The 230,686-nt window shown below is 54.0% G+C and carries 187 protein-coding genes, 1 other RNA gene and 1 pseudogene (2 of these 189 running past the window's edge); 108 read left to right on the top strand and 81 right to left on the bottom strand.

Going from position 1 to position 230,686, the window contains the following annotated elements:
* From EGT74_RS01550 to EGT74_RS01470, 17 genes and pseudogenes are all read left to right on the top strand, one after another.
* Positions 1-300, top strand: the 3' portion of a protein-coding gene (locus EGT74_RS01550) for a TlpA family protein disulfide reductase (protein WP_158617956.1). The gene continues 693 nt to the left of window position 1, outside the view; 300 of the gene's 993 nt are visible here — the last part of the coding sequence; the start codon falls outside the window, past its left edge; its stop codon occupies positions 298-300.
* A 646-nt stretch (positions 301-946) separates the two neighbouring features.
* On the top strand, positions 947-1,822 hold the full coding sequence (locus tag EGT74_RS01545; protein WP_158617955.1) for a TlpA family protein disulfide reductase: 876 nt from the start codon (positions 947-949) through the stop codon (positions 1,820-1,822).
* 64 nt (positions 1,823-1,886) lie between these two features.
* Positions 1,887-3,164 (top strand): glycosyltransferase family 25 protein, encoded by a 1,278-nt coding sequence (locus tag EGT74_RS01540; RefSeq protein ID WP_123844776.1) that lies wholly within the window; start codon positions 1,887-1,889, stop codon positions 3,162-3,164.
* A complete protein-coding gene (locus EGT74_RS01535; protein WP_123844775.1) occupies positions 3,142-4,311 on the top strand; it encodes a PqqD family protein in 1,170 nt (389 codons plus the stop codon). The genes EGT74_RS01540 and EGT74_RS01535 overlap by 23 nt, the downstream gene beginning before the upstream one ends.
* 75 nt (positions 4,312-4,386) lie before the next feature.
* Positions 4,387-5,409, top strand: a complete 1,023-nt coding sequence (locus EGT74_RS01530; RefSeq protein WP_123844774.1) for an L-asparaginase family protein — start codon at positions 4,387-4,389, stop codon at positions 5,407-5,409.
* A complete protein-coding gene (locus tag EGT74_RS01525) occupies positions 5,370-6,038 on the top strand; it encodes a hypothetical protein (protein ID WP_123844773.1) in 669 nt (222 codons plus the stop codon). The genes EGT74_RS01530 and EGT74_RS01525 overlap by 40 nt, the downstream gene beginning before the upstream one ends.
* 3 nt (positions 6,039-6,041) lie before the next feature.
* On the top strand, positions 6,042-6,698 hold the full coding sequence (locus EGT74_RS01520) for a glycosyltransferase family 25 protein (protein ID WP_123844772.1): 657 nt from the start codon (positions 6,042-6,044) through the stop codon (positions 6,696-6,698).
* Positions 6,699-6,714: 16 nt separating this feature from the next.
* Positions 6,715-7,986 carry a hypothetical protein gene (locus EGT74_RS01515; protein WP_123844771.1) on the top strand — a complete coding sequence of 424 codons (1,272 nt, stop codon included), beginning with the start codon at positions 6,715-6,717 and terminating at the stop codon, positions 7,984-7,986.
* Between the two features lie 24 nt (positions 7,987-8,010).
* Complete coding sequence (locus EGT74_RS01510) at positions 8,011-8,880, top strand: hypothetical protein (RefSeq protein WP_123844770.1); 870 nt, start codon at positions 8,011-8,013, stop codon at positions 8,878-8,880.
* Positions 8,881-8,910: 30 nt separating this feature from the next.
* Positions 8,911-11,097 carry a peptidase domain-containing ABC transporter gene (locus EGT74_RS01505; protein ID WP_123844768.1) on the top strand — a complete coding sequence of 729 codons (2,187 nt, stop codon included), beginning with the start codon at positions 8,911-8,913 and terminating at the stop codon, positions 11,095-11,097.
* A 14-nt stretch (positions 11,098-11,111) separates the two neighbouring features.
* The gene (locus EGT74_RS01500) at positions 11,112-12,410 is read left to right on the top strand and encodes an HlyD family secretion protein (RefSeq protein WP_123844766.1); all 1,299 of its coding nucleotides are present in this window, start codon (positions 11,112-11,114) and stop codon (positions 12,408-12,410) included.
* Between the two features lie 44 nt (positions 12,411-12,454).
* Positions 12,455-12,544: pseudogene (locus tag EGT74_RS27315) on the top strand (alpha-isopropylmalate synthase regulatory domain-containing protein); the annotation flags it as partial.
* 109 nt (positions 12,545-12,653) lie between these two features.
* Positions 12,654-13,568 carry a hypothetical protein gene (locus EGT74_RS01490; RefSeq protein WP_123844765.1) on the top strand — a complete coding sequence of 305 codons (915 nt, stop codon included), beginning with the start codon at positions 12,654-12,656 and terminating at the stop codon, positions 13,566-13,568.
* 26 nt (positions 13,569-13,594) lie between these two features.
* Entirely contained in the window at positions 13,595-14,533 is a 939-nt protein-coding gene (locus EGT74_RS01485) for an RHS repeat-associated core domain-containing protein (protein WP_246008100.1), read from the top strand.
* A 5-nt stretch (positions 14,534-14,538) separates the two neighbouring features.
* On the top strand, positions 14,539-15,135 hold the full coding sequence (locus tag EGT74_RS01480) for a hypothetical protein (RefSeq protein WP_123844762.1): 597 nt from the start codon (positions 14,539-14,541) through the stop codon (positions 15,133-15,135).
* A gap of 359 nt (positions 15,136-15,494) precedes the next feature.
* On the top strand, positions 15,495-15,956 hold the full coding sequence (locus tag EGT74_RS01475) for a hypothetical protein (RefSeq protein WP_123844760.1): 462 nt from the start codon (positions 15,495-15,497) through the stop codon (positions 15,954-15,956).
* A gap of 864 nt (positions 15,957-16,820) precedes the next feature.
* On the top strand, positions 16,821-17,096 hold the full coding sequence (locus EGT74_RS01470; RefSeq protein WP_158617954.1) for a barstar family protein: 276 nt from the start codon (positions 16,821-16,823) through the stop codon (positions 17,094-17,096).
* 129 nt (positions 17,097-17,225) lie between these two features.
* On the opposite strand, the gene EGT74_RS01465 is transcribed toward EGT74_RS01470, so the two are convergent.
* Together EGT74_RS01465 and EGT74_RS01460 are read right to left on the bottom strand one after the other, a co-directional pair.
* On the bottom strand, positions 17,226-18,044 hold the full coding sequence (locus EGT74_RS01465; protein WP_246008099.1) for a 3-keto-disaccharide hydrolase: 819 nt from the start codon (positions 18,042-18,044) through the stop codon (positions 17,226-17,228).
* 57 nt (positions 18,045-18,101) lie between these two features.
* Positions 18,102-18,776 carry a M15 family metallopeptidase gene (locus EGT74_RS01460; RefSeq protein ID WP_123844756.1) on the bottom strand — a complete coding sequence of 225 codons (675 nt, stop codon included), beginning with the start codon at positions 18,774-18,776 and terminating at the stop codon, positions 18,102-18,104.
* A 115-nt stretch (positions 18,777-18,891) separates the two neighbouring features.
* Between EGT74_RS01460 and EGT74_RS01455 the strand changes: the two genes are divergently transcribed.
* From EGT74_RS01455 to EGT74_RS01405, 11 genes are all read left to right on the top strand, one after another.
* Positions 18,892-19,674: an SDR family NAD(P)-dependent oxidoreductase gene (locus EGT74_RS01455; protein WP_123844754.1), complete on the top strand. Its 783-nt coding sequence runs from the start codon at positions 18,892-18,894 to the stop codon at positions 19,672-19,674.
* Positions 19,674-20,426: a hypothetical protein gene (locus EGT74_RS01450; RefSeq protein ID WP_123844752.1), complete on the top strand. Its 753-nt coding sequence runs from the start codon at positions 19,674-19,676 to the stop codon at positions 20,424-20,426. The genes EGT74_RS01455 and EGT74_RS01450 overlap by 1 nt, the downstream gene beginning before the upstream one ends.
* A gap of 8 nt (positions 20,427-20,434) precedes the next feature.
* Entirely contained in the window at positions 20,435-21,289 is an 855-nt protein-coding gene (locus tag EGT74_RS01445; protein WP_123844751.1) for a fumarylacetoacetate hydrolase family protein, read from the top strand.
* 6 nt (positions 21,290-21,295) lie between these two features.
* The gene (locus tag EGT74_RS01440; RefSeq protein ID WP_123844749.1) at positions 21,296-21,625 is read left to right on the top strand and encodes an L-rhamnose mutarotase; all 330 of its coding nucleotides are present in this window, start codon (positions 21,296-21,298) and stop codon (positions 21,623-21,625) included.
* Positions 21,622-22,443: an amidohydrolase family protein gene (locus EGT74_RS01435; RefSeq protein WP_123844747.1), complete on the top strand. Its 822-nt coding sequence runs from the start codon at positions 21,622-21,624 to the stop codon at positions 22,441-22,443. Before EGT74_RS01440 ends, EGT74_RS01435 begins: the two co-directional genes overlap by 4 nt.
* Before the next feature lie 17 nt (positions 22,444-22,460).
* Complete coding sequence (locus tag EGT74_RS01430; protein ID WP_123844745.1) at positions 22,461-23,243, top strand: L-fucose dehydrogenase; 783 nt, start codon at positions 22,461-22,463, stop codon at positions 23,241-23,243.
* A gap of 58 nt (positions 23,244-23,301) precedes the next feature.
* On the top strand, positions 23,302-24,558 hold the full coding sequence (gene fucP / locus EGT74_RS01425) for an L-fucose:H+ symporter permease (protein WP_123844744.1): 1,257 nt from the start codon (positions 23,302-23,304) through the stop codon (positions 24,556-24,558).
* A gap of 646 nt (positions 24,559-25,204) precedes the next feature.
* Positions 25,205-25,948 carry an MbnP family protein gene (locus EGT74_RS01420; protein ID WP_123844742.1) on the top strand — a complete coding sequence of 248 codons (744 nt, stop codon included), beginning with the start codon at positions 25,205-25,207 and terminating at the stop codon, positions 25,946-25,948.
* Positions 25,949-26,013: 65 nt separating this feature from the next.
* Positions 26,014-26,988 carry a cytochrome-c peroxidase gene (locus EGT74_RS01415; protein WP_246008098.1) on the top strand — a complete coding sequence of 325 codons (975 nt, stop codon included), beginning with the start codon at positions 26,014-26,016 and terminating at the stop codon, positions 26,986-26,988.
* Between the two features lie 87 nt (positions 26,989-27,075).
* Positions 27,076-27,519, top strand: coding sequence for a septal ring lytic transglycosylase RlpA family protein (locus EGT74_RS01410; protein WP_123844740.1), 444 nt, complete (start codon positions 27,076-27,078; stop codon positions 27,517-27,519).
* 121 nt (positions 27,520-27,640) lie between these two features.
* Positions 27,641-28,138 carry a hypothetical protein gene (locus EGT74_RS01405; RefSeq protein ID WP_123844738.1) on the top strand — a complete coding sequence of 166 codons (498 nt, stop codon included), beginning with the start codon at positions 27,641-27,643 and terminating at the stop codon, positions 28,136-28,138.
* Positions 28,139-28,197: 59 nt separating this feature from the next.
* Here EGT74_RS01405 and EGT74_RS01400 read toward each other — a convergent pair whose 3' ends face one another.
* From EGT74_RS01400 to EGT74_RS01380, 5 genes are all read right to left on the bottom strand, one after another.
* The gene (locus EGT74_RS01400) at positions 28,198-28,767 is read right to left on the bottom strand and encodes a DNA-3-methyladenine glycosylase I (RefSeq protein ID WP_123844737.1); all 570 of its coding nucleotides are present in this window, start codon (positions 28,765-28,767) and stop codon (positions 28,198-28,200) included.
* A complete protein-coding gene (locus EGT74_RS01395; RefSeq protein ID WP_123844735.1) occupies positions 28,767-30,968 on the bottom strand; it encodes a DUF4954 family protein in 2,202 nt (733 codons plus the stop codon). The genes EGT74_RS01400 and EGT74_RS01395 overlap by 1 nt, the downstream gene beginning before the upstream one ends.
* An 8-nt stretch (positions 30,969-30,976) precedes the next feature.
* Positions 30,977-32,815 (bottom strand): glutamine--fructose-6-phosphate transaminase (isomerizing), encoded by a 1,839-nt coding sequence (gene glmS, locus EGT74_RS01390; RefSeq protein ID WP_123844733.1) that lies wholly within the window; start codon positions 32,813-32,815, stop codon positions 30,977-30,979.
* A 143-nt stretch (positions 32,816-32,958) separates the two neighbouring features.
* Entirely contained in the window at positions 32,959-36,558 is a 3,600-nt protein-coding gene (locus tag EGT74_RS01385) for a TraB/GumN family protein (RefSeq protein ID WP_158617953.1), read from the bottom strand.
* 43 nt (positions 36,559-36,601) lie between these two features.
* On the bottom strand, positions 36,602-38,953 hold the full coding sequence (locus EGT74_RS01380) for a S9 family peptidase (RefSeq protein WP_123844730.1): 2,352 nt from the start codon (positions 38,951-38,953) through the stop codon (positions 36,602-36,604).
* 50 nt (positions 38,954-39,003) lie between these two features.
* Between EGT74_RS01380 and EGT74_RS01375 the strand changes: the two genes are divergently transcribed.
* The gene (locus EGT74_RS01375; RefSeq protein WP_123844729.1) at positions 39,004-39,555 is read left to right on the top strand and encodes a SixA phosphatase family protein; all 552 of its coding nucleotides are present in this window, start codon (positions 39,004-39,006) and stop codon (positions 39,553-39,555) included.
* Between the two features lie 124 nt (positions 39,556-39,679).
* On the opposite strand, the gene mgtE is transcribed toward EGT74_RS01375, so the two are convergent.
* Both mgtE and EGT74_RS01365 read right to left on the bottom strand, forming a co-directional pair.
* The gene (gene mgtE, locus EGT74_RS01370; RefSeq protein WP_123844727.1) at positions 39,680-41,056 is read right to left on the bottom strand and encodes a magnesium transporter; all 1,377 of its coding nucleotides are present in this window, start codon (positions 41,054-41,056) and stop codon (positions 39,680-39,682) included.
* Between the two features lie 30 nt (positions 41,057-41,086).
* The gene (locus EGT74_RS01365) at positions 41,087-41,962 is read right to left on the bottom strand and encodes a bestrophin family protein (RefSeq protein ID WP_123844726.1); all 876 of its coding nucleotides are present in this window, start codon (positions 41,960-41,962) and stop codon (positions 41,087-41,089) included.
* Between the two features lie 90 nt (positions 41,963-42,052).
* Between EGT74_RS01365 and EGT74_RS01360 the strand changes: the two genes are divergently transcribed.
* The 8 genes from EGT74_RS01360 (at position 42,053) to EGT74_RS01325 (ending at position 50,400) form a co-directional block, all read left to right on the top strand.
* Entirely contained in the window at positions 42,053-42,442 is a 390-nt protein-coding gene (locus EGT74_RS01360) for an SET domain-containing protein (RefSeq protein WP_123844724.1), read from the top strand.
* Positions 42,443-42,507: 65 nt separating this feature from the next.
* Entirely contained in the window at positions 42,508-43,014 is a 507-nt protein-coding gene (locus EGT74_RS01355) for a MarR family winged helix-turn-helix transcriptional regulator (protein WP_123844722.1), read from the top strand.
* Complete coding sequence (hutH, locus tag EGT74_RS01350) at positions 43,011-44,579, top strand: histidine ammonia-lyase (protein WP_123844720.1); 1,569 nt, start codon at positions 43,011-43,013, stop codon at positions 44,577-44,579. The genes EGT74_RS01355 and hutH overlap by 4 nt, the downstream gene beginning before the upstream one ends.
* Positions 44,554-46,227 carry a urocanate hydratase gene (gene hutU, locus EGT74_RS01345; protein WP_123844719.1) on the top strand — a complete coding sequence of 558 codons (1,674 nt, stop codon included), beginning with the start codon at positions 44,554-44,556 and terminating at the stop codon, positions 46,225-46,227. The genes hutH and hutU overlap by 26 nt, the downstream gene beginning before the upstream one ends.
* A 404-nt stretch (positions 46,228-46,631) precedes the next feature.
* Positions 46,632-47,831: an imidazolonepropionase gene (gene hutI / locus EGT74_RS01340; protein ID WP_123844717.1), complete on the top strand. Its 1,200-nt coding sequence runs from the start codon at positions 46,632-46,634 to the stop codon at positions 47,829-47,831.
* Positions 47,832-47,843: 12 nt separating this feature from the next.
* Entirely contained in the window at positions 47,844-48,842 is a 999-nt protein-coding gene (gene hutG, locus EGT74_RS01335) for a formimidoylglutamase (RefSeq protein ID WP_123844715.1), read from the top strand.
* On the top strand, positions 48,839-49,327 hold the full coding sequence (locus tag EGT74_RS01330; RefSeq protein ID WP_123844713.1) for a metallophosphoesterase family protein: 489 nt from the start codon (positions 48,839-48,841) through the stop codon (positions 49,325-49,327). The genes hutG and EGT74_RS01330 overlap by 4 nt, the downstream gene beginning before the upstream one ends.
* A gap of 32 nt (positions 49,328-49,359) precedes the next feature.
* Entirely contained in the window at positions 49,360-50,400 is a 1,041-nt protein-coding gene (locus tag EGT74_RS01325) for a DUF4421 domain-containing protein (RefSeq protein WP_123844712.1), read from the top strand.
* Positions 50,401-50,442: 42 nt separating this feature from the next.
* On the opposite strand, the gene EGT74_RS01320 is transcribed toward EGT74_RS01325, so the two are convergent.
* Both EGT74_RS01320 and EGT74_RS01315 read right to left on the bottom strand, forming a co-directional pair.
* Entirely contained in the window at positions 50,443-51,072 is a 630-nt protein-coding gene (locus EGT74_RS01320) for an HD domain-containing protein (protein WP_123844710.1), read from the bottom strand.
* A gap of 117 nt (positions 51,073-51,189) precedes the next feature.
* Entirely contained in the window at positions 51,190-53,463 is a 2,274-nt protein-coding gene (locus EGT74_RS01315) for an aconitate hydratase (RefSeq protein WP_123844709.1), read from the bottom strand.
* Between the two features lie 202 nt (positions 53,464-53,665).
* Here EGT74_RS01315 and EGT74_RS01310 point away from each other — a divergent pair, with 202 nt between their 5' ends.
* Together EGT74_RS01310 and EGT74_RS01305 are read left to right on the top strand one after the other, a co-directional pair.
* On the top strand, positions 53,666-53,887 hold the full coding sequence (locus EGT74_RS01310; RefSeq protein WP_123844707.1) for a PspC domain-containing protein: 222 nt from the start codon (positions 53,666-53,668) through the stop codon (positions 53,885-53,887).
* A gap of 154 nt (positions 53,888-54,041) precedes the next feature.
* On the top strand, positions 54,042-54,860 hold the full coding sequence (locus tag EGT74_RS01305; RefSeq protein ID WP_246008097.1) for a DUF4382 domain-containing protein: 819 nt from the start codon (positions 54,042-54,044) through the stop codon (positions 54,858-54,860).
* A 60-nt stretch (positions 54,861-54,920) separates the two neighbouring features.
* Here the strand turns inward: EGT74_RS01305 and EGT74_RS01300 are convergent, their stop codons facing one another.
* Both EGT74_RS01300 and kdsA read right to left on the bottom strand, forming a co-directional pair.
* Positions 54,921-55,292 (bottom strand): hypothetical protein, encoded by a 372-nt coding sequence (locus tag EGT74_RS01300; protein ID WP_123844706.1) that lies wholly within the window; start codon positions 55,290-55,292, stop codon positions 54,921-54,923.
* Positions 55,293-55,364: 72 nt separating this feature from the next.
* Positions 55,365-56,189, bottom strand: coding sequence for a 3-deoxy-8-phosphooctulonate synthase (kdsA, locus tag EGT74_RS01295; protein WP_123844704.1), 825 nt, complete (start codon positions 56,187-56,189; stop codon positions 55,365-55,367).
* A 161-nt stretch (positions 56,190-56,350) separates the two neighbouring features.
* On the opposite strand from kdsA, the gene EGT74_RS01290 reads away from it, so the two are divergent.
* Both EGT74_RS01290 and EGT74_RS01285 read left to right on the top strand, forming a co-directional pair.
* Complete coding sequence (locus EGT74_RS01290) at positions 56,351-57,310, top strand: NAD-dependent epimerase/dehydratase family protein (RefSeq protein WP_123844702.1); 960 nt, start codon at positions 56,351-56,353, stop codon at positions 57,308-57,310.
* 260 nt (positions 57,311-57,570) lie between these two features.
* Entirely contained in the window at positions 57,571-59,229 is a 1,659-nt protein-coding gene (locus tag EGT74_RS01285; RefSeq protein WP_123844700.1) for a hypothetical protein, read from the top strand.
* A 67-nt stretch (positions 59,230-59,296) separates the two neighbouring features.
* Here the strand turns inward: EGT74_RS01285 and EGT74_RS01280 are convergent, their stop codons facing one another.
* From EGT74_RS01280 to EGT74_RS01240, 9 genes are all read right to left on the bottom strand, one after another.
* Positions 59,297-60,541 (bottom strand): sulfate adenylyltransferase subunit 1, encoded by a 1,245-nt coding sequence (locus EGT74_RS01280; protein WP_123844698.1) that lies wholly within the window; start codon positions 60,539-60,541, stop codon positions 59,297-59,299.
* Between the two features lie 17 nt (positions 60,542-60,558).
* Positions 60,559-61,464, bottom strand: a complete 906-nt coding sequence (gene cysD, locus EGT74_RS01275) for a sulfate adenylyltransferase subunit CysD (RefSeq protein ID WP_123844697.1) — start codon at positions 61,462-61,464, stop codon at positions 60,559-60,561.
* Between the two features lie 19 nt (positions 61,465-61,483).
* The gene (locus tag EGT74_RS01270; protein WP_123844695.1) at positions 61,484-62,173 is read right to left on the bottom strand and encodes a phosphoadenylyl-sulfate reductase; all 690 of its coding nucleotides are present in this window, start codon (positions 62,171-62,173) and stop codon (positions 61,484-61,486) included.
* Between the two features lie 1,165 nt (positions 62,174-63,338).
* The gene (locus tag EGT74_RS01265; protein ID WP_123844693.1) at positions 63,339-63,755 is read right to left on the bottom strand and encodes an RrF2 family transcriptional regulator; all 417 of its coding nucleotides are present in this window, start codon (positions 63,753-63,755) and stop codon (positions 63,339-63,341) included.
* A gap of 81 nt (positions 63,756-63,836) precedes the next feature.
* Entirely contained in the window at positions 63,837-64,553 is a 717-nt protein-coding gene (gene dapB, locus EGT74_RS01260; protein WP_123844691.1) for a 4-hydroxy-tetrahydrodipicolinate reductase, read from the bottom strand.
* A gap of 22 nt (positions 64,554-64,575) precedes the next feature.
* Entirely contained in the window at positions 64,576-65,256 is a 681-nt protein-coding gene (locus EGT74_RS01255) for a DUF5683 domain-containing protein (protein WP_123844690.1), read from the bottom strand.
* Positions 65,246-66,166, bottom strand: coding sequence for a ParB/RepB/Spo0J family partition protein (locus tag EGT74_RS01250; protein WP_123844688.1), 921 nt, complete (start codon positions 66,164-66,166; stop codon positions 65,246-65,248). Before EGT74_RS01250 ends, EGT74_RS01255 begins: the two co-directional genes overlap by 11 nt.
* Positions 66,150-66,971, bottom strand: a complete 822-nt coding sequence (locus EGT74_RS01245; protein WP_123844686.1) for a ParA family protein — start codon at positions 66,969-66,971, stop codon at positions 66,150-66,152. The genes EGT74_RS01250 and EGT74_RS01245 overlap by 17 nt, the downstream gene beginning before the upstream one ends.
* 45 nt (positions 66,972-67,016) lie before the next feature.
* Positions 67,017-67,697 carry a metal-dependent hydrolase gene (locus tag EGT74_RS01240; protein WP_123844685.1) on the bottom strand — a complete coding sequence of 227 codons (681 nt, stop codon included), beginning with the start codon at positions 67,695-67,697 and terminating at the stop codon, positions 67,017-67,019.
* Between the two features lie 301 nt (positions 67,698-67,998).
* On the opposite strand from EGT74_RS01240, the gene EGT74_RS01235 reads away from it, so the two are divergent.
* The 7 genes from EGT74_RS01235 (at position 67,999) to EGT74_RS01205 (ending at position 77,372) form a co-directional block, all read left to right on the top strand.
* Positions 67,999-69,231 carry a metallophosphoesterase gene (locus EGT74_RS01235; RefSeq protein WP_246008096.1) on the top strand — a complete coding sequence of 411 codons (1,233 nt, stop codon included), beginning with the start codon at positions 67,999-68,001 and terminating at the stop codon, positions 69,229-69,231.
* A gap of 84 nt (positions 69,232-69,315) precedes the next feature.
* The gene (locus EGT74_RS01230) at positions 69,316-70,263 is read left to right on the top strand and encodes a hypothetical protein (RefSeq protein WP_123844683.1); all 948 of its coding nucleotides are present in this window, start codon (positions 69,316-69,318) and stop codon (positions 70,261-70,263) included.
* A 137-nt stretch (positions 70,264-70,400) separates the two neighbouring features.
* Positions 70,401-71,015 (top strand): porin family protein, encoded by a 615-nt coding sequence (locus EGT74_RS01225; RefSeq protein ID WP_123844681.1) that lies wholly within the window; start codon positions 70,401-70,403, stop codon positions 71,013-71,015.
* A gap of 165 nt (positions 71,016-71,180) precedes the next feature.
* The gene (lon, locus tag EGT74_RS01220) at positions 71,181-73,583 is read left to right on the top strand and encodes an endopeptidase La (RefSeq protein ID WP_123844680.1); all 2,403 of its coding nucleotides are present in this window, start codon (positions 71,181-71,183) and stop codon (positions 73,581-73,583) included.
* A gap of 176 nt (positions 73,584-73,759) precedes the next feature.
* Positions 73,760-74,827 (top strand): type IX secretion system protein PorQ, encoded by a 1,068-nt coding sequence (gene porQ, locus EGT74_RS01215; RefSeq protein ID WP_158617952.1) that lies wholly within the window; start codon positions 73,760-73,762, stop codon positions 74,825-74,827.
* Between the two features lie 31 nt (positions 74,828-74,858).
* Positions 74,859-75,629, top strand: a complete 771-nt coding sequence (locus tag EGT74_RS01210; RefSeq protein ID WP_123844676.1) for an ABC transporter ATP-binding protein — start codon at positions 74,859-74,861, stop codon at positions 75,627-75,629.
* Between the two features lie 12 nt (positions 75,630-75,641).
* A complete protein-coding gene (locus EGT74_RS01205; RefSeq protein ID WP_123844674.1) occupies positions 75,642-77,372 on the top strand; it encodes a hypothetical protein in 1,731 nt (576 codons plus the stop codon).
* 446 nt (positions 77,373-77,818) lie between these two features.
* Here EGT74_RS01205 and EGT74_RS01200 read toward each other — a convergent pair whose 3' ends face one another.
* From EGT74_RS01200 to ahcY, 4 genes are all read right to left on the bottom strand, one after another.
* Positions 77,819-78,550: a pyridoxine 5'-phosphate synthase gene (locus EGT74_RS01200; RefSeq protein ID WP_123844672.1), complete on the bottom strand. Its 732-nt coding sequence runs from the start codon at positions 78,548-78,550 to the stop codon at positions 77,819-77,821.
* A 26-nt stretch (positions 78,551-78,576) separates the two neighbouring features.
* A complete protein-coding gene (locus tag EGT74_RS01195; protein WP_123844670.1) occupies positions 78,577-79,302 on the bottom strand; it encodes a DUF3307 domain-containing protein in 726 nt (241 codons plus the stop codon).
* Between the two features lie 13 nt (positions 79,303-79,315).
* Positions 79,316-79,945: a SatD family protein gene (locus EGT74_RS01190; protein WP_123844668.1), complete on the bottom strand. Its 630-nt coding sequence runs from the start codon at positions 79,943-79,945 to the stop codon at positions 79,316-79,318.
* A gap of 165 nt (positions 79,946-80,110) precedes the next feature.
* Positions 80,111-81,439: an adenosylhomocysteinase gene (ahcY, locus tag EGT74_RS01185; RefSeq protein ID WP_123844667.1), complete on the bottom strand. Its 1,329-nt coding sequence runs from the start codon at positions 81,437-81,439 to the stop codon at positions 80,111-80,113.
* Between the two features lie 396 nt (positions 81,440-81,835).
* Between ahcY and EGT74_RS01180 the strand changes: the two genes are divergently transcribed.
* From EGT74_RS01180 to EGT74_RS01170, 3 genes are all read left to right on the top strand, one after another.
* Complete coding sequence (locus EGT74_RS01180) at positions 81,836-91,435, top strand: Calx-beta domain-containing protein (RefSeq protein WP_158617951.1); 9,600 nt, start codon at positions 81,836-81,838, stop codon at positions 91,433-91,435.
* A 10-nt stretch (positions 91,436-91,445) separates the two neighbouring features.
* Positions 91,446-92,357, top strand: a complete 912-nt coding sequence (locus EGT74_RS01175) for a PorP/SprF family type IX secretion system membrane protein (RefSeq protein WP_158617950.1) — start codon at positions 91,446-91,448, stop codon at positions 92,355-92,357.
* Positions 92,358-93,196: 839 nt separating this feature from the next.
* Positions 93,197-93,403, top strand: a complete 207-nt coding sequence (locus tag EGT74_RS01170) for a PLDc N-terminal domain-containing protein (RefSeq protein WP_123844663.1) — start codon at positions 93,197-93,199, stop codon at positions 93,401-93,403.
* 2 nt (positions 93,404-93,405) lie between these two features.
* Here the strand turns inward: EGT74_RS01170 and EGT74_RS01165 are convergent, their stop codons facing one another.
* From EGT74_RS01165 to rplU, 5 genes are all read right to left on the bottom strand, one after another.
* Entirely contained in the window at positions 93,406-94,092 is a 687-nt protein-coding gene (locus EGT74_RS01165) for a PrsW family intramembrane metalloprotease (RefSeq protein WP_123844661.1), read from the bottom strand.
* Entirely contained in the window at positions 94,092-95,777 is a 1,686-nt protein-coding gene (locus EGT74_RS01160) for a helix-hairpin-helix domain-containing protein (protein ID WP_123844659.1), read from the bottom strand. Before EGT74_RS01160 ends, EGT74_RS01165 begins: the two co-directional genes overlap by 1 nt.
* Positions 95,778-96,614: 837 nt before the next feature.
* Entirely contained in the window at positions 96,615-96,974 is a 360-nt protein-coding gene (locus tag EGT74_RS01155; protein WP_123844657.1) for a histone, read from the bottom strand.
* Between the two features lie 68 nt (positions 96,975-97,042).
* A complete protein-coding gene (gene rpmA, locus EGT74_RS01150) occupies positions 97,043-97,321 on the bottom strand; it encodes a 50S ribosomal protein L27 (protein WP_120515559.1) in 279 nt (92 codons plus the stop codon).
* Positions 97,322-97,356: 35 nt separating this feature from the next.
* Positions 97,357-97,791, bottom strand: a complete 435-nt coding sequence (gene rplU / locus EGT74_RS01145) for a 50S ribosomal protein L21 (protein ID WP_246008095.1) — start codon at positions 97,789-97,791, stop codon at positions 97,357-97,359.
* A 187-nt stretch (positions 97,792-97,978) separates the two neighbouring features.
* On the opposite strand from rplU, the gene EGT74_RS01140 reads away from it, so the two are divergent.
* The 4 genes from EGT74_RS01140 (at position 97,979) to ssrA (ending at position 102,516) form a co-directional block, all read left to right on the top strand.
* Positions 97,979-99,478, top strand: coding sequence for a GH3 auxin-responsive promoter family protein (locus EGT74_RS01140; RefSeq protein ID WP_123844656.1), 1,500 nt, complete (start codon positions 97,979-97,981; stop codon positions 99,476-99,478).
* 110 nt (positions 99,479-99,588) lie between these two features.
* Positions 99,589-100,749 (top strand): 1-deoxy-D-xylulose-5-phosphate reductoisomerase, encoded by a 1,161-nt coding sequence (locus EGT74_RS01135; protein WP_181954722.1) that lies wholly within the window; start codon positions 99,589-99,591, stop codon positions 100,747-100,749.
* Positions 100,750-100,782: 33 nt separating this feature from the next.
* Positions 100,783-102,120 carry an RIP metalloprotease RseP gene (gene rseP / locus EGT74_RS01130; RefSeq protein ID WP_123844655.1) on the top strand — a complete coding sequence of 446 codons (1,338 nt, stop codon included), beginning with the start codon at positions 100,783-100,785 and terminating at the stop codon, positions 102,118-102,120.
* 24 nt (positions 102,121-102,144) lie between these two features.
* Positions 102,145-102,516, top strand: a transfer-messenger RNA (tmRNA) gene (gene ssrA / locus EGT74_RS01125).
* A gap of 124 nt (positions 102,517-102,640) precedes the next feature.
* On the opposite strand, the gene EGT74_RS01120 is transcribed toward ssrA, so the two are convergent.
* Positions 102,641-102,982, bottom strand: a complete 342-nt coding sequence (locus tag EGT74_RS01120; protein WP_123844654.1) for a HopJ type III effector protein — start codon at positions 102,980-102,982, stop codon at positions 102,641-102,643.
* Between the two features lie 310 nt (positions 102,983-103,292).
* Between EGT74_RS01120 and EGT74_RS01115 the strand changes: the two genes are divergently transcribed.
* The 6 genes from EGT74_RS01115 to EGT74_RS01090 all read left to right on the top strand — a co-directional run bounded on the left by EGT74_RS01115 (position 103,293) and on the right by EGT74_RS01090 (position 113,060).
* Positions 103,293-103,868 carry an RNA polymerase sigma factor gene (locus tag EGT74_RS01115; RefSeq protein ID WP_158617949.1) on the top strand — a complete coding sequence of 192 codons (576 nt, stop codon included), beginning with the start codon at positions 103,293-103,295 and terminating at the stop codon, positions 103,866-103,868.
* Positions 103,869-104,097: 229 nt separating this feature from the next.
* The gene (locus tag EGT74_RS01110) at positions 104,098-105,186 is read left to right on the top strand and encodes a FecR family protein (RefSeq protein ID WP_123844650.1); all 1,089 of its coding nucleotides are present in this window, start codon (positions 104,098-104,100) and stop codon (positions 105,184-105,186) included.
* A 193-nt stretch (positions 105,187-105,379) separates the two neighbouring features.
* Positions 105,380-108,769: a SusC/RagA family TonB-linked outer membrane protein gene (locus tag EGT74_RS01105; protein ID WP_123844648.1), complete on the top strand. Its 3,390-nt coding sequence runs from the start codon at positions 105,380-105,382 to the stop codon at positions 108,767-108,769.
* 10 nt (positions 108,770-108,779) lie between these two features.
* A complete protein-coding gene (locus EGT74_RS01100) occupies positions 108,780-110,708 on the top strand; it encodes a RagB/SusD family nutrient uptake outer membrane protein (protein WP_123844646.1) in 1,929 nt (642 codons plus the stop codon).
* 16 nt (positions 110,709-110,724) lie between these two features.
* Entirely contained in the window at positions 110,725-111,900 is a 1,176-nt protein-coding gene (locus tag EGT74_RS01095) for a DUF5000 domain-containing lipoprotein (RefSeq protein ID WP_123844645.1), read from the top strand.
* 53 nt (positions 111,901-111,953) lie between these two features.
* Positions 111,954-113,060 carry a DUF4998 domain-containing protein gene (locus EGT74_RS01090; RefSeq protein ID WP_123844643.1) on the top strand — a complete coding sequence of 369 codons (1,107 nt, stop codon included), beginning with the start codon at positions 111,954-111,956 and terminating at the stop codon, positions 113,058-113,060.
* Between the two features lie 100 nt (positions 113,061-113,160).
* Here the strand turns inward: EGT74_RS01090 and EGT74_RS01085 are convergent, their stop codons facing one another.
* Both EGT74_RS01085 and EGT74_RS01080 read right to left on the bottom strand, forming a co-directional pair.
* Entirely contained in the window at positions 113,161-113,862 is a 702-nt protein-coding gene (locus EGT74_RS01085) for a VOC family protein (protein WP_123844642.1), read from the bottom strand.
* Positions 113,863-114,034: 172 nt separating this feature from the next.
* Positions 114,035-114,907: an AraC family transcriptional regulator gene (locus EGT74_RS01080; RefSeq protein ID WP_123844640.1), complete on the bottom strand. Its 873-nt coding sequence runs from the start codon at positions 114,905-114,907 to the stop codon at positions 114,035-114,037.
* Between the two features lie 190 nt (positions 114,908-115,097).
* Between EGT74_RS01080 and EGT74_RS01075 the strand changes: the two genes are divergently transcribed.
* The 3 genes from EGT74_RS01075 (at position 115,098) to EGT74_RS01065 (ending at position 120,595) form a co-directional block, all read left to right on the top strand.
* Positions 115,098-118,487: a PVC-type heme-binding CxxCH protein gene (locus tag EGT74_RS01075; protein WP_220392787.1), complete on the top strand. Its 3,390-nt coding sequence runs from the start codon at positions 115,098-115,100 to the stop codon at positions 118,485-118,487.
* Positions 118,488-118,608: 121 nt separating this feature from the next.
* On the top strand, positions 118,609-119,475 hold the full coding sequence (locus tag EGT74_RS01070) for a sugar phosphate isomerase/epimerase family protein (protein ID WP_123844637.1): 867 nt from the start codon (positions 118,609-118,611) through the stop codon (positions 119,473-119,475).
* Complete coding sequence (locus EGT74_RS01065) at positions 119,465-120,595, top strand: Gfo/Idh/MocA family oxidoreductase (RefSeq protein WP_123844635.1); 1,131 nt, start codon at positions 119,465-119,467, stop codon at positions 120,593-120,595. The genes EGT74_RS01070 and EGT74_RS01065 overlap by 11 nt, the downstream gene beginning before the upstream one ends.
* Before the next feature lie 70 nt (positions 120,596-120,665).
* Here the strand turns inward: EGT74_RS01065 and ahr are convergent, their stop codons facing one another.
* Both ahr and EGT74_RS01055 read right to left on the bottom strand, forming a co-directional pair.
* Positions 120,666-121,682 carry an NADPH-dependent aldehyde reductase Ahr gene (ahr, locus tag EGT74_RS01060; RefSeq protein WP_123844633.1) on the bottom strand — a complete coding sequence of 339 codons (1,017 nt, stop codon included), beginning with the start codon at positions 121,680-121,682 and terminating at the stop codon, positions 120,666-120,668.
* A 78-nt stretch (positions 121,683-121,760) separates the two neighbouring features.
* Positions 121,761-122,648, bottom strand: a complete 888-nt coding sequence (locus tag EGT74_RS01055; RefSeq protein ID WP_123844631.1) for a helix-turn-helix domain-containing protein — start codon at positions 122,646-122,648, stop codon at positions 121,761-121,763.
* Positions 122,649-122,843: 195 nt separating this feature from the next.
* Here EGT74_RS01055 and EGT74_RS01050 point away from each other — a divergent pair, with 195 nt between their 5' ends.
* On the top strand, positions 122,844-124,058 hold the full coding sequence (locus EGT74_RS01050; RefSeq protein ID WP_158617948.1) for a sensor histidine kinase: 1,215 nt from the start codon (positions 122,844-122,846) through the stop codon (positions 124,056-124,058).
* Positions 124,059-124,147: 89 nt separating this feature from the next.
* Here EGT74_RS01050 and EGT74_RS01045 read toward each other — a convergent pair whose 3' ends face one another.
* From EGT74_RS01045 to EGT74_RS01035, 3 genes are all read right to left on the bottom strand, one after another.
* A complete protein-coding gene (locus EGT74_RS01045) occupies positions 124,148-124,912 on the bottom strand; it encodes an isocitrate lyase/PEP mutase family protein (protein ID WP_123844628.1) in 765 nt (254 codons plus the stop codon).
* An 86-nt stretch (positions 124,913-124,998) separates the two neighbouring features.
* On the bottom strand, positions 124,999-125,814 hold the full coding sequence (locus EGT74_RS01040) for a DUF6597 domain-containing transcriptional factor (RefSeq protein WP_123844627.1): 816 nt from the start codon (positions 125,812-125,814) through the stop codon (positions 124,999-125,001).
* Positions 125,815-125,930: 116 nt separating this feature from the next.
* Positions 125,931-127,208 (bottom strand): serine hydrolase domain-containing protein, encoded by a 1,278-nt coding sequence (locus EGT74_RS01035; protein ID WP_123844625.1) that lies wholly within the window; start codon positions 127,206-127,208, stop codon positions 125,931-125,933.
* A gap of 141 nt (positions 127,209-127,349) precedes the next feature.
* On the opposite strand from EGT74_RS01035, the gene EGT74_RS01030 reads away from it, so the two are divergent.
* The 4 genes from EGT74_RS01030 to EGT74_RS01015 all read left to right on the top strand — a co-directional run bounded on the left by EGT74_RS01030 (position 127,350) and on the right by EGT74_RS01015 (position 131,727).
* Positions 127,350-128,111: a class I SAM-dependent methyltransferase gene (locus EGT74_RS01030; protein ID WP_123844623.1), complete on the top strand. Its 762-nt coding sequence runs from the start codon at positions 127,350-127,352 to the stop codon at positions 128,109-128,111.
* Between the two features lie 145 nt (positions 128,112-128,256).
* Entirely contained in the window at positions 128,257-130,188 is a 1,932-nt protein-coding gene (locus tag EGT74_RS01025) for an SGNH/GDSL hydrolase family protein (protein WP_123844621.1), read from the top strand.
* Positions 130,189-130,274: 86 nt separating this feature from the next.
* On the top strand, positions 130,275-131,180 hold the full coding sequence (locus EGT74_RS01020) for a helix-turn-helix domain-containing protein (RefSeq protein ID WP_123844620.1): 906 nt from the start codon (positions 130,275-130,277) through the stop codon (positions 131,178-131,180).
* A 25-nt stretch (positions 131,181-131,205) separates the two neighbouring features.
* Positions 131,206-131,727, top strand: a complete 522-nt coding sequence (locus EGT74_RS01015) for a GNAT family N-acetyltransferase (RefSeq protein WP_123844618.1) — start codon at positions 131,206-131,208, stop codon at positions 131,725-131,727.
* Positions 131,728-132,000: 273 nt separating this feature from the next.
* Here the strand turns inward: EGT74_RS01015 and EGT74_RS01010 are convergent, their stop codons facing one another.
* A complete protein-coding gene (locus EGT74_RS01010) occupies positions 132,001-132,918 on the bottom strand; it encodes an ester cyclase (protein ID WP_158617947.1) in 918 nt (305 codons plus the stop codon).
* Between the two features lie 71 nt (positions 132,919-132,989).
* Positions 132,990-133,763, bottom strand: coding sequence for a helix-turn-helix domain-containing protein (locus tag EGT74_RS01005; protein WP_123844616.1), 774 nt, complete (start codon positions 133,761-133,763; stop codon positions 132,990-132,992).
* A gap of 51 nt (positions 133,764-133,814) precedes the next feature.
* Here EGT74_RS01005 and EGT74_RS01000 point away from each other — a divergent pair, with 51 nt between their 5' ends.
* Entirely contained in the window at positions 133,815-134,546 is a 732-nt protein-coding gene (locus EGT74_RS01000) for a ThuA domain-containing protein (RefSeq protein ID WP_123844615.1), read from the top strand.
* Between the two features lie 2 nt (positions 134,547-134,548).
* Here EGT74_RS01000 and EGT74_RS00995 read toward each other — a convergent pair whose 3' ends face one another.
* Positions 134,549-135,718: a glycosyltransferase family 87 protein gene (locus EGT74_RS00995; protein ID WP_123844613.1), complete on the bottom strand. Its 1,170-nt coding sequence runs from the start codon at positions 135,716-135,718 to the stop codon at positions 134,549-134,551.
* Positions 135,719-135,772: 54 nt separating this feature from the next.
* Here EGT74_RS00995 and EGT74_RS00990 point away from each other — a divergent pair, with 54 nt between their 5' ends.
* Positions 135,773-136,570, top strand: coding sequence for an aminoglycoside phosphotransferase family protein (locus EGT74_RS00990; RefSeq protein WP_123844612.1), 798 nt, complete (start codon positions 135,773-135,775; stop codon positions 136,568-136,570).
* 1 nt (position 136,571) lies between these two features.
* Here the strand turns inward: EGT74_RS00990 and EGT74_RS00985 are convergent, their stop codons facing one another.
* Positions 136,572-137,534, bottom strand: a complete 963-nt coding sequence (locus EGT74_RS00985; protein WP_123844611.1) for a zinc-binding alcohol dehydrogenase family protein — start codon at positions 137,532-137,534, stop codon at positions 136,572-136,574.
* Positions 137,535-137,656: 122 nt separating this feature from the next.
* Here EGT74_RS00985 and EGT74_RS00980 point away from each other — a divergent pair, with 122 nt between their 5' ends.
* The 6 genes from EGT74_RS00980 to EGT74_RS00955 all read left to right on the top strand — a co-directional run bounded on the left by EGT74_RS00980 (position 137,657) and on the right by EGT74_RS00955 (position 144,119).
* On the top strand, positions 137,657-138,520 hold the full coding sequence (locus EGT74_RS00980) for an AraC family transcriptional regulator (RefSeq protein WP_123844609.1): 864 nt from the start codon (positions 137,657-137,659) through the stop codon (positions 138,518-138,520).
* Between the two features lie 206 nt (positions 138,521-138,726).
* The gene (locus EGT74_RS00975) at positions 138,727-139,632 is read left to right on the top strand and encodes a serine hydrolase (protein WP_123844608.1); all 906 of its coding nucleotides are present in this window, start codon (positions 138,727-138,729) and stop codon (positions 139,630-139,632) included.
* Between the two features lie 73 nt (positions 139,633-139,705).
* Entirely contained in the window at positions 139,706-141,034 is a 1,329-nt protein-coding gene (locus EGT74_RS00970; protein ID WP_123844607.1) for an NHL domain-containing protein, read from the top strand.
* A gap of 185 nt (positions 141,035-141,219) precedes the next feature.
* Positions 141,220-142,143: an ABC transporter ATP-binding protein gene (locus EGT74_RS00965; RefSeq protein WP_123844606.1), complete on the top strand. Its 924-nt coding sequence runs from the start codon at positions 141,220-141,222 to the stop codon at positions 142,141-142,143.
* Positions 142,144-142,163: 20 nt separating this feature from the next.
* Entirely contained in the window at positions 142,164-143,306 is a 1,143-nt protein-coding gene (locus tag EGT74_RS00960; RefSeq protein ID WP_123844604.1) for a methionine aminotransferase, read from the top strand.
* 18 nt (positions 143,307-143,324) lie between these two features.
* Entirely contained in the window at positions 143,325-144,119 is a 795-nt protein-coding gene (locus EGT74_RS00955) for a DUF5995 family protein (RefSeq protein ID WP_123844603.1), read from the top strand.
* 100 nt (positions 144,120-144,219) lie between these two features.
* Here the strand turns inward: EGT74_RS00955 and EGT74_RS00950 are convergent, their stop codons facing one another.
* Positions 144,220-145,095 carry an SMP-30/gluconolactonase/LRE family protein gene (locus EGT74_RS00950; protein ID WP_123844601.1) on the bottom strand — a complete coding sequence of 292 codons (876 nt, stop codon included), beginning with the start codon at positions 145,093-145,095 and terminating at the stop codon, positions 144,220-144,222.
* Between the two features lie 281 nt (positions 145,096-145,376).
* On the opposite strand from EGT74_RS00950, the gene EGT74_RS00945 reads away from it, so the two are divergent.
* Together EGT74_RS00945 and EGT74_RS00940 are read left to right on the top strand one after the other, a co-directional pair.
* Entirely contained in the window at positions 145,377-145,727 is a 351-nt protein-coding gene (locus EGT74_RS00945) for a hypothetical protein (protein ID WP_123844600.1), read from the top strand.
* A gap of 55 nt (positions 145,728-145,782) precedes the next feature.
* The gene (locus EGT74_RS00940) at positions 145,783-145,977 is read left to right on the top strand and encodes a hypothetical protein (protein ID WP_123844599.1); all 195 of its coding nucleotides are present in this window, start codon (positions 145,783-145,785) and stop codon (positions 145,975-145,977) included.
* Positions 145,978-146,028: 51 nt separating this feature from the next.
* Here the strand turns inward: EGT74_RS00940 and EGT74_RS00935 are convergent, their stop codons facing one another.
* From EGT74_RS00935 to EGT74_RS00925, 3 genes are all read right to left on the bottom strand, one after another.
* Positions 146,029-147,921, bottom strand: coding sequence for a gamma-glutamyltransferase family protein (locus tag EGT74_RS00935; protein ID WP_123844597.1), 1,893 nt, complete (start codon positions 147,919-147,921; stop codon positions 146,029-146,031).
* Positions 147,922-149,640 (bottom strand): amidohydrolase family protein, encoded by a 1,719-nt coding sequence (locus EGT74_RS00930; protein WP_123844596.1) that lies wholly within the window; start codon positions 149,638-149,640, stop codon positions 147,922-147,924.
* A gap of 163 nt (positions 149,641-149,803) precedes the next feature.
* The gene (locus tag EGT74_RS00925; protein WP_123844595.1) at positions 149,804-150,679 is read right to left on the bottom strand and encodes an acyl-CoA desaturase; all 876 of its coding nucleotides are present in this window, start codon (positions 150,677-150,679) and stop codon (positions 149,804-149,806) included.
* A gap of 500 nt (positions 150,680-151,179) precedes the next feature.
* On the opposite strand from EGT74_RS00925, the gene EGT74_RS00920 reads away from it, so the two are divergent.
* The 3 genes from EGT74_RS00920 to EGT74_RS00910 are packed head-to-tail and all read left to right on the top strand — an operon-like array spanning position 151,180 to position 156,773.
* Entirely contained in the window at positions 151,180-154,302 is a 3,123-nt protein-coding gene (locus tag EGT74_RS00920; protein WP_123844593.1) for a SusC/RagA family TonB-linked outer membrane protein, read from the top strand.
* A 24-nt stretch (positions 154,303-154,326) separates the two neighbouring features.
* A complete protein-coding gene (locus tag EGT74_RS00915; protein WP_123844592.1) occupies positions 154,327-155,802 on the top strand; it encodes a RagB/SusD family nutrient uptake outer membrane protein in 1,476 nt (491 codons plus the stop codon).
* Positions 155,799-156,773, top strand: a complete 975-nt coding sequence (locus EGT74_RS00910; protein WP_123844591.1) for a TlpA disulfide reductase family protein — start codon at positions 155,799-155,801, stop codon at positions 156,771-156,773. The genes EGT74_RS00915 and EGT74_RS00910 overlap by 4 nt, the downstream gene beginning before the upstream one ends.
* Positions 156,774-156,859: 86 nt before the next feature.
* Here EGT74_RS00910 and EGT74_RS00905 read toward each other — a convergent pair whose 3' ends face one another.
* Positions 156,860-157,060 carry a hypothetical protein gene (locus EGT74_RS00905; protein ID WP_123844590.1) on the bottom strand — a complete coding sequence of 67 codons (201 nt, stop codon included), beginning with the start codon at positions 157,058-157,060 and terminating at the stop codon, positions 156,860-156,862.
* A 210-nt stretch (positions 157,061-157,270) separates the two neighbouring features.
* Here EGT74_RS00905 and EGT74_RS00900 point away from each other — a divergent pair, with 210 nt between their 5' ends.
* Entirely contained in the window at positions 157,271-159,421 is a 2,151-nt protein-coding gene (locus EGT74_RS00900) for a catalase (protein ID WP_123844589.1), read from the top strand.
* A 79-nt stretch (positions 159,422-159,500) separates the two neighbouring features.
* On the opposite strand, the gene EGT74_RS00895 is transcribed toward EGT74_RS00900, so the two are convergent.
* The 3 genes from EGT74_RS00895 to EGT74_RS00885 form a co-directional block, all read right to left on the bottom strand.
* On the bottom strand, positions 159,501-161,957 hold the full coding sequence (locus EGT74_RS00895; RefSeq protein ID WP_246008094.1) for a TonB-dependent receptor: 2,457 nt from the start codon (positions 161,955-161,957) through the stop codon (positions 159,501-159,503).
* A 1,043-nt stretch (positions 161,958-163,000) separates the two neighbouring features.
* Positions 163,001-164,047: an agmatine deiminase family protein gene (locus tag EGT74_RS00890; RefSeq protein WP_123844587.1), complete on the bottom strand. Its 1,047-nt coding sequence runs from the start codon at positions 164,045-164,047 to the stop codon at positions 163,001-163,003.
* A complete protein-coding gene (locus tag EGT74_RS00885; RefSeq protein WP_246008093.1) occupies positions 164,044-164,892 on the bottom strand; it encodes a carbon-nitrogen hydrolase in 849 nt (282 codons plus the stop codon). Before EGT74_RS00885 ends, EGT74_RS00890 begins: the two co-directional genes overlap by 4 nt.
* A 162-nt stretch (positions 164,893-165,054) precedes the next feature.
* Here EGT74_RS00885 and EGT74_RS00880 point away from each other — a divergent pair, with 162 nt between their 5' ends.
* From EGT74_RS00880 to EGT74_RS00870, 3 genes are read left to right on the top strand one after another with little or no spacing between them, the layout of a single operon-like run.
* Complete coding sequence (locus EGT74_RS00880; RefSeq protein ID WP_123844584.1) at positions 165,055-166,557, top strand: sensor histidine kinase; 1,503 nt, start codon at positions 165,055-165,057, stop codon at positions 166,555-166,557.
* Between the two features lie 16 nt (positions 166,558-166,573).
* Complete coding sequence (locus EGT74_RS00875; protein WP_220392786.1) at positions 166,574-167,260, top strand: LytR/AlgR family response regulator transcription factor; 687 nt, start codon at positions 166,574-166,576, stop codon at positions 167,258-167,260.
* A gap of 47 nt (positions 167,261-167,307) precedes the next feature.
* Positions 167,308-167,784 (top strand): DUF4920 domain-containing protein, encoded by a 477-nt coding sequence (locus EGT74_RS00870; protein WP_123844583.1) that lies wholly within the window; start codon positions 167,308-167,310, stop codon positions 167,782-167,784.
* Here EGT74_RS00870 and EGT74_RS00865 read toward each other — a convergent pair whose 3' ends face one another.
* The 4 genes from EGT74_RS00865 to EGT74_RS00850 all read right to left on the bottom strand — a co-directional run bounded on the left by EGT74_RS00865 (position 167,785) and on the right by EGT74_RS00850 (position 171,130).
* Positions 167,785-168,477, bottom strand: coding sequence for an alpha/beta fold hydrolase (locus EGT74_RS00865; RefSeq protein WP_123844582.1), 693 nt, complete (start codon positions 168,475-168,477; stop codon positions 167,785-167,787).
* Between the two features lie 241 nt (positions 168,478-168,718).
* Positions 168,719-169,117: a VOC family protein gene (locus tag EGT74_RS00860; protein ID WP_123844580.1), complete on the bottom strand. Its 399-nt coding sequence runs from the start codon at positions 169,115-169,117 to the stop codon at positions 168,719-168,721.
* Positions 169,118-169,341: 224 nt separating this feature from the next.
* On the bottom strand, positions 169,342-170,103 hold the full coding sequence (locus EGT74_RS00855; protein WP_123844579.1) for a LytR/AlgR family response regulator transcription factor: 762 nt from the start codon (positions 170,101-170,103) through the stop codon (positions 169,342-169,344).
* Between the two features lies 1 nt (position 170,104).
* Positions 170,105-171,130: a sensor histidine kinase gene (locus EGT74_RS00850; RefSeq protein WP_123844577.1), complete on the bottom strand. Its 1,026-nt coding sequence runs from the start codon at positions 171,128-171,130 to the stop codon at positions 170,105-170,107.
* 184 nt (positions 171,131-171,314) lie between these two features.
* Between EGT74_RS00850 and recQ the strand changes: the two genes are divergently transcribed.
* The 3 genes from recQ to EGT74_RS00835 all read left to right on the top strand — a co-directional run bounded on the left by recQ (position 171,315) and on the right by EGT74_RS00835 (position 175,004).
* Positions 171,315-173,465, top strand: a complete 2,151-nt coding sequence (gene recQ / locus EGT74_RS00845; RefSeq protein WP_220392785.1) for a DNA helicase RecQ — start codon at positions 171,315-171,317, stop codon at positions 173,463-173,465.
* Positions 173,466-173,575: 110 nt separating this feature from the next.
* Positions 173,576-174,604, top strand: a complete 1,029-nt coding sequence (locus EGT74_RS00840; protein WP_123844575.1) for a sugar phosphate isomerase/epimerase family protein — start codon at positions 173,576-173,578, stop codon at positions 174,602-174,604.
* Positions 174,605-174,659: 55 nt separating this feature from the next.
* Entirely contained in the window at positions 174,660-175,004 is a 345-nt protein-coding gene (locus EGT74_RS00835; protein ID WP_123844573.1) for a hypothetical protein, read from the top strand.
* Positions 175,005-175,067: 63 nt separating this feature from the next.
* Here EGT74_RS00835 and EGT74_RS00830 read toward each other — a convergent pair whose 3' ends face one another.
* Entirely contained in the window at positions 175,068-175,853 is a 786-nt protein-coding gene (locus EGT74_RS00830) for a FecR family protein (protein ID WP_158617946.1), read from the bottom strand.
* A gap of 202 nt (positions 175,854-176,055) precedes the next feature.
* On the opposite strand from EGT74_RS00830, the gene EGT74_RS00825 reads away from it, so the two are divergent.
* Positions 176,056-177,234 (top strand): proline dehydrogenase family protein, encoded by a 1,179-nt coding sequence (locus EGT74_RS00825; protein WP_123844571.1) that lies wholly within the window; start codon positions 176,056-176,058, stop codon positions 177,232-177,234.
* A 297-nt stretch (positions 177,235-177,531) separates the two neighbouring features.
* Here EGT74_RS00825 and EGT74_RS00820 read toward each other — a convergent pair whose 3' ends face one another.
* Positions 177,532-178,833, bottom strand: coding sequence for a RagB/SusD family nutrient uptake outer membrane protein (locus tag EGT74_RS00820; RefSeq protein ID WP_123844570.1), 1,302 nt, complete (start codon positions 178,831-178,833; stop codon positions 177,532-177,534).
* A gap of 20 nt (positions 178,834-178,853) precedes the next feature.
* A complete protein-coding gene (locus EGT74_RS00815; protein WP_123844569.1) occupies positions 178,854-181,820 on the bottom strand; it encodes a SusC/RagA family TonB-linked outer membrane protein in 2,967 nt (988 codons plus the stop codon).
* 477 nt (positions 181,821-182,297) lie between these two features.
* Between EGT74_RS00815 and EGT74_RS00810 the strand changes: the two genes are divergently transcribed.
* Together EGT74_RS00810 and EGT74_RS00805 are read left to right on the top strand one after the other, a co-directional pair.
* The gene (locus EGT74_RS00810; RefSeq protein WP_123844568.1) at positions 182,298-183,092 is read left to right on the top strand and encodes a thymidylate synthase; all 795 of its coding nucleotides are present in this window, start codon (positions 182,298-182,300) and stop codon (positions 183,090-183,092) included.
* Positions 183,089-183,586: a dihydrofolate reductase gene (locus EGT74_RS00805; protein ID WP_123844566.1), complete on the top strand. Its 498-nt coding sequence runs from the start codon at positions 183,089-183,091 to the stop codon at positions 183,584-183,586. The genes EGT74_RS00810 and EGT74_RS00805 overlap by 4 nt, the downstream gene beginning before the upstream one ends.
* Here EGT74_RS00805 and dnaG read toward each other — a convergent pair.
* Entirely contained in the window at positions 183,579-185,567 is a 1,989-nt protein-coding gene (gene dnaG / locus EGT74_RS00800; RefSeq protein WP_123844565.1) for a DNA primase, read from the bottom strand. The two genes, EGT74_RS00805 and dnaG, sit on opposite strands and share 8 nt — an antisense overlap.
* A gap of 152 nt (positions 185,568-185,719) precedes the next feature.
* Between dnaG and EGT74_RS00795 the strand changes: the two genes are divergently transcribed.
* Positions 185,720-186,892 carry an acetyl-CoA C-acyltransferase gene (locus EGT74_RS00795; RefSeq protein ID WP_123844564.1) on the top strand — a complete coding sequence of 391 codons (1,173 nt, stop codon included), beginning with the start codon at positions 185,720-185,722 and terminating at the stop codon, positions 186,890-186,892.
* An 88-nt stretch (positions 186,893-186,980) separates the two neighbouring features.
* Entirely contained in the window at positions 186,981-187,964 is a 984-nt protein-coding gene (locus tag EGT74_RS00790; protein ID WP_123844562.1) for a pyruvate dehydrogenase complex E1 component subunit beta, read from the top strand.
* A 276-nt stretch (positions 187,965-188,240) separates the two neighbouring features.
* On the opposite strand, the gene cysM is transcribed toward EGT74_RS00790, so the two are convergent.
* Positions 188,241-189,125: a cysteine synthase CysM gene (gene cysM, locus EGT74_RS00785; protein ID WP_123844560.1), complete on the bottom strand. Its 885-nt coding sequence runs from the start codon at positions 189,123-189,125 to the stop codon at positions 188,241-188,243.
* A 33-nt stretch (positions 189,126-189,158) separates the two neighbouring features.
* On the bottom strand, positions 189,159-189,959 hold the full coding sequence (locus EGT74_RS00780) for a serine O-acetyltransferase (protein WP_123844558.1): 801 nt from the start codon (positions 189,957-189,959) through the stop codon (positions 189,159-189,161).
* A 196-nt stretch (positions 189,960-190,155) separates the two neighbouring features.
* Here EGT74_RS00780 and EGT74_RS00775 point away from each other — a divergent pair, with 196 nt between their 5' ends.
* Genes EGT74_RS00775 through EGT74_RS00765 form a run of 3 tightly spaced genes read left to right on the top strand, consistent with a single transcriptional unit; the run spans position 190,156 to position 192,174 of the window.
* Positions 190,156-191,340 carry a sigma-54-dependent transcriptional regulator gene (locus EGT74_RS00775; RefSeq protein WP_123844557.1) on the top strand — a complete coding sequence of 395 codons (1,185 nt, stop codon included), beginning with the start codon at positions 190,156-190,158 and terminating at the stop codon, positions 191,338-191,340.
* A 14-nt stretch (positions 191,341-191,354) separates the two neighbouring features.
* The gene (locus EGT74_RS00770) at positions 191,355-191,531 is read left to right on the top strand and encodes a helix-turn-helix domain-containing protein (RefSeq protein ID WP_123844555.1); all 177 of its coding nucleotides are present in this window, start codon (positions 191,355-191,357) and stop codon (positions 191,529-191,531) included.
* Complete coding sequence (locus EGT74_RS00765; RefSeq protein ID WP_123844553.1) at positions 191,524-192,174, top strand: alpha/beta hydrolase; 651 nt, start codon at positions 191,524-191,526, stop codon at positions 192,172-192,174. The genes EGT74_RS00770 and EGT74_RS00765 overlap by 8 nt, the downstream gene beginning before the upstream one ends.
* Positions 192,175-192,427: 253 nt before the next feature.
* Here EGT74_RS00765 and EGT74_RS00760 read toward each other — a convergent pair whose 3' ends face one another.
* Positions 192,428-193,318: a MerR family transcriptional regulator gene (locus tag EGT74_RS00760; protein WP_123844551.1), complete on the bottom strand. Its 891-nt coding sequence runs from the start codon at positions 193,316-193,318 to the stop codon at positions 192,428-192,430.
* 164 nt (positions 193,319-193,482) lie between these two features.
* On the opposite strand from EGT74_RS00760, the gene lepB reads away from it, so the two are divergent.
* The 3 genes from lepB (at position 193,483) to EGT74_RS00745 (ending at position 196,416) form a co-directional block, all read left to right on the top strand.
* Positions 193,483-194,658, top strand: coding sequence for a signal peptidase I (gene lepB / locus EGT74_RS00755; protein ID WP_123844550.1), 1,176 nt, complete (start codon positions 193,483-193,485; stop codon positions 194,656-194,658).
* 96 nt (positions 194,659-194,754) lie between these two features.
* Complete coding sequence (locus EGT74_RS00750) at positions 194,755-195,240, top strand: cytidine deaminase (protein WP_123844548.1); 486 nt, start codon at positions 194,755-194,757, stop codon at positions 195,238-195,240.
* A gap of 54 nt (positions 195,241-195,294) precedes the next feature.
* A complete protein-coding gene (locus EGT74_RS00745) occupies positions 195,295-196,416 on the top strand; it encodes a tetratricopeptide repeat protein (protein ID WP_123844546.1) in 1,122 nt (373 codons plus the stop codon).
* A 42-nt stretch (positions 196,417-196,458) separates the two neighbouring features.
* Here the strand turns inward: EGT74_RS00745 and EGT74_RS00740 are convergent, their stop codons facing one another.
* Positions 196,459-198,390: an arginine--tRNA ligase gene (locus EGT74_RS00740; protein ID WP_123844544.1), complete on the bottom strand. Its 1,932-nt coding sequence runs from the start codon at positions 198,388-198,390 to the stop codon at positions 196,459-196,461.
* A gap of 138 nt (positions 198,391-198,528) precedes the next feature.
* Here EGT74_RS00740 and EGT74_RS00735 point away from each other — a divergent pair, with 138 nt between their 5' ends.
* Positions 198,529-199,194, top strand: a complete 666-nt coding sequence (locus EGT74_RS00735; protein WP_123844542.1) for an HAD family hydrolase — start codon at positions 198,529-198,531, stop codon at positions 199,192-199,194.
* Between the two features lie 60 nt (positions 199,195-199,254).
* Here EGT74_RS00735 and EGT74_RS00730 read toward each other — a convergent pair whose 3' ends face one another.
* From EGT74_RS00730 to EGT74_RS00720, 3 genes are all read right to left on the bottom strand, one after another.
* Positions 199,255-199,830, bottom strand: a complete 576-nt coding sequence (locus EGT74_RS00730; RefSeq protein WP_123844540.1) for a porin family protein — start codon at positions 199,828-199,830, stop codon at positions 199,255-199,257.
* A 104-nt stretch (positions 199,831-199,934) separates the two neighbouring features.
* Positions 199,935-200,519, bottom strand: coding sequence for a porin family protein (locus EGT74_RS00725; RefSeq protein WP_123844539.1), 585 nt, complete (start codon positions 200,517-200,519; stop codon positions 199,935-199,937).
* A 106-nt stretch (positions 200,520-200,625) separates the two neighbouring features.
* Positions 200,626-201,984 carry an OmpA family protein gene (locus tag EGT74_RS00720; RefSeq protein WP_246008092.1) on the bottom strand — a complete coding sequence of 453 codons (1,359 nt, stop codon included), beginning with the start codon at positions 201,982-201,984 and terminating at the stop codon, positions 200,626-200,628.
* Positions 201,985-202,192: 208 nt separating this feature from the next.
* Here EGT74_RS00720 and dnaK point away from each other — a divergent pair, with 208 nt between their 5' ends.
* Entirely contained in the window at positions 202,193-204,106 is a 1,914-nt protein-coding gene (gene dnaK, locus EGT74_RS00715; protein WP_123844537.1) for a molecular chaperone DnaK, read from the top strand.
* A 209-nt stretch (positions 204,107-204,315) separates the two neighbouring features.
* Here dnaK and EGT74_RS00710 read toward each other — a convergent pair whose 3' ends face one another.
* The 5 genes from EGT74_RS00710 to EGT74_RS00690 form a co-directional block, all read right to left on the bottom strand.
* Positions 204,316-205,230 carry a BPSS1187 family protein gene (locus tag EGT74_RS00710; RefSeq protein WP_123844535.1) on the bottom strand — a complete coding sequence of 305 codons (915 nt, stop codon included), beginning with the start codon at positions 205,228-205,230 and terminating at the stop codon, positions 204,316-204,318.
* A complete protein-coding gene (locus EGT74_RS00705; protein WP_123844533.1) occupies positions 205,227-206,528 on the bottom strand; it encodes an amidohydrolase in 1,302 nt (433 codons plus the stop codon). Before EGT74_RS00705 ends, EGT74_RS00710 begins: the two co-directional genes overlap by 4 nt.
* Positions 206,529-206,611: 83 nt before the next feature.
* The gene (locus EGT74_RS00700) at positions 206,612-206,989 is read right to left on the bottom strand and encodes a helix-turn-helix domain-containing protein (protein ID WP_123844531.1); all 378 of its coding nucleotides are present in this window, start codon (positions 206,987-206,989) and stop codon (positions 206,612-206,614) included.
* A 6-nt stretch (positions 206,990-206,995) separates the two neighbouring features.
* On the bottom strand, positions 206,996-207,301 hold the full coding sequence (locus EGT74_RS00695; RefSeq protein ID WP_123844529.1) for a type II toxin-antitoxin system HigB family toxin: 306 nt from the start codon (positions 207,299-207,301) through the stop codon (positions 206,996-206,998).
* A 220-nt stretch (positions 207,302-207,521) separates the two neighbouring features.
* On the bottom strand, positions 207,522-209,711 hold the full coding sequence (locus tag EGT74_RS00690) for a discoidin domain-containing protein (protein ID WP_123844528.1): 2,190 nt from the start codon (positions 209,709-209,711) through the stop codon (positions 207,522-207,524).
* A 401-nt stretch (positions 209,712-210,112) separates the two neighbouring features.
* Between EGT74_RS00690 and EGT74_RS27130 the strand changes: the two genes are divergently transcribed.
* From EGT74_RS27130 to EGT74_RS00675, 3 genes are all read left to right on the top strand, one after another.
* Entirely contained in the window at positions 210,113-212,497 is a 2,385-nt protein-coding gene (locus EGT74_RS27130) for a cellulase family glycosylhydrolase (protein ID WP_123844526.1), read from the top strand.
* 88 nt (positions 212,498-212,585) lie between these two features.
* Positions 212,586-215,036: a 4-alpha-glucanotransferase gene (locus tag EGT74_RS00680; RefSeq protein WP_123844524.1), complete on the top strand. Its 2,451-nt coding sequence runs from the start codon at positions 212,586-212,588 to the stop codon at positions 215,034-215,036.
* Positions 215,037-215,848: 812 nt separating this feature from the next.
* Positions 215,849-216,868: a dipeptide epimerase gene (locus tag EGT74_RS00675; protein WP_123844523.1), complete on the top strand. Its 1,020-nt coding sequence runs from the start codon at positions 215,849-215,851 to the stop codon at positions 216,866-216,868.
* On the opposite strand, the gene EGT74_RS00670 is transcribed toward EGT74_RS00675, so the two are convergent.
* The 3 genes from EGT74_RS00670 to EGT74_RS00660 all read right to left on the bottom strand — a co-directional run bounded on the left by EGT74_RS00670 (position 216,865) and on the right by EGT74_RS00660 (position 219,246).
* Complete coding sequence (locus EGT74_RS00670) at positions 216,865-217,356, bottom strand: hypothetical protein (protein WP_123844522.1); 492 nt, start codon at positions 217,354-217,356, stop codon at positions 216,865-216,867. The genes EGT74_RS00675 and EGT74_RS00670 overlap by 4 nt on opposite strands.
* Positions 217,357-217,490: 134 nt before the next feature.
* The gene (locus tag EGT74_RS00665) at positions 217,491-217,760 is read right to left on the bottom strand and encodes a hypothetical protein (RefSeq protein WP_123844521.1); all 270 of its coding nucleotides are present in this window, start codon (positions 217,758-217,760) and stop codon (positions 217,491-217,493) included.
* Positions 217,747-219,246 (bottom strand): hypothetical protein, encoded by a 1,500-nt coding sequence (locus tag EGT74_RS00660; protein WP_123844520.1) that lies wholly within the window; start codon positions 219,244-219,246, stop codon positions 217,747-217,749. Before EGT74_RS00660 ends, EGT74_RS00665 begins: the two co-directional genes overlap by 14 nt.
* Positions 219,247-219,349: 103 nt before the next feature.
* On the opposite strand from EGT74_RS00660, the gene EGT74_RS00655 reads away from it, so the two are divergent.
* Entirely contained in the window at positions 219,350-220,609 is a 1,260-nt protein-coding gene (locus EGT74_RS00655; RefSeq protein ID WP_123844519.1) for a DUF6807 domain-containing protein, read from the top strand.
* A 217-nt stretch (positions 220,610-220,826) separates the two neighbouring features.
* Here the strand turns inward: EGT74_RS00655 and EGT74_RS00650 are convergent, their stop codons facing one another.
* The 4 genes from EGT74_RS00650 to EGT74_RS00635 form a co-directional block, all read right to left on the bottom strand.
* Positions 220,827-221,609 (bottom strand): polysaccharide deacetylase family protein, encoded by a 783-nt coding sequence (locus tag EGT74_RS00650; protein WP_123844518.1) that lies wholly within the window; start codon positions 221,607-221,609, stop codon positions 220,827-220,829.
* A gap of 2 nt (positions 221,610-221,611) precedes the next feature.
* Positions 221,612-222,370 carry a glycosyltransferase gene (locus EGT74_RS00645; RefSeq protein ID WP_123844517.1) on the bottom strand — a complete coding sequence of 253 codons (759 nt, stop codon included), beginning with the start codon at positions 222,368-222,370 and terminating at the stop codon, positions 221,612-221,614.
* A 16-nt stretch (positions 222,371-222,386) separates the two neighbouring features.
* Positions 222,387-223,571 (bottom strand): glycosyltransferase family 87 protein, encoded by a 1,185-nt coding sequence (locus EGT74_RS00640; RefSeq protein ID WP_123844516.1) that lies wholly within the window; start codon positions 223,569-223,571, stop codon positions 222,387-222,389.
* 72 nt (positions 223,572-223,643) lie between these two features.
* Entirely contained in the window at positions 223,644-224,999 is a 1,356-nt protein-coding gene (locus tag EGT74_RS00635; RefSeq protein ID WP_220392784.1) for an NAD-dependent succinate-semialdehyde dehydrogenase, read from the bottom strand.
* 57 nt (positions 225,000-225,056) lie between these two features.
* Here EGT74_RS00635 and EGT74_RS00630 point away from each other — a divergent pair, with 57 nt between their 5' ends.
* Entirely contained in the window at positions 225,057-226,220 is a 1,164-nt protein-coding gene (locus EGT74_RS00630) for an MFS transporter (RefSeq protein ID WP_123844515.1), read from the top strand.
* Between the two features lie 72 nt (positions 226,221-226,292).
* Here the strand turns inward: EGT74_RS00630 and EGT74_RS00625 are convergent, their stop codons facing one another.
* Positions 226,293-226,739, bottom strand: coding sequence for a VOC family protein (locus tag EGT74_RS00625; protein WP_158617945.1), 447 nt, complete (start codon positions 226,737-226,739; stop codon positions 226,293-226,295).
* Between the two features lie 294 nt (positions 226,740-227,033).
* Here EGT74_RS00625 and EGT74_RS00620 point away from each other — a divergent pair, with 294 nt between their 5' ends.
* Complete coding sequence (locus tag EGT74_RS00620; RefSeq protein ID WP_123844513.1) at positions 227,034-228,296, top strand: PQQ-dependent sugar dehydrogenase; 1,263 nt, start codon at positions 227,034-227,036, stop codon at positions 228,294-228,296.
* A gap of 53 nt (positions 228,297-228,349) precedes the next feature.
* On the opposite strand, the gene pyk is transcribed toward EGT74_RS00620, so the two are convergent.
* The gene (pyk, locus tag EGT74_RS00615) at positions 228,350-229,840 is read right to left on the bottom strand and encodes a pyruvate kinase (protein WP_123844512.1); all 1,491 of its coding nucleotides are present in this window, start codon (positions 229,838-229,840) and stop codon (positions 228,350-228,352) included.
* A gap of 10 nt (positions 229,841-229,850) precedes the next feature.
* On the bottom strand, positions 229,851-230,686 hold the 3' portion of the coding sequence (gene pfkA, locus EGT74_RS00610) for a 6-phosphofructokinase (protein ID WP_123844511.1). It continues 145 nt past the right edge of the window; only the last 836 of its 981 coding nucleotides appear in the window; the start codon falls outside the window, past its right edge; the stop codon is at positions 229,851-229,853.

The raw sequence follows: 230,686 nt of genomic DNA, 5'->3' as shown, positions 1-230,686 counted from the left end.
GCAATGCCGGCATCCTTGAAGCTGAAGAGAAAGTACGCCGGCAAACCCGTTGATTTTATTTATATCTCGCTCGACGAAGATTTTGACAAATGGAAATCGGCCGCGGAAAACCAGCAAATCCGAACATTCTCCTACTGGGGAGAAGGTGATTTTGTTTCTCTTCTTGCAAAGAAGTTTAAAATCGCTTCGATTCCGAGGTATATGATAGTGGATAAAGCAGGGAATGTTTTTTCGGACGATGCGATGGGGCCTGGTGACAGCAACCTTACGCCCGTTCTGGATGATCTGATCAAACGATGAGAACTTTGCATGTAGATTTCCAGCTGTATATACCCGGTACTGCATACTCAACCCTGACTGACGGCAGGGTGCTTAGATAGGATATTTTCTTGCTGTTTAGGCAGCAGCGGGAAAAGAACGGGATGCCTGCTGATACCGGAGTACTACGGTATCAGAGCCCGGAACCGCCGGAACGCTGTTGCAGTGTACAATGCAATGCAGACGGCGAAAACTTGCCTGGCAAGCCAGAAAATCAAATTGTATTCACCAACAAAAAAATCAGGAATGAAAAAGTTAAAACTTAAAGCTTTGGAATTAGGCGCCAGCGAAGTGCTTACCAGGGCCCAACTGCAAAGTGTACTGGGTGGTGACGGAAGCAGCGGTACCGGCCTGTGTGTCCATTGTACGGGGTATGGCAAAGCTTGCGGGGAATGGTCGCAGGTTTGTTACTATCGTTCAAATCCGACCGGTAGTGCCGACGCCGTCTGCGGGCAAATCTACTCCGGCTGCGAAAGCGCTTATGGCTGGTGGGGAGATTGTAGCAGTGGATGTATTATGAATTGATTTTTGATATAGAAGGCTGCCAAAAAGGTTGCATCACATGTGGGCCTGGCGGCAGCCTTTTATTCCTTGCTGCTATCCGATCATTTATAAAAAAAATGTCAATATGAGAGGGCTGTTCCTTTTGCTCCTGCTTCTAGCTGCTACAGGCCAAGATCACAGTGCCCAGACAAAGAAGCAAGGTTCTCCCGCAACGGCAGGCGGAGCGGACAGGTATGATAAACTGAAAGTCGACACCAACTACCGGTTTATGTCGATGGAGTCGATCGGCGCCTATTTCTCCGAACGGCTGCAGGAACTGAAACGGCTGAAGGAAACCGGGGCCGGCGTCAATGTTGATTCGGTATACCATGAGTACGGATTTGACCTGAATCGCTGCAGGATTAAATACCTGGAGAGAAACGCGAAGGATATGCACAACTTCCGGCATTTGCTTTATCTCACCCAGGACAGCAGACTTGAACACGGCCGGCTTCAGGCGCTTTTCAACACATACCCGGAATCGGTTCGGAAAACTCCGCTTGGAGAGCAGGTGTTCCGGAATTTAAACCGGGCGGAAAACACCTTGGAAAAACCGAAGATCGCACGTTTGCTTGAGTACGAATTTAAGTCTGTGAACGGGAATGCTTTTAGAATCGGGGAAGTCAGGAATCCATATATACTGATCGATTTTTGGGCATCCTGGTGCGGCCCCTGTATTATGGAGAACAGGGGATTGCTTGAACTGTACGGCGCAATGGATACGTCCGTTGTACGCGTTATAGGCGTTTCCCTCGATGTAGATGCAGGTAAATGGAAAAACGTAATTGCTCGGGAAAGGTATCCCTGGACGAATGTTGCCGATCTGAAAGGCTGGGAATCACCCATCGCCAAACTGTTGCAGATTAACGGTATTCCGTTGAAGCTGCTGGTAGATAAGGATCTGAACCTGGTTAAGTATAACCCGGATGTTCCCTATTTGAGGAAAAAGTTCACAAAATAGAAAAATGGGAAAAGCTGCCGACCCGGGCGGCCGGATGTATAACGAGGTATAATGTATGCCGGCTATGAACACAAACAGGATTAAAACTTTTGTCATTAGTCTGAAGCGGCGGACCGACCGCAGGGCTCATATACAGCATGAGTTCGGCCAGGCGCCGGAATTTGATTGTACGATAGTCGATGCCTTTGAGCACGCAGTAGGGGCAAAGGGGCTTTGGCAAACCATACAATATATCCTGAATGAATATGCGGTGCGGGAAGAATTCGTATTGATATGCGAGGATGATCACCAGTTTACCTCGGATTACAACAAGGATTTGCTTTTCGATAGCATAACAATCGCAATGGCAAATAATGCCGATGTATTGAGCGGAGGCGTGAGCTGGTTGAACAGTGCCGTGCAGGTGGATAGACATATTTACTGGATGGAGAAGTTCACCGGGCTGCAGTTTGTCATCATCTTTAAAAAATTCTATGCCGCGATTTTGACTGCAGATTTCAGTGATACAGATGTGGCGGACCATAAAATTAGCTCCCTGGCTATCAGTAAGTATGTGATTCATCCATTTATCTCTACACAAAAGGAATTCGGCTATTCCGATGTTACGTCAAGGAACGCCGTGTTGGGCAGGGTGACGGAACTGTTTGGCAAAAGCATGCAGAACATGCTGGCCGTAAGCGAGGTACAGCGATTTTATGCCGGGCATAGCGGGGATAACAGGCAGGGGGAGCATGTGGACGACGGCTGCTGTATTACGACGTATGTGGTGAACAACGGCTGCGATAACATTGAAAAATATATTCAGGCGCATTTTTCAGACAAGCCCTGTTTTTTACCGGTAGTTGCGGAAACCGGCGTGAGTACGGGGAAGAGTCATTGGCAATCTTTACCCGTGCTGAAGCACATTTTGGCGGATGCCGTGGCGAACGATGAAGACGTTGTCATCATTTGCGACGGGCTGCACCGGTTTACGCCAGCCTATTCATTCCGCTACCTGATGAAGAATATCCTTGACGCGCATGCCCTTGGCGCGGACGTCCTTTTTGGCGGCGCAAATGATTTCGGGCTGTCTGTGCCTATTTCCGCAACCAGGTTTTGGGTAGGAGCAGTCAGGGAACCGAATTTTATTGTTTTTTTCAGGAGCGGGATTTCGAAATTGATGATGATGCCGGATGGTGAGATATCTGCGGAAGAAGGCGTTTTGTCCGGCTTCAGCAGCAATAAGATGATGGTTTGCCCCTTCGTTTCTGCTTCGGAGCCGGATACGGAAAAGCGATTGGCTGATATCAGGAAACGATATGAACGGCATAGCACTGTAAATGGAAATGATCGACTGTCATAAAACGAATTGGATACCCCGTATGATTGCGGGTGTTGAACAGATGGGCTATGAAGTTGTGGCCGGGGAAGGGTATTTCAAGATATATGCCGGTGAAAAGACCCGATGTTGCATTTGCGTTATTTATGAAGGGGGCTGTCTGCGGGAACATATCGGTTTCGGGGAGCCGGGGCATTTCATTGTGCTGGGCAGGCACATCAGACTGGAAGTCTGGGGAGTACCGGAGGAATGGATTTCGAGGTATGAATACCCATTACTGAAAAGAATTGACGATTGCCCCGGAACAGCCGGGAAGGCGTATGCCCGGAAAGTGGTGTATGTTTTGGACGACCTGGAAGATGACCCCGATGGGGATATCAGCCTGTCCGTTATCAGAACATTCAATTGCCTTTCGCACCTTGTTCTGTATTGTGTCGTTCCCCGCACAATGATCCCGCAGCTGAAACAGGCGGCTAATGACCACATCGTGTTCCTGCCGGATAAGGGAAGCTATGATTCGCTGTTGGCCGAGCAGGTTGTTGTGATCGGTTCCGGAAGGGTGGCGGTGGAGGGATTATTGGCGGGGCTACCCGTTGTTGTAATCGGGAGATATGGGTTTGGAGGATTGATGACCGCGGATAACTTGGTTGCTTTTTGCTCAAATCAGTTCTCCGGCCGGCCGGGGGGAATGTTGGGCGAGCGGATTCCGCCGATGCTGCTGGCGCAGGAGATTGGCTATATCCTTGACGTGATGAATACGGGTGAATTAGACGATTTGCTGGCTATTTCCAGAGATGACATCAAACGCTTAAAGGCTTTCTGCCAGGAAGATTGTGTTAAAGCTATTGTGGAAACGATCAGGGAGGTATGCGCAAAGTGCGGGGATATGAATGACGCCGGTGTGCTGACGCTGAAGCCGAGGTTATCGTCATCCATTGCGATTGAAAGGAAAGCGCCGACCCCGGAAGAGGTATTTTGGCTGAGGAATATCCATACAAACAAGGTGCTTTCCGCGTTCGGCGATTTCGAGATGGGACTGCTGGCGCAGTGCAATGGCAGCAGCACGGTGGAAGAGGTGATCGCCGCACTTGGCGATGAATACGATGCGGCGGATTGTGTCGCATTCATGCGGTCTTTATGGGAGTTGCGGGTGCTCAGTTTCAAAAAATAAGTTGGATTGTAAATACGCTGTTCAAATATGCGGTTATTTAATCTGGATTTGCATGCAACGGTGATAAAGGACATCATGGACCTGTTCACTGAAATGGGGCATACGGTAGACCATTGGTCTATTTCATCCCATAGCTGGGTACATGGGCGGGCGGTAGAGGATGTGGATGTTGTCAACCAATACACATGGCGGCATTTGAATGAAAGCATGTGTGAAAGGTTTTATCATCGTTACCGGGATGAATTAAGCGAGTATGATGGATTTGTTGTAACACACACGCCTTCCTTCGCACTGCTTTATGCTGCTTTTAACAAACCGGTAATCGTTGTGGCCTCCACCCGGTACGAGGCCCCTTTTTCGGTAAGCCGCCGGCGGTGGGAGTGGCTGAACAGCGGCCTGCATGCGTTAAGCGCGCGGCAGCTTATTGGCCGGGTGGCCAATAACAGGTACGATCAGCGATATTGCGAGCTGCATACCGGGCTGTCGTGGGCGCATGTGCCAAGTTATTGCGGTCACGTCAATGTACGATGGAGCCCTGGGTATCCTTCCTTTCTGCTGGATAGCAAGATGCCTCCGGTCCGTTTGCGGAACTACAGCCTCGTGCATAAAAAGTCGCTGGGTACTTTTAAATGGACAGACCTGATGAAGTACGCCGGAATTGTTGTTATCCCTTACAACGCTTCTATGATGTCTGTGTTTGAATACTACACGGCCTGCATACCGCTATTCTTCCCGACGGGAAAATTTTGCATAGAACTATACCGGCACTTCCCCGATTTTGGGGTGCTTTCAGAGCTTTCCTGGCTGCAGGTATGGAATGTTGGTGAGCGGGCAGTCCTAAGCACCGGGGAACATGATGCTAACAGGTATATGGAGCCCGGTATTGTTGAGGACTGGATCCGTTATAGCGACTGGTATGACGACGAATGGATGCCCCACATCACCTATTTCGATTCGTTTGCCGACCTGGAGGAAAAGCTTGGATCGGTTGACCTGAAGGCCATTTCTGAAAAGATGCATGTACATAACATAATACGTAAACAAAAGATTGAAGCGCTATGGAAGCAACAGCTCAAAACGCTCATGAGCGCCGGGTGACGAATGCCTGGAATGTCACCCTGTTTTCCTCTCCGTCGGCGGCAGGGTTTGAGGGGCGGCCGGGGTGGTTTGCGGCGGCGGAGTTTGATGGACGGGAAGAATTTTCGCTAAGCTTCCACGAGCCTGGAAAAGAATCGCTTCACTGGCCGGTACTTCGGGAACTGACGCTAAAAGCCAAAGAGCGCGATACCGACCTTTTTTTTATTTGCGGTTCCGCTCATCGCTTTTCGGTAGACTACTCCGCTGGATATCTGGATGCATGCATTCGTGCGGCGGAAAAGAACGGAGCGGATATTTTGCTGGGAGCCGTTAATTGGTTCGAATCCGCCGTTCAGGTGGATGAAAACCTGTTTTGGGTGGATAAATTCCAGGGAATGCAGTTTGTGGCCTTTTTCAGGCGATTCTATGATACGATCTTGCGTGTTGGCACGGAACACCACAAGCGACCGGCGGAACACCTGTTGTCTTCAGTCGCAGCAAACAAACTGTTGCTGTATCCATTCGTGTCGGGTGTTACGGAACGAACATCCGGTCCGGCCCAAGGCCGGTTCTATGCAGATCCAGCCGATCAGCTGGATTTACTTCAGCAAGTGAAAAAGTTTTATTCATTAACCAGGCTCAATAAATGAATCATGGACTTTGACCACATTGTTTTACCCACATATGTCATCAATCTGAAAGAACGTACCGACAGGTATAAACATACGATGGCGCAGTTCAGGGGGAAAACGGAGTTCGATCTGCGCGTACTGGAGGCATGTACCGGAGAAAACGGCCGTATGGCATTGTGGAACAGTATCCTGCGGGTAGTAAAGATGGCCGTTGAGAATGATGACGATGTTATTGTGTTGTGCGAAGATGACCATACGTTCACGTCTTTTTACAACAAAACATACCTGTTTGAAAATATTATCGAAGCAAACGAACAGGGAGCAGAGCTGCTGAATGGAGGAGTTGGAGGGTTCAATCATGCCGTTCCGCTCACGGCGAACAGGTATTGGATGGATTCCTTTTACTGTACGCAGTTTCTGATTCTCTACAAACCGATATTCCCGAAAATACTGCATGCCGTATTTGAAAGCACAGACACCGCCGATGGGATGTTTTCCGTCATAACCAGCCATAAAATGATGTTGTATCCCTTTGTGTCCGTCCAGACCGATTTTGGCTATTCGGATGTAACCGAAAATAACAATCGGGAAAGGGAACTGATAGAATCGTATTTCACCAAAACGGCGGATCGCCTGCGGAAGTACAAAGATGTGTACGACCGTTATCTCAAAGTATGATAGTAAAACGTTAAACATGCAACATAAAGAAGATTGGGCCGCCGATTGGTCTGCTCAATCATTTGACGACCTGAAAAAGATAGCGGAGGGCATAAAGTCATATGACGATTATTCCTATCAATGCAGCACGCATATCACCACCTTGAATGATGTTATTAATATTGCGGGAGTTGAAAGCGTGATTGAGTTCGGTGGCGGATATTGGTCCACTTCATTGCTCCTGGGAAAGTGCGGGGCTGTAACTACCGTTGAGCAGGGGCAGCATGTGCCGGAGGAAGTGAACAATGCATGGGCGGATAAGCTCGGCAAGCTGTACCAGGGCAATCATAAATGGAAATTTATAAAGTCTCCGGGAGCGCATGACTGGAAAAAACTGGAATTCGGCAAATGCGACATGGTGTTTATTGATGGATTTCCCACGGCCAGGCATGAAATACTGCAGTATTTCATAGATAATGACTGCCCGGTAATTGTGGCCCACGATACGGAGCACGATGGTTTTCACTGGTCGGATGTGAATATCAGGGATTACAGGCGGGTGGACTATTGTGGCTGCAAGATAAACAGAACGTCGCTGTGGACAAAAGACAGCAGCCTTATCGGGGAGCTGGTGAAATCGCCGGATTATGTTCTGGTGACTGAAGATATGGCGAATGTTTTCAAAAGCAGTCTGAAGAAAGTTATTTCATTTTCATTATGGGGAAGCGATCCGATGTATTGGGAGGGAGCATTTAAGAACATCGAACTGGCCGGTGTTTTATACCCCGGATGGACTTGCCGTTTTTACGTGGATGCGACTTCCCCGCTCCCGTCCATCAGGATGCTGGGCCAGTCCGATTGCGAAATGATATTGATGGAGCCGTCGGATGAATTTGCCGGTTTGTTCTGGCGGTTTTACGCGGCGGAAGACGCGGACGTGATGATTTGCAGAGATGCTGACTCCAGGCTGTCGGGAAGAGAGGTCGACGCGGTGGAACGCTGGCTTCAAACGGAGAAGTTTTTTCATATCATGCGGGACCATCCGCACCATACCTCGCTGATCATGGGGGGCATGTGGGGCTGCCGGAATATGGAGGGAATACGGGAACTGATCGATCAGTACCAGTACAAGTGTTTGAAAGGGACCGATCAGCTTTTCCTGGCACAGGTCATTTATCCGCAGGTGAAGGGATACGCCGTGATACACGACAGCTACAACCTTTTCGGGGATGGCGTTGATTTTCCGACATCGCGGACCGGCAGCGAATTTGTGGGAAGATCATTTGACCAGCACGATGTTGCCAGATAGCCCGGCAATAAAAACAAAAGAAATATGATGATAAAAGTCCGCGTTACCTGTTTTTGGGAAACCGATGCCAACTATCTCGATACCCTGAGATTGTTTGGAAGGGGCGTGCTGCAGTGGAAGAATATAACGTTCGTAGCAGATGACAGTTACGACCGCCTGATCATACTGACCAGGCCGCACAAAAGTATGGGGGCGTACGACAGCCGGAAGGCCATTGCATTTCTAACGGAGCCGCCGGCTTCATCAAACCGGCATCATAACCTTTGTGCCCGTACCGAAGCGATGTATCTCCCGTTGCCTTTCTGGCCAGCTGTCATATCGGGCGCCGCCGCCAATGGGGGCAACGGGCAGCGGATACGGAAAAGCAGGCTGCTTTCCTGTGTTACGACCGACCTGAACTTCATGGAAGGGCATTTCTACCGGTTGAGGATGGTGGATATGCTGGACCAGCTGATTGAAAGCGGCCTCGACATATGGGGAAAGCAATATGGGAATGTTTTTTTTGAACGCCTGAGAAATTACAGGGGAGAGCTGGAGCAGAAATATGACGGGCTTTGGAAGTACCATTATCATTTCATGAGCGAGAACTCTTTTGAGCTGGGATATTTTACAGAAAAGATCGTGGATCCGATTGTAGCCGAAACCCTGTGTTTCTACGATGGCTGCCTGGATTTGGAGCGGTTTGTGGATGAACGGGCTTTCGTCAGGGTCGATGTAAAAGAAATGTCAGGCTCGGTTGATACCATGCTGAAGATGATACAGGATGGTGCGTATTCCAGGAGGATTAAATATATACGGCAGCAGAAGAAGCGGTTTTTAACCGAATTGAACCCGCTGAACATCATTTGGATGGCGGTGAATGAAAAAGACGTGCTAAAGGAGTGTTTATTGTAAGTGTTTAGGAAATTTAAACCGGATGAAAGAATGAGTTTTCCATTTTACAAGCAGCTGAACGCCATGGATTGCGGCCCGACCTGTCTACGGATGGTGGCGAGGCATTATGGCAGGCACTATAATACAGATACCATACGACAGAAAGCCGGCTTCAGCAAGCAGGGCGTTTCCATGCTGGGGATCAGCGAAACCGCCGAAAAGCTGGGGTTCAGGACCAGGGGCGTACAGATCAGCTACGACAAGCTGCTGACCGTTGCGCCTCCTTCCATACTCCACTGGCGCCAGAATCACTTTGTGGTATTGGTGGCCATGAACAACCGGCGGGTCAGGATTGCCGATCCCGCCAGGGGGGTGATGACTTATTCCAAAAGAGAGTTCCAGACGTATTGGCTGTCCAACACGAATGCCGGTGAAGAAAAAGTAGGCACTGCCCTGTTGCTGGAGCCCTCCGCCACTTTTTACAACGAATCGGGCGAAAAAGAGACCCGGCTCGACTGGAGCATCATCACCAGGTATCTGAAAAGCAGCCGGGGGCAATTAGTGCAGGTGTTTATTTCCCTGCTGATCGGGTTGCTGTTGCAGCTGGTGCTTCCCTTTCTTACGCAGAGCCTGGTCGACACGGGGATCAATACGCGTAATATGCAGTATATCACCATCGTGCTCATTGCCCAGCTCACATTGACCTTCAGCGCCACCGTCATCGAGTTTATCAGAAGCCGCCTGCAGTTACGGGTATCCAATACGGTCAATATATCCATTCTGTCCGATTTCTGGATTAAGCTGACTAGGCTGCCGCTGGCTTATTTCGATTCCCATCATACCGGCGACACTATCCAGCGAATCGGCGACAACAAACAGATCCAGTCTTTTTTGACGGGGCAAACGTTAACGACCATCTTTTCCATTTTCAATTTCCTGATTTACGGCGTCATCCTGATGATGTACAGCGTTCCATTGTTCCTGATTTTTTCCGTCGGGAGCGTCGTGTATTTTTTGTGGATCCGGCTGTTTATGCACATCAGGAGGAAAATCAATTATGAAACCTTTCATGTTTCCGCCAAAGAGAACAATGCCACGCTGCAGCTCATCCAGGGTATGCAGGAAATCAGGCTGAATAACTCCGAGCACCTGAAAAGGTGGGAGTGGGAAAATATACAGGCGAAGATATTCAAGCTCAATTACAGGAATCTCAATTACGCGCAATGGCAATCCGCCGGGGCGTTGTTCATCAACCAGGGGAAAGATATCGTGATCAGCTTTACGGTAGCGCAACTGGTGGTGCAGGGGCAGCTGACATTCGGCGCCATGCTGGCTATCCAGTATATCATAGGGCAGCTAAGCGGTCCGGTGCACCAGTTTATAGGGCTGTTTCAGAATGTGCAGGATGCCAAAATAAGCCTGGAGCGGCTGAACGAAGTGCACAATATGGAAGATGAGGAGCCCGTCGATAAAACCTTTCTCCAGCACCTGCCGGAAAAGCATGATGTGCAGATCAGGGATCTGTCATTTACCTACCCGTCTGCCGGAAACGACCCGGTACTGGAAAAAATAAACCTGTCCATTCCGGCCGGGAAAGTGACGGCGATTGTGGGGGCCAGCGGCAGCGGTAAAACTACGTTGATAAAGCTGCTGTTGAAAGTATACCAGCAATACCAGGGGGACGTTAAGGTGGGGGAAAACAATTTTAAGTACATCAGTCCCTCTTACTGGCGGAAGCAATGCGGCGCCGTGCTGCAGGACGGCTATATTTTTAATGATACGATCGCGCGGAATATCGCCGTCAGCGATGAATATATGGATCACGACAGACTGATCAGGAGCTGCAGGATTGCCAATATCCTTTCGTTCATCGAGTCGCTGCCCAACGGCCTCGATACGCTCCTGGGTGCGGAAGGTGTGGGCGTAAGCCAGGGACAGCGGCAGCGCCTGCTGATAGCGCGGGCCGTATATAAAAATCCCCAGTTTCTATTCTTCGATGAGGCAACGAACGCGCTCGATGCGAATAACGAGAAGATAATTGTGGAAAACCTGGAACGGTTCTTTAATGGAAAAACCGTTGTGGTAGTGGCGCACAGGCTCAGTACGGTGAAGAACGCCGATAAGATCGTGGTGCTGGATAACGGGAAGGTCGTGGAAGAAGGCACACACGCTTCATTGACCGGGATCCGGGGGAAGTATTATGAACTGGTAAAGAATCAGCTGGAATTGGGTATGTAATAAATGAACTGAATATGGCGGAAGAAATTAAATATCATTTTAGCCAGCGGTCGGAAATGGCGCAGGAGATCATCAGCAGAAAGCCGGGGTTTCTGGAGAAATCGGCGTTATATCTTTTTTTAGGTATCCTGGTCATTCTGATATCCAGTACCTGGTTTGTCAAGTATCCCGATATCATCGAGGGGAAAGCCCTGTTGTCAGCCACCAATGCGCCAAAAGAATTGATTATACGGCATGAGGGGCGGCTTACGAAACTGCTGGCCGGGAATAGGAAGCAGGTGGTGAAAAACGAGCTATTGGGCCTGATGGAAAGCACGGCCAGTCATCAGGATGTGCTGCGGCTGTCATCAATGATCGACAAGTGTATTGTTTTGCTTAATGCCAACCGCTTTAAGGAAGCAGCGGGATGCTTTTCCGGCGGTTACGGCAACCTGGGTGAGGCTCGGGACGCATACCGGGAGTTCATCGGCGCCTTGCAGCAGTTTGACGATTATATGGTGAACGGTTTTTATGGCAGAAAGATGGAAATGCTCCGGCAGGATATTGAAACATTGGAGCAGGCCAAAGAGGTTATCCAGCGACAGTTTGAGCTGACGGAGCAGGATATGCTGCTTGCGGAAGAGAGTTTTAACATGAACAGGAACCTTTTTGAGGAAAAGGTGATTGCCAGGGAAGCATTCAGGAACGAGAAAAGCAAATTTGTCAACAAAAAAATGACCGTTTCGCAATTGAGCAGCGCCATCCTTTCCAATATCACGCAGAAGCGGGAAAAGCTGAAGGAAATTGACCAGTTGAAGCATGACCTGGCGCAACAGAAAGCACTTTTTTTGCAAGCTGTGCAGTCATTGCAGAATGTTGTCGACGAATGGAAAAGGAAATACGTAATTGTGGCGCCGATTGACGGAGAGGTTGTATTGAATGTGCCTTTGCAGGAGCAGCAGTTTTTGCAGCAGGGAAAGATGATAGGCTATATTGACCCCGGTCATAGTCACTATTTTGCGGAAGTAAACCTTCCCCAGGCGAATTTTGGCAAAGTGGACACGGGGCAGCAAGTGCAGTTGCGAGTTGCGGCCTATCCATTTCAGGAAGTCGGTTTTTTGCAGGGAACGATCAATTATGTTTCCCGGGTGTCGACAGACAGCGGGTTTGTGGCTACGGTACGGTTGGATAACGGCTTGGTCACGAGTAATAATGTCCCCCTTGCGTATAAATCCGGCCTGAAAGCGGAAGCGATTGTCATAACGAGGAATGTCCGTTTAATGAACAGGCTTGTTAATAATGTCTTCAAGTCTGTGTCGGTGGGAACGAAGTAGGGTGTGCTTCAGGTGGGGGTAGTATATGAGGCGTACGCCACGACGGCAAATCGTACTACGGTTTCGGTTATTCTACCGATATCGTGAATGCGAGCGTACATGCTTATGTAGACGCGTTGAACAAGATTTACTAAGGAGTTATTTTGTCTGTATAAAGCGCTGTTCCGGTTTAGCGGGGCGGCGCTTTTTTTTGTATATTGCTCTCCGAAAGTTGTTTTACCCATTGCTGATAAATCTATACTTATGAACAAAGTCATTTTAACCCTGGCATGCCTTTTTGCCATTTTGTCCGCAAACGCCCAATCCCAGGTAATTACCAACAGCCACGGCAGGAGATACCTCGTCAATAAAGAAATTGAAGGCGTCAGCTCCGAGTCTACGGATGTGACTTATTTGCTCCTTCACAAGGCATATAACGGAACGCTGATGGACGATCATTACGTGATGGGTAAGATCTCCGGACTCAGGGGCGCCACCTGGGCGTGGAACCGCAAATGGACGGTAGAGGTCAATACAGCCACCGCGTATGGTAACACCAGGGGGTCACTTATTTCTTATAATGAGGCTTCCAGCCTCGTGACGCTCGCTTACAACGGCGAACGCTACCTGGCTGCTTCGATTTCTAAAACTTCATCGCTTTCTGCTTTTTCTTTTACGGGGTATGCCCAGAACGAGGCTTTTTTACTTGTGACCGGTGCGCAGGTCAGCAATGTGGAGCAATTTAACAGTTCTGAGGAATTGGTCTTCCATGGCAGAATGACCGTGAAAGGGCAAAGCCCCGCCGGTAGCCTGATGGTAACTGGTCCGGGTGCAGACATCAACGCGGCCAACGCCAACCAGTTGAGCAACGGCCTGGTGGTGATGGCGGAAACGCCTTCCCGTCATGCTACCATGGGCGCGCAACTGGAGTTCGCTATTCCATCGGATGGGGTCGGGAACTTTTGGGGGCAGGGTCGTATCATTACCATCGCTGGTAATTCCAGTCAGTCGAATGCTTCTGGTAAAATGGTGCTGGGCACAAGAAGAGTTTTTGACAAGCAAGGAACCGGTGTTCAATGGTATTACGGAGACGATATCGTTATTGACGCAGTTGGTAACGTAGGCATAGGTACCCTCAACCCCCAGGCGAGGAGACGCATTATTATCCGTTTGGGCTGACGATGGCGGGGATCTCCGAAAAGGCCATGGACAGATCTGAGCAGAACAAATATGGCTATAATGGGAAGGAGCTTCAGAATGGTGAGTTTAGAGATGGTAGTGGCTTGGGATGGTATGATTATGGAGCGAGGATGTATGATCAGCAGATCGGAAGATGGCATGTGACTGACGCAATGGCCGATGTTTATCAAAACCTTACCCCGTACAACTATGCAGCTAATACACCAATCAATGCAATGGATCCAGATGGGAACCTGATTATTTTTGTAAATGGGTTCACGGCAACAAGAAGTGAGCAAGGCTCGGCTAAGTATTGGAGGGAGTATAGAACTGATGTGATATATAGAAGTACCAGAGATATCCTCGGACGATGGAGAGATGAAGAGGCTTCAAGAACAACGGTTATGACGAGCGCATTTGATTTAGAAGTGTCCCGCCAATTGGGGGACGGAAATAGGCACTATGTTCATGGCGGCAACAGCATTTCTTCTGTGGCAAGAACAGGGTATGGATATCGTAAAGGGTACAAAGAAGCCGCAGCTCTTATTGCAAGTTTACATAGAACCAATGGTGTTATAGATGAAACCATAAAAATAATTACCCATAGTATGGGCGGAGCATATGGAAATGGCTATGTAAAAGGGTTGAAACAATACCTTGAAGAAAATCCAGAATTAAAAAAGCAGGTGAAAATTACTTTGATAGCAGACTTTGATCCATTCCAGGCGGGAGAAATTTTTGCTGATCCGTCGATTCTGACAATGCAGTTTAAGCACCAAGGAAGAGGAAAACTCAGGGAAGCGGGCTTTTTAGCGAATCAGGACGAACAAGGGTTAGATAGGAAAAACATTACAACAAATACAAATAATAGTGTAGATCATTCGATTCACTCGTTTTTTTATGACATTTCAAAGCTGGAAGAAGGCACCTATATTTGGGATGGCAAGAATTGGATCAAAAAATAATCGTTATGGTAGATACTAAAATGTTAATTTATGGCTTGTTTTCTTTGTATTGTTTAATATTTTCTTCGTGTGGAGAGTTTCGGTTAAAACAACATACACCAAAGGAGTTTATTAATAATGTAATTGTCACTAGGGCGTTGTATGTCAAAGACAGTACACAAATACAGGATACATTAATAAATTATCTCAAAGAACATAGACATTCATTTTATTCCAAGGAATATTTTGATTTGACGCAAATAATAATTGATACGATTATTCATAATGATTCGTGCAATAAATTTATTGTTTTTGTTATAACTAAAAATCCGACCTACAGGCAGCGTAATCCAATCAACGAAAGTAATTGGTATTACGATGCAACTTCTTATATCGGAATTAGAAATAAAGAAAATATTCATCTAGCTTGGATTGGACCCAACTTTAGTAACGCTAAAGATCAATCAGAGTTATCAAGTACTATTAGAAGTGCTTATTTTACTGAGTTTGCAACGTCTGATACCATTGGAGGTGGAATGTATAAATACAATATGAATGATTCTAGATTCTGGGGGGCACCTATTTGGAGAAAAGTAGGTGATATTGGAGGAGGCGGTCATTAGAGGAGGGATATATAACTCCAGCTTTTGATGGATTCTTTAAGACTAGGAAACTTCGCTATTAAATCATTAATGAAATTTATATCGCGCTCGAGTTCAGATTGACTGCGGAGGAGTTGGCGGACTGGTGTAAACTTTGGTTACGGGAACAAAAGGTTTAGTAGAGAAGCCAAAACCTGGGACCCCGGGAGCATTGACAGTTATTGATCAAGTTAGTAATGTGGTAAGCACGTTTGAAGATGGGACGAATACAAGAAATAAAGTAAGAGAGCTTGGTGAGGGAGAGCAGAAAAAGAAGGAAAAAAATGGGAGGGGAGAGTAAGAGAATTAAATAACTGCAATTATCAACACAAACCAATAAAATGAGAACGGAGATTATTGGAGTTGAAGAAAGCAATAAGAGTTTTTTTACTCGGTTTTGGCGCGCTACACATGTGTTTATATTATTATTTTTGTTCCTTGGTTTATATCTTTTGGTGGATTCCGGGCCGACGTCGTACACGCTGATTTTTATAGGTAGTATGTTCGTGTTAGTTGGTTTGTATGGGGTGAGAGTGTCTGCTAACATATTATATAAAATTTATTTAAATGATGAGCAGAATATAGAAATTGAAACATTGCATTTTAATAAGATAAAGAAAATTGTACGCAATAGGAAGGATGTAAAGGTGAAGGTTATTCAAGATGCGACAGCAAGATATATTATAGACATGATACGCATTGATGTAGATAAAAGAACGTATTTTACTCAAAAACAATTTAAGCCATGGTCAAGAGAGAGGATTCAATGGGTGAAGGATATTGTGGAGCAAGGAATCCTGTAATACAATTGACGATGCTTGGATGCGAAATTCTTCTTTCCTTAATTTGTGAATTAAAATCCTGTTTTGAAAGTATATTACTACTTAAGACAACTAAAAAAATAGAATGGATAAAGGTGTTTTCTGGAAGATTAAGTCAAATGCATTTTTCCTTCTTTATATGTTTTCTTTGCTTTGTAGTGCATGCGAGAAGCGGAGTTGTCCGAAAAATGCTATAGTTGTTGGAGCACGGTACCTCAATGGAGATAGTGTTCTAAACGAGAAGTCATACTTTATTTTTTATGATTCTACGCAACTTGATTATTTGGACGGGCGATTGGTTGCCAAGTACGATATTAGATGGAATGGCTGTTCCAGTTACTCATTGATAATTAAAAGTTTGGAGAACCCCGGTTTATTAAATGTAGGGGACACTTTGAATATATCCATTCTATCCAATACTAATGATACTTTTCATTATCTCATGAGATTTAAGGAGCGAAAAGCTGTAGCCTATTTTCTAAAGAAACAAAAATAGTAGATAAGTAGTATAATGCAGTTTAAAAAAGGAATAGCTTTGCACAGAAGCAATGTGGCGTTTGGACACGTAGAAGAATTCAGAATGTGTCTGAGCTACTTGCGAATAAAATAATTCCGGCTGTTCCCGTATTGATCTGCGCGATTTCTTGCATAAACCACCCTGCCTGAAAAGACGCCATTAAAAACAGGAAAAAGACGTTTGTTTTCCCGCCGCTAAAATAGATGGATAACATTTTACCCCTATCCATAGCCGGAGTGGCTTCCCTGCCAAGCACCGCTTTATTCAAAAAAACTGACTCATTTCCCACCCAAACCCCTTAATTTTACCCCAGCAAAAGTTACATGGACATGACCACCCAACCCACTACCATAGACAGCCGCAAATGCCAGACGCTCGACGACTTCTACGCCACCGTCGCCAAAGTCCTCGCATTCCCCCCGCACTTCGGTAAAAACCTCGACGCGCTCTCCGATTGCCTCTGCGATCTGAAAAGCGACAGCAAAATCGAAATCACCGATTTCGACTTTTTCCTCCTCGAGGAATCGGACACCACCCGCAACAAAGTGCTCGATGTATTGCAGGATGCGGCTTCGCGTAACGGCCTCAATGTAGTGGTGAGCTAGATAAAATGAGAAGAAAGAAAAAGTCCCGGTGCAACCACCGGGACTTTTTTATAGCCCGTCACTTATTCAGCGCCGGGTATCATATGCATAAAAGACGCCGGTCCAATACCAGGACTTTTATGTAGAAAATCACTTCCGCTTCTGGAGCTCCGCCAGCTTCTTCGCCAGCTTCTTCCGGTCCTTCATATAAGGCGCCAGGTCGAACACCTCCACTTTCCGGTATTCCACCGGGTGGCTCTCGCTCTGCAGCGAAATGGAGCCTTCAGACAACAGCTGTCCGTCTTTCTTAAGCGCAGGGTCGTGGCCGGATACGCTGCCGCCGCCGATCTGGGGCTTTTCGTACACCAGCACCGTATCTTTCTCCACGATGTGTTTGATGATGGAATCGCCGAGCACCAGTATTTCCGCGCGTACCCATACGTCGCCGCGGTAGGTTTGCGATTTTGAATCGATGCAGTGGGCGGTGATGAGTTTGTTGTTCATCACCACGTTGGTGCCGGGCGTGCACAGGTTGGCCGTGGTACGGTTGCCGGTTTCCCTGCCGCCGAGCAGCTGCACTTCGATGGAGATGGGGAAGTCCTGGTCTTTTCCCATCGTGGCGGCGGGCTGGCCGTGGATCATGGCGCCGCTGTTGCGCCAGGCCCAACCGGGGCCGCCTTTTACCTGTTCGCCCACAAAGCGGTACTCCATCACCAGCAGGTAGGCGGAGAATTTTTTCTTGTGGAAAATGTGACCATACTTTTCGTCGAACGCGGTGTATTGGTCGTACGACACGGTCAGCTTCCCGTCTTTCACACGGAAGGTGTTGCCGTAGTTGTCGTCGAGATCGTAGCCTCTGATTTTGACGTTCCAGTCTTTCAGGTCTTTCCCGTTAAAAAGCTGGTACCATCCGTTTTTGGATTGCTGGGCTGTGCTGATACCGCAGATCAGTGCGAGTGCTGCGGTCATCAGAAATTTCATTTTTACCATAGACGAGTAGCGAATTAGGCTGTTAAACTATAAAAATTACTTCAACTCCTCAAACCCGATATCCATCAGCGGAAAACGGGCGGCGTCTTTCAGGGCGTAATGCCACCACTCCGTTTCAAGGGCCACAAAGCCATGGGCTTCCATGAGGGTGCGCAGCAGGGTGCGGTTCTCGATCACTTCAGCGTCGAGGTCCATATAGTCGTGGTGGGCTTTTTCGGTAAAATCGTCGTACGGCGTGGGCATGGGTAGCTCTTTGCCGGTTTTGAGGTAAATGAGCGTCAGGTCTACCGCCACGCCCCGGTTATGGCCCGAGCCGGTTTTCGGGTTGGCGGCGTACCGGTCGTCCGGCACAATTTCCCACATCTTTTCCGTGACCCGGTAGGGGCGGTAACCGTCGAATATCTTCAGCCCCAGGCCGATGGGCTCCAGGTATTCCTGCAACCGCAGCAGGGCTTCGTAGGCCGGCTGCCGGAGCCATACGGCCGCGAAGGGGTAGAGCGCCGTTTTGGTGAAATTATCCTTGGTGGCGTACCGCACGTCGATCGCGATGTTGTTGACCCGCACGAGCCGCATCTCGCTGTTGGCCTTCACCTGTTGCTCGTACAAAGGCACGGAACTGATCACCGGGAGGCCGTATTTGTTCAGGGGGATTTCCTGGGCCGGGAGCATGGCCGGCCACAAAAGCAGGCAGAGGATGAATATGTTTTTCACAAAAATCGATTTAGACTGTCTTAAAAATAGGCAAGAAAGTACAAATTGTAGCTAAAAAAGAATTGCAATTACCCTTATAATTGAGGTATTTTAGAACCCTTAAATTATTACGAAGATGAGTTTTTTCCGATTAGATGGAAAAGTGGCCGTTGTAACCGGCGGCGGAAGCGGGATTGGGCAGGCGGTGGCGAAGGTGCTGGCGGCCAGCGGCGCGGATGTGCACGTGCTGGAACTGAATGAGGAAGCAGGGCAGGGCACCGTGAACGAGATTACCGCCGCGGGCGGCAAAGGGCAGGTGCACGGTTGCAACGTGGCAGACCAGGCGGCTGTAGTGGCCGTGATGCAGAAAGTGGTGGCCACCAGCGGGCAGCTCAACATCCTGGTCAACTGCGCGGGCATCGCCCACGTAGGCAAACTGGAAACCACTACCGAGGCGGACCTCGACCGGATATACGCCGTGAACGTAAAAGGGACGTACAACTGCATGTTCGCGGCCATCGAGCCGATGAAAAAACAGGGCGGCGGCGTGATCCTCAATATCGCGTCCATCGCGTCCAGCGTGGGCATCCCGGACCGTTTCGCCTACTCCATGAGCAAAGGCGCGGTGCTGACCATGACCCTGTCGGCCGCGAAAGATTACCTGGCGAGCAATATCCGCGTCAACTGCGTATCGCCTGCCAGGGTACATACCCCGTTCGTAGACGGGTTCATCGCTAAAAATTATCCCGGCCAAGAAGCCGAAATGTTTGATAAATTGTCGAAAACACAGCCCATCGGCCGTATGGCCAAACCGGAAGAAATCGGCTACCTGGCGCTTTACCTGTGCTCGGACGAAGCAGGCTTCATTACCGGTTGCGATTACCCGATCGACGGCGGATTTATTAAACTGAACAACTGATGAAGGTACACTATGCCGCCATGGCCCTGTTGCTGGCTTTCACCGCCTGCAACAACAAAGGCGCCAAAACAGGCGATGCCGCCACTACCACGGATGAAGAAGCGCCCCTGCAGCCCGCCAGGCCGGCAGGCACCATGGAGGTGAGCATCAAAGACAGGGACAAGGATACTTCCAGCGTTACATTCACTTTCAGCATCGATTCCATCCGCTACGAAAGAACGTATAAAGACCTGCCGCTCGTGAAAGGTTTCCCGGATACCACCATCTACCGTGTATTCTGGGACGAGCCCAACAGCGTGTGGATTGGTTTCATCAAACCGAACCGCGACACCCGGTATTACCACGCCTCGCAGGACGGCCGGCAGCTGAAGGTACTGTGGGTGCCCTCGCCGCCGAGAAAAATTTACACCTACATGGAAAAAACGCTGGGCCTCGGCGACGTTATCCGCCAGCAGCCCAGGGTCAGCCGCCACGAAAAGAATATCCAGAGCGGGCTGATCCTCGACAAATTCACCGTGGCCCTCAAGCCCGGCGCGAATAAATCGGCGGCCAATGTATATATGAAGTTCGGCGGCGTTGAGCGAAACCTCCAAATGGAAGTGCCTGAAGGTGGCAAACCATACATCCAGGCGTATGCCGACGATTATGTGATCGTGGGCGTGGAACTGGGCGGCGAGCTGGAAGAGTATTACGAGATCAAGGTAGTGAACGGCCGCATCGGCTATAAACAATTGCAAACAGTTATAAAATAATAAAGGATATGAAACTTATCAGGTTTGGATTACCGGGAGCAGAAAAACCGGGTGTGGTAACAGCAGCGGGCATGTTCGACGTGTCCGCCTTCGGAGAAGATTTCGGCGAACGTTTCCTGGAAACGGACGGCCTCAACCGCCTCGCCAAATGGTGGGATGCCAACGGCGACAAATGTCCCCGCGTAGCAGACGGTACGAGACTGGGCGCTCCTTTGACGCGGCCTTCCAAGATCATCTGCATCGGCCTCAACTATGCCGACCATGCCCGCGAAACCGGCGCCGCCATTCCGAAAGAGCCCATCGTGTTTTTTAAATCCACCTCTTCCCTGGTAGGCCCGAACGACGACCTCGTGATTCCCCGCAACAGCGTGAAAACCGACTGGGAAGTGGAACTGGCCGTGATCATCGGTAAAAAAGCCAGCTATGTAGACGAGAAGGACGCCATGGATTATGTGGCCGGCTACGCGCTGCACAACGACTACAGCGAACGTGAATTCCAGCTCGAAAGAGGCGGTCAGTGGGTGAAAGGCAAGAGCAACGATACCTTCGCGCCGCTGGGCCCCTGGCTGGTAACGAAAGACGAGATCGCGGATATCAATAACGTACGCCTCTGGCTCACCGTGAACGGTAAAAAGATGCAGGACGGCAACACGTCCAACCTCATCTTCAACGTGCCTTTCATCGTGTCTTATCTCAGCCAGTTCATGACGCTCATCCCGGGCGACGTGATCTCTACCGGTACGCCCGCAGGCGTCGGCCTGGGCTTCAACCCGCAGATCTTCCTGAAAGCAGGCGATGTGGTGGAACTGGGCATCGATGGACTGGGCACTTCCAAACAAACCGCCGTAGCCTGGCAAAAATAACCGAGCATGAAAAGATATTGTTACACGCTCGATCTGAAAGACGACCCGGCCTCCATTGCGGAATACGAAAAGATCCACAAAAGCATCTGGCCGGAAATCCACAAAAGCATCACGGACGCGGGCATTACGGTGATGGACATTTACCGCACCGGTAACCGCATGTTCATGATCATGGAAGTGGACGACAGTTTTTCATTCGAAACAAAAGCGGCCATGGACGCCGCCAATCCCATTGTACAGAAGTGGGAAGCATTCATGTGGACATTCCAGCAACCCATCCCCACGGCCAAACCCGGCGAAAAGTGGGTACTGATGGACAAGATTTTTACGTTATGATCATAGACGCACACCAGCATTTCTGGCATTATTTCCCCGAACGGGATACCTGGATGACCGACGAGGTGCTCCAGAAAGATTACCTGCCCGCCGACCTGGCGCCGGTACTGGCCGCCAACGGGGTCGACGGCTGCGTGGCCGTACAGGCCGACCAGAGTGAGCGCGAAACGCAGTTCCTGTTACAGCTCGCCAATGAGAACGATTTCATCAAAGGCGTGGTGGGATGGGTAGACCTGAAAAGCCCGCGCGTGGCGGAGCGGCTGGAATATTTTTCGCAGTTCCCGCTGCTGAAAGGTTTCCGGCACATCGTGCAGGGAGAGCCCGACAAGGAGTTTCTCCTCCGCAACGATTTCTGCCGCGGCATCGCCAACCTGCAACAGTTCAAGTTCACCTACGATATTCTCATCTACCCGCATCAGCTGCCCGCCGCGGTGGCTTTTGCGAAGAAGTTCCCCGATCAGCCTTTCGTGCTCGACCACCTGGCCAAGCCCGATTTCGAGACCGGCGAACTGAAAGGGTGGGAGCAGCACATCCGGGCGCTGGCCGAACTGCCCAATGTATGGTGCAAGCTCAGCGGCATGGTGACGGAAGCGGACCATCAAAATTGGCAGCAGGACGACTTTACGCCCTTCCTCGATGTGGCGCTCGAAGCGTTCGGCGCAGGCAGGCTGATGTTCGGGTCCGACTGGCCCGTGTGCCTGATTGCGGCGGATTATCCGCCGATGAAGAAAATCGTGACGGACTACATTGCCCGCCTCTCCGCCAGTGAACAGGCGCAGATCATGGGCGGCAGTGCGGCGGCATTTTATCAATTATAATTAAACAGTACATCAAAATGAATCTCGGATTACAGGATAAGGTGGTGATCGTGACCGGCGGCGCCAAAGGCATCGGTGAGGCGGTAGCGAAACTGATCGCGGCAGAAGGAGGCGTGGCCATCATTGCCGGCCGTAAAGAAGCCGACAACGAAAAGGCGGTAGACGCCATCCGCCAGGCCGGCGGCAAAGCCTTCGGCATACAGGCGGAACTGGGTAATGTGGAAGATTGTAAAAAAGTGATCGACCTCACGGTAAAAGAATACGGACGGATAGACGGGCTGATCAACAACGCCGGCGCCAACGACGGCGTGGGCCTCGAAAACGGCAGCCCCGAAAAGTTCATGGCGTCGCTGCAGAATAACCTGTCGCACTACTACAACCTCGCGCACTACGCCTTGCCTTACCTGAAAGCCACGAAAGGAAATATCGTGAACATCGGCTCCAAAGTGGCCACCACCGGGCAGGGCAACACCTCCGGCTACGCCGCTTCCAAAGGCGCCATCAACGCGCTCACCCGTGAATGGGCGGTGGAACTGCTGCCGTATTCCGTAAGGGTGAACACGGTGATCCCCGCCGAAGTGTGGACGCCGCTGTACGAAACCTGGATCAATTCCCTGCCCAACCCGCAGGAAAAACTCCAGTCGATCGTATCCAAAATCCCGCTTGAAAAACGCATGACCACTTCCGAAGAGATCGCGGCCATGACGGTGTTCCTGCTCAGCGGCCTGTCCGCCCACACCACCGGGCAAATTGTGTATGTGGATGGCGGGTATACGCACCTCGACCGTTCTATCAGTTAAACAACAACGCTTGCATCTGAATTCCACTGATAATTATTCACTTTAAACGCAATTGCATATGGCGGGCGGCGCAGCTACCACAACCACTTATACATCCACCGGCACAAAAAACGGTCAGAAGTATTTATTTCCCTTCATACTCGTAACCAGCCTGTTCTTCATGTGGGGCCTGGCTTACGGCCTGCTCGACGTGTTGAACAAACACTTCCAGGAGGCGCTGAATATCGATAAAGCCCGTTCCACCCTTTTACAGGGCGCTTATTTCGGTGCTTATTTCATTATGGCGCTGCCGGCAGGTTACTTCATGAAGAAGTACAGCTACAAATCGGGTATCATTTTCGGCCTCCTGTTATATGCAGCCGGCGCCGCTTTATTTTACCCTTCCGCTCACTACGCGAATTTCGATGCCTTCCTTGTTGCATTATTCGTGCTGGCATCCGGCCTCGCGTTCCTTGAAACAGCAGCCAACCCGTATGTAACGGTGTTGGGCGAACCGTCGAAGTCAGAATTCCGGCTCAACCTTTCGCAGTGTTTTAACGGGCTAGGCTCCTTTCTCGGGCCGCTGATCGCTTCAAGACTGTTTTTCGGGGGAGAAGAGGGCGCCGCAGCAAGTGGCGGCGGAAAAGACCTGTCTTCCGTTCAGCTTGTTTACATCGTGATGGCGGCAGTCGTACTGCTGATCGCATTTCTGTTCTATCGCACACGCCTCCCGGAAATTACGGTGGAGGAAGATGCGGTGGTGGCAAAAGGCGGTTCAGGCAAAGGATTGTTCGCGCATCGTCACTTTGTATGGGGTGTGGTTGCACAGTTCTTTTATGTGGCGGCGCAGGTAGGTATCGGCGCACTGTTCATCAACTACGTGGTGGAATACCTGCCGGGTGCAACCAGCGCCAAAGGTTCCGTCATGTTTGGCGTTGCGCTCGGCCTCTTCACGATCGGGCGTTTTGTGGGCACGGCATTGATGCGCAAAATTGCACCGAATACGCTGCTGGCAATTTACGCGGCTATCAATATCGCCCTGTGCGGTCTTGTAATGAGCGGCCAGGGAGCGGCTTCCATTTACGGGCTTACCATCACGTTCTTCTTCATGTCCATCATGTTCCCGACTATTTTTGCACTGGCGGTGAAGGATCTTGGACAGCATACCAAAGAAGGGTCATCGTATCTGATCATGTCGATCGTGGGTGGCGCACTCGTGCCATACGTAATGGGCCTGGTAGCCGAACATGAATCAACCGCCATCTCGTTTGTGGTGCCGTTGGTCTGCTTCGTAGTGGTGTTCTTCTACGGATGGAAGGGCTCCAAACTGAAATAACATACTTCAGGTATATCGAAAGCAGGCGTTCCCTTGGGAGCGCCTGCTTTCCTTTTTGGCCGGTTCTTTATATCAACCGGTTTGTTCCCTCATTTTTTTACCTATCATCACCCTATATACTTCCTTCCTTAAATAGAAGGGAGTATATAGGGTGCAAATAGGGCGTATATAGGAAGTATATAGGGCGTATATATACTGAAACACAATATCAGTAACGGTTTCAGACAAAGTCAGATCCAAGGGTGGTCTGATCCTGATACAGGTTTACCCCTTGGTTAGAAAATCCTGTTATCGGTAGTCCCTTTTGGCGCGATTGTCCTGAACGGGGTTGACAGGGATGCCGAAAGACTGAATTATGTCATTGATTTACAGTTGTTTGTTTTCCGGTGAAATCTTGAGCGCCCGACTTTCGATAAAACCATTCGCGCCGGTTTTTGAAAAAATCTGTCCTATTCGGTCATTGAATTTCCGCAAACCAGTTAGTGTCTCCTTTTGAAAATAGCACCCTGTCCCGCCATCGAATTCCGGCAAACCTGTTAGTGCCGGCATGCGGAGCATAAGGATGCCTGCTCCTCCGCAAAACCGGATTGTTCCACCGCCGTTTATGCCCTGTTTTTCGTACCTTCCATCGTAGAAACCTCCCTTTATGAAGCTGCAAGCCCGCCTGTTTTTTGCCCTTTGCATCGTTTTTATGGCCTGTAAAAAGGAAAAACAGGAACAGGGCACCCTGCTGATCACCTTCAACAACGTGGTGAACGGCGCTTCCCTCAGCCTCAATACCTCCAGCTACACCAATTCCGCCGGGGAGGCGTTTACCGTCAGCACGTTCAAATACTACATCAGCAATATCACCCTCACCCGGCTCGATAACAGCCAGTTACAGCTGCCGGACGGCTATTATCTCGTTGACGAGAGCAAACCCGCCAGCAAAACCATCCGGATTCCGGCCCCTAAGGGCGAATACAGGGGTTTTTCCTTCCTGGTGGGGGTAGATAGCACCCGGAACGTCAGCGGGGCGCAAACGGACGCATTGGACCCCGTACATGGCATGTTCTGGAGCTGGAACAGCGGGTACATCATGGCCAGGATGGAAGGCACCTCGCCGGCTTCGGGCGCGGCGGGCCAGGCCCTCACGTTCCATATCGGCGGGTTCAAGGGGCCATACAACGCTGTGCGGCGGGTAACGCTGGTGAGCCCCATCAGCCTCACCGTGAACGCCGAGCGCAAACCGGAAGTAACCGTCAAAGCCGATCTCTATACCTGGTTCAGCAATCCTTTCCAGGTGAAGTTCCAGCAAACGTCCACCATTCACGTACCGGGGAAAGATGCCTGGAGAATTTCGGAGAATTATAGCAACATGTTCCGCATTACCGACGTAACAGACCTGTGATACGTTATTGCATATATGCCGCCTGCGTATTTCTGCTCGTATGGAGCTGCAGAAAAACGAACCCGGTGAGGCCGGAGCCGGTACCCTTTACCCTCCAGCTGCCGGACCATTTCCCCGCACCGGTGTACGACATGAGCCAGAACCCGCTCACGGTACAGGGCATCGCACTCGGCCGCCGGCTGTTTTACGACCCCCGGCTGTCGCGCGACAGCACGGTATCCTGCGGCTTCTGCCACCAGCAGTTCGCGGCCTTCGCCCACTTCGACCATCCGCTCAGCCACGGGATCGACAACCGTACCGGGTTCCGTTCGGTACCCGGACTGTTCAACCTCATCTGGCAGAAAGATTTTATGTGGGACGGCGGGGTGAACCACCTCGAAGTACAGCCGCTGACGCCCATCACGGACCCCAACGAAATGGGCGAAGACCTGGGCCGGCTCATCAACCGCCTGAACGCGGACGCGAAGTACCGCTCCCTGTTCAGCGAGGCGTTCGGGGAAGGGGAGATCAACAGCCAGAAACTCTTCCGCGCCCTGGCGCAGTTCATGGCCACGATGAATTCCTTCAACTCGAAATACGACAGCGTGGTGCGCAAGATACCCGGCGCGCAGTTCACGCTCGAAGAAGCGAACGGCTACCGCGTATTCCAGGAAAAATGCGCGTCGTGCCACAAGGAGCCCCTCTTCACCGACGGTTCCTACCGCAACAACGGGCTGCCCTACAACCAGTACCTCCACGATGCCGGCCGCATGCGCGTTACGGGCAGCACAGGCGATTACCTGAAGTTCCGGGTGCCCTCCCTCCGCAACGTGCTTAAAAGCCCGCCGTACATGCACGACGGCCGTTTTTACGATATTTTCCATGTGTTTGACCACTATTCCACCGGCATCGAACAAACGCCTACGGTTGATCCCCTCGTGTCGAAAGGCATACCCTTGTCGGTGTCCGAAAAACGTGAGTTGTACTTTTTTCTGAATACGTTGACGGATCAGGGCTTCATCACCAGCAAGTCGCTCTCGGAAATTTTGATCGATAATTAACTGTTAACAAGCAGATTAGGGTGCATTAACATTTTGAAGGGCTTTCTTTAACGCTTTCTGGCAGGAAATTTGCAAATTCCAGGCGTCATGAAAATAAAAGTATTAAATAATGTTGTAAAGTGTGTGGTGGCGGTGCTGGCAGTACTGTTCCTGGGCACTGCGCCTGCAATGGCACAGCAGAAGGCCAAGACGCCTTCTACCGGCGTTGCAAGCTATTATGCGCAGAAGTTCCATGGACGGCCAACAGCCAGCGGTGAGATATTTGATAATACCGCCATGACGGCCGCGCATAACACCCTGCCCCTGGGCACGCTCATCAAAGTGACCAACCTGCGGAACCACCGCTGGGTAGTGGTAAAAGTGACGGACCGCCTGCATGCGGCCAACCGCCGGATCGTGGATCTGACGCAGGCCGCCGCCAAAAAACTGGGCTTCATTCACTGGGGGCTCACGAAAGTAAAAGTGGAAGTGGTATCGAAGGAGTTCATGAACAGCCTGCCGATGCTCGACCTGGACCTGGCGGTCAATTAACAGCGTATCAAACGGGAAAAGGCAGAAAACAGCGCACGCTTATTTCTGCCTTTTTTGTTATCCGGAAAGTTCGCCGCTTTTTTACATAGTTGATATCGGATGGTCATAAAATGCAAAATATATGAGGTTTGTCTTCGTATTGCTTTTAATGCAGGCTACACTTGTTGAAGTACATGGGCAGCAGTATGTGCTGCCTAATGAGGAACAGGTTTTTTCCTTCAAAACCGGGAATGGCAAGATAGCGGTGCTGTGCAAGGATAAAAAAGACCAATACCTGGTATACAGATTCGGAACAAACAAGAAGCCGGAACTGGTGTTTCCCGCGTCAACAAAAAGCGGCTGGGAAGCGTTCAGGTATTCATATTACATGCGGGGAGGCGGTCCTCAAAATGAAGGCATGGACTTAAACTATGTGTATTTCGTCAGCAAAGGCTACAAATATGTTATCTACGACACTTATCATGCGGTTGGGGGAAAGCGGAAAGTCGGGGTAAAGGTAATCGATCTGCAAACGGATAAAGTTACAGATATTGTGGGATTGGTGAGCTCCGCAAAGGGAAATCTCACACAATTCAGGGATAATAAACGCTTGCTGGTTACGGACGAGTTGTTTGACTAGGTTGCGACTTCCACAGCGGAAAACAGCAACAAACGAACAAGCCCGGTATCCGGATAAACTTATTTTTTCTTTCCCTGCCGCGTCCAGCAGCTCATCACATGATCGTTCACCATGCCGGTGGCCTGCATGTAGGCGTAGCAGATGGTGGAGCCCACGAACTTGAACCCGCGCTTCAGCAGGTCTTTGCTCATGGCGTCGGAGATGGCTGTTTTGGCGGGTACTTCTTTCATGTCTTTAAAGTGGTTCACAACGGGTTTGTGCCCCACAAACTGCCAGATGTACCGGTCGAAGCTGCCGAATTCTTTCTGCACGGCTAAAAACGCTTTGGCGTTGGACACCACGGCGTTGATCTTCAGTTTGTTGCGGATGATGCCGGGGTCCTGCAACAGCTTTTCGATTTTCTTATCTGTATACTTCGCGATTTTTACGGCATCCCACTGATCGAATGCCTTCCGGTAGTTTTCTCTTTTGGTGAGCACGGTGTACCAGCTGAGGCCGGCCTGTGCGCCTTCGAGGTTCAGCATCTCGAACAGGTGTGTATCGTCGTGGTTGGGGATGCCCCATTCGTGATCGTGATAATCCCTGTACAACTTGTCTTTCAGGCTCCAGCCGCATCTTGTTTTGTCCATTACAGTTCCCATTTTTTGATCATTTCCTTGACCTGTTTTTTATAGGCTTTCAGGTCGGCGATGGTCTGCTGGATAAAACCGTTGTCTTCCAGCTTTCCTACCACCATATTCATCTCTGCTTCGTTTTCATAGGTCATCTGCCGGAACGGGTTGAGATAATCTTTTTCCCGCGAATGATAAATGCCTTCGGTGATCATGCCGGAAGTGTACACGGATTGCTCGAGGCATTTCTTCAGCAGGGCGGGCGTCAGCTCTTTGGCGCTGATCTGCTGCAGGTGCAGCAGGCAGGCGAGGGCATGATGCAGTTTGTCCTGCTCATAAGCCGCGCCCAGTTCACGATAGATGTCGTGCAGTTCGGGCCAGCTGCCGATTTTGCCTTTGCGGATGCGGTTCTTCACCTCTTCGAGGGCATCGGCTTTCACCAGCTGCCCGCCTACGTTATGCCAGGCGGTGCGTTTGCTGTTTTTGCAGAATGCCTGCAAGGCGCTGAACGACTGGATATTAAAGGTAGCGGCCAGTTTCACCAGGTTGCGGATGGCGTACAGGTTGATCAGTTCGCGGAACAGCGGATAGGCTTTATGCACTTTCAGCAGCTGCGCTTTGCGGGAAGAGTTTTCGATGCCTTCCACAAAGATGTCTGTACGGCCTACCTTGGCATTTTCTTCGAGCAGCAGCTGTTTGCCTTTCTGCTGCAGGGATTTTTTACCGGCTTTGTCTTTTTGTCCGTAGAAGGTTTTGCCTACGGCGTATTCGAACAGTTCCAGCGCGTTCAGCAGTTCTTCCGCCGAATCGGGCGCCAGGTAGTCGTATTCGATGAGTTGCGTTTTGTCGGTGCGTTTATCCCGGTCCACATACTTCCAGGCATTACGGGCCAGCGCGTACATGTTATGCATGAACCAGTAGCCGGGCATGACCTTCAGGGTATCGTCGTGCTCGTCGTTCACCACCAGGCTGAAGGGGTAGGGGATGTCGAGCTCGCTCATGTAATTCCCTTTGGCGATGAGCGTGAAGCTGGCGAAGCGGGAATTGTGTTTGAGGCTCACGCACAACCCCGGCCAGAAGCCCCTGCCGGCGATGATCTCACCGTCGGCCCCGCGGGAGTTGTGATTCGACCCGATGGTGGCGCCGGCGGCCATATTGCTTTGCCCCATCACGAGCGCGGCGCAAAGGAAGGAGTTGTTGTGGTGCTGTTCGTGCGCGGGGAAGATGAGCGAGTTCAACACCTCGCAGCACGAAATGGTGGCGTTATTGCCGAGATAGGAGTTGATGAGGCGCGCGCCGTATTTGAGCTGCGAATGGGACGCCATTACAAAACGCACGGCCTTCACGCCGTAGAACACGCGGCAGCCGAAACCGACGATGCCGTTCACCAGCTCGCAGCCTTCACCGATCTGCGAAGGTGCGCCGGGCTCGCTGTTGATGGTGAGGTTCTTGAGTTTGTTGGCGCCTTTGAGATAGGCGTCAGACCCGATCATTACGTCCTTGATGATCTTGCAGTTTTTGATCACCGTGCGGTCGCCCACCATACCGTAGTAGCCCCGTTTTTTATCGAACTGTTTTTCGGTGAAGGCCTTGAAACGGTCGAGCAGCGCCGTATCGTGACGGTTGCGCGTCCAGAGCCAGGCGTCGCCGGGCAGCATGCCGTCGAAGGGCATTACGCTGCGGCCGCCGTTTTCGTTGCAGAGCTCCAGCCAGATGCGCACGTTTTCAGGCTCGCCTTCTTTCACGATACCGTTGCCGAATTTGGCGTGATCGGTCACGGCCATTTCGTTCACGTTGGCAATGATCACCTCGTTGCCGATGATATAGTGGGAGAGGAAGTTCACGTTATGCACCACCACATTGTCGCCGAAGTCGCAGCTGGCGATGGTGCTGTTGTACAGGCCCACGGGGAGGCGGAGGTTATGGAACTCGAGGTAATAAGGCTCCAGTTTGCCGATGCGTACCATGCCGTAAAAGTGGCAGTGCTGCACCAGGTTGGGGTCGAATTCGTTGTCCACGAAAATATTGTTCCAGTCGTCCGACGTGTTGTCGTTCCGCACGAGGGCTTCTATTTCCCAGGCTTTCAGTTTGCGGTGCTCGGTTTCGCGGCCGCGCTGCTGGTCGCGGAGGTAGTATTCGTCCCTGCCCTGGGGCAGGTAAGCCGGTTCAATAAACTGGTAACCCAGCTGGCTGAGCGGTTTTTTTTCAATACGGTTCATATGGAATACTATTCTACGGTTACGGACTTGGCGAGGTTACGCGGTTTGTCCACGTCGTACCCTTTCAACACGCCGATGTGATAGGCCAGCAATTGCAGCGGTATCACGGAAATCATGGGGGCCACCAGTTCGTCCGCTTCGGGCACCACGATCACATCGTCGGCCATGCCGGGGATCACCTGGTCGCCTTCGGTGGTAACGGCAATCACTTTGCCTTTGCGGGCTTTGATTTCCTGGATATTGGAGACTATTTTTTCGTAGTAACTGTCTTTGGTCGCTACAAACACCACGGGCAGGTTTTCATCTACCAGGGCAATGGGGCCGTGTTTCATTTCGGCGGCCGGGTAACCTTCCGCATGAATGTAGGAAATTTCCTTCAGCTTCAGCGCGCCTTCGAGGGCGATGGGGAAGTTGTAGCCGCGGCCGAGGTAGAGGAAGTCGTGCGCGTCTTTGTATTTGGCGGCGATCTTTTTGATCTGTTCGTTGAGCTCGAGGGCAACGGCCACTTTTTCGGACACGCCTTCCAGTTCGTCGAGCAGGTGCTGGAAGCGCTGCGGGGTGATGGTGCCTTTGGCTTCGGCTATTTTCAGGCCGATGAGGCATAACACGGCCAGCTGCGCGGTAAAGGCCTTGGTGCTGGCCACGCCTATTTCGGGCCCGGCATGGGTGTACACGCCGCCGTTGGAGAGGCGGGCGATGGAAGAGCCCACCACGTTGCAGACGCCGAGGATGATGGCGCCTTTTTCTTTGGCGCTTTCCATGGCCACCAGCGTATCGGCCGTTTCACCGCTCTGCGATACGGCGATGATCACGTCGCCTTTGCCCACCACGGGGTTGCGGTAACGGAACTCGGACGCGTACTCCACTTCCACGGGAATGCGGCATAATTCTTCGATCATGTATTCGGCCACCAGCCCGGCATGCCAGCTGGTGCCGCAGGCCACCACGATGATGCGGTTGGCGTTCTTCAGCATGTCGAGATGTTCGCGCAGGCCGCCCAGCGTAAGCTGGCCGCCTTTGGCGTCGAGACGGCCGCGGAGACTGTCGAAAATGGTCTGCGGCTGCTCGAATATTTCCTTCAGCATAAAATGATCGTAACCGCCTTTTTCGATGGCGGCCAGTTCAATGTCGAGCTTCTGGATATAAGGGGTCTGTATTTCGTTGGCGATGTTTTTGAGGATCAGCTCGTCGGCCCGGAGGATGGCGATCTCGTAGTCGTTCACATACACCACTTCTTTAGTGTATTCCACGATCGGTGAAGCGTCCGAAGCGAGGAAATGTTCGCCTTTGCCCACGCCTATTACGAGAGGGCTGCCCTTGCGCGCCGCGATGAGGGTGTTGGGATCATCTTCGTCCACGATTACAATCACGTATGCGCCTACCACTCTTTTGAGGGCGATGCGCACCGCTTCTTCCGTGCTGCACTGGTTGCTGGATTTTATTTCCTGGATGAAGTGGATGAGCACTTCGGTGTCCGTATCGCTCGTGAAAACATGCCCTTTGTTCAGCAGCTCCTGCTTGAGCTGGGCGTAGTTTTCGATGATGCCGTTGTGCACCATGGCCAGGCGGCCGTCGCCGGAGAGCTGGGGGTGGGCATTGCGGTCGTTGGGCTCGCCGTGCGTAGCCCAGCGGGTATGCCCGATGGCGATATGGCTTTTTAAATCTTTTCCGAGCACGTAATCTTCCAGCTCGGCTACCTTACCTTTCTTCTTGTATACTTTCAGATCTCCGCCGTTCAGTAAAGCAACGCCCGTGCTGTCGTATCCCCGGTATTCCAGTCTTTTGAGACCTTTTAAAACAACCGGGTATGCTTCCCGGTGACCGATGTAGGCTACAATTCCACACATGATGTTTAGTAGGTTTTGATGAATTATCCACGCAATATGCAGCAAAAAATTTAGCAGGGAAAGTAAAGACAGTAAATAAAAAAAATTAAAATGTGCCCGGCGGCGGGCACATTCAAGGGTATTGTAAGTAGAAAAAGTCCATGCTAATAATCGGCCACATCGACCGTCACATTCTCGGCATTCCAGCCTGCCCGCGCGCGGTACTTCACCTGCCGGATAAGCGCTGTAATCTGCTCCTGCAGCGGTTTGTCGGTTTTGTAACGGGTGCGCGTGAACTGCGACAGCTGATCGTTGTCCGTACATTTTTTTTCATCTTCGGGCTGCGGCCCGCTGATGCCGAGGAACCATCCTCCTTCGTCTTTCTGTTTGTATTTGTAAACGTACACGGTGCTTTTCCGGAAGCGGTAATACGTTTGTTTTTTACCGAGCAATACGAGCGAATCGACCTTCATGTTGTACTCCATGGAATTATACAGCAGGCTCCGCGCCATCAGCTCCTGTTTGTTATATACGGCCGGGAACCTGTCGTGCCGCTGAATGGCGTTGAGGGCCGTCCAGAGGGATACGCGGTACCTGTCCTGCGCCGCGATGCTTTGCAGCAGGCTGTCCGGCACGGGCAGCCTGTTTTTCAGGTACAGTTGCGCGATCAATACCTGCTGGGCGGGGTTTTTCGTGGAAGCATAACGGGAAAAGAAGCGCCCGGCGTTTTTGTTGCTTTCGCGGAAAGGCAGCAGCAGTGTGGCGTATTCATGCAGCGTGCTGCTGGCGCGAAAAGGCTCTTCGTAGTCGTCTTCATCGTTCCCCCGGTTCAGGCGGCTTTGTTCGGCCGCGAGCTCTTTCTGCAGGGCCACGCGGGCGTCGAACGCGATCTGGCTGATATGGTCCGCATACAGGGCGGGCTGCACCAGGTTGCTGTCTGCCAGCGTAGCCAGCAGGCCGTACACGGGCTCTTTATAATCGGTGAGGGCCGTCAGCTCCAGCAATGCGGGGAACAGCGCCTTCGTGATGCCGAGGGAATCGTACAGCGGCCGGAAAATGGAATAAAGGTTTTCCCCTTCGCCGAAAACGGGAATTTCTTTCAGCATCAGCTCTTTGAACAGCGCATTGCCGGTGGTGGTTTTCTGCCGCACGAGGGCCAGGAGTATGGCGCGTTGCAGGCTGGCGGTATCGTTGGCGGATTCGTAGGCTTTTTGCAGGAAAGGCAGGATGTCCGGGTGTTTGATATTTCCCAGCTCACCGATAAGATCGGTTTTGACGTCCATGTAGTTTTTTTCTTTCGCGCTCCAGCCGCGGATCAAACTGATGAGCACGGGCGCATCGGCATCCTGGTAGTTAGGAGTGCTGACGGAACTGCGGGCCTGCTGGCGGGTAGTGCTGTCTTTGCTGTAAAAGTCGGCAAACAACGCAGCAGCCTTGCTGGCGTAGATGGGCGTGCCGATCAGCGTATCGGCGGGGGTAAAGCTGTCGAAAAACGTGCGCACGAAAGCCGAGGGCCCCTTCACATTGTCGACGATGCTGTACAGGGTGTACTGCACGCCGTTGCGCAGGAACAGTTTATAATGCAGGCTGCGGGAACTGTTGGTGTCGCGCATCTGCAGCAGCATGGTTTCCCAGCCGGGCAGCCGCTCGTATTTTTTTTCATGCACCACCAGGTCGCCGCGGTCGCTCAGTTCCTCCACCTGCTCCTGCCAGAATCTGGCGCTGTCCCGGGTGCTGTAATAACGGTTGAATTTGCGGAACACGACTTTTACTTCTTCCCCCGTACTGTCTACCCGGAACGATTTATTCTTTATCCTGTTGAGGTGATCGGTGTTTTCGTCGGAACGCCCGCCGGTGAAGGACTCCATGAGCGCCTCATCGTCTTTCGGCACCACCGCGGTCTTGACGGAAAACAGCAGGCTCGTATCGCGGTACTGTTCAAAACGCCGGTAAGCGGGCTGCTCCGGTACGAACGAATTGAAAAATTCCTGCACGGGCTTTTTATCGTTTTTATACCGGGCGCTCAGCACGTAATAATGCGGGCCCTGTAAAAGAATGCGCGTTTCGGTGAAACTGTTGTCGGTATTCTGGTTCACCAGTTCGAGGCAGGGATATCCGTGCCAGGTGAGGAACCGGCGGCTCTTTTGCTGTTTGATGAACTGCGACTGCAGGAAACTTTCTTCGGCGAAACTGAGGTCCACGGTATCTTCTTCCAGCGCGCTGTAGCCGGGAATGGTTTTGCGCATCACGAGGTAGCTGTTGCCGTTGCGGCTGTCGAGCGCTTCGTATTCCTGCCGTTTGCTCAGGGTGCGCAGCGTTACATTGTCCGCCGTAACCGGCGCGTGCGGCATCTTTACGGAGAAGCCGGCCGCCGCGGAACGGTAGGTCACCCATTCGCCGGCGCTGAATGTCCGGAGGCGGATGGAAGAAAAGAAACGGTCGGCTTCGGGGCCCGCGGCATATTCGCCGGTGCCGCTGATCTTGAAAATGATGGTCTCGAAGGGCGTGATGAAAATGTTATAGCGCTGCAGGTCGCCGCGGCGGGTGCGGTTGCGGATGTCGAAACCTTTGTAGCCGCCGTTGTGGATGACCTGTTTGGAGATGATGCGGCCGGGAATGTTTTCATACAGCAGGCTGTCTATCCGCAGGTACACATCGTCTTCGCGCTGGCCGAGGCTGAGGGCGTTGGTCTTGATGCGGCTCACGAGGTAATAGGCGCCGTTGGCGAGGTCTGCATACTGCAGCTGGTTCAGCATGGTGAGGCTGCTGAAGTTATAGAGTTTGCCGGGCACTTCGGCCTGTATCCAGCCATCGTCCGATGCATAAGGCTGGAATACCACCGGCGCGCGCATTTTTTCCAGGGCTTCTTTCTGTTCGCTGTCGCGGTTGGTGGCGAGCACCGGCCGCACCGTATAGCCGGCCCTGCGCAGCATGTGAATGAGCCCCCGGTCGCCGGGCAGGTGCGCGGCGCCTACGCCGGCAAACAACGAGCCGTGCCGGATGATGGAGTCGATGGCGCGGAACATGTTCTCGTTCCGCTTGTATAAAAACTTTTCGAGGAATACGGGCGAATCGTATTGCCCGGAAGAGATGGAATCGAGCATGTCGAGATCGCCGCGGCGGTAAGCATCGTTGAGTTTCCTGCGCGCCTCCTGGGGGTTCTCGACGTCGCGGTTGTTCTTCCTGGATTTTTTATCGTTGGCCGCATCGCGGTACGATTCGAGCATGAGGCGCTCGGACTCCTCGAAGTTCTCCACGCCGGCCGCTTTTTTACCGAGTTTGCTGCCTACCTGGTAGATGTACATGTCGAGGAAGGTATCTTCCTCAAAGTCTTCCTGCGCGGCGAACGAGCGGTACAGCAGGTGGTTGATCATTTCGGGGCGGTAGGTGAGGCCGGTGCGTACGAGGTCGTTGTAAGGGCCGATGGTAAAGGCGTCGGGCGTCATGTGGCCGCCGCCCATATCGCTCATGTAGCGGGAACTGATCCGCAGCATTTTGCTTTTCGAAAAATCTTCCTGCAATTGCTGCGGATCTGTTTCCAGCGCTACGATATCTGCATTGCGGATACAGTGATAAAAAGAGTCGCTCAGGTTAAATGCCAGTTTGTTGCTGACGTGCATGGTGCCGAAGAGGTAAGAGGGTTTCGGCATGTTTTTGCCGGTGATTTCCCACAACAACCCCTGGTATTTTTTCGACTGCGCTTTTGCGAACGTACAGATGAGCAGCAACAGGCTGTAACAGACTACACATTTTACACGGTTCATATGGAGATTCCAGGGATTTAGGTACCTCCAAATATACTGAATCTTAGCGGCGTTGCAGCACCCGCTCGAACAGGGTAAGAATGCGTTTGTACTCATCGGTCCAGCTGGAAGGCTCCACGAATCCGTGGTCTTCCACGGGATATACGGCCAGTTCCCAGTTGTTTTTGCCAAGCTCGATGAGGCGCTGCGACAGGCGCACGATGTCCTGGAAATGCACGTTCACGTCTACCATGCCATGGCACATGAGCAGGTGGCCTTTGAGGCCTTCGGCGAAATAAATGGGAGAGGAGCGGCGGAACGCGATGCTGTCTTCGGCGGGGCGGTTCAGGATGTTGGAAGTGTACCCGTCGTTATAGTGGGCCCAGTCGGTCACGGAGCGGAGCGCCGCACCCGCCGCAAAATCATCCGGCGTGGTGAACATGGCCATAAGGGTAATGAAACCGCCGTAGCTGCCGCCGTATATGCCGATGCGCTTCGGGTCCACGCCATGCTGCTGCGCGAGGTAACGGGCGCCGTCTACCTGGTCGGTAAGGTCTTTGCCGCCCATGTGGCGGTAGATGCCGGTACGCCAGTTGCGGCCGTAGCCCGCGCTGCCGCGGTAATCGATGTCGAGCACGGTATAACCGAGATCTGTGAGCAGGTTGTGGAACATGTACTCCCTGAAATACTGGCTCCACCATTTATGGGCGTTCTGGAGGTAACCGGCGCCATGCACGAATATCACCGCGGCGCCGTTCTTTTTGGCGGGGTCGGGCGTGTACAGGCGGGCGGGCACCATTTCATTATCGCGGGCTTTGAACGTGATCACGTTCGCTTCGCGCCAGGGGTAGGCTTTGAATTCGGGCGACTGTGCCTGATCGGTGATCTGCACAGGTTTGGCGCCTGCTTTGTTTTCCTGGAGATACAGCTCCCAGGGTTTGTTGGAAGTGGAATAACGGTAGGCGAGCCATTTTTCGTCGGGCGACAGGCTTACGGAGTGCGCGCCGGGCATGGTGGTGAGCCTTTCCGCTTTGCCGCCGGTCACGGGCAGGCGGTAGTATTGTTTCTCACCGGGATTCACTTCGTTGGTGAGGAGGTAGAAATGATTTTTGTCGCGCGAGAGGCGGGCTTCCTGCACTTCGTAGTTGCCGCTGGTGAGGGCTTTCTTTTGCCCGTTGGCGACGTTGTACGTATAAAGGTGCGAATACCCGGTTACCTCGCTCTGGAAATAACAGGTGTTTTCATTGATCCAGCCCATGTTGGCGTTGCTCACGCCGGGGCCGCCGATCCAGGCTTCGTCGCGCTGGCGGTCTACCAGCTGCATTTTAGCGGTGGCTGCGTCGAGCAGCATGATCCAGCGGTCCTTGTTATCGGTGGACACAATGTTCACGAGCGCCTGCGTGCCTTTGGGCGACCATACCGGGCTGTACATCACCACGCTGCGGGATTTCCTTGCGGTGTCTTTACCGGGATAATCCTTCAGGTAATCCGGTTTATCCTGTATGCCGGGCAGGCCGTTGAGTTTAACGGTGAGCACGGTGTCTTTCACGCGGTCGTACACGAAATAATCGTACACCGCGCGTTCCGCACCGGTTTTGGTGTAAGCGGGGATATCCGTGGTGTAGCCTGTTTCCGTCACGTAATTAGGCACGATGGTGCTCTTTTCGCCGGCCGGCATCTTGAAGAGGCGGTAGGCGATGAAGCGGCCGTCGGGACTGATGCGGCTGTCGGCCAGAGACTTATCTTCCAGGTGCAGGGCGCGGAGCTGTTGCGCGTCGGGGAGACTTTTATTGAATGCCGTTGCCGCATCGGTTCTGGCCTTTCTTTCCCGCAATACCTCGAACAGCTGCTGCTGCTGGTTCTGGAGAAAGAGGTGCTGGGGCGACAAGGGGGCCGGTTTGTCGGACGGTTTGGCGCCGTTCACGAAATTGGTGAGCTGTTCCGTTTCCCCGCTTTTCGGATCCCAGGCGAACAGGTTGCGGCCGTCGCGGAAGATCACGCGGGTGTCGTTGAACGAGAAGCCCACAGCCTGTTCCGGATCTGCCGTGCGGGTGATGCGGGTTTCCTTGCCGGATGCCATGTCCTGGAAAAACACGTCGCCCTGGTAAGCGTACACCCGCTGTGTTTGCGCCTGGTTGTACACGGCGTTGTTCCGGGCGCTGATGAGGCCGCGCTCCGCCGCTTTGGTTTTCACGGGTGTACGGGCATGGATGCCGACGCTGTACAGCGAATCGGCATACGCCTTTTCCGGGTTCCATGAAAAAAACACGGTTTTACTGTCGCCGCCCCAGGTGATGTTGTCGGGCGAAGTGCCTATCCATTTCGGGTCGCGCATGATTTTTTCGACGGTCAGCTGTTGGGCATAGGCGGGTATGGCCAGCAATGCGCCCGCCATGGACGCTATTATTATCTTCATATTGGTTAATAGTGTAGAATTCTATAATTTGTTGCAATATAAGAAACAACATGGGCACAACAGCGCGTAATATGATGACCGGCACACTCCTGGTGCTGCTGCTGGCCGCCTGCGGCCAGCGTAAACAGGCGGCCAGGGTAACGGTGCCGGTAACGGAAGACAGCACCTTCCTGACGGGTACTTTTTTCCTCGTGCGCCATGCGGAAAAGAACCCGGGCGCCGATTCCACGCTCACCGCGGCAGGACGGCAGCGCGCGGGCAAGCTGTACCGCCTGCTGAAAGACTCCGCGATCACCCGCATCTACAGCACAAAATACAAACGCACGATGCAGACGGGCGACAGCCTGCGCCTGCAGGGGCGGGTGGATACGGTGCTGTATCAGCCGGACAGTACGGGAGAATCCCTGTTATATGAGATCAGCCGGCACGGCGACTGGGGCAAACGCATCCTCGTGATCGGCCACAGCAACACGCTCATTCCCATCCTTAAAAGCCTCAACGTAAAACCCCGTATCGACTCCATCGCCGATAAAGATTACGGGAACCTTTTCATTGTATACAAAACCAGGAACGCCAGCCGTTATGTGCAGCAGCGGTATTGAAGCATGTGTAGCAGAGCCATTCAAAACGGCCAAAAGGACGAATGACTTTGAGTAAAATGCCCTGGAAGAACAGGTACATCATCGAATCAATCACCAGCCCCGTCGCATCCAAAGGACAAATAACCTACAACAGAATGCCCTGTAAGAAGAGGTACGCCACACTGAAATAAATCACCAATCCCGTTACATCCACCAGCGTAGCCACGAATGGCGCGGAAGAACTGGCAGGGTCCGCGCCCGCCCGTTTGAGCAGCAGCGGCAGCATGGAACCGGAGAGGGTGCCCCAGAGCACCACGCCGATCAGCGATACGCCCAGCGTCAGCGCGATGAGGAAAGTATGTTCACCGTAGGTGTGGAAGAAGTGGTTCCAGATAAGGATGCGCGCGAAGCCCACGAGGCCGAGCACACCGCCCAGCATGAGGCCGGAGAATATTTCGCGGCGCATCACCCGCCACCAGTCGCGCGTAGACAGCTCGCCCAGCGCCATGGCCTGGATGATGAGGGTGGATGCCTGCGAGCCGCTGTTGCCCCCGCTGGAAATAATGAGCGGTACAAACAGGGCGAGCACCACGGCTTTGGCGATCTCGTCTTCGAAATAAGTCATCACGGTAGCCGTCAGCATTTCACCCACGAACAGCACCACCAGCCAGCCCACGCGTTTTTTGATCAGCTTGAGGAAAGGCATGTCGAGGTACGGTTCGTCCAGCGCCTCGGTACCACCGATCTTCTGGATGTCTTCCGTATGTTCTTCGTTGGCGATCCACAGCATATCGTCGATGGTCACGATGCCGAGCATCACGCCCTGGTTGTCGAGCACGGGCAGGGCCACACGGTTTTCGAGCCGGAACACCTGGATGGCTTCTTCCTGTTCGTCGTTTACATGCAGGGCCACGAAGCGGTCGTCCATGAGGCTTTCTACCGGCGTATCGGGCGATACGAGGAGGAATTCGCGGATACGGAAATCGTCGAGCAGTTTACCTTCGTTGTCGATGATGTAAATCACGTCGATGGTCTCACTGTCCCGCCCGTACATCCGGATATGCTGGAGCACCTGGGCCACGGTCCAGTGCGCTTTGGCCGCGATGTAGTCCGGCGTCATGATACGCCCCACGCTGTTTTCGGGATAGCCGAGCAGGGAGAGGGTCACTTTTCTTTCTTCGGGATGCAGCAGTTTGATCAGTTCCTGCACGGCCTGGCTGGGCAGTTCTTCGAGAAAGGCGGTGCGGTCGTCCGGCGGCAGTTCGTTGAGCAGTTCCGCCGTTCTGGCGGCCGGCAGGGCTTTGATGATGTCTTCCTGGGTGGGGAATTCCAATATCCTGAACGCCGCCGCGGCGCGGCCGAGCGTAAGGTTGTTCATGATCAGTACGGCCTCGTCCGGCGCCTCGTATATCAGTTCCGCGATGTCGGTAATCAGCTGGTCGTCGAGAAATTCTTTGAGTTCCCGCGACGGCTGCACTTTCACCAGCTCTTCGAATCGCTCCAGTAATGCTACATTTTCCATATTAAACAGGCCTTGCGTGAAAACAGTGTATTACAAAATCTCCTGCACGTGTTTGCGGATGTTGCCGCTCATCACGTCGGTGGGCAGGTCGTTGGCGTCTTTGCCAAAGGGGTCTTCAATCTCTTCCGCAATCAGCTCGAGGCTGGCCAGCACGTAAAATATAAAAACGACCATGGGTATCACCAGGTATCCCAGCCCGAACACATACCCCATGGGCAACGTCATCACATAAAAGAAGATGAATTTTTTGAGGAACACGCTGTATGAAAAGGGGATGGGCGTGTTTTTGATCCTTTCGCAGGCGCCGCATACGTCCGCCAGCGATTCCAGCTGCGCGTTGATGGTGATGAGCTGGTCGCCCGTGATCACCTGCTGGCGGTACAGTTCGTTCACTTTCGCCATGATGATGCCGGCCACCTGGTTGGGCACATGTTTGCCGGAACGGACGGCCGCTTTTTCTTCAGGGCTCAGCCCTTCGAAGCTGTGCTCATGTATCTCTCCCCGCAGGTGGTCTTTCAGGGCGAAGGCGAAGTTGGGTATCATCGCCCGGAAAAACTGCCGTGACGGATGCCCGGCGGGCAGCATGGCCTGCAGCTTCAGGGCGAGGTTACGGCTGGTGTTGACCAGCGCGCCCCACTGGCGGCGGCCCTCCCACCAACGGTCGTACGCCGTATTGGTGCGGAACACCAGCAGCAGCGATATCACAAAGCCCAGCAGGCCGTGCATGGCGGTGATGTTCCTGATATGGTCTTTTTCCGAAAGGCGGAATACCTCCAGCTCCAGCCAGGCGATGACGGCGGAATAGATCGCCATGGCTATAAACATGGGAAACAGCTTTTTAACAGTGTCTGCCTTATGGATGCGGAAGATGAAAGTAAACCAGTCTTTAGGATTATAGTTGATCATAGCAGCAAAAATAAATATCAATTCTGATTCCCCGCATTTTGTTAACTGACCGGTTTGATGTTACTTTACGGCTCTTTATTCCGTGAGATTATGATCAAGCCGTATTTATACATTCAGAAAACAAAAGAAAAGGGACGGGGTGTTTTCACAAAAGAACCCATTCCGGCCGGAACACAAATAGAAGTATCACCTGTACTGGTATTGTCCAACAGCGATACCCAAATTGTCGACAAAACTAAACTGCACAACTACATCTTCCTCTGGGGAGCCAGGGAAACCCGTTCCTGTATTGCGCTCGGCTTTTGTTCTATTTACAACCACGCGTACGAGCCCAATTGCGAGTACGAGATGGACTTTGAAGCGGAAACCATGGCCATCAAAACCCGCCGCGATATCAAAAAAGGCGAGGAGCTGTCCATTAACTACAATGGCGAAATAGAGGATAAATCCCCCGTTTGGTTTGACGTAAAACGCAAATAAAAAAATCCGTGCGCAATCCGCCGGATTTCTTAATATTGTAAATTATATAAGCACTTATATATTCTATGGGCTTTTATCCGAAACTCGGTTATCTCATCTTCGGCAGCCGGCTCCGGCGGCTCAGTGAGTACTTCCTGGCGGAAGTGAACAAAGTGTACGGCCAGCAGGGCATCGCCTTTGACGCCAGCTGGTTCCCGCTGTTCTACCTTTTGTCCGAACGGGAGCGGCTTACGCTGATGGACATCGCCACCGAGCTGGAGGTATCGCATTCCGCGGTGAGCCAGCTGGTGACCAACCTCCGCAAAAAAGGGCTCGTCAAAACCAGCCGTTGCGAGGAAGACGGCCGCCGGCAGTGGGTGGTATTCACCAAAAAAGGCGCGGCCCTGCTGGAGCAGGTGCTGCCCGTCTGGAAAGGCATAGATACCGCCATGCAGGCGCTGGTGGCGGAAAATAAACAAAGCAGCAAAATACTGGAAGCAATCAATACGCTGGAGCAGGCCGTGGAATCCCTTCCGCTGGCCGACCGCATCCGGCGCGAAATGCCCGTCAACACCAAAACAGATCTTTCATGAGCAAGGTTTTTCATTACGGTAAAGAAACACTCACCGTAGCCACGGCGCTGGATATCGCCGCGGGCAACACAAAAGGGGTGTTAACGCCGGAGGTGATGGCCCGTGTGCGCACCAGTCACGACCATGTGCAGGCCATCGTACAGGAGCATACTACCGTTTACGGCATCAACACGGGGTTTGGCCCGTTGTGCGACACCAAGATTTCTGAAGAAGACACCCGGGCCCTGCAGTACAACATCCTGCAAAGTCACAGCGTAGGGGTGGGAGCGCCCATCCCGGAAGAGATCGCGCGGCTGATGCTGATCACCAAGGTGCAGGCGCTGGCGCAGGGCTACAGCGGGGTGAACCCCGTTACCCTGGAACGCATTGTGTGGCACATCGATCATTATGTGACGCCGCTGGTGCCGGAGAAAGGATCTGTGGGCGCTTCGGGCGACCTGGCGCCGCTTTCGCACCTCTTCCTCCCGCTGATCGGTTTGGGCGATGTGTGGTACAGGGACGCGAAACTGCCGGCAGGGGACGTGTTGCGGCAGGAAGGGCTGGAACCGGTGGTGCTGGGCCCCAAAGAAGGGCTGGCGCTGATCAACGGCACGCAGTTCATTCTTTCCTTCGCCACCAAAGCAGTGGCCCGTTTGCACAACGCGCTCGAAGCGGCGGATGTGATCGGGGCGATGTCGCTCGAAGGATTGATGGGCACCGCCAAACCGTTCGACCCGCGTTTGCACGCCATCCGGCCGTTTGCCGGTAACCAGCTGGTGGCCCACCGCCTCGACGCGTTGTTGCGCGGCTCGGAGATCATGGCCTCCCACGTGGATTGCGGTCGCGTGCAGGATCCGTATTCGCTGCGCTGCATGCCGCAGGTGCACGGCGCATCCCGCACGGCCTGGCAGCACCTGGCATCGCTCACGGAAATCGAACTGAACGCGGTAACGGACAACCCGATCATCTTTTCCGCCACCGACACCATCAGCGGCGGCAACTTCCACGGCCAGCCGATGGCGCTGCCGCTCGACTATGCCACCGTTGCGGCGGCGGAGCTGGGCAACATCGCCGACCGCCGGTGTTATATGATGATCGAAGGGCGGTACGGCCTCCCGAAATTACTGATCGAAGATGCCGGGCTCAACTCCGGTTTTATGATACCGCAGTACACCACGGCGGCGCTGGTAACGGAAAACAAAACGCTTTGTTTCCCGGCGAGCGCAGACAGCGTGCCCACTTCGCTGGGGCAGGAAGACCATGTGTCGATGGGCTCCATCAGCGGGCGCAAGCTCATGCAGGTGATCGACAACCTCGAATACATCCTCGCCATCGAACTGCTGTATGCCACGCAGGCGATCGACTTCAGGCGGCCGTTGAAATCGGCGCCGGTCATCGAAGCCTGTCACGACCATGTACGCGAGTACGTGAGCTTCGCGAAGAAAGACCGCATTTTTGCGACAGACATCGCCGCGCTGCACCAGCTGGTGAGCAGCGGTTCATTAGTGCGGGTGGCCAACGAAACGGCCGCCGCCCACCAAATCAATTTAAACGGTTCGTATGAAAAACAATTCCAGCTTTCTTGATACTTACGCGGCGCACCCGCATTACAAAGCCCCGCGCGGCACACAGCTGCATGCCCGTTCGTGGCAGACGGAAGCGCCGCTGCGCATGCTGCTCAACAATCTCGATCATGAAGTAGCCGAAAACCCCGACGAACTGGTGGTGTACGGCGGCATCGGCCAGGCGGCGCGTAACCGCGAGGCATTGCAGCAGATCATACGGGTGTTGCTCACGCTCGACGAAGACCATTCTCTGCTCGTGCAATCCGGCAAACCGGTGGGCGTGGTGCGCACGCATCCGCAGGCGCCGCGCGTATTGCTGGCCAACAGCAACCTGGTGCCCAAGTGGGCTACCTGGGAACACTTCAACGAACTGCGGGCCAAAGGGCTCATGATGTACGGGCAGATGACGGCGGGCAGCTGGATATATATCGGTACGCAGGGCATTCTGCAGGGTACGTATGAAACGTTTGTAGAGTGCGGCCGCCAGCATTTCGGCGGCAACCTCACGGGCAAACTGCTGGTGACGGCGGGCATCGGCGGGATGGGCGGGGCACAACCGCTGGCGGCTACCATGGCCGGCGCGGTGTTCCTCGGCGCAGACGTAGACCCGGCGCGCATTCAGAAACGCATCGATACGAAATACATCGACCGCATGACGCATTCTTACGAAGAAGCGATCGCCTGGGCGAAAGAGGCGCAGGCGAAAGGCGAAGCCCTGTCCATCGGCCTCGTGAGCGATGCGGGCGACATGCTGGAGAAACTGCTGCGCGATAACATCATTCCCGATATTCTCACGGACCAGACGTCCGCGCACGACCCGGTGAACGGCTACGTGCCCAACGGGCTTACGCTGGCGGAAGCCGCCGCGCTGCGCACTACCGATGCCGCGCGTTATAAACAATTGTCGCTCGCCAGCATGGCCCGCCATGTAGGGTTTATGCTGGAACTGCAGCGCCGCGGCGCGGTTACTTTCGATTATGGTAATAACCTCCGCGAGTTCGCCAGAGAAGGCGGCGAAAAGAATGCATTCAACTTCCCCGGTTTTACACCGGCGTACATCCGGCCGCTGTTCTGCGAAGGCAAAGGACCGTTCCGCTGGGTGGCATTGTCCGGCGACCCGGAAGATATTTATACGACCGACCGCGCATTGATGGAAGCATTCCCGGATAACACACCGCTTATCAACTGGCTGAAAAAAGCACAGGAGCGTGTGGCCTTCCAGGGCCTGCCTGCCCGCATCTGCTGGCTGGGCATGGGTGAAAGGGAAAAGGCGGGACTGATCTTCAATGAACTGGTGCGTACCGGTAAGGTGAAAGCGCCCATCGTAATCGGCCGCGACCACCTCGATTGCGGTTCGGTAGCCTCCCCCAACCGAGAAACCGAAGCGATGAAAGACGGTTCCGATGCGGTGAGCGACTGGACGTTGCTGAACCTGATGTCTAACACCGCCGGCGGCGCCACCTGGGTATCGTTTCATCACGGCGGCGGCGTGGGCATGGGATATTCCCAGCATGCGGGCATGGTGGTGCTGGCGGACGGCACCGATCGCGCAGCCGCCTGTCTTAGCCGTGTGCTGTACAACGATCCCGCACTGGGCATTTTCCGGCATGCGGATGCGGGGTATGAAAGAGCGGAGGAGTGGAGCGCGAAATTCGGACTGGGGCTGTAGGTATGAAGGGTTCGTCTTTCGACCCGCGGATAAAATCAGCTTAAGCTGATATCATGATGGAGACATTACAGCAGAGACTGAAACGAATGATCCACCTTTCGCCGTGGATAAAATCAGCCGGAACTGATCGCATGGAGACATCATCGCAGTAACTGGACGAATGGTTCGTCTTCACCCATGGATAAAATCAGCCGAAGCTGATTCAATGATGGAGACATTACAGCAGAGACTGAAACGAATGGTTCACCTTTCGCTTGTGGATAAAATCAGCCGGAACTGATCGCATGGAGACATCATCTTGGTAACCGGACGAACGGTCTGCTTTCGTCAGTAGATCCAGTCAGCCGCAACTGATTCGATGATGAAGACATCTCCGCTTATTTCAAAGCATCAAACAAAACTTTATGCAACTCATTGGCCCATTTTCACAGATATTGCCTTTGGCGGGTTTGCCGGACAAAGGCCCCATCCGCGATGAGGCATTGCAGGTGATCGCAGACGGTGGCGCGCTGATCAGCGATGGCACGGTCGTGTTCGACGATTACGCAAAGCTGAAAAAGGCCAACCCCTCGGCGCGGCTGGAGCTGGTAGACGAACCGCAGGTGCTGATCCCCGGCTTCATCGACGCGCATACCCACATCTGTTTTGCCGGCAACCGCAGCCGTGACTATGCCATGCGCATCGCCGGTAAATCGTACCTCGACATTGCACGCGCCGGCGGCGGCATCTGGGATTCCGTCACGAAAACCCGCGAAGCTACCGTCACCGAACTCGCGGAAAACACCGTGGCGCGCGCCAACCGGCATCTGCAAAACGGCGTCACCACCATCGAAGTGAAAAGCGGTTATGGCCTGAACGCGGAAGACGAGTTAAAGATGCTCCGCGCCATCAGAACCGCCGGGCTGCACACACAAGCCACGCTGATTCCCACCTGCCTCGCCGCGCACATGCGCCCGAAAGATTTCGACGGCGATGAAAGGGCTTACCTTCACTGGATCATCAACGAACTGTTGCCGCTGGTGAAAGCGGAGCAGCTGGCGAACAGGATAGACATTTTTATAGAAGAAACGGCTTTTTCCGTGGAAGCGGCGAGGGCCTTCCTGCCGAAAACGGGAATGCAGATCACCGTGCATGCGGACCAGTTCAGCAGCGGCGGAGCGCAGGTGGCGGTGGAAATGCATGCGCTTTCCGCCGATCACCTCGAAGCGTCGAAGGAAGAAGATATCCGCAGGCTGGCGGCATCCAACACCGTGGCGGTGGTATTGCCCGGCGCCTCACTCGGCCTCGGGATGCACTACGCACCCGCGCGTAAACTGCTGAACGCCGGCGCATCGGTGGCCATTGCGAGCGACTGGAACCCCGGCTCCGCGCCGATGGGAGACCTGCTGATGCAGGCGGCCGTATTGAGCGCGGCGGAAAAGTTGTCGACCGCCGAAGTGCTGGCGGGGCTTACGTTCAGGGCGGCCAAAGCACTGGGCATGGCGATGCCGGCGGCAGACCTGCAGGCCTACCCCTGTAAAGACCACCGCGACATCCTGTACTACCAGGGCAGCATGAAACCCGTGGCAGTATGGAAAGGCGGCAACCGGATTACTATATCATAACACCCCCCGCATATGACTCTATTACATTACAGACCTACCGCAGACAACGTCTGGCAGGGGCGTGTGGACGGCGATACGCCGGACGTGCGCCGCTGGCACCAGGTGGTGCGGCGGGTGGATATCAGCAAGGATCCATTGCCGGTGCTGCACCCGGGGCATAAGGGCATAGCCTTGCTCGGGTTCGCCTGCGACGAAGGCGTGCGCCGCAACAAAGGCAGAACGGGCGCTGCGGAAGGCCCTGTTGCGTTACGGAAGGCCTGCGCCGCTTTTCCCGTGCATTTCGGCGCGCATATACTCGCCGATGCCGGCGACATCGTATGCGACGACGGGCAGCTTGAATCCGCACAGGAAGCATTGTCGGCCACCGTGCAGCATATTCTCCAGGCAGGATACCTGCCGTTGTTGCTGGGCGGCGGGCACGAAATCGCCTTTGCGCACGAGCGCGGCATCCGCCGGCATGCCGGCACAAAACAACTCGGCATCATCAACTTCGACGCACACTTCGACCTGCGCGAGCCGGATGCGGCCGGGCCCAGCTCCGGTACCGGTTTCTGGCAGACGGCGCAGGAGCGGCGGGAGGAAGGCAAACCCTTTCATTATCTCGCCCTCGGCATCCAGCAAAACAGCAATACGCCGAGGCTGTTCCAAACGGCGGACGCGCTCGGAGTGGAGCACCTGCCCGCGTCCGTTTTCCAGCTCAAATACCAGGAACGCCTCATCGGTGCGATAAAGGCTTTCATCCAGCGGAACGACCAGGTTTACCTGACCACCTGCCTCGATGTATTCGCCGCCGCGTATGCGCCCGGCGTAAGCGCCACGGCTTACAACGGCCTCATCCCCGACGCCCTGTTCCTCGACTGTTTCCGCACCGTGCTCCGCAGTGGCAAACTCGCGGGGGCCGACATCGCGGAACTGAACCCCACGCTCGATGCGGACCAGCGTACGGCCAAACTCGCCGCCTCGCTCGTATTCGAAATCGTGATGAATTATTATGCTACTTTCGCAGCATGAAAATAGGTTTGATGTCCGATACGCACGGCTACCTGCACCCGCAGGTATTCAAATATTTCGACCAGGTGGATGAAATATGGCACGCCGGCGACATCGGCAACGTAGCGCTGGCCGACGAACTGGAGGCCTTCAAACCCTTCCGCGCCGTATACGGCAATATCGACGGACAGGATATCCGTATCCGTTACCCCGAGCACAACCTCTTTATCTGCGAAGGCGTGAAAGTATGGATGACCCACATCGGCGGCTATCCGCCCCGCTACACGCCCGCACTCAAACCGCATATCCAGAAAAAACGGCCGCAGTTATTCATTACCGGGCATTCCCACATCCTGAAGGTGATCCCCGATCCGGCACTACAGTTGTTGCACATCAACCCGGGCGCCTGCGGCAAACAGGGCTGGCACAAAGTGAAGACCCTCGTGCGGTTCGAATTGTCGAACGGAGACATTAAAGGCCTCGAAGTGATTGAATTGCCGGATTAGAAGCGTATATTTATAGACCTCGACTGTTGTTTATGAAGATATTGACCGTTAGTGTGCTGGCCTGGATGCTTTGTTTGACCACTGCCCGTGTAGCCACGGCGCAGAAAATCCTGCAGCTGGTGCAGGTGGAGAACGACAGCAGTTATGTCGAAGATCATACGGAAGACCTCACCCTCCGCCTCTTCGGTTCCCGCAAGTACACTTACTACGACATGAAAGACCGGGGCCTGAAAGAAGAGGTGCTCTACCGCCCCAACAGCGCCAACAACGTGGGTTTCGGGGTGAACTACAAATTCATCGGCCTCAACTTCGCCTTCAATCTTCCTTTCATCAACAACGACAATGAAAAATACGGGAAAACGAAATTCCTCGATTTACAGGCGCACCTGTATCTCCGGAAACTCGTAGTGGACTTTTACGGGCAGTATTACAAGGGATACTACGAGGCCGCCGCCACCCGGCGCATCAGCAACGCATTCCCGCGCAAGGCCGTATCCCTCCGGCCGGATATGCTCAATACGGATCTTGGGCTGCATGTGCAGTATATTTTCAACGACAAACGATTTTCGTACCGCGCCGCTTTTATGCAGAACGAGTACCAGAAAAAAAGCGCCGGTTCGTTCCTGTTAGGGGGAGAAGTGTTCACCTGGCAGCTGCGCGGCGATTCGGCGCTCGTGCCGCACGATCTGAACGTGCCCGGCTTTTTCGGCGACCTGCCTTTCAGAGGTACCCATACCGTGAGCTTCGCCGTGAATGGCGGTTACGCCTATACGCTGGTGCTGGCCAGATACTTTTTCGTAACGGCGTCCGTGTCTGCCGGGGCGGGGCTCAATCACACCAAATTGCGCTACAGCGACGGGCGGCCCAGCACGGCAGGGTGGGGATGGGCTTTCAATAATACCATCCGGCTGGCGGCGGGGTATAATTCCAGTTATTATTATTTCGGGCTGCATTACACCGATATGCTCACCCGCAGCGATGCGCCTGTACCGCGCGCGCACCAGATCTTCGGGACGGGGAATCTGCGCATCAGCATCGCGCGCAGGCTGGCGTTAAAGAAACCGATATTCTGAGGTGTTACATGATCTTTCCTGAACGAGTTTATTCCTGTCATACTATAACGCATCCAGTTCCCGCTCGAGGTTTTCCCTCGCTTTCTGTTCGTATTTTTCCCTGAAGGCGGCCGTTTTATAAATGTGCGGCTGGCTCAGGAAGTGCTGCAGCACGCTTTTTCGGCCTTTGTTGTACATGAATGCCGGGTAGATCCAGTATTCTTTCCTGATCTGCTTCGTGTAGGCGTCGTATTGGCCCGGCGTGGCGCCGAGGATATGCAGGTCGAAGTCGAGGAGGTAATCCAGGTCGGGGTCCGCCAGCGGGTTCTGATGCTGCGCCGTGGCGGTGATGTAACGATATACCTTTTGCTGTTTTTCTACAGGGCAGCGGGTGTTTTGCAGGTAACGCACGGCCTCCTGCGCGCTCCTTTCTTCATTGTCTTTCCGGGTGGCCGAATAAATGATATCATGAAAGAAAATGGCGTGCAGCACGCTGTCGTTATCGATGATCTCGGGGGCATAGTGCTGCTGCAGGCAGAGCAGGTCGCCCAGGTGGTCCATATTATGATAATGCCTGCCGGCTGCTGAATACTGCCGGATGATGTTGCGGATGCCGGTGTTTGCGTACGTGGTGGTACAGCCTGTGCGGGCGGCCAGCTGCATCCAGATTTCCGTTATTTCTGCTATCTGCATAGGCGTTTACAGGAGTGGATAATGGTTTCTATCTTATAATTTGCAAATAGCGGGCCAGCAAAAAAAGCCCCGTCCTTGACGGACGGGGCCTATGATTTAACAATCGTTAAAGCGTTGTTATTTTTTGGCTGCAGCGAACTGTGCCCTGATCACGTTTAACGCGCCGCCTGCCTTGAACCACTCGATCTGTTGTTCATTGTAGGTATGGTTAACGGTGATGGCATCCTGGCTGCCGTCTTTGTGGTTGAGCACCACGGTCAGCGGTTTGCCGGGAACGAAGTCGGTCAGGCCCAGGATGTCGATGGTGTCGTCTTCCTGGATCTTTTCGTAATCGTCTTTGTCGTTAAAGGTCAGCGCCAGCATACCCTGTTTTTTCAGGTTGGTTTCGTGGATCCTGGCGAAAGATTTCACGAGGATGGCGCGTACACCCAGGTGGCGGGGTTCCATGGCGGCGTGTTCGCGGCTGGAACCTTCACCATAGTTTTCGTCGCCTACCACTACAGAGCCCAGTTTGGCGGCTTTGTAAGCGCGCTGGGTGGCGGGCACTGCACCGTATTCGCCGGTGAGCTGGTTTTTAACGGTATCGGTTTTGTCGTTGAACGCGTTTACCGCGCCAATGAGCATGTTGTTGGAGATATTGTCCAGGTGGCCGCGGTATTTCAACCAGGGGCCCGCCATGGAGATGTGGTCGGTAGTACACTTGCCTTTCGCCTTGATGAGCAGTTTGAGGCCTTTCAGATCGGTACCTTCCCATGCGGAGAACGCATCCAGCAACTGGAGGCGGTCGGAGGTGGGGGATACGATCACCTGTACGCCGCTGCCGTCTTCAGCAGGGGCCTGGTAACCGGCGTCTTTCACGTCGAAGCCCTGGGGCGGCAGTTCAAAACCGGTGGGCTCGTCGAGTTTCACATCCTGTCCTTTTCTGTTCTTCAGCGTGTCGGTCAGCGGGTTGAAGGTGAGGGAACCGGCGATGGCCAGTGCGGTCACGATTTCCGGGGACGCTACGAAAGCATGGGTAGAAGCCAGGCCGTCGTTACGTTTGGCGAAGTTACGGTTGAAGGAGGTGATGATGGAGTTTTTGCGGTTCGGGTCGTCGATATGACGGGCCCACTGGCCGATACAGGGACCGCAGGCGTTGGCCAGCACCACACCGCCGATCTGGTCGAAGGTGTTCAGCAGACCGTCTCTTTCGATGGTGTACCGCACCAGTTCTGAACCGGGGGTGATGGTGAATTCGGAATGTACTTCCAGTTCTTTATCGATGGCCTGTTTAGCCAGGGAGGCCGAACGGCTGATGTCTTCGTAAGAAGAGTTGGTGCAGGAACCGATCAGGGCCACTTCCAGCTTTTCGGGCCAGTTGTTTTCCTTTACCGCCTGTGCGAATTTGGAGATGGGCCATGCCAGGTCCGGGGTGAAGGGACCGTTTACATAGGGCTCCAGTTCGTCGAGGTTGATTTCGATCACCTGGTCGTAGAATTTGGCAGGCTCTGCATATACCGCCTCGTCGGGGCGCAGGTGCTCTTTCACGGCATCCGCCAGCTGGGCCACTTCGGTGCGGCTGGTGATTTTCAGGTAATCGGACATTTTGGTGTCGTATGCGAAAACGGAGCAGGTAGCGCCGATTTCCGCACCCATGTTACAGATGGTGCCTTTACCGGTGGCGCTCAGGCTGTCCGCCCCTTCGCCGAAGTATTCCACGATGCAGCCGGTACCGCCTTTTACGGTGAGGATACCCGCTACGCGGAGGATCACGTCTTTCGGAGACGCCCATCCGCTCAGTTTGCCGGTCAGTTTCACACCGATCAGTTTCGGCATTTTCAGCTCCCAGGGGAGGCCTGCCATCACGTCTACCGCGTCTGCACCGCCCACGCCAATGGCGAGCATGCCCAAACCGCCGGCGTTGGGGGTGTGAGAGTCCGTACCGATCATCAGGCCGCCGGGAAACGCATAGTTTTCCAGTACTACCTGGTGGATGATACCGGCGCCGGGTTTCCAGAAACCGATACCGTATTTATCAGAAATAGAGGCGAGAAAATCGTAAACTTCCTTATTGGTGTCGATAGCTGTGGCCAGATCCGCCGCTGCGCCCGTTTTAGCCTGGATCAGGTGATCGCAGTGAACGGTAGAGGGAACCGCCACCTGGTCGCGGCCGCAGGTCATAAACTGCAAAAGCGCCATTTGCGCGGTGGCATCCTGCATCGCTACGCGGTCAGGAGCAAATTCCACATAAGATTTACCTCTCTCGAAAGAGGAGGTGACAGGTGCATACAGGTGGGCATACAAGATCTTTTCGGCCAGTGTAAGCGGGCGACCTAATAACTTCCGGGTTGCTTCAACTTTCCCGGGCAGCTCCGCATACAATTTTTTAATCATTTCAATATCAAACACCATGGAAATAAATAATTTAAGAGCTATTACATTAAAAATTGCAGGGCGAAGTTAATCATTTTCGTAAAGTTTTAAAAGTTAACAACGATGGGAATGACACGAATTTCATTTGCTACTTTCTCCGGATTAGAATAAATTTGATATGTAAACCGGCATCATTATTGACCGGGTTCCATCAGACCAAAAAAGAGATAAATACCGACGGATGAATAAAATCAAGGACTTTGTGGAATGGAAGGCCTTTGGTGTATGCGCGGCCCTGGGGGAAAAATTAGGCATCGCCACCTCCCGGATCCGCATCTTTTTTATCTATGCCACCTTTCTGACGATGGGATCGCCCCTGATTGTTTATATGATCCTCGCCTTCTGGATGAATATCAAAAACTACATCTCCAAAGCACGCAGAAACCCGCTGCGTTATCTTTAAAATATATTTTTTTATTTACTAATACTCTTGCTCTCAGTATCTTACGGAGAAAGTTAAAAATTTATTTGTTCCACAGTTAAACTTTGGAGGAAATGGTGCATCTAATCTTGTATACGTGGGTGTGAAAAAATCACGTAAACCATTAAACAATTATATGATGACACCTTTTCTGAAACTGAAAAACCTCGCCCTCGGCGCTCTGCTGCTCGGCGGAATCGGCATGATGGCTTCCTGCAGCACGAACGACAACAACGGCAGCAACGGCAACGCCCGTTTGCAGATCGCACTCACAGACGACCCGGGTGATTACCGGGAAGTATGGATCGATGTAAAAGACATCCGTATCAACGTAACCGACGCCGACGACCAGAACTGGACTACCCTCCCCGGCGTACATCCCGGTATGTACAACCTGCTCGACCTGGTAAATGACAAAGACACCGTGCTGGCCGACGCTGAAATTCCCAGCGGCAGGCTGAGCCAGCTCAGGCTCGTATTGGGAGACAACAACTACATTATTACCAACAAGGGTGAAAAACTGATGCTCACCACGCCCAGCGCCCAGCAGTCTGGCCTGAAGCTGAACATCAACCAGCCCGTGATCGGCGGCATCATCAACAAACTGACGCTTGATTTCGACGTGGCCAAATCCATCGTGAAAGCAGGCAACAGCGGCAAATACATCCTGAAGCCCGTTATCCGCGCGGTACTGGAAGCAGTAGGCGGTAACATCAAAGGCATCGTATTGCCGGACACCGTGCAGACGGCCGTACTCGCCATCCGTGGTACAGACACCATTGCCAGCACCTACACTGCCGCCGGCGGTTACCTGATCCGCGGCATCGACGCAGGCACTTACTCCATGCATTACCTGCCGGTAGACACTACCTTTAAGCCGTTCGTAAAAGACGGCGTAACGGTAACGCTCGGCCGGATTACCACAGTCGACACCGTTCGGCTGCAAAAGAAATAATCTGCTGCGATTATAAATGAGGAAGCCGCCGGTGTATTGCCGGCGGCTTTTTTTATGCCTTTAATCGAGATGGTATAAGGTCATCCCGTGATAATGATTCTGTAGCTGATGCACCATCAGGCTGCCGGGGATGTTCCGGGTTTCGTCGCGGTAATGCAATACCGTATGCGGGTCGCTACCGTTGGGGAGCTGTACGGTGAACGGGCCGCGTACATAGGCCTCGTCCGTCTTTTTGAATTTCAGTTTCTCCAGGTGTTCCTCCGTGAGGGGGATGGGAAAAAGATCCTCCGGGCTGTACCAGTTCTCCTGCTGGGTCAACACACAAACCTGCCGGTTTTCTGCGTCTACCTGAACGATGTTGCCTTCCGTCAGTTGTTCCTCGAATTTCGCCAGTACAATATCACCGACTTTTAATTCTGAAAAATTAATCATGGTGCTATTTTTAGTGTGATTGAATTTACCAAAAAAAGTAATGACAACCAACACTAACGGCCCCGGATGTTTTTAGCGTTTCACCGCTTCCCGGATGCGCACCAGTTCTTCCAGCAGCGGCTCCAGCAGATCGAGGCGCAGCATGTTGGCGCCGTCGGATTTTGCTTTGGCCGGCTCGGGGTGCGTTTCGATGAACAGACCGTCGGCCCCGGTAGCGATCGCCGCCCTGGCGATGGTGCCGATCATTTTGGGATTGCCGCCGGTTACGCCGGAGGTCTGGTTAGGCTGCTGCAGGGAATGCGTACAGTCCATCACCACGGGTACACCGTGCTCTTTCATGATGGGGATGTTGCGGTAATCCACCACCAGGTCCTGGTAGCCGAAAGTAGTGCCTCTTTCCGTGAGCATGATGTGCTCGTTGCCGGCCTGCCTGATTTTTTCCACCGCGAATTTCATCGCTTCACCGCTCACGAACTGGCCTTTTTTCACGTTCACCACCTTGCCGGTGTCTGCCGCGGCGATCAGAATGTCCGTTTGCCGGCAAAGAAACGCCGGGATTTGCAGCACGTCCACATAAGCGGCGGCCATCGCAGCTTCTGCGGCGGAATGGATATCGGAAGTAACGGGGAGGTTGAAGGTTTTGCCCACTTTCTGCAACAGGTCGAGCCCTTCCACGTCGCCGATGCCGGTAAAGGAATTGATACTGGTACGGTTCGCCTTGCGGTAGGAAGCCTTGAACATATAGGGAATGTTGAGGCGCTTGCAGATGGCGGACACTTTTTCGGCCACGCCCATCACCAGGTCTTCATCTTCAATTACGCAGGGGCCTGCTATCAGGAAAAAGTTTTCAGGATTGTACTGTTCTGAAAACAATGATTTTAAAGTTTTCGTATGCATGGCCGCAAAATTAACGTTATTTCCCGACATGGATTTTGATAAAACAGATACGAAGCGCAACTCCTGCGGGCCCGGATTGTTATTGTATTGTCATTGTTTAGAACGGCAATTCGGCTAATATTGCTGCTTGCCGTTATTTTTGGCAACAATTTTCAAACGATATGAAGAAAGATAAGATTCTGGTAATTGGCGCGTGCGGGCAGATCGGCGTGGAACTGACGCTGGCCCTGCGCAAGATGTACGGCGACAACAACGTGGTGGCCTCCGATCTCCGCGAGGAGCACGACCTGCTGAAAGGCACCGGCCCCTATGTATCGCTCGATGTGATGAACAAGGAAATGCTGCACGTACTGGTGATCCGCCACAACATTACCCAGGTCTATCTGCTGGCCGCCATCCTTTCCGCCACCGGCGAAAAGAACCCGCTGCTGGCCTGGCATATCAACATGCAAAGCCTGCTCAACGTACTGGACATCGCCAAGGAAGAGGGGCTCGATAAAATCTACTGGCCCAGTTCCATCGCGGTGTTCGGGCCCAGCTCACCGAAAGTGGACACCCCGCAGCACACCACCATCGAACCCACCACCATTTACGGTATCAGCAAGTTCGCCGGCGAACGCTGGTGCGAATACTATAATCACCGTTACGGCATCGACGTGCGCAGCCTGCGTTACCCGGGCCTGATCAGTTATAAATCGGCTCCCGGCGGCGGCACCACGGATTACGCGGTGGAGATCTACCACGAAGCGCTGGAGGAAGGCACGTATAAATGTTTCCTGTCTGAAGACACCTACCTCCCCATGATGTACATGCACGACGCCATCCGCGCCACCATAGAACTGATGGAAGCGCCGGGCGAAAAGATCAGCGTGCGCTCCGCGTACAACCTTTCCGGTATGAGTTTTTCACCGAAAGAGATCAGCGCCGCGATTCAGCAGCACATCCCGGACTTTACGATCAGCTACGAGCCGGACTACCGCCAGGAGATCGCGAACAGCTGGCCGCAAAGCATCGACGACAGCCAGGCGTCGAAAGACTGGGGCTGGAAACCGCAGTACGACCTCGCGAAGATGACGGAAGACATGCTGAAGAACCTGAAGAAACAGAAAGGCATCAAATAAGGCAGCAGCCTGGAGAGCCGGAGCATCGCTCCGGCTTTTTTTATGCGATGAAGCGCCGCTCGGCGGCAAATATCCGTTGCTCCTGCCAACAGCATTCCGGATAGGTGTGGTTACCCGGCCGCATTTGCCCGCAGGCGGGCGCAATGCCCGGTTAGCAGCGTAGCGATGCCGTTTCCCCTTTCCCGGCATGGCGCTGTACGCAGCGGCGCTCATACGTATTAATAAAAATCAGTATATTGTGGCTGAAATCCTATGAAGCCATGAAAACCACCCTATACCTGCTGCTGCTGGCAGGCCTGCCCATCATGGGCCGGGCGCAGCTGGCGGCACAACCGGGCGGCCCGTATGCCCCGGCTATGCCCCGGAATGCCGGCGTAACGCCCCCGGCCGACAGTACCGCCACGAAACCGGCGCTTTTCAGCTGCGTGAGCACCCTGGCCGAAGGCCCCGCTTTCCCGGAGCCGGCAGACGGCATTGCCCGGATGCTCCAGCTCGGCAACGGCCATACCCTGTACGTGCATTTCACCGAAAAACAGGGCGTGAACGTGCAGCTGTACGATATTTCCCGGCAGTTGCAGGACAGTACCCTCACCGGCTATCAGGCCACCAGCCTTGATGCCGTGTTTGAATCCGCCGGCGATGCCACGGTGCTGGTGAGCGACCGGTCGTCCAGGCGCCCGCTGCTGATGCGGCTGCGGGTGAGCGGCTCTTCCGGCCGCCTGCTACGCGCGGATACGGTGGCGTACCTCGACAAAGTGAACCTCCGCAAACGCAAAATCACCACCAGTTCAGATTTCCTCGTAATCAAGGATCCGTACAGCGAAAACTACGCCGTGTGGATGTATTATAATTCCGACGATCCGCAGAACGGCGGCTACGAAGTGGTGCACTTCGGCGCCGACCACCGCGAGATCAGCCGGGCGCGCTTTTCCGGCAGCGGCGACGATAAACGGTTCCGGTACTGGGACATGGCCGTGATCGGCGATAAAATGCTGTGCATCCTCGGCATGGAGCAGAACGCCCTGTACGAAACCACCAGCAGCCAGATGAAACTCGCCACGCTCGACAGCGGCAACATCTTTTTCCGTTTCCGCGACCTGGGGTTCCCGGAAGGGATTTCCATTCAGGGGGGCTTCATCAAATACAACCCGCACCGGCACACCCTCATCCTCCTGCAGGCCAATCTCCACGAAGAAAAGAAGATGGCCACCTGGCTCACCACCGTGCGCCTCGACAGTATGATCGTGGCCGGACCGCGGGAGATCATCCCCTCGCAGGTGAACCTGAAAAGCCTCGAACTGTTCGGCCCCAAAGCGCCCTACGAAGGCGTGCCGCAGAATGTGATCGTCAAAAAAGACGGGAGTTATTCCATCATATTTGAGGAGCTCGACAATTTCATCCGTCCCGTGAACGGTACGCCGGTGGTGGTGAGCACCATTCTCGCCAACGTGGCGGTGATGGACTTCGATGCGGAAGGGAAGGAGCTGCGCAGCTGGATGATCCCGAAAAAACAGATGAACCCCGGCGTGATCATGAAAGCCTTCTACCAGAAAAACAGGGAGAACGCCACGGAAAAACTCAACTGGGCCGACCAGTATAAATTCTTCACGTACATACCCGGCGCGCAGCGCGATTATATTTTCATGAACGACCTCGGGGAGAACAACGAAAGGATCGACCGGGGCAAACTCACCGTGATGCGCGATGCGCGGGACGCACAGGGTTTTTATTACGCGCTCGAAGGAAAGGCCATGATACCCTCGCGCGATGCGGTGTTCGATACGGCGACGCCGTCGCCCGCGCCCATAGCGCTGTTCGCCATTGCGGACTACGATGCGGACAGCGGCACCCTCGTTACGCTCAAACGCGTGCCGGAAGGCCGGAAGCAGGTGCAGCTCGTGTGGCTGAACATCCACTGAAAAAAGTAAAGCCGGCTGCATCAGGCAGCCGGCTTTTTTATTTTAGTTGATAAATGCGCGTGTGTTGTTATTCCACGAAACCTACCGCCACGGTGGCATTGCTGAACTCGTCCACCAGAATGAACGTGCCGTTGGCCGGGTTGGCGGCGTAAGTATCCGTAAATACCGGCTGCGCTGTTTTCAGCGTGATCTTGCCGATATCGTTGAGGCCCATTTCCGTTTTGTCGTGCACCACGTTGGTGGTTACTTCCACCACGTTGTGCAGCTGCTGCACCTTTGCCTTGATGCGGTTGGCGCCGTGCTGGAGCAGATAGGTTTTGCCGGCGGTCAGCTTCTGCTGGTCCATCCAGCAGATCTGCGCGGTGATTTCCTTGCGGCCTTCTGGAATGTCGTTCGGCGTTACCAGCAGGTTGCCTCGGCTGATGTCGATCTCGTCTTCGAGGGTGATCACCACGCTTTCGCCGGCATGGGCGGACGGGCGCTGTTCCTCGAACTTCTCGATGGTTTTGATCTTGCTGCGCTGGCCGTTCGGCAGTGAAACGATTTCTTCGCCGACATGGAAGCTGCCGCTGGACACTTTTCCCGCAAAACCACGGAAGTCGTGGTACTGCTCCGATTTCGGCCTGATCACGTACTGCACGGGGAAACGCGCGGGGTGCACACGGTCGTCTTCGTCGAAGGAGATTTCTTCCAGGTAGGCGAGCAGCGGTTTGTCTTTATACCAGCTGATCTTGTCCGTTTTCGTCACCACGTTTTCGCCGTAAAGCGAAGAAACGGGCACGAACTGTACGGTTTTATTTTCATAGAAAGAACCTTTCAGCAGTTGCTGGAAGTCTTCCACGATCTGGTTGAAGCGTGCTTCGTCGTATTCCACCAGGTCCATTTTATTGATGCACACCACCAGGTGGGGGATGCGCAGCATGCAGGCGATGAAGAAGTGGCGGAATGTCTGTTCCACGATGCCTTTGCGGGCGTCGATGAGGATGAGGGACACCTGCGAGGTGGATGCGCCGGTCACCATGTTACGGGTGTATTCGAAGTGGCCCGGCGTATCGGCGATGATGTATTTGCGGTTGGGGGTGGAAAAGTAGATGTGCGCCACGTCGATGGTGATGCCCTGTTCCCTTTCCGCGATGAGGCCGTCGGTCAGCAGCGAGAGGTCCGTAAAATCGAGCCCTTTGCGTTTGCTGGCCGCCTGGAGCGCTTCCATTTTATCCTGCGTGATGGATTTGGTATCATACAGTAAACGCCCGATGAGGGTGCTTTTTCCATCATCCACACTACCGGAGGTGGTTATACGTAAAACGTCCATGTTCTGTTGTTAATAGCTTAAAAATACCCCGCCTGCTTGCGTTTTTCCATGGCAGCTTCGGAGCGTTTGTCGTCGATACGGGCGCCTCTTTCGGAGATTTTGGCGGCCAGTATTTCGGTGATGATGTCTTCCAGTTTATCCGCTTCGGACAGTACGGCCGCGGTACAGGTCATATCGCCCACGGTGCGGAAGCGCACTTTGGTGCGGAACGGCACTTCTTCTTCCGTGGTGTTGAGGAACTCGGAATAAGGCCAGTACATCCCGTCGCGTTCGATGATCTCTCTTTCGTGGGAGAAATAGATGGAAGGGATGGCGAGATTTTCTTCGCGGATATAGTTCCATACGTCGAGCTCCGTCCAGTTGGAAATGGGGAACACGCGTACGTTTTCGCCGATATTGATTTTGCCGTTGAGCATGTCGAACAGTTCGGGGCGCTGGATTTTCGCGTTCCATTGTCCGAACTCGTCGCGCACGGAGAATATTCTTTCCTTGGCGCGCGCTTTCTCTTCGTCGCGGCGGGCGCCGCCGATGCAGGCGTCAAATTTGAGCTCTTCGATCGCGTCGAGCAGGGTCACCGTCTGCAGCGCGTTGCGGCTGGCGTATTTGCCGGTTTCTTCTTTTACTTTGCCCTGGTCGATACTGTCCTGCACATTCCGTACGATGAGGTCGAGCCCCAGCGATTCCACCAGCCAGTCGCGGAACTGGATGGTTTCCGGGAAGTTATGCCCGGTATCCACGTGCAGCAGGGGGAAGGGGATCTTACCCGGGTGAAAGGCTTTCTGGGCCAGGCGTACGAGGGTAATGGAATCCTTTCCGCCGGAGAAGAGGATCGCGGGCCGTTCAAACTGTGCGGCTGTTTCGCGGAGGATGTAAATCGCCTCGTCTTCCAGCGCTCTCGGAAATTGCCATTGAATACTACTCATATAACGATGTTAAACTTGATCAACTTGCATGTAAACCACATTCTTTCTGGGAGCTTTCCCACCACCAGCGGCCGGCGCGGGGATGTTCTCCGGGCTCGATGGCGCGGGTACAGGGAGCGCAGCCGATGCTGACGAAACCTTTATCGTGCAGCCTGTTGTACGGCACGTTATTTTTCTCCAGGTAAGCGGTCATTTCTTCGAAGGTCCAATGGATGAGGGGGTTGTATTTATACAACTGGCGGGCTTCATCCCATTCGAGCGCCGGCATGTCGTGCCGGTTTTCGCTCTGTTCGGCGCGCAGCCCCGTGATCCATACCTTCGTGCCCTGCAGGGCGCGGTTGAGGGGCACCACCTTGCGGATATAACAGCATTCCTTGCGGTTTTCCACTGAATCGTAAAAGCTGTTCATGCCTTTTTCCTTCACCAAAGCCTCTACCGCAGCCGTTTCCGGGAAATATATCTCGAAGGGCTGTTTGTAGCGGGCGCGGGTGAGGTCCATCAGGTCATACGTTTCCTGGAAGAGCCGGCCCGTATCGAGCGTAAACACGCGTACGGGCAACTGGTTGCGCCAGATGATGTCTGCCAGCACCTGGTCTTCCTGGCCAAATGAAGTGGAAAAGGCTACTGCTCCCGGAAACTTGTCCGTAAGTATGCGTATTCCCGTGGCGATGTCTTTTTGTTCGGCTATCTGCCCAAATAGATCTTTCATGTAATGCTTCCTCTACCGGATAACAAAAATACATAAATCCTATAAAAAAGATAGACTAAAATGTGCGGCGGGGTAAAAAAAGTGGATAACGGCGTAAAAGGGAGGGGCGGGGTGCGGCTGATCGCCGGCTTCGGGCGGTGTTTTCCGGACAGGAGGACCGCGGCCATGGTTGATAATTTTCACCAATTTGTAAAGCTGCGGGCCGGGCGCTGTTGTCTGCCTGGTGTACCCCTGTTTTAGGGCGGGCCCGCCTTCATCCGCATAATCTCGCCCGGATGTCAACCTGTTTCAGGACGAGTCAACGGCTGTAGCTTGTAGAAAGACGAACCTACAACGAAGCTACAACGAACCTACAACGAATCTTCCCTTTTGGGCGTAGGTTCGTCTTTCCCCTAGTGTAGGTTCGTTGTAGGTTCGTCTTTTACCCTCAGAATCTCCACTCAGATCAAATTTCTGTCCATTCGCGTACAATTTCCGGCGGGAGGGAGGTCATGGCCGGTTTTACCCATATTCTGCACTCATGCACATTTTCCGTACCCGGGATTGGGATGCAGGCGGACAAAATTGTGCAGGCGCCCGTGCGGGTGAATGCCGGGGGAAGGATGGGGCTGACGCGGCTAGGTAGGTTTAAGGTTCCTGCAGCAAAAAGCCCCGGAACAACCGTCCGGGGCCTTCGCCAACTTTCCTGGGGAACGAAAAAAAATCTTTAAACCTGAAAACACAGTCATTTCCGGATTTCTGACGAGCAACAAAGTTTATCAGTAAAAGCGCCCGGAGGCATTGTAATCCGCATAAAGCGGGCAATCACCTGAACGGGAGCATTTGTTTCCGGTAATTGTCTGCATCAAAAGTACTGTAACCGGAAGGGGGTTGCAATACCTACAACTGAGTATTTTTCACAGGTTCGGAAAAATTGTTCTATGATGAAATTGTTGAATGTTTGAGCGCATATTCCCCGATACCGGGTGCGGGGAGCCGGATGGCTGTTGTTCCCGGGCCGGGGAGCGGCATGGCAGGGATGATTGGGGGAAGGATGCACCGCGCGGGCCATACCGGGTTATGGCTACCCGCACCCTGGCGAAATTTACCGGTTCAGCCCAAAAATCCGCATAAAAAAAGGGAAAGACCACCGGCCTTTCCCTGCTTATAACCCATATAACATATCTTATTCCTTGGTCAGGATATCTTTCAGTGACTTGTTTTCCAGCAGTTTGAGGGTGGCGTCCCTCACCTTGCTCATAACCTCGTGCAGGCCGCAAACCGCTTCGTTCTTGCAGTTTTCGCAACGTTCGTAGTAGTTGAGGCTCACGCAGGGCAACAGGGCGATGGGCCCGTCGAGCAGCCTGATAATGCGCGCCATGGGGATTTCCTTGGGCGGGCGCATCAGGTAATAACCGCCGCCTTTACCTTTCTTGCTGCCTAAAATGCCCGCATTTTTCAACTCCAGCAGGATGTTTTCCAGGAATTTGATGGAAATACTCTTTTCCGCCGCTATCTCCGAAATCAGGATAGGGCCTTTGTCTACATTCTCCGCCAGGTAAATCAATGCGTGAAACGCGTATTGTGTTTTTTTAGATAGCATATCTGGTATTAGATCTTCTGTATGGTTGCACTCTCAAGATACAAATATAACAAAAAAAACGGCTGCTTTCGGGGCGCCGGGCTAGAGGCTCAGTACATCCTTCATGCTGAAGATGCCTTTTTTGTCTTTCAGCCACTCGGCCGCGGTAACGGCGCCGGCGGCAAACCCTTCACGGGAGTGGGCCGTATGGGTGATGGTGATGCTGTCTATCGGCGAATCGTACTGGATGATGTGCGTGCCGGGAGCAGGGTCGACCCGCTCGGAAACGATGCCCAGCTTGGTGGGGTCGGTGGTAGCCTCGTTCACCCAGCCGGTTTTGGCGGGCTGTTTTTCGAGGATCTGTTCGGCCAGGGTGATGGCGGTGCCGCTGGGGGCGTCTTTTTTCTGGGTGTGGTGGATTTCCACCATGCTGGACCGGTAATCGCTCTGGGTGGCCATCAGTTCGGCGAGGCGGCGGTTCAGTTCAAAAAAGATGTTCACGCCCACGCTGAAATTGCTGGCGTACAGGAAAGCCTGGTGCTGCTCGAGGCATTGGGCCTTCACTTCCGGCAGCTTTTCCAGCCAGCCGGTGGTGCCGCACACAACGGGCACATTGGCGGCGAAACACTTCAGGATGTTATGATAGGCCGTTTCGGGCGTCGTGAATTCGATGGCAACGTCGGCCTGTTGCAGCTGCTCTTTCTCCAGCAGGTGGCTGCTGTTGATGTCTATCCTGTGTACGATTTCGTGGCCACGGCCCTGGGCGATCGCCTCGATGGCTTTTCCCATTTTGCCGTATCCGATTAATGCTATCTTCATATCTGTGTATATCTGAATGAGTTTATCTGAAAGCCAATCCCTGCTTCGCTTTGCGCGGCCCCATCGACACCTTCAGCCCGATGCCGAAAGTACGGTTATCGATCATGGTGGGGGCGATGCGGATGCTCAGGTCGTCGCTGATATCGAACTGCCGCAGGTGAGCGAACACGGTGGCGTCTACGATGTTGAGGGCGTAAGCGGCCACGAATACGAGCACGGAATAGTCCACATATTGCCGGTACCCGTCGCGCAGGTATTTCAGGTCGGAGTCGTCGTACTTCAGGTACGGATCCACGAAGTTGGGATTGTTCCGGTTGGCTATCCGCGTGCGGTAGGCGTCGCGGTATTCCCTGAATTTGGACATGTTATCGATGAAAAAGCCTGTACTGATGCCGAGTGCGGCGTATACGAGGGGCACTTTCCAGTATTCGCGGTTGTAGACCTGGCCAAGGCCGGGGAGCACGGCGGAGTAGAAGGCGGCTTTGCGCGGGCTGTGCAGTGCTTTGTAGTTGACGGGCAGGGAATCGATCACGCTGCCGTCCACGATCACGGTATCGCGCCGGACGGGCATCGCATTACGGCGCGCCAGGGAATCCCTGATGATGCGGTTGCCCGTTGTGTCCTGTGCATGGCTGCCGATGGCGGGTAATAATAACAGGCACAAAAGGGTATATACAAGAATGTACCCTGTTTTATTTTTCACCGTATAATGATAATTTTTCCAGGATGCTGTCCAGCTCTTCGTCCGAATAAAACTCGATGCTAATGCTTCCTTTGCCGTTTTTGCTTCTGTCCAGGTTCACCTTGGTGGAAAAATGGGTGGCCAGGTTATCCTGGATTTTCTGGTAAGCCGGCGGGAGGGTGCTTTTAGCGGGTTTCTTCGCGGTCGTTTTATCCGCGTTATGATTGACTTTCCGCACTAGCTCTTCGGTCTGGCGTACAGACAGGCCGTTTTTCATGATCTCGCCGAAAACGAAGAGCTGTTTCTCCACGTTTTCCACGCCGATGAGGGTACGGGCGTGGCCCATGCTCAGTTTGGCGTTGCGCACGGCCACCTGGATATCGGGCGGCAGTTTGAGCAGGCGTATGTAGTTGGTAACGGTGCTGCGTTCTTTTCCCATCCGGTCGGCCACCTGTTCCTGGGTGAGCGACACTTCTTCCATGAGGCGTTTATAGCTGAGGGCGACCTCGATCGCGTTCAGGTTTTCGCGCTGCAGGTTTTCGAGCAGGGCCAGTTCCAGGAGCTCCTGGTCGTTGGCGGTGCGCACGTATGCGGGGATATCTTTCAGTCCTGCCATTTTACTGGCGCGGAAGCGGCGTTCGCCGGCGATGAGCTGGTATTTCTTACCCAGCCGGGCGACGGTAACGGGCTGAATGATGTCGTGCAGTTTGATGGACTGGCTCAGCTCCTGCAGGGCCTGTTCGTCAAAGTCTCTGCGCGGCTGTTTCGGATTGACCTCTATCAGGTCCAAAGGAATACGCTCAATGCCGGTAGCCTGTGCCACCACCTGTTCGGCGAGTGCCCCGGAGGTCTGCTTCAGGTCTGTGTCTATGTTTTGCAGCAGCGAGCGGATGCCTTTCCCCAACGCCTCTTTCTTACTCGGATTGGTCATCGTTAATAGCTAAGATTTTGTCTTCGGTTTTGATCTTTGTAAAGTTATGCTTTTGAAGGATTTCCTTCGCCAGGTTCAGGTAGTTGATCGCGCCGGTGCTCATGGCATCGTACATGATCACGGATTTCCCGAAGCTGGGCGCTTCACCGAGTTTGGTGTTGCGGTGGATGATGGTGTTGAATACGCTTTCCTCGAAGTGCTGTTTGACTTCGTCCACCACCTGGTTGCTCAGGCGTAAACGGCCGTCGTACATGGTCATCAGGATGCCTTCTATTTCAAGATCGGTGTTTAACCGGCTCTGGACGATTTTGATGGTATTGAGCAGTTTGCCCAAACCTTCCAGTGCAAAGAATTCGCACTGTACGGGGATGATCACGGAATGGGAGGCGACCAGGGCGTTCACGGTAATGAGGCCCAGGGAAGGGGAGCAGTCTACGATCACAAAATCGTAGTCTCCGGCTACCGCGTCGATCACGGCTTTCATCACCCGTTCCCGGTTGGGGTGGTTGATGAGCTCCAGTTCCGCGCCTACCAGGTCGATGTGGGAGGGCAATACTTTCAGGTTCGGGGTGTCTGATTCCAGCAGCACGTCCTTTGCCTGCACGTCGTTCACCATACAGTCGTACAGGCTCTGCTGGATATTACGGAGGTCGAAGCCCAGCCCCGTGGTGCTGTTGGCCTGCGGATCCGCATCTACCAGCAATGTTTTGTACTCCAGTACCGCCAGGCTGCTGGCCAGGTTAATGGCGCTGGTGGTTTTCCCCACGCCCCCTTTCTGATTGGCGATTGCGATAATTCTTGCCATTTGTTTTGTCTTAAATTCTAAGGTTGAAATAGGATAACAGGACTGTCAGATATCAATCGTTTCCCCGATAGCCGGGAGCAGCAGGCTGAGCCCGGCTGCCTCGAACTTCCGGATGGAATCTCCTTTGTCTATTTTGATGTAACCGAACGTATCGTAATGTACGCCTACGATCCGGCCGCATTCTATAAATTCTGCCGCTATAATGGCATCGTCCGCCCCCATCGTGAAGTTATCGCCGATGGGCAGCACGGCAAAATCCAGTTTGGCCCAGCGGGGTATCAGCTCCATATCGAACGTCAGCGCCGTATCGCCGCTGTAGTAAAAATTCCCGTCGTCTGTCGTGAAAATGAATCCCAGCGGGTTACCTCCGTAACTGCCATCCGGCAAACCGCTGGAGTGGTGGGCTACCACGCATTTTACGGTGCCGAAATCAAACGCCCATTTGCCCCCGGTGTTCATGGGATGCACCTTCTCATGCCCCTGTTTCGTCACCCATTCCGTCAGTTCGAACGCTCCCACCACCGTGGCGCCCGTCCGTTTGGCGAGGTCCATGAGGTCGGCCACATGGTCCGCGTGCCCGTGCGACACAAAAATATAGTCCGCCTCGATACGGTTGACGTCTATTGAACGGGCCAGCTCATTATGGGTAATAAACGGATCAAACACTATTTTCTTGCCCTTTACCTCTACAGCAAAGCTGGAATGGCCGTAATAGGTGAACTTCATATCGCAATAATATATAATAATAACCTAATCGGACAAAAATACAACGAATAGCCTAAATATGGGGCAGGCCCCCTATTTATTTATTCACACCGCTTTTTGGGGAAAAGTCGCTTTTTTTTGCCCGGGATTGCAATTTTTCAGTCACATGATCGTCTACAACAGCAGGCAAAAGCCCTCAACCGGCCGGATTGTGGTAAATTTGCTGTTCGATTTTTCCGAAACCATTCTTAAACCCATTGATTGATACATATTTATGCGTGCAGGACCTAGTCTTTTTTCTTCTATCATACTGATTCTCATTATGGTTGCCATAGATGCCTATGTGTTTGTGGCCATCCGTTCCATGATGATCAACGCCGGCCCCAAATGGAAGGCCATCATATTCGGCCTCTATTGGCTCACCTCGGCTATCGTACTGGCTTCCATCGTGTTCTATTCCAAAATACCCTGGGAGAAGTTCATGATGGCCCGTTCTTATTACCTCACTTTCGCTTTCGGGCTGTTTTTCGCCAAAGCGCTGGTGGTGGTGTTCCTGCTGGCCGACGACGGCCGCCGGGCGGTGATGTGGATCGTGGAAAAGATGCGCTCGGCGCCGGCCGTAGCGGCGGTAGACGGCAACCGGGAAGTGGAGGGCATCACCCGCTCCCAGTTCCTCATGAAAACGGGCCTGCTCCTCGGCGGCACCATGCTGGGGACCCTGCTGTACGGGCTCAGCAACAAATACAACTACCACGTCCGCAAAATACGGCTGACGTTCAAAAACCTCCCGGAATCGTTCAAAGGCCTCAAAATCGTGCAGATCTCGGACGTGCATTCCGGTAGTTTTACGGATAAACAGGCCGTTATGCGGGGCATCGAGCTGATCAGCGCCCAGCAACCGGACCTCATCGTATTTACCGGCGACCTGGTAAACGACCGTGCGGATGAGATGAACGATTATATTTCGGTGTTCAGCCAGATGAAAGCGCCTTTCGGTGTCTATTCCACCCTCGGCAACCACGATTACGGGGATTATTTCCCCTGGCCGGATTATGACGCCAACCGCCAGAGCGAGATGAAAAAAGCGAACCTGGAGCGCCTCAAGGCCATGCACGGCGAAATGGGCTGGAAACTGCTGATGAACGAACATACGGTGCTGGAAAGAAATGGGGAGAAAATTGCCCTCCTGGGGGTGGAAAACTGGAGCATGAACCCCCGTTTTCCCCGGAAAGGGGACCTGGCTGCCGCCTATGCGGGCAGTGCGGAGATTCCTTTCAAGATACTGCTGTCGCACGACCCCACCCACTGGGACGGGCAGGTGCGGAAAGACTACCAGGACATCGACCTGATGCTGGCGGGCCACACCCACGGCATGCAGTTCGGGGTGGAAATCCCTTTTCTCAAATGGAGCCCCGCCCAGTACATCTACAAACAGTGGGCGGGCCTGTACCAGGACGGCAAACAGAGCCTCTACGTGAACCGCGGATACGGCTTCCTGGGGTATCCCGGGCGGGTGGGCATCATGCCGGAAATCACCGTCATAGAGCTCGTATAAGCATGAAAAATATGGCAGAAAGGCCGGCACGGGAGTTGCCGGCCTTTTTCTTTATCTTGCAGGCAGCCCGGAGGGGCATTTTTTATGAGATACCATATTCTTTTTCTCCTGTTGCTCTGTGCCGCCATGCCGGCGGCGGGGCAGTCGCTCGCAGAGCTCGAAAGGCAGCTGGATTCGCTGCTGAACCAACCGGCCAAAAGCGAAGTGGTCATCGGCTTAGGCTTCGGCAACAATCCCGCGTACGGCGGCAAAGCTACCGATCCTTTCCGGCCGGTGACGACGAAACCCTTTTTATCTCCCAACGTTTCCTATAACCACAAAAGCGGGCTGTATGCATCCGTGTACGGGTATTACCTGCTCAACGCCACCCGCAAGCCCTGGTTCGAAACGGACCTCAGCGCCGGTTACGACTACACGAAAAACCGCGACTTTCTCACCGGGGTATCTTACACCCACTATTTTTACGCCGATTCTTCCGACATACCCGCCACGCCCATCGTGAACGAAGCGTTCGCCTACTTCTTTTACCGCAAGTGGTGGCTGGAACCGGGCCTCAGCCTCGATTTCGGCTGGGGGAAAACCAAAGAAAAAACCGATGCGGGTGCGGAGCGCACGATTACCGGGAGTGATTTCAACATGATTTTCGATGTGCGGCATTCGTTCATTTTCATGGACCTGCTGAAGAACGATGATGCGCTGCTCATCATGCCGGTGACGTCCCTGACCCTCGGCACCGCCAATTATTACAGCAACCTCAAAAGCACCAAATACGTATCGCGTTCGACCATGATCCAGCAGCGCAAGAAGAAAAGAGGGAACAACGGGGGCGGCGGTGGCACCCAGGAAGAAGAGATCATTTCCGTGAGCGATAATACCGGGTTCCAGCCGAGAGCGATCGACCTGGGGCTGCGCATGTCTTACATCATCGGGAAAGTGGCCATTTCCCCCTCCTATACCGTGTTCAAACTGCTCCAGGGCGGTGATACGGGCATCACCGGATACTTTACCGCCAGCGTCAGCGTTACTTTGTAGTCATTATTTAGCATGGATTTTGCATTTCGTATAGGGGATGCAGGTTTTTCCTGCGTCTTAGCATATGAAATGCCCTCATAATCAGATATCAAGATAAATTAAACAGGAGCTTAAGCTTAACACTAAACACAACAAATATGAAAAAACTGTTTTTCGCCTTGGCAGTCATCACCTGCGCAACCGTATCCACCGCTAGTGCTCAGAAATTACTCCGCTTTGGTATCAAGGGAGGTGCGAACCTCGGTAAAATAGACGGTACCGGTTACGATGAAAGTTTTAAACTGGGTTACCACCTCGGCGGTTTCGCCCAGATCAACCTCGTAAAAGGTTTCGGCATCCAGCCCGAGCTGGTTTTCTCCACTTCAAAAGCGGAAGTTAAAAACACCGCCGAGTTTGAGGCTGATAACGAATTCCAGAACCTGAAAGACAACAAACCCAATCTCAACTACCTGAGCATTCCCGTACTGGCCAACATCGACCTGGGATCACCCCGTTTCAAACTGCAGGTGGGCCCCCAGTTCAGCATCCTGACCAGCAAAAAGAAAAGTGTGTTCGAGGAAGGTAAGGAAGCTTTCAAAAGCGGCGATTTTTCCGCAGTAGGCGGCCTCTGGCTGCAGCTGCCCATTATCAATATCAGCGCAAGGTATATCATTGGTCTGTCCAATGTTAGCGATGTAAGCGCCTCCAACGCTGTAAACCCGGATACCTGGAAAAACCAGGCAATTCAGCTGGGTGTGGGCGTTACGCTCTAACATCCGTTATCCTACATCTGTTAAAAGGGGATATCCGTTCACGGGTATCCTTTTTTTTATACCTTTCGGGCATGGCATCAAAGTTGACTATATAGGTATACTATCAATTTGGGGAGAATCTGCAGGCACGGCCTGCCATATTGTCCCCGCAATCAAAACTGACAAATGAGTACATTTTTTTTGAGCAATAACGAGGACGAGATGGAGTTCATGCCGATTATACCTTTGAATGAAGACGGCGAAGGGCAGGAGGACGACAAGATCCCGGAGGAACTGGCGCTGCTGCCGTTGCGCAATACCGTGCTTTTCCCGGGGGTGGTGCTGCCCATTACCGTGGGCCGCGATAAGTCCATCAAGGCCGTAAATGATGCGTACAAGACTGACAAAATGATTGGTGTGGTAGCGCAAAAAGACAGTAATGTGGAAGAGCCTGTTGTAGCGGATCTATCTGATGTAGGCACCGTTGCGAAAATCGTGAAACTGATCAAAATGCCCGATGGCGGCACCACCATCATCATCCAGGGCCGCAAACGCTTCAAAATAAAGGCGATCGTAACGGAAGATCCTTACTTCAAGGCCAGTTACGAACTGCTGGAAGACCATCTCGACGAAAACGATTCGGAATTCGAGGCGTACATATCGTCTATCAAAGACCTGGCGGCGCAAATCATCCAGCTGTCGCCCAACATACCCTCGGAAGCGAGCATCATCCTGAAAAACATCGAAAATGCCCCGTTCCTGATACATTTTGTGTCTTCCAACCTAAACAGCGACCTGAAGGAAAAACAGCAGCTGCTGGAAATCAATAACCTCCGGGTACGGGCCGAACTGCTGATGAAGTTGCTGCAGGTGGAATTGCAGCTGGCCGAACTGAAGAATAAAATCAATAATAAAACCAAGGCCGACCTCGACAAACAGCAGCGGGAGTATTTCCTGCAGCAGCAGATGAAGTCGATCAAGGAAGAACTGGGCGGCGACTCCAACGACCGGGAAATAAAGGAAATGCAGCGCAAGGCCGAGCTGAAGAAGTGGCCCGACGCAGCGAAGGAACTGTTTGCCAAAGGAGTCGAAAAACTGGAAAGAATGCATCCCAGCACGCCGGATTATTCCGTGGTGTACAACCATCTCGACCTGATGCTGGACCTGCCCTGGAATGAGTATACGCTGGACAGTTACGACCTGAAAAAGGCGAAAAACGTACTGGATAACGATCATTACGGCATGGACCGCATCAAGGACCGCATACTCGAATACCTGGCGGTGCTGAAGCTGAAAGGCGACATGAAATCGCCCATCCTGTGTTTCGTAGGCCCTCCGGGCATCGGCAAAACCTCGCTGGGCCGTTCCATCGCCAACGCCATCGGCCGTAAATACGCCCGGCTGAGCCTCGGCGGCCTTCATGACGAAAGCGAGATCCGCGGGCACCGTAAAACATACATCGGCGCCATGGCCGGCCGTATCCTGCAAACCATCCGGAAGGTAAAATCCTCCAACCCGGTGATGATACTCGACGAGATCGATAAAATCGGCAACGATTTCCGCGGCGACCCGGCTTCCGCTTTGCTGGAAGTGCTCGATCCAGAACAGAACAGCACGTTCTACGATAACTACCTCGAGCTGGAATATGACCTGAGCAAGGTGCTGTTCATCGCCACCGCCAATAACATCAACAATGTGCCCATGGCGCTGCGCGACAGGCTGGAGATCATCGACCTGAGCGGATATTCCGTGGAGGAAAAAGTGGAGATCGCCAAACGTCACCTCATTCCGAAACAGAAAGAGGCGCATGGCCTGAAAGATACCAAATTCACTTTCTCGAACAAGGTCATTGAAAAGGTGATTTCCCAGTATACCCGCGAAAGCGGCGTGCGTGAGCTCGACCGGCAGTTTGCCGGCATCATGCGCTCGCTGGCCAAAGATGTGGCCACCGGTGTGAAAGTGGAAGGAGCCATCCCTGAAGAACGGGTGGAAAAAGCCCTCGGCAAAACCCGTTATTCCAACGAGATCTATAAAACCGGCAATCCGCCGGGCGTGGCCGTGGGGCTTGCCTGGACGTACGTGGGCGGCGATATCCTCTTCATCGAATCCAGCCTCAGCGAAGGCAAGGGCGAACTGAAGCTTACCGGCAACCTGGGGAACGTGATGAAGGAATCCGCCGTTACAGCGCTCAGTTACCTGCAGGCCAATGCCGCTTCGCAGAAAATCGATCCGAAGCTGTTCCGCGAGAAAAATATTCACGTACACGTACCGGAAGGCGCCGTGCCGAAAGACGGGCCCAGCGCGGGCATCACGATGCTGACCGCGCTCACGTCCGCCTACACCGGCCGCAGGGTGAAACCATACCTGGCCATGACCGGTGAAATTACCCTGCGCGGGCAGGTGCTGCCCGTGGGCGGTATCAAGGAAAAAATACTGGCCGCCAAACGCGCCGGCATCAAAGAGATCATTCTCTGCTGGCAGAACGAGAAGGACATCAGGGACATTAATCCCGATTATATCAAAGGATTAAAGTTCCATTATGTAAAAGAAATGAACCAAGTGCTGGAAACAGCGTTATTAAAGAGATAGGAAACACATCCTGTCATTCCTGACAGTTTGTGTATCTACAGTCCGCTTCCTGGAAGCGGGCGCATGTTGATTGTTTAAGGGTTTGAATAAGGCCACCGTTAAAGGGTGGCTTTATTCTTTTAACATATATGCATTTTTTGTACCTTAAGCCCTGTTTCCTAACATACAACCGCCCATTGCCACTTCGCTGCCTGCTCATATTATTACTGTTTTCCGCTGCCGCCGATGCCCAGGTGCTGGGAGGAAAAAACACGTACGCGTTTCTCGACCTGCCCGCTTCCCCGCAGATAACGGCGCTGGGCGGGATGAATGTGAGCCAGCAGAGTAACGACCTGTCGCTGGCCCTGCTCAATCCCGCACTGCTGCGCCCGGCCATGCATACCCATTTGCAGGTCAATTACGCCGGGTATTTCGGGGGGATCCGTTATACCAATGCGGCTTTTGCCTATCACCACAGGGGCCTGGCCACCACCTTCGCCACCAGCCTGCAATACACAGGGTACGGGCAGATGACGCATACCGATGCCGCCGGCAACGTGCTGGGCACTTTCAGGCCGGTGGATCTGATCTGGCAGGTGAGCGCTTCGCGCCGTTACCTTGAAAAATGGCATTATGGCGCCGCATTGAAGTATGCGCATTCGCGGTACCTGACGTATCAATCGTCCGGCATCGCCGTGGATGTGGGCATCAGCTATCAGGACACCGCGCGCGGCTGGCAGGCCGGCCTCGTGGCCCGCAACATGGGCGGGCAGTTCAGCGCGTACGCCGGCGAAAAAGAGCCGCTGCCGTTCGATCTGCAGGTGGGCGTGTCCAAACGGCTGCAGCATGTGCCGCTGCAATTGTCCGCCACGCTGCACCATGTATACCAGTTCGATATCCGTTATGCGGACCCGGCGGAAGAAAATATTGCCGTCAGCAACGGCGACACCGTGCGCGCCGGCGGCACTTTTGACAAGATTTTCCGTCACTTTGTACTGGCCGCGCAGTTTGAGATCGGGCAATACGTGGAACTGACGGCCGCTTACAATCACCTGCGGCGGCGCGAACTGGCGCTGCTCAACCGCCAGGGGCTCAGCGGTTTTTCGCTGGGCGTGGGCATCACGGTCAGCAGGCTGCAGCTGCGTTATGCGCGCTCGTGGTACCAGCAGGCCGCGGCTTTTAACCATCTGGGCATTAACTTGCCGTTGAATCAATGGATGGGATTGGGTACATTCGGTGACCGCATCGGATGGAAACCAGATTGAACTTTTTGCTCCTATACATAAAAAGAAACATATGCAGCCTATTATCGCCATCAGGAATTTACAGAAGCGTTACGGAGAAAAGCAGGTGCTGAAAGGCATTAACCTGGATGTGTTCCCCGGGCAGATCATCGGTTACATCGGGCCCAACGGCGCGGGCAAATCCACCACGGTAAAGATCCTGATCGGTCTGCTGGGTGATTTCGAAGGCGAGGTGACCATCCTCGGCCACGACCTGCGGACGGATACGCTCGCCATCAAAAGCCTCATCGGTTACGTGCCTGAAAACGCGGAGATCTACGACGTGCTCACGCCGATGGAATATCTCTCCTTTGTGGGGAAGCTTTACCAGATGGAAGACGCCGTGATCGAAGAGCGCGCCACCCGCATGCTGGGCGCTTTCGGGCTGCTGGAAAACAAAGACCAGCGGATGGATACCTTTTCAAAAGGGATGCGCCAGAAAGTGCTGATCACGTCCGGTCTGATGCATAACCCGCAGATCGTGGTGCTCGACGAACCGCTGTCCGGCCTCGACGCCAACGCGGTGATCATCGTCAAGGAAATCCTGGCGCTCCTCAAGCGGGAAGGCAAAACGATTTTTTACTGCTCCCATATGATGGACGTAGTGGAAAAAGTGTCCGACAGGATTGTGCTGATCAACGAAGGCAGCATTGTGGCCGACGGTACTTTCGAGCAACTGAAGCAGGCTGAAGGCGATACGCTGGAAAAAATATTTGCCCACCTCACCGGGGAACAAAACCTGACCAGCGTGGCGGATGCCTTTGTGCATGCGTCCGGTAAATAAAAACGAGCGGGTATGAACAAATTCTTCCTGGCTGTGATAGCCTTTTTCAAGCCGCTCTGGAACCGTTTAGGCGTGAATGTGCCGCAGCTGATGGCCATCCTCGACGTAAAACTGAAGATGGACGACCGCCGGCCGAACGCCTATACGCACATGCAGCAGCGTAAAAAGAAGGAGCGGAAATACGGTTCCCTCGCCATGATATTCGTGTCGCTGCTGATGGGGGTGTTTTATCTCATCGTCTTCACACTGTCCCGCGACCCGCTGATGCAGCTGTTCTTGTGGTTCACCGTGTTTACGGCCATGCTGTCGATCACGCTGATCTCCGATTTTACCAGCGTGCTGATCGATGTGAAAGACAATTTCGTCATTCTTCCCAAGCCGGTGAACGATAAAACCGTGGTGGTGTCGCGCATCCTGCACATCATGGTGCATGTGTCCAAAATCGTGCTGCCGCTGATGCTGCCCGCCCTGATATGGCTGGGCATCATGGCCGGCGGGCTGACGGTGGTCTGGTTTGCCGTGCTGGTGCTGTTGCTGAGCGTATTCAGCATCTTCCTGATCAACGCGGTGTACCTGGTGGCGTTAAAGCTGACCACGCCCGCCCGTTTCAAGGAAATCCTCAATTACATCCAGATCATCTTTTCGGTGATCGTGTTCGCCACCTATTACCTGGCGCCGCGCCTCACCCGTACGCTGGACCTCAGCGACATCAACCTGTGGGATTATCCCTGGCTGAACCTCGTACCCACCTTCTGGTTTGCGGCCGCCTACCAGGCGGTAGCGGGCAGCGTTTTTACCCTGCCGATGCTGGGATATATCGGGTTATCCATTGTGGTGCCCATGCTGAGCCTGTGGCTGGTGATCAAGGTATTTGCGCCCAGTTTCAACCGGAAACTGGCGATGCTGGGCGGCAGCGGGGCAGACGAGCCGGTGGTTAAGCAACAAACATCATTGCCCGCAACACCTCGTGGTATGCCGTTATACAAGCGGCTGGCGGGCTGGTTTGCCCGCGATAAGCAGGAACGGCTGTCGTTTGAGCTGGTATGGCTGATCACGGGCCGCAGCAGGGATTTCAAGCTGAAAGTATACCCGTCGCTGGCATATGTGCTGGTGTATTTCGTATATTTTTTACTGTTGGGGAAACACGAGTCCGTGGCCGATGCCTGGGAACAGATGGCTTCGGGCCACACCTTCATCATCCTGATTTACAGCAGCACGTTCGTTTTTATCACGGCCATCACCAACCTCGTCTATTCCGATAAATTCAAAGCGGGCTGGGTGTATTACGCTGCGCCGGTGGAATCGCCGGGCCCTTTGCTGATGGGGGCTTTTAAAGCCGCATTCGTGAAGTTCTTCCTGCCCTTTTACCTCGTGATCGCCGTTTTTGCGCTGGCGGTATGGGGCTTGAAAGTAGCGCCGGATCTGCTGCTGGGCCTGGTGAATGTGGCGCTGATCAATATCGTGTTTGCTTACATTTTCCTTCGCAAGCTGCCGTTTGCGACGGAAATCAACATTAAACAGGGGGCGGGCAGCATCCTGAAGGGGTTGCTGATACTGGTGGTGCCCGGCTTTCTGGGGATGCTGCACTTTCTCACGTCGCTGCTGCGGGGCGGTAAGCCCGTGCTGGGGATCGAGCTCAATGCCAACTGGCTGGTGCTGGTTTTCGCGGTGATTTCGGGCGCGGCATTTTACCTGCTGTATGAAAAGTACCGGGAAACGCCGTGGGCGGCCATCAGCGAATAATGAATTGATGTGCTGTTTGAAAGTGCCGGGGAATAACCAGGGTTATCGTCAGGAAATAATGACAACTGTGTAAACAGGTTTGAATTTATGGGCTGTTTGAAAGTGCCAGGGAACAGCCGGAGTTATCATCAGTGAATAATGACAACCGTATAAACAGGGTTGAATTTATTTGCTGTTTGGAAGCAACGGGGAACAACCTGGGTTATCGTCAGTGAATAATGACAACCGTATAAACAGGTTTGAATTTATTTGCTGTTTGGAAGCAACGGGGACAACCTGGGTTATCGTCAATGAGTAATGACAACTATGTAAACGGGTTCGAATTTATGGGCTGTTTGAAAGCTAGGGAACAACCGTAGTTATCGTCAGCGAATAATGGCAACCGTATACAACAAAAAGGGCGTATCAGACTGCTGATACGCCCTTTTTGTTTTTTATGCGTTTAGTTAGTCCTGCAATTGCCTTTTATACAGCTGGATGGTGTTTTCCAGTCCCATGTAGATGGCGTCGCACACGAGTGCATGGCCGATGGAGACTTCTTTCAGCTGGGGGATGTGCAGTTTGAAGAAGCGCAGGTTATCGAGGTTCAGGTCGTGGCCGGCGTTCAGTTCCAGTCCGGCGGCGGAAGCCTCTTTTGCGGTGTTCTTATAGTCGTTGAACAGGCGGAAATTCTGCGGCTGGGTGCGTGCTTTCGTGTATTCTTCCGCGTAGGGGCCGGTGTAAAGCTCGATGCGGTCCGCTCCGGCAGATTTGGCGCCGGCTACTTTATCGATTTCCGGGTTCAGGAAGATGGACACGCGGATGCCTGCTTTTTTCAGGGTGCCGATCACGTCTTTGAGGAACGACTGGTGCTGGATGGTATCCCAGCCGGTATTGGAGGTGATCACGCCCGGAGGATCGGGTACCAGTGTGCACTGGTGCGGTTTCACTTCCAGCACGAGGTCCATAAAATCCTGCGAGGGATAGCCTTCGATATTGAATTCCGTGGTGACGATGGGTTTCAGGTCTCTCACGTCCTGGTAGCGGATATGGCGTTCATCCGGCCTGGGGTGTACGGTGATGCCATCGGCGCCGAACCGTTCACAGTCCCGGGCTACCTGTATAATATCCGGCAGATTGCCGCCGCGGGCGTTGCGCAGGGTGGCAAACTTGTTGATGTTAACACTCAGCTTGGTCATGCCGCAAAATTACGCAGTTTGACGAATTATTGCAGCAGGTATTTCACGACGAGGCCAATAAAAATGGAAGCGGAAAAACTCATCAGGGTGCCGATCAGGACGTATTCCGTTTCGCGGCGGTTGTCGTTTTCCTTCAGATCGTTGAACCGCAGGATGGATTTTGCGGCGATGAGGAAGCCGATGCCTTCGTAGTGGCCGGTTATCACGAAGGTGAGGATGAGGATGCGTTCGAATATGCCGATCCATTTACCGGCCTCGCTCAGGGAAGTTTTACCGTTGGCGATGCGTGCATCGTGTACCTGGTTGCGCCAGCGGCGGGTGGCGAAGCCGAGTAAAAAGGCGGTGGGCCAGATGACGGCCGCGTAGCCGAGCAGGATGGTCCAGAAGGGCTGGTTGTTGAGCAGGGCCTGTGCGGCGGGCAGCACGGCCTGCCAGCTGCCGGTGGTCTGTATCCAGAGCAGCAGCAGTACGGTGAGGTGCAGGGCCTGGTCGATGATAAAACTTCTGGCATCTTCTTTCTGGTGCAGTTTCCAGAGGTCGATGCAGAAATGGGCCGCGGTGATGATGACGGGCGCCAGCCATTGGTCCCACATGCCGGTGAAGAGGTAAATGAGGGCGCCGTGAATGAAGCAATGGAGGTAAAGATAGCCGGAGGCCGCTTTGCGGCGGCGCTTGTGCTGCACGAAGCGGTTGGGTTGCAGTGCGAAATCACCGATCACGTGGGCGCAGAGCCATTTTATCAATAGAAACATCCTGATATGGTTTTTAGAACATGGTTGAAATCTGTTGCTCAAATCGTTTCACGATCAGGTCGGCCACATGCCAGCCTGCAGCCTGCAGCCGTTGATGTACGGCGGGCTGGCGGATGTGCAGTTTTTCTGCCGTTTGTGCCTGGGTGAGTCCGTTGAGCTGTTCCAGTATGGCTTCCGCCTGCAGCGGGCTCCAGCGTTCCACCAGGAAGGAAAGCACCTGGCCGTGAATATCCCACTCTTCATTGATGGCAGGGTGGGGGGTAACAATCGCTACGAGCCCGTTTTTTTTCTTCAGTTCATCCAGGGTAGGCCCGGAATGCCTGAAAGCGGAGCCGTCAGAAGTTACGATGTTTTTTGATGTGAATGAAATTTCTCCACTGCCGATGGCCAGCCGCATTTTAAAACCTTCTTTCCACAGCATGGCCAGCAGCATCAGGCTGATCTGCAGGGCTGCCGCCGGCTCTTTGGTCAATACGGCCTGAAAACTGTCTCCCCTGAACTGCTCTGCCTGAAAGCTGGCGTCTTTAGCTTTCGCCGCGGCAAAAGCGTGTTCAAGCGCCTGTTGCAGGCGCTGGCGCTGTGCTGGTTTCAGGGAGGAAGAACGGATAACATCTCCCGTTATGACGATGGCTCTTTTTTTCATGGCTATACAAATATAAGGCTTTAACCTTATAATGCCTAATTATAAGCCTGTAGCCTTATAAAGTTATTTTATAAGCCTGTGGGCTTATTACCTGGAACAACCGCCCAAAAGAAAAGCAGCCCCACCATGCGGCGGGGCTGCTTTTACAGAATGTTCCGTTATAGACTAGTAACGATAGTATTCAGGTTTGAACGGACCTTCAACAGGAATGCCGAGGTAAGCCGATTGCTCTTTGGTCAGCACGTCCAGTTCCACACCGATTTTTTTCAGGTGGAGGCGGGCTACTTTCTCATCGAGATGTTTGGGCAGCACGTATACCTGGTTTTCGTATTTGTCGCTGTTGGTCCACAGTTCCAGTTGCGCCAGGGTCTGGTTGGTGAAGGAGTTGCTCATCACGAAAGAGGGGTGGCCGGTAGCGCAACCCAGGTTCACGAGGCGGCCTTCAGCCAGCAGGATAATATCTTTCCCGTCGATGGTGTATTTATCCACCTGCGGTTTGATCTCCACTTTGGAGTGACCGTAGTTGGTGTTCAGCCAGGCAACGTCGATCTCGATGTCGAAGTGACCGATGTTACAAACGATCGCTTTGTCTTTCATCGCTTTGAAGTGCTCGCCGGTGATGATATCGCGGCAACCGGTAGTGGTTACGATGATATCGGCTTCTTTTACGGCATCGGACATCTTTTTCACTTCATATCCTTCCATAGCAGCCTGTAAAGCGCAGATGGGGTCGATTTCCGTTACGATCACACGGGCGCCTGCGCCTGCGAGTGATTCGGCGGAACCTTTACCAACGTCGCCAAAACCAGCCACAACAGCCACCTTACCGGCGATCATCACGTCGGTAGCACGGCGGATAGCGTCCACACAGGATTCGCGGCAGCCATACTTGTTGTCGAATTTGGATTTGGTAACGGAGTCGTTGATATTGATAGCCGGCATCGGTAAAGTGCCGTTTTTCATTCTTTCATACAGGCGGTGAACACCGGTAGTGGTTTCTTCACTCAGGCCTTTAATGTGCTGGATCAGTTCCGGATATACGTCGAACACCATGTTGGTCAGGTCGCCGCCATCGTCGAGGATCATGTTCAGCGGACGGTCGAGGCTGCCGAAGAACAACGTTTGTTCGATACACCAGTTGAAATCTTCTTCGTTCAGGCCTTTCCAGGCATATACGGGAATGCCGGCAGCAGCGATCGCGGCAGCGGCATGGTCCTGTGTGGAGAAGATATTGCAGGAGCTCCATTGAACCTCGGCGCCCAGGGCTACCAGGGTTTCAATCAGCACGGCTGTTTGAATGGTCATGTGCAGGCAGCCGGCAATACGGGCGCCTTTTAAGGGTTGTGACTTGCCATATTCCTCACGGAGGGCCATCAAACCGGGCATTTCAGCTTCTGCCAGCTGAATTTCCTTACGGCCCCACTCCGCCAAAGACATATCTTTTACTTTGTACTTGAGGCTCAAATCAATCTTGGATTTTGCAGTTGTTGACATTCCAAATAATTTTTTGCAAATCTACCTTTATTTTAACTTTTCGCATAATGCTTTTTAGGTACATATCCTCCTTAAACCGAACCCCTTAAAACAACCTGCCCGGTTAAGTCATATAGATAAATTAATACAATTATTATTTGTAATAATATTATAAAAATAATATATTTGCTAATTGACGAGGTATATTTCCAGTTTATTACATATTGTTTTTCGGAGTCATTGATGGAATAAGTCGCTGTTAAAGAAGGAATTACAGGAAGAGATGAGAATCAAAAAGCCGGCCCTCAGGAGAATTGTCGCACCGGCGGACCGTCCGGCATATAAACGTCAGCTTCGCGAAACATAGTGTGTATGTAAAGAAATTTTAATGTTTTTATGTTAGTCCTATCCTATCCTATGAAGATCAGCCTTCGTTTTGCCGTAGCGGCATTGTTGTTTTGCTGTACTACTACCGTACAGGCGCAGGTGCCTCCCGTGGTGATTAACCCTACCGGGGGCACGGCCTCCGATAACGGCCTGAAAATCACCATCACGGAAAACAGCGTACTGACGGAGTACAAAGGGCAGAAGCAGTACAGCGATAACGTGAGCCTGCCGCAACTGGATCAGGGAATGCGGACCTATTATATGATGGAGCGCCGGTTCAGCCCGACCCTGGCCGAACAATCGGATACACTCCATAAAACAGCCTGTGAAATATCTGACGTGCAGGGGCAGGGCACAGCGTCGGACCCCTGGAAGGTGGTGAAGCTGCTGAGCCTTAAAAACAGGACCAACGCCATATTCAACGTATCGGTGGTTTATACCTATGAGGCAAACAAACCCTGGTACCGCATCGATTATTTCATCAGCACCAACGAAATACCTGCACAGGGGGGAGATTACGGCGAATATCTCGTGCATATCTATCATTCGGAGCGCACTTTTATACATGAAACGGACTGCGGGCTGGGATTTAGAGACCAGACGCTCTTCGCCGAAAACGACCACTACCAGCAAATCCACGTACCAGCCGAACCTTCCATTAATTTATATGGCAGGGTAGGCGTCCGCAAGTCCGCCGGCAGTTGCGGGCCTACCGCGGGCTCTCATTTTATGAAAGCCGCGGGCGGTATTACGTCTTACAACGCAGGGTACACGGCGCCGAGAGACGACCGCGGCGCAACCGGGGTGGGATATAAACTGACAGGTATGATGACGGAGAATCCCCCGGAAATAACCGGGGTAGGCATGGCCATTCACAAAGCGCTGCACTTTTATCATGGTTTCCAGCCGGGCTGGATTTACGACGAGCGGAAGAGTTTCATCGTGGGATACGATGAAACGGACGATGGGCCGGCACTGGAAGATGCGACGCTCCCGAGAGGGCACGATCAGGTGTTCACCCGCGCCAAAATAGGGCTGTCGTCTGCCACCCCGCAAGGCCTGGAAGGTAATGCCGATCACGTGATCGACGGTGTAACCCTGCATCTGCAGAACGCTGCTTTTAACCTGCCGCAGGTAGTCCATTTTAAGATAACATCCACCACCACCGGCACCGGCGACGCGGGGCCGGGCGACTATACGGTGCTGTATTCAAAGATGATCATTCCTGCCGGCGATTACACCAACGCGCATCTGCCACTGACGAACCTGATCATAAAAGGTAATACCACCGAGAATATCGACAAAACGCTGAAGATCGAAATACTGCCGAACTGTTCCCCGCATCTCAACTTCACAGGCGGCGGCATCCTGTCTGCCGTGTACACCATCGTGGATGATGACGAGAACAAAGTATTCGTGGAACCGCAATTTACCTCCCTCGCGGAAGGCCAGCAAATGACGGTAACGGTGCGGCTGACGGGTGATTTATTGTCCACACCGCTGCCGGTAACGGTTACCGCTAACATACTGACCGCTGAAGGCACGGATTTCGAGCCGGTGTTCCCGCTCTCGCTCACTATTCCCGCCAACGAACGCACCGCGACCTTTACGTTTAAGGCCACGGGTGATATGATCATCGAAGACGACGAAACACTTGAGTTGACTGCCTCCGCGGTGTTCGGGCCCGATACCAGGACACACACCGCCGGCATCACCATTGCCGATGTGACCGCTCCCGCAAATCGCATCATAACGTTCTCTTCCGCGCCGCAGCCTGCGTTTGAGGGCGACAACCTGGTGGTGACCGCCAGTTTGCCTGCCGGCGTAACGACAGAGAAACCCATCGTACTGAATATTGCATATAATGAGAGTGACGGCATCAATACCGCCAGCCTCCTCGATATCGAATATAACAACCAGAACGCGGTGTTCCCTTCATCATGGAGCATTCCCGCCAACAGCAACAGCGGCACGCTGACACTGGAAATGCTGCACGATAATTTCATCGAGCCCGATGAGATCATCTATTTTGATGTGACCGACGCCGACAATGCCTTTACCGTAGTGGGCCCTGTTCAGCTCACCCTGAAAGACAAGGTGCCGGTGGGCCAGCAGGCCACCATCACCATCAATGAAGGGAACCAGATGCATGAGATTGACCCGATGGAATACACGGCTACCATCCAATTACCTAAAAAAGTAAGCCAGGCGCTGACGCTGAACATACTCATCGATCCTTCTTCCACCGCCAGTGCGGATGATATTGAAGTGGTGACCAGTCTCGCCGTAACGATACCCGCCAACCAGTCGACCGGCACCTTCACATTCAAATCACTCATGGACAACAAGCTGGAAGGCTCAGAACACCTCGTGTTTACCTTCTCCCACGGCATGCCGGTGGTACAGGTGGGCGGCCCCGTTGTTATCCAGGACGTGGAGAACACCCCCGGAAACCGGCAGGTGTACCTGGAGGATATGTCGCCGGTGAACGTGACGGAGGGCAACGAAGTGAATGTGAAACTTACGCTGAACCCGGCAACACCCGGACTGACGGCCGCATTCCCCATCACCGTAAATATTGCGTTGGATGCGGCATCCGAAGTGGTGACGGGAGACTATACGCTCACCCCGGCTGCTACCGTCACTTTTGCACCGGGCGAAACAGAAAAGATCATCAAAGTCAGCGCCACCGGCGATGCGCTGATTGAACCGACGGAACTGCTGCGTCTGTCACTGACGGCCGATGTGACTACGGACGTGACCGATGCAGGTATCCCGGCTACGGAATCCACCATTCTTACGAAAGATATCAGCATAGAAGACGGCGGCAGCAACGCCATCATTTTTACACCGGATGCCACTGTGCTGGATGAAGGCGTACTCTTCACCCGGGTAGTAGCGTCATTGTCGGCCGGCACCGCCCTGTCCGACATCGAGATCACGCTCGACGGGCTCACAGGCTCCACGGTCAACGCAGCGGATATTGAGCTGCCGGCTACCGTGACCATCCCGCTTGGCGCTTCGTCCGTTGAATTCAACGTGCGTGCGAAAGTGGATGATGTATTGGAGGAAGATGAAACGTTCCAGCTGAGCGGTAGCAAAACCGGTTTTACGATTACCGGTACTTCGTTTACCGTAAAAGATAAGACCGGCGCCGTTGCGGCCAATAAACAATTTATCATCGAGGCGGATAACGAACCGTTGGCCGAAGGCGGCGCAACGCTCGTTTGGGTGAAACTGCCGGGGAACATCACCGTAGGGAAAGCGACCGAAGTGAACCTGGCCAGCGGAGCCGGAACGGAGCTGGCGGGAGGGGAGTTCAGCTTCAGCGATACGAAAGTGACCATTCCGGCCGGTGCGGGGAAAGCATCGCTGACCCTGAATACCACGGCCGATAATATACTGGAGCTCACGGAGAAACTGGAAATCACCGCCGCCGGCACGGATTTGCTGGCAGGGGTGAATGCTTCCAAAATGCTGGATATAACGGACGTTACCAGCACCATTGCCGCGAACAAAATTATTACGGTAACGCCGGCCGGCGCTACTACCGTGAACGAAGGCAGCTCCATTACTTATACGTTCAAACTGCCGGGGCTCATTAGCACGCAGCAGGCGCTGACGATCATCACCAACGTGATCACTACGCCCGACCAGGCCGGCCCGGCTGATTTTAATACCGGCTATCCTGTCACCGTGACCATTCCTGCCAGCGGCAGCACCGGTACGCTAACACTGAGCGCGGTTTCGGACGGGTTGATTGAGGTAAATGAAAAACTGAAACTGCAACTCGCGCTCGCTGGATTTACATTCAGCGCCAGCGATGAAATCAATCTCGATGTGGTGGACACAGATCTGAGCACATCCACGATAAAATTATCCGTGGCGCCCGCTACCGTCAACGAGGGCGATGATGTTACCGTCACCGCTACGTTGCAGGGTTTCACGTCGAACCAGCCCATCGTTGTGACGCTTCACCGCGACAATAGTTCCACTACCGACGCAGTTACCGATCACAGCGCGTTGGGCACTATCACGATCAGTCCGAACCAGTCTTCCGGGACCGCTACCATCACTGCACTGGCAGACCTGGTGCTGGAGAACGATGAGCAGCTGGTGCTGGGCGGGGTATCGGCTTCATTCGTGATCGACGGTACATCATTTATTGTTAAGGACAAGACAGGCACCAATGCCAATAAAACCATCAGCCTGCTTCCGCCTGCCTTATCATTGACGGAAGGCGACGACATGACGATCAAAGTAAAACTGCCGGACAACATTACGGCAGCCGACGATATTGACGTGACGCTCAGCGCCGCCCCAGCCGCCGGTGCGCAGCCGGAAGGAACGGAGTATACGCTGCTGCCTGCAACGGTGAAAATCCTGAAAGGATGGAATTATGCAGAAGTGGTACTGACGGCCAACACCGACAACCTGATTGAGCCGGACGAAGAACTGGTGATCATGGCACAGGCAACCGTATATGGTTACGGCCCGCAAAGTACCACCCAGTCGATCATCATCAAAGACAAGCCGGGAAACAATGTGATCACGATCACCAGCGACCCCGGCGTAACGGAAAACGGCTCCGCCAAAATCCGCTTCAGCTTGCCCACCGGCGTACAAAGCACGGGCGACATCACCGTGCAGCTGACGCCCGGAGGTTCCGCGGTGGCTGCTGATTTTGAGGATCCGCTGCCTGCCACCATTACCATTCCGGGCGCGGCAGGCGTGTATGAATTGCAGCTGCGTGCGAAAAAAGACCTGATCATCGAACCGCTGGAAAACATCTCGTTCACGGCTACCGCTACAGGTTACACGATTTCCGGGACGGCAGCGATGGATGTGACGGATGCGGATATCAACGATGCGGCCATCAAACTGGTGCCGTCGGTAACCGACATTGGAGAAGGGAATACCCTCACGCTCGAGGCCGTGCTGCAAAACGGCATGACGACGCTTGTGCCCATAGACGTTGCATTGTCGCCGGACGGCGGTACCGCTGAAGCCAGCGATTACAGCGCTCTTACCAGCATCCGCATCGACCCGGGCGATCCTTTGTCCGGCAAAACGAATATCGCCATCCCGGACGACGTGTACCTGGAATGGGCTGAAACCCTTACCATTAAAGGGCTGGCTGCGGGCATTCCCGTAACCGGCACTACGATCAACATCCTCGATAAAAACACAACCGTATTAGCGAATAAGAAATTCACGCTGACGCCGGATGCGGCTTCAGTTGAAGAAGGCCATACCGTGGTAGTGTGGCTGCGTTTGCCCAACGGACAGCGAACGGAAGAAGCGATCACCATCAACCTGCAAAGCGTGGCGGCAGGCACCACGCTCGATGCCGCTGAATACAGCGTCCCCGCTTCCGTAGTGATGGCCGCCGGCACCGACGCTGTTTCCTTCACGCTCGAAGCGAAGGAAGACAATCTCCTCGAACCGGTGGAAACACTGCGGCTGAGCGCAACCGCTTCCGTGTACGGCACCGGCATCACGGAGGAAACCACCGTGAACGTGACGGATAAAAGCGGTAATAATATCATTGCGATTTCGGGTGGGGGAGATGTTGCCGAAAATCAGCAGCAGTCTATCCGGTTCAGTCTCCCGGCAGGCATTACCAGCGTGAGCGATATCGTGATCGGACTGACGCCGGGCGGTACGGCCGGCGCTGGTGACTTCACGGCCATACCTAGTACGGTGACCATCAAAGCCGGCGATGCATTTGCTGACCTGGTGCTTGATGCCGTGCACGATGGGGTGGTCGAGAATACGGAAACGTTACTGCTCACTCCCGGATTGGCAGGCTTCACTTTCACAGGGACCGCATCCGTGAACGTACTGGACGCAGACGCTGCGGCGGTGGTACTGACGATCGCGCCTTCCGTGACGGAAGGTCAGCCGATAACTGTAACGGCTACGTTGCAGGGCGGTGTAACGTCCACTTCGGCGATCGATATCGTACTGACCAAAAGCGGTTCGCAGGCCGCTGATGATGACCATACGCCGCTGGGTACCTTACGCATCGACGCAGGACAATCTGCCGGAACATTTATCATCACTGCGAATACAGACCTGCTGCTGGAAAGAGATGAAACGCTGGTATTAGGCGGCTCAGCCGGCAGCATCGCCGTGACCGGGACAACCACCGTAATTCGTGACGCCACCGACAGGAGTATCACGCTCACGCCGGTAACCGCTACGGTAACGGAGAACAACAAGGTGACCCTGAAAATAAGCCTGCCTGCCGGCGTAACGGCAACCGAAAACATCACGGTGCAGCTGACGAAAGACAATGGCAGCACGGTAACCGATGGCGAATTCGTTCTCCCTCCGGCTGCGGATATCCTTTCCGGCAACGGCGAAGTGACATTTGAAATAGATGCGCTGACAGACGGCATCCTGGAAGCAGATGAAACCTTAAATATTCTGGCAGCGGCAAATGTGCTGGGCGACGCAAAAACCGTCACAGCAGCCGTTACCATCAAAGACGGCACCAACACCGCCGCGAATACGCTGATCACTATTTCCGGCGATACACAGGTAACAGAGGGCGTTACTGCCAATATTACTTTCAGCCTGCCTGCCGGTATCTCGACAGACCAGCCTGTCGTGATCAGCCTGGTTCCCGGCAGCGCCACACCGGCGGTTGCAGCAGGTGATATCACCGGCGGTATTCCCCTTTCGGTGACCATCCCTGCACAGGGCAACACAGTCACGTTAAACGTTGCGGCCGTTGCCGATGCGGTAATTGAACCGGTTGAAAAGCTCTTCCTTATACCTTCCGCCGCCGGCTTCACTTTCAGCAACAATGTGATGCTGGATGTGCTGGATCTGCACCACAGCGGCGCCATCACTATCAGCAGCGATAAACCGCTTATCCGCGAAGCCGGCCAAACGGCTACCGTTACGGTAAGCCTGCCCGGTTCGCTCGTAGCAGGAGCGGACATCCGGGTGGATCTGCAGAAAGGCGTCACATCCGGTGTATTGGATGCGGATCATTCTACCTTACCGCCTTTTGTGACGATCGCCACCGGCCAGCATGAAGTGACATTCACCGTCTCCGCCGCCGCCGACCAGGTACTTGAAGATACCGAAGCGCTGGTACTGGAAGGCTCCGCGGCCGGTTACAGTGTAACGGGCACCACCATCCAGGTGGAAGACGCCACTTCGCTTGACCCCCTCAATAAAGTACTGCAGCTGACGCCCGTGAATGCCCAACTGACGGAAGGCAGCACCGGTGATTTTGTGGTGAGGCTGCCGGCAGGTATTACCAGCAGCAAAGACATCACCGTACAGCTCGCCAAAACAGGCGGTGCGTCTACCGCCGCGGACACCGATCATACACAGCTACCGGTGAGCATCACCATCCCGGCAACGCGCAACAGCAGCGATGATTTTGATATTTCCGCGGTAACCGACCAGATCATCGAACAGCAGGAGAAACTGCGGGTAGACGGTACGGCCCCGGCAGGCTTCACTTTTGAAGGAACGGACATCTTTATCAACGATGCCACCGGCCAAACGGCGACCAACCGCGAAATCCGCATCACGCCGGATTCTACGGTGCTGCATGAAGGCAATACCAGCAAAGTGACGTTTGCGCTACCGGCCGGCATTACTTCTTCTACGGATATTGCCATTACGGTAACGCCGGATGCAATGGGCACCGCCGGTGCAGCGGATTACAGCCTTCCTGTCAACCCGGTGATCCTTCCCAAAGACCAGAACAAGGTGACCGTCATACTCACCGCCATACAGGATAATCAAACGGAACCGACCGAGCAGCTGAAACTGACGGGTGCAGCGGCGGGGTACACCGTTATTGCGGCCAACAACATGACCATCCCGGGCGATCCCGCGCCGCAAATCAGCGTAACCGCGCAGAAAACGGCCGATGCCGCAGAGCCTGGTACCCACGGCATGTTCAGCATACAATTGAGTGCTGCGGCGCCGGCCGATGTAATAGTACATTATGCGATGAGCGGTACCGCCACCGGTGGAGGCGATTATGCTCCCGTTAGCGGACAGGCGGTGGTCAAAGCCGGTGAAACAACAGCCAGTGTAACCGTCTCCGTGCAGGATGATCTGATCGTGGAAGGCCCCGAAACAGCGGTGCTGACCCTGCAATCGGCCACCTTTACCTGGTTCGGTAATACGGAAAACTGCAATGTGGACAACACGGCGCAAGTGATGCCGGTAGCAGATAACGACAATGCGCAGGTGATCATTGAAAAAGTGGCCGATGCCACAGAACCGGCTACAGCAGGCAGTGTGCGTGTGCGTTTCAGCAATCCGCAGGCTACCAGCGCCGTACCGGTCACCGTACAATACACCGTAGCCGGTACTGCCCTCGCAGGCACGGACTATGAAGCATTGACCGGCTCCGTGATCATCCCGGCCGGCAGCAACGAAGTGCTGGTGCCCATTCAGCCGAAAGATGATGCGCAGCTCGAAGGCCCCGAAACCATCGTCATCACGCTTACGTCGGCCACCGGTGCACTGCCGGGCGTCAACCAGCAGGTGGCATCCCCTTCTTCCGTGGCCGTCAATCTTTACGACAATGACGTGGTGAGCATGGAAATATTCGGGCTCAACCAGGTAGCGGAGGGCACTGCCGTGCCGGTGACGTTAAAATCGTCGCAGGCTGTTGGTGCAGACATCCAGGTAACGATACAGCTGCAGTACGATGCGGCACGAACCATCACCACCAACGTACCGCGGAGCGGCGACGTGCTCACGGTGACCATGCCCGCCAACCAGACGGAAGTCACTTTCCGGATTACCGTGGATGAAAACGAAGTGAATGACGATAACGGTTATGTGAACCTGGTGATACAACCGTTCAGCGGCAGCGGCCAGGCGTACGGCAAAGGCACGAGCAGCAACACTGCCACCGTGGTAACGGATAACGACCCGCTGCAGATCAGCTTTAAACAGGACACTGCCCGCCTCAAAGAAGGAAATGCCGGCGTGGGCGTGATGCCGTTCACACTGCAGCTGAGCCGCATGAGCAGCAGGGCGATACAGGTCCAGTATGAGTTTGCCGATGCCTTTGAAGGCGCAGGAGCGGATAAAGATCCGCAGCGCGCCAAAGCCGGCACGGACTTCCAGCAAAATATCACCAGCATCACCATACCGCCCATGCAGGCCGAGGCCGATATTACCGTGCCTATCACCGGTGATATCGAAAAAGAAGCCGATAAATATTTTGCTGTCAAACTGACGAACATTACAGTGAGCGGCGGGCTGAACACGCCTGTGCCCGGCACGCGCCGTACCGCCATCGGCGTCATCGAAAACGATGACCAGGAAGTTGATATGGAGATTCGTCCCGCCAGGTCCATGTCGCCGAACGGCGACGGTAAAAACGATGTCTGGATTATCGAAAACATTGAAAAATACGGCAGGAATGAAGTGGTGATCGTGAACCGCTGGGGCGGCACCATTTTCAAAACCACCAATTACCACAACAGTTCCAACAACTTCAACGGTCAGGCCAATGTAGGCAGCGGTACCGGGAAGGAACTGCCCGATGGTTCCTACTTCTACATACTACAGGTATGGGGAAGCGACGGGAAGGTGACCCGCTACAATGGTTATATCGTTATTAAAAACGGCCTGTAAAAACAGCAACATGAAAACAAGCCTCATCAGGATTTTTGCCATAGGGATGATCAGCTGCTGCGCACTTCGCGTCAGTGCGCAGCAACATCCTGTTTACGCGCAATACCAGTACAACGGGATGGTCATCAATCCTGCCCATCCGTCGATGGATGAATTCAGCAGCGCCACCATCGTGTCGCGCAATCAGTGGGTGGGCATGGAAGGGGCGCCCAAAACGTCCACCTTCACCTTCTATACGCCCATCAAAGCTACCAATACGAGCATCGGCTTTTTTGCGATGAAAGACGAGATCACTGTTTACTCCCAAACCGGTTATCACTTCAATATCTCGCAAAAGGTAAAGCTGGATGACAAAATTTTCCTGGCGCTGGGGCTGAAAGGAGGGATGGAGCAGTTCCGGGAGAACAATGTGCACCTGGGTACGGACGACCCGGTGTTTGCCGCTAACCAGCGGTACTGGAAAACCGATGTCGGGTTCGGGTTCCTGCTGTATTCGGAGAAATTCTTCGTGGGGCTGTCTGCCCCGTCGTTTCACAACTTTGACATCGGCGGCAGCGAAAACAAGGTCGAGTTTAAGCGGCATATGTACCTGCAGGGGGCGTTTCTGGCCGATATCAACAAAGACCTGCAGTTCAGGCCCGGCATACTGCTGCGGCAGGTATCGGGCGCCGGCACGCAGATGGACCTGAATGCGACCTTTATCGTGAAGAAGCTGTTATGGCTGGGTGTTACCTGGCGAACCGAAAAGACCGCCAGCGCGCTGGTACAGGTGCAGGTACTGAAGCATTTCAACCTGGGTTATGCATATGATTTCGCATCGTCGACACATCTGAAAGGGATGCAAACCGGCTCTCACGAACTGATGCTGAACTACCGTTTTTCCCTGGTAAAAGGCAAAACCCTGACGCCCCGCTTATTCTAATGTTTGCAGTTTCTTATATATTGTATAAAAAAATATCTAATACAGACAAATCCGCTTGTGAGGCTGTTGCGTATATACATCGGCGTTGAAATGAGTATGGTTAGGAATCCTTTGTTCTTTGGCTGAATGTACACCGACTGGTTTTGTAAACCCTTTACAGTATTGCGTTTCCCGGTCTTTCAAGGAAATTTGGTTAATTGTTAGTTATCCTAACGCTGAATTATTTGTTTGTTCATTTTTTTCTTTTAGATTTGGTTAAACGAATTTGATAGGCCAGTGTAGCGGCAAACAAGTTCTTTCAAAAATTGATCTCAGTAAGTCATCCTAAGATATTTTGCAGGTGACGAGTTGCCTGCATAAGCTTTTGTCTTAAGCTAAATTGGAGAAAAAATCGAGCCTGATGGTCGTGTCGGGCTCCTTCTTTTAACTGCTGCGGACAAGGCTTTATGGATGATATTATCATACATTTTTTATTAGGGAATAAGGGATTTTTGTCTTAAGCTAAATTGGAGAGAAACGAGCCTGATGTTCGAATCGGGCTCCTTTTTTTTAGATGGTTTCTAACTTGAATATAAAACGGGCCTGGATGACACCAGGCTTTTTTTATGCACGTAAAAAACTTAGTATTCCTAACAGAATTAATTTTTTTTTGTAGATTTGGAACAGTGAAGTACGGCTTATGTGTTAAACCTATATTATACAAGTATCAATTCGATATATAACTTTTTTATCCACTTTGCATTACTAGTTAATTTGGAGGATGGGCCTGATTTTCAAATCGGGCTCTTTTTTTGCCCTGAATGGAAGGTTTTTCTCCGGGAAATTCGTAGATTGAGTGCATGGACAACAACACTGAAATATGGATCACACTGTTGTTTATGGTGCATATATGGCTGGTAGTGCGGTTTTGTATCCTGCATACCTTCCGCCAGGCGAATAACCGTCCTTACCATCTGAAATGGCTCATACTGGTCTTCTTCCTGCCATACCTGGGTTACGCGCTTTATTTTTGGTTAACGCGCCGTTATGTAACCCGTCAGCAATAATCTTAATCTTCCCGTTTATTCCAGCGTTCTGAAATTTCCGTATGGTGCCGGATGGCACGGATGGATAACCGTATGCCGATGTAAAGGCAGAGGAGGGAGGCGAGCACGAGAAACACGTTGTCACCCAACATGAGGAAAAAGTCGAAGGCCCCGTGAAAAACGACCGCCCAGAAAACGCCCGTAAACAGGAGCGTTTTCCGGTGCTGGGGGATGAACTTCGCCAGGCCCACATAATACCCCATCAGCACGGCAAAAGCCGCGTGTGCGGGCACGGAAATGAACATACGTACCCAACCCGTACCTATGCCGTACTGCATAACATAGGCGATGTTTTCGGTGGTGGCGAAACCCATGCTGACCATGACGGAATACACGATACCGTCGAAGGGCTCATTGAACTCGGGTTTGGGAAAGGCAAAATAGCGTAGCACGAAGTATTTACCCAGCTCTTCACTCAGGCCCACTATCCCGAATGCAAAAGCGGCAATACCCCAGGCGCCGCCTTTTCCCCAGTCCACACGGCCGGCTAAGCCCTCCACCAGCAATGGAAAGGAGGTGCAAACCACGCCCAGCAAAAAACTGCGGATAAGGAGCCGCACCGGTTCGCGGTCGCGCTTATCCAGCCAGTAAATCAGCAACGAAATGGCGATGCCGGGCGCCAGCGCAATGGCGAGGGAGTGGTACAACATCAGCGGAGTTTTGATTGTTTACGGGCCTGTAAAAAGGCTTCCAGTTCCGCCAGCGTGAAGCTGCTCAGGTTTTTATTCGCAGTAAGGCCTCCCTTTTGTGCGGCCAGCGTACCGTACCGCACGTCGGCAAAACCGGCAATGGCATGCGCATCCGGGTCGATGGAAAGCAGCGCGCCTTGTTCGAGGGCGTACGGTATCCATTCCCAGTCGATGTCGAGGCGGCGGGGATGCGCGTTCAGTTCTATCACCACACCGTGTTCCACGCAGGCGTCGATGATCTGCGGATGATTGAGCGGGTAACCGTTGCGGCTCAGCAACAGGCGGCCGGTCATATGCCCGAGGATGGTGGTGTACGGGTTGGCGATGGCTTTTAACACACGGGCCATGGCCTTTTCTTCCGTCATTTTGAGGTTGGAGTGCACGGAGGCGATCACCAGGTCGAAGCTGGCCAGGATCTCGTCCGGGTAGTCGAGGCTGCCGTCGTTGAGGATGTCGGCCTCGATGCTTTTGAATATTTTAAACGGCGCCAGCTGCGCGTTAAGCAGGTCGATTTGTTCGTGCTGGGCCAGAATGCGTTCTGGTTGCAGGCCGTTGGCATAGAAGGCGGATTTGGAGTGATCGCTGATGACGAGGTACTCAAATCCCTGGTCCCTGGCTGCTTTGGCCATTTCTTCGAGGCTTTGCAGGCCGTCGCTCCATTGGCTGTGAGAGTGGATGATGCCCCGGATATCAGCCGCCTGTATCAGTTGCGGCAGCTGATTGGCTGCAGCCAGCGCTACCTCGTTGGCACGCCCTTCACGGAGCGCCGGCGGGATGTAAGCCAGGCCCGCTTCCCGGAAAATGTCTTCTTCCGTGGCCGCCGCGCCACCGGATGCCTGGCCGGTATGAGCGAAGAACTTTTCGAGGAAAGCATCGGAGCCGGTGGTGGTGAAGAGTTTGACGGCAAAATGCTCCGGCTGTACGCCGTAGACTTTTATTTTCACGTGCTCTTTGAATTGGAGCAGGAGGGCATCGTCGGTATTGTCGAGGCGGTTGAAGGCCTCCATGGTTTTGAAAGTTTCCGCCACCTGGTCGATCGGCGCACCGATCACAAATTCCAGCTCGTCGATAATGGGCTGCTGGCGCCGGAAGCTGCCGGTAACAGCCACCTGTGCCGGGGCAAAGGTGCTGCGGAGCAGGGTTTCCAGCTCGGCGGCGAATGATTCCACTTCAGCGTAGAGGAACCGTTCGCGGTTGGAGAGGAAAAATTCAATGCTGGCGCGGATGCTGTCCTGCGTTTTCTGTCCGAAGCCCTTGAGGAGGAGCAGGCGGTTTTCGTTGCAGGCATACAGGAGCTCTCCGAGCGTTTCTATTTCGAGTTCTTTCCAGATGGTGGCGATCTTTTTGGGCCCAAGGCCTTTGATGCGCATCATTTCGAGGATGCCGGGCGGGGTTCTGCGGATGTATTCATCGAGGGCTGCAAATTGCCCGGTTTGCAGCATTTCTATCACACTTTTACCGGTGGACTCACCGATGCCTTTGATCCGGAAAATGGCGTCCTGCGGCGTTTCCTGCAAGGGGACGGTAAGTTTTTCGATCTGGAAGGCGGCGTTGGCGAAGGACTTGGCTTTAAAGGAATTGTCGCCGTGAATGTCCATCAGTTTGGCCAGCAGTGAGAAGTTATCTGCGATGATATAATTTTCCATAGAGGCTGTAAGTTAGGGATTAGGTTGGAAAGAGCAAAAGGGGGAGGGGACGGGTTGTAAAGGCATTTTGTTTAGGGATTCGGTTAGAAAGAATGTAAGAAGGGAGGAACTGCCTGTAAAAGACACCTTATTTAGGAACTCTGGAATGGACAAAAGAGAGGAAATGGGGCTGCCTTTAAAGACGCGATCTCTTACGAACGCGGCTGGAAAAGTAAACGGGTAGGCGGGGCTAAGTGTAAAGATATCCCGTCTAGGGTGGCGGGAGGAAAGCTTAAAGGGGAGATTCTGATTGTAATTCTGTTTAGGAACGCGGCTGGAAAAAGTAAAAGGGTAGGCGGGTCTAAGTGTAAAGGGAGGAAAGCTTAAAGGGGAGATTCTGATTGTAATTCTGTTTAGGAACGCGGCTGGAAAAAGTAAAAGGGAGGTGGGTCTGACTGTAAAGGTATCCTGTTTTGGGTTCGGCAAGAAAGAGCAAAATGGAGCGGAGAAACTGTCTGTAAAGACATCCTGTTTAGTAACTCGGTTAGCAAGGACAAAAGGGAGGTGGGACCAACCGTAACGACATTAGGGGGCAGGAAAGAGGATAAGGGCGTTGGGAGACTACCTGTAAAAGCCTGCGTTTAGGACTCGGCTGGAGAGAACAAAAGAGGGTGGAGGGTGAATGCCAGTTGAGGCACTTGTTGATGATTTCGTCGTGAGGAGCGAAAGGTGGGTGCTGGAAATGCCCGTACGCAAGGGAGAAATTTGCCTGGGAAGGACAAGCGGGAAGGCATGGCTCATAAAAAAAAGCACCCCGGTGTTACCGAGGTGCTTATGCTACAGTTTGTAAATCCGATCTTACATGGCCGGAGCTGCAGGTGCAGAAGGAGCTGCTTTTTTAGCAGGAGCTTTCTTCTTAGCAGGTGCTTTTTTAGCAGCAGCTTTCTTTTTAGGAGCAGCCTTTTTAGCAGCGGCTTTCTTTTTAGGAGCAGCTTTCTTAGCAGCGGCTTTCTTTTTAGGAGCAGCTTTCTTAGCAGCGGCTTTCTTTTTAGGAGCGGCTTTCTTAGCAGCGGCTTTTTTAGGAGCAGCTTTCTTAGGAGCAGCTTTCTTTTTAGGAGCGGCTTTCTTAGCAGCAGCTTTTTTAGGAGCAGCTTTCTTAGCAGCGGCTTTCTTTTTAGGTGCAGCTTTTTTAGCAGCAGCTTTCTTAATTGTTGCCATTGTTTTTTGAATTTTGGGTTAGTAATTAAAATTGGGTATTAAAAAAAACTTTATGGCAATCACTACACTTACGCTTCCGCTTGTGCAGTGGTGTCAAATGATTTAACGGAAACAAAGGTCCTGTTTTCACGCCCTTTTCTGAATTCCACAACACCATCTGTCAACGCGTAGATGGTAAAATCCTTACCGATACCTACGTTAGAACCTGCGTGATAAACTGTGCCTCTCTGACGGATAATGATATTGCCAGCTACCGCCACCTGGCCACCGAAGATCTTAACACCCAGCCTTTTGCTTTGGGAATCGCGACCGTTCTTAACACTACCTTCACCTTTTTTATGTGCCATTGTATTGTTACTTTATAACTTTAGTCAATATAAATTTAAGCAATTTCGTTGATCTTGATCTTGGTAAAATGAGTACGGTGACCCACTTTCTTTCTGAAGCCTTTTCTTCTCTTCATTTTGAAAGCGATCACTTTATCACCTTGAACATGACCCAGGATCTCCGCCTTAATCACTGATTTTACATCAGTACCCACGGTAACTTTACCGTCGTTGTCGGTCAGCAGAACTTCTGCAAATTCTACTTTATCTCCAACATTACCAGACAGTTGTTGCACAAAGATCTCCTGATCTTTCTGAACTTTGAACTGTTGGCCTGCGATTTTTACAACTGCGAACATAATATTCCAAAAATAATTTCCTGCAAAGGTATTACTTTGTTTTTTAATCAACAAAGAATTTAATACTTTTTTGCAGGACGGCGGATCGCCCGGGGCGGTCATCCTATTGAAAAATAGCTTTTTACATATCAAAGATACGGAGTTTTTAGAATTTTAGTTTTTTTTAACAATTGTTTGGCATCCCCGGAGTACCAGCATTTTAACCTCTTCCGGCCTTCATGCCGCGCCAATGGCCCATTGCAGCCACTTTTAAAAACTGTGATCCTGTGTACATTTTTTATACTTTTGTTTTTTACGATTATCCATTAAAAACAGGGGCATGAAGTTTAAATCACTGCTGGCCAAACCATTTGCTTCCATTATTGCCAACAAGGTAAAGAAGGAAATGCTCAGGGCGGTAGAAGACCAGGAAGCTATCTGGCAAGATTTGATGAAGACAGGCAGGAAGACAGAATTCGGGAAAGACCATCATTTTGACGAAATCACGTCCTATGAAGCCTATAAACAGGGGGTTCCCATTAGGGATTATGAACAATTCAGGCCTTACATCGACAAGATCAAAGAAGGGAAACACAATATACTATGGAAGGGGCAGCCTATTTATTTTGCCAAAACTTCAGGCACCACCAGCGGGGTAAAATACATTCCCATCACCAAAGAGTCTGTGGACCACCACTTTAACACCTCCCGCAACGCGGTGTTCATGAACGTGGTGGAAACCGGCGACACCAGCGCATTCGACGGCAAACTCATTTTTCTCTCCGGTTCCCCCGAACTGGAAAGGGTCGGCGGCATCCCCACCGGACGCCTGAGCGGCATCGCCAACCACCAGATCCCCCGCTACCTGCGCACCAACCAGCTCCCCAGCTACGAAACCAACTGTATCGAAGACTGGGAGACAAAACTGGGCAAAATCGTGGATGAAACCATCCAGCAGGACATGCGGCTGATCAGCGGCATTCCGCCATGGATGCAGATGTACTTCGACGAGCTCATCGCCCGGAGCGGCAAGCCCATCGGCGAATTGTTCCCGAATTTTAACCTCCTGGTACATGGCGGCGTGAACTTCGAACCCTACAAAGCCAAACTGTTCGATTCCATCGGCCGCAAAGTGACCACCATCGAAACTTTCCCAGCCTCCGAAGGTTTCTTCGCCTACCAGGATTCTCAGGAGCAGGAGGGACTGCTGCTTAATACCAACGCCGGCATCTTCTTCGAATTCGTGCCGGCTGGGGAAATTTTCAACGAAAATCCCACCCGCCTCACCCTGAAAGACGTGCAGGTAGGTGTCAACTATGCCCTCATCGTGAGTACCAACGCGGGTTTGTGGGCTTATAACATCGGCGATACGGTTAAATTCCTGTCCACCAACCCCTACCGCATCGTGGTGACTGGCCGCACCAAACACTTCATTTCCGCTTTCGGTGAGCACGTCATAGGTGAGGAAGTGGAACAAAGTCTGATGGGCGTGGCGGACACAAAGGGGGTGCGTATCACCGAATTTACTGTGGCCCCGCGCATCCAGGTGAACGGGGAACTGCCGTACCACGAGTGGTTCGTGGAGTTCGAACAGGTGCCGGACGACCTGTCGGCCTTCGCCCTGCAGGTAGACGGGCAGCTGCGCAGCCGCAACATTTATTACGACGATTTGTTAACCGGTAATATATTGCAACCTTTAAAGATCAGGCCTGTCAGGAAAAACGGCTTTATCGAGTACATGAAATCCATCGGTAAGCTGGGCGGACAGAATAAAGTGCCCCGTTTGAGCAACGACAGGCGCATCGCCGATGAATTAGGGAAATATCTGGAGGGGCGCTGACACCATATCGCCCTTTCTCCCGGCCACCCCGCCAGAGCGGGCCGGCCGGTTTCCGCACGCATAATGGAAAAAACCTTTAAATTTAATCACAGGAGACATTCTGTTTGATCATGAGTAAGAAACGTATTGGCATATTTGGTTCTACCGGCTCCATTGGCCGGCAGGCGCTGGAAGTAATCGCTGCACACCCCGATAAATTCGAGGTGGAAGTGCTCACCGCACAACAGAATGCAGACCTTTTAATAGAGCAGGCCATCCAATTCAAGCCGAATGCCGTAGTGATTGGTGACGAGAGCAAATACACCGCAGTAAAAGATGTTTTATTTGATAAAGGCATAAAGGTTTTTGCAGGGCCAGCCGCCATGGTGGAAGTGGCCGCCTGGGACTCGATCGATCTCATGCTGGCCGCCATTGTCGGCTTTGCGGGGCTCGCTCCCACGCTTTCCGCGCTGGAGCAGGGCACGCCCGTAGCGTTGGCCAACAAGGAAACCCTCGTAGTGGCCGGCGACATCGTGATGGCCACCGCCCGCAGAAAAGGAGTGCCCATCATCCCCGTGGATTCGGAACATTCCGCTATTTTCCAGTGCCTCACCGGCGAGCCGGCGAGGGTGGAAAAAGTGATCCTGACCGCATCCGGCGGGCCTTTCCTCGGCAAGAAAACCAATTACCTGATCAACGTCAAAAAAGATCACGCCCTGCAGCACCCTAACTGGAGCATGGGTGCCAAAATCAGTATCGATTCCGCCACCCTGATGAACAAAGGGCTGGAAATGATAGAAGCCAAATGGCTGTTTGGCCTGGCCGCAGAACAGATTGAAGTGGTCATCCACCCACAATCCATCATTCACTCAATGGTACAGTTTACCGACGGTTCCATGAAAGCCCAGATGGGCCTGCCTGATATGAAACTGCCCATCCAGTATGCCATGGGGTACCCGGACCGTTTGTCCAATGATTTCCCCCGGTTTTCTTTCAAGAATTACCCCTCGCTGACATTTGAGCAGCCGGATACCAAAACATTCCGTAACCTTGCCATTGCCATAGAGGTATTGAAGAAGGGAGGCAATGCCGCCTGTGTGATGAATGCCGCCAACGAAGAAGTTGTTAACGCGTTCCTGAAGAACCGCATCGGTTTCCTGCAAATGACGGAGGTGATCGAAGAAACGCTGGCAAAGATTCCTTTTATGGAAAAGCCGACTTTACAGCATTATTACGAGGCGGACAGCGCCGCCCGCGAGCACGCGGCGGAACTGATCCACAGCCTGATTTAAACATAGCAAAAAAAGTATACATCCAACAAATACATGGAAACATCGGAAATATTAATTAAAGCAGGACAGTTGATTTTGTCGTTGTCGATACTGGTAGTCCTGCACGAAATGGGGCACTTTATCCCTGCCAAACTGTTCAAAACCAAAGTAGAGAAGTTCTATTTGTTTTTCGACCCCTGGTTTTCCCTTTTCAAATTCAAAAAAGGCGATACGGAATACGGCGTAGGCTGGCTGCCGTTGGGCGGTTACGTGAAAATCTCCGGGATGATAGATGAAAGCATGGACAAAGAGCAGATGAGCCAGCCCCCGCAGCCGTGGGAGTTCCGCTCCAAACCTGCCTGGCAGCGCCTGATTATCATGATCGGCGGAGTAACGGTGAACCTCATCCTCGGTTTCCTGATCTATACCATGATTTTGTGGTACTGGGGCGAACAATACCTCCCCATGCAGAGTGTGAAATACGGCATCGTGGCCGATTCGCTGGCGCAGAGCATCGGTTTGAAAGACGGCGACAAAATCGTTTCCATCGATCAGCAGGTGCCGGAAAGTTTCGACGACATCACCCGCGACGTGATCCTCAACGAAGCCAAAACCATCCAGGTGGAAAGAGATGGTCAACCCGTGAACGTGCAAATCCCGAAGGGGTTTGTGAATAAAACCATCAAACGCAAAAGCGCCATCGTGATGCCGAGGGTGCTGCCCATACTCGATTCCGTTTTTGCCGACCAGCCCGGCTTTAAAGCAGGGCTGCGCCAGGGCGACAAAGTGCTGAGCGTGAACGATACCAGCGTACAGTATTACCACGAATTCCAGAAACTGATCCGCCGCGATACCGGTAAAACAGTCGACCTGACGCTGCTCCGCGGCAACGATACCATCCAGGTAACCACTAAAGTGCCCACCAAGGGTGGCCTGGGCGTTATGGCCAGGATGGACAAACAGCTCGATATCGCCACCAAAACCTACACCTTCGGCGAGGCCATCCCCGCCGGATTTAACCGGGCCATTTCGACCCTGGTAAAATATGTACAGCAGTTACGGCTGATATTCGTATCGGAGGAAGTGAAAGCCAGTGAATCACTCGGCGGCTTTATGACCATCGGTAACCTGTTCCCGTCCGTGTGGGACTGGCAGAGCTTCTGGACGCTGACGGCGCTGCTGAGCATTATCCTCGCTTTTATGAACATCCTGCCCATCCCGGCGCTCGACGGCGGGCATGTGGTATTCCTGACCTATGAAATGATCACCGGCCGCAAGCCCAGTGAACGTTTCATGGAATATGCGCAGATCGTGGGGATGGTGATCCTGTTCGGCTTACTGCTGTATGCCAACGGCCTGGATATCTGGCGCTGGTTAATGGATAAATTTTAGTATCTTTGCAACTGCAAAAATACTGGGGCTGACCGGTTTTGACAGCATAGGTCTTTGAAAGTGTAAGCATGTCGTGCGTTGGATAATTAGCACGTTAATCTGAATACCCAAACTTTAATTGGCGAATCTAACTACGCCATGGCTGCCTAATCAGATTAGGTACCCATTATAGCCGCCTGAGTTGTGACCCACTACGACTCCTGCCGCTGAATCAAAACCATAGCGGGATAGGTACACATGGTTTCTGTGAGTGTGTAATGAAAATCTAAACGGATACGAACGAGGTTGGTTTGTTCTGCCCCTGCCGAGTTCCGACAAATCAATGCAGAAATAAACATGTAGAAAGCTTTTGGGGAATATGTTTGGACGCGGGTTCGACTCCCGCCAGTTCCACAACCGCCTGTAGGTCAATGACTTACAGGCGGTTTTTTTATGCGTGAACCCCTTGTGTACGGTGGTTCCATTTGAATTCCGAATAAGCCTCAGGCTGCTGTTGAGTATGAGTCTTTTTAATACTGCCTTATTTCGCCAGCAGCGCCTGTCCCTCAAAAACTATCCCAGGCCAGCCATGCGCCATAAATTGCCTGATATTCTGATGATCCGTTCCGGCAGGTTTGCTTAATACCGATTGATAGTGCTCGGCAAACAGATAGAGGGTGTCTTCCTTGCTCAGGTGATTTAATTGCGCAAACGAAAAAACCTTTGCACTCCCCTGGTTCTGCGTTGCCTCATTATATGCTTCACCATTTTTAAAGGCGGTCGGTTGATGTTGATAGTACGTTTCAATGAATTCAATCACTTCCTTGAACGTGATTGAGTTGTTTTTTAACTGCGTAATTAAATTGCTCAATTGCTCTTTCATGCTGAATTTTATCTGTTTAAAATGAATGTAATCTCGTGTGGAAGCTGCCGCTTTAACAGCTGCCGTGCCATGCGACGCCCCAAAATATCAAAATGTAAAGATGTAGTTTCTATCAAACATGTGCCGGCCGAAATTATAAAATTCCGCGTAGATCTACAGGAGACCTTCTAAACCGGAGAGCTTTCGTTTTACTATTCCCCGTTTCCGGACCTACAGGTTCCTCCTGATAAAAAAAATAAAAAAATCAAAAAAATCTAATAACTTAATTCCCTCAAAGCATAGATATTGTCCCCTCAAATAAATAATGCCCTTGGAAAACAAACGGTTGTCTGAAATATCCAAACGAATCGAAAATGACGATGAAAAAGCTTTCAGGGAAATTTTTGATTTGTTCTATTTCGACCTGCTTGCCTTTTCCAGGCCGATAGTGGCGGACGAACAGGCGGCCGAAGACGTGGTGGAAAACGTATTCCTCCGGCTCTGGCAGAACCGCAAAACCCTCGGCAATATCAATAACCTCTCCGCGTACCTGTATACTGCCACCAAATATGCATCGATCAACTACCTGAAAGCCCGGAAAAATACCTGTGATGTGGCTATAGAAGAGCTGGACGACAGGAGCCTGTACAATTTTTCCACCCCCGAGTCTTCCATGATCGGAAAGGAGAATGTCCTGAGCATCGAAAGGGCTATCAACCAGCTTCCCCCGAAGTCCAAGCTCGTATTTTACCTGGTCAAGGAAAAAGGCCTGAATTGCCGGGAAGTCGCTAAAATACTGAACACCTCCGTAAGAACGGTGGAAACGCAGTTGTACCATTCTTTAAAGAAGATCGCCTCCTTACTGGAGGAAAGCCAGGTTATCCAGCCACGGCGGAGCACCCGATAAACAACAGCCATTCCCCGGCTCCAGTTCAGGGAAGGGAGGCTTCCATTCAACGCATTTATGCCCGGATTGCATGGCGACAAATGGCCGGTAAAGCGCATTCGTGGGGGAATTTCCATCACCATAGCCCGTCTCACACCACTGCTTCAAAAAAAAGGAACTTTTTTTTCCGGCAGACTACGTAAATAGCTTTCTTGTCTTGTCATATAGAAGAAGTATCATAGACTCGTTCATGCATAGAAGCCGTTTAATTGAATTGCTGGCAAAAAAGAAAGCTGGGGAGATATCGCTCCAGGAGCAATTTGAGCTGTCAAAATGGCTTCAGGAGAACGAAGACGACCGGGAACTGGCCGACCAGCTGGACGAATTGTTCCACCTCGACTATGGCCCCGTAGTGACGGACGAAGACAGGAAGGGAAAAGAAAAGAGCTGGGACCGCATCGTCAACGCCATCCACACCGAAAGCACCGAGGAGCCATTGGTGCTGAAGAAAACGAGGATATGGCCGTGGCGCAGGCTGTTACCGTTGTCGGTTGCCTCAGTGGTTTTGTTTTGTGTGGCAGGATGGGGATTATATTATTTCATGGCCGCCCCAAAACAGGGCGGAACCAGTCAGAATATCGTCGGTACAGAAAGAGGTTCCAGGTCCAGTCTTATCCTGCCGGATGGCTCGCATGTTTGGTTGAACAGCGACAGCAGGCTATCATACGGCGCTAATTTTGGCAAGAACGACCGGGTACTGATATTGACAGGGGAGGCGTATTTTGATGTGGTCAAGGATCCCGACCATCCGCTGATCATCCGCACCCCCACCATTACGGTTAAAGTACTGGGAACGGCATTTAACGTGCGTGCATATCCTGATGAAAAGAATACAACTACCACACTGGTGCGGGGCTCGGTGCTGGTATCCGTCAACGAAAAAAAACATTTGAGCTATACTTTGGGACCGGATGAAAAACTGATCGTAAATAACGACTCCGGCCTGTCAGACAATACCAATAACAGTGATACAAAAATCGATAAAAGACCAGATGTAGTAACCAAAATCAAAATAGTAAAAACCGATTCTATTCCTCCCGAAGCGCAATGGATCAAAAACAAGCTGGTCTTTATCAACAAACCACTCTACGAAGTTGCCAATATTCTCTCCAGGTGGTACGGTGTAAGCGTTATCGTGGACGGAAGTGAAGAAATGAAAGCCAGGGAGTATACGGGCTTTTTTGAAAACCAGAATATCCAGAGTGTGATGGAATCCCTTCGGTTAGCAGGTGGCTTCAGGTACAAAATGGAGAACAACACAATTTTGATAGAGCCTTAACCAAACTCACGTTTTTATGATAACTAGACTATTGCTGATTTTGACTTAAAATCAGAGGGGCCTCCACGTCCCCTGATGTAAACAACCACAAATGTCGACCGGGGAATTTTCCGGCAGCTTTCAATTGAACATTTAAGTTATGAAAAAAATGAACTGCTATAGCCGAGGCTATATGTATAAGCTATTGCTTGTAATGAAAACATTAGTTTTCCTGGTGCTCTTTACCTGCTCGTCGTTACTGGCGAATGACCTTGCCGGGCAGGATAAAATCACCCTGAATTTCAGTAAGGCGCCCATCGAAAGAGTACTGAGGACGATTCAGGCACAGAGTCGGTATTCATTTGTTTATCAATCCGAGGTTTTCTCGCGGGGCATCGAAATCAACATTCAGACAAAAGACGCACCCATCGATTCGGTGATGTCCCAACTGCTCCGGAACACGCCGCTGCACTACAAGAAGATGGAGAACAACATCATTATTATCATGAACAAAAGCGCCCCCGAGCTCAAGCCGGTTTCCTCGCAGCCGCCGGTCACCGTCCGGGGAACGGTGAAAGACAGGGCCGGCGGTATGATGCCCCAGGTGTCGGTGTACATCAAAGGCACACAGAACGGAACGGTGACCAATGAAAAAGGGGAGTTTACGATCAATGCGAATTTGTACGACAGCCTCGTTTTTTCTTTCGTGGGTTACAAGGCGCAGACGGTTTTCGTCAGCGATAGCCGTCCGCTGAACATCGTGCTCGACGCGCAAGAGGGCAGTTTGAACGAAGTAGCCGTGGTCGGCTATTCGAGACAGAAAAAATCGAGTATGGTGGCATCCGTTACGACCATCAAACCGGGAGAACTGCGGATACCCAGCAGCAACCTGACCAATTCACTCGCCGGGCGCCTGGCGGGTGTTGTTGCATATCAGCGAAGCGGAGAGCCGGGGCAGGACAATACGTCGTTTTTCATACGGGGCATCACCTCATTCGGCGCATCTGCCAAGAAAGACCCGTTGATTCTTATCGATGGTATTGAGTTGAGCACGAACGACCTGGCCCGCCTGAATCCGGACGACATCGCCAGTTTCAGCATCATGAAAGACGCCCTGGCCACGGCACTCTACGGTGCCAGAGGCGCCAATGGCGTGATCCTCGTAACGACCAAGGAAGGACGCGAAGGAAAAATGAATGTGGACGTGCGCTTTGAAAATTCCTTTTCAATGCCCACCGAAAAAATCGAAACGGCCGACCCGGTGACGTTCATGAGAATGCACAACGAATCGGTGAAAACCCGCGATCCCAACGGCCAAACGTTATATACAGACGAGCAGATCACTTTCACCGAACGCGGCATGCACCGGGATATCTACCCGGCCACCAACTGGCGCGATGCGATGTTTAAAAACTACACCGTCAACAACCGCCTGAACCTCAGCTTCACCGGCGGCGGCAGCGTGGCCAGGTATTACGTGGCGGGCAGCGTAACCCGCGACAAAGGGAATCTTCGTGTGGACCGTAAAAACGATTTCAATTCGAATATCGATCTCTACAAATACTCCATCCGGTCGAACGTCAACATCAACCTCACCAAGACCACCGAAATGTCGACCCGCTTCGTGGCCAATTTCGACGATTACACGGGCCCCATCGATGGGGGCTCTTCCATGTACCGGAAAGTGATGCAGGCAAACCCGGTGCGCTTCAAACCCTATTATGAGCCGGATTCCGCCTTCTCATACGCCAAGCATATCCTGTTCGGCAACTTTGAAACGGGTAACTACCTGAATCCATACGCCGAGGCGTTGAGAGGCTACCGCGATTACAGCAGGAGCAACATGCTCACCACGGTGGAACTGAAACAGAACCTCGACAATTTCGTCAAAGGTCTGATGGTGCGCGGGCTGGTCAACTTCGACAGGCGGTCAGAGTACAGCATTTCCCGCGCGTATGTGCCTTTTTATTACCAGATTTCCTCCTTCGACCTGAAGAACGATTCCTATAAACTGGTGCGGCTGAATCCCAGAACCGGTCGCGAAACGCTGGACTACGACGGCGCCAATACAAATCGGGAAATTTCCAACAGCTTCTACTTTGAGGGTGCTACGCAGTATAATAACAACTTTGGGAAAAACAGCGTCAATGGCCTGCTGGTGTTTACTGCCCGCCAGTTCAAAGAGGGTGCGCCCAATACCATCCAGCTATCGCTGCCCACGCGTAACCTGAGTCTTTCCGGCCGTTTCTCCTATAATTACGATTCCCGTTACCTGGCGGAATTCGCTTTCGGCTATAATGCCTCAGAGCGGTTTTCGAAGAAAAACCGCTGGGGCTTTTTCCCTTCTTTCGGGGCGGGCTGGGTGATTTCGAACGAACCTTTTTTCGAGTCGCTGGCACCGCTGTTTCGTCAGTTGAAAATTCGCGGTTCATACGGCATTGCGGGGAACGAGGCAATCGGCAGCGCCTCGGAACGCTTCTTCTACATGTCTGAAGTTGATCTGGATGCACCCTACAATGTAAACTGGGGCATCAATATGAACGAAAACCCCGGCGGCATCAATGTGAGCCGTTATGCTAACGACCAGGTGGGCTGGGAACGCTCCTATAAATCGAACCTCGTACTGGAGTTCAACCTGGTAAATGGCCTTTCATCCATTATCGAAGTGTACAAGGAAAAAAGAAAAAACATCCTGCAAAACAGGATCATCCCCGCAACCACCGGCATCCTGCCGGCAGTGAAAGCCAACCTCGGAGAAGCGGAGGGGAAGGGGATTGATATTGAACTGAACTACGACAAAAGCTTCGGGAAAAACCTGCAGCTCACCGGCCGGGGTACTTTTACATACAGCACCAGTAAGGTGATCAAATGGGAAGAGCCAGACTACGGAAAGAATTTCTGGCTGTCGAGAGTAGGCACCAACCTGGGCCAGACATGGGGCCTGATCGCCGAAAGGCTGTTCGTGGACGCGGCTGAAGTGAAGAACTCACCCAAACAGGAGTTCGGCACGTATACCGGCGGCGACATCAAGTACCGCGACATCAACGGCGATGGCAGGATCGACAACCTCGACTTCGTACCGATCGGCCACCCCACCACACCGGAAATCATCTATGGTTTCGGGTTGTCGGTGGCCTACAAAAGATTCGACCTCAACTTCTTTTTCCAGGGCCTCGCGAGGGAATCTTTCTGGCTCAACCAGAACAACGTAACGCCTTTCATCGATGGCGACGCATCGGACGGCAGGGTAGGACAGAACGCGGTGTTGAAGGCCATTGCAGACAGCTACTGGTCCGAATCAGACCGGAATGCCTATGCCTTCTGGCCGCGGCTTGCGAATTATAATATTGAGAACAACAGGCAGACGAATACCTGGTTTATGCAGAACGGCGCCTTTTTGCGGCTCAAGTCGGCCGACGTCGGGTATACCCTCCCGAAAGAATGGCTACGGAGATATAAAGTTTCCAACCTGAGGATTTACTTCAGCGGCTCAAACCTCGCGGTATGGAGCGCCTTCAAGTTGTGGGACCCTGAAATGGCAGGCTCCGGCTTCGATTACCCGCTGCAGAAAGTTTATAACGTAGGATTTAACATTGGCCTGTAAAAGATCTGATATGAAGAACATCTTTTTAAAAATAACCGTTTTTTGCATCGTATTGACGGGAACCGTCTCCTGCAATAAGTACCTCGACGTGGTGCCGGATAATATCCCCACCATCGACAATGCTTTCTCCGACCGGTACAACGCGATGAAATTCCTGGCTACCTGTTACTGGGGCATCCCCAAATCCGCCGGATGGAACGAAAATCCCGCGATGCTCGGCGCCATGGAAATGATATTCAACAGGACCCACAGAAGCCAGGCAGGCATGCAGTTCGCCCTCGGCGAAAACAGCGCGGCGCTCGCGCTGACCAATTACTGGAGCTCCGGCGGCACCATGGTACGGTCGCTGTATGCCGGCATGAGGGATTGTAATACGTTCCTGGAAAGGATCGACGGCGTGCAGGACATCAACAAGTACGAAAAGGAACGGATGAAGGCGGAAGTGAAACTGGTGAAAGCTTATCTTAATTTTTACCTCATCCAGTATTACGGCCCTATCACACCGCTAAGAACGAATACCTCGCTGACGGAGCCTACTGCCGGCATTCGTGTATACCGCGAAAAAATAGACGACTGTTTCAAATATGTGCTGGAACTGATTAACGAGGTCATCCAGTCGGATGCGTTGCCGCTGATGATCGAGGGAAAAAACACCGAACTGGGCAGGTTCTCCAAGCCGGTGGCTTATATGCTGAAAGCAAAGGTGATGACTTACTGGGCGAGCCCGCTGTTCAATGGCAACACGGATTACAGTGGGTTCAAGAACCACGAAGGTGTTCCTTTCTTTAACCAGCAGTACGATGCGTCGCGCTGGGACAGTGCTGCGAACGCGTGCAAGAAAGCGATAGAGGTATGCCTCGCGGCAGGCAACCGGCTGTATAAACCAGCCGATTTCAGGGCGGTCAGCGCCAGGGTGACATCCGATACCACCTTGCTGATCAACACCCTCAGGAGCGCCGTCACACAAAGGTGGAACCCCGAAATCATCTGGGCCAATTCTTCCTATCCGGCCAACTGGAACTACCAGATTACGGCCATTGCGCGGATGGAGGCGGCCACTTCCACGCCGTCCGGCTACACGGGCGTGCTTAGCGTACCGCTGTCGACGGTTGAATTGTTCTACTCCAACAACGGTGTGCCCATCAATGAAGATATCTCGTATCCATACGCCAACCGGTACAACATCAGGGTGGGAGACAATGCGCACAACCTGCTCATCGCCTCGGGAGAGAAAACGGCCGCGCTCAATTTCGACCGTGAAATGCGTTTTTACTCAACGCTGGGCTTCGACCGGGGCAGGTGGTACGGGAACTTCTACCGCGCCAATAACGACAACGAATCACCATTCCCTAAAAACCGGTTCGGCGAATTTTCGTCCGTATTCAATCCCGGGGAATACAATGCCACCGGTTACTGGCCCAAAAAGCTCGTGTCGATGAATACCACCTGGCGCGATGCCAACAGCGTATCGGAAGAGACTTATCCATACCCGGATATGCGTTATGCCGACCTGCTGCTGCTCTGCGCCGAAGCCCTCAACGAATCCAAACAGGCGCCCGACAACGAGGTGTACCAGTATGTGGATTCGGTAAGGGCGAGGGCGGGCCTGAAGGGTGTACTGGAGAGCTGGGCCACCTACTCTAATCAACCGGCAAAGCCGCTCACGAAAGAAGGCATGCGCCAGATCATACAACAGGAAAGAAAGATAGAACTGGCCGGTGAAGGTGTTTATTTCTGGGACAGCAACCGGTGGAAAACCGCACTGAAGGAAAGAAACCGCGCCATCCAGGGATGGAACATCAACGGCCGCGAAGCGGAAGAATATTATACCGTTACCACCGTCTACTTCCAGCGGTTTACTTACCGGGATTATTTTGCGCCAATCCCCCAGTCTGAAATGATTAAAAATCCTTTGCTCATTCAAAACCCCGGTTGGTAGTTTAAAATACTTGGTTATGAAAAAAATGTTTTTACTGATAGTTGTTTTCGCCGGCCTGCAACAGGCCTGTACCGAAAAAACAAACGAACCCATATCCCCTTCCTCCGGCAAACCGGGGCTTGTAACGGAAGTGTCGGTGCAAAACGTACCGGGTGGTGCAATAGTGACCTATCGTATCCCCAACCAGGCGGATGTAATCAGCGTGAAGGCGGTGTACAAAATCACCACCGGCAAACAGTACGAAGCGGTATCGTCCATGTACGAAAATAAAGTTGCGGTGATGGGTTTCAACGATACGGAAAATCACGAGGTGCTGCTGTACACGGTGAACAGGGGACAGGAACTGTCCGAGCCGGTAAAGTGCACCATCAAACCGTTAGCCTCTCCGCTCAGTCTGGCTGCAAAAACGGTGCAGATACAGGGCGATTTTGGCGGGGCAAGGTTCACCTGGGCGAATGAGCAGAAGTCGCCGCTGGCGTTTGAATTTTATACGCCGGATTCTCTGGGAAGGATGGCCCTCGCCAGGGTGGTCAATTCCCAGGTGGAAGCAGGCAGTCAGGCATTGAGGGGCTACGCGCCGGTTCCCCGCGAGTTCGGGGTAGTGGTGAAAGACAACTTTGGCAACCGGTCTGATACAATCTTTCCTGCGGGCAGAAAAATCACGCCGCTGTTTGAAGAACGGCTGCCGAAGGCTACCATGAAAATCATGAAACTGGCCAACGATCAGAATTTCACGAACTGGGAAGGATCCGACCAGAAAATCATCGACGACGACAAAACGTCGTTCGGTCACTCGCCTTCATCCTCCCTGCCTGCGCCTTTCACCCTGGATCTGGGCATGCTGGCGAAAGTGAGCCGCATCGTTCTCTTCCAGCGGAAATTCGGGGACAGCTATTTCAACTGGGGGAACCCACGCGCTTTCGACGTATACGTGAAAGTAGGCACGCCTTCCCAGAGCGGCGATTGGGGAGAATGGAAGAAAATAATGGAAACGGAGATCATCAAACCTTCAGGCGCAGCCTCGGGAACGGTGACCGACGACGACCTCCGGGCGGGTGAGAACGGCCACGAATTTACCTTCGATCTGTCGCAGGAACCGGTGCGCTACATCAGGATTGTAGTGCGCTCCACCTGGGGAAGTACCACCTTTACGCACCCGGCAGAAGTGGATGTGTACGGCGAGCGGAAATAGCTCCGACCGTGTTTTGATGCCTAATGTGATCATTCAAACTAACTGACAAGCACATGAAATATATACTGCATGTTTTTTCGTTTTTGTGTATGCTGACGGTGGTTGCGTCATGCGACAAGTTTACCGACATCCACAAGGACTTTATTAAGAATGGCGAGATCATCTATGCCGTAAAACCCGATTCCGTGGTATTCATAGCCGGGAAGGAACGGCTGATGATGCGGTTGTGGATGGAAAATGCCCAGAACGTAAAAGAGGTGGTTGTGTCGTGGAACAGCGGGCAGGACTCGCTGATCGTGCCGGTGTCGTTCAAGACCGGGCGAGACAGTGTGGAGGTGTTACTCAAAAACCTGGAGGAGAAATCGTATTCGTTTAACATCTATGCCGTAGATAAATTCGGCCACCGTTCCCTGAGCTATACGCAGTTTGGTACGGCGTTCGGAAACAATTACGCCGGGTCGCTGGGCAACCGGAGGATCAAGAAGGTCACACTGACGGAAAAAGAAGGTGTGATCGACTGGTTCGCGCCGGCGGAAGGCATGATACTGAACGAAGTGAGCTTCACCACCAAACGCGGGAACGACACGCTTGTGCGTTTCCCCTCCGCATCTTTCAGCGTAACCATCGACGTGAAAGCAGGTTCTTCGTTCAAATACCGCTCACTTTACATCCCGCAGGCGGAATCCATCGATACGTTTTATTCGGCCTGGGGCACCGACAAGATGCCTGATACGTATGTTCTTGACCGCTCCGCCTGGAAGGCCATCTCGGTGTCTGACGAAACCGCCAGCGACGGCGGAGGAAAAGCGGCGCTGATCGACGGTAACCTGGGCTCCTACTGGCATTCACAATGGGGGCCGAACATTCCTTCGCCGCACTGGGCTATCATCGACATGGGAGCTGTGAAGAGCATCGCCCACTTCAGCATATACAGAAGAGCGGGCAATACGGACGCCAAAACCGTACAGTTCTTCCTGGGTAACAGCAGCGATCCCAATACCGGGTGGACATTGGCGGGCGAAGGCGTTTTTTCTTCGGGCGATATGATGAATGTCAACAATTCGGCCAACGCCACGGGAAGATACCTGAAGATTTACCTGCCGGACAGCAACAGACCGCCGTTTACAGCCATTGCGGAGGTATATGGATACGGTAAATAGGGGTGTGCGAACACCGCTTCATAAGACTTTTGAACAGTACCGGCCGTCATGAAAAAAGTTGAGCAATCGGAAGGTTGCTCAACTTTTTTTAGCTGCATCGTCAGTCATTCCTGCTCTGCAGTATTTCGAGGTACTTTGCCTTGATTTTCGCCCAATCGCTTCCGCTGCCGGTATGCGCGGCCAGTAGCTTTTGGAGCGCTTCCTCTTCCAGCGGCTGCTTCAGGGCCATTTGTATGTCCAGCATCACCAGCAGGTACTTCGCCCGATCGAGCTCGCTCAACGAATCCAGCTGTATCCCGTACCGCGGTAATGTTTCCGCAGCCATCTCCGGCGCTTCTTTAGAGTACACAATGTCGTACAGCACCGCAAATTTTTTTGCAAACACCTCGTCGTCCAGCGTGCGGTAAAAGTTAACCGCGTTTTCCGCTGCCGGTGTTCCCACAAAAAACGTATTGCCGGCTACGTCTGTCAGGGTGAACCTGCGGTCGGCCACCAGGTCGCGGACCTTGGTGATTTTCGGAAATCCTGAACGGGGAATTTTACCGGAATTTTTTTTCAGGTTGTTTGTAAATAATGCATTAACGGCATCCACATCATCCACCCGGATGAAACACATCGAAGAGTTTCCGGAAGGGACCAGCTTTCTGTTCCCCCAGAAGTGAAGCTCGATTTCGCCGAATTGCACAACAGCGTACGGGTTAGGGGAAACGTAGAGGCCCTTTACTTCGAAACCTAACTGCTGGTAGAATGCGGCCTGCGTTTTTATATCCGCGCAGGGAAGAATCGGGATGACCTTGTTCATGAAGTTTGCATTTGAGCGATGATCGCCAGTGCTGCAATAATATCGAATTAATTTACCCGTTTACGGCCCCGAACGCAGAATATCCGTTTGTGAAGATGAATAATCCGTATCTGCGGCGCAAGGCAGCACGTTTGGGTATCAAACAACAATACAGCGCATGGAATCGCTTCGCTCATCCCGCACCCATATACTTCTTCCGGTATGCCAGCGGATTATAGCCGGTGATTTCACGGAATGCCCTGTTGAAGTTGGAGAGTGTATAAAACCCGCTGTCGTAGCATACCTGGGCAACATCTATATTTTCATCCATCAGCAGTTTGCAGGCATAACCGATGCGTATCTCGGTCAGGAAATCCGAGAAGTTTTTATTCGCATGTGTTTTGAAATACCGGCTGAAGGAGGTGGGCGTCATATTGGCGATAGCAGCCACTTCATCCAGGGTGATCTTTTCGCGGAAGTTTTTCATCACAAAAGCATGCACGCTGTTCATCCGCTCCGTGTCTGACGCTTTCAGCTGGTTGGTATAACCGGCGCTGGCCAGTTGCCGGCATTCGGTGGATTGCGACAACAGGTGGAGCAGTTGCAATAGCGACAAGATCCTGCCGAAATCATGCTGCAGCAATATCTGCTGCATCAATAATGTGGCCTGCTGGTTGGTGTTGCCGTAGAATTCAATTCCCTGGCTGCTCCTGGTCAGCAATTGCCGCATCTGCCAGGCCTCTTTTTTTTCGAGGAAACCATTCCCCAGGAAGTCTTCCGGCAGGTACACAACGATGCCTTCCGTCCATAAATCTTTATTGCCTTCGAAGTATTCCGGGTCGCTTTGCCACATATGCGGCAGGTTGGGCCCAGTGAGTACAAAATCCCCCTGCCGGAACGGCGCCAGATGATCTCCGGTAAAACGCGTGCCGGTACCTCTCAATACCACAAACAGCTGGTACTCCGGGTGAAAATGCCAGTTGGGATCGAAATGCGGTTCCTTCAGCATCTTGGCTTCAAACACCCTGTCGGCCGAGATCGGTGATTTTTGCAATGCAGCTTTCATGACCGGTAGTTCTTTTCATTTATCATAAGAATGGAGGTTGTGGTCTGATTTATGATAAAATATAGTCAAAATCTGGCAATATTAAGGAAAGCTGCAGAAACGAATTTCCGGATATTCGTTATATCATTCGTTCTTTCTTATGAACAGAAAATTCCACGTTTACTTATTCTTGTCAGCATGCTGCTTTTTTATGGCAGCATGCCGGCAAGATGCGCCGCGCAAAATCGAGATCCTTTTCCTGGGGCATAACAGCGAGCACCACAACAGCGCATTATATATGCCGATGCTGGCTTCCGCACTGGCTACCGAAGGTATCCAGCTGACGTATACCGATAACCCGGATGATCTCAACAGCACAAACCTGGCGCAATACGACGGCCTGTTGCTGTATGCCAACCATGACTCGATCTCTGCCCCGCAGGAAGCGGCGCTGCTGGAGTTCGTCAGGTCCGGTAAAGGGTTTATTCCCGTTCACTGTGCCAGCTACTGCTTCCGCAACTCTTCCGCTTTTGTTGACATGGTGGGTGGCCAGTTTCTCAAACACGGCACGGATTCTTTTACCGCGGTGATCACCCATAAAACGCATCCCGTTACCCAGTCGCTGAAGGAATTTGCGACCTGGGACGAAACATATGTGCACGACAAACTGAGCAACGACCGCACCGTCTTGATGGAGCGGGTTGACAGCCAGCGCCGCGAGCCCTGGACTTGGGTGAAAGAATACGGCAAAGGACGTGTGTTTTATACAGCCTACGGCCACGATGAGCGTACCTGGAACAATCCAGGTTTTCATGCCCTGCTGAAGGCAGGGATTGTATGGGCGGTGGGCGATAAAGTGAAATCCCTCTGGGAGCCGTACCGCGCCTCCCTGCCGAAGCTGGTGTACCGCGATGAGGCCAATATCCCGAACTACGAAAAAAGGGAGCCCCCTCCGCAATTCCAGGAGCCGCTTTCACCGGAGGCATCGGCCAAACTTATACAGGTGCCGCCGGGCTTCGATCTGGAGCTGTTCGCATCGGAGCCGGATATCATCAATCCCATTGCGATGGATTGGGACGAGAAAGGCCGTCTTTGGGTGATCGAAACCGTCGATTATCCGAACACCGTGCGCGACGAAAAAGGGGAGGGAGACGACCGCATCAAGATATGTGAAGACACCGACGGTGATGGCCGGGCCGATCGCTTCACGGTATTTGCCGACAAGCTGAACATTCCGACCAGCCTCGTGTTTCACGACGGCGGCATCATCGTGTCGCAGGCGCCGCATTTCCTTTTCCTGAAAGACACGACGGGCGACGGTAAGTCGGACATCCGCAAAGTGATCATCGATGGTTGGGGAACTTTCGATACGCACGCCGGCCCTTCCAACCTGCGCTACGGCATCGATAATCACATCTGGGGAACGGTAGGTTATTCCGGTTTCAAAGGTGCCATCGGCGGAGTGCCGTTCACCTTCAGCCAGGGTTTTTACCGCTTTGCACCCGACGTTTCTTCCTTCGAATTTATGACCTCCACCAGCAATAACACGTGGGGATTGGGTTTCACAGAGAACAATGACATATTCGGCTCGACGGCCAACAACACGCACAGCGTATTTATGGGCATCCCCAATAAGGCGCTGCAGGGTGTGGAAGGGATCAACGCCGGCGGCAGCAGCAAGATAGACGGTCACTATGCCATGCATCCCATTACACAGCACGTGCGGCAGGTGGATGTATTTGGTGGCTTCACGGCTGCTGCCGGCCACAGCTTTTACACCGCCCGCAATTTCCCGGAAGAGTACTGGAACCGCATCGCATTCGTATGTGAGCCCACCGGGCACCTGGTGCATTCCGCCCGTATAGAAAAGGATGGTGCCGGTTTTAAGGAGAGGGACGGCTGGAACCTGTTTGCCAGCGCGGATGAATGGGTGTCGCCCGTAGAGGCGAAACCGGGGCCGGATGGGGCAGTGTGGGTGCTCGACTGGTACAATTTCATCATTCAGCACAACCCCACGCCCACGCCGGAACGCGGCGGTTACGCGGCTACCAACGGCAAAGGCAACGCTTATGAAAATCCGTTGAGGGATAAAAGCCATGGCCGTATCTGGCGCGTGGTCAGCAAAAAAGCAAAAAAGGTCAACTATCCGACACTCGATAAAAAGGAGCCGGCAGGTTTACTGGCTGCGCTGGACAACGATAACATGTTCTGGCGGCTTACCGCACAGCGGCTATTGGTAGAACGTAACAATAAAGACCTATTGCCTGAACTGGAAGCCCTGACGAGAAAAGACATGCCGGCCGCATTGCACGCACTCTGGGCAATCGACGGGCTGGGTGCCGCGGCGAAAAACGAAGCCGTGACAGCCGCGCTCAAACACCAGCATCCCGCGGTGAGAAAAGCCGCCATCCAGATACTGTCCAAATACGACTGGACGGAGGCACAGATACTGAACAGCGGGATACTGAAAGATGCCGACCCGAATACCCGCCTCGCCGCTTTGGTGTCGCTCACGGAAACCGGACCGTCCGAACAGTTGGGCAAAGCTTTGTATGTCATCAGCAACGAAGAAGCGGTGAAAAAAGACGACTGGTTGGGCAAAGCGTTGTATGCCGCTGCTAACCGCCATCGCAAAGGATTTATCGATGCCTTCATGGCGGCGCATCCGGGATATCAGCCCGTGGAACCTGCTGCCGTGAACCGTGCTGCTGCTGGTTTCGACGATGCTGCCTGGAAGGAAATGAAACTCCCTTCCACCATCGAAAACGCGGGGCTCGAAATGGATGGCGTGGTGTGGTTTCGTAAAACGGTCGACGTAGCGGCGCCCGGTAAAGAAGTGATGTTGTCGCTTGGCCCCATCGATGATTCGGACGAAACATTTATAAACGGCGTATCTGTCGGGAAAACGGAACGTAAGTGGAGCCTGCCCCGCAAATACAAAATACCGGCAGGCGTGCTGAAACCGGGTAAAAACGTCATTGCCGTGCGCATGGAAGATACGGGTAACGACGGCGGCATTTACGGTCAACCGGCCGATCTGTACCTGCAAAACGGCACGCAGCGCATTCCCCTGGCCGGCAACTGGCGGTACGAAGTGGAGAAAATAGCGCGCGGTGGTTCCGCCCGGTTGTTTGGAGATGCGGGCATGGCGGAAACGTTTGTGCGCGCTTACCTCAACAAACCGGCAACGGATGAGCCCGGCGCGGCCGCAGCCGATGCTACGCTGATACACATCAGGGTGATCAAAAATGAAATGAAATACGATGTGAAGACCTTCACCGTGGAAGCGGGCAAACCTGTCGAGATCAAATTTGAAAACCCGGACTTCATGCAGCATAACCTGGTGATCACCCGCCCCGGCGCATTGGCGGTGGTAGGGAAGGCGGCCGATAAACTCGCCGCGCAGCCGGGCGGTGCGGAAATGCAATACGTGCCTTCGGTGCCGGATGTATTGTTCTCCACGCGGCTGGTGAACCCGGAAGAAACGGTAACGCTTCGTTTCACCGCCCCCGCGCAAACAGGCGATTACCCGTTTGTCTGCACATTCCCCGGCCACTGGTCGATCATGAACGGGGTGATGAAGGTGGTGCCGAAAAAATAACGCGCCATACCGCAGGGAATGCCATATAAAACGACGTCATGAACGTTATGATGGAAGTGTACAGAAAGATAATTCTGCTGCAACATTCATGTGATGGAAGTGATGCAAAATATAATTCTACATGCAGCAACAGATCAGCCTGGGCGTAAGCACCTGGTTATGGACGTCACCTTTTACGACTGCCACCATCGCGCTTTTTCCGAAAATAAAAGCGATGGGATACGATGTGGTGGAAATCCCCGCCGAATACCCCGAGCAGATCGACGGCGCTGAAGTGGCCCGCGCACTGGACGCCAATGGCCTGAAAGCCGTGGTTTGCGGAGCGTTTGGGCCCACCCGCGACCTTACGCATACAGACCCGGCCGTGAATGAAAACTGCTTCACCTACATCCGGGACTGTTTTGCACTCTGCAACGCAGTAGGAGCAGGGTTCCTCGCCGGCCCCATGTATTCCGCCGTAGGTAAAACGCGGATGCTGCCGCCGGAAGAGCGGAAAAGAGAATGGGATCTGGCGGTGAAAAATCTGCAGCGCGTTTGCGCAGACGCACAGGCGCACGGCGTGTCCATCGCCCTGGAGCCGCTCAACCGTTTTGAGTCCGATCTCGTGAACACGGCTGCGGATGTGCACCGCCTGGTTACAGACATCAATCACGCCGCCGCAGGCATCCTGCTCGATGGCTTCCACATGGCGCTGGAGGAACGCAGCCTCTCCGCCGCCATAGAACTGGCCGGCCCCAAACTGTTGCATGTACAGGTGGCGGAAAACTACCGGGGCGTGCCGGGCACCGGCCAAACGCCCTGGCAGGATTTCAAAAAAGGCCTCGATACCATCGGCTACAGGGGCGTAGTGAGCATAGAAAGTTTTACACCCGATATAAAGGAACTGGCCGGCGCTGTCTGCATCTGGCGGTCGTTTGCGGAAACGCAGGATGCATTCGCTGAGGAAGGATACCGTTTTTTACATCAATTGTTAAGATATGAGCGATAAAAAAATCAACGTGGCGATCGTGGGCCTGGGGTTTGGCGCTGAATTCATCCCCATCTACCAGCATTACCCCAACGCCCGGCTGGTGGCCATCTGCCAGCGGAATGAAAAACGGCTGAACGAAGTGGGGGATGCTTTCGGTATCGCGAAAAGATACACGGATTACGACGCCCTGCTGCAGGATCCGGAAATCGATGCCGTGCACATCAACACTCCCATCCCCGATCACGGCATACAGTCGATCAAAGCCCTGAAAGCCGGCAAACACGTGGCCTGCACGGTTCCCATGGCTACCACCATTGAAGAATGTGAAGAGATCGTACGCCTCACCAAAGAAAAAGGCCTCACATATATGATGATGGAAACGGTGGTGTATGCCCGCGAGTTCCTCTTCATGAAAGAACTGCACGAAAAGGGAGAACTGGGCAAACTGCAGTTCCTGAAAGCGAGCCACCAGCAGGATATGGACGGCTGGCCGAATTACTGGCCGGGCCTGCCGCCGATGTATTATGCCACCCATTGTGTGGGGCCGGTACTTGGACTGATGCGCGGCGAGGCGGAATATGTCAGCTGCCTCGGCTCGGGCACCATCCGGGAAGATTTGCAACAGCATTATAATTCTCCGTACGCGGTGGAAACCACCCATATCAAACTCCGGAATTCAGACCTCTGTGCGCATGTGTACCGCTCCCTGTTCGATGTAGCCAGGCAGTACCGCGAGAGTTTTGAAGTGTATGGTTCCAAAAAGTCCGTGGAATGGCCCCTGATCGAAGGGCAGCCGCTGGTAGTACATACCGCTAAAAAGCCGGAGCCGGAAATACCGCAGGAAACGGAATGCCCGGACTATGCGCACCTGCTACCTGAACCCATTCAGCGTTTCACCCGGCAGGGCGTATACGACGCGGACGATCATCAGCACCTTTCATTTACCCAGGGCGCCGGGCACGGCGGTTCGCATCCGCACCTGGTACATGCGTTCATCGACGCACTGGTGAAAGGAACGCAGCCGTACCCGAATGCGGCGCAGTCCGCCAACATCACCTGCGTGGGCATTCTGGCGCATGAGTCTGCCAAACAGGGTGGTGCCATTCTGCCGTTACCTTTGTTTACTTTTCAATCATAACGTAAAGTTTAAGTGTAAGCATGCCATGCCCGGGTAATTCTGCCCGGGCTTTTTTTGTCATCGCACAGCTTCAGTTCTTCAGCACCACCCTGTATCGCGCTTTCCCTTCCGTCAGGTGTTTAATCGCCTCATTCACCCGTTCCATGGGGAACTCTTCTACCGTGGGATAGATCTGGTGCCGTACACAAAAATCCAGCATGGTTTTGATCACAGCGGGGCTGGCGCTCGGGCTGCCGGCTACTTTTTTTTCGCCGTTGATGAGACTGAAAGCCGGGATGCTCATCGGCTCCAGTACCACGCCAACGGTGTGCAGTTCTCCTTTCAGCGCAAGGCAGTTTAGGTAGCGCTCCCAGTCCAGCGGCACATTCACGGTGCTGAGGATAAAATTCAGCTGCCCTTTGACGGCTTGCAGGTCATCGGCATTGGTGGAATCGATCACGCGTGTGGCGCCCATCTCCCTGATTTCGTCGTGCTTCGATTTGTTGGAACTGAAGGCCGTTACTTCACAGCCCCAATGGCGCAGGAAGCGGATAGCCAGGTGCCCGAGGCCACCGATGCCGATGACGCCCACTTTGTCTGTAGGCTTCACACCGGCCGCGATGATCGGGTTAAACACGGTAATGCCGCCGCAGAGCAAGGGACCGGCCTTTGCCAGGTCGATGCCGGCGGGAAGGGGAATGGCCCACGACCAGTGGCCGCGGACGATATCGGCGAAGCCGCCGTGCCGCCCCACGATCGTTTGTTCTGCGTCGGCACAGAAGTGGTGCTGCCCGCTCATGCATTGGGGACAATGCATGCACGAGGCGGAAAACCAGCCCATGCCCACCTTGTCGCCCACCTTTACACCTTTTGCTTCACTGCCGGTGCGGATTACCTCGCCCACCATTTCATGACCGGGCACCAGCGGGTAATGGGTGGTGCCCCAGTCGTTATTGATCATATTCACATCGGAATAACAAAGGCCGCAATATGCCACCCTGATATCTACCTGCTCTTTGCCGATTTCGGGAAGCTCGTACGTAAACGGCTCCAGTTGACCTTTGGGCGCTTTGACCGCGTATCCGGTCACGGTTGTTTTACTGTCCATGTTTGTTTTGTTAAGACACGCAAATTACCCGGCCGGGTGCTGCCAGAGCTAATGGAATCAAAGTAAAAAGTATAAAAATCAAAGCGTCCGGGATCTGTAGGATTTAGGCGGATGCCCGGTTTTCTTTTTAAAGAAATTGTAGAAGTAATTGGGATATTCGAAGCCAAGGCTGTACGCGATTTCAGCAATAGGCCAGTCGGTGTGTTTGAGCAATGCTTTTGCTTCCGCCAGTATCCTTTCGGAGATATGGCCGGTAGTTGGCCTGCCCGTCGTTTCCTGCATGGCATGGTTCAGATGGTTCACATGAACGGACAGCGCGTTCGCGAAATCGCCGGCGGTTCTCAGTTTCAGCGACCGGTCGGGATTATCGACGGGGAACTGCCTTTCGAGCAGCTCCAGGAAATCCGATGCGATGCGCCCGGCTGCATTTTTTTGCCGCACGCCGGTGATGCCGGGTTTTATTTTCAATGCCTCGTGGATGAGCAGGTGCAGGTAATTCCGCAACAGGTCGTACTTGTAAACATAGTCGGATTCGATCTCCGCCAGCATCAAGACGAATATCTCCCGGAGGCGGCGCAGTTGTTTCTTATCGGGGAAAAAGACAGGGTGGTGGCCGGGCTGAAGCAGCGGTGAGTTTTGCAGGCCCTCGTCCCGGTCACCGTCTTGGAGGAACTCTTTTTTGAACAGGCAGAAATAACCGGGCTGTTCCTCAGAGCGCGGCGCCCATGCGAAAGGAATAACAGGATTGAAGAATACCAGCGCCGGTCGGTCGATCTCGATTTCCTGGTGATGCCAGCTGAGCCGGCTGGTGCCTTCCAGCAGGGAGATTTTATAAAAGTCGCGCCGGTTATACACATGCGGCTCATTGCAGTTGGTCTCGTTTTCAAACACATTGAACAGGCCGTGCGCCTCGCCCGCCATCCCGCGGTCGTGGTAAAACGCTTCAACGCTCTGCTGTTTTTTCATATCACAAATGTACGATAATCAAAGGAGGCACAGCGGGCGGAAAAGGGACAGGCGCATCCGGGAGAAGGCAGGGAATTACCGGGCGATAACCCGTGTACCGCCCTCATTAACAACCAGTTTCAGCAAAAAAACGTACATTAGGTATATATATCCTATGATATGTCGATACTATCTCCTATAGCTGAAAAGCAGTCTATGAAGGTCCTGGTGACCGCCGTGCAGGAAATGTCCCTGGCTCGCAGTCTTGAATCCGTTATGCGCATCGTGCGCACAGCCGCCCGCCGCCTCACCGGGGCCGACGGCGCCACCTTCGTGCTCCGCGACCAGGGAAAATGTTATTACGCAGATGAAGACGCCATCGCGCCTTTGTGGAAAGGGCAGCGGTTTCCCATGGACATCTGTATCAGCGGCTGGGCCATGATCAACCGCAAGCCGGCGGTGATCGAGGATATTTACCAGGACAGCCGGATTCCCATCGACGCATACCGTCCCACCTTCGTAAAAAGCCTGCTCATGGTGCCGGTAAGAAGCATCGATCCCATTGCGGCGATCGGCAATTACTGGGCGCATAAACACCTGCCTTCCGACGAAGAAATAGAAATGCTGCAGTCGCTGGCGGATATCACGGCCGTCAATATGGAAAACATCCAGGTATATGCGGAACTGGAACAGCGCGTGAACGAGCGTACGCAGGAGCTGATCCATTCGCTCGACCGGGAAAAGGAACTGAGCGCGGCCAAAACCCGCATGGTGTCGATGGCCTCCCATGAATTCAAAACACCCCTCAGCGCGATCCTGTCCAGCGCATTCCTGCTGGAGAACTACAAAGGGGAGGGGCACGAAGAGAAGAAAAAGATACAGCTCGGCAAAATCAAATCGTCCGTCAACAATCTCAATACCATTCTGCACGATTTCCTGCTGATAGACAAGCTCGATCAGGGGAAGGCCGAAATGCAGGGCGAGCGCATCCATCTCCGCGATTTTATAGAAAACCTTGTGGATGAGTTCAGCAGCGCCTTAAGAATCGGCCAGAAAGTACGCTTCACGCACGAGGGCGAAATGGAGATAGTGCAGGATGCCAAGGTATTGCGGCACATCCTGCTGAACCTGATCTCCAACGCCAGCAAATATTCCGGCGAGCACCAGCCGATCGACCTGCACATCAAAGTAGCCGATAACAAAGCATCAGCCAGGGTCAGGGATTACGGCATCGGCATTCCTTATGAAGACCAGCACCGGATATTCGGCAATTTTTTCAGGGCGTCCAATGCCGGCGACATCCAGGGTACCGGCCTGGGCCTGAACATCGTGAAACGTTATACCGATCTGCTGAACGGCGATATTTCCTTCGAGAGCAAGCCCGGCGAAGGCACCTGTTTTACTTTGACATTCGGGAGCATGACCGCATGATGGGCACAATGCCTGGCACCGCACCGGCGGAAGGAGAGGTGAAACGGCATGTGTGCTGATTCGTTGAGCGGTACACATCAGCTGTATATTCAGGAAAGGATGGCGGAGAAGTTCCTGTTGGCCATGATCGCAGAGGTCAGCTGCGCCACGTTTTCATACACTTTATTGTACAAAAAGGGCCCCATGCTGATGCGTTTGACGCCCAGCTGATGCAGCGTGTCGAAATCCGGCAGCCCCGGGATGCACATCACGTTCAGCGGCAGTTTGGTGATACCGGCAGCCGCTGCGATATCTTTTTCCGCAGCGATGCAGGGCAGGAAAATTCCGTCCGCTCCGGCCGCCTCATACAGGGGAAGCCGTTCTTCCAGTTCCTGCTGTTTATTGTGAACATCCAGCAGATAAATGTCGGACCGCACATTGATGAATATATCCGCATTCCGCGAAGCCAACCTGTTTTTGATATGGGATACCGTTTTGGCGAAGATGCCCGCGTTTTTCAGCGTTCGCCCGGAAGAGCCGATGAGCGAATCCTCGATGTTGATGCCCGCCACCCCGATGTCGGCCAGCCGGAGAATATTGTCTGCGATGGCATCGTTGGAAATGCCGTAACCCATTTCCACGTCGGCCGACAATGGGATATTGACCGATGTGCGGATACGGCTGAGCATGAAGAAATAATCCGTGAAAGGGATCTTTTCTCCGTCGTCGTAGCCGAGGCTGGCCGCCACCGCGGCGCTGGATGTGCCTACGGCCGGGAATTTTTCTTCCTCGAAAATCAGGGCGCTTTTAACGTTCCATGCGTTCGGCAGCAACAGCAGGCCGTTGGAATGATGCAGGTTTCTGAAGTGGTTCATATTGTCCGGTTGATGATACAATGAATAAATTTCAGGTACAAAATTATACGCGTACAACAACCCGGAATTGTATAAAACGGAACTGCTCAGTTTTGAACGGCTGCAACCGTGATGGGAGAAGTGTCTGCGGCGTAACCGGAGGGCGTAAGACCGGTGAAGGATTTGAATTCTTTGATGAAATGCGACTGGTCGAAGTAGCCGCAATGATATGCGATGGAGGTTAACGGGATATCTTTTTGCGTAACGAGCTTCAGGCTCTGCTGGAAGCGGTTGATCTTGGTGTACAGTTTCGGGGTGAGGCCGGTGTATTGCAGGAAAAGTTTTTGCAGGTAACGCGAGGTAATGCCATAGCGGGACGCCACGTTTTCAATATTGTCGAAAAAGTCTTCGTGCCCCATTTCGCGCATGATGTGATCGATCAGCCCTGCCTTGTTCCATCTTCCTTCCGATGCGGCCAGCCGTTGCAGGAGGAAATTTTCGACCAGCGCAATTCTTTCCTGCCATATAGCCGTATCGAGCAGCCTGCCATGCAGCGAGGTGGTAACCTCGCCCCAGATGTCGCTGAAGTCGGCCACCTGGTTGTTGAACAGGCTTGCTTTGTCGTTGAGGATAAAGGACGCGGCATGCGGGAAAAAACGGATGCCCAGCATGGTGTTTTTTCCGATCGATTTCACCGGCAACGGCCGGATGATTTGCCCCCACAGTTCAATGGCCGGCGTGGTCACAAACCCGCTGCCGGCATCGGTCTGCCAATGGCCGGCGCCGAGGTTGAAGATGATTTCCATCGCGCCGCTGGGAAATACGATGTCCTCAAATGCCGTACTGGTATCCGATTCGTAGATGTAATAACATTTTACATACTGCTGTAGCCTGTTTGCCGGTGTTATCTCTCGATATTTCATTGTTGCGGGCTGAGGTGAATTAAAGATACGAAATGCCGGAAACTCCACCGTCCGGCAACCACAAAGGTCGCCGGGCGGTGCAAAAGAGGATTGTAAAAAACGGAACAGCAGGAATATTATGGCAGCGCCTGGTACACTGCCGCTTCAAACTCCTCCCCGATGGAGAAGTAAGGCGAGAGATATTCCTGTGTGAACAACAGCACTATCAGTCCCTTTTGCGGATCCGCCCAGCCATGTGTGTTGTAGGCGCCTCCCCAACCGAACGAGCCGATACTGCGGGGCTGGAGATAAGCGTTGCCGGCTGTTGTCAGCGCAAACCCCCCGAGCGTGAAAGCAAAATCGTCGGGTTGCTGCGGAAGGGGAGACGGGTGAACGCCTTCGCGTAACTGGTTGCGCAGTATCAACTCCACGGTAGACGGCGCCACCAGCTGTTTTCCTTTGAACTGACCTTTTTGGAGGTACATCGTATAAAAATTCGCCATGTCTGCGGTAGTGGAGCTTAAGCCGGCCCCGCCCGACAGATAGCTGCCTTTCAGCGTGGGGAACAGCGGGTCAACGCCTTCATACAACTGGTGGTTGACTTTTTCAAGTCCGCCGTTGGCGGTGGTTTCATAGAGACTCACCAGCCGGTCTTTTTTGCCAGCCGGGAGATGGAACCAGGTGTCTTTCATCTCGAGCGGCTCAAACACACGCTGGCGCATGAAGACATCCAATGGCTGGCCGCTCCAGATTTCAACGAGGTACCCCAGCAGGTCGGTGTTCAGCCCGTACGTGAAGGCCGCCCCGGGGTCGTGCTGTAAAGGAAGGGTGGCCAGTAATTCCATCTTTTCCCTGATGGTGGATGTACTGGTGCCGATGCCCGAAGGAATGCCCGCATTCGCATAGATGCGCTGCATTACCGGGTCGCTGAATACGGCAGCGTAAGCAATGCCGGAGGTATGGCGCAACAGGTCGCGGATGGTGATTTCCCGGCTGGCCGGCCTCGTCGTATAACTATCGTCGGCGGGATTATGCGAAACCAGTACTTTCGGGGCTTTGAATGCGGGGATGTACCTGGACAGGGGATCATCCAGCAGGAATTTGCCTTCCTCCCACAGCATCATCACGGCAAGGCTCGTCAGGGCTTTGGATTGGGACGCAATTCTGAAAATATCATCTGCCCGCATCGCTCTTCGGGTTTCCATATCCGCATAACCGAACGATTGCTGATAGATCACTTTGCCGTGCCGGAGAATGAGCGCTGTGGCGCCCGGTATGTGGCGTGCCGCGATATGTTTGTTGATGACGGCGTCTATTCGTACTGCGCGGTCGGGCTTGAGTTGTGCGCTGGTGGTATGGTAGGCGGATAAAATGATCAGGCCAGCCAGTAGAAAAAATCCTTTCTGATGTTTCATTGTGTTGATTTTCTTCCGCAAAGTTCAGCCGGATTCACCTATAAATAAAATAATGTGAATTATATCCATCTATCATTTTTGTGATGACTTTATGCGGGATGAAAACACGCCGTAATTTTAGCGTATACCAATACCCGGCATATGGCACCACATAACAGTACCGAACGGTTTGGCAACCGTGTAGACGATTACGTTAAATACCGCCCCGGTTATCCTGCTGCGGTCATCGATTACCTGCAGCAACGCTTCGGCCTGCCTTCAGGCAGCGCTGTGGCGGATGTAGGCTCCGGTACGGGCATTTCTGCGGCCCTGTTGCTGGAGGCCGGTTACGAGGTGACCGGTGTGGAGCCCAATGGTCCCATGCGCGAAAAGTCGGTAGAGCTGCTGGGGCATTTCCCGGGCTTCCGCGCGGTGAACGGCACGGCCGAGCATACCGGTCTCGAAACAGGCAGTATGGACGCCGTGGTGGCGGGACAGGCCTTCCACTGGTTCAATGCCGCTCAAACACGCCCGGAATTCAAAAGGATCCTCAAACCGCAGGGGATCGTGGTGCTTATCTGGAATGAAAGGCTGACCGACGATGCGTTTTCGGCGGCGTACGATGAACTGATCGTTCGCCATGCCAGCGATTACAAGCAGGTCGATCATCGCAATACGGATGAAGAAAAAATCAGCGCATTTTTCCATCCTGCCGCATTTGAGAGCGCGACCTTTCCAAACCGCCAGGTGTTTGACTTCGACGGGCTGAAAGGCCGGCTCGGTTCTTCGTCGTATGTGCCGGCGCCGGGTGAAGCGGGTTATGATGCGATGGTGGAAGACCTGCGTGTATTGTTCCATCGCTTTCAGGAGAACGGTACTGTTACGGTGCGGTATGCGACCAAATTGTACGCGGGAACGTTATAAAAAATGAGGCCGTTGAAAATGTGCGCGCTCTTCATTTGATGTAGCCAATGCTGCGCGTATTTTAGCGTACCCTGATGGGATATTAGCATCACTGAAATATCCCGGAATTCTGAGTATTTTACTGCCTGTCTAAAGTGATATTCAGATGAAATTCCGCGTACTGTCTGTGTGCTTCCTGCTCCTCATGCTGCACAGCGCATCGGCCCAAAGCAGTGAAACTACCGTTGACTGGAAAGGGTTCAAAAAAGTAAAGTTCCGCTTCGCGGACCGGGATGCCTTCTATGTAATGCCCCGTCAGCCGCTGCCCGGCAACCCCTGGGTCTGGCGCGCACATTTCCCCGACTGGCATACGGAGATGGACAGCATCCTGTTGACACGCGGCTTCCACGTAGCATACGTCAATACCAATAACCTCTTTGGCCATCCGCAGGCGATGCAGGTGTGGGATGCCTTTTATGCTTATATGACCGGCACTAAACAGATGGCTCCGAAGGTGGCGCTGGAAGGTGTTAGCCGGGGAGGACTGTATGTGTACGGATGGGCGAAGCGCAACCCCGGGAAAGTAGCTTGTATCTATGCGGAAGCGCCGGTTTGTGATCCTAAAAGCTGGCCGGGCGGAAAGGGCCGCGGCAAAGGTGCGCCGGATCAATGGGCCCAATGGCTGCAATTATTCGGGAAAACGGAAGCCACCGCCGGCGACTACACGGATATTCCGTTGAAAGATCTGGCAGGACTGGCGGCCTTCAAAGTGCCGGTACTGCACGTGATCGGCCTGCACGATTCCATTGTGCCGGCGGAGGAAAATACTTTCCCGCTCATCCAGGAATACACCCGCCTGGGGGGACCGGCAACGGTCATTCCCATGACGAGGGGGGAACAGAACCTGGCAGGGCATCATTTTTACATTGAACAGCCCGCACAGCTGGCGGATTTTATAGAACGCCACAGCGTGCCCGTCAGCCGGCCACTCGGTAGCAGTGCGTACATCGAAAGAAACGCCTCACTCAACCGCGCATTTCAAAAGTTTCGCCAGACGAAAACCGGAACGGTGGCCTTCCTTGGTGGATCCATCACATACAATAAAGGCTGGCGCAATAAAGTGTCGCAGTACCTCGAGGAATCATTTCCCGGTACGACATTCACATTCATCGCAGCAGGTATTCCGTCCCTCGGCAGCACGCCGCACGCCTTCCGCTTTCACCGCGATGTGTTGGGCAAAGGCACGCCCGATTTGTTGTTCGTGGAAGCGGCGGTGAACGACCGGGGCAATGGTTTTTCTGAAACCGCGCAGGTGCGCGCCCTGGAAGGCATCCTCCGGCAGCTGTACCGGCAAAACCCGGCTGCGGCGACCGTTATGATGGCTTTTTCCGATCCTCATAAAAACGCAGATTACGACGCGGGTAAAGAGCCGGTGGAAGTAGCGGTGCACAAAAAAGTGGCAAAACATTACGGTGCGTCTTTCATCAATTTGTCGCGCGAGGTGTACGACCGCATCAAAGCCGGTGAATTCACCTGGGCGTATGATTTCAAAGACCTGCATCCTTCGCCGTTCGGCCAGGAGATTTATTTCCGGACGATGAAAACGATGCTGCAGGAGCAACCGGCCACGGCGGCCGCACCGGGCGCAATGCCCGCACGATTGAATCCGTTTGCATACGACAATGGCCGTTACCACGCTGTGCAGGAAGCAGCACAGTTAAAAGGGTTCCGGGTGGTGGATAGCTGGAAACCGGCAGACGAGGCCGGCACCCGCGATGGTTTCGTGAACATTCCCGTGCTGGAAGGGCAGCAGCCCGGCGCTACGTTCGAACTGACGTTCAAAGGCCGTGGTATCGGCCTTGCCGTACTGGCAGGGCCGGATGCAGGAACTATCCGCTACCGCATCGACGGCAAACCGGCCCGCACCCTTAGCCTGCATACCCAGTGGAGCAAGCGCCTCCACCTGCCCTGGTACCTGATGCTCGATGACGAGCTGGCTCCCGGCAAACACCGCCTCCAGGTGGAAATACTGCAGGAGCATGATCCCGCGGCCACAGGCACGGCCTGCCGCATCGCCCATTTCCTTGTGAACGAATAATGATTGAAGGATGCCGTTTCTTCTTTGAATCCGACCAATGGATACCGGTAAACAGCGTTAACTTTGTTTATCCTTAAATTTGGAAGATGGAAAAGCCGGAAACGCTGGAAAACTTTTATCGCACCCGCCTGGGCGTATTACCCAGCGAGATCATCCGGAAAATCGGGCACTTCAACGTGTTCCGCCTCGATGATTTCAAAGGCGGCGAAGCGGCGCACCCGATGCCTTACAGCCGGAAAGATTATTACAAGATCAGCCTCATTTCCGGCGGTAACGAAGTGCATTATGCGGACAAGATCATGACGGTAAAACAGAACATGCTGCTGTTCGCCAACCCGCAGATCCCATATAACTGGGCGCCCACGGGCCCCGAAGTACGGGCCGTTTTTTGTGTGTTCACTGAAGATTTTTTCAAAGGGTACGGCAACATCCGGGAATACCCGCTGTACCGGCCAGACGGTACGCCCGTGCTTGATCTCACCGATGAAGAGGCCCTTCAGGTAAAGGCCATCTATGAAAAGATGTTTGCCGAAATCGCCTCGGATTATCCCTACAAATACGATGTGTTGCGCGGCCTGGTGCTGGAACTGATCCATATTGCGCTGAAGCTGCGCCCGGGCATGATCAGCCAGCCGGGTAAAACGGATTCCAACGCATCGGAACGCATTACCGGGCTGTTCCTGGAGCTATTGGAAAGGCAGTTCCCGATTGAATCCACGCTGCAGGCCATTCATCTCCGAACGGCCGGTGAATATGCGAAGCAGTTGAACCTGCACGTCAACCACCTCAACAAAGTACTGAAAGACAGTACGGGGAAAACCACCACGGCGCTTATCGCGGAGCGCATCGCGCTCGAAGCCCGCGCTCTGCTCAAACATACGAACTGGAATATTTCCGAGATAGCCGCTTGTCTTGGTTTTGAAGACCTCTCGCATTTTATCAAATTCTTCAAAAAGTATGCGCAGGTAACGCCGAAGGACTTCCGGAAATAACGCGGATTCGGTAATTTTATGGCCTATGGCGTCTACCTTCAACATCATCCGGCTCAACAAATCAACGCAAACCATCAGCGACCTGGCTGGCCTGATCATCGAAACTGTGGCCAACGGCGGCTCCGTCAGTTTTATGCATCCGCTGGCAAGGGAGGAAGCATCGGCGTTCTGGGAAAGCTCACTCGACGCTGCGGCGCGCGGCGAAAGGGTTATCCTCGGTATCTACGATGGAACGGTACTGGCTGGCACAGTGACGTTGCTGCTGCAATGTCCACCCAACCAGCCTCACCGCGCCGAAATCGCAAAACTGATGACCCGCGTGCAATACCGCGGCAAAGGCATCGCCCGTGCATTGATGGTGGCGGCGGAACAGCTGGCGGTGGAGCAAGGCCGCACCCTGCTCACACTGGATACGGCCACCGATGGCGGGGCATCGGGATTGTATGAAGGATTGGGATTCCAAGCCGCCGGCGAAATTCCCGGCTATGCGCTCAAGCCCCATGGCGGCCTCACCGGAACGATCATCTACTGGAAACAGATCGGCTGAAAAAACAAATGGATGCTTTCAAAGCACCCATTTGTGAAGAGACTTTTCTGCTTACAACTTACCGGCCGTTGTTGAGCGTTGTTGTCTTGTACAAGCCGGAGGTCATCGTTAAGGGCGCATTAAATCTTCTCTTCGAGGATTCGTTACAAACTCCCCGGTCTGCCGTGATGTTCACGGGATCAAACCGGTTCATCAAATCTTCGCTCCGCCACTTCGGTATAAACTACCCTGTCCGCCGTGATAGTCGTCTGAGCAAACCGGCTTGTTAAGCCCTCACTCCGCCGTTTCGGTATAAACTCCCCTGTCCGCCATGATGTTCAGGCGTTTGAACATCGCTGCCGGATCAAAACCCTGCTGCTGATATAGCACCTGTACAGCTGCTTTTGCCTTCGCAAGGGCTTCGCGGCTTTCCCATTGCGCCACTGTTACGCAAACGAGGTTGCCCTTTTCGTCGTTGTATTCATACGCAGCGTCGTCGATGAAGCCGGGCAGCGTTTTGATGAATGCGCGGTTGATGCGGGTCCTTTCCCGGAATTCCTGTATGGCGGCGGGTGGTACGAGGAATTTGTCGATGAAGCTCACCTGTCCGTTTTTAGCGGCGGGAGCAGGTATGGTAGCAGGCAGCACGTCGAGCGACTGTAAAAATCCAAGACGGTCGGTCATCAGTTGGGAGCGGAACAGTTTCCCGTCTTTGAACGTATGGATCCCGATGCCGGTGTTTCTCACTTTTTTCCCGGTGGCTGGATAGTGAAGGTACTGCGCGGCGTGCGTGCCTTCCCAATACCAGCTCACCGCTACCTGGTCGCCCTCCGCTACAATCGATTCAATATGCCATTGCATATCGGGGAAGGCTTTGATCAGCGGCGCCAGTGAGGCTTCAAACCCGGCTGGCCCCTGATGGTCGCCGAGGCTGTATTCCGGCGATACCAGCGCAGGTAATATCGTCATGTTCCTTTTGTTCAGCGCTTCTTCATACAACCGTCGTACGGCAGCTTTGTTGCTGGCTGTGGCAGGTTCTTCGTGCGGGGGAGGTATAACAGGGTTGTTCACTGTTGCGGATGGAGTTGTCTCGTGCGGATGATGCACAGCGGTTTTTTCGTTCGTCATGATAACTGTTTTTGTGATAGGATGGATAGCGTGGGCAGGCAGGATGCCGGTGAACAGCATGGCCCCGATACATATCGTTTTCATTGTTTTTTTGACAAAGTTACCCGCCGGGCGCCCCGTGGAATTGTAAAAAATCATTGATTTGAGAGGGATATTTACCAGAAGGGCTCCGACTTGAAAAAGTCTTTTGGCGATTGCCCGGTAAACAGGCGGAAATCTTTGATGAAATGCGACTGATCGAAGTAACCCGCATCGTACGAAGCGGCGGTCAGGGAAGGGGAGTGGGGATAGCGGCTGATGACGTTCCGGAGCCGGATGATAGACGCGTATTGTTTAGGGCTGGCGCCGATGAGGTGCCGGAATCTTTTTTCAAACGGGTCCTGGCTGATGTGCAGCGAAGCAGCCAGGTCTTTGATCCGCGCCAGCCCGTTCTGCGCCTGTATCCGTTGAATGGCCTCACCGATCAGCGGATCCGCTTTCCGTACCGCCAGGTGTTTTAACAAAAATGTTTCCATCACACCCACCCGGTGGCGGTGCGACTTCGCTTCGGCGAGGCGCTCCAGGATTTCACGGAGCGATGCGACGGGAAACAGGTTGTCTGACGAAATACTGAGCCCGAACAGCTCATGTGCCGGCAGGCCGGAAAACGCGGCGATGCCGCCTTCGTTCAGTATCACCAGGAGGTTGCCGGTTTGGCGCTGATAGTTAAATAGGCGGGCCGATTTGCGCAGGCCGGAAATGGCCGTGGCGGGGATGTTCTCGAGCTGTCCGTCTTCTTTCCTGAGCACATTCCCCGCATAACGGAACGCCATCACGATAGCCGTGTCGGGAATGGTTTTGCTGTCGGCTTCCTGCTCACTTTCAACAATGAGGTAAGCCTTTATAAATGGCTTCAATGCAGGTGACGGAAAGAATTTTTCGACTTTCATGCTCCCCGCAAAATTAGCGAAATTTCTTACCTTACTGTAAATTTCCCCGTTATGAAAGCAGCAACAGCAGCCATCATCCTGCTATTGTGCAGTATCGTATGCACGGCGCAGCAAAAAGCACATATTCTCGTTATTACTGGCGGTCACGGCTTTAAACAGGTGCCTTTTTACCAGATGTTCGACTCCCTGGCCGGTATCACCTACGATAAACTGGCGCAGCCGCAGGCCAACGAGCTCATCGCTGCACCGGCGGTGAAAAAGTACGACGCGCTGGTATTTTACGATATGTACGATTCCATCACCCCGCAGCAGCAACAGGCCTACCTGCAATTGCTGCAAAAGGGCACGGCCATGATCTTCCTGCATCATGCCCTTGTTTCGTACCAACGTAACTGGAACGAGTTTCAGCACATCCTTGGCGGCAAATACTATGAAAAAGCGACGCTGGTGAATGGAGATACCCTTACATCCAGTTATCAGCACGATGTGGTGATCCCCGTGAAGATAGAAGACCGGCAACACCCTGTTACCAAAGGGCTGCAGGATTTCGAAATATACGATGAGGTGTACGGCAACTTCGGTATACAGCCCGGTATCCACCCGCTGCTGAGCACCACGCATCCCGGCAGTTCGCGGTACATCGGCTGGGTCAATCATTATGCCAATACCGATGTGCTGTTCATTCAGCTGGGGCATGGCCCGGAAGCCTTTGCCAATCCCAATTACAGGAAACTGTTACAACAGGGGATTCATTGGTCGGTACAGCACCACCGTAAAAAATAACCTCATGACGGGCGCAGGCGCAGGAATTGCCCGCGCAGTACCTGGTACACCAGTATCAGCCATAGCAGCAGGCAGGGAAAGGCTTTGAATGCATAAGGAAGCACGATGTTCTTTTTGACCCAGGGCGTCACCAAATCCGAATGTGAAAAACTGGTGCCGATGAGTATGAAAATGAATAACGCATTGTTCCATTTGGTGGCTGGCTGCAGCACATACCAGATGCACACTGCCGGGAATGCGATGATGTAGGTGGGCGATTCGGAACTGGTGCTGAATAGCACCGTAAACAGCAGGGTAGAGGCCAGCAGGTACAATTGGTAACGGGGATGTTCCTTCCACCGCAGGCGGCTGTATTGCGAAAAGAAAAGCAGCAGGCCCGGCCCCAGCACCCACCAGTTACTCAGGGCAGGCAGCCGGAATACCCGTTGTATAAAACCCATCGCGGAAATGTTCTGCAGCACGATCCCCTCATGGAAGCGGTAATTCTTATCGTTCTTTTCCAGGAGTGCGGCCATCCATTCGTGGTAGGTGCGCAAAATATACGCCATGGGCGCAAGCGCCAGCGGTAGTGCGAACATGACCGCTGCCCACAGCACCAGGCTGCCGGTCAGCCGGAGGCGGTTTCGGCTGAAGAAGAAAAAAGCAAGTCCTGCGATGCCGTACAGCTTGGTGAACGTGCCGGCCATGATAAGAAAAGCCGCCCAAAAATCTTTCCCTTTTAAGATACATGTAAAGCTCAGTATCAGGCAGGCGGCAATGGCCGGGTTGAACTGGAAGTAACTGCTGGCCGCCATCAGTTCGTGGCTGGAAAAGATCAGGATGAGGTTTTGCTGGATGCGGTTCAGCGGTAGTTGCCGGATCGCGATGTAAAGGAACGCGGCATTCGCCATCACCCATAGAAAAGCGCCCGCTGCATCCGGCAGTAGTGCGAAAGGGGCGATGATCAGGCTGAACAGCGGACCATACATGTTAACGTCGAAATACTCGGGGTAGGGAATGTACAGCGGCTGCTGCGCGCGCACATGCAGGAATACATGTTTAAAAATGATGTAGTTGTTCATGTTGTGCACCAGCAGCTCTTTGGCCGCCACGGCGGCCGATAGCCCGAACCACAGCAGCAGCGCGGGCCAGTCTCTTGCTCCCAGCATCGATAAGGTCAGACGTTTTTTCATGCAGCGGGTTTTCGAGGTGGTATTGAAATTAGGGCATATTCTTTAGATTTACGAATGCAATTCGACGAATATATAGGGCGCTGGCAGCTCATTCCGGACGGAGAACCGATCATCACGCACAGCAGCCGCCTGTTGCCGGTGAAACGGAACGGCGCACCCGCCATGCTGAAAATTGCGGTAGAACCGGATGAAAAAGCCGGTGGCGCGGTGATGGTGTGGTGGAACGGAGAGGGCGCCGCGAAAGTACTGGCGCATCACAAGGATGCCCTGTTGCTGGAGCGCGCGGAAGGAACACGCTCGCTGGCGGCCATGGCCCGTAATGGCGAGGATGAAGCAGCCACCCGCATTCTCTGCACGGCCACCATGCGTCTCCACGCGCCGAAAAACGGCCCCCGGCCTGCACTGAAATCGCTGAAAGACTGGTTCCGCGACCTGACGCTGCACGGGCACAAATACGGCGGCGTCATCACGGAAGCGGCCCGGATGGCGGAGCAGCTCCTCGATGCGCAACAGGAGGAGGTGGTGTTGCATGGCGACGTACACCACGATAACTTTCTCGATTTTGAAGAACGCGGCTGGCTGGCCATCGATCCCAAATGGATCATCGGCGACAGGGCATTTGATTACGCGAATATTTTCTGTAATCCTGATTTTGCGTCCGCCACCCCGCGGGAGCGGTTCTTCAGCCGCTTGCAGACGGTCACTGAGATGACGGGCATCGACCGCCAGCGCATGCTGCGGTGGACGCTGGCCTGGACCGGTTTGTCGGCCGTGTGGTTCCTGGAAGACAATATGAACGCGGACATCGACCTCGCCATCGGGGAGATGGCCCTGGCTGAGCTGCGGAAGTAACTCAGTATTCCACCATTACCTTGATGCTTTTCTTCGGATAATTTTCCATGAGCGCTTTGAGGTCGCCGAACTGTACCCGGTGCGTGATGTAATCCGCTGGCGTTACCCGTTTGCTGCTGATGCTTTGCGTCACGAGTTCAAAATCCTGGCGGGTGGCGTTGCGGCTGCTCATGATGGCGCCTTCCCTTTTATGCAGTTCGGGATGGGCGATGGTGAGGGCTTCTTTCTGCAATCCCACCAGTACATACCGTCCGCCGTGCGCGAGATATTGCAGCGAACCGTTGAGCGCGGCAAGGTTGCCGGTGGCGTCGATCACCACATCGGCGGTGATGTCGCCGGGTTTGTCCGTTACCTGTACGCCTGCTTTCCTGCCGAACTCGAGACGCTCGGGATTGCGGTCGGTGACCGTTACCTCCGCGCCCGCGATTTTGGCGAATTCCATCAGTCCCAGCCCGATAGGTCCCGCGCCCACGATCAGCACCGATTCGCCGGGTTCCACGCCTGCGCGCCGGATGCCGTGTGCGCCGATGGCGAGGGGTTCGGTTAAGGCCAGTTCATCGAGACTGAGGCCGTCGTGTTTGATTAACGCCGCCGTCGGTACGGAGAGGTATTCGCGCATGCCGCCGTCCACATGCACGCCGCATACCTGCATTTTGACGCAGCAGTTGGTTTTGCCGCGCAGGCAGGCGTTGCATTCCCCGCAGTGATAATAGGGGATGAAGGTCACCTGGTCGCCGGGCGCAAAACCTTCTCCGCCGTCGCTGTCCACAATTTCACCCGCCAGCTCGTGCCCAAGAATGCGGGGATAGTTGAAATACGGTTGCGTGCCCTGGTAGGCATGGAAATCGGTGCCGCAGATGCCGGTGCGCAGGATGCGGATGATGGTTTGTCCTTTTTTCATTTCAGGAGCCGGGATATCGATGTATTCCATATGGCCCGGTGTGGTGCAGATCAGTGCTTTCATAATATTTCCCCTCGGGTTGATTGCGTAGCAGGCTTGTAACGTGAAATTGTTACAAACTTATCAATTTATCCACCCGTAAACTGTCTTTTTCTTTCAAAAAATTGCACTATATTAACAATGCGATGAAACCTGTATTGCGTCAAATGACGGCCACACCGAATCTTTCGTTTACCGTGCGGAAAGATGTGGGCGTGAACATGATTAATAACTGGCATTACCATGCCGAAATAGAATTGCTGTATATCCGGCGCAGCGCCGGTACCTGGCTCATAGGCGATCATATCGGGCATTTCCAGACGGGCGATGTGGTAATGACGGGCACCAACCTGCCGCATTGTTTCCGGCACGAAGCGGAACATATGGAAGCGGGCGAAACGATCTGCGTCAAATTCCTGCCGGATATGCTGGGAGAGTATTTTCTGGGCCTGCCGGAATCCAAGGACATCCGGAGCCTCTTTGCCCGCGCCGCCAACGGCCTGCGGCTCGAAGGCGGCATCCGCGAACGTGCCGGGCAACTCATCGAACAGATGCTGGATGATACGCCCGGCCGCAGAATGGTGAACCTGCTGCTCATGCTCCAGGAAATCGCGGACAGCCGCGACTGTGTGCCGCTCTCCTCCACGGGTTTCATGCAAAGCCCCGTTGCGGCTACCGACGAAGAACGCATCAAGACGATTTTCGAATACACCATGCGGCATTACCACGAAAAGATATCACTCGATACCGTGGCCGGCTTACTGCATATGACGCGCCCGTCGTTCTGCCGCTTCTTCAAAAACCGCACCCGCAAAACATACGTGCAGTTCCTCATGGAAGTGCGTATCGGCCATGCCTGCAAACTGCTCGTGGAAGATGAAAAGACCGTGGCGGAAATAGGCTATGAATGCGGATACAACAACATCTCCCATTTTAACCACCAGTTCAAGTTCATTACCGGTAAAAAGCCCCTGGAATATAAACGCGACTACCTGCAAACGCACCGGTAAGTTGTGGCATCACCAGCCATTAAAACCGGCTCTACCATAGGTACCAGTCAGCCGGTGTCTGATGGGGATAGCAGGGTTTCCGTGGAGGTCCTTGTTGTAGCCCTGCCCTATAAGCCGGAAAAAGGAACGTTTGTGCGCCGCCGTTTTACCGCAGCCTGCTGAATATGTCCGCTTCTTTTTATATTTTAAAGGCATATTGCCATCTTATGCGTCACCTTTTTTTACTGTGTTTACTCGTCCCCGTACTGGCTGCCGGCCAGCAAAGAAAACCCGACCGCAAGCTCCAGCAGGCCCTCGAAGAAATCGTTGGCCGGTTTAACGGCCGCGCCGGCATTTACGTGCAGCATCTCAAAACCGGCGCCTGGGCAGCTGTGAACGCCGATACCGTTTTCCCGACCGCCAGTATCGTAAAGGTGCCGCTGCTCGTGGGCCTGTTCGCAAAAATCGATTCGGGGAAACTGGGGTACCACCAGCCGATGATTTACCGCGACTCCGCTAAATACGGCGGCTCGGGGCTGATGCAGTTCTTTAAAGACAGTGCGGCCACGGAAGTAAGCGTGCTGGCAGCATTGATGATGGCATACAGCGATAATACCACCTCGCTCTGGAACCAGCAGCTGGCGGGCGGCGGCGCTGAAATCAACCGGCTGCTGGAACAATACGGGTTTAAGGATACCCGCGTCAACTCCCGCACCGCCGGCCGCGAGGAAATACGGAAAATTTACGGCTGGGGACAAACCACGCCCCGCGAAATGACCACCCTGTTGATCAGGATCCGCCGCGGCGAAATCATCTCCCGGGCCGCCAGCGAAAGAATGTACCGGCTGATGAGCAAAGGTTATTACGACGAACAGGCGCTGACCCAAATTCCCCCTTATGTGCAGGCTGCGGCCAAAACCGGCTCCGTCAATGAATCCCGCTCCGAGGTGGTGCTGGTGAACGCCCCGCACGGCGACTACGCTTTTTATATAGGCACCAAAAATATCAAGGACCAGCGCTGGGAGGCCGACAACGAAGCCGTTGAAATGATCCGCACCGTGTCCGCGCTCCTCTGGAAACACTTCGAGCCCCGCAGCGACTGGAAGCCCACTTTCCGCAAAGAGACGTTCTGACCGCCCGCGGAATGTCGTTTTTTTACTATACCCGCAGTTCCCCGTAACGGAAATTTGGAACAGCATTCAATGTATGAAAACGCTGAACTTTTTCCTGAACGGAATCGCCATGCTGATGCTCCTGGGCTGTGGCGGCGGTGGCGGAGGCCCCGTCAATCCGCCTCCACCACCGCCTGCGGCACCTGTCATCAGCGCCATTGCGCCCGATAACGGCGCGTTTAACACGCTTGTCACTATCCAGGGCAGCAACTTCTCTGCCGTGGCGGGAGATCATGCCGTGAAATTCAACGGTGTGGCCGCGAAGGTGATAACGGCTGCGGCCGCGCAACTGACGGTGGAAGTGCCCAAAGGCGCGGGCACCGGCCCGGTAACCGTAACGTTGCGCGGGCAAACGGCCACCGGCCCCGTGTTTAATTATACCTATACCATAACAGTGTCTACCGTGGCGGGCGGCGTAAAGGGGTTGGAAGATGGCCCCGCCGCCACCGCCAAATTCAGTGGCCCCAACGGCGTAGCGGTGGATGCACAGGGGAACATTTACGTGTCTGACCACTACAACGACCTGATCCGCAAAATCACACCGGCAGGCATGGTATCGACCCTGGCCGGCAGCACCGCCGGGTTTGCAGATGGGACGGGTGCCGCGGCAAAGTTCCGCAAGCCCTGCGGCATGTGCATCGACCCGCAGGGGAACCTGTACGTCACGGATGCGGGTAACCACATGATCCGGAAAGTCAGCCCTGCGGGCGTCGTATCGCGCCTGGCCGGGAATGTGGTGGAAGGGTATGAAGACGGCCCCGGCCTGAATGCGAAGTTCTTTTCGCCTGAACATATCTGCATCGATAAACAGGGCAATCTCTACGTAGCCGAAAACAATAACTACAAGGTCAGGAAGATCAACACCGCAGGCGTTGTGAGCACGGTAGCGGGCAGCACCTGGGGTTACCAGGACGGCGCCGCCCTCTCCGCCAAATTCTATTCGCCCCGAGGCGTGGCGATCGATCAGGAAGGCAATATCTACGTGTCCGACTACTTCAACCAGAAAATCCGCAAAATATCCGCGGCGGGCGTTGTGACCACCGTGGCCGGCAGTACCATGGGTTACCAGGACGGTACAGGGGCCGGCGTGCAATTCGAAGGGCCGCGCGGGATGGTCATTGATGCGAAGGGCAACATTTATATCGTGGAAGACCGGATTAACACCGTACGGGTGATGACGCCCGCCGGCGTGGTCACCACACTCAGCGGCAATCCCCGGTCCGCCAACCCTTACGGACTGGTAGACGGTCCCGCCAAAGACGCCCGCTGGCGCACTCCTTCCGACATCTGCCTCGACGCACAGGGCAATATGTACGTGGCCGATTTCAACAACAGCGCCATCCGCAAAATCACTTTTGAATAATCACATTTTTTAATGCCCGGACAATCAGCCGGCGCCCCGGATATCACTTGTCTCGCTGCCGCCTCCTGTCTAGACAGGAGGCTTTCTTTATATACTACCTGTAACTAATGTGAGGGCTGCATTTTTAGGAATAATAATTGCTGAAAGAAGCGGAAATCGCTAGTTTTAAAGGTATTATTGAAATTATGCATCTATTAACTGTATCGGGTATCCAGAAATTTGAGGGGAAAGAACAAATATTGAAAGGCATTTCTTTTAAACAGGATCGTTTCCAGAATATAGCCATCGTGGGCGAATCAGGCTCCGGCAAAAGCACTTTACTGAGAATTATCGCAGGATTTACACAGCCCGACGCCGGGGAAGTGCTGTTCGAGCAGCAGAAAGTGAAAGGCCCCAACGATAAACTGATCGCGGGCCATCCTGCCATTGCCTATCTTTCCCAGCATTACGAGCTCCGGAATAATTATAAAATGGAGGAACTGCTCCGCTATGCCAACAAACTGCCGGCGGCGGACGCGGCGGCGCTGTACAGAGTTTGCAGGATAGACCACCTGCTGGGCCGGAAAAACGACCAGATTTCCGGTGGGGAGAAACAGCGCATCGCCCTGGCGAGGCTGCTGGTAACGGCCCCCAGGCTGCTGTTGCTCGACGAGCCTTTTTCCAACCTCGACCTTATCAACAAAAGCATTCTGAAATCCGTCATCCGCGAGCTGGGCGAGCGGCTGAAGATCACCTGCCTGCTGGTGTCGCACGACCCGCAGGACATCCTGCCCTGGGCCAGCGAGATCATTGTGATGAAAGACGGCGCCATCGTGCAGAAAGGCACGCCGGTGCAGGTGTACAAACATCCCGTCAATGAATATGCCGCCGGTCTCTTCGGCAAGTATAACCAGATCAGCTCCGGCGGAAAAATGCGCATCGTGCGGCCCGAAGACCTGCGCATCGTGCGCAGCACGCCTGATGCGCTGATGGGCAAGGTGAAGAAGGTGTTTTATCTCGGCAACGCCTTCGAGATCGAGGTGATGCTCCTCAATGAAATGGTCACCATCCGCACGATCGACGGCAGCATCAAAGCCGGCGATACGGTACATATTGCGCTGGCGAACTAATATTCGTATTTTGGCGGGATATGCAGATCGCTTCCAAACTGCCGGATACCGGCACTACGATATTTTCTGTGATGAGCGCCCTCGCTGCGCAGCACCAGGCCGTGAACCTCGGCCAGGGTTTCCCGGATTATCCCATGAACGAAACGCTGATGGCCCGCGTCAACGAGGCCATGCACGCAGGGTTTAACCAGTATGCGCCCATGCAGGGCCATCTGCCGCTGCGCGAAGTGCTGGCGGAGAAAGTGGCCTTCCTCTACGGCACGGCCATCAATCCCGATACCCAGATCACCATCACGCCCGGCGGCACCTACGGCATCTATACCGCGCTCACAACGGTGCTGCATCCCGGCGATGAGGTGATCGTTTTTCAACCGGCATACGACAGTTACATCCCCAATATCAAAGTCAATGGCGCCGTGCCGGTACTGATCGATCTGCAATTCCCGGATTATAAGATCGACTGGAACGAAGTGCGCCGCAAAATCACGCCGCGCACCAGGATGATCATGATCAACACGCCGCACAACCCTACGGGCGCGGTGCTGTCGGCGGCCGATATCGAAGAGCTGCGCGCCACCGTGGCCGGCACCGGTATTTTTATTCTGAGCGACGAGGTGTACGAGCACCTCATTTACGATAACATTCCCCATCAGAGCATCCTCCGTTACCCCGACCTGCTGGAGCGGAGCTTCGTTACCTTTTCATTCGGCAAACTGTACCACTGCACCGGCTGGAAGCTGGGCTATTGCATCAGCGCGCCCGCGCTCATGCAGGAGTTCCGCAAAGTGCACCAGTATAATTGTTTTTCATGCCATACACCGTCGCAGGTAGCGCTGGCGGGTTTCCTGAAGGAGAAGGACAGTTACCTGCAGCTGAGCGGGTTTATGCAGGCCAAACGCGATTATTTCGCGAACCTCATGAGCCACACGCGTTTTACGCCCATGCCCAGCCACGGCAGTTATTTCCAGTGCTACCAGTATCACCGCATCAGTGAAGAAGGGGATGCCGACTTTGCCGTGCGCCTCACGAAGGAATTCGGGGTGGCCACCGTGCCCGTGTCTGCATTTTATCAGTCCGGGAAAGACAACCGGGTGGTGCGCTTCTGTTTCGCCAAAAAGGAAGCCACGCTGGAAACCGCGGTGGAGCGGCTCCTGAAAGTGTAATCACAACTACCCCAAAATATGAACACCGCTGTATTTACCCCGGCCTCTTCCATCGATGAAGTGATTCACCGGCTGAACCTGCTCATCGAACAGGCTACCCAAACCAATAACCGCATCGGTTATTTCGCCTCGCTGTACCACAAAGTCACCGTGCGTGTGAAGGAAGGCATTCTGAAAAGTGAGTTCGAAGACGGCGCCCGTATGGAACGCCTCGATGTGTTTTTCGCCAACCGCTACCTCGAAGCCGTGCATCAATGGCAGCATGGGCAGCGCCCGTCGGGCCCCTGGGCTGTGGCGTTTGAAGGCACCCGCAAAATAACCGTGATACTGTTGCAGCAGTTGCTGCTGGGCATGAACGCCCATATCAATTACGACCTCGGCATTGCGGCCGTGGAGTGCGCGGGCAATAACGACCTCCACACGATGCACCGCGATTTCCTCGCCATCAACAACATCATCGGTTCGCTGACGTTCGAGGTCACCAACGAGATCAGCCGCATTTCCCCGCTGCTGTCGCTTTTCGGCCTGCATGCGCAGAACGGCCAGTCGATCCTCATCCAGTTCAGCATCAGTAACGCCCGCGATGGCGCCTGGGGCTTTGCGCAGGAACTGAGCGGCAAACAGGGCGCCGACAAACAGGCGTGCATGGAAGCAAGGGATGCTTCCATTAAAAAACTGGCCGAAGCGCTCAAAAAGCCCAAAGGCCTTGTGCGTTTCACCACTTTCATCATCTTTATTTTCGAATGGAAAAGCCCCCGTAAGATCATCGGGGCGCTATACCGGTATCACAAGGTGTACATCAGGGCGAAATAGGGCTATTCCAGCATTCTCACCCGGCCGGGGGGCCATAGCGCCCGGCAAAGCGTGGTTAAGCCTGCGGCATTGATGTTGTCTGTCTTTTGGTCATTCAAGACTATTCCACGCCCTTTACCGCCATTTTCACCACGTACACCGTCGTGGAGGCGGTCACAAAGAGCAGGTCGCGGTTTTTGCCGCCGAAGCAGGCGTTGGCCGTCCACTTTTCCGGGATGGGGATGACGCCGATCTGTTCACCTTTCGGGTTGATGACCGTAACGCCGTTGCCGCAGATGTAGAGGTTGCCTTTGTTATCGAGCGTGATGCCGTCGCCGCCCTTGTTCACGAATAGCGTGCGGTTGTGCAGCTGCCCGTTTTTCCCGATATCGTATTTGTAGATTTTTCCGTCGCCGATGTCCACCACAAACAAGTGTTTACCGTCAGGGGTACCCACGATGCCGTTGGGTTTGACGATGTTGCCCGCAACGGGAATGGCCGCCTTTTTGCCCGCGGGCAGGTAATACACTTTCTGACTGTCGAGCTCTCCGTGTTGGCGCGTCCAGTATTTGCGCTGGTAATACGGGTCGGTGAAATAAATGCCGCCTTTGGCGTCGATCCACAGGTCGTTCGGCCCGTTCATTTTTTTACCTTCGAAATCCTTCAGCAGCACGGTGATTTTTTTATCGGGCGAGATGCGCCACAGCTCATTGTTTTCATCCGCACAGGCAAGGATGTTGCCCTTTTTATCCACGTACAGCCCGTTGGAACGGCCCGCAGGCTCGAGGAAGAGGCTGAGTTTGCCGTCCGTATCATATTTCCATATCTGGTTGTTGGGCTGGTCGGTGAAGTAGATATTGCCTTTCTTATCGGGCGAAGGGCCTTCCGTAAAGCTGAACTGCCGCGATACCAGTTGCGGCGTTGCGCCGGGAGCTACTACATCCGGGAGCGAATCTGCCTGGTGGAAGATGCAGAAAAGAAGTGCCAGTGCTTTCATGACGGTGGATTTTTACAAGTGTAAGGAATAATGGCGGGATTTTCAAGTGGGGGAGGGAGTGGCTGCAATTTGGAGATTTGCGGATATAGGTACTTTTGCCTACATTAGTTGGAACATGGTGGACTCTTCTCCCTGTAGCTGATTCGTCAGTTGGGGTAATGTCAGGCTCTAATTTATCCCGTTAGAAACTAACCGTGCGCTAAAAGTTGCAACAGGAAACGGTGCATCATATCTATCTCAGGTATCTGAGTGTATTAGACAATTAATTGCAAAATTCCAATATGATAACATACGAGAACGCATATGGTTTTTTGGTGAGCAAAATACCAGAAGCTGGTGTTGATTCTTTTTTTGCAGATTCGCCAACGTTGGCATATGCAGATTTCGCCAGTTTCGTAGTTGACCAGTCGCTTGAAGGAGATTTGCTAATGATCGAACGAGCTGTCGAGGTTATAAATGAGTTGTCAAAGAGTGAGAAGGATGAAGTTATTGCGCTGGTTTGTGAATTTGCACTTACGCTGTATGATAAGAATAAAATGATATATCATGCGTTGAAAGATAAGTTGAGTGTTGATGCAACCCAATTGTTTGGTGATACAATAGATCTATGGATTAATGGAAATAAATTATAGTAGCACTGGCGACGATTTGAATTGACCTTTGGAAAAAACGATATTAAAGTAACACATGGCACGTGAGCCCTTTGCAGCACGATTAACCAACATATGGATCGGCGGCTTTTTTTTCTGGATGTTAAAAGGCTTCAGCGGAAAGTTCGCAGATGAGTTAGCTGCGGAGAAAGAGCGCCGCAATCTCCGGACAGGCTACCTGCTGAGTTTAATCGCATTGATCCTACTGTTTTATGCCTTGCTCCATAAATAACAAAGCCCGCACAACCTGTGCGGGCTTTGCAATAGCCTTTGGTAATCCCCATCACCACCCAATCCCATAATCCTCCCCGTGGTTACTGCTCCCTCCCCAGAAGCTTCCATGTTTCCGGTCGAAGTATATCGCATTGATCGGCCCGCTGGTTCTGGGTTTGAAGTCGAGTTGATATCCCATGCCTTCCAGTTCTTTCCTCGTTTTTTCCGGTGTGCCGTTGTGCAATAGCAACCTGCCCGGCCGGGGGAGCCGCGCTTTGATGCTGTCGCCGCCGAGGGAGAGCCAGAGTTGTTCGCTGTTGATGTTGGCGGCTTCCGTAGCTTGCTGCACCGTCATGCCGAATTCCGTCATGTTCAGGAAAAACTGTAACAGGTTCTGATCCTGCGTATCGCCCCCCTGTACCGCGAACGACAAAAAAGGTTTTCCGTCTTTCAGCGCCATGGAAGGCGTAAGGGTGACGCGGGGGCGTTTGCCCGGAGCAATGACGTTGAAGGGGTTGAGCACCGAGTCGAGCACGAAACTCTGTGCCCGCTGGCTCATACCCACGCCGGTGCGGCCGGCGATGCAGGCGGGAAGCCATCCGCCGCTGGGGGTGATCGACACAACCCAGCCTTCCGCATCCGCGGCTTCCACGCTGGTGGTGCCGCGCCAGAGGCGGTCGTGGTATGCCGCATCATCGTGATAGGCTACCACGTCGTGTTTGGGCACCACGTTGCCGGGTTGTTCGGCGGGTGTGGCGTTGAACAGCCTGTTGCGTTCCTTTAACAGGGGCAGGAAGGGATTTTGTCTGCCTTCAAAAGGATAGGGGTCGCCGGGCGCAACTGAAGCATCGTTTTTCGTTTTGTTGAGCTGTGCCGCACGTTGTTTCGCATATTCTTTGCTCAGCAGGCCTTTGATGGGTGTTTTAGAGAAATAAGGATCGCCGTAATAAAAGTCGCGGTCGGCGAAGGCGAGGTTCATGGCCTGGTACAGCGTATGGATGTACGCCGTGGAATTGTACCCCATGCTCTTCAGGTCGAAATTTTCGAGGATGTTGAGGCTTTGCAGCAGCATGGGCCCCTGCGTCCATTCCTGGAGCTTGTATACGTCGATGCCTTTGTAGTTTACATGCAGCGGTTCTTCTTCGATGGGCTTCCACCGGGCGAGGTCTTCCATGGTGATGAGGCCGCCCTGTTCACGGCTGCCCCGCACGAATTCACGGGCGATGTCGCCTTTGTAAAACCTGTCGTACGCCGCCATGATCGCCTCTTTCCGGCTCTTTTTCTTTTTCAGGGCCTCCCGTTCCGCTTCCACCATTTTGTTGAGGGTGGCGAGCAGGTCCTGCTGTACGAATATCTCGCCCGCTTCGGGTGCTTCCCTTTTTTCACCAGGATGGGTGAGGAACACGTTTTTGCTGTAAGGCCAGGTTTTGATGAGGTTTTTCTCCCTTTCGATCATGTTGGCGGTCTGCGCTTCGATGGGATAACCCTTTGCCATTTCAATGGCGGGGGCCAGCACCTGCGCAAGGCTCATGGTGCCGTAATTGGCCAGCATATGGCAGATGCCGCCGGGTGTGCCGGGCGTAACGGCGGCAAGGGGACCGTATTCCGGCGGGAAGGCATGGCCTTTCGATCGATAGTAGGCGGGCGTGGCGCCGGTGGGCGCAACACCGAGGGCGTTGAGGGCAATCACTTTCCCGGTTTTCGGGTTGTAGATCAGCGCCTGTGTTTCCCCGCCCCAGCTGAGCACGTCCCACATGGTACAGGTGGCCGCCAGCATGGCGCAGGCCGCGTCTACGGCGTTGCCGCCCTGCTGGAAAATGGCGGCGCCGGCGGTGGCGGCAAGCGGCTTGCCGGTGATGGCCATCCAGTGTTTGCCGTGCAGCGGCGGTTTCTGGGTCTGGACGGGCTGCGCCTGTAACAGGATGGGCGCGGCCAGCAGCAGGAATAGACAGGTAACTTTCATTTATCTAAGATAATCAGTTGGATTGATGCGGGCAATAAGATCGAATTCGGCGTCCGACAAACCGGTGAGCATCAGCGCATGCAGGTTTTTGTCGCTTTTATGGTTGCGCACCACGTAAAAATCGGTGCCGTACAGCACCCGCGTCTTTAATCTGGGGTGCTGCAGCGTTTGTTTCAGCAGCGGGAACACGGCTTCCCCATCATGGAGGATGTAACTGATATCGGCGTATACATGCTCGTATTGCAGCATCAGGCTGCAAATGATGGTGTACCAGTCCACGCCTTTCCATACCTGTTCGGGTTTGCCTGGCGCCGGTGCGCCGTCGCCATCCGTCAGGAATTCAAGGCCGCGCTCGGGATGGGTGAACAGCCGCGCGGCGTAGTTCTCCCGGTCGTGCTCGAAGAAGCGCTCCCATTGATCTTCCCCGCCGAAATGCCCGAAGCAGATTTTCAGATGCTCCAGGTTTTGCGTCATCGCGCCGGTGGCAGGGTCGTAGCCGAATACGGGATGCAACACCGGGTCTTTGTCCACCAGTTCTTTCAACAGTCCGGGGTGCAGCAGGCAGAGGTAATTCAGCGGGTGGGTGAAGTTGAGCGTGTAGTCGATGGCTTTTTTCTGCGGCAACAGCAATGGCTGGTATTCACCCTGCCCCATCGCCTGTTTGAAAACGGGATGTTCGTCCCAGGCTTTCTGTTTTTTGCCGCGGTAAAAGATCGTGCCTTTGATGCAATGCGTCATCACGGGGATCTCATTATCCGCCGCGTATTTGTACAACGGCAGCAGCCGGGCGTCGAAAGGAAAATAGCCCAATGCGGGATAGATCTTGATGCCGGCGAACGCCTGTTCTTCGAGGCAGGTTTTGAGGATGCAGTCGTCGAGCACGATCCGCCCGTTCACGACATGGTAACGGAAATAACCTGGTTCTTTTTCCATGCGCCGCGGGTCGGCGAATACAAAAGGATGGATGATATCTTTCAGCTCCGGTTTCTTCTTCAGTTTGCCGAGCTCCTCGAGTTGTTCGAGGTAAGGCACCGGCGCTTTCCCCGCGCCCATATAATCCATGTCCATCGGCAGCACAATGAACTGCGTGCCTTTTTCATACTGGCGGATCAACCGGCCCAGGATGGTGCTTTGTTTTTCATGGAACGAAAACCGCCCCAGGTTCATGTACCGCTGCAACAGCCGCAGGGTTTGTTCGCCCGGTAAGCTCCGGAGGAACTTCCACGATTTACGCAGGATAAAAAACAGGAAGTTGCGGCCCGAGGGGAACATCGTCAGCAATACCACCAGGCATAACAGCTGTAGCCAGGTATTGCCGATGGGCACCACCAGCTTCCACGATTCGAGCAGGGCCCGCAGCGCGCCGATCTTCCCGGCCAGCCATCCTTCCGGGCTCATCCACCGGCCGAGCCAGTCCCAGATGAAAAACAGTACGTGATAGGTGAGCACGATGCCCGATATGGTATGCAGTATCGAGATGATGTAGTTACGCCGCAGCAGTATCCAGCAACGGTATAAAGCCCGGGAAATCTTCTTGTGCCAGGAATGGTGCCGCCAGCGGTGCGGGCCGCGGAACCAGGCCCGGCAGAGCCTCACCAGGCCGGTAACAGGCAACAGGAAGTAGAAGGGCCATGGAACGAACTGCTTGGCCAGCCAGGGCGGCACACTGTCGCCCGTAAAAATGTGCGTGTGGCAATTAATGACAGGTTTTTCCGACATATCATAAAGGATTTAGGGATATAGGCGCTGTTTGTGCTCGTTCAGTTGGTTCCGTAAGTTATTAAAAAAAAATTGCAGATACAGGCGGGACGTATCGGGGAAGGGTAAAAAAAAGCGCAGGATGGTCATCCATCCTGCGCTCAATGTGTTGATCGATCGAATATTATGCTTCCGTTACTTTATTGCTTTCCTTCACTTTTTCGGGCACCCCGCGGATGTCCCATACAATGCCCATCCAGCCCAGCATACGGATGATGTAATAGGTGATGTCGACCTCCCACCAGTAGAATCCCTGCCTTGCGGCGCTCTGGTAATAGTGGTGGTTGTTGTGCCAGCCTTCCCCAAGCGTTACCAGGGCCAGGATGAAGCTGTTGCGCGATTCATCGCCGGTTTTGTAACGGGGCCGCCCGATGGTGTGCATCAGGGAGTTGATGGTGAAGGTGCCGTGAAACAGCAGGATGGTGCTCAGGAAGAACCCGATGAAGAGGGTAGACAGTCCGGCCGGCCAGTCGAACCAGCCCGCGCCGTTCACCTTGTTGCCGATAAAATACACGAGCACGGCCAGTATTAACGGCGGTACGAAGTGGTATTTATTCAACCAGAACAGTTCCGGATGTTTCATGTCTTTGATCAGGTCATAACGGGTTTCTTTATGTTCCTTGTCCATGATCCAGCCGATATGCGCATGCCAGAAGCCATATATTTTGGCGGAATGCGGATCTTCTTCCGTGTCGCTGTGTTTGTGGTGCACACGGTGATTGGCGGCCCACCAGAGTGCGCCTTTCTGAAAGCTGCTCTGTGCGCCGAAGGCGAGTATGAATTGAAAGAACCGCGAGGTCTTGTACGATCGGTGCGAGAAATAACGGTGATAACCACCGGTCACAAAAAACATCCGTACGAAATACAATACGGCACATAGAATCCAGTCGAACGCAGTGACGTGCGTAAAGAAGGCGAGTAGCGGGACGAAGTGTATCCCGATGAAATCCAGTTCATGAAGCCAGTTCGTGCCTTTCTCTGTCGGTTTTGTGTTGTTCATATGTCAAAAGTAAAACCCGTTTCGTTAACGAGCAATGATTGTGGTCACCGGTCCGCCTCCCTGGAAACCCCGACAGTATTTAAAACGGGATTTTTAACATTGATTTAACTTTTCGGGAGGATGGGCGGGAGGGCGCCGATTGCGGATGCCCGTCGCTTAATACGCAAATTTCATGCTCAATCCTGCGGATGCATGTGGCACCATGTTACGGTTCCAAAAAGAATTCCGCTTTCCCGCCATCGTTTTTTATTTGGCAGCGTTCATGATCCTCATCTAATCACTTTCCAACCGTTCAAATAAAAAGTCTACAAAACAGGTAGGATAACTTGGTTATTATATCCGGGCTTTATACATTTGTACCGTAAACAACTACGCCGGCCTGGCATAGAGGCCCGGCGGAACTATGCGCCAAAGAAAGAACCAACCAATCTTTCTCTTCTTTTTCCGAAAAAAAATAACAGCAACTGCTGAACAGGAATCTATTGCCTAAAAAACGAACCATGAAAAATTTTATCTGCTTTCTCGTTCTGCTGATAGCCGTGCAAACTGCTATTGCGCAGGAAAAACGTGTAACCGGCATCGTGAGGGCTTCCGATCAGGCGGCCCTTCCCGGCGCCTCCGTACGCCTCAAAGGGGCCAATACCGGCGCTGTTACCGACGCGGGCGGGCGCTATGCCATCACCGTGCCGGCTAAAGGAGCTGTGCTCGTATTCAGCTACACCGGTTACCAGGCCAGCGAACAGCCCGTTACCGGCGATGTGCTCAATGTTACGCTGTCAGGTTCGGCCACCCTCAATGAAGTGCTGGTAGTGGCCTACGGCACCGCCAATAAAATATCCTACACGGGCTCGGCGTCCGTGGTGAATGCGAAAGACATTGCCCGCCAGCAGGTGTCGAGCATCAGCCGCGCCCTGCAGGGCGCGGTACCGGGCGTGCAGTCCGTCGCCTCCGCGGGCCAGCCGGGCAGCAACGCGGCCATCCGCATCCGGGGCATCGGCTCCATCAATGCCTCGAGCGACCCGCTGTACGTGGTGGACGGCGTGCCCTTTTCGGGCAACATTAACAGCATCAACCCGGCAGATGTACAGTCGGTGAGCGTACTGAAAGACGCCGCCGCCAGCGCCCTCTACGGCTCGCGTGGCGCCAACGGGGTGATCATCATCACCACCAAACAGGGCCGCCTCAACGCAAAACCGGTAGTGAGCCTCAGCGCCAGCACCGGCTTTTCGAAACGCGCGGTGGATGATTATGATAAACTCGACGCGAAGGAATATTTCGAACTGCAATGGGAAGCGCTGCGCAACAAACAGCTCGACGGCGGCAGAACGCCGGCCGCGGCCGCGCAGTATGCCACGGATAACCTGGTGAGCACGCTCAAGATCAATCCCTTCGGCCCGAAATATCCCCTGCCGGTGGGCATCGATGGTAAACTGGCGGCGGGCGCCGTGCCGCTGTGGACGGACGATTGGTGCGAATCGACCCAGCGCAGGGGCATCCGCCAGCAGGTAGACCTTAACGTAAGCGGCGGCGGGGACAACAGCAAATACTTCGTATCCGCCGGCTACCTCAACGATGAAGGATTTATCATCGGCTCGGGTTTCACCCGCTTCAACAGTCGCGTCAACTACCACGCGAAAGTGAACAAATGGTTCGAGACAGGCGTCAACGTAGCGCTTAGCTCCTCCAAACAGGACGCGCCCCCGCAGGACGACAGCAACCAGGGCAACTACGCGAACTTCGGCCGCCTCGTACCGAACATTTACCCTATCTACGAACGCAACCCGGACGGTAGCCTCAGGCTCGACCAGAACGGCCAGCCCGTCTACGACTTCGGGAATTACCGTCCCAGTGCGGCCGCCACCGGCAATAACCTGCTGGGCTCTGCTGCACTGAATAAATATCTGACTAAACAGGACATCGTATCGTTCCGCGGCGTCATCCAGCTCAATATCCTGGAAGGGCTGAAATTGAAAAGCAGCATCAACGCCGATTACAGCAACACCCTCAGCCACAGCTACACCAACCCGCAATTCGGCGGCGGTATCAGTACCCGCGGCTCCGTGAGTAAAAGTGATACACGTTTCCTGGCCTACACCGTGAATAATTTCCTGGATTATTCCTTCCGTGTCAAACAGCAGCATGCCGTGAACGTGCTGGCAGGGCAGGAGGTGTACATCCTTAACAGCACCGGCCTTTCCGGCAGCAAAAACAACTTCGGTTTCCTCGGCAAGGAAGAACCTTCGGCGGCCTCCATCATCACCGGTTTCAGCGGCAGCGCGGACGATTATAAACTGGCCAGCTACCTCGCCAAAGTGGATTACAGCTACGCAGATAAATATTTCCTTTCAGGGAGTTTCCGCCGCGACGGCTCCTCCCGCTTCCACCCGGATTCCCGCTGGGGCAACTTCTGGTCGGTCGGCGCTTCCTGGACGGTGACGAAAGAAAACTTCTTCACGGCCCCCTCATGGCTGGACGTGCTGAAGGCACGCGCCAGCTATGGCGCGCAGGGGAACGATAACCTCGGCGGCTATTACCAGTACCAGGACCTGTATTCGATCTACAACAGCCTGGGGGAAGCCGGCGCCATCACTTCGCGCCTGCCCACGCCCGGCCTTAAATGGGAAACCAACCTCAACTTCAACGCGGGCATCGACGCCGCATTTCTCAACAACCGCATCATTTTCTCCGCCGAATATTTCGAGCGCAGCTCCCGCGACCTGCTTTACCAGCGGCCGCTCGCACCTTCGCTGGGTTTCGGCGCCATCGACGACAATATCGGTTCGCTCAAAAACACGGGCTTCGACCTGCAGTTGCAAACCACCCCGGTGCTCACGAAAGATATCAAATGGGACCTTGGTGTGAACCTGGGCGCATATAAAAACAAGATCACCGCGCTGCCGCAGAAAGAGATCATCCCGGCGAATACGTCCGTGATCGGGCCTACCAAAAAACTGACGGAAGGGGGTTCCGTGTACGACTTCTTCATCCGCGAATGGGCGGGTGTGGACGCCGCCACCGGTTTGCCGCTTTGGTATAAAAACGAGTACGAAACCGGCCCCAACGGCCAGCGCATTCTCAAAGGCCGCACCACCACGAGCGTGTATGCCCAGGCGGACCAGTACATCGTGGGCAGCTCATTGCCCGACCTCACGGGCGGTGTGAACACCGTGCTCAATTATAAAGGCATCGAACTGAGCGCCCTGCTGGCTTTCAGCATCGGCGGGAAAGTGCTCGATTTCGACGAGGTGATGCTGTCGCACAACGGCAATAACATCGGCAGGACCTGGAGCAAAGACATACTCCGCCGCTGGACGCCGCAGAACACCCGCACCGATGTGCCGCGCCTCACTACAGACGCCACCAGCTGGAACAGCGCATCCACCCGTTTCCTCTACGACGCCACCTACGCGCGCCTCCGCAACATCGGGCTCAGTTATTCCCTGCCCGCCACGTGGATTTCCAGGCTCAATTTGCAGCAGGTGAGGATTTACAGCAGGGGCGAAAACCTGTTCACTTTCTACAAACACAAAGGCCTCGATCCGGAACAGGCGCTCGACGGGGTGACTTTCTACCGCTACCCTGCACAGAAAACCATTTCCTTCGGATTCGATCTTACATTCTAACGCGAACAGTTAAACGAAACAACCATGAAAAAGATATACCTGGGCTTATTGCTGCTGACTTTGTTCTCCTGCAAAAAGTCCTTTTTCGAAACATCCCCTTCCGGCAGCCTGACGGGTAAGGAGCTCTACGCCACCACCAAAAACATCGACGCGCTGGTGAACGGCACGGTGCGGTACCTGATGGAAACGGCCACCTCGCAGGACAATCCCGGTTATTCGGCCATCCTGCTTTCGCAGGAGGCGATGGGCAGCGATGCGGTGCTGCGCGATGGCGTATACGGTTTTCTGCTGACGCATGCCTTCGGCGACCCGTCGGACAATACCACCCGCCGCGCACTGTTTTTCTGGACCTTCCAGTACAAGGTGATCGATAATGCGAACAACATTATCGCCAACGTAGACGCCGCTGCCGGCTCGGATACCGAAAAGCGGCACCTGAAAGGCCAGGCATTGGCCCTTCGCGCATTCGCCTACCTTAACCTCGTACGGCAATACCAGTTCACCTACGCGAAAGATAAAACCGCCAAAGGGGTGCCCCTGTATACCACGCCTACCAACCCGGCTTCCCAACCCAAACCCCGCGCGCCGCTGGAAGAAGTGTACAACCAGGTGCTGGCCGACCTGCGGGAGGCGGACGCACTGTTGCAGGGATTCAACCGGGTGGTGAAAAACCGCCCCAATCAGCAGGTGGTGCGCGGTTTGCTGGCCCGCGCCTTCCTGACGCAGGAAAACTGGGATTCCGCAGCATCCCGCGCCCGGCAGGCCCGGCAGGGTTATCCGATCATGGCGCCGGAAGAATACGGCCGCGGTTTCAGCGATGTGAGCAACGTGGAATGGATCTGGGGCCATCCGCAGGCCGCCGATCAGAACCTGGGCGGCGCTTCTTTCTTCGGTTACATCGACGTAACGCCCGCCACGGGCTACCGCAGCGTGATGGCCGACCCGCATTTCCGCGATCTGTTTGAGGAAGGAGATGTGCGCAAAAAGCTGTTCCGTCCCGTTACCGATACCCTCAACCCGCTGCTGGGCTGGCTGATGTACACCAAGTTCGTGAACAAGCCCGATCAGTCCGGCCACATCGTGCTCATGCGCGCTTCCGAAATGGCGCTTGTCGAAGCCGAAAGCAAAGCCCGTTTGAACGACCTGCCAGGGGCCGTTGCGGCGCTCAATGAATTGCGTGTGAAGCGCAGCCTGCCGGCGCTGGCCGGCGGTGCGCTGGGGAAGGATGCGCTCGTGGCTGAAATACTCAAGGAAAGGAGAAGGGAATTGTGGGGAGAAGGGTTTGCCCTGCCCGATATGCTGCGGTTGCAGATTTCCGTCGTGCGCAAACCTTCCACCGAAGTGCTGGAAATTCCGCGGGCCGACGGCAGCATCCGCCGGGTGCCGCTGAAGGGGCATCACCAGTTCAAATTCCCCGACCAGTCGGCTTTTGTGCCCAACAGCCCGTATTACCTGTTTTCCATTCCTTTTAACGAAATCACCAATAACCCGAATTTATGAGAAACCTGATTAGCCTGATCGCCGCCGCACTGGTGGCCACATCCGCATCCGCGCAGCCATTTTCCCTCACCGGCACGGTAAAGGGGGTGGAGAGCGGGAAAATTTACCTGCAACGGTTTTCGAACAAGATGTTTTTTACCATCGACTCCGCCGATATCCGGAACGGGGCGTTTGCATTCAGCCGCAAACCGGCTTTGCCGGAGCTGTACGGCCTTACCCTGCAACCCGCGGGCAGCCCGTATTTTATTTTCCTGGAAGACAGGCCCATTACCGTAGCGCTGGATTCCGCGAAGTATTACAGCAACACCATCGCGAAGGGCTCCGCCGCGCAGGATTTTTTCACCGCGTACCGCAGCCGGCGCGATGTGAAAATCGACGAACTGATCCAGTCTGCGCCCGCTTCCATTGCCACGGTTTACATCCTGTACCGCGATTATTCCTACCGCCTCACGCCGGATGAAATAGACCGGTATGTGCAGCAACTGGATCCTTCCCTGCAGCAGACGCAATACGTAAAAGTGCTGCGGGAACTGACGCCCGTGCTGCGTAAAGCGGCGGTGGGCAACAAAGCGCCCGACTTCACGCTCGCCGGAGTAAAAGGAGAAACGGTGAAACTCTCCGACCATTTCGGGAAATACCTGCTGCTCGATTTCTGGGCATCATGGTGCGGCCCTTGCAGGAGAGAAAATCCCAACCTCGTAAAAGCATATGAAAAATATAAAGGGAAAGGGTTCGATATTTTCGCCGTATCGCTGGATAAAGATAAAAGCAGCTGGCTGAAAGGCATCGCGGATGATAAGCTGGCCTGGACGCACGTATCCGACCTGGCATTCTGGAACAGTGCGCCGGCCGCCCTATACGGCGTGCGGGCCATTCCGTCCAACGTACTGATCGGGCCCGATGGGGTGATCATTGCAAGAAACCTGAGAGGAGAGGAACTGGAGAAAAAACTCGCGGAGATACTGCATTAATCCGTTGCGGCGTATATACACAAACGGCCCTGTTCAAAATGCATCAGGGCCGTTTGAATATATATTGGAATTCGTGAGAAGAAAGTTTATGCCAGTGATTCGTTCACCATGGCATTGGTTTTACGGGCGGCTTTTTTGCCTTGTTTGTACATCCGGTTATACGCATTGCGGGCTGCGTCTTTTACGTCGTTGAGAGCCGCATCGGCGCGGTGACGGTTTTTCATGTACCAGAAAATTCCTGCGGCAGCGGTGCCTAAAACTGAGGCTGCGATGATTATGTTTTTCATGACTCATGAATTTTGGTTCGAAAAACAAAATGCAATGCCCGTGCCAGAAAAAGCAGGGAAAATTTTGATGTGCAAATAATTCCACACCCTTTTAAATATGGCAAATTAAAGTCATCCGGCAAGGCGTACGGTACGAACAGCTTTGCCCTGAAATAAACAACCGTAGCGGTTTTGGCATTTTCATTGGAGCCTTTACCAGAAAAACCCGATATGGCAAAAAAGACACCCGGAAATGAAAACCCGAATCCGAAAACCGAACAGCTGGCCGCGCACACCGAAGAGAGCACCGGCGAAATGCTCACCACCAACCAGGGCCTGCTGGTAAATGATGATCAGAACTCGCTCAAGGCCGGTAATCGCGGCCCTTCGCTGCTGGAAGACTTTATCCTTCGTGAGAAGATCACCCACTTCGACCATGAACGCATTCCCGAACGCATCGTGCATGCCCGCGGCTCCGGCGCCCACGGCGTGTTCAGGGTGTACGACGATTCCATGGCCAGATACACCCGGGCGGCGTTCCTGACGGACCCTTCCGTCGAAACACCCGTATTCGTACGGTTTTCCACCGTCGCCGGCTCGCGCGGCTCCACCGATCTTGCCCGCGACGTGAGAGGATTTGCCGTGAAATTTTATACCCCGGAAGGCAACTTTGATCTCGTAGGGAACAACATACCGGTGTTCTTTATCCAGGACGCGGTGAAGTTTCCCGATCTGATCCATGCCGCCAAACCGGAGCAGGATCACGAAATGCCCCAGGCCGCCACGGCGCATGATACGTTCTGGGATTTTATTTCCCTGATGCCCGAATCGGCGCATATGATCATGTGGGCGATGAGCGATCGCGCCATTCCCCGCAGTTACCGCATGATGGAGGGTTTCGGCGTACATACCTTCCGTTTCGTGAACGGCAAAGGCAAGGGATGTTTCGTGAAGTTCCACTGGAAGCCTTTATTGGGCGTGCATTCCGTAGCCTGGGACGAAGCGCAGAAGATCTCCGGGAAAGACCCTGATTTCCACCGCCGCGACCTCTGGGAAGCCATCGAGGCGGGACATTACCCGGAATATGAATTCGGCGTGCAGATCGTTGCGGAAGAAGACGAGCACAAATTCGAGTTCGACCTGCTCGACCCCACCAAGATCATTCCCGAAGAACTGGTGCCGGTGCGGCGCATCGGTAAACTGACGCTGAACCGCAACCCCGATAATTTCTTTGCCGAAACGGAACAGGTGGCCATGCACCCCGGCCACATCGTACCGGGCATCGACTTTTCTAACGACCCGCTGCTGCAGGGGCGGCTGTTTTCATATACGGATACGCAGCTCATCCGCCTCGGCGGCCCCAACTTCCACGAAATACCCATCAATCGTTCCATAGAGCCGGTGCACAATCATCAGCGCGATGGTTTTATGCGCCAGCAGATCAACAAAGGCAAAGCGAACTACAACCCCAACTCCCTGGGCGGCGGTTGCCCCTTCCAGGCGAAAATGGCGGACGGGGGATTCGTGTCCTACCCGGAAAAGATCGATGCGAAAAAAGTGCGGGAAAGAAGCCGCAGTTTCTTCGATCATTTCAGCCAGGCCACCCTGTTCTACAACAGCCAGTCGGAACCGGAAAAACAGCACATCGCCGACGCACTGAGTTTTGAACTGGGGAAAGTAGTCACCGTTGCCATCCGGCAGCGCATGCTGGGCATCCTTACCCGGATTGACGAAGGGCTGGCGGCCAAGGTGGCCGGAGCGCTGGGCATGCCGGTGCCTACCGGTCCTGATCAGCCCGTCAATCACAGCATCCCGGCAGACGGGAACCCGAAGGATTTTCAGCCGGTGAAAGTGACCGCTTCCGTGACAAAATCGGCAGCGCTCAGCATGGCGAACACGGTGAAGAACACCATCAAAAGCCGCAAAATAGCGATACTGGCTGCGGACGGCGTGAACGGCGCCAGCCTCAACGCCATGAAAAAAGCGCTTGCGGCGGGAGGCGCCCTGGGCGTGGTTATCGCGCCGCACCTGGGCAACATCCAGCCGGCAAAGGGTGAGGCCATCCCGGTGGATCAGAGTTTTCTTACCGCCGCATCCGTGCTGTTCGACGCGGTGTACGTACCGGGCGGGGAAAACAGCGTGGCGGCGCTGACCATCAACGCCGATGCGGTACATTTTTTAAATGAAGCTTACCGGCACTGCAAAGCGATTGCCGCCGATGCGGACGCTGAAGAAGTGCTGAACAGTACATATTTCGGTAAAGCACCCGGCCCGGGTGTGATCACAGGGGCAGACAACGCGGAGCTGGCACAGCGTTTTACGGAAGCCATCGCACAGCACCGTTTCTGGGAACGGGAACAGGAAAGGAGAGTGCCGGCATAAACGTGTTTCATCATCTGTCCTATAAAAAAAGCGGGTGCATCCTTCTGGATACACCCGCGCTTATTTACGGTTAAACGGTCTAGTAGTTGAAACGGTAGGCCAGGGTGGCGGTGAACTGGGTCGGCGGAATCGGGTTCACGCTGTAGTTCTCGTGCACGTAGTAGTTGTACTCGTTGGTCACGTTCGACACTTTCGCCATCAGCGACAGGTTTTTGAAAGCATACCCCGCGCTCAGGTCGAGCTGGGTATAGCCTTTCACCGGGATGGTCCTGTTCGGCACTGCTGCCGGCTGGCCCACGGTGTTGTTCCAGCCCGCGCCGCGGTCGCCGGTGTAGAAGGCGGTGGCGCCGAGTTTCAGGCCTTTCAGTCTGGTGGCCACGAAAGTGTAGAACACGCTGGCGTTGGCCGTGTGGTTAGGGTTGTTCACGAGGCGGTCGCCTTTGTAATAGGCGCCTTTGGTGCCCGGTGATTTGGAAACATAAATTTCATTGAAGCTGTAACCGGCCACGATGTCGAGGCCCGGCAGGGGATGACCGGCAATGTCGATCTCCACGCCCTTGCTGGTGGTTTCACCGATCAGCGCCTTGATGTTGGTATCGTTGTTGGGCTGGCCGTCTTTGCGGAAAGGAGCGGTCTGCGCCAGGTTGTTGTTTTTGATGATGTAACCGGTCACGTTGAAAGACAGCATGCCTTTGAACAGGTCGTTCTTTACACCGATCTCGTACTGGTCGATGATGGACGGTTTCACGGCGTTGCTGTCGATGTCCAGGCCGGTGTTCTGTGTGAAGGAATTGGAATAGCTCGCGAACACCGCCGTGGTGGGGATGGGTTTGTATACCAGGCCCAGGCGGGGCGAGAACACCTTGTCGGTTTTACCGGTGGTGTAGCTGGTCACATTGGTTTTGATGTCGAGAATTTCGGGCTTGCCGCTTTCGAGGTACGACCAGCGGATGCCGGCGAGGAATTTCAGTTTTTCAGAAATGCTCACCAGGTCCTGGATGTATACGCCCACACGGGTGGTCGGCGTGATGGTCCTTCTGGTTTTGGCCGCCGCGGGAATATCGGTGCGGGGCACGAATTTGCCGGGATTGAAAATGTTGATGGAGTCGTAGATCTTGCCGGTTATGTCGTAAGTGAACGCCGTGCTTTTGTATTTGTCGGCGTCCGCGCCAAACAGCAGGGTATGCTGTACGGCACCGGTTTTGAACTTGCCGGTAAGGTCTACCTGCGCCATGTAATAATCTTCATCGTTGTTCAGCCTGCCCAGCGGACGGCCCCAGTCGCCGTTGGCCAGCGCCTGGATCCTTTCCAGCGAATAATAATCGCGGTTGTATTTCTGGTAGGCCGCCATGCCGCTGATACCCCAGCTGTCGTTGAACTCGTGGCGGATGGTGGCGTTGGCCGTTCCCTGCTGCGTTTTGGCATATTGCCAGGGCGCACCGAGGAAGGTGTTGCGCGGCAGGTCAGACAGTTTGGTGTTGCCTACGGAACCGATACCGAAATCCGGGGTGAAGTCGTGTTTCAGGTAATCGCCCTGCACCAGCAGCTCGGTACGGTTGCCGAGTTTGAAGAGCAGGGAGGGGTTTACATAATACCGTTTGGAGCTGACCTGGTCGCGGAAGCTGTTGGCGGACTCGTAAGTACCGTTCACGCGGTAGGCCACACCCGATGAAACGGGGCCGTAAATATCGAAAGAAGGTTTGTACAGGTCATAGCTGCCCAAGCGCATCGACACTTCGCCGCCGCCGTTGAACTTCGGTTTTTTGGTCACCATGTTCAGCACGCCGCCGGGGGCTACGTTACCGAACAGGATAGCCGCGCTGCCTTTCAGCACCTCCACTTTCTCGAGCGAGCTCATTTCGGGCATCACGCCGGTGTTCACCCGGAAGCCGTTTTTGAACATGTTGTTGCTGGAAAAACCGTAACCGCGGGCGGAAAAGCTTTCCTGCGTACCGGCGCGGGTAGTGGCGAGGTATACGCCGTTGATGTTTTTCACCACGTCGCTGAGGCGCTGCGCCTGCTGGTCGCGGATAACGTTTTCACCTACCGTGGCGATGGCCTGGGGCAGGTCGAGTACCGGAACGGGCAGCTTGCTGATGCTAACGGGTTTGTCGTTCTGGCTTTTGCGGTCGGTTACGATCACCTCCGCCAGCTGGCTGGCCGTTTCTTCGAGGGAGATATTCAGTTCCAGGCCCTGGTCGGCAGCGAGGGTGATGGTTTGCTGCTGCGGTTTCAGGCCGATGGATGAGATGTAAAGCGTATAAGTGCCGGGTTTCAGGTTCCGGATGGAGAAAGCGCCGTTTTCGCCGGTGGTGGTGCCGCGGTTCACTTCTTTGATCACCACGGTCACAAAAGAGGCCGGTTTCCCGTCAACAGTGGTAATAATCCCTTTTACGGCGCCTTTGGGGGCGTTTTCAGGGGTTTCTTCCGCTGCGGGAGCCGTGGCGCCCACCGGGGCCATGGCGATGATTTCCTGGGCGGATGCTGCGTAATTTCCAATCAAACCTGCGAGTAGCAATAAGTAGATATGTTTCACCGGGCGTTAAATTTTTTGCAAAGGAAACGACTGTAAGAAGTTTAAACAGGTCCGATCGGGAAATCCATTTACGCAATCCGGAAAAATTAGAAATCCTGCCGGATGGATGACGGGGGGAATGACGTCCCCGGCCGGCCATTTCCGCCCGGCAAGGGCGGATTGAGCCAGCTTACGGGTGCAGCCTCATCTGGAAACCGTTCTGTATCAGCCCGGTTTTCAGGTTTTCAGGCCAGCTCTCCAACGGGAAATTCTTCTTCTCCGGCCTAATTTGTTGATTATCAAACCAACTCCCATCCGGAAACCGTTCTGCATCAGCCCGGGTTCCCGATTTTCAAGTCAGCTCTCCAACCGGCGAATTCTTCTCTCTTCGGCCTAATCTGTTGATTATCAAACTAACTCCAACCGGGAAATTCTTCTTTCTTCAGCCTAATCTGTTGATTATCAAACCAACTCCAACCGGGAAAGCCCTCATGTCACTAACCACTAGTTGGTTTTCGCGCCGGCCGGATAGCCAGCACCGACGGCTGAATATTGGGGAAGCGGCCTGTTACAGTTATGATTATATATGTAGATATTAATATTTCCACGATATCCCAATCTGATTACTATCTATTTACTCCCTGATTAATTCCTTCCTTTAATAGAAGGGAGTATATAGGAAGGAAATAGGTCGTATATAGGAAGCATATAGGGCGTATATCAACTAAAACACAATATCAGTAACGGTTTCAGACAAAGTAAAACCTTTTGGGAAATCACCTGAACACCGGAGGCAGACAAGGGGAAGACTATTTGCGTTGATTATCAGTTAATTAAAGTCTTCTCGCTAACTGGCCAGGGGATAGGTTTTGTTCGCCGGCGGCAGGAGGCATCATGGAAAGGCGCCATAAAAAGATCGATCAATTGGGGCGATGCCGGCAGATGAGGGCCTCCCATGTGTTTACGGGGCGTTCAAAGGCCGGAAGAACGCGTTACCTGGCAGCGCCAAAATAAAAAGCGGGACCGTCCAGGTCCCGCTTCTCTGTATACGATCGCGGCGAAAATTATACGGCCGGTTCCTGCTGGCTCAGGCAGTGGAAGCTGCCCAGGCCCCAGATGATGTCGGTGGAATCGATGCCCACCACTTCACGGTCTTTGAAGCAGCCGGCGATGATGCCGAGCGCCTCGTCGTCCTTCTTACACTGGAACGTGGGCACAATCACATATTTGTTGCTGATATAGAAGTTAGCGTAGGAGGCCGGCAGGCGCTGGTCTTCAAACACCACAGGGTCGGGCATGGGCAGCGGCACGATGTTCAGCTGTTTGCCGTTGAGCAGCCGCATCTGCTGCAGCTGGCGGAGGTTTTGCTGCAGCAGCGCATAGTTTTCGTCCTGTTTGTCGGTTTCGATCACCGTCAGCACCGTGTCTTCATTCACAAACCGGATGGTGTCGTCGATGTGCCCGTCGGTATCGTCGCCCACGATGCCTTCTTCCACCCACAGCACCTGTTCGGCGCCGTAATACTGGTGCAGGTAGTTTTCCACCTGACCGCGGTTGAGGTGCGGGTTGCGGTTTTCGTTGAGCAGGCAGCAGGTAGAGGTGAGGATGGTGCCCTTGCCGTTGAATTCCACCGAGCCGCCTTCCATGATAATGCCGGGATTGAACAGCGGCAGGTTAAAATGGCGGGCGATGAGGGTGGGGATGATATCGTCCTGGTCGAACGGCGGGTATTTGCCGCCCCAGGCGTTATAGTTCCAGTCTACCACCGCCTTTTTTTCCGCGGCGGAAGGATTGATCAGGAAAGCCGGGCCATGGTCGCGGCACCAGGCGTCGTTGGTGGGGTGATGGAAAAATTCCACGTTGGCCATGTTCACGCCGGCGGTCTGTAAATGGCCGGTGGCGAAGGATTGCATGGCGGCGTCCGCCACGTTGATGCGCACTTTTTCGCTGTCGGCCAGGTATTTGACGAAGCGGCTGTAATGCGGAAAGATGGTATGGATTTTCCCCGGCCAGCTCGCTTCCTTATGCGGCCAGCTCAGCCATGTGGCGGTATGGGGATGAAATTCTGCGGGGAAAAAATATCCCAGCTGCTGCGGTGTCGGATGCGTCATGCTTCGTCGTCGATATATCTTTTAGTGATGGGTTGGTAGGAGTCGATGCGGCGGTCGCGCAGGAAAGGCCAGTGCGTGCGGTAGCGGTCGGTTTTGCTCAGGTCGAGCTCGAGCACCACTACTTCCTCGCCTTCGTGCGGGCTTTGATACAGCACGGTGCCGAAGGGGTTGGCGATAAAGGAGCCGCCCCAGAATTTCATCAGGCCGTCCTGTTCCAGGCCCACGCGGTTCACGCTCACCACGTGTATGCCGTTGGCCACGGCGTGGCTGCGCTGGATGGTTTGCCAGGCGTTGTACTGTTCGGTGTTGGTCGCCTCGTCCTGGCTGGTGGCCCAGCCGATGGCGGTGGGGTAGAAGAGGATTTCCGCGCCCATCAGTGCCGTGATGCGGGCCGCTTCGGGGTACCACTGGTCCCAGCAGATGAGCACGCCGATGGTGGCGAACTTCGTTCTGAACACTTTATAACCCAGGTCGCCGGGGGTGAAATAAAACTTCTCGTAATACGCCGGGTCGTCCGGGATGTGCATTTTCCGGTATTTGCCGAGGTAGCTGCCGTCTGCGTCCAGCACGGCGGTGGTGTTGTGATACAGCCCTTCCGCGCGTTTCTCGAACAGCGAGGCGATGATCACCACGCCCAGCTCTTTGGCCACCTTGCCGAGCGCTTCGGTAGAAGGGCCGGGAATGGGCTCCGCGAGTTTGAAGTTGTCATAATCTTCCACATCGCAGAAATAAAGAGAGGTGAACAATTCCTGCAGGCAGATGATCTGCGCGCCCTTCGCGGCGGCCTCCTTTACTTTGACGATGGCTTTTTCCAGGTTCTGCGCCTTGTCGGCAGAACAGCTCATCTGAACGAATCCGGTTTTTACTTTTGCCATTGAATACCCATTGTTAAAACGGGTACAAAGGTATGAAAAACCCGTCTTTTCATCCCATATTACCTTCGTTCCGTACCATTTTGCGGCGGCGCGTAGGGAGGTTTATTATTATTGCAGTAAAGAACACCGAGTATGAATATGATCAGGAAAGCGGAATTATGGCTGGCAACGGGTTTATACCTGCTGGTGATTTTCGCTGTTTTATATCCCTCCGCCTACTATTACGATATGCCGGGCATGTTTGACGTGGAACGCCGGTTCCTCAATCATAACATGGAATTTGATTTTTTCGTCCATTATCTGATGCCCAAACTGATCATCTCCACCGTCATATATGGCAGTTTCGTGCTGGTCAACCACCTCATCATGCCGAAGCTGATGGAGCGGGGGAAATATACCTACGGCATCCTGCTGCTGGTGGCCACCGCCCTGGTCTTCTTCGCGTTCACGACGGTGGCGTATTCTTACCGGTACGGGTATATGCTGGGGTATAAAAGGATTCCCGATTTTCACGACTGGTGCGCGGGCAGGGCCGTTTTTTTCACCTTCATCACGGCGGCCCTGTACGCGGGGTATTACGGACTGAAGTATATGTATTTCCGCTACCTGCACGCAACATTCATGGAGCGGCAGATCTGGCGGAAAGTGACGGTGGAGATGATGCTGATGCTGGCCGGCTGGGTGGTATGGATGGTGGTGCTGGCGCAGGACAACCGCCACGCCGCTTTCCGCGCGGTGTTCTGGACGGGCCTGGGTTACCTCGGCCTGTACATCATCCTGTACTACTTCGTGTTCCCGCCCTTCCATCGCAAAGAACAGCGCTGGCCCATCCTCTGGCGCAACCTGCTGCTGCTGATGGCCGCTTTCACCGGCGCGTCGGTGATGATGATCGGGCTCACGACCCGTATCCATAACATGGGGGTCGTGATGTCGCTCAACATCTGCGGGGCGGTGCTGTTCATCCTGCCGCTGGCGTTTATCCTGTCGAAAGTGAGGATGAAGGAAAAAAATGAGGTGTTGAATTTGGAAAAAGCGCTGGGTCGTTCTTCCGCCAATCTGGACTTTCTGCGCTCCCAGATCAACCCTCATTTTTTATTCAACGCGCTCAACACCCTCTACGGCACGGCGCTCCAGGAAAACGCGCCCCGCACCAGCGAAGGCGTGCAGAAGCTGGGCGACATGATGCGGTTCATGCTGCATGAGAACCACCAGGAAAAAATCGAACTGACGAAGGAAGTGGCTTACCTGCAGAATTATATCTCCCTGCAGAAGCTGCGCACGCAAAGTTCGCCGGATATCAAGATAGAAGTGAACATCCGGGAGGAAGACTGCGAGCATATGATCGCGCCGATGCTGCTGATCCCCTTCGTGGAAAACGCGTTCAAGCACGGCATCAGCCTGCGCAGCAAAAGCTGGATAGTGGTATCGCTGGGCTGCACGGAACGGTACATTTATTTCGATGCGTATAACAGCGTGCATCCCAAACCGGAGAACGATCCGGAAAAGGCGAGCCTGGGCATCGGCCTCAATAACGTGCGGCACCGGCTGGCGCTGCTGTACCCCGGCAAACACGAGCTGAGCATCCGCGAAACGAACACCGAGTTTTTTGTACACCTTACGATCGACACACAATAAAACGTACCTTACAGGAATGAAAATGACTGCCATTGCCATTGATGACGAGCCCGTCGCATTGTCCGTAATAGAGGCCCACGCCGCCAGGGTGCCGTTTATGGAAATGAAGGGTTTTTTTACCAATGCCTTTGAAGCCATGGAGCTGCTGCGCCTCGAAAAGATCGACCTGATTTTCCTCGATATCAAAATGCCCGACATCTCGGGCCTCGAATTCCTCGCCAGCCTCCACGAACCGCCGATGGCCGTGTTTACCACCGCTTATTCGGAACACGCGGTGCAGAGTTTCGAGCTCGACGCGGTCGATTATCTCCTGAAACCTTTTTCGCTGGCGCGTTTCCTGAAAGCCTGCAACAAAGCGCACAGCCTGCTGCAGCTGCGGCAGGAGCGGCCCCAGCAGCAGGACTATATCTTCATCAAAAGCGGGTACGAACAGTATAAAGTGGAACTGGCCGAGGTGCTTTATCTCGAAAGCGCCGGCAACTACGTGAACTTCGTGCTGAAAGATAAAAAAGTGATCTCCCGCCTCTCCATGCAGGAGGCGCTGGCCTTGCTGCCGCCCGCGCAGTTCACGCGCGTGCACCGCTCCTACATTGTGGCCAATCACCAGGTAGACCGTATCGACCGTACCAGCGTGTATATCCGCCAGGCCATGATCCCCATCGGGGCCGCTTACGGCGAGGCCGTGGCGCGGCTGACCGTTTAAATATTCTGGCGCGAATGCCGTATATTTGGACAAAATCTAAACCGAACATGCAAAAGTTCTCCCTGTTACTGGCAGCCGGTTTGCTGATCGCCGCCGCCTCCTATGCCCAGTCCGCCATTGAGCCCGCCAAACCCGGCATTACCTACGGTAAAGCCGTTACCGCCGAACAGGCCGTAGCCATTCCCGAATTACAGCAGAAACTGCAGGCCGATACCGCTTTTACCGGGAAGATCGAAGGAAAAGTAGTGGAAGTATGCAAAAAGAAAGGCTGCTTCATGAAACTGGAAAGGCCCACCGGCGACGCCATCATGGTGAAGTTCACCGACTACGCATTTTTTATGCCGCAGAACATCGTGGGTAAAACCGTGGTGGTGGAAGGAGTGGCCCGCGTGAATGAAACTTCCGTGGAACGCCTGAAACACTTCGCCGAAGATGCCGGCAAGAGCAAGGAAGAGATCGCCAGAATCACCGCCCCGAAAAAAGACATCGTGATCGTGGCCGACGGTGTGCTGGTGGTAAAATGATTATACCGTCATAAAAGACCTGATTTCCCAGATCAATACGGCAGTGTTGACCCGGTCCAGCGGATGTCTGGTATCGGGCAGCACCGTCAGCGAGGCCTGCGGCATATGCCGGTAGGCCTGCACGGTTTCTTCGATGCTCACCATGGCATCGCGGTCGCCAACCATCACCCTTACGGGCACGGTTATCTGTGAAAGGGCGTCTGCCGTGAGCAGGGGCTCGCCGCCGAGGTTTTCCATCATCACGGCCGTAGCCGTCAGCAGCTGTTCCCATTCCTGTTCGCCATGCAACTGCTGTTGCCGGGCCGCGAATGCGGGCGCCTTTTCCAACAGCACGGCGGCATTCAGCTGCCGCACTTCTTTGGCCGCCGATTCGGGCGACCAGTCGAATTTGGTGGCCAGCGTAAGGATGCGGCTGAACGATGCGGGCGATTGCAGGGCGGCATGCAGCGCAACATATCCGCCCATGCTGTAGCCGAAAACCGCTACCGGCGCCAGTTTCTGTTCATGAATATATTCCAGCAGCTGTTCGGCGAACATGTTGATGCTGAGTGGCATCACCGGTAAAGGGGATCCGCCGTGGCCATGAAAATTAAAACGGTAAACGGTATACTGGCCCGACAACAGCTCGGCGATGGCATCAAAGTCGGAATGGGCGCCCAGCGCGCCGTGCAACAACAGTAAGGCTGGTTTCATATATTCGTGGGGTTTATGAAAGAAACGCGGATTATTTCGCTAATTTAACCTATATTTATAGCTCCGAATACACCGCCAATCAAATCCTGATACACATTATTACCGAATAAATATATTCCCGCCTGAACGCATTGTCCTCGAAAACCCTCATGCGCAGCAGGAAAGTGAGTAAAAATGGATAATACCCGCAGCGTGCAAACGCTGCGGTTTTTTTATGCGGTCAACTGAAGTGTGAACGATGTCAGGCGGTTATTTCGATCGGCTGGCCGAACTGGACCAGGTAACCGTTGTTGTCGTAAATGCCGAACTCGCGCATGCCGTAGTCGAAGTCCTGCACGGGGAAACATACTTCCGCCTTGTCTTTGACTTTCTCCCACAGCTCGTCGATGCCCTTGTCTTCGTCTACCTGGATATAAATACCCGCGGTAAAAACAGGCGCGTTGAACGGCTCTCCGGTATTAAAAGGGAATTTGGCAAGCGGGTGCACCAGCTCTACCGTTACATCATCCTTGTGGATGGAGGCTACTTTCCAGTCCTCGTCCAGTTTATTGCAGGTAAAGTCCAGCACGGACACATAAAAATCCACGGTCTCCTTTAACGAAGGAGCCGTTAACTGGGGGATGGGCGACAGCAGTTTCATAAACGCTATAAGTTTTCCGGGTTAAGGTGTACAGTTGTAAATGCTCTCAGGTAAATATAAATAAAAAACCCGTTCATCCGCCGCAGACTTTTTTTGATGAATACGTTCTGCGGATAAATTATCCGGAATGGGGGATCACCTTCCCTGGTATTACATTTTCCGTTCGCAATTCGCGAAATGAATACAGCCGTTTGCGTATGGCATTGAATTCCAATAGACAGGAATTACTTCCCCAACCACTTTTTGAACTCCCCGGCCTTCAACCGGCTGATGATCACTTCCTCATGGGGAACGGGATGGGTCACCAGTTTCAGCTTGCCGTCGAACCACACCACCACCTGTTTCACCGCGGCGTAATTCACGATGAACTGCCGGTTGGCGCGGTAAAACTTCTCCGGGTCGAGGCCGGCTTCCAGCTCTTCGAGATTTTCGTCGATGATGTAATCGTCGCCGGCCTGCGTTTTGAGATGGTTGATGCGGTCTTTGGTATAGATGAACGATACTTCGTCCGCCCCGACGGAAAACAGGCGGCTGCCTTTTTTGACGAGGAAGCGGTTTTTGTAGGACCGGCCTTCGTGGCGGATCGATTGCAATACCTTCAGCATGTCGGCCGTGGTATCCGATGGCTGCGGCGTTTGTGAAAGATATTTGGCCAGCGCGGATTCGAGGTCTTTTTTCTTCAGGGGCTTCAGCAGGTAGTCGACGCTGTTGTACTTGAAGGCTTTCAGGGCGTATTCGTCAAAAGCGGTGGTGAAGATGATCCTGCTGCCCACCTGTACCTTTTTGAAGATGTCGAAACTCTTGCCGTCGCCCAGCTGGATGTCGAGAAAAATCAAATCGGGCTCGGGGTTGTTTTTCAGGTAGTCCACGGAAGCTTCCACCGTGTGGAGGGTGGCGATGATGTCGATTTTTTCCGTGCTTTCTTCCAGCATTTTGGCCAGCCGTTGCGCCGCCAGCTTTTCGTCTTCTATGATGAGTACTTTCATGTCAGCTTGATTTGGATACGTGTATAGGTGAAAACTGGTCTGTGTGTATGAGGGGAACGATAACTTTAAAGCGATGCGTTTCTTCGAGGATGTACAGCTGCTCGCTCTTTTCGAGAAGCCGGTACCGTTCGGTGAGGTTGAGCAGGCCGGTTTTTTCGGAGTAGCCGGAGGTGTCTTTTTTCTGCAGGTTGTTTTCGATGTGCAGGTTATGGGCGCCGTCCGTATGGATACTGATTTTCAGCGGCCTTTCCGGGGTGGCCACGTTGTGCTTCACGGCGTTTTCCACCAGCAGCTGCAGCACGAAGGGCGGCAGCAGGTAGTCGAGGTGCTGTTCGCCGATGTCGATGCTGATCAGCAGCGCATCGTCGAACCGGGTTTTCAGCATCAGCACGTACGATTCGATGAAAGCCAGTTCTTCCTGCAGCGTGGTGAGCTCGCGCTGGTTCTTCCTGAGCAGGTAGCGGTATACGGACGACATTTCTTCCACAAAATGTTCGGCTTTATCGGGGTCTGCATGGATCAGCGAGCTGAGCGTGTTGAGGCTGTTGAACAGGAAGTGCGGTTTGATCTGGTCTTCGAGGAATTTGTACTGGCTGTCGAAATTGATCTTGCGCAGCTGCTCCGACTGCTCGTGTAACTGCTGCCATTGTTTGATGTAATACAGTCCTTCGTATATCCCCACCACCACCAGGGAAATGATGATGGTCATGCCTTCGATCTGCACGAACGACTGCCAGCGGATTTTCGACATGTTCAGCAGCTGCTCCAGGAGCCCGTTGAGCAGGGTGCAGGCCACGGTGAGGGGAACGAGCTGTGCCATGATGATGCGCAGGCGTTTGTTGCGGTTGTTGATGCCCGGCACCTTTTTGCGCACGCCCAGCGTAACGCAGGCGGTGCCCAGCCAGATGGCGGAGGAAAACACCGAGCAGGTGAACAGGTCCAGCAGGCCAATGTTCTGGTAAAAGAAAGTGAGCTGAAACAGGATGGTGATGACACACCCGTATATAGCAAGATGTTTTACTTTCATAGCTGAATATAACAAAAAAGTGCTCCCGCTGCAAAGGTAACCCGGGAGGCGCTGCGGCCGGATACATTTCAGGCGGCTTTTCCGGCATTTCAGGGTTGATTTTCCCGCCTTTCCCCGTTGAGGGTATTTATCCCTATATTTGCCGGGGGCTATAATTCAAGTATTGAGCATGCAACAATCATCATTGTTAACTCTGTTAAAACATCATTTCGGCTACGCGGAATTCAGGCATAACCAGCAGGCAATCATCGAAAATGTACTGCAGGGGAACGATACCCTGGTGCTGATGCCGACGGGCGGCGGCAAATCGGTTTGCTACCAGCTGCCGGCGCTGGCGTTGCCGGGCCTCACCATCGTGGTGTCGCCGCTGATCGCGCTGATGAAAGACCAGGTGGACGCATTGCGGCAGAACGGCATTGCGGCGGCCTATCTCAATTCCACCCTGTCGATGTCCGAACAGCAGAACGTGATGCACCTGCTCCGCAACCGGCAGCTGAAGCTCCTGTACCTGGCGCCGGAACGGCTGATCGGGGAAGGGAACTTCCTGCAATTGCTGGGCGAGCTGGACGTGTCGCTGTTCGCCGTTGACGAGGCGCACTGTATCAGCCACTGGGGGCACGATTTCCGGCAGGAATACCTGTCGCTCGGGCAGCTGAAAGACCGTTTCCCCCATGTGCCGGTGATCGCCCTCACGGCCACGGCCGACGGGCTGACGCGGCAGGACATCCTCGACAAGCTCAATCTCCGCCATTACACCGTTTTCGAAAATTCTTTCAACCGTCCCAATATTTATTACGGCATCCGCTCCAAGCGGAACCACTTCGAGCAGCTCACGGCGTACCTGGAATCGCACCGCGACGACAGCGGCATTATCTATTGCCTGTCGCGCGCCGGTACCGAAGCCCTGGCGGCCGACCTCCAGGCCGAAGGTTTCTCCGCCGCGGCCTACCACGCCGGCCTCGAACGGCAGGTGCGGGAAGAGCGGCAGGACCAGTTTCTCCGCGACGAGGTGCGCATCATGGTGGCCACCATCGCCTTCGGCATGGGCATCAACAAAAGCAACGTGCGGTTTGTGGTGCATGTGGATTTGCCGAAGAACATCGAAGGCTATTACCAGGAAACCGGCCGTGCCGGGCGCGACGGGCTGGCCAGCGAGGCCATCCTGTTTTTCAGCGCGGGCGACGTGTTCAAAATGAAACGTTTCGCCAGCGTTGAAGGCAACGAAGCGCAGTCCGCCATCATGCTCAAAAAGCTGGAGCAGATGGCCGCGCTCTGCGAAACCCGCCAGTGCCGCCGCCAGTACCTGCTCCAGTATTTCGGGGAAGAGGCGCCGGACCAGTGCGGCAACTGCGACATCTGCCAGGGGCAGATCGAACGGGCCGACGGCACCATTGCCGCGCAGAAGTTCCTCAGCGCCGTATACCGCCTCCAGGAGCGCTTCGGCATGAACTACGTGGTGGACTTTCTGCGGGGCAGCAGCACCGTCAAGGAAGCCCACCAGGAGATCAAAACCTTCGGCATCGGGAAAGACATCTCAAAAGAACAATGGAAAAAATACGGCCGCGAGCTGATGCAGATGGGGTACCTCCAGCAGAGCGGCGGCGAATACCCCCTGCTGCAGCTCACCAATACCAGCTGGAACGTGTTGAAGGGGGAAGACAGGGTCATGTTCGACGTGGCGGCCCCGGAAACGGCGGCCAAATCGGGCCCCGACAAAAAAGGCGGGGAGATCGGGAACCCCGCATTGTTCCAGGAACTGAAACAACTGCGCCGCCAGCTGGCCGACCGTGAAAACGTGCCGCCCTACATCATCTTCTCCGACGCCACCCTGGTGGAACTGTGCAACTACCTGCCGCTGAAAGGCAGCGACCTCTCCAAAATTTCCGGCTTCGGCGACGTGAAGCTGGCCAAATACGGCGACGTATTCCTCGATGCGGTGCAGACCTTCTGCATCCGCCACCGCCTCAATACGCAGATGCACCTGAAAACCCAGGCGCGGCCACGTCCCCGTAAATCCCGCACGGAAACCGGCGGCACCCAGCGGCAGTCGCTCGACCTGTTCCTCGAAGGCCTGGCCATCGAAGAGATCGCCGCCCGCCGCAACCTGTCCGTCAGCACCATCGAAAACCATCTCGCCGAATTCGTGCGCAAAGGGGAGCTGGACGTGCGGGAACTGGTGCCCGACGAATACCGGGTAGCCACCATCCTCAAAACTGTGGAAGCCATGGGCGGCTACGCCATCGCCCCCATCAAGGAAAAACTGGGGAACGATATCACCTACGGCGAAATCAGGGCCGTGCTCAATTACTACTTCTGGCTGCAGGAACAGAGTTGATATTATTGGGATTTTTGCTTACTTTGTTTTATGCTTCCACGTTTTTTTGGTGATAAGCGTATATTCATCTCAGTTATTGATTTCATTACCCATTTCAAATCTTTAATCCAATGTCATCAACCACGAACCGCAGACATTTTTTACGCCAGTTAGGTATGTTCACCGCCGGCGCAACGCTTGGCCCGGCATTCCTGGCTGCCTGTAATAATGCCGGCAACAAGGCGGGCGCCGATTCCGCCAAAACGGACAGCACCGGCGGCGCAGGCGTAGCGAAAGACCTGTTCTTCAAAATTTCACTGGCCGAATGGTCGTTCCACCAGGCACTGTTCGCCGGCAAAATGAACCACCTCGATTTTGCCGCCAAAGCCAAACAGGATTACGGCATCACCGGCGTTGAATATGTGAACCAGTTCTTTAAAGACAAAGCGAAAGACAAAACCTACCTGGCCGACATGAAAAAGCGGGCGGACGATAACGGGGTGACCAGCGTACTGATCATGTGCGACGGCGAAGGCGAACTGGGCGACCTCGATGAAAAGAAACGCAAACAGGCCGTAGAGAATCATTATAAATGGGTAGAAGCCGCCCAGTTCCTGGGCTGCCATTCCATCCGGGTAAACGCCGCCGGCACCGGTACGGCGGAAGAAGTGTCCAAAGCCGCCATCGATGGTTTGGGCAAGCTGACCGACTTCGCCAAAGACTTCAACATCGGCGTGATCGTGGAAAACCACGGCGGTTATTCCTCCAACGGCATCTGGCTCAGCGATGTGATGAAAGGCGTGAACAAACCCGGTTGCGGCACCCTGCCCGATTTCGGCAACTTCTGCATCAACCGCTCCAAACCGGAAAACGATACGCCCGAAGCCTGGCATAAAACCAAATGCCTCGAGGAATACGACCGCTACAAAGGCGTGACCGAACTGATGCCGTTCGCCAAAGGGGTGAGCGCCAAATCGTACGACTTCGACGCCGAAGGCAACTGTATCGAAACCGACTACCGCAAAATGCTCAAAATCGTTAAAGACGCGGGGTATACCGGCTTTATCGGCATCGAATACGAAGGCCAGAAAGACGATGAGGCCACCGGTGTACGCAAAACGATGGAACTGCTGAAAAGGATCGGCGGCGAGCTCGGTTAACCGAACAATCGCGTTGGCCGCTTTGTTTTTTGTACAGGAATAAAATCATGCGATCATGCAAACAACACCCGGAGGAATGACCACACTGTCCGGCGTAATGACAGTGCTGAAAGAAAGAGGATACGATACCGAATTCCGTTTGCTGGAAGACGGCCGAGTACAAAACGCAGGCGACGAAGACGCGCCCAAATTCGAGGCCAATGCGCTGAAGATCATCCGCACGTACCGTTTCGAAGGCGATTCCAATCCATCGGACTCCGCGGTGCTCTACCTGCTGGAGCACACCAGCGGGCAGATCGGCTACATCATCAACGCCTACGGCGCCTACAGCGATTATGAAGGCGACCAGTTCGACGACTTTATCAGGAAAATGCCCGTGGAAGAACGGGACTTCGAATAAAAAAAAGCCGGCTGATGTTCTGCCGGCTTTTTTTTTCGTTATGGTATCAGGATATGGAGTTTGTCAGAACTTGATCACCACCTTGTCGCGGGTGATGCGGTAGGAAAACCCGACGCTGTCGCCCAGCACCGCCAGCATATCCTGCAGCGAATCGTTGCGGAACACGCCGGAAACGGCTTTGGATACCCGGTTGCTGCGGCCTTTCAGTTCTACCTCCACTCCAAACCAGTCTTCCATCTTCTTTAATACTGCCGGCAGCGGCGTATTGTCAAACACCAGTTTACCCGCCAGGCAGTCCTGCTGCTCCGCGAGGGTAAACGTTTCTTTTTCCATCAGGTCTATTTCTTTATTGGCCAGTATCATTTCGCCGGCGGAGAGGTTTTCGCGCTGGTTGTCGGTATCCGAATGGTACGATTTGCCGACGTTGGCGTTGCCGGCCAGCAGGTACATCGTGGCGCCCGACTGCTTTTCGAGCGAACGGATGCGGAAGTTGCCGGCCTGGCTGGTCACGTTGAGTTTATCGGTATTGAGCGTAAAGGGCAGTGGGAGGGTGCGCCGGATGGTGAAAAATGCTTCGCCGTCGAGGATCACATCGCGCTTGTGTTGCGGGAATCCCTGCGGAACATACAGGCGGGAGCGGGAATTGAGGATCACCAGCGTACTGTCCGGCAGCGTAAAAGTTTTGCGTACGCCGTAAGGGCACTGGTACGTGGTGTAGCGCTGGCCCGGCTGCAGCAGGGTGGAGGGCGTGGTGTGGCGGCCGGCCACGTAGTACAGGATCCCCGCAGTGATGAGGATGGCCATAATGAGGCTCAGCGCAACCGGTTGCCAGTTGCGGCGTTTTTTCATATACAGTGGAAACCGAGGGCGTCGGAATTGCTTTTGTGCTGCGCTCATCAGGCGTAAAGAGATTAGTTGCTGTCCAGGGATAAATATAATAAAAAAAAGTTCGCAAAATCACCTCATGGAAAATTCCATATATGTCAGAAAACTATCATGAGGCGCGTTTGTTTTTTGTTAAAACAATGGCATCCCCTTAATTTTGCCGCCCATGGAGCAACAATTATCGTTATCATTCGAGAACACGGCCATTGCCTTTGAACATATGTCAGACAAGGCGCTGAGAAGAGCCAATTTCCTGTTCAGCAACATCGGAAAGCCCTGGCTGGTGAAGTTCGGCGCATTTGCGACGCCTCTGGCCTTCAGGCTGCGCCTGCCGGTGAAAGGCCTCATCAAAAGCACCATTTTTAACCAGTTCTGTGGCGGCGAATCGCTCGAGGAAGCGGTGCACGCGGCGGAAGAGCTGGGCAAGTTCGGTGTGGGCGTGGTGCTCGACTACGGCGTGGAAGCCGTGGAAGGAGAAGATAATTACGATAACGCGGTGCCGGAATTCCTTCGCGCTATCCAGTTTGCTGCCGGCAAACCGCACATTCCCTTTATCGCCATCAAGGTAACCGGCTTCGCGCGTTTCTCCCTGCTCGAAAAACTCCACAGCGGCGCCCCGCTCGACAGGGCGGAGCAGGAAGAATTCGAACGCGTGCGCCAGCGCATCCGTACCATCTGCGGCGCCGCCGCCAAAGGAAAGGTAGGCGTGCTCGTGGACGCGGAAGAATCGTGGGTGCAGCAGCCGGTGGACGATCTGGCCGACGAAATGATGGCCCTGTTCAATAAAGAGCAGGTGATCGTGTACAATACGTTCCAGTTGTACCGCCACGACCGGCTCGACTTCCTCCAGGCCTCCTTCGAAAAAGCCCGCGCCGGCAATTACCTCCTGGGCGCCAAACTCGTAAGGGGCGCTTACATGGAAAAAGAAAGGAAACGCGCCGAAGAAGAAAATTACACCTCTCCCATACAGCCCAATAAAGACGCCGCCGACGAAGATTACGACGCGGCCGTGCGTTTCTGCTTCGACCGGCTCGAGCACCTCGGCCTGTTCATCGGCACCCATAACGAAGACAGCTGCATGCTGGCGGCGCGGCTGCTGCATGAAAAAGGCATCCCGCACAATCATCCCCGCGTGAGCTTTTCACAGCTCTACGGTATGAGCGACAACATCACCTTCAACCTGGCGCATGCAGGTTACCGCGTATCGAAATACCTGCCCTACGGGCCGGTGAAGGATGTGATGCCCTACCTTATCCGCCGCGCGCAGGAAAACACTTCCATCGCCGGGCAGATGGGCCGCGAGCTGAGCCTTATCCGCGAAGAGCTGCAGCGCAGGAAGCTGTAGAAAGGGGACTGTCGCAACGTTCATATGATGTAGCCGTTTCCTTCCAAACCGGCAAATGATTACTGTCAGCCGGTGGGATCATACATAAAGGAACGTTGTTTGCTGATGTTGCTTCTTTCAAACCGAAAATGACCACCGCCAGCCGGTGGAATCACACATAGCGAGAGATTGATCTGCTGATGCCGCTTCTTTCAAACCGAAAATGACCACCGCTAACGGTGAAACATACAAAACAAAAGAGGGTGTACCAAAACGGTACACCCTCGCTTTTTTTTGGGGATATCCAACGATGTAAGGCTAGTTCGCTTCTGTCAGCGGCACGGGGAACTTGTCCCATACTTTATCGCCGGCTCTCGGGTTGGGCAGCTGGTTGAGGCGGTTATACCGCCGCATGTCTACCCAGCGGTGGCCTTCCGCAAACAGGGAATACCGCCTTTGATGGAGCATTTCGGTGATCAGTGCGGCCTGCGTGATGGCGCCGACATATACCGGCACATTATGCGAAGTGCGGATGCGGTTCAGCGCCACGATGGCATCGGGGATCTGGTTCAGATTGATTTTCGCTTCCGCATAAATCAAAACCAGTTCTTCGTTCCGGATGATCGCCACCGGCGCGGTGTTGCTGGTGTAAATCCACACGTCGCGGTTGGACGTGAGGTTATCCGTCGTAACGGGCGCGGCGCGTACGGTGGCTTTACCGATGCGGTCGTCGCCGGGGGCGATGTCTGTGGCGTACGTGGGATAGGCCAGCCGGTTTTCGCCGGGATTGTTCTGTTGCAGGAAGAGGTTGTTCAACAGGTCGCCGGAACCGCCGCTGAAGATATGGTATATGCCCCTGCCGTGCGGGCCGTTGAGATCGAAGAACGATTCATTGAGCGCGGTGAGCGCGCCGGCCCACTGCTGGCGGTACACGGCCACCCTCGCAGCCAGTGCGCGGTTGAACTTCACCAGCCCGTCGGCGGTTTTGAATCCTGCAAACCCGTCCGATATCGGGAAGCTGATATTGCTGCCCGTGAGGTCGGCTTTCCCTTCATCCAGGATGGCCGCAATGTCCGTCAACGCTTCCGGGTAGGGTTTGATGGGCCCCAGCTGCGCGGCGTTTTTGACATCGGTGCGGATGCCGTTGGTATACGTCATCGTGAGGTTCATCAGCAGCTGATGCGCCATGATGGTTTTGGCGAAGCCGGTGTATCCCTTCTTCTGTTCGGCGGTCAGATACGCCGCATTGCCCACCGCCTCGATCAGGATGTTCGCCTGCCTTACCGCGCGGTAGCGCGATGCCCAGGGGTTGGTGATGTAAAAGGTATTGTTGTTCAGTTCGCCCTGCCCCATCAGCTCCGTGGTGTAGCGCGGCTCTGAGCCGGAGAAGCGGTATATCTCCCGGCCGAGGATGCTCACCGCGTCGTAATACGTATTCAGCGTGAAACGGGTGCTGGATTCCAGCGCAACAGCCAGGTTGTCGAGTTGCTCCTTGGTGGCGCCTTTGATGAGATCGTCCGCCACCGGGGTGTTGAGATTGGTGATTTCTCCTTTCTGGCAGGCCGGCAGTATGGCGGCGGCGGAAAGGAGAAGCAGGAATATTATGTTACTTGGTTTCATGGTTCAGTTTTTTTCGGTGATCAGAATGTTACGCCCAGGTGGAACATGGCACGTTTGGTAGAAGGGTACGGGGTCACTTCCACGCCGGTGGAAATGCCGGTACTGCCACGGGTGGTGGCGGTGGCCATGGTGTTGCTGCCGAAGTTGGACGACTCCGGATCGTAACTCTTGTAATCTGTAAAAGTGAACCAGTTGCTGGCGGATACGCCTACTTTAACACCAGTGATATAACGGTTCTTCGGGATGGGCACCTGGTAGTACAGCCCGATTTCACGGATGCGGAAATACGAAGCGTCCTGCACCCGCACGCTGGCGTCGTTGGCGCCGGCGGCGTTCATACGGTCCTGGCCGTCTTTGATGCCGTTGCCGTTTTTGTCGTGATCATAATCGTACGATGTGCCGAAAATGTCTGACAGGTATTCGGTGAGGTTGATATTGTCGCCGCCTTTTTTCCAGTGCATCATCACACGCAGGCTGAGATCGGAAAACAGCGTAAGGTCGTTGAAGAAGCTCATCTGGAAGTCGGGCTCCGAATTGCCGAGTACGCCCACGCCCTTGCCGGTGCCGAGGGTGCCGATGATCTGTGTGGCGGACTTGCCCTGTTCGATGAAGAAGTTGCCCAGCGTATTGCCGAATGCGCCCAGCGGGAATGCCGGGATGGTGAGGCGCGTTACTTCGGAAGTGTTTTTCCAGAAGTTGACCGTGGAAGTCCAGCGTACTTTACGCGTATCCACGGGGATGGCGTTGAGGCTCAGCTCGATGCCGTTGTTGCGGAGGTCGCCGCCGTTCACCCATTGTTGGAGGTACCCGCTGGAAGGCGGTACGGCGCGGCGGAGCAGCAGGTCGTAGATCTTTTTCTGGTAGTAAGTAGCGTCGAGGCTGAGGCGGCCGTTGAACATACTGATGTCGATGCCGGCTTCCAGCTCCGTCTGCCGTTCGGGCTCGATGTCTTCATTCCCGAGCTGCGTATCCACCAGCGAGCCGGGCTGCCCGCCGATGTTGCTGGCGGTGAGGGCGAGGAATTTGGCGCCGTAGGTGGGCACGTTGCCTGCCTGACCGTACGCCGCGCGCAGCTTCAGGCTGTTGATTTTCTCGATGTTCCAGAAGTCCATTTTCGCGAGGTTCCACGACAGGGACCCTTTCGGCAGCACGAGGTATTTTTTGTAGTCGCCGTTATTGGTGGAACGGTCGAACCGCACGCCGGCCGAGAGGGTGATGGCGTCTGCGATGAGCACGTCTTCCTGCACGAAAATACCGTTGTCGCGGTACTTCTGCCGGAACTGCTGCAGCTGCGAAGCGGAAGCCTGATCAACGTTCTGTTGCTGGGGCAGCAGGTTGGTGGCGATGGAAATGATATTGTCGAGGTAACTCGTTTCCAGCGTGGCGCCCAGCGAGGTGGTGAACGTGAGTGTAGGTTTGGCTTCGAAATAATTCACCAGCACGCCCATCAGGTTCGTGTTGAGGTTGTTGGTATTCCCCTGGATGGAAGCGCCGTTGAGGCCGCCTTTCATGAACTGGAGGGAGCGGGGGAACACGGCTTCCGTTTTCAGGTTGAAGAAGTCGATACCGCCGCGTACGATGAATTTGGTATTGGTCTGATCGTTCTGGTGCAGGGTGGCTTTTATTTCGCCGCCGGTGATCACGCGGTTCACCGTTTCGTTGTTGCGCATTTTATCCCTCGTTTCGAGGGGATTGGCGGCTTTGGGGTTCACCGGGTAATTGCCGAACTGGTCGGGGTGCAGCTCGAGGAATTCGGGGATGGTCGCCAGCGAAACGCCGTACGTTACGCTGTTATTATCGTTGTTGGTGAGGCCGCGGTCTGCGGAGGTATTCATATACGCCGTGCGTACCCCTACGGTGATGCGGTCGTTCAGCTGGTGGTCCACATTCAGGCGCACGGAATTGTTGAGGTAGCCGGAATTTTTGATGATGCCGGCTTCGCTGCGGCGGTTGGCGGAAAAGTACACGCCGGTGCGTTCGTTGCCGCCGTTGAGGCTTACGCCGGTATTGGAGATAAGGGCGTTTTCGCCGTACATCTCTTTTTCATAATCATAGAGTTTGCCGGCATTGCGGGCGGCAATGAACTGGTCGCGCGCGGGCGCGCCGCCCAGTGCAAAAGCGGTTTCTTCCGTGAAGCGGCGCACGCCCAGCAGCTTGCGCACTTTGGTCACGCCGAGGTCCTGCGTGAGGCGCACCGTGGTGCGGCCCAGCGAAGAGCCTTTTTTGGTGGTGATGATCATTACGCCGGCAGCCGCTTTGGAACCGTAAATAGCGGCGGCGGAGGCGCCTTTCAGGATCTCGATGTTCTCGATGTCTTCCGGATTGATGTCGGCAACACGGCTGGATGGATTGTCCTGGTTCTGCGGGTTACCGGCCGATGCCGCCGCAGTAATGATGTTGAGGCCCGCGGGCACACTTACGTTACTGATAAAAACACCGTCTACCACGTAGAGCGGCTGGGAGTTGCCGAAGATGGAAGTGACGCCGCGCATTTTAACGGACATGCCGCCGCCGGGCGCGCCGGAGTTGGCGTTGATGAGGGCGCCGGGGATTTTTCCGCTGAGGGCGGCATCGAAGGTCTGGGCCGGCGCAACGCCATACAGCTCTTTGGCGGAGATGGTGGCTACGGCGTTGGCGAGATTGCTTCGTTTAACGGAAGTGGCGAGGCCGGTCACCACCACTTCATCGAGGTTCGCATAGTCTTCCTGCAGCTGTGCGTCTACCGTGCTGCCGCTGACGACTGCCTGGAAGGTTTTGAAGCCGGTGAAGGAAAAGATGAGGGTGTTTCCCGGCGCCGCTTCGATGGAATAGCGGCCCTGGGGGTCTGTGATCGTGCCGCGGTTGGTTTGCTGTAAGCGCACGGTAACACCAGGAATGCCGTTCCCCGCGGCGTCGGTAACCCTGCCGGTTACTTTCTGCTGAGCGGCAGCCGTGATTGCGCTGCATAACAATAATAGCAGCAGCGTCCAGTTTCTGATCAGATGCATGATTTGGGCGATTTAGAGGTGATATAATTGACAATGGTTTTAAACGGGGCGGGCTCCGGCCATAGAGGCCGGCCGCTTAATGAGGCTCATTAAGGTGCATAAGAAAAGGTTTAGAGGTTGATAAAATAGTAATGTTTATACGACGTCTGCCGCGATGATGCGTTGGATGATTGCCAGGGTTACATATTTAGAGGTCCGGTGTTGCTGTATCAGTTTTTCTGCTTAAGATAGGCGCATCAAGGATCGACTTTTTAGCTTTTGATTCTGGATTGTCGCTCGGTTTTAGATTTTGGTTGATGATTAAATAAGGGTTTCTCACACTCGCTGTAATAATGCAGATTAAGAAAATTTGCCCGAAATGAGATTTGTTTATTATGCCCCTTTTATTTATATTATTTTTACTGCGAAATCCACGCGAAATCCACATTTTGGAACGCCCCTAGGCAGAATGGCGTTTTCCCTGTAACTTGCAGGGTTATGCAACAATACCTTGATTTATTGCAACATATCATCGATACCGGCAACGTCAAAACCGACCGTACCGGTACCGGCACCCGCAGCTGCTTCGGCTACCAGATGCGTTTTAACCTGCAGGACGGGTTCCCGATGGTGACCACCAAAAAACTGCACCTGAAATCCATCATATATGAACTGCTCTGGTTCCTGAAAGGCGACACGAACGTGAAATACCTGCAGGATCACGGGGTGAAGATATGGGACGAATGGGCCAGCGAAACCGGCGAGCTGGGCCCGGTATACGGCAAACAATGGCGCAGCTGGGAAGGGGCCAACGGACAGACCTTTGACCAGATCGCCGACGTGGTGGCGCAGATCAGAAAGAGCCCGGATTCCCGCCGCCTCATCGTCAACGCCTGGAACGTGGCGGACCTGCCGCAGATGGCGCTGAGCCCCTGCCATTGCCTGTTCCAGTTTTATGTGGCCGACGGCCGCCTGAGCTGCCAGCTTTACCAGCGGAGCGCCGATGTGTTTTTAGGCGTGCCTTTCAACATCGCTTCCTACGCGCTGCTCACGATGATGATCGCACAGGTGTGCGGCCTGCAGCCGGGCGAGTTCGTACATACCTTCGGTGATGTGCACCTGTACAACAACCACATCGAACAGGCGCAGCTGCAGCTGACCCGTCAGCCATACCCGCTGCCGGTGATGAAGCTGAACCCGGCCGTGAAAGACATCTTCAGCTTCGAGTACGAAGATTTCACCCTCGAAAACTACCAGTTCCATCCTCATATCAAAGCCCCCGTAGCCGTATGATCATTTCCATTATCGTAGCGGCATCGGAGAACAACGTGATCGGCATCGAAAACCGGCTGCCCTGGAACCTGCCCGCCGATCTGCAGTTTTTCAAGAACACCACCTGGGGGTTTCCCATCATCATGGGTCGCAAAACCTTCGAGTCGATGGGCAAACCGCTGAAAGGCCGCCAGAACATCGTGATCACCCGGCAAACGGATTACAGCCATCCCGGCATCACCGTGGTGCCGTCTATCAGCGCAGCCATCAAAGCCGCGGAAGAACAGGATGTGAATGAGATTTTCATCACCGGCGGCACGGAGATTTTCCTGCAGGCGTTCCCGCTCGTCAACCGCATTTACCTCACCCGCGTGCACGCCACCATACAGGGCGATGCGTTTTTCCCCGAAATAAACCGTACCGATTGGTTGCTGGAAGCCAGCGAGCCGCATGCGGCCGACGAAAAACATGCGTATGCATTTACATTCGAGCGGTGGGGGAGAAAACCTATTTGAATATCACCATTCCTAACTGCAGGGTGAGCTCTTTTTCCAGCTGCTTGAGGTGCTGGTGCAGTTCGAGGCACTTCATCTGTTCATCCAGAACAGTGCTCTTTTCCATTTCCTGCTGGTTCTCCACGATCAGTTTTTTGATCTTGCGGAGGATGAGGTAGTTGGTGGTGGAGAGGGTGTCTTTCAGGTAAGCGGCATCGCCGTACACGGTTTTGATCTCGAACCGTTCCTGCCAGTTGTGGCTCAGCTCCGCTTCCTTGTCTTCCAGTATCTGCGCCACGTTCTGCGCAATTTCGGCATCCTGGTGGTAGAGGAACCACTTTTTATCGAGGGGGTTACCCTGGTCGTACTGGGATTTGTATTCGCGTAATATCTTTTTAACGATCTCGCTGTCGGCCAGCGACTCAAAATCGTAGGGGAGGTGGAAAATGTAATCGGCCACCGTGTTGTTCAGCTCCTCGCTGAATATTTTATCGCCGAAGCGCAGCAGTATCTTCACCAGTTCCCTTTCCTGTTTTTCGTCTTTGTTGAAAAGGTTGTCGCCCTGCGTTGCGGTGGGAGCGCCTTCTTCGAAATACTCCGGGTACATTTCCGCGAGGGAAGGCCCGTCTTCGTCGCCGCCGCCCTGGAAGGGCTGCTGTTTGCTTTGCTGCTGGGCGGCCTGTTTGGTGAGGCGGTCGCGGATGTATTTGTTCACCAGCGTCACCATGCCTTCCTCGTCGATTTTCAGGAGCTGGCTGCACTGGCGGATGTAATCCTGCTGTTTGGTGAAATCCTCCACCTTGTCGATCCGCGCGATGGTTTCGGCGATCTCGTTCACCAGCTGCGATTTGCGGGTAGTGTCGTTGCCGGCTTCCTTCAGGGAAACCTGCAGCTTGAACAGGATGAAGTCCTGCTTGTTTTCCGCGATGAACTGCCGGAACCCTTCGGCCCCGATCTTGCGCACGTAACTGTCGGGGTCTTCCTTGTCGGGGATGAGGGCCAGCTTTACGTTGAGGCCTTCTTCGATGGCCATGTCGAGCCCGCGCAGCGCCGCTTTCACACCGGCGTTGTCGCCATCGTAGAGGATGGTGAGGTTGCGGGTGTATTTTTTGATGAGGCGCAGCTGGTCGGTGGTGAGCGACGTGCCGCTGCTGGCCACCACGTTTTCGATGCCGGCCTGGTGGAGCGACACCACGTCCGTATACCCTTCCACCAGCAGGCATTCGTCGAGTTTGTCGATCGAATGGCGGGCGAAGTAAGTACCGTAGAGCACTTTACTTTTTACGTAGATATCGTTTTCGGGGGAGTTGATGTATTTGGGCGCCCGGTCGCTTTTGACGAGGATGCGCGCGCCGAAGCCCAGCACTTTCCCGCTCTGGTTGTGAATGGGGAAGATCACGCGGCCGCGGTAGTTGTCCGCCGGCTGTTCGTTCCGGATGGCCACGAGGCCCGTTTTCAGGAGGTATTCCTGGTTATAGCCCTTGGCCAGCGCCGCTTTCACGAAAGCGTCGCGTTCGTTCAGGCAGTAGCCCAGCTGGAACTTGCGCACCGTTTCTTCAGAAAAGCCCCTTTCCTCGAAATAACTGAGGCCCACGTTCTGGCCTTCGTCGGTTTCATGGAGGGTTTTCACGAAATAATCGCGGGCGAAATTGTTGATGATGAACAGGCTGTCGGCCAGCTGCTGCTGCGCCTTCACTTCCGGGCTCACCTCTTTTTCCTCGATCTCGACGTTGTATTTCTGCGCCAGCCATCGCAGCGCTTCCACATAGGAGTACTTTTCGTGCTCCATGAGGAAGTTGATGGTGTTGCCGCTTTTGCCGCAACCGAAACATTTGTAGATCTCCTTGGTGCCGGATACGGTGAAGGAGGGCGACTTTTCGTTATGGAAAGGGCAGAGGCCGAGATAGTTGGCGCCCCGTTTTTTCAGTTTAACGAAAGAACCGACAATCTCCACGATGTCTATCCGGTTGAGTATCTGCTGTATGGTGTTTTGTGAGATCAAATTGAGGGTGCGTTTTCCAGTTTACCAACGGCAAACATAAGATAAAACTGCGGAACGGGAGCGATGCGTCGCATTTTTGGCGCCGGCCCAACAATTACTTAAATTTGGAGATTCTCCAAAAGGGATTCACCAAAACAACAAAGCTAAACAGGATGAAAGAAGTATTTATCGTTTCGATCGCCAGAACGCCCATCGGCAGCCTCAGCGGCGCGCTGGCCAATGTGCCCGTTACGCAGCTGGGCGCCACGGTGATCAGGGCCGCGCTGGAGCGCGCCAAAGTGAGCGCGGACCAGGTGCAGGAGGTATACATGGGCAACGTGATCAGCGCCAATGCCGGCCAGGCGCCCGCCAACCAGGCGAGCCTGTACGCGGGCCTGCCCAATACCGTGCCCTGTACCACCGTGAACAAAGTGTGTGCTTCCGGCATGAAAGCCATCATGCTGGGCGCCCAGAGCATCCTGCTCGGCGATAACGACGTGGTGGTGGCCGGCGGCATGGAAAGCATGAGCAATATTCCTTATTATCTCGATAAAGCCCGCGGCGGCTATCGCCTCGGCCACGGCGCCGTGATCGACGGCATTCTCCGCGACGGCCTCTGGGACCCTTACAAGGATTTCCACATGGGCAACGCGGCCGAGATCTGCGCCGCCGAATATAAAATCACCCGCGAAGACCAGGACAAGTTTGCGGCCCAGAGTTACAAAAGAGCCGCCGAAGCCCATGAAAAGGGATATTTCCAGGACGAGATCGTGCCCGTGCAGATACCCGGCAAACAGGTGACTACGGTCAACGAAGACGAGGAGCCCAAAAAAGTGAACTTCGATAAAATGCCCACCCTGAAGCCTGCTTTCCAGAAAGACGGGACCATTACCGCCGCCAACGCGTCCAAGATCAACGACGGCGCCGCCGCCGTGGTGCTGGTGAGCGGGGAGAAGCTGAAGGAGCTGGGATTGAAGCCTTTGGCCAAAATCATCAGCTTTGCGGACGCTTCGCAGGCGCCGGAGTGGTTTACCACCACCCCGGTGAAGGCGATCACCAAAGCGCTGAAAAAGGCCGGCCTGGGCATCGGGGATATGGACTTCGCCGAGATCAACGAAGCGTTTTCGTGCGTGGCGCTGGCCAACGAGCGGGACCTGGGCATCAAACCCGGCACCCTCAACGTATGGGGCGGGGCCGTGGCGCTGGGGCACCCCATCGGCTGCAGCGGGGCGAGAATTATCGTCACTTTGACGTCCATCCTGCGCAGGGAGAACGGCCGCTATGGCGTAGCCGGCATCTGTAACGGGGGCGGGGGCGCCAGTGCGATGGTGATAGAGAAAATGTAAATGCTTTGGTTTTTCGCCAACAAACGATATTTTTGCCCTGCCTTTTTTGAGAAAGGGGTGTAATGTTCAAAATATATTAAAGAATCAAATGCGTCAGATAGCCTTCAGACAAGCCTTAAGAGAAGCCCTCCAGGAAGAAATGCGCCGCGATGAGCGGGTGTTCCTGATGGGAGAGGAAGTGGCAGAGTACAACGGAGCGTACAAAGTTAGCCAGGGAATGCTCGATGAATTCGGCCCCCGCCGCATCATCGACACACCTATTGCCGAGCTGGGCTTTACCGCCATCGGTGTAGGCGCCGCGCAGAACGGCCTTCGCCCCGTACTGGAATTCATGACCTGGAACTTCGCCGTACTGGCGCTGGACCAGATCCTCAATACCGCCTCCAAAATGCTGGCGATGAGTGGCGGACAGGTAGGCTGCCCCATCGTGTTCCGCGGCCCCAACGGTTCCGCCGGTCAGCTGGGCGCCCAGCACTCCACCGCATTTGAGAGCTATTATGCCAACATCCCCGGCCTGAAAGTAGTTTCAGTGTCGAACCCATACGATGCCAAAGGCCTGCTCAAAGCCGCCATCCGCGACGATGATCCGGTTGTTTTCATGGAAAGCGAGCAGATGTACGGCGACATGGGCGAAGTACCCGAAGAGGAGTACATCATCCCCATCGGTAAAGCCGATATCAAACGCGCCGGCAAGGACGTCACCATCGTGTCTTTCAACAAAATGATGAAAGTAGCGCTGGGCGCCGCCGAAGAACTGGCCAAAGAAGGTATCGAGGCCGAAGTGATCGACCTGCGCACCATCCGCCCGCTCGACTGGTTCACCATCCTGGAATCCGTGAAAAAGACGAACCGCCTCGTGATCGTGGAAGAACAATGGCCGTTCTCCAGCGTATCTTCCGAAATCTCCTACCGTATCCAGAAAGAAGGTTTCGATTACCTGGACGCGCCCATCCGCCGCATCACCGCAGCAGACGCGCCCATGCACTACGCCCCCAACCTGGTGAAACTGTACCTCCCCGACGTGGAAAGAACGGTGAAACTGGTGAAAGAGGTGATGTACATGAAAAAATAGCATTTCCTTACAGGACAAATAAAGAACCCGCTTCCCCAGGAGGCGGGTTTTTCTTTTTATGCCTGCGAACCATGCACCAGCAAGGGTTTCCCGATTTTGCCCCGCCACCACAGCGGCTTTGCTGGGTGTTCAACGAACCTCCAACGAAGGACCAACGAACCTTCAACGAAGGATGAGATTTTCCCTGATCCTTCGTTATTCACCTATGGAAGGTTCGTTGAAGCTTCGTTGAAAAAGGCATTAAGCGCCGGGAAAGGGCGTATGAAACGGGGGGATTTACTCCCCGAACAGGTCGCTGCTCAGGTAGCGGTCGCCGCGGTCGCAGATGATGCACACGATCACGCCGTGTTTCAGCTCGCGGGAGAGGCGTACGGCTGCGGCCACTGCGCCGCCGCTGCTCATGCCGCAGAAAACGGCCTCCTCTTTGGCGAGGCGGCGGGTCATTTCGCGGGCTTCCGCCTCGGAAATGTCCATGGTGCGGTCTACGCGCTCCCTGTCGAATATTTTCGGGAGATAGGCTTCCGGCCATTTGCGGATGCCGGGTATTTTAGAGCCTTCCGTAGGCTGGCAGCCCACGATCTGGATGGAGGGATTGACTTCTTTCAGGTAGCGGCTCACGCCCATGATGGTGCCGGTGGTGCCCATGGCGGATACGAAGTGGGTGACGCTTTTACCCGTGTCGCGCCAGATTTCCGGGCCGGTGGTGCGGTAATGCATGCCGTAGTTGTCCGGGTTGGCAAACTGGTTCAGCATATGATAGCCGCCTTTCGCCACCTGCGCATGCGCGTAGTCGATGGCGCCTTCCATGCTTTGTTCTTTGGGGGTGAGCACCACTTTGGCGCCGAAGGCTTCCATGGTGAGCACCCTTTCGCGCGTGGCGTCTTCCGGCATCACCAGTTCGATTTCCACGCTGAAGAGATTGGCGATCATGGCCAGGGCGATACCCGTATTGCCGCTGGTGGCTTCGATCAGCTTGATGCCGGGTTTGATTTCCCCGCGGTCGAGCGCCCCTTTGATCATACCGAAGGCCGCACGGTCTTTCACACTGCCGCCGGGATTGGTGCCTTCCAGCTTCGCGTAAATGGTGACATTGGGATTTTCGGGTATGCGTTGCAGGGCCACCATGGGGGTGTTGCCCACTAAATCCAGTACTGTTTTCATCTCGGTGATTGATCTTTTAAACGCGCGGATGTGTTATACGACTTTGATGCTGCCGTCTGCCTTGTAATAAATCCGCGAATACGGTTCGGTGGATTTGATGAGCCAGACGTTGCCGCCGATGATGCTGTGGTGGCCGATGACGGTATCGCCTCCCAGGATGGTGGCCCCGGCATAGATCACCACGTGCTCTTCGATGGTGGGATGGCGTTTGTTCATCGCCATCGTTTTATCGATGCTCAGCGCGCCCAGGGTAACGCCCTGGTATATTTTCACGTGCGGCCCGATGACGGTGGTTTCACCGATCACAACGCCCGTACCGTGGTCGATGCAGAAATAAGGCGCGATCTGTGCCGCGGGGTGGATGTCGATGCCCGTACGGTCGTGCGCGAATTCGGTGATCACTCTCGGCAGCAGGGGCACGCCCAGCGTATGGAGGCCGTGGGCCACGCGGTAAGCCGCAATGGCGTAAAAGCCGGGATAGGCGCGGATCACTTCATACAGGCAGGTAGCGGCAGGGTCGCCCTGCAGGATCGCTTCCGCGTCTTTGGTCAGGTTATTATAAATGCCCGGCACCTGTTCCATGAACAGCCTGGCCGTAGCCGCAGCGGGCTGCGGAAGGCCCCCTTCCATGGGTGTGAGCAGGTCTTTCAGCCTTTCTTCCAGTTGCGCCGCATATAATTCCAGTTCGGCGCCGCTCATCACCCTGCCGGTATGTTCCGGGAACAACCAGTTCACCAGGTCCCTGCAGAAAGCCCATACCTGCTCGGATGAGGGATAGGCATTCGCCGCTGCGGCAGCATGCCGCAATTTGAGTTGTTCCAGCAATTTCTTCATACTTGTGAATAGTTACCTCTGATGGGATAAAATTACATATAAAACCCGTATAATTAGTAGACTGTTTCGCGCGAAACCGTTTGCAGTACACAAATTATTCATTCTTACTGCGATGAGGCGGGAGTATTTTGCCGGTTTTTCCGGCGGTTGGCTTCTTTTTCTTAATTTTGGCACTGTTTAAAATAATAGACAATCTATGGCCAACATCCTGATTATTGACGACGAAAAAAGCATCCGTAAAACGCTTTCCGAAATTCTGACCTACGAAGGGTACAAAGTCGAAGAAGCGGCCGACGGGGCCGAAGGGTTCAAAATGTACCAGGGCAAAGCGTATGATGCCGTTTTGTGCGACATCAAGATGCCCAAAATGGACGGCCTGGAGTTCCTGGAAAAAGCAAAAGAAATCAATCCCGACGTGCCCATCATCATGGTGAGCGGCCACGGGAATATCGATACGGCCGTGGAAGCGGTGAAAAAAGGGGCGTACGACTACATCTCCAAACCCCCGGACCTGAACAGGCTGCTGATCACGCTGCGGAACGCGCTCGACAAAACCACGCTGGTGGCCGAAACGAAAGTGCTGCGTAAAAAGGTGAACAAAACGCCCGAAATGATCGGCGAATCCGCGCCCATCGTTAAAATCAAGGATACCATCCACAAAGTGGCGCCCACCGACGCGCGGGTGCTGGTAACCGGCGATAACGGGGCAGGGAAGGAGCTGGTGGCCCGGTGGATACACGAATACAGCAACCGCGCCAGCGGCCCGATGGTGGAAGTGAACTGCGCCGCCATCCCCAGCGAGCTGATCGAAAGCGAGCTCTTCGGCCACGAAAAAGGTTCCTTCACCTCCGCGGTGAAACAACGCATCGGCAAATTCGAACAGGCTTCCGGCGGCACGCTCTTCCTCGACGAGATCGGCGACATGAGCCTCTCCGCACAGGCCAAAGTGCTGCGCGCATTGCAGGAAGGCAAAATCACCCGCGTGGGCGGCGACAAGGAAATCAGCGTGGACGTGCGCGTGGTGGCGGCTACCAACAAAGACCTGCTCAGGGAAGTGGAGGAAAAGAATTTCCGCCTCGACCTCTACCACCGCCTCAGCGTGATCCTCATTCACGTGCCGTCGCTGAACGACCGGAAAGAGGATATCCCCCTGCTGGTGGATCATTTCCTTGACCTGGTATGCTCCGAATACGGTACCGCCCGTAAACACGCCGATAAGGACGCCATCAAGGCGCTGCAGGCGCACCAGTGGACGGGCAATATCCGCGAGCTGCGCAACGTGGTGGAAAGACTGGTGATCCTCTCCGGCAAAACCATTACGGCGGACGATGTGGAGAATTACGTGGTGCCGAATCACGACAAAAAAAAAGTCACTTCCTGAACGACGAATTGCTGGTGCTGACGCGCCTGCACGACTTCAGGGATGAAGTGGAAAAAATATTTATTGAGTTCATGCTGAACAAAAACGGCCGGAACGTATCCAGAACGGCGCAGGAGCTGGACATACAGCGCAGCCACCTGTACAACAAAATGGAGCGGTACGGCATCCGCAAATCAGCAGAAGATGAATAACAAACACATATACCTGATCAGCGGGCTGGGCGCCGACGAAAGAGTGTTCAGCCGCCTGGAGTTCCCTGCAGGGTATGACGTGCATTTTCTTCCCTGGATACAGCCGCTGAATGCGGCCGAGCCCATCGGCGAATACGCCATGCGCATGGCGCGCCGCATCCTGCATCCCAACCCCGTGATGCTGGGGCTTTCCTTCGGCGGCATGATGAGCATCGAAATCGCCCGCCACATCCCCGTTGAAAAAGTGATATTGCTTTCTTCCGTGAAACGCCGCCAGGAGCTGCCGCCCTACTATAACAGCGTGGCGCGGATGCTGCTGCACCGGCTGCCGGACAGGCTGCTGTTCCGGCGCCGGCAATACATCGTGCGCCTCTTCATGCAAAGCAAAAGCGAAGAGGAGCGGGCGCTGCTGCGCGACTATATGACGAAAAAAGATTTCTCCTACATGCGCTGGGCGCTCGACGCCATTCTCCAGTGGCAGAACGAATGGGTGCCTTCCTCCCTGCTGCACATCCACGGCAGCAGCGACCGGCCGTTCCCGCGCCGGTACGTACAGCCGACCCATACGATCGTGAACGGCGGCCATTTTATGGTAATGAACCGCGCGGCGGAAATCAACCGCATCCTGGAACGGGAGCTGTAGCAACGCGCCCCGGTCATTCGGTTATCATCAATTTTAGTGCGGCGGAAATCAACCGGATCCCGTAACGGAACTGTAGCGACGTGCTCCGCTCATTCAGTTATTGTCAATTTTACTTTGGCGGAAATCAAATCACATCCGGGAATCGGAGTTGCAGATAGTAGCCCCGGTCATTCAGTTACCTGTATGGTTTCATTTGAAATGCCCAAGAAACATGCTGATCAACCGAGAAGAAAACTTCCGACGGGGAAGAAGGTTATGAAGTGACTTTCCTGCGGGCGAAATCCAGCATGTCGGCCAGTGTAGTCAGCAGCGTGATGTTTGCCGGCGGGTGGGTGATGCGTGCCACCTGGGGGCCGGAGAGGGTAATGGGGATATCGGCGAAATGTTTGCCGAGCTCTTTGACGAAATTGTCCAGGGTCTTTTGCGGGAAGTTGGAGATGACGTGTGAATACAGATGGTCCACCCGCTTGCGTTCCGTGTAAAAACGCAGGTCTTCCAGCGGAACGTTGGCCCCGAAGTTGACCACCGAGCAGCCGTGTTTCTTCAGCATGTACTGCACAAACAGCAGCGGTATTTCATGGAATTCCCCTTCGGGCAGGAACAGCAGGAACCTCTCGCCGCTGTCTGCCGGCATGTCGAGCCCGTCGATAGCCACCATCAGTTTTTTGCGGATGATGCCGGACGCGAAGTGCTCCTGCGCGGGAATGACGCAATCCGCCAGCCAGAGCAGGCCCACCTTTTCGAGGTAAGGGTAGATCACTTTGAGCATGCATTGCTCGAAACCCATGCGCAGCAGCACGGTATGAAAGATCTTTTCGAACTTCACCTGGTCGAAATCGACCATGGCCTCCACCAGCTGGTTGACGTACACCTGTTGCGCATGTGTGCCTTTCTGGCCCGTTTCTTCGATAGAGAGCCGCCTGATCTCTTCTTCCGTCATCACCGCTATTTTCGAGATCTTGTAGCCATGACGGTAGAGGTAAGCAATGCGGAGCATATGCTTCAGGTCGACGTTGTTGTAAACGCGGTGATTGGTGTCCTTCCTTTTGGGACGCAGCAGTTTGTAACGTTGCTCCCATATGCGGATGGTATGCGCCTTGATGCCGGTAAGGCTTTCAATGTCCTTTATGGTGAAACTGTTCAATGGTTCTGGATGTCGGATTAAACAAAAATAGAAATAAACTTGTATCCTGTTCCCATCCTGTCCTAAACTTACGTGGGATTTTTTAAGAAAACTTTTGTGGTTGTTTTCTGGCTTACAATTAGCAGAATATTATATTTGTTCTTTGAACATTTAAAAAGAACAGCATGAACCTGGCATTTTGGAAGAAGAAGGACGGTCAGCCCAAGAAGAAAAAATCCGCATTACGGGAATGGCTCGACGCGGCTATCTTCGCTGTGATTGCGGCAACGCTGATTCGGACCTTCATTTTTGAGGCGTACACCATCCCTACCCCATCTATGGAAAAAACCTTGCTGGTAAACGATTTCCTGTTTGTAAGCAAAGTCAGCTACGGCCCCCGCATCCCCATGACACCCCTGGCGGTGCCATTCACCCATCATACATTACCCCTGACGAAATACACCAAGGCATATTCCGAAGCAGTGCAATGGAAATACAAGCGTATCCCCGGTTGGGGGGATATCCGCCGCAACGATGTGGTGGTGTTCAACTTCCCGGAAGGCGATACCGTGGCACTGGAACGGTCCGACGAAAGTTACTACGACCTGGTGCGCCGCATGGGCCGCGAACAGGTGTGGGGCCAGTACAGGGTGATCTCCCGCCCCGTGGATAAAAGGGAAAACTACATCAAACGCTGCGTGGGCATCGCGGGCGATACCCTGGAAGTGCGCAACGGCGTGGTGATCGTGAACGGTACGCCTGAAACACAGCCGCCGGCCAGCGAACGGCTCTATCATGTGACCACTACCAGCGGCGACCGCATCAACCATATGCGCCTCGAGGAAATGAACATCGAGGACGTGCCGGAAGTGCGTGTGTCGGGCAAAATCAGCTATAACCTGACCCCCAGCGAAGAAAAAGCCATCAAACAGCTGGAAGCGGTGAACGGGCAGGTGGAGCCTTTCATCGACAGCAATGAAGACGGCGTATGGCCGCAGGATACCGCCCATTTCAAATTCACGGTGGACAACTTCGGGCCGATCTACATCCCGAAAAAAGGCGCCACCGTTCGCCTCGACAGTGGCAATATCGAACTCTACCGCCGTATCATCGCCGTATACGAGAAAAACACGCTTGAATCGAAAGACGGCCGTTTTGTCATCAACGGTACGCCCACCGACCAGTATACCTTCAAAATGAATTATTACTGGATGATGGGCGACAACCGCCACCACTCCCTCGATTCCCGTTACTGGGGTTTCGTGCCGGAAGACCATGTGGTGGGCAAGGCCTGGCTCATCTGGATGAGCTACGGTAAAGGCGGCATCCGTTGGAGCCGGCTGTTCAGGACCATCAAATAAGCATATCACAGTCAGATACACACGGGGAGCAGTCATGCTGAAATTCCTTACCTTCGGAAGCAGCGTCACTGCTCCCCGTTTTTTAAGCATAAGCCGATGAAAATCAATACCGCCCAGTTTGTTTACGAAGAATATGAAAGCGCCGAGACGCTGCCTCCCGCCGACGCGGCGCTGTTGCAGGCGGCCAAAGACGCCACCCGCCAGGCGTATGCGCCCTATTCCCGTTTCAGGGTAGGCGCTGCCGCGCAGCTGGCCAACGGGCAGGTGCTGACCGGCACCAACCAGGAGAACGCCTCTTACCCCGTCGGCATCTGTGCGGAAAGGACCACTTTATCGGCCGTTTCCGCCCTTTATCCCGGCGTGGCCGTGGAAACCCTCGCCGTAAGCTACGACAACGAACAGGGGCCCAGCGAACAGCCGGTAACGCCCTGCGGCATCTGCAGGCAGACGCTGGCGGAATACCAGCAGCGTTTCCAGCGGCCCATCCGCCTCATCCTGGGCGGCCTCCATGGCAAAGTGATCGTTATCCCCGATGCAGGGCACCTCTTGCCGTTATCCTTTTCAGCGGATAACATGAAATAGTCATTCTTTATAAATTAACATTTTTTATATTTGTGTAGCGCAGAGCGCTATGCTATGAACCTATACCGTATCCTGAACCTATGCCTGATTGCGCCGGTGTGTACCGCGCATGCTGCCCCGGCGGAACCGCCTGCGGGCATTTTCTTTGTAAAAGACGGACAAAGCAGGGGAGCCCTCGCGCTCCCGGAAACAGCGGGCCATTGTGCAACGTTGCACGATATGGCGCCCTCGTTTTCATCGGCGGCCACGGCCGGCGACCCGGCGAGAACCGCCTACCGGAAGGGCCTCCGTATGCAGCGCAGCGGTCGGTTGGATGAGGCGCAGCAGTACTTCGAAGCTGCGATCAGGAAGAATTCACTTTTCAGGAATGCTTATATCGCCCTGGCGGATATCCATCGCCTCCAGCAGGCGCCTGAGCCCGCCAAACAGCTGTTGCAGCGGCTGCTGAAACTGTCGCCGGAACACGGGGCGGCCTGGGAAATGCTGTCTGCCATACATTACGGACAGCAGGCCTGGGAAGACGCGCTCACCTGCGCCTTCCGCGCACAGGAGCTGGGCGTGCCGCACATGCACCGCCTGATCGGGCTCAGTTATGCCGCTCTCAACCATCCCGCGGAAGCGGCGCAGGCACTGGAAAAAGCACGGGGGGAGGGGATGCTGAACGGGGAAGACCTCTGCAGGGCCGCGCGCATATCTGCGCAGCTCGAAGCGTTTGAAAAGAGCGTACAATACTACGAAGAATCACTGAAAGCAGGCGGTAACCCACCTGCCGTATATTACGAATTGGGAATGATGTATTTTAATATGAAAAACTACAAACAAGCCGCCGGGGCATTTGAACAGGCAACCAGGTCAGGACGCCCGGCCGATGCGGATCTTTATTTGAACCTGGGTATGGCCTACCTGAAACAGGCCGCGTACGACGATGCCATCAGCAACCTGCAAACCGCTTCCAGCTTAAGACCGAAAGACATCCAGGTAATGCTCAATCTTGCCAACGCTTATTACAAAAAACAGGATTTCAAACTGGCCGCCATCCAATGGAATAAAATACTGGTGATGCAGCCGCAGAATGCTTTTGCCATGTTCATGCTCGGCAAATCGTATATGGGGTACGGTGAGTTGCTCAAAGGGCAGGCCATCTGCGATCAGGCGCTGGCCATGGGGGAAAAATAACAACCTGCGAACCGGTCGTATGGCCGGTTCGCAGGTATCGTTCTACATTCTTTCCGGCACGGCAATGCCCAGCAGGTGCATGCTTTGCTGTATGGTATGGGCGGTGAGGGAAGCGATCTGCAAACGCAGGTTCCGCTTGCTCTCCGATTCCGCATCCCTGACAGAGTAAATGTATTTGCCCTGTTCCTTTTTGGCGTAAAATGAATTGAAAGTCTGCGCCAGCAGGAAAGCATAGTTGGCAATCACCGCCGGGCTCATTTCACGCTGCGCCTCTTCCACGATGCTGCCGAACTGTTCGCACAACATGATCAGTTCCTTTTCCATGGGCAGCAGCGCTTCTTCGTGCGTATAATCCGCCAGTGCGGCGATGTCGGCCGAAGCGAACTCGCGCATGATGGATTTGATACGCGCATAGCTGTATTGAATGAACGGCGCGGTGAAGCCGTGCATATCGATGGATTCTTCGGGGTTGAAGATCATTTTTTTCTTCGGGTCCACTTTCAGCAGGAAAAACTTCATGGCGCCCAGGCCGATGGTTTCATGCAGCTCGCTGAGCTCTTCTTCGGAAAATCCTTTCACCTTGCCCAGCTCTTCGGTGTTGGCGGCGGCGGTTTTGATCATTTCGTCCACCAGGTCGTCTGCGTCCACCACGGTGCCTTCGCGGCTTTTCATACGGCCGTGCGGCAGTTCCACCATGCCGTAGGAAAGATGGTAAATGCCGTCCGCACAAGGCTCCTGCAGTTTTTCGAGGATGAGCTTCAGCACCTTGAAGTGATAGTTCTGTTCGTCGGCCACCACGTAAAGGCTTTGTTCCATGTGGTAGTCGTCGTATTTCAGGCGGGCGGTGCCCAGGTCCTGCGTCATGTATACGGAAGTGCCGTCGCCGCGGAGCAGCAGCTTTTCATCGAGGCCGTCCGCCGTGAGGTCTATCCATACGGAGTTATCTTCCTTGCGGAACAGCACGCCCTTGCGGAGGCCTTCTTCCACGAGGTCTTTCCCCAGGAGGTAGGTTTCGCTTTCGTAGTACATTTTATCGAAATCGATGCCGAGGCGGCGGTAGGTTTCGTTAAAGCCTTCGTACACCCAGCTGTTCATGGTTTGCCATAGCGCCCGCACGTCGGGATTGCCGGCTTCCCATTGCTGGAGCATGATTTTCGCCTGCTGCATGATTTCGGTGCGGTTACGGCTGATCTCCTTGATCTCGTCTTTGATCTTGCCGCTTTTTTCTTCGTCGGCCTGTACTTCCGGCTTCTGCAGCGCGTTGTATAACTTGATGATTTTTTCCTTGTCCGCTCCTTCAAAATCCTTGAACTCCCCTTCCAGCACGTCTGAAATAATAGGCTCCGCCTGCTCTTTGAGGATGGTTTCGAAATGCACGTAATAGTCGCCTACGAGGTGGTCGCCTTTGATGCCGGTGGTAGCCGGGGTGTCGCCATGGGCGAACAGCTGCCAGGCCAGCATGGATTTGCAGATGTGGATGCCCCTGTCGTTGACCAGGTTGGCCTTGATCACTTCAAAACCGTTTGCTTTGAATATTTCCGCCACCGAGTAGCCCAGGAAGTTATTCCGGAGGTGCCCGAGGTGCAGGGGTTTATTGGTGTTGGGAGAGGAGTATTCGATCATGACCCTGCGGCCGTTGGCGGGTTTGCGGCCCACGTTGGGGTTGGCATGCGCCTGCTGAACGAACTTGTTCCAGTACTGGTGATGTATCTGCAGGTTCAGGAACCCTTTTACCACGTTGAAGCCGGTGATCAGTTCCGGGTGATGGGCAGCAAGGTAGCCGCCCAGCGCCTGCCCGGTTTCTTCCGGTTTCTGCCGGCTGAATTTGGTGAATGGAAACACAACGATGGTATATTCTCCCTCAAATTCGGGTTTGGTCACGTTGACGGCAATGTCTGCAGCCGTGAAGGGCTGCTGGTAAAGGGCCTGTACTGCCGCGGCGGCAGCGGTTTTGATAGCGGAAACTACACTCATCTGATTTGTTCTTAGAGGGCAAAGGTAATTTTATTAAGCCTAATTTAACACCCTTTTAAGCCCTGTCCCGGCTATTTTTCGTAATTTTGCGAATGTCATTTATTCCCTGTCCTGAATTTATTCACGCAATAACCTGATATGATAAAACCGACCCGTACATTCGAAAAGATGGCCATTTTTGATATGGACAACACCCTGTTGCAGCGCAGTTTCATTTACACCGCCGCGGCAACACTGGGCTTTACGGATGCTTTGCGGAACATCGTGGCAGCCGGCTACCCGGATGCCGTGCGCACTGAAAAAATTGCAGCCCTCCTCAAAGGTATCCGCCACGAACAGCTGATAGCCGTCGTTGAGTCCATCCCGGTAGTGGAAGACGCCGCCGCCGTGGTAAAAGAACTGCAGCAGAAAGGATATGTATGCGGTATCATCAGCGATAGCTACACCCTCATCACCGAATACGTGAAAAACAAGCTGAAAATGGATTTCAGCTGTGCCAACGTGCTGGAGATCGACGATAATATCGCCACCGGCGCCGTATATATTCCGCATAACTTCCGCCGCCTGCAGAACAGCGACTGCCAGCACGACTATTGCAAGTGTAACATGATGCACCACATCCGCAGCCAGTTTGCCATCGATACGGCAGATGTACTGGCCATCGGCGACGGTGTGAACGATATCTGCATGCTGAGCCGCGCCGGTACCGGTGTCGCGTTTAACGCCACCCATGAAAGCGTGAACGAAGTGGCCGATGTGATCGTGGGGGAGAGAAGTTTCCGCCCGGTGCTGGAGTATGCTTAACCGGACGTATTGATCAAAAAATCATGAAAGCGGGCACCGTTGCCCGCTTTTTCTTTTTCCTCAGAAGAACATAAACGCACCGGCCTGCAGCACTACATTCCTGTTTTTATCCGCCAGGCTGGAACGGCGGATGCTAGTGATGCCCTGGTTGTACCGCAGGTTAAAACCGAAATGGTCGTTCAGCTGATAGCCTGCGCCAACGGGGATGAGGAAATCAGCGATGTTTTCGTGGTGGCTGGTGTAACTGGTGCTGCCGTCCGGTGAATACTCCCGTAATCGCCCGTTCAGCAGCAGTGCGAACTGCGGTCCGGCTTCCACATAAAAGCGGGAAAAACGGTATTGCGCCAGTAAAGGGAATGCGAGATAGTTGTAGTATTCCGTGGATTCGAGGGATTTGGTCTTTGCCCGGCCGCCCTGCGCCGAATAATACACTTCAGGCTGCAGGCGCCAGTGTTTGTTCAGCCGGATGTTGAACTGCATCCCTGCATGAAAGGCAATACGGGGATCCGCATGGGAAAGATTGGTGAGGTCGGAAACATTGAGACCGGCCTTCGGCCCGAAACGGAATACTTTTTCCTGTGCTTGTGCATGAAGGGATAAAAGAGCAAACAAAACAAGTGGCAGGGCCCTTTTCATAAAGAAGGATTTGCATTAAAACGAAGCGTACTGCGTTAAAGTTACAGCATAAAAAAAGCAGTGCATCATTGGTGATACACTGCTCCGGATTTTATAGGTAGATACTATCTTTTTTTCTTCCCGATAATATAATGTACGCCGAACTGCGCCACGGAATTTTTATAACGCTCGTCGCTGTTACCATCGTAGATATCCGTCAGGCCGAAATTATATCTTGCGCCGATACCCAGCCCCATGTCGAAGGTATAACCCAATCCGAAACCCAGTCCGAAATCCATGCCTTTATAATCGTCTTTCAGGTTCACGGAATTGCCGTCGTTTTTAGCTTTGGCCGCCACGAGAAAACCGATCTGCGGGCCGGCTTCCAGATGAAATTCGGGGATGAGGTGATACTGCAGCATCACCGGCAGATTGATGTAGTTCAGGGCCACGGTGAAATCGCTGATAATGGGCGGGTCTGCCTTATATCCCTGGCCGGAATATACCAGTTCGGGCTGCGCCGCCCAGTTTTCCGTCAGTTGTATTTTGGCGAAAGCGCCGAGGTAGATGGAGGCGCGGGCATTGGAATTGGATACATTGGTAACGTCTGCGATATTCAGGCCGCCTTTGGCGCCGAAGCTGATATCCTGGGCAAAGAGGCCGCATTGCAGCAGTAAAAGGGCGGTAACCAATAAAGATAATCTTTTCATAATATGTTAAAAGTTGACCGCATCCATTTAACAAATAGCGTGCCGATAAAAAAGCCTCCGCGGGGGCGGAGGCTTTTGTCATGTTGTCATATGATTGTCAGTGTCTCTAGAAGATCGTGAATTCCACCCTGCGGTTTTTCTGCCGGCCCGCAGCTGTTTTGTTGGTGGCAATCGGCTGGGTTTCACCGTAGCCTGTGGCTTCGATGCGGCTTGGGTTGGCGCCCTGCGATACGAGGTATGCTTTCACGGATTCAGCCCTGTCTTTGGAGAGGCGCATATTGTTGGCGTCGTTGCCTACATTGTCGGTATGGCCTGCCAGTTTGAGGCTGAGGTTCTTGCGTTTCAGCAGGTCTGCCACGCGGTTGAGCGAAGCAAAAGAGCTGGGTTTGATGTCGGATTTGCCGGTGGCAAACTCGAGGTTGGCGATGGCGTCGCGCACCAGGCGGCGGTCGTCTTCCGTAATAATAACCTGTACCGGTCCGGGTTTGGCGGTATCTGCTTTTGGAAGCGGGCAACCGGCACCGTCCACTTTGTCGGTTTTGGGTGTGTTCGGGCATTTGTCGAACAGGTCGGACACGCCGTCGCCGTCACTGTCGGCCTGTAATTTTTCGACACTGGCGGCCAGTTTGGCGTTGTTTTCCTTCTGTGCGTCCAGTTCGAGCTTCATCTGGTCGCGCTGGGCCACCATCTCGTCGTACATCACAGCGGGCGCATTATGCCACTGCAACTGCGGTTTGGTGCGGTCACCCAAGGCAAACTCGAGGCCTACGTGCGCGTAGGAGAATTTGTCTTTCGTAGGCGGGTTATAGTTATACCCGTCGAGGTTGTCGCCGTCGAGATAGTGCATGGTGTAGCCCAGGTCGAGGTTGACCACGTCAGACAGTTTGAATTTGATCCCTGCGCCTACGGGCACATAAAATTCCTTGATGGAGCCGGAGGGTTTGTACTCGGTGGTGATGCCGCCGGGGGTGGTCACTTCGGGATTGTACCCTGCCAGCCCGCCGCCCACGGAGAGATAAAGCTGGGCAGCGCTGCGTTTGTGGAGCCAGTTGATGGTGGCCACATTAAATACGGCATTGAGGCTGCCCGACCACTTCAGCGTGGTTTCGAACGACTCGTAACGCCGGTTGGGGGCGGCGCCGTTGCCGAGCTCACGGCTGTTGTCGCCTTTGATCTTACCGCCCATGAAGTCGGCCCGGAGCGCCAGGAAATGCAGTAACTGCCATTTTACATTCGCTCCATAACCGTAGTTAAGCTGCCATTTGGTGAAGTCGTTGCTGCCGCCGGTGGCTACCGAGGGCATCAAAACCCCTGCGTTCACGCCGATGGAGAAGGTGCGGAAATGCTGGCTGCCGCCGAATAGCTTTCCTCCGGGGGTGGTTTCCGTAGCCTGGGGGGTCTGCGCCAGGCTTGCAAGGGGCAAAACGGTTAACATGCCAAAGACCCATTTCATGGTTCTGTTCATATGATTACTGGTTAGGTGTACCCTAGCAAAACAAATTTTGCGCCACTGTGTTGTAATCAGGCAGACATCTTTTTAATTCATATACAATCATGTAGGTGCGGAAACTGACATAATTGCATATATCCTGCCCTTGGCATAATCATTGAATAACCATCTCAGTCTGAAACCATTCAGGCTACACTGTTTCACAAAGGAGAACAATATTATTATGGGAAAGATTATAGGAATTGACTTAGGAACTACCAACTCTTGCGTTGCCGTAATGGAAGGTAACGAACCGGTAGTAATTGCCAACGATGAAGGTCGCCGTACCACGCCTTCCGTTGTAGCTTTTTTAAAGAACGGCGAAAGAAAGGTAGGCGACCCGGCCAAACGCCAGGCGATTACCAACCCGATTAATACCATTATGTCGGTTAAACGTTTCATGGGCCGCCATTATGACGAGCTGTCCAATGAAATTCCCCACTGGAGCTACAAAGTAGCAAAAGGCGACAACAACACCACCCGTATCGATATAGACGGCAGGTTATATACGCCGCAGGAAATTTCTGCGATGATCCTGCAGAAAATGAAAAAAACGGCCGAAGATTACCTGGGCCAGGAAGTATCGGAAGCGGTGATCACCGTGCCTGCATACTTTAACGATGCCCAGCGCCAGGCGACCAAAGAAGCCGGCGAAATCGCAGGCCTCAACGTGCGCCGTATCATCAACGAGCCTACTGCCGCTGCACTGGCTTACGGGCTGGATAAAAAACACCACGACAGCATCATCGCCGTATTCGACCTTGGCGGTGGTACTTTCGACATCTCCATCCTGGAGCTGGGCGACGGCGTGTTCGAAGTAAAATCCACCAATGGTGATACCCACCTGGGTGGCGACGACTTCGATAAAGTGATTATGGACTGGCTGGCAGATGAGTTTAAGAAAGATGAGGCGGTTGACCTGCACAAAGATCCCATGGCATGGCAGCGTCTGAAAGAAGCGGCTGAAAAAGCAAAAATCGAGCTGTCTTCTTCCCAGGAAACCGAAATCAACCTGCCTTACATTACGGCTGTTGACGGCGTGCCCAAACACCTGGTGAAAAAACTCACCCGCTCCAAATTCGAGCAGCTGAGCGACAAACTGGTGGAAAGAACGCTGGAGCCCTGTAAGAAAGCCCTGGCTGATGCAGGTATGGACGTTTCGAAAATCGACGAAGTAATCCTGGTGGGCGGTTCTACCCGTATCCCCAAAATCCAGGAAGTGGTAGAGAAATTCTTCGGTAAAAAACCGAACAAAGGTGTGAACCCCGATGAGGTGGTGGCCATTGGCGCCGCTATCCAGGGCGGTGTACTCACCGGTGAAGTGAAGGATGTGTTGCTGCTCGACGTAACCCCGCTGTCTCTCGGTATCGAAACCATGGGCGGTGTGTTTACCAAACTGATCGAAGCCAACACCACCATCCCCACCAAAAAGAGCGAAATATTCTCAACCGCCGCTGACAACCAGCCGAGCGTTGAAATACATGTGCTGCAAGGTGAAAGGCCGATGGCTGCACAAAACAGGACCCTGGGCCGTTTCATCCTGAACGACCTGCCGCCCGCACAGCGCGGTGTGCCGAAAATCGAAGTGGTGTTCGACATCGACGCCAACGGCATCCTGCACGTAACGGCGAAAGACCAGGGCACCGGCAAGTCGCAGAACATCCGCATCGAAGCGGGCAGCGGCCTGAGCAAGGAAGAGATCGAAAAAATGAAAGCAGAAGCCAAAGCGCACGAGGCTGAAGATAAAGTAGCCCGTGAGAAGGTGGAGAAAATCAACCAGGCCGAAAGCCTCGTATTCCAGACGGAAAAACAACTGAAGGAATACGGCGATAAAATCCCTGCCGATAAAAAAGCACCGATCGAAACCGCCCTTGAAAAACTGCGCGAAGCACAGAAAACACAGGACGTTGCACAGATCGACGCCGCAGTAACCGAACTGAATGCGGCCTGGACGGCAGCTTCAGAAGAAATTTACAAAGCCCAGGCACAGGGCCAGCCCGGCCCGGATGCACAGGCGGGTGGCCAGCAGCAAGGCGGCAACCAGCAGGGTGCGGCAGGCGATACTGTTACGGACGCCGAGTTTGAAGAAGTGAAATAATAACGGTTTAGTTGAATAGCGAAGGCCCGGATACGAAAGTACCGGGCCTTTTTTATGGTCTTAACCGTAAGTCTTAACGAGGCGGTAAAACCGCAATGATGTAGAATTGAAAAACCACATCCGGCACCGAAGCAGGATTTTGTTCCGGCATTCCAGGCCGCTGCGCTTCAGTGCGGCGCGTTTTAGTGCGGGCAGTGACTGTAGTGTTTTTATTGAAGCAGGTAATTCCAGGCAGCATCCAGTGCTCCGTTTTTCGGGAGGAACACATCCACCACGGTCGCATTGTGATATTTGCCGGCAAGGTTAACGCCGGGCGCCAGCGTAGTAGTAATGGCCTTCGCCTGGTTCAACGGCCCCGATGCATCCACAGGTGTGCCCATGCCCAGCGATAGCCATCCTTTTTTTACCATGGCAATATCCAGCAACTCATCCTGTTCGTGATGGAGCGCGAAGTATTTTTCCTTTCCGCTGGTATTGTTCACCCAGTCCGGTATTTGCCCGTTCGTGAGAAAGTCCATTCCTGAAAACATAATGACCCGCTGCACCGGGTAATGTTTCCCCATTATGCCCGCATGGCCCGCACCCTGTGAATGTCCCGCCACGGTTATCCGCTCCCACACCGGCGTTGCGCCGGAAAGGTATTGCCCCCATTGTTCGTTTGGGTATTGCCGGTGCAGGTAACCGATGAGTTTCACCAGCCGCTGCAGGATGCTGTTGGCGGCATTTACCTGCACGGCGGGGTGGCGGTCGGTGCCGTCAACAATCTCCAACCTTGCGCGGGAATGGCTCGTCACGTCACCGGAGCCCGCACAGAGCTGGTTGATGGCGGGCTCATTCGGGTACATCAGCCCGATGGCATGATACCCCATCGCCGCCGCCCGCTGCACGAATAAACGATAGTTCTTCGGTTCCGCGCCGGTACCGGGCAAAAACACCAGCAACCGGTTGCGCGGTGTCTGTTGCGGGTGTACGTAGGCGTAATGCGGCTCGTTGTAGGTGTTCAGTGCGGCATCCGTTTGCTGCGGAAGCACGATGTGTTCCGTTAGTGCTCCATCAGCCGGTTTGGCGGGCTGTTTGTTGCAACCCGCTGCCAGCAGCGTGAGGCCGATCAGGAGTGTTTTCATTTTTTGCGCTGGGGGTTTGTTCCATAGTCAAACACCAGCTGGCAGAAGGCTTTCACGCCAACGTCCAGCATGCTGTCGTCGATATAAAAATCAGGGGTATGATGGCCTGGTGCTTTGCGGGGATCGGCGCCTTTGGGCATGCCGCCCAGGTAAAAGAAAAACGCCGGGGCTTTGGTGCCGTAAAAGGAAAAGTCTTCCGCGCCCGTCACCCAGGGCATGGTGGAAACCTGGCTGGTGCCGGCGGCTTTTTGCAGCGAAGGGACCATCCGCTCCACCAGGGCGGAATCGTTAAAAGTAACCAGTGTTTTGGTATCGATGTTCACTTTGACTTCCGCGCCGGCCGCGTTGCCTACCTGGGTGGCGGTGCGGCGGATGCGCTCGTGCACATCCTTCTGCATCTTGCTGTCGAGCGTACGGATGGTGCCTTCCAGCAGGGCTTCTTCCGGAATGATATTGTTCCGTACGCCGCTGTGGAATTTCCCCACCGTAATCACCACCGGCGCTTCCACGATGTTGGACTGCCGGCTCACGATGGTTTGCAGCGCGTTGATGATCTGCGTGCCCGTAACGATGGGGTCGATGCTGTTCCAGGGCGCGGACCCGTGCGCCTGTTTGCCTTTGATGGCGATGCTGAACCAGTCGGACGAAGCCATGGCCGCGCCCGGTTTATACTGGATCTTGCCGATCTCGATGGAAGAGCTGATATGCAGCCCGAATACGGCATCCACTTTGGGGTGGTCCATCACGCCTTCTTTTACCATCAACGGCGCGCCGCCTTCTTCATCGCCCGGAGGGCCTTCTTCCGCCGGCTGGAAGATAAACTTCACCGTACCGGGAATATCTTTTTTCATGCCCGCCAGTACACTGGCAGTGCCCATCAGGATGGCGACGTGACTGTCGTGGCCGCAGGCATGCATCACGGGCACCGTCTGGCCCAGGTATTCGGCGGTGACGGTGGATTTAAAAGGAATGTCGACTTTCTCGGGGACGGGCAGGGCGTCCATATCGGCGCGGAGGGCCACTACCGGCCCCGGCTTGCCGCCTTTCAGCAGCGCCACCACGCCGGTTTTGGCCACACCCGTCTGCACTTCCAGCCCGAGCGATTTCAGATGGGCGGCAATGTATTCCGCGGTTTTAACTTCCCGGTTGCTGAGCTCGGGATGCTGGTGGAGATGTCTTCTCCATTTGATCACTTCGGGAAGAATGGCGCTTGCCTGTTGTTTGATCTGTGCCTGGAAATCCTGCGCCTGCACGGAGAATGTGACACAGGTGAGGAGGATGGTGAGTATTTTTTGCATTGGCTGGGTTTCTGGTAGCCTAAAATACCGTATTTCCGCTATTATTTCGCCGGTGTTTTTGGAGGCCCTCGCCGGATGGGATCCTAAGCATGTTCAAGCAGGAAACCCGCGTCGATTTTCAGTATTTTGTATAACGCCTTGAGAAACGGTACATCAGGCTTCCGTTTACCGTTCAGGATTTCCGAGAGCTTGGATTTTCCCACGCCGAGTTTATCCGCCAGCGTTGCCTGCGAGAGTTTTTCCTCGAACATTTTCAGTTCCACGGCTTCGGCGATGGTAGAGGGCTCTTTGCGCGGCTGGAGCTGCAGCACTTCATCCTCATACCGCTCCGCCGCCACGGTCATGGCGGCCAGCTGTTTCAGTTCGGACGGGCTCAGTTTATCTTCTCCCTTGTCCATCAGCCGGTATATCTTCACCATCGTTTCATGATAGTCCTTTTTGGTGCCTATGGAGTATTTCATGCGTGTTTACGGTTTAAATGTTACTGCGGCGGCATCGATCCTGTCATAGTCGGCGTGGGTGCCGATGAATAAGATAAACACCGTCCTGATTTTAAAAATGATCAATGCGCTCAAACGATAATGATTCCCCCTGATGTTAAACACGTACCTGTCTTTTCCCACACTATCTGCTGCATTACATGTTTGCCTCAGCGCTGCGAAGTTTTTCCAGTCCGCGGCTTTTGTATCATCATACCATTTCTCCAATGCATTCTCCGCATCAGGGTGTTTAATGATAAACTCCCTGATGGCCGTTTTTGCGATTATGACCATGTTATTGCTATTTACAAAAATAGAACATTATTCCATATTCAAGAACAATATTCCGGGTTAACGAATAATGAAATTATATTGGTTGGTGACTGTCGGTTGGTTTAAAAGCCATGAATGAATAAAAAAGGTTAACCATCCTAAGTTAAGTAATATCCCGCGATGCCGGTTTAAATCGCAAACAAAAAAAAGGCGGCCATGTTGTATGGCCGCCTTGCTGTTATCAGTATTTCTGCACTTTTTTCGTAAATGCTTTTCCGCCCTGTTCGAGCTTCAACACATAATTGCCTGCTGGCACTACTTCACTGCGGAACGGCACGGTATGTCTGCCTGCGGAGAGATGAGCGTTGATTAACACCGTTACCGGCCTGCCGCTCATGTCAAACACCGCGAGCCTCGTTTGCCCGGCGCGTTGCAGGAAGAAGCTGATGTTGGTCTGGCTGGAGAACGGATTAGGCGCGGCGGTGAGCTGGATGGCCGCTTCGCTTTCTTCCGCCGTTTCCGCTGCTTTCGCTAAGGCGGTAAACGTGGTGCCGGTGTTGATCTTCACTTCGGTGTAACTGTTCCAGGCATTCACCGTATTGCCATGACCGAGAATACGCACGTATTTCGCAGACGCGGGCGTGATGGCGAATGTTTCGAGATTCAGCGAGGTACCGCTGCTTTGCAGGCCGGTGGCCGCATTCGTCCAGCTGGTGCCATCCTGGCTCAGTTGAATGTCGAAAATGGAGCGGCGCAGGTTGCCGTTGTAGAAAGCGATCTGCACATTGTTCACTGTCACGGCCGTGGCGCCCAAACAGAACTGTATCCACTGTCCGTCGCCACTGGCCGACCAGCGGGTATTTAAATCATTGTCGAGCACATTCGCCGCTACATTGCCGTCGTCCGCACTGGCGGTGACGGGCTGGCAACCGGGTGGCGGCGCGATCTGCACCTGCACTTCGGTGTAGCTGTTCCAGGCATTCACGGTATTACCATGTCCGAGTATGCGGACATATTTCGCGGAAGCAGCGGTGAAGGAGAATGTTTCGAGGTTCAGGGAAGTGCCGCTGCTCTGCAGGCCGGTGGCCGCATTCGTCCAGCTGGTACCGTCCTGGCTGAGCTGGATGTCGAAGTTGGAGCGGCGGGTGTCGCCGCTATAGAAAGCGATCTTCACGCCATTCACCATTTGCGCGGTAGCACCCAGACAGAATTGTATCCATTGCCCGTCGCCGCTGGCGGACCAGCGGGTGGCCAGGTTATTGTCGAGTACGTTGGCCGGTACGTTGCCATCGTCTGCACTGGCAGACACCGGTGTGCAGCCGGGAGGGGCATTGACGGTGATGTTGACGGCAGTGGATGTTTTTGTGCCGCCTGCATTATCGGTGGCTTTGGCCGTGAGGCTGTAACTGCCGGCCGCAACACCGCTCCAGCTGAAGTTGTATGGGCTCACCAGGTCTTCGCCCAGTTTATTGCTGCCTTCAAAAAACTCCACTTTGGTGATGCTGCCGTCGCTGTCGGATGCGTTGGCTGCGATATTCACGGTAGCCGGTGCGCTGAACGTGGCGCCGTTGGTGGGTGCGGTCATACTCACGGTGGGCGGCGCGTTGCTGCCCACATCGCTCGGGCACAGGTTGGTAGTGCCTTTGGTAACGCAGATGTCGGCAAAATAAACGGTCTCGTCACGGAGGTACGACGGACTGTTGAGGCTGCGGTAAAGCCCGAATTTCGGTGCGCCGTATCCCGCGCCGTCTTCCCACATGTCGATGTTGCTATTGGTATACGACAACAGGGTAACGCCGTCGCTTAAACGTTTGATCACAAAATCAAGCGTGCCGTTATTGTCGTGTTTGATCTTCACATATATCTCCACCCACACGCCGCGGAAAAGGTTCAGGTCGGCCGATGCTTTTACGCCACCAGAACCGGGGTGACCGATTTCCATCTGGTTGTCGTATCGCGGTGTCAGGTGCAGGATGGGCGCGCCGCTGCCATGCCCGTTGCCATATGCTTTCAGCTGCATGATGTGCGTGAAGTTGGGCGATTCCCCAAAGTTTGCATCCAGCTTGAATTTCCAGCGGTAATAAGAAGTTGATCCTTGCGTGCCCTGCTGTTCGCTGCCTTTGCCGCGCAGCTCGATGCGCTGCCGGTCGGTAGCGCCGCAACGGTCGTCATCAAGGTCGCGGTGCAGCGTGAATGCAAATACATATTTTCCGAGCGTGGCATCCATCACTTCGGTGATGTGCCGCACTGCGTGGCCGCAGTCGGGCGACTCCACATTATATCCCCGGTCGTCGAGCAATTCGTACGTATTGCCCGGCCCGTCGGCCACGGCGGTTACCTGCGCCGTCAGCGCAGCAGGGAGGGACAGTAACAAAAAGAAAAGGCAGGCCATTCGCTGGAAATACCCGCGTAGCAAGTAATGAATGCTCATGAGATTGGGTTTTAAATTGTGATTAACAATGATTATCAAGCTTTTCAGTAACGGGGAATATGATATGGGAATGGCGGGGAAATGAGGCTGACAGCCGGTTACAGGCTGAGGATAGTATACGTTTTCATACAGTGGAATGATTTTGGTCTTTCCGAATTTAAAATATTTTTTTCATGTTCTTTCGCCGTTTGTATGAAATTATCTATATTTATGCAAACGATTGCATTTTAGCGCGAAAATGAATCAGTATGAGCCCTGATTTTTGACGATACGTTATGAAGCTGTTGACCGGACTTTCAATTTAACCTTTACCTCATCTCACTTTTAATGTCGCCAGACGCCCGTAAACACGGGCCGGGATTGTATTGTTTACACCTTTCGTAACCCTTAATAAAACCTTTATGAAAAAACTTGTATCCTTTCCAGTATTGTGGCTCCTGTTGTGTTTGTTGACCTGCGGCACGGGAGCATTCGCACAAACGCCGGTTGCCAAAAACGGGCAGTTGCAGGTGATTGGCCTGAAGTTGTGCAACCAGTACGGCAACCCTATTCAGTTACGCGGGATGAGCACGCATGGCATCCAATGGTATGGGTGGGGCGACTGCCTTACCGAAGCCTCGCTCGACGCGCTGGCTTACGACTGGGGCGCAGACGTGCTTCGTATTTCGTTGTATGTACAGGAGGGCGGCTATGAAACAGATCCCGCCGGCTTCACCGCGCAGGTGAACCGGCTCATCGAAGAGGCCACTGAGCGCGGGATGTATGCGCTGGTAGACTGGCATCAGCTGACGCCGGGCGATCCCAACTACAACCTCGCCAGGGCAAAGACTTTCTTCACGGCCATCGCGAACCAGCACAAAAACAAGAACAACATCATCTACGACGTATGTAACGAGCCCAACGGCGTTACCTGGGCGCGCATCAAAACGTATGCAGACCAGATCATCCCCGTTATCCGCGCTATCGACAGCGATGCGGTGGTGCTGGTAGGCACGCACGCCTGGGCCTCCATGGGCATTTCCGATGGGCGCAGCGCACAGGATATCGTGAGCAACCCGCTCAGTTTCTCCAACATTATGTACACCTTTCACTTTTACGCCAAATCGCACGGCACTGAATATCTCAATGAGCTGAGCTGGGCGGCCGACCGGTTGCCGGTATTCGTAACCGAGTTCGGATCACAGGAAGCTTCCGGCGACGGCGCGAACGATTTCACCAGAACGCAGCAATATATCGACCTGATGCGGCAGAAAAAAATCAGCTGGTGTAACTGGAACTATTCAGACGACAGCCGCTCCGGCGCCGTGTGGCTGGCGGGTACCTGCGGCAGCGGACCCTGGACCACCGCGCGCCTGAAACCTGCCGGTGCGTGGATACGGGAAAGAATGCTTGTGCCGGCGGACGATTTCCCCGGCGGCGGTAACCAGTTGCCTACGGTGAGCATTACGTCACCTGCTGCGGGCGCTACTTTCACCGCACCGGCTACCGTGAACATCACAGCCACTGCGGCTGATACGGACGGCACTATTTCCAAAGTGGAATTTTTTGAAGGCGCCAACAAAATCGGGGAAGACCTCGTAACACCATATGAGTTCTCCTGGACGGGTGTTGCAGCGGGCAGCTATAGTCTTACCGCCAAGGCCACCGATAATGCAGGCGGCACCAAAACTTCCACCGCCGTCAACATCACCGTAACAGGCACGCCCGGCTGCACGCCGGTGTCTGCCAGCGGTGACGACGGCAATGTAGCGGCCAATGTACTGGACAATAACCTGGCCACCCGCTGGTCTGCCAGTGGCGACGGGCAATGGATACAGTTTTGTTTAGGCGCTACCGCGCAGAATGTGAACGGCGTGAAAATCGCTTTCTACAAAGGCAACGAGCGCCGCTCCATTTTCGATATCCAGCTCAGCCAGGATGGCACCAGCTGGACGAACGCGGCTACCGGCCTGCAAAGCAGCGGCACTTCCCTGAACCTCGAAACATTCTCCTTCACCGCTGCTTCCGCCAGATACGTGCGCATCCTCGGGCATGGCAATACCGTGAATGCCTGGAACAGCTACACCGAAGTGCAGGTGCAGATTGCGCCGCCACCCAGTTGCCAGCCCGTAACTGCCAGCGGCGACGATGGTAATGTGCCCGCCAATGTGCTCGACAATGATTTGAATACCCGCTGGTCGGCCAGCGGCGACGGTCAGTGGATACAATTCTGTTTGGGCACCACGGCCGTAACGGTGAACAATGTGCAGATCGCTTTCTTTAAAGGCAATGAACGCCGCTCCAACTTCGATATTCAACTGAGCCAGGACGGGACCAGCTGGACGAATGCGGCTACCGGTCTGCAAAGCAGCGGTACCTCGCTGAATCTCGAAACATTCGCCATCACGCCCGCGTCTGCGAAATACGTGCGTATTCTCGGCCATGGCAATACGGTGAATGCCTGGAACAGTTACACCGAAGTGGAGATCAATACCTCCAGCGGCGCCGGGTTTATGGCGATGGCGAAAACCGAAGATGCGGGCGGGGAAGATGCATTGGGGCTCACCGCCGCGCCCAATCCGTTCTCCAGCCAGACCAATGTGAGCTTCACCGTGCAGAAAGCCGGGCAAACCAGGCTCGCGGTGTTCGATATGAACGGGAAGATGATTGCGGTGTTGGTGAATTCGCATTTGACAGCCGGTAAACATACCGTGCCGTTCCGTTGTGGTGAAATACCTGCGGGTAATTACATCCTGAAACTGGAACAACAGGGCAAAGCCAGCTCGAAAAAAATACAGAAGTATTAAAAGGTTGAAGGAAGATGTCCTCCGGATCGCGGAGGTTATCAGAAGGAAGGTGTTTATGCACCTTCCTTTTTTTTCGTAATTTACCCGGATGACGCTTCGCTTCTACGTTCAGTATGCATCGGCCTGGGGAGAGCAACTGTATCTTTCGTACACCTGCGGGGATGCCGTGAGCATATTACCCATGGCTTACCTCGATGCCAATACCTGGTGGGTGGAGCTGGAGATGGAAGCGCCCGCTGTGCTGCACTATCATTACCTGCTGAACGGGCTGGCGGGAAAAAATGAGAAGCGTATTTCCATTACGAATAATGATGACCTGACCGTGCGGGACGAGTGGGTGCATCCCGGTGCAGTGGAGAATGTATGGCTGACCGCGCCGTTCCGGATGGCACAGCCGGGTGCAGAGGATGCACAGGCAGATAATATATCGCAAAGGTCTACGGGTAACTGCCACTTCAAAGTACGTTCCCCTTTATCCCAAGGGCCGCTATGGCTCATGGGTAACATCCCCGCATTAGGCAATTGGAACGAAACGAAAGCTGTGCAGCTGCAATGCGGTAACGACGGTTATTTCGGCGTATCCCTGCAAATACCCGCGGGCAGCCACATCGAATACAAATACTTCCGCGCCGGCCGGTACGAAGCCGGCGAGAACCGCAGGGTGATCACGGGTACGCATACGATCGTACAGGACGGGTTCACCCGTTTTTATGATCAGCCGCCGAAAGGAGCCGGCGTGGCCGTGCCGTTGTTCTCACTCCGTTCCGAACGAAGCTGCGGGGTAGGGGAGTTTGCCGACATCCGGCTGCTGGCAGACTGGGCGGCGCAGACCGGTCTGCGCATGATCCAGTTATTGCCGGTGAACGACACCACGGTGAATTACTCCTGGACGGATTCTTATCCTTATGCGGTGATCTCTGCTTTTGCGTTGCACCCTGTGTACGCGCACCTGCCGGCTGTGGAGGAAGCAATAGCGAAATCAAAAGGCGCCTTTGGCAGCGCAGCACATACGGCCGCTAATACACCGGTGGACATATTACTTAACGCCGGCTATGCCGCCACGCAATCCCGGCTCAACGCCGCAGCCCTGCTCGATTATGAAGCGGTCATCCAGTATAAAATGCAATGCCTGCGATTGCTGCACCGGGAACACGTGCCGGATGCGGCATTTCACGCATGGGCGGCGGCGAACGAATACTGGCTGCAACCTTACGCCTCATTCTGTTGCAAACGCGATAATGAAGAGAACGCTTCGTTTTATTATTTCGTGCAGTATCAGCTGCATTGTCAGTTGAGTGAGGCGGTAGCCTATGCCCGCAGCAAAGGGGTGGCGATAAAGGGCGACCTGCCTATCGGTGTAAGCCTGCAAAGCGCGGATGTGGCGGCCTTCCCGGGGCTGTTCCATACCGGGTTGCAGGCAGGTGCGCCGCCGGATGAATTTGCAGAAAGAGGACAGAACTGGGGCTTCCCGACCTACAACTGGCCCGCCATGGAAGCGGAAGGATATGCCTGGTGGAGGCAGCGGTTGCGGCATATGGCGCAATATTTTTCCGCTTACCGCATCGATCACATTCTCGGGTTTTTCCGAATCTGGCAAATCCCCCGGCACGCGAAAGACGGCATACTGGGATATTTCGAACCGGCGCTCCCCCTCACCAAAGATGAATTACAGCAGTGGGGCATCCCGTTTAGCCGGGAACGTTACTGCGAACCTTATATCACCGATGCGGTACTGTACCGGTTGTTCGGCGCACAGGCCGTAACGGTGAAGGCCGTTTGCCTGGAGCCCTCCGGCGGCGGGCACTACAGGCTGCTGGAAGGTTTCCGCACGCAGACCGGCGTACTGGATGCGGAGCTGGAACCATCCGTGACGGAAGGGCTGCTCTGCCTGATCACCAATGTGCTGCTGATAGAATCTTCTCCCGGCAGCTATCATCCCCGTTTCCACCTTCACCGCACCAGCTCTTTCGAGGCACTGGATACGGACGTGCAGCAGCGCCTGCAAAAACTGGCCGAACACTTTTTTTATTTCCGGCATAATGAACTGTGGGAACTGGAAGCGCTGCGTAAACTACCGGTGCTGCAACAGGCCACGGACATGCTGGTATGCGGGGAAGACCTCGGCATGGTGCCGCACAGCGTACCTGGTGTGATGCGGCAACTGGGCATCCTGTCGCTGGAAGTAGAGCACATGCCCAAACATCCCGGCCGCCGCCCTGCGGATGCGCCTTATCTCTCCGTGATCACACCTTCCACCCACGATATGCCAACCCTCCGCGAATGGCGCCCTGCCGATGGACGGCAGGTGCTTGCAGCACAACTGCAATCGCAGGCGATGTGGTGCATTCCGCTGCTACAGGACTGGTTGAGCCTTGATGCTTCACTCCCGCAACTGCCGCCGGAACAGGAAAGGATCAACAACCCCGCCGTGATGCCCTGGTACTGGCGCTACCGCATGCCGCTCACGCTCGAAGCGTTATGCGGCGCTGACCGGTTGAACACGCTCATCGGAAAACTGATAAAGGAAAGCGGACGGTAAACTGCATTTGCCGGATCATCATCGTCAGTCACTTCTATTGTATGCTGATTACCTGCCCGTAATTCTCCGGTAAGGCTCTTGATCAGGCCACCTCAATCTCTCGTCTCCACCGTACACCATATGCCCACGAACCAGCCGCAAGTAATTGACAGACCGGTTTTACATTTCATCCTCACCGCACGGCATATGTGGCAGGCCGCTTCTCCACTCATCTCACCGCGCCCTATATCCCTCTAACCTGCCGGCAGGTAATTAGCAGGCCCGCTTTCACCTTTCACCTCCACCGCATGCCATATGCTCCCGAACTTGCGGCAAGTAATTGGCAGGCATATGTTGAAGGCCGCTTTCACCACTCATCTCGCCGCGCCGTGTATCCCCCGAGCCTGCCGGCAGGTTATCGGCAGACCGCTTTCACTTTTCATCTTCGCTGCATGCCCATATGCTCCCGAACTTGCAGCAAGTGATTGGCAGGCATATGTGGCAGGCCGCTTCACCACTCATCTCGCCGCGCCCTGTATCCCCCAAGCCTGCCGGCAGCTAATCGACAGACCGCTTTCACCTTTCATCTCACCGCGCGCCATATGCCCAGAATTTGCGGGCAAATAATCTGCGGTCACTTTTTACCTTTCATCTCCAACAAACGCCACCAAATATGCCGCAAGTAATTTTACCTTTTATCTCACCACACGCCACACCCCCCAACCCCGCCGGCAATCAGACTCCTACCCGGATACCGTAGGCTGCATTACCTGGAACAGCCATCATCAGCCCACCCGGTAGGAAATTCATAAATACCACTGTATATTTAACCTATGGAGCTGACTTTATATCCCTTCGAACTGAGATTCCGGCATACTTTCACCATTTCCCGGAAAAGCAAGGACGTGCAGCCGCTGCTGGTGGCAGAACTGAAGCAGGACGGGTTCAGCGGGCTGGGAGAGACGGCCGATAATGCCTATTACAACATCACCGTGCCGGACCTGATGAAGGCCATCAATGCACACCGCGCGTTCATCGAAGGTTACCGCCTCGACACGCCGGAGGCTTTCTGGGAAGCGATGTATCCGCGCCTGGCAGACAATATGTTCGCGCTCTGCGCGCTCGACCTGGCGGCGCATGACCTTTATGCTAAAAAACTCGGCAAAAAACTCTACGAAGTATGGGGCCTCGACCCGTCGCATAACCCGCTCACGGACTATACCATCGGTATAGATACGGTGGAGAACATGGTCAAAAAATTACGGGAGTTTCCCTGGCCGATTTATAAAATCAAACTGGGTACCAAAGAAGATATCGCCATCATCACCGAGCTGCGCAAGCACACCACCGCTACTTTCAGGGTGGATGCGAATTGTGCCTGGGGCGTGGATGAAACGCTGCGCAACGCGGCGGCTTTCAAAAACCTCGGTGTGGAATTCATCGAACAGCCTATGCCCGCGGCAGATTGGGACGGCATGAAAAAAGTCTTCAGCGAATCCACATTGCCGCTCATCGCAGACGAAAGCTGCATCGTGGAGGCGGACGTACAGAAATGCCACGGCTATTTCCACGGCATCAACATCAAACTCACCAAATGCGGCGGCATCACGCCTGCCCGCAGAATGATACTGGAAGCCAAATCGCTGGGCATGAAAGTGATGACGGGCAGCATGAACGAAAGCACCGTAGGCACTTCTGCCGTGGCACACCTGTTGCCTTACCTCGATTATGTGGATATGGACGGCCCGCTGCTGCTCGCGGAAGACACGGCAGACGGGGTGCAGATTCGCGACGGCGTGATTTATTACGCCAAAGGCAACGGCACGGGCGCAGAGCTGCACAGGGCTTTCTAAAGCGGCAGCTGGCGCATGCCCGAAAACGCGAACGGCGCCATCTCGGCGCTGTTAGCCACCAGCATATATCCCCTGATCACATCCTTGTCGAGGCGGAAGTACGTTTTGTTGTTCAGCACCCATTCATAGGGCGCACAGGAGAGATTGTATTTGCTTTCGTACGTCAGCACCGGCTTCATCACAAAATCATAATCCTTTCTTTCCGCCAGCACGCCTTTGATGTAGCAGAAGTCGTGGCGCTTGGGATGGTAGCGCAGATCGTTTTCCATTCGGCCGTAAAAAAATACGCCCCGCACGCTGTCGATGTGCAGGATGTACCGGAGAATGCCGGCGTCTGACCGGAACGAAATCAGGTATTTACCGAGAAGGGCAGCGGTTTTTTGCTGCATAATACTGGGAGTGCGCTGGCTGACGGCCTGCAGGGGGATGCTCAACAGAATGACTGCAAACACAATAACAGCCTGCCGGATGAGAGAATGGCGGATCATAGCGACAGATTTATTGTGCTCCGAATTTACGAAGTGTTTCGTGGATGGGAAGGGGAATAAGGACAGGTGGAGCGAACACGATGATTTGGGTGTTAACAATTACGCCGCAGCCTTTTATAGCGGCTCGTTCCGGGTTATAGCCCGGCTTCTTCCTCCGTGATTTCCTTCCACCTGCGGGCGAAAAATACATAGTCGCTTTTCCGGCCTTCGGCTTCGATGTATTTGCCGGCCAGCTCGGCCAATGGATTATCCATAAAGGGATTCCGGCCGGCAGGACGGATCAGGAAGCTGCCGTCTGCCGTCCGGAGGTACACCCCAAGGCTTTCGCTTTTGGTAGTGCGCGCAAAAGTTTTCAGCACCAGCTGGCCTTTTACGGTAATGACTTTCTTTTTATCGTCTGACATATTCGCGGTATCCGATGATATCTCCGTTTCTTTCTTTCACCACCAGCACTTTCGTTTTTTTGAACCTGCCGTGGTAAGATGATGTCGAATATACATGAAATTTCACAGGGGCCTGCATCGATTTCATGCCGCGGGTGAGCGGCGAGGCCTTCGGTTCGTTTTCAAATACCTTTTTATTGGCGCCTGCGCTGAACTTCCTGGAGCGTAATAATGCCGTGATGTCTTTTTGCAGCGGTGCGGCGGCTTTCCCACTCACTTCTTTGGGCACGGCGATGAAGCTGCTGAGTGCAGCGCCTTTGGCCACCATGTTGTCGCGGCGGTTGCTGCGTACGTCCATGCCCCGTTTGGCAATGGCCGGCGGGGTGGCCACGGGCGTCAGCGAAGGGTCGCCGAGGAGGTAGAACTGCGAGAGGGTTTTGAGCTCGTATGGGTCGAGCGTGGGGCCCATCTCATCGAGGAAGCGTTGCCGGGCTTCCAGCAGCGCGCGGCCGGTGGATGCGCCTTTGATGGTGTTGATGATAAAGTATTGGGTGAGCAGGTCGGCAAGGCCCTGGCCCTCGGTGGGGCCGTAGGCGATGGTGGAGCTGCCCGTGAATGCCAGCGCATGATGCTGCAGGTAGGTATTGGCGATGCTCGGCTGGTCGGTTTCCGTCAGCGACGGATCGTACAGCTGTGCGCCGTAGCAGCATTCCGCGGCCACGATGGTGCCTTTGCTGATCTTTTTGGCCAGCAGCTTTGCGTTCACCGCTTCGGGATATCTGTCGCCTTTCTGGCCGTAAAAACAGGGGTCTTCGAGTGAACCGTGGCAGTTGATGAAATGTGTTTTGGGTTTCAGCTGCGTACTGCTCCATTGCGGGCCGCTCACGGGCGAGATCTGCAACTGCCGGTTATCGCCGAATATGCGCATCAGGCTTTCCTGCGTGCTCAGCCGCCAGTCGTGCACGCTCACGGAAAAATAACGCCGGTAATCTTTTTCATTGGCGGGTTTGGCGCCGGTGATGTCTTTGACGAGCGAGCGGAAATACGCAGGGTCTTTTCCGCCGGGCAGATCCGGCAGCCTGCCCACCACGCGCGTGGGCGCGATGAACTTGCCGGGATTGGTGCTGTAAGCGGCTTCACAGGCGTAAGGCAGGTCGGAAGGAACGGTTTCGTCTTCGTCGTCTTCCCCATACAGCTGGTTCTCGAGCGGCTGGAAAGGGATTACATCCTGTGCGCCGGCAATCATCAGGTAATCGGGCTGCAGTTTTTTGTACACGGCATCGATGGCCGTCTTGTTTTGTTTGGGGCTTGTTTCGTCCTTCACCGCCGCGGCTTTGTACGCCTTCATCGCCATCGCATCGTCGATGAACACAATGGTCGTGTTCAGCCCGCGTTTTTTGTCGGATTGCCGGATGGTGGTGAGATCTTTCAGTATGGAGGTATGTTTGGCGCCATACTTTTTAACAAGCGCGGATCGGTTGCAAACGATCAGTTTGTCAGTTTTCATTTTGGGGTAGCTTTTGGGGGTTAAATTGAAATGTTAAGATACGAATTATTGCATAAACCGGTGGGAATCGCTATTTTACCAATAACCTTCAAACGGTTTTAACATGCTGAACCCACGTTATTGTCTTTCATTACCGCTGCTGCTGGCAGCGTTCGGCGCGCAGGCGCAAACCACCGTTGCACAGATCACCGTACAAACCGGCGGCTACGACCGTTACAACAGCCCGGTCCGCTATGAAATCGGCAGTCCCGGGTTATCCGACACCAGCGGCCTCGTGTTGTACCAGCTGGAAGGCAAGGTACGCAGGGCCGTACCCGCGCGCCTGCAGGCCCGCCCCGCCGCTGTGGAATGGCAGCTCAACGGCCATGTGAAAGCCGGTGTTACGCTGCATTATGAACTGGTGCGGGAGAAAGGGGCCGCTGTGCCGCCCGCGCGTGACAATGTGACCGTCGCGAAAGACGACAGCGCGGTAACGGTACTGGCAGGCAACAAACCCGTGCTGCGTTATTACCATGCCGTGGTGCCGCCTCCGCCGGGAGCGGACCCTGCCTTCGAACGCAGCGGCTTCATCCATCCGGCATGGACGCCGGGCGGCAAGGTGCTTACCAATATTCATCCCAAAGACCACTATCATCACTTCGGCATCTGGAACCCCTGGACGGACACGCAGTTTGAAGGGGACACCGTCGATTTCTGGAACCTGAAAAAACGTTCCGGCACGGTGCGGTTCAAACAGTTCTATGCTACGGATGGTGGCTTCAGGGCATTGCAGGAGCACGTAGCGTTTAAAAAAGACGGGAAGGAAAAAGTGGCGATGAACGAAGTGCTGGATGTGGCGGTGTATGCTTCGGACGGAGAGACCTTCATGTGGGATTTTACGTCCATCCTGCGTTGCGCCGGCCCGTCGCCCATCACCCTGAACAAATACCGCTACGGCGGCGGTTTCGCCATCCGTGGCAACGCCGCCTGGAATAATGAAAACAGTGCGGTGCTGACGTCCGAAGGCAAAACCCGCAAGAATGCGGATTCCACCCACGCCCGCTGGATCAAGATCGCCGGCAACCTGGACAATGGCATGGCGGGCCTGCTGATCCTCTCGGCGCCGGACAATTTCCGCGCCCCGCAGCCGGTACGGGTATGGCCGGAGAAAGACCAGCAGGGACAGGTGTTCGCGATGTTCAGTCCTACCAAAGACTACAGCTGGACGCTCGAGCCCGGCAAAACCTACACACAGCGCTATCGCATCATTACCTTCGATGAAGACCCGACGCCCGCGCAGGCTGAAGCCTACTGGAACGATTTTGCGCATCCCGTGCAGGTGTCGTCGAAACGGAATCAGAAAAACGGTTCACCGGGCCGGTAAGTAGCGGTTTATGGCGGCCATCCGCCACGCCCCATGCAACATGCATCCCATGCAGGTGTCGTCGAAACGAAATCTGAAATGCTGTTCTAAAGGTAGCGGTTTGCGTCACCCATCCGTCTCATAAACGGGCTTCTGTAACGAAGGGCCTTCGCCCAACAGCAACCATCATCTGTCACCATCCGCGGAACAATACGGCACACGATGTATAAACGACCACTTACGTAATCAGCAACCGCCGTTGCAGGTAATCCGCGTGCGACATGAATTCCCCTTTCGTTTTCAACCCGCTGAAGATGGCGTACAGCCTTTCGTACATGCTTTCGCCGCACCTGTTTTTCACATACCACGGCAATTGGTAAGGGGCGAGGTCTTCCAGTTCCCAGGGATGAAAATAAAAGGAAAAGTAACCACCTCCCTGCAACACGCGGGAAATACAATAGCGCGTGAACCATAGCGGGAAGTTTTTCGCGCTCAGCCAGAACACGGGGATGCGAAACCGGGGCGTAACGGCGGAGGGCATTACCCACAAGGGGCCATTGCGGTGCACGGCCCGCGGTGCGCGCCGGTGATTATAGCGCCCCGGCAGCCAGGTGGGGTTCAGTGAGGCATCGTACCGGTAACCGGCATCGGCCAGGGCGGTGATACTGACGGGTTGCAGCCGCGGCATCCGGAAGCCCAGCACCTGTTGTCCGCTGATATGCTCCAGTTCCAGCCGCGCATTCAGCAGGTCGCGTTCATGAAAGGTGTTGTGAAAAAATGCGTGAGAGGCAATCTCGTGTTTGGCGGCGATGCGCTGCACCATCGCCGGAAACTGTTGCGCCCAGTAGGCTGTGATAAAAAATGTGGCGCGGATGTCGAGTTCGTCGAAGAGGGCGAGTGTTTTCAAAATGCCGCGGTACGTCACGCATTTTTTTTCTTCCTCGCGCAAATACTGGCCATACTCTTCCGGGATGTCGAATTCTTCCACATCCACGCTGATTAATAAGCTGTTGTTTTTCATGTCTAACTGATGAACAGGATACCTAAGAAATTCCGTAACTCACGCCACAATACTTTTGTTCTGAACGCCGAAAAGCGGATGCCCTGCCGGCAATGAATGCGCACGGTGCTGATCACCATCGAACGGTTTTTGCCGGCGCGGTATACAAATTCGCTGTCGAACAGGAAACCGTTGACGCTGGTGGAAAGAAAGGCCTCGCGGCCCTTGCTGTTAAAGGCTTTCAGCCCGGCCTGCGCGTCGGTTACTTTCAGGTGCAGCAGGTACCGGTTCAGCATTCGGTTGACGCCGCTGATGAGCTTCCGCTGGCGGGGCAGGCATTTGGCATAGGCAGGGCTGCGCACGCCGGCCACCACATCGGCGCCATGCTGCAACAGGTCAAACGCTTCCGCAATGGCGGTGGGGCCGAACGGGATGTCGATATCCGTGCACACCTGGAACGGGCTGTCGCCTACGGCAACGCCCAGCCGCAGCGCGTATCCCTTGCCGCGGTTCACGGGGTGGTGGATCACCCTGATGCCGGGTATTTCATGTTGCAGGTATTGCAGCGTGGCCGGTGTAACGTGTTTGGCGGGCCCGTCTATCACCAGTATCAGCTGAACAGGAATGCCCGGCAGGGCCGCGCGGAGCTGGTAAAAATCGGCACAGAGCTGATCCGCCCAGTGCTGCGGAGGATCATAGCATGGCAATACGAGGTCGAAACCCGCAGCCGGCTGCAGGTGCCTGGGGAGTAGGGATGTTGTTTTGATCTTCGTTGCTGGCATAACAGTTGTTTTGGCATTAAAGCATGGCCGGCGATTTTTGACGCAGCCGGTCCGGTGTTAGAGTCAGTAGCCGCCATTGTATGTACAGCAGCACCGCCACGCAGGGCAGCGCTTTCACACGGTACGTAACGGCGATGTTATTGATGGCTTTCGGTACAAGGTCGGTAGGGCAGAGGCAGGTCACCACCAGCATCGTGATCAGCAGATACCTGGCCACGGGCTGCATCGGCGGCATGAGCAAGGCCATTGCGGCGCCGGTAACGGCAATGACGTAGGTGGGCGATTCTGCGCTCTGGTTAAAGATCACGATCCATATCATGAGGGCTGCCAGCACAAGCATGGCGCTCCCCCGCGGCCGGCGCACCAGCGCGGTCGTAAAAATGCCTGCCAGCAGGAACATGCCTGCCAGCAGTACCACGTCTGTATAAGGAGCGGCAAGCCCGGTGATGTAACGCAGTGATCCGAGCAGCGAACCGTCTTCTTTGATGGTGCTGCCGGTGAGCAGCTGCACCCATGCCGTGTAATAGGCCGTAAGCGTTTCGGGAGATATGAACAGGAGCGGTAATAGAGTGCCGGTAACGCCGAAGAGGAGGCAATAATTGACATACTGCCATCGCTTCGGATAAAACACAAAGAGCAGGCCCACGATGGCGCCGTAACCTTTGATGAAAAAAGCAAGACAGGTAAATGCCGCAGCTTTCGCCGGCTCCTCTTTTTGCAGATGCACCAGCGTCAGCAGCATAAACGCCGTCATGGCCGGGTTGGTTTGCGACGATTGCAGCGCGTTCCCCAGTTCCAGCAACAGGCACCAGGCCAGGGTATGCCGGGTGCGTTCCGGCAGCGGCAGGCGGTGGACAGCATACAGGAAGATGGCGGCGCTGAAAGTCAGCCAGCACAACAGGCCCGCCTTCGCCGGCAATGCGGCAAACGGTGAAAATAAAACCGGGAAACTGGGATGGTAAAGAAAGTAGTCGAAATATTCCCCCGGGTACAGGTCGTACAGCGGAAGGCCCGCCAGCAGGTGACTCCAGGAGCTGCGGAAGATGATGAAATTGTTATAACGCCCGCTCACGGCGAGCTGTATGTACAATACCAGCACCACCAGCAGGTACGCTGAAATGATGGCGGTTTGTCCTGATAACGCGTTGCGCAGCCGGATACCCATACGGGTAGCCGATGGTCTTTTTGTTAAAGGCCTCACATGTTAGGTTAAGTGGTCAGGTATAAGACATCTCAAGATACAGCTTACCCCCATTTGAGCGCTAAAATTTTTTTACTGGATATACACGGTTTTGATGTTGAGGAATTCGTGTGTGCCCTCTATGGAGAGTTCGCGGCCGTAACCGGATTGTTTGACGCCGCCGAAGGGCAGGCGGGCATCGGAGCGTACCATGGCATTGACGAACACGTTCCCGCTGTCGATCAGCGTGGCGAGGCGGGCGGCTTTTTCCAGGTCTTTGGTCCACAGGCTGGCGCCCAGCCCGAAAGGCGTCTGGTTGGCCAGGCGGATGGCCGACGCTTCGTCGTTGGCGGTAATAACGGCGGCCAGCGGTCCGAAGGTTTCTTCGTCGAAGGCGCTCATCCCGGGCTGTACACCGGTCAGCAATGCGGGGATGAAGTTGCAGCCGTCCTGCTCCCCGCCGGCCAGCAGCTGGGCGCCGCGGGCGATGCTCTGGTTCATCTGTTTCGAAACTTCGTCGGCAAGGTCGGGGCGCGCCATCGGGCCGGTATCGGTGTCGGGCAGGAAAGGGTCGCCCTGGCGCAGGGAGGTGATGATGGACTGCACCTGCTGGATAAAATCTTCGGCAACGGGTTGTTCCACTATCCAGCGTTTGGCGGCGATGCACGACTGCCCGGCGTTCTGCATCCGGGCTTTCACGGCCGTTTTGGCGGCTTCTGCAAGGTTGGCGTCTTTCAGTACGATGAAGGGATCGCTGCCGCCCAGCTCCAGCACCGTTTTTTTGATGTATTTACCGGCCAGGCCCGCCACGCTCATACCGGCAGGGGTGCTGCCGGTAAGGGTAACGCCCTGTATGCGCGGGTCGGCGATGATGGGTTCCATTTTTTTCGACGATACGAGCAGCGCCTGGAAGGCGCCCTCCGGGAAGCCCGCTTCCCGGAATACTTTTTCGATGGCCAGCCCGCAGCCGCTCACGTTGCTGGCATGTTTCAGCACGGCGGCGTTGCCTGCCAGCAGGTTGGGAATGGCGAAGCGGAACACCTGCCAGTAAGGGAAGTTCCAGGGCATGATGGCCAGGATGATGCCTTTGGGCTCAAAGGCGGCGTAGCTTTTTTTACCTTCGGTGGTGATGAGCCGCGGCTGCAGCATCGCGTCGATGTTGGCGGCATAATATTCCGCCGTAGTGGCGCACTTCAGCACTTCGGCCTTCGCCTCTTTGAGGGTTTTGCCCATTTCGCGCGAGATGAGCGTGCCGTGTTCCGTCACGTTATTCTTCAGCAGTTCCGCCACCCGCATCATCCAGGCCGCGCGCTGCGCCGTGCCGGCCTGCCTGAGCGCCGCAAACGCCTTCCAGCCTTCCTGCAGCCTGCTTTCAATCTGCTCTTTCGTATGCGCGGGATACTCCGCGATCGTTTCCTGCGTGAATGGATATATGCTCGTGAACATCATGTTATGAAGTTACGGAATTTACAAAAGACATAACTTTGCAGCCTTAACGCGCGGAACATGTCTTTAAGCAAACTGAACATCGCGGTGATGGCCCTTTGCACCGGCCTCATCGTTGCCAATATCTACTACGCCCAGCCGTTGCTGGTACTCATCAGCGATGAATTTTCCGTATCGGAGTCCAATGCGGGACAGGTCACTTTCTTCACACAGATCGGTTATGCCTTGGGGCTGTTGTTCTGTGTGCCGCTGGGCGACAAACTGGAAAGGAAAAAACAGATCATGACGATGACGGCGCTGGCCGTTGCGGCGTTGTTCGCCACGGCGCTGTCCGTTAATATCACCATGCTGAAAATAATGGGTTTCGTGATCGGGTTCACCTCCATTGTGCCGCAGCTGATATTGCCCATGGCCGCCAGCCTCGCCGAACCGCAGCAGCGCGGTAAAGTGATCGGGGTCGTGATGAGCGGCCTCCTGATCGGCATCCTCCTGTCGCGCACCATCAGCGGCGTGATAGGGGAGCACATGGGCTGGCGGGCGATGTTCTGGATCGCGGGCGGCATGTCGCTTGTAATGCTGATCGTGATGGCGGCGAGTTTTCCTTCGAGCAAACCTTCTTTCACCGGCAGCTACGGCGCATTGATGCGCTCCGTGCTCGTGCTGGTGAAGGAACAGCCTTTGCTCCGTGAGGCATCGTTCATCAATGCCTGCGCTTTCGGCGTTTTCGGCCTGTTCTGGACCACCTCCGTGTTTCTGTTGTCGAATGCTCCCTTCAACTATGGCAGCGACGTGATCGGCCTGTTAGGCCTCGCGGCGGCCACCGGCGCGTTAGGCGCCCCGCTCATCGGCAAGATCGCCGACCGTAAAAACCCGCGCATCGCCATCGGTTACGGGATCGCCTGTGTGATTGCGGGTTATGTGATCTTCTGGTTTTTCCGCACGTCCATCATCGGCATCGTGATCGGCATCATCCTGCTCGACCTCGGCCTGCAGGGCGTGCACGTATCCAATCAAACCCGCATCTACGCCCTGTTGCCTGAAGCGCGCAACCGCATGAACACCGTGTTTATGACCGTGAGTTTCATCGGCACCTCGCTGGGCTCCGGCATCGGACTGCTGGTATGGGACATCGGCAAGTGGGGCGGCGTATGCCTCGCCGGGCTGGGCATTATGCTGGTAGCGGTAATCATTTATAGTGTGACGTACAAAAAGGACGGTCAGTAGCATACGTCGTCGACAGCAGGTGTACGCCTCCTGCTATATCTCATTTGAGCAATAACTCACAAAACGCTCATTTCACTGCTCCAGATGGCTGATATCTTCATGCCGTATCACGTTCCCGTTTTTATCGAGCGGAATAAGCGGGTTGGTGCCGATGTCCCAGAGGTTGCCTTCCACGTCCTGCACATACCCTGTATATGCGCCGAAGAATGTTTTGACCGGGCGTTTGACGATCGTTACGCCTTTCTGTTCCAATTCTGCATACAGTGCGTCCACTTCCTGCTCGGTGGGCAGGATCTGCGCGAGCGCATAGTGCCGTGTGGTGGTGGGAGAGAATGGCACCTTCGCGTCGTCCATCAGCACCTTCGCCGGGAAGAATGAGATCAGGCTGCCGCCCGTCTGGTAGAATACGATGTCTTTATTGACAGCCACGGGCTTCCATCCGAATTTGTTTTCGTAAAAATCGCGGATGGCGGGCAGGCTGTCTACGCCGATGGTAATAATGCTCAGTCGTTGTTCCATGATGTTGTTTTTTGCAGGAGGCTTGCAGAACGGCAATACCGCCGGCAGGGCCATTGTGCAAGGTGTTTTCATGTATCCCGAAATTACGCCCTTTCGTGCTGGAGAGAAAATCTGTTCTTCACAGCCGTTTTTATGAAGGGCCTATGCTGCACCCTGGTCGTTACCACTTGAATGTTGTGCCGTTGTATGATAAAGCCGCCCGTGTTTTCATCATAATTTCATCCCCCAAATGGATGGACGGGGCCGTTTTTGCCCGAAACTGCCTTATCTTGTACAGTAAACTGTCAGAACCATATGAAAAAACACCTGAACCCTCACTGGCCGGCCATGCTCTGCGCAGGCGTCGTATTGGCTGTGAGCTCCTGCGGACAGGGCTCCACCGCGAACAAAGACACTGCGTCGAAAGACAGCACACCCGCCATTGTCACCGGCCCTCCTGTGGAAACCCAAAAGGCAAATACCGAATATCAGCCGGCATTTCCGGGACAGACCAGGATAGGCAGCGTGACCACCTCCGCCGCGTACGACTTCCGGGTGCTGGACTCCAGCCTCCAGTCGCCCTGGGGCATCACTTCGCTCCCCGACGGCCGTTTCCTCATCACCGAGAAAAAAGGCACCATGCGCATAGCCGCTGCCGATGGTAAAACGGGTGCGCAAATCACGGGCATTCCGCCTGTCAACTCAAACGGCCAGGGCGGTTTGCTGGGCCTGCGGGTAGACCCCGATTTCAGCAGCAACCGTATGGTATACTGGGTGTTTTCCCAGCAACTGCCGGGCGGTACGCTCACGGCTGTAGCAAAAGGCAAACTGTCGGCCGACGAAAAAAGCATCGAAGGCGCTACGGTGATCTACCAGGCGACCCCTGCATACGACGGTACGCTGCACTACGGCGGCCGTATATTGTTTGATAAAGCCGGCAACCTGATCGTGAGCACCGGCGAGCGCTCCGACCTGGCTACGAGGCCGCAGGCGCAGGATTTGAAGTCCGGTCTGGGAAAAATCGTGCGCATCACCAAAGAAGGCAAACCCGTTGCCGGGAATCCCTTTGAAGGCAAAGCGGACGCGCGGCCGGAACTGTATTCTTACGGCCACCGCAACGTACAGGGCCTGGCGTTTCATCCCGAAACGGGCGACCTCTGGGAAACCGAGTTCGGCCCGAGGGGCGGCGACGAGCTGAACCGGGTGGAAGCCGGCAAAAACTACGGCTGGCCCACCATCACCTACGGTATCGAGTACAGCGGTAAAAAGATCGGCGACAGCATCCAGGTGAAAACCGGCCTCGAACAGCCGGTGTATTACTGGGACCCGGTGCTTTCGCCCAGCGGCATCACCTTCTATAGCGGAAGCGGCATCCCCGAATGGAAAAACAACCTGTTCATAGCGGGCCTGAGCAGTACGCATATTGCACGGCTCGTGATTGAAAACAACAAGGTGGTCGGTGAAGAAAGATTGCTGGCCGGCGAAGGGCAGCGCTTCCGGGATATCACGGAAGGAAAGGACGGTGCGCTGTACGCGGTTACGGACGGCGGCAGGTTGTACCGGATAGGGAAGAAATAGAATGTATGCAGCAAAAATAAAAAAGGCCGGTGTATCGCACCGGCCTTTTTCAGTTATTCAGGAACTTTCGTAATCTTCAGCATGTTGGTGGGCAGGTGCTCCTTGATGGGCGTGCTGCCGGTGTTCACCACCACATCGTTGCCTTTCACGAAACCGCGTTCTTTCAGGATGTTGATCTGATCGGCAAAGATATCGTCGAGGCTTTCCTCTTCGCCGTAGTAGAACGCACGCACGCCCCAGCTCAGGCTCAGCTGGTTCACCAGGGTCCTTTCCTTGGTGAAAACGAACAGCGGGGATTTGGGACGGTAGCTGCTCAGCATGAAGCCGGTGTAGCCGCTCTGCGTCATCCCGATGAGCGCATCGGACTCCAGGTCTTCCGCGATCTTACAGGCATTGTAGCACAATGCGTCGCTCAGGAAGGTGGGAGAGTGGCGGTGCGGGATCAGGTTACGGTTGTAGATGATGCTTTCTTTTTCCACCTCACCGATGATCTTGCGCATCGTCTGGATAACCAGGGTAGGATGGTTGCCGGTGGCGGTTTCGCCGCTCAGCATCACCGCATCGGCGCCTTCCAGCACAGCGTTGGCCACGTCGGTGATCTCGCTGCGGTTGGGGCGGGTACGGTCGATCATGCTTTCCATCATCTGCGTAGCCACGATTACGGGCTTGGCGCGGTGGATACATTTACGGATAATATCTTTCTGGATCATCGGGATCTGCTCTACGGGCAGCTCCACACCGAGGTCGCCGCGGGCGATCATCACGCCGTCGCTTTCCCAGATGATCTCTTTGAGGTTCTGGATAGCTTCGGGTTTCTCGATCTTGGAAATGATCTTCATTTTGGAATTGCGCTCTTTCAGGCGTTTACGCAGCAGGCCGAGGTCTTTTACGTTACGCACGAAGGAAAGGGCCACCCAGTCGCACTCCTGGTCGATGATGAACTCCAGGTCCACCACGTCTTTTTCGGTCAGCGCAGGCAGGCTCACTTTGGTGTCGGGCAGGTTGAAACCTTTTTTGGAAGACAGGATGCCGCCCAGCAGTACCTCCGCTTTGATGAGGTGGTCGGGCGTTATTTCCTTCACAACGGTTTCGATCTTGCCGTCGTCGAGCAGGATTTTCTGGCCGGGACGAACATCTTTATGCAGGTCGTGGTACGACACATAGATCCTTTCCATGGTGCCCACGCACTTTTCGGTGGTGAAGGTGAGGATGTCGCCTGTTTTGAGGGGCAGGGCGTTGTTCTCGATTTCGCCAACGCGCAGCTTCGGCCCCTGGAGGTCCGCCAGGATGGCGATGTTGTACGGTTCTGTTTTGTTGATTTCGCGGATGTAGCCGATGATGCGCAGTTTGTCTTCATGGCTGCCGTGAGAGAAGTTCAGGCGGAATACGTTCACACCTGCCTTAACGAGCTCCAATAATTTCTCATAGGTATCGCAAGCCGGGCCAACGGTAGCTACAATCTTTGTTTTCTGCTTTGAATGCGCCAATCCGGCTTCATTGTCCATTCCTTTATGAAAGTATTTGGACAGATCTTTTGTACTCATAGACGTTTATTTAACTCGCAAGAATTTTGACAATCTTAAACCACTCCGGGTCGATTTTCTGTTTGGCTTTAACGGCCTTATCGAGGGGAGTATATTGAATTTTGTTGTTCACGATGCCGATCATGACGTTGTGGGTGCCTTCCATGAGGGCGTCAACGGCTGCGTAGCCCATACGGCTGGCAATGAGGCGGTCGATGCAGGTGGGAGAGCCGCCGCGCTGGATGTGGCCCAGGATGCAGACCCTGGTATCGAGCTGGGGCATTCTTTCTTTGACGTGGCGGGCTACCTCGTTGGCGCCGCCGAACTCGTCGCCTTCGGCCACCACGATGAGGTTCACCATTTTCTGGCGGCGCTCGTTGGCCATCAGGTCGTTGATCACGTCGTCGATATCGGTTTTGCGCTCGGGCATCAGGATGTGCTCGGCGCCGGTGGCGATGCCACTGTGCAGCGCTATATATCCCGCGTCGCGCCCCATCACCTCGATGATGAACAGGCGGTCGTGCGCATCCGCCGTGTCGCGGATTTTATCGATAGCCTCTACGGCGGTATTTACAGCTGTGTCAAAACCGATGGTGAAGTCGGAACCGGCAATATCCTTGTCGATGGTGCCGGGCAGACCGATACAGGGAATGTCGAATTCCTGGCTGAATTTCTGGGCGCCCTTGAAAGAACCGTCGCCGCCGATCACCACCAGCCCGTCGATCCCAAATTTCTTCAGGTTCTCATACGCCTTTTTGCGCCCGTCGGCTTCGTAAAACTCCTTGCAGCGCGCCGTTTTCAATACCGTACCCCCGCGCTGGATGATGTTGGCAACAGATTTGGATTCCATCGGAAAAATCTCCCCGG

It is taken from the genome of Chitinophaga lutea, assembly GCF_003813775.1.
GTDB lineage: Bacteria > Bacteroidota > Bacteroidia > Chitinophagales > Chitinophagaceae > Chitinophaga > Chitinophaga lutea.
This window is presented reverse-complemented; position numbering and strand designations above follow the sequence as displayed.

Excerpts from the sequence above, each read along its gene's own strand:
- EGT74_RS01545 (WP_158617955.1), top strand. The coding sequence starts at position 947 with ATGAGAGGGCTGTTCCTTTTGCTCCTGCTTCTAGCTGCTACAGGCCAA.
- EGT74_RS01540 (WP_123844776.1), top strand. The coding sequence starts at position 1,887 with ATGAACACAAACAGGATTAAAACTTTTGTCATTAGTCTGAAGCGGCGG.
- EGT74_RS01535 (WP_123844775.1), top strand. The coding sequence starts at position 3,142 with ATGGAAATGATCGACTGTCATAAAACGAATTGGATACCCCGTATGATT.
- EGT74_RS01530 (WP_123844774.1), top strand. The coding sequence starts at position 4,387 with ATGGACCTGTTCACTGAAATGGGGCATACGGTAGACCATTGGTCTATT.
- EGT74_RS01525 (WP_123844773.1), top strand. The coding sequence starts at position 5,370 with ATGGAAGCAACAGCTCAAAACGCTCATGAGCGCCGGGTGACGAATGCC.
- EGT74_RS01520 (WP_123844772.1), top strand. The coding sequence starts at position 6,042 with ATGGACTTTGACCACATTGTTTTACCCACATATGTCATCAATCTGAAA.
- EGT74_RS01515 (WP_123844771.1), top strand. The coding sequence starts at position 6,715 with ATGCAACATAAAGAAGATTGGGCCGCCGATTGGTCTGCTCAATCATTT.
- EGT74_RS01510 (WP_123844770.1), top strand. The coding sequence starts at position 8,011 with ATGATGATAAAAGTCCGCGTTACCTGTTTTTGGGAAACCGATGCCAAC.
- EGT74_RS01505 (WP_123844768.1), top strand. The coding sequence starts at position 8,911 with ATGAGTTTTCCATTTTACAAGCAGCTGAACGCCATGGATTGCGGCCCG.
- EGT74_RS01500 (WP_123844766.1), top strand. The coding sequence starts at position 11,112 with ATGGCGGAAGAAATTAAATATCATTTTAGCCAGCGGTCGGAAATGGCG.
- EGT74_RS01490 (WP_123844765.1), top strand. The coding sequence starts at position 12,654 with ATGAACAAAGTCATTTTAACCCTGGCATGCCTTTTTGCCATTTTGTCC.
- EGT74_RS01485 (WP_246008100.1), top strand. The coding sequence starts at position 13,595 with ATGGACAGATCTGAGCAGAACAAATATGGCTATAATGGGAAGGAGCTT.
- EGT74_RS01480 (WP_123844762.1), top strand. The coding sequence starts at position 14,539 with ATGGTAGATACTAAAATGTTAATTTATGGCTTGTTTTCTTTGTATTGT.
- EGT74_RS01475 (WP_123844760.1), top strand. The coding sequence starts at position 15,495 with ATGAGAACGGAGATTATTGGAGTTGAAGAAAGCAATAAGAGTTTTTTT.
- EGT74_RS01470 (WP_158617954.1), top strand. The coding sequence starts at position 16,821 with ATGACCACCCAACCCACTACCATAGACAGCCGCAAATGCCAGACGCTC.
- EGT74_RS01465 (WP_246008099.1), bottom strand. The coding sequence starts at position 18,044 with ATGACCGCAGCACTCGCACTGATCTGCGGTATCAGCACAGCCCAGCAA.
- EGT74_RS01455 (WP_123844754.1), top strand. The coding sequence starts at position 18,892 with ATGAGTTTTTTCCGATTAGATGGAAAAGTGGCCGTTGTAACCGGCGGC.
- EGT74_RS01450 (WP_123844752.1), top strand. The coding sequence starts at position 19,674 with ATGAAGGTACACTATGCCGCCATGGCCCTGTTGCTGGCTTTCACCGCC.
- EGT74_RS01445 (WP_123844751.1), top strand. The coding sequence starts at position 20,435 with ATGAAACTTATCAGGTTTGGATTACCGGGAGCAGAAAAACCGGGTGTG.
- EGT74_RS01440 (WP_123844749.1), top strand. The coding sequence starts at position 21,296 with ATGAAAAGATATTGTTACACGCTCGATCTGAAAGACGACCCGGCCTCC.
- EGT74_RS01435 (WP_123844747.1), top strand. The coding sequence starts at position 21,622 with ATGATCATAGACGCACACCAGCATTTCTGGCATTATTTCCCCGAACGG.
- EGT74_RS01430 (WP_123844745.1), top strand. The coding sequence starts at position 22,461 with ATGAATCTCGGATTACAGGATAAGGTGGTGATCGTGACCGGCGGCGCC.
- fucP (WP_123844744.1), top strand. The coding sequence starts at position 23,302 with ATGGCGGGCGGCGCAGCTACCACAACCACTTATACATCCACCGGCACA.
- EGT74_RS01420 (WP_123844742.1), top strand. The coding sequence starts at position 25,205 with ATGAAGCTGCAAGCCCGCCTGTTTTTTGCCCTTTGCATCGTTTTTATG.
- EGT74_RS01410 (WP_123844740.1), top strand. The coding sequence starts at position 27,076 with ATGAAAATAAAAGTATTAAATAATGTTGTAAAGTGTGTGGTGGCGGTG.
- EGT74_RS01405 (WP_123844738.1), top strand. The coding sequence starts at position 27,641 with ATGAGGTTTGTCTTCGTATTGCTTTTAATGCAGGCTACACTTGTTGAA.
- EGT74_RS01400 (WP_123844737.1), bottom strand. The coding sequence starts at position 28,767 with ATGGACAAAACAAGATGCGGCTGGAGCCTGAAAGACAAGTTGTACAGG.
- EGT74_RS01395 (WP_123844735.1), bottom strand. The coding sequence starts at position 30,968 with ATGAACCGTATTGAAAAAAAACCGCTCAGCCAGCTGGGTTACCAGTTT.
- glmS (WP_123844733.1), bottom strand. The coding sequence starts at position 32,815 with ATGTGTGGAATTGTAGCCTACATCGGTCACCGGGAAGCATACCCGGTT.
- EGT74_RS01385 (WP_158617953.1), bottom strand. The coding sequence starts at position 36,558 with ATGAACCGTGTAAAATGTGTAGTCTGTTACAGCCTGTTGCTGCTCATC.
- EGT74_RS01380 (WP_123844730.1), bottom strand. The coding sequence starts at position 38,953 with ATGAAGATAATAATAGCGTCCATGGCGGGCGCATTGCTGGCCATACCC.
- EGT74_RS01375 (WP_123844729.1), top strand. The coding sequence starts at position 39,004 with ATGGGCACAACAGCGCGTAATATGATGACCGGCACACTCCTGGTGCTG.
- mgtE (WP_123844727.1), bottom strand. The coding sequence starts at position 41,056 with ATGGAAAATGTAGCATTACTGGAGCGATTCGAAGAGCTGGTGAAAGTG.
- EGT74_RS01365 (WP_123844726.1), bottom strand. The coding sequence starts at position 41,962 with ATGATCAACTATAATCCTAAAGACTGGTTTACTTTCATCTTCCGCATC.
- EGT74_RS01360 (WP_123844724.1), top strand. The coding sequence starts at position 42,053 with ATGATCAAGCCGTATTTATACATTCAGAAAACAAAAGAAAAGGGACGG.
- EGT74_RS01355 (WP_123844722.1), top strand. The coding sequence starts at position 42,508 with ATGGGCTTTTATCCGAAACTCGGTTATCTCATCTTCGGCAGCCGGCTC.
- hutH (WP_123844720.1), top strand. The coding sequence starts at position 43,011 with ATGAGCAAGGTTTTTCATTACGGTAAAGAAACACTCACCGTAGCCACG.
- hutU (WP_123844719.1), top strand. The coding sequence starts at position 44,554 with ATGAAAAACAATTCCAGCTTTCTTGATACTTACGCGGCGCACCCGCAT.
- hutI (WP_123844717.1), top strand. The coding sequence starts at position 46,632 with ATGCAACTCATTGGCCCATTTTCACAGATATTGCCTTTGGCGGGTTTG.
- hutG (WP_123844715.1), top strand. The coding sequence starts at position 47,844 with ATGACTCTATTACATTACAGACCTACCGCAGACAACGTCTGGCAGGGG.
- EGT74_RS01330 (WP_123844713.1), top strand. The coding sequence starts at position 48,839 with ATGAAAATAGGTTTGATGTCCGATACGCACGGCTACCTGCACCCGCAG.
- EGT74_RS01325 (WP_123844712.1), top strand. The coding sequence starts at position 49,360 with ATGAAGATATTGACCGTTAGTGTGCTGGCCTGGATGCTTTGTTTGACC.
- EGT74_RS01320 (WP_123844710.1), bottom strand. The coding sequence starts at position 51,072 with ATGCAGATAGCAGAAATAACGGAAATCTGGATGCAGCTGGCCGCCCGC.
- EGT74_RS01315 (WP_123844709.1), bottom strand. The coding sequence starts at position 53,463 with ATGGTGTTTGATATTGAAATGATTAAAAAATTGTATGCGGAGCTGCCC.
- EGT74_RS01310 (WP_123844707.1), top strand. The coding sequence starts at position 53,666 with ATGAATAAAATCAAGGACTTTGTGGAATGGAAGGCCTTTGGTGTATGC.
- EGT74_RS01305 (WP_246008097.1), top strand. The coding sequence starts at position 54,042 with ATGATGACACCTTTTCTGAAACTGAAAAACCTCGCCCTCGGCGCTCTG.
- EGT74_RS01300 (WP_123844706.1), bottom strand. The coding sequence starts at position 55,292 with ATGATTAATTTTTCAGAATTAAAAGTCGGTGATATTGTACTGGCGAAA.
- kdsA (WP_123844704.1), bottom strand. The coding sequence starts at position 56,189 with ATGCATACGAAAACTTTAAAATCATTGTTTTCAGAACAGTACAATCCT.
- EGT74_RS01290 (WP_123844702.1), top strand. The coding sequence starts at position 56,351 with ATGAAGAAAGATAAGATTCTGGTAATTGGCGCGTGCGGGCAGATCGGC.
- EGT74_RS01285 (WP_123844700.1), top strand. The coding sequence starts at position 57,571 with ATGAAAACCACCCTATACCTGCTGCTGCTGGCAGGCCTGCCCATCATG.
- EGT74_RS01280 (WP_123844698.1), bottom strand. The coding sequence starts at position 60,541 with ATGGACGTTTTACGTATAACCACCTCCGGTAGTGTGGATGATGGAAAA.
- cysD (WP_123844697.1), bottom strand. The coding sequence starts at position 61,464 with ATGAGTAGTATTCAATGGCAATTTCCGAGAGCGCTGGAAGACGAGGCG.
- EGT74_RS01270 (WP_123844695.1), bottom strand. The coding sequence starts at position 62,173 with ATGAAAGATCTATTTGGGCAGATAGCCGAACAAAAAGACATCGCCACG.
- EGT74_RS01265 (WP_123844693.1), bottom strand. The coding sequence starts at position 63,755 with ATGCTATCTAAAAAAACACAATACGCGTTTCACGCATTGATTTACCTG.
- dapB (WP_123844691.1), bottom strand. The coding sequence starts at position 64,553 with ATGAAGATAGCATTAATCGGATACGGCAAAATGGGAAAAGCCATCGAG.
- EGT74_RS01250 (WP_123844688.1), bottom strand. The coding sequence starts at position 66,166 with ATGACCAATCCGAGTAAGAAAGAGGCGTTGGGGAAAGGCATCCGCTCG.
- EGT74_RS01245 (WP_123844686.1), bottom strand. The coding sequence starts at position 66,971 with ATGGCAAGAATTATCGCAATCGCCAATCAGAAAGGGGGCGTGGGGAAA.
- EGT74_RS01240 (WP_123844685.1), bottom strand. The coding sequence starts at position 67,697 with ATGAAGTTCACCTATTACGGCCATTCCAGCTTTGCTGTAGAGGTAAAG.
- EGT74_RS01235 (WP_246008096.1), top strand. The coding sequence starts at position 67,999 with ATGGTTGCCATAGATGCCTATGTGTTTGTGGCCATCCGTTCCATGATG.
- EGT74_RS01230 (WP_123844683.1), top strand. The coding sequence starts at position 69,316 with ATGAGATACCATATTCTTTTTCTCCTGTTGCTCTGTGCCGCCATGCCG.
- EGT74_RS01225 (WP_123844681.1), top strand. The coding sequence starts at position 70,401 with ATGAAAAAACTGTTTTTCGCCTTGGCAGTCATCACCTGCGCAACCGTA.
- lon (WP_123844680.1), top strand. The coding sequence starts at position 71,181 with ATGAGTACATTTTTTTTGAGCAATAACGAGGACGAGATGGAGTTCATG.
- EGT74_RS01210 (WP_123844676.1), top strand. The coding sequence starts at position 74,859 with ATGCAGCCTATTATCGCCATCAGGAATTTACAGAAGCGTTACGGAGAA.
- EGT74_RS01205 (WP_123844674.1), top strand. The coding sequence starts at position 75,642 with ATGAACAAATTCTTCCTGGCTGTGATAGCCTTTTTCAAGCCGCTCTGG.
- EGT74_RS01200 (WP_123844672.1), bottom strand. The coding sequence starts at position 78,550 with ATGACCAAGCTGAGTGTTAACATCAACAAGTTTGCCACCCTGCGCAAC.
- EGT74_RS01195 (WP_123844670.1), bottom strand. The coding sequence starts at position 79,302 with ATGTTTCTATTGATAAAATGGCTCTGCGCCCACGTGATCGGTGATTTC.
- EGT74_RS01190 (WP_123844668.1), bottom strand. The coding sequence starts at position 79,945 with ATGAAAAAAAGAGCCATCGTCATAACGGGAGATGTTATCCGTTCTTCC.
- ahcY (WP_123844667.1), bottom strand. The coding sequence starts at position 81,439 with ATGTCAACAACTGCAAAATCCAAGATTGATTTGAGCCTCAAGTACAAA.
- EGT74_RS01180 (WP_158617951.1), top strand. The coding sequence starts at position 81,836 with ATGAAGATCAGCCTTCGTTTTGCCGTAGCGGCATTGTTGTTTTGCTGT.
- EGT74_RS01175 (WP_158617950.1), top strand. The coding sequence starts at position 91,446 with ATGAAAACAAGCCTCATCAGGATTTTTGCCATAGGGATGATCAGCTGC.
- EGT74_RS01170 (WP_123844663.1), top strand. The coding sequence starts at position 93,197 with ATGGACAACAACACTGAAATATGGATCACACTGTTGTTTATGGTGCAT.
- EGT74_RS01165 (WP_123844661.1), bottom strand. The coding sequence starts at position 94,092 with ATGTTGTACCACTCCCTCGCCATTGCGCTGGCGCCCGGCATCGCCATT.
- EGT74_RS01160 (WP_123844659.1), bottom strand. The coding sequence starts at position 95,777 with ATGGAAAATTATATCATCGCAGATAACTTCTCACTGCTGGCCAAACTG.
- EGT74_RS01155 (WP_123844657.1), bottom strand. The coding sequence starts at position 96,974 with ATGGCAACAATTAAGAAAGCTGCTGCTAAAAAAGCTGCACCTAAAAAG.
- rpmA (WP_120515559.1), bottom strand. The coding sequence starts at position 97,321 with ATGGCACATAAAAAAGGTGAAGGTAGTGTTAAGAACGGTCGCGATTCC.
- EGT74_RS01140 (WP_123844656.1), top strand. The coding sequence starts at position 97,979 with ATGAAGTTTAAATCACTGCTGGCCAAACCATTTGCTTCCATTATTGCC.
- EGT74_RS01135 (WP_181954722.1), top strand. The coding sequence starts at position 99,589 with ATGAGTAAGAAACGTATTGGCATATTTGGTTCTACCGGCTCCATTGGC.
- rseP (WP_123844655.1), top strand. The coding sequence starts at position 100,783 with ATGGAAACATCGGAAATATTAATTAAAGCAGGACAGTTGATTTTGTCG.
- EGT74_RS01120 (WP_123844654.1), bottom strand. The coding sequence starts at position 102,982 with ATGAAAGAGCAATTGAGCAATTTAATTACGCAGTTAAAAAACAACTCA.
- EGT74_RS01110 (WP_123844650.1), top strand. The coding sequence starts at position 104,098 with ATGCATAGAAGCCGTTTAATTGAATTGCTGGCAAAAAAGAAAGCTGGG.
- EGT74_RS01105 (WP_123844648.1), top strand. The coding sequence starts at position 105,380 with ATGAAAACATTAGTTTTCCTGGTGCTCTTTACCTGCTCGTCGTTACTG.
- EGT74_RS01100 (WP_123844646.1), top strand. The coding sequence starts at position 108,780 with ATGAAGAACATCTTTTTAAAAATAACCGTTTTTTGCATCGTATTGACG.
- EGT74_RS01095 (WP_123844645.1), top strand. The coding sequence starts at position 110,725 with ATGAAAAAAATGTTTTTACTGATAGTTGTTTTCGCCGGCCTGCAACAG.
- EGT74_RS01090 (WP_123844643.1), top strand. The coding sequence starts at position 111,954 with ATGAAATATATACTGCATGTTTTTTCGTTTTTGTGTATGCTGACGGTG.
- EGT74_RS01085 (WP_123844642.1), bottom strand. The coding sequence starts at position 113,862 with ATGAACAAGGTCATCCCGATTCTTCCCTGCGCGGATATAAAAACGCAG.
- EGT74_RS01080 (WP_123844640.1), bottom strand. The coding sequence starts at position 114,907 with ATGAAAGCTGCATTGCAAAAATCACCGATCTCGGCCGACAGGGTGTTT.
- EGT74_RS01075 (WP_220392787.1), top strand. The coding sequence starts at position 115,098 with ATGGCAGCATGCCGGCAAGATGCGCCGCGCAAAATCGAGATCCTTTTC.
- EGT74_RS01070 (WP_123844637.1), top strand. The coding sequence starts at position 118,609 with ATGCAGCAACAGATCAGCCTGGGCGTAAGCACCTGGTTATGGACGTCA.
- EGT74_RS01065 (WP_123844635.1), top strand. The coding sequence starts at position 119,465 with ATGAGCGATAAAAAAATCAACGTGGCGATCGTGGGCCTGGGGTTTGGC.
- ahr (WP_123844633.1), bottom strand. The coding sequence starts at position 121,682 with ATGGACAGTAAAACAACCGTGACCGGATACGCGGTCAAAGCGCCCAAA.
- EGT74_RS01055 (WP_123844631.1), bottom strand. The coding sequence starts at position 122,648 with ATGAAAAAACAGCAGAGCGTTGAAGCGTTTTACCACGACCGCGGGATG.
- EGT74_RS01050 (WP_158617948.1), top strand. The coding sequence starts at position 122,844 with ATGAAGGTCCTGGTGACCGCCGTGCAGGAAATGTCCCTGGCTCGCAGT.
- EGT74_RS01045 (WP_123844628.1), bottom strand. The coding sequence starts at position 124,912 with ATGAACCACTTCAGAAACCTGCATCATTCCAACGGCCTGCTGTTGCTG.
- EGT74_RS01040 (WP_123844627.1), bottom strand. The coding sequence starts at position 125,814 with ATGAAATATCGAGAGATAACACCGGCAAACAGGCTACAGCAGTATGTA.
- EGT74_RS01035 (WP_123844625.1), bottom strand. The coding sequence starts at position 127,208 with ATGAAACATCAGAAAGGATTTTTTCTACTGGCTGGCCTGATCATTTTA.
- EGT74_RS01030 (WP_123844623.1), top strand. The coding sequence starts at position 127,350 with ATGGCACCACATAACAGTACCGAACGGTTTGGCAACCGTGTAGACGAT.
- EGT74_RS01025 (WP_123844621.1), top strand. The coding sequence starts at position 128,257 with ATGAAATTCCGCGTACTGTCTGTGTGCTTCCTGCTCCTCATGCTGCAC.
- EGT74_RS01020 (WP_123844620.1), top strand. The coding sequence starts at position 130,275 with ATGGAAAAGCCGGAAACGCTGGAAAACTTTTATCGCACCCGCCTGGGC.
- EGT74_RS01015 (WP_123844618.1), top strand. The coding sequence starts at position 131,206 with ATGGCGTCTACCTTCAACATCATCCGGCTCAACAAATCAACGCAAACC.
- EGT74_RS01010 (WP_158617947.1), bottom strand. The coding sequence starts at position 132,918 with ATGAAAACGATATGTATCGGGGCCATGCTGTTCACCGGCATCCTGCCT.
- EGT74_RS01005 (WP_123844616.1), bottom strand. The coding sequence starts at position 133,763 with ATGAAAGTCGAAAAATTCTTTCCGTCACCTGCATTGAAGCCATTTATA.
- EGT74_RS01000 (WP_123844615.1), top strand. The coding sequence starts at position 133,815 with ATGAAAGCAGCAACAGCAGCCATCATCCTGCTATTGTGCAGTATCGTA.
- EGT74_RS00995 (WP_123844613.1), bottom strand. The coding sequence starts at position 135,718 with ATGAAAAAACGTCTGACCTTATCGATGCTGGGAGCAAGAGACTGGCCC.
- EGT74_RS00990 (WP_123844612.1), top strand. The coding sequence starts at position 135,773 with ATGCAATTCGACGAATATATAGGGCGCTGGCAGCTCATTCCGGACGGA.
- EGT74_RS00985 (WP_123844611.1), bottom strand. The coding sequence starts at position 137,534 with ATGAAAGCACTGATCTGCACCACACCGGGCCATATGGAATACATCGAT.
- EGT74_RS00980 (WP_123844609.1), top strand. The coding sequence starts at position 137,657 with ATGAAACCTGTATTGCGTCAAATGACGGCCACACCGAATCTTTCGTTT.
- EGT74_RS00975 (WP_123844608.1), top strand. The coding sequence starts at position 138,727 with ATGCGTCACCTTTTTTTACTGTGTTTACTCGTCCCCGTACTGGCTGCC.
- EGT74_RS00970 (WP_123844607.1), top strand. The coding sequence starts at position 139,706 with ATGAAAACGCTGAACTTTTTCCTGAACGGAATCGCCATGCTGATGCTC.
- EGT74_RS00965 (WP_123844606.1), top strand. The coding sequence starts at position 141,220 with ATGCATCTATTAACTGTATCGGGTATCCAGAAATTTGAGGGGAAAGAA.
- EGT74_RS00960 (WP_123844604.1), top strand. The coding sequence starts at position 142,164 with ATGCAGATCGCTTCCAAACTGCCGGATACCGGCACTACGATATTTTCT.
- EGT74_RS00955 (WP_123844603.1), top strand. The coding sequence starts at position 143,325 with ATGAACACCGCTGTATTTACCCCGGCCTCTTCCATCGATGAAGTGATT.
- EGT74_RS00950 (WP_123844601.1), bottom strand. The coding sequence starts at position 145,095 with ATGAAAGCACTGGCACTTCTTTTCTGCATCTTCCACCAGGCAGATTCG.
- EGT74_RS00945 (WP_123844600.1), top strand. The coding sequence starts at position 145,377 with ATGATAACATACGAGAACGCATATGGTTTTTTGGTGAGCAAAATACCA.
- EGT74_RS00940 (WP_123844599.1), top strand. The coding sequence starts at position 145,783 with ATGGCACGTGAGCCCTTTGCAGCACGATTAACCAACATATGGATCGGC.
- EGT74_RS00935 (WP_123844597.1), bottom strand. The coding sequence starts at position 147,921 with ATGAAAGTTACCTGTCTATTCCTGCTGCTGGCCGCGCCCATCCTGTTA.
- EGT74_RS00930 (WP_123844596.1), bottom strand. The coding sequence starts at position 149,640 with ATGTCGGAAAAACCTGTCATTAATTGCCACACGCACATTTTTACGGGC.
- EGT74_RS00925 (WP_123844595.1), bottom strand. The coding sequence starts at position 150,679 with ATGAACAACACAAAACCGACAGAGAAAGGCACGAACTGGCTTCATGAA.
- EGT74_RS00920 (WP_123844593.1), top strand. The coding sequence starts at position 151,180 with ATGAAAAATTTTATCTGCTTTCTCGTTCTGCTGATAGCCGTGCAAACT.
- EGT74_RS00915 (WP_123844592.1), top strand. The coding sequence starts at position 154,327 with ATGAAAAAGATATACCTGGGCTTATTGCTGCTGACTTTGTTCTCCTGC.
- EGT74_RS00910 (WP_123844591.1), top strand. The coding sequence starts at position 155,799 with ATGAGAAACCTGATTAGCCTGATCGCCGCCGCACTGGTGGCCACATCC.
- EGT74_RS00905 (WP_123844590.1), bottom strand. The coding sequence starts at position 157,060 with ATGAAAAACATAATCATCGCAGCCTCAGTTTTAGGCACCGCTGCCGCA.
- EGT74_RS00900 (WP_123844589.1), top strand. The coding sequence starts at position 157,271 with ATGGCAAAAAAGACACCCGGAAATGAAAACCCGAATCCGAAAACCGAA.
- EGT74_RS00890 (WP_123844587.1), bottom strand. The coding sequence starts at position 164,047 with ATGACGCATCCGACACCGCAGCAGCTGGGATATTTTTTCCCCGCAGAA.
- EGT74_RS00885 (WP_246008093.1), bottom strand. The coding sequence starts at position 164,892 with ATGAGCTGTTCTGCCGACAAGGCGCAGAACCTGGAAAAAGCCATCGTC.
- EGT74_RS00880 (WP_123844584.1), top strand. The coding sequence starts at position 165,055 with ATGAATATGATCAGGAAAGCGGAATTATGGCTGGCAACGGGTTTATAC.
- EGT74_RS00875 (WP_220392786.1), top strand. The coding sequence starts at position 166,574 with ATGAAAATGACTGCCATTGCCATTGATGACGAGCCCGTCGCATTGTCC.
- EGT74_RS00870 (WP_123844583.1), top strand. The coding sequence starts at position 167,308 with ATGCAAAAGTTCTCCCTGTTACTGGCAGCCGGTTTGCTGATCGCCGCC.
- EGT74_RS00865 (WP_123844582.1), bottom strand. The coding sequence starts at position 168,477 with ATGAAACCAGCCTTACTGTTGTTGCACGGCGCGCTGGGCGCCCATTCC.
- EGT74_RS00860 (WP_123844580.1), bottom strand. The coding sequence starts at position 169,117 with ATGAAACTGCTGTCGCCCATCCCCCAGTTAACGGCTCCTTCGTTAAAG.
- EGT74_RS00855 (WP_123844579.1), bottom strand. The coding sequence starts at position 170,103 with ATGAAAGTACTCATCATAGAAGACGAAAAGCTGGCGGCGCAACGGCTG.
- EGT74_RS00850 (WP_123844577.1), bottom strand. The coding sequence starts at position 171,130 with ATGAAAGTAAAACATCTTGCTATATACGGGTGTGTCATCACCATCCTG.
- EGT74_RS00840 (WP_123844575.1), top strand. The coding sequence starts at position 173,576 with ATGTCATCAACCACGAACCGCAGACATTTTTTACGCCAGTTAGGTATG.
- EGT74_RS00835 (WP_123844573.1), top strand. The coding sequence starts at position 174,660 with ATGCAAACAACACCCGGAGGAATGACCACACTGTCCGGCGTAATGACA.
- EGT74_RS00830 (WP_158617946.1), bottom strand. The coding sequence starts at position 175,853 with ATGAAAAAACGCCGCAACTGGCAACCGGTTGCGCTGAGCCTCATTATG.
- EGT74_RS00825 (WP_123844571.1), top strand. The coding sequence starts at position 176,056 with ATGGAGCAACAATTATCGTTATCATTCGAGAACACGGCCATTGCCTTT.
- EGT74_RS00820 (WP_123844570.1), bottom strand. The coding sequence starts at position 178,833 with ATGAAACCAAGTAACATAATATTCCTGCTTCTCCTTTCCGCCGCCGCC.
- EGT74_RS00815 (WP_123844569.1), bottom strand. The coding sequence starts at position 181,820 with ATGCATCTGATCAGAAACTGGACGCTGCTGCTATTATTGTTATGCAGC.
- EGT74_RS00810 (WP_123844568.1), top strand. The coding sequence starts at position 182,298 with ATGCAACAATACCTTGATTTATTGCAACATATCATCGATACCGGCAAC.
- EGT74_RS00805 (WP_123844566.1), top strand. The coding sequence starts at position 183,089 with ATGATCATTTCCATTATCGTAGCGGCATCGGAGAACAACGTGATCGGC.
- EGT74_RS00795 (WP_123844564.1), top strand. The coding sequence starts at position 185,720 with ATGAAAGAAGTATTTATCGTTTCGATCGCCAGAACGCCCATCGGCAGC.
- EGT74_RS00790 (WP_123844562.1), top strand. The coding sequence starts at position 186,981 with ATGCGTCAGATAGCCTTCAGACAAGCCTTAAGAGAAGCCCTCCAGGAA.
- cysM (WP_123844560.1), bottom strand. The coding sequence starts at position 189,125 with ATGAAAACAGTACTGGATTTAGTGGGCAACACCCCCATGGTGGCCCTG.
- EGT74_RS00780 (WP_123844558.1), bottom strand. The coding sequence starts at position 189,959 with ATGAAGAAATTGCTGGAACAACTCAAATTGCGGCATGCTGCCGCAGCG.
- EGT74_RS00775 (WP_123844557.1), top strand. The coding sequence starts at position 190,156 with ATGGCCAACATCCTGATTATTGACGACGAAAAAAGCATCCGTAAAACG.
- EGT74_RS00765 (WP_123844553.1), top strand. The coding sequence starts at position 191,524 with ATGAATAACAAACACATATACCTGATCAGCGGGCTGGGCGCCGACGAA.
- lepB (WP_123844550.1), top strand. The coding sequence starts at position 193,483 with ATGAACCTGGCATTTTGGAAGAAGAAGGACGGTCAGCCCAAGAAGAAA.
- EGT74_RS00750 (WP_123844548.1), top strand. The coding sequence starts at position 194,755 with ATGAAAATCAATACCGCCCAGTTTGTTTACGAAGAATATGAAAGCGCC.
- EGT74_RS00745 (WP_123844546.1), top strand. The coding sequence starts at position 195,295 with ATGAACCTATACCGTATCCTGAACCTATGCCTGATTGCGCCGGTGTGT.
- EGT74_RS00740 (WP_123844544.1), bottom strand. The coding sequence starts at position 198,390 with ATGAGTGTAGTTTCCGCTATCAAAACCGCTGCCGCCGCGGCAGTACAG.
- EGT74_RS00735 (WP_123844542.1), top strand. The coding sequence starts at position 198,529 with ATGATAAAACCGACCCGTACATTCGAAAAGATGGCCATTTTTGATATG.
- EGT74_RS00730 (WP_123844540.1), bottom strand. The coding sequence starts at position 199,830 with ATGAAAAGGGCCCTGCCACTTGTTTTGTTTGCTCTTTTATCCCTTCAT.
- EGT74_RS00725 (WP_123844539.1), bottom strand. The coding sequence starts at position 200,519 with ATGAAAAGATTATCTTTATTGGTTACCGCCCTTTTACTGCTGCAATGC.
- EGT74_RS00720 (WP_246008092.1), bottom strand. The coding sequence starts at position 201,984 with ATGAACAGAACCATGAAATGGGTCTTTGGCATGTTAACCGTTTTGCCC.
- dnaK (WP_123844537.1), top strand. The coding sequence starts at position 202,193 with ATGGGAAAGATTATAGGAATTGACTTAGGAACTACCAACTCTTGCGTT.
- EGT74_RS00710 (WP_123844535.1), bottom strand. The coding sequence starts at position 205,230 with ATGAAAACACTCCTGATCGGCCTCACGCTGCTGGCAGCGGGTTGCAAC.
- EGT74_RS00705 (WP_123844533.1), bottom strand. The coding sequence starts at position 206,528 with ATGCAAAAAATACTCACCATCCTCCTCACCTGTGTCACATTCTCCGTG.
- EGT74_RS00700 (WP_123844531.1), bottom strand. The coding sequence starts at position 206,989 with ATGAAATACTCCATAGGCACCAAAAAGGACTATCATGAAACGATGGTG.
- EGT74_RS00695 (WP_123844529.1), bottom strand. The coding sequence starts at position 207,301 with ATGGTCATAATCGCAAAAACGGCCATCAGGGAGTTTATCATTAAACAC.
- EGT74_RS00690 (WP_123844528.1), bottom strand. The coding sequence starts at position 209,711 with ATGAGCATTCATTACTTGCTACGCGGGTATTTCCAGCGAATGGCCTGC.
- EGT74_RS27130 (WP_123844526.1), top strand. The coding sequence starts at position 210,113 with ATGAAAAAACTTGTATCCTTTCCAGTATTGTGGCTCCTGTTGTGTTTG.
- EGT74_RS00680 (WP_123844524.1), top strand. The coding sequence starts at position 212,586 with ATGACGCTTCGCTTCTACGTTCAGTATGCATCGGCCTGGGGAGAGCAA.
- EGT74_RS00675 (WP_123844523.1), top strand. The coding sequence starts at position 215,849 with ATGGAGCTGACTTTATATCCCTTCGAACTGAGATTCCGGCATACTTTC.
- EGT74_RS00670 (WP_123844522.1), bottom strand. The coding sequence starts at position 217,356 with ATGATCCGCCATTCTCTCATCCGGCAGGCTGTTATTGTGTTTGCAGTC.
- EGT74_RS00665 (WP_123844521.1), bottom strand. The coding sequence starts at position 217,760 with ATGTCAGACGATAAAAAGAAAGTCATTACCGTAAAAGGCCAGCTGGTG.
- EGT74_RS00660 (WP_123844520.1), bottom strand. The coding sequence starts at position 219,246 with ATGAAAACTGACAAACTGATCGTTTGCAACCGATCCGCGCTTGTTAAA.
- EGT74_RS00655 (WP_123844519.1), top strand. The coding sequence starts at position 219,350 with ATGCTGAACCCACGTTATTGTCTTTCATTACCGCTGCTGCTGGCAGCG.
- EGT74_RS00650 (WP_123844518.1), bottom strand. The coding sequence starts at position 221,609 with ATGAAAAACAACAGCTTATTAATCAGCGTGGATGTGGAAGAATTCGAC.
- EGT74_RS00645 (WP_123844517.1), bottom strand. The coding sequence starts at position 222,370 with ATGCCAGCAACGAAGATCAAAACAACATCCCTACTCCCCAGGCACCTG.
- EGT74_RS00635 (WP_220392784.1), bottom strand. The coding sequence starts at position 224,999 with ATGATGTTCACGAGCATATATCCATTCACGCAGGAAACGATCGCGGAG.
- EGT74_RS00630 (WP_123844515.1), top strand. The coding sequence starts at position 225,057 with ATGTCTTTAAGCAAACTGAACATCGCGGTGATGGCCCTTTGCACCGGC.
- EGT74_RS00625 (WP_158617945.1), bottom strand. The coding sequence starts at position 226,739 with ATGGAACAACGACTGAGCATTATTACCATCGGCGTAGACAGCCTGCCC.
- EGT74_RS00620 (WP_123844513.1), top strand. The coding sequence starts at position 227,034 with ATGAAAAAACACCTGAACCCTCACTGGCCGGCCATGCTCTGCGCAGGC.
- pyk (WP_123844512.1), bottom strand. The coding sequence starts at position 229,840 with ATGAGTACAAAAGATCTGTCCAAATACTTTCATAAAGGAATGGACAAT.